The organism is Floridaenema flaviceps BLCC-F50, from assembly GCF_041929275.2.
GTDB classification, from domain to species: Bacteria; Cyanobacteriota; Cyanobacteriia; order Cyanobacteriales; family Aerosakkonemataceae; genus Floridanema; species Floridanema flaviceps.
Window position 1 is genome coordinate 1,611,245 of record NZ_JBHFNR020000001.1, and the last position, 227,574, is coordinate 1,838,818.

The window sequence follows — 227,574 nt, forward strand, 5'->3', positions numbered from 1 at the left end:
TGGTTGCGCTGGTGTGATGAGGAGGGAAATTGGTTACAAACAGAAGCGGAACGAGAACGACAAAAACGAATTCAATTAGCAGAAAAGTTAAAGTCGCTTTCTCCCGAACAATTATCAGCTTTAGGAATTAGTCTGGAGGATTTGGAATAGTAGAACTAAGTAGGTATGTATAAATAAAGTGACAACTAAGGCGGGCAGGATGCCCACCCCACAAGAAAGCTATAATTCTTGTGGGGTGGGCATCCTGCCCGCCCTATCCTTAGCGTAACGCACCCTTCAACTACTGAGCAATATTGAGTTAGGAACTACTTGCAACTGACCAATCTTCCTTGAATTGTGATTCAGGTAATTGAGTGTATTCAGAAACAATTTTTCGCAACTCTTCACCATCAATTGTTTCCTTGTCAATCAACAAATCGACTAAACGATCGATCAAAGTGCGATTTTCGCTAATAATGCCTTTCGCATCTTCATAGCATTTTGACACAATCAATCTTACCTGTTCATCGACATGAGCCGCGATCGCTTCCGAATATTCCGCACGATTGGCAAAATCACGACCTAAAAACACCTCATTACTCTGATTTTCCAAAGCTAATAGACCCAACTCAGACATTCCGAAACGAGTCACCATTTGCCTTGCTAAATTGCTCACTTGTTGCAAATCGCCACCTGCACCCGTCGTAATTTCCGCATCACCGAAAATCACCTCTTCCGCAGCGCGACCACCCAAAGCATCGCAAATCATCCCGATGATCTGCGACTTAGAAATTAAACCTCGTTCTTCATTAGGAGTAAACCAAGTTAAACCTAACGCTTGACCGCGAGGAATCAAAGTCACCTTTTCTACTGGGTCATGACCTTTCATTAAAGTTCCGACGATCGCATGACCGACTTCATGATAAGCAATCAATCGCTTCTTCTTGCTATCCACCAAAGGCGTACCTTCCATTCCCGCTACCACCCGATCGACAGCATCATTAACTTCCAGCATGGTAATTGCTTCTTTACGCCGTCTGGCGGTCAAAATTGCTGCTTCATTGAGCAAATTGGCTAAATCCGCGCCAGTAAAACCGGGGGTTCTGCGGGCGATCGCTTCCAGCGACACCTCATCCGACACCTTTTTATTCCTGGCATGGACTTTCAGGATTTCCAAACGTCCCTTCATATCTGGTGCATCTACGATCACTTGGCGATCGAAACGTCCCGGACGCAACAAAGCAGCATCGAGAACATCAGGACGGTTAGTAGCAGCAATAATAATAATTCCCGAATTACCTTCAAACCCATCCATTTCGGTGAGTAACTGGTTTAAAGTTTGCTCCCGTTCATCATTTCCGCCACCAATCCCAGTTCCCCGCATTCTACCGACAGCATCAATTTCATCGATAAATACTAAACAGGGAGCATTTTCCTTCGCTTTTTTGAACAAATCGCGGACGCGGGAAGCACCCACACCCACAAACATTTCCACAAATTCTGAACCAGAAATACTAAAGAAAGGAACTCCAGCTTCCCCAGCAATAGCTTTAGCTAACAAAGTTTTCCCAGTTCCCGGAGGGCCAATTAACAATACACCTTTAGGAATTTTCGCACCCACAGCCGTAAACCGTTCTGGCTGTTTTAAGAAAGTTACAACTTCTTGCAGTTCTTCTTTTGCTTCCTCAATACCTGCTACATCTTCAAACTTAATTCCGGTTTTCGCCTCCATTTGGAAACGGGCACGAGACTTACCAAAATTCATTGCTTGATTAGAAGCATTAGCCGATCGCCTTACAATCATCAACAACCCTGAAATTAACAGGATCACCAACAGTAAATTGATCACAAAGCCTAAAGCTGCACTATTATCGGTGGTTGGTTGGACAGCAAATTGGACACGCTTCGATCGCAACTTTTCAATTAACTCCCGATTATCCTCAAACAAATTCACCGTTGCTGGCGAATCCGTCTTATCCACTCCCTGAAATTCCACCTTAGCTATACGCTGCGTCGGATCGATATCAACCTTAGTAACTTTACCCGCATCTATTTTCTTCAGCAACTCATTGTAACTCATCGTTTCCTGCTGGTCAGAAGCTAGAACAGGGGGAACTCCTGGCAGAGCACTTTGTAATAATAACCAACTAGCTGTAATCGCCCCCGTCAAAAACACATTTTTTTTACGGTGCTGTCTGCTCGACTTTTTCATCCAGGAATTTTTCATAATGCGTTAGCCCTTTTGCTGCTGTGATTACCCAGATTACCCAAGGGTAATTTAAGAAAAGACACTCTTATTGATCCAGTGTAGCTAAAGAGGGGCAGGGCAGATGGGGAGGTGGGGGGATGGGGAGATGGGGAGATGGGGGGAAGTTAATTAACTCAAAACTTCTAACTCAAAACTTAAAACTTTCTACAATAGTGTGCGATCTTCTCTAGAATAGGTTTGCTATAAGTAACCGCTCTCACGAAGCTAGTTAGATTCAAAATTCAAGTAAGCCTAATGTATTTAGATACTCCTACTGCTCAACCCGTGCCTTTAATATTGGAAAGCTTACCCGTTCCAGCTAATTTTGACGATCGCGAGTTTCCCAAACGCTCTCGGCAGCAAATAGACTTGATTTTACTGGTAATTGAAGCCTTAGATATTGGTGGTTCGGAAGCGATCCTCAGTGCGGCTAGGGAACTAGAATTGGAAGGAATTATTAAAAATCGGGTAACATTGTGGCGATTGCGCTGTACTAACCCCATGAGGCGTTACAGTCAACGTCATTCTCTGAGTGTAGTCGAAGCCAAGGCATTGGTTTTGATCGCCTGCAATTTAGCAAGGCGGATGACAGTTCTGATTCGACAGTTGTTACTGGCATATCAACAATTGTCTGAAAAACAATTGTCAGTAGAACATCATTTTCGACTATCTTACTTTTTGGAGCGTTTCCGCAAACATTTTCGCAGCCGGATGAATCCCCGACGCTCTGGAGTGGTAGCTTATAATTCAGACGAAAAGTTGAATGAGTTAGCGATCGCCCTATTGGGACAGCTACTTTTTTGTACAGGTACTTCTGGAATGCAACGCTTTTGGACTAGTCTATTTGACGGGGAAATTTAATGTAAGATGATTAATCCTGGAGACAGAGACAAACCCCCGACTGGAGTGAATCTAAAATCTAAAATCTAAAATCTAAAATCCCATGACGACGATCCAACGACAGTACAGCTTGCCTAATTGCACCCTGATCCTAGAAGGGTTGAGTGAAACCACAGGCGGACTCATTCAAACAGAGATGCGCCCAGTCTTATCAATTTTAGTCAATGCCGAATGTCGTTTGGCAGGTTATACGGGGCCATCGTTAAGTGGCGGAAGAGACTTTTTTGAAAGTTTGGTGACAGCAGTTAGCAACTACGCCCAAGAAATTTTAAGTGGTGTCCCCCATCAACATTTGGAAAATGGTCATGTACCTTTGGTACAATTGCACCGCAGTGGGCAAAATTCACATCGGTTAATTGTGCAACCACACAATTTAAATACTTTCCTTAATGGTATAACTGCACCTCCAGCTTCTACAAATCCCATTGAAATTGATTTATCTACGGTGCAATTGTTTGATTTAGTGGAAGCTGTAGATCAGTTTTTTGCTGATAGCCAAACTTTGCCTAGTTTAGGGTTGAAGTTAGCGCCAGTGGAAAAACGCTTTGCTAAGTCGGATGAAGATTTGGTCAAACAAGCAGCACCAGCTGCTTTGGGTTTGTCTAGTTTAGCATTGGCTGCGATCGCACTCTTTTTCGCCCCCATTCCTGAAGTACAAAGACCTAGAGATCCTTTACCACAAAATAATTCTGGTGCTGTCTCCCCGAATTCTACTATTCCCGGACAACCTGCCACCAGCGATCCTCCCTTACCTTCCCCAACAACCACTCCTCAATCTAATTTAGGCGGAGAAACTACTACACCTCTAGCTTCCTCCACCACCGAAGTTCCTGCCAATTCTCCCGCAACACCAATAGCCGCACAAGTTCCACCCACTACCTCTAACTTCGGAGAACAAACGAACGCAGTCGCTACTCCCGCACCAGTCACCGCACCAACTACACCACCAACAGATTCTTCAGTTGCACTACAGCCAACTCCTGTACCGATGACTGCACCAACTGCACCACCAACAGATTCTTCAGTTGCACTACAGCCAACTCCCGCACCAGTCACCGCACCAACTGCACCACCAACAGATTCTTCAGTTGCACTACAGCCAACTCCCGCACCAGTCACCGCACCAACTGCACCACCAACAGATTCTTCAGTTGCACTACAGCCAACTCCCGCACCAGTTGCACCAACTACACCGCCAACTGCACCTAATTCCCTAGTGCAAACTCCTGTCGCTGTACCAACTATTCCACCACCAAATGAGTCAACTTTAGGCTGGCAAACTCCGGCAACTACTTTACCTCCGACTACTCCTTCTACTTTAGGGGAACAAACTCCAGCAACTACTTTACCTCAGACTACCGCTTCTACTTTAGGTGGGCAAATTCCTACAACTTCAGGAGCAACTTTAGGCAGAAATAATGAAATTGTTGATGCTGCTTCTCTAAGAGTTTTGAATCGTAATCTTTACACCCAAATTGAACAACGTAGGACAGAAATTATTAAGTTTCCTGAAGAATTAGTTTATCGGGTTGCTATGCGCCCAGATGGAACAGTGGTAAAGTATGAACCTCGTAACCAACCTGCACAAGAATATTTAAACCAAACTCCCCTTCCTAACTTGGGTGTTGCTAATCTTTCCACTGATTCTACTAGTGTAAATGAACAACCTGTTGCCTATTTTAAGGTTGTCTTTACTCCCAAAGGTGTTTTGCAAGTCAGTCCTTGGCGAGGTTATCAGTAAAGCTAGTAGAAAATACCGGATTGTCCCCTGACCATTAATGTATTTCATCAGTTAGGATAGAAATTATTTATGATTATTATTTCTATTGCAACTGATGAATATGAACTCCAATTCTCCCATTCCGGGGCATCAGAAAATAGCCCCTCATTCCCGGAAATTTTGGACTAATAAATTCAACTTGGGGAAAATTGCTGTCAGTCGCCTGAGCATTAGCACTAAAATTAGATGCGGCTATGCGCTGGCTTTGAGTATTGCGGTTTTAGGCACAATTGTAGGTATGGGGCTGGGTAATTATTATGAAGAAGCTTTTCGGAATGAAGCCCAAAAGTGGCATGAAACGGGCGTGCTGCTTAATGATTTACAAATAGCTGTTTTGCAAGCGCGATCGCATCAACAACAATTCGTCGCTTTACTGGAAAAACCACAAGATTTTCAAAATGAACATTCCGATTTTATTGAACATATTTTTAATGTTAAATCACTACTTCAAAAAGCTAAAAATTCTTTAAAAGCTCAAGAAATTTCGGGAGCTAAGGCTTTTTTTACAACTTATGAGCAAGCAGTGGAAGATTATTTGCTACAGACAGAAAGTGTAATTAAAGAAATCAAAAAATCCAGTTTAAATTCCCAAAAAATTACCAAATTACAGCAATTATTATTAAATTTAACTATCAGTGAAACAGCACTTAAATTTGATGATTATTCCACTAAATTAGCGGAGATTGCAAGTCAGGCTTTTCGGGAAGAAACCATAGCAGAAAATAATGTAGAACTAGGTGAAGAGTTACAAATGGGAACCACAATCTCTAGTATGTTGGTATCAGTCATACTAGCGATATTTTTAGCAATCTATACTAGTAGAGCGATCGCACGCCCTTTAAAAGCTACAACTAAAGTAGCACAAAAAGTTACTCAAGATGATAATTTCGACTTACAAGCACCTGTAACTACCAGCGACGAAGTAGGCGTTTTAACTGTAACTTTAAATCAATTGATTAGTCGGGTAAAACATTTATTAGAAGAACAAAAAGCCGCAGCTATTCGACAAGAAGAGTTACAAAAAGTGCAGTTACTTCAAAGTGAAAAAATGTCTAGTTTAGGGCGCATGGTTGCTGGAATAGCTCATGAAATTAATAATCCAGTAAACTTTATTTATGGCAACCTTGTCCATGCTAGCGAATATGTTACCGACCTTTTAGATATTTTAGCAACTTACGAACAAGAACTTACTCAACCATCTTTAGCTTTACAGGAAAAAGCTGAAGAAATCGATTTAGAATTCTTGCAGGAAGATTTACCAAAAACTTTGCAATCAATGACGGTGGGTGCAGAAAGAATTCGCCAAATTGTGCTGAGTTTAAAAGACTTTTCTCGCTTGGATGAAGCAGAAGCTCAATTAGTTGATTTACACGCTTGTATTAACAGCACTTTATTAATTTTACATAACCGCATTAAGAAGGGAATTAAAGTAGTGCTAAACTATGGCGACATTCCCAAAATTACTGGTTATACAGGTTTTCTTTATCAGGTGTTCATGAATTTGATTAGTAATGCGATCGATGCTTTAGAAGAAAGCAAAACTACAGAAACCTCTGAAGACAAAGCAGTTTTAATTACTACAGAACGCCTAGATAATAACTGGGTAATGGTGCGAATTGCTGACAACGGTTGCGGTGTTTGTCCTGAAAATATGGGCAAAATTTTTGATACCTTTTTTACCACAAAACCCAGAGGTATTGGTACAGGTTTAGGGTTAGCAATTACTCGGCAAATTGTAGAAGAAAAACATGGGGGTAAAATTACTTGTACTTCTGAAGTTGGTAAAGGTACAGAATTTGCGATCGCACTTCCGATCGTTCCTTCCCCAGAAAAAGCCTCAGTCGGTTCGTTGTAAGGACTTTAGTCCTTCTATGTAGGAATGAACGACTAAAGTCGTCACTAAGTAGGTGCAAATAAAGTGAAAATAGTTATCTATCAATGGGGCGGGCAAGATGCCCACCCCACAAGAAAGCTGAAAATCTTGTGGGGTGGGCATCTTGCCCACCCCACAAGAAAGCTGAAAATCTTGTGGGGTGGGCATCTTGCCCACCCCACAAGAAAGCTGAAAATCTTGTGGGGCGGGCATCTTGCCCGCCTTTGTTTTACTTTATTTAGATCTACCTACTTACAAACTAGTTCGTTGTCAGGACTTTAGTCCTTCTGAACGACTAAAGTCGTCACTACGAACTTACCGGATAACTTGGCGCATATAGTTTCCCCAAAGTAAAGCTGCTTGAGCACTACTTCCTCTAGTTGGTGAATTATCATCATTTCCCAACCAAACGCCAGTAACTAACTTCTGACTTGGAACATATCCCACAAACCACAAATCGCGGTTATCGCTATTAGTACCTGTTTTACCCGCTTCTTCGCCTAAACCTAAAGAGGCATTTCTTCCTGTACCAAATTGTACCACTCCCCGCAACAAATTATTCATTTGCTCGGCAACTTCTCGGCGTAAAGCTCTCTCTTGATTCGCGTTTTTATCAGGATCGAAAGAGTAGATTTCGGGACAAGTTTCCCAATTTTTGATATCACGACAAAAACTACTATCACGAATCCGAACAATAGCATGAGGACGATTCCATATACCATTATTGGCGATCGCACCAAAAGCACCAGTCATTTCTAAAGGATAAACTTCACTTTGTCCTAAAGCTAACCCCGGTACAGGATTAAGTTTAGATTCAATTCCCATTCTTTGTGCCATTTGCACAACATTATCTAAACCCACATCTTGCGCCACCCTCAAAGCAATCACATTTTCCGATTGCGCTATCCCATTGTACATATTGGAACTACCGCCTCCAGTACGTTCGCAACCTGGATAACGTTTTTGCCAAACTAAAGGAGCACAAGAATAAGATTTATTAGGCGAAATCCCTTTATCCAAAGCTGCTGCATAAGTGAATACTTTAAAAGTTGATGCTGCTTGTCGGTGTGCTTGAGTAACACGATTAAATTGACTTTGTTTGTAATCTAATCCCCCCACCATCGTTAAAATTGCCCCAGTATTAGAATCAAGAGTAACGATCGCACCTTGCGAAAACCGACTATTTGCACCAGCATTACTAATAGCATTCCGCAAAGCAGATTCCGCTTTTGCTTGCATTCCCAAATTAAAATCAGTTTCAATAATAAAATTCCCTTCTCTAGCTAGTTCTTCCCCCAACAAAAACTGCAATTCCTGGAACACATAACTATAGAAATAGGGAGAAATTGTACTAGCTTGTTCCTCACAAACTTTCGGGTTAACTTCTAGGGGCGATCGTCTTGCTTTAGCCGCCTCCTCCACAGTAATTTTACCTTGCTCCAACATCCGAGCAATCACCCCATTTCGCAAAGTAATTGCTCTTTCCCGCGCCTGACTATCGCCACAAGGATTGAAGTTATTTGGCGCAGGTAAATTACTCACCAAAGTCGCCGCTTCTGCTAAAGTTAAATCTCGCGCTGACTTACCAAAATAATACTCAGAAGCATCCTCAAACCCATAACTATCACCACCCAAAAATACCCGATTCAAGTAAGTTAATAAGATGTCATTTTTACTGTAAAAGTACTCTAATTTTAAAGCCACAATTGCTTCCCGCAACTTGCGCCCCAAAGAATCTGCTGAACCTACATAATCACGGAATAAACTCCGGGCTACTTGTTGAGTAACAGTACTTCCACCTTGGCGATCGCCACCTTTACTAATAATAAAACTGGCTCTGGCAATCCCGATCGGATCGACCCCCAAATGCCAGTAAAAACGTCTATCTTCCGAAGCAACTACCGCCTTCGGTAAATAGGGAGAAAAATCACTTAATCTCTTAAATTCCACATGAGCATTATTGCGCGGAGTTCGCAAAGGCGTTTCATCCCTGGCATAAACAATAACAGGCCCTTTGGTAGCATTTGGTAAAGGATGAACAGAAAATTTTTGCCACTCCAACAACACTGTAATTGCTAAAAGTGCCGTTAACCCAGTAATGCCATAAACGCCCCAACTTATTGCTTTTTCATACCAAGTTGGCGGATCGTAATATTGAATTCTCACCCCACCAGCTAATTCCCTTGGCCCTAAAGTTAAGATATCACCATGACGTAACTTTCTTGATGAAACCCTCTTTCGACCACGATAAATCCCATTAGTCGAGTTTTCATCTTTAATCAGAAAACTTTTCTGTCTGCGCCCGATGCGAGTCAAAGACAAATGAATTTGACTAACTACCGGGTTACGCACCACGATATCACAAGACTTAGAACTACGACCTAGTTTATAGCGATCGCCCAACAGCGGATAAACCTCAGCTTGATCTGCATCAGCATCCTGAACTCGCAATTCCGGTACTTTAGCATTCGGCTTCAATGCTAACTTAGAAAAATTTACCTTCGCTTGTACCGTCTGCACTGCTTGGGTGATAGCACCCATAATTGTCGGGCGAGGTTTTTGGGGATGGGGAGGAGTCATATCGTCTTCGGTTGGATACTCTTAACTAGAACTGACGCGGGAACCAGGGGACAAGGAGACACAGAGAAAATTTTTCCACACCAACAAAGGGTTTTGACTATATTGGGAGAATAAGTCAGCATTTCCCCTACTTTTTATAATGAACCAAAGTTGAGGCAGCAGGGGAGCATCGGGAAAATTTAAAATGACTCAGAGGTATTACTTTATTATTAAAAAAGCAGTGGCAATAATCGAATTTATCTATCTGTTTTCTATCTGCGTTCATCTCTGTTCATCTGTGGTTTAATTTCAGTTAAACTAATCAACAAAACCCAGCCAAATTAACAAACTATTCTCCTCTGCCCCTGGGCCCCTCTGCCCCTGGGCCCCTAGACCCATTATCAAAGTGAGACTTACGAAATATGGCAATAAATAGGCAAGCAATTCCCACATTAATACATACATCCGCCACATTAAAAACCGGGAAGCGAATTAATCTAAAATCGAAGAAATCCACCACATAACCGTAAATAAATCGATCGATTCCATTGCCAATAGCGCCCCCTAAAATAAAACCATAGCCCAATTGCTCCCACAAAGGTAAATGTGCCCCAAACCAAGCCATAGCCATCAAAGCTAAACTTACCAGCAAAGATAGCCAACGTAACCAGCTACCATCCTCGCTAAACAAGCTAAAAGCGGCACCAGTATTTCTCACATAAGTAAGATGAAAAACCCCTGACCACAAAGGCCAACTTTCATTCAAGCGAAAGTTTTGCAACACCCAATATTTAGTAATTTGGTCTATAACAATACAAATGAAAGCAACAATCCAAAAAAAACGATTTTTAATCATTGGTTAATAGTCATTGGTTAATAGTCATTGGTCGTTGGTCATTGGTCATTGGTCATTCGTTATTTGAGAGTAATTGAATCTTCAATAGCCTCATTTAAACTCGTCAATTTTACTTATTTACTAGCCAAAATACAAATGACAAATGACGAATAACCAATGACTAGTAAAACATAATACGTCTGAGGATGAAAGCTAACACTGTAGCTGCACAAACAAGAGCTAATTGTCCTGGGATGGGGTCTAAAGAGTACTTTTGAATATCTGGAACTATGGGAGAAATAGTATCTGTACTCGCCAAACTTATGTAATGACTACCAACTAAATAAGCGACACCTACTAAATGAATCACTAACAAACCACAAAGGCAGCTAAAGGCTAAAGATTCTAATTTCGGTGGTTGGCGAAATGCTAAATAGCCACATAACCAAGCACCAGGAATAAATCCTAACAGATATCCAAAACTAGGTAATTTGAGATAGGCAAAACCCCCGCCTTGGGAAAAGACAGGAAACCAAGTTAAACCCAGTGCTAAATAAGCAATTTGGGAAAGGGCTCCTGCATTTTTGCCACCAAGACAACCTACTAATAGTACTGCACCTATTTGATAAGTGACTCCTAAAGAGTGAATGGGAATTCCCGACTCACTCCAGTGCCAAGGTAAAGCAGTCACAGATGCTTGTAAAAAGGTGCCACCAATGGTAAGCAGTAAACCAATGAAGGCCCACAAAAATTCAGTGGCAGAAAACACAACTATTGGTAATAGGTAATGGGTAATAGGTAATTGGTAGTTGGTAATTGGTAGTTGAGTTAATTTGGAACTATGAGTTTTGGGGAATTGGTGCTTCACCGCCTTTGAGTCCCAGTTTTTCTAGCATGGCATGGTCTTGTTCTGGGGGTTGTCCGATTGTGGTTAAGTAATGTCCAATTAACATGGCGTTAATTCCTGCTTTTAATCCCATTGCTTGCAGTTCTCCCATAACAGCTTCTCTTCCCCCAGCGTAGCGGAGAATCTGTTCTGGTAGAATCATGCGAAAGATAGCGATCGCCTTCAAAGCTTCTATAGGATCTAGTTTAGTGCGATCGCCTAACGGTGTCCCTTCTCTCGGATTTAACAAATTAATTGGCACCGACTCCACCTGTAATTCCCGCAAAGCTAAAGCCAAATCGACCCTATCTTCCCAGCTTTCACCCATGCCAATAATTCCACCTGTGCAAGCTTGAATTCCCGCAGCTTTCAGGTTTTTTACCGTTTCCACTCTGTCTTGCCAAGTGTGGGTAGTGACAATTTGCGAATAAAAGTTTTCCGATGCTTCTAAATTATGATTGTAGCGAGTTACACCTGCGTCTTTCAGTGCTTGCGCTTGTTCTGCGGTCACTTCTCCCAAAGCACAGCAAGGCTTAATATTAGTTTCGGCAATAATTTGCCGCACCGTTTCTAAAATGTTTTCAAACTCTGTTGATTTTGGGCTGTTATATTTAATACCTCTGCCCTGACTAACTAAGCAAAATCTCTTAGCACCTGCGGCTTCGGCTGCTTTTGCTTGGGCTAGAATTTCTTCTTTTGACTTTAGACCATAAACAGGTGAATCATTACCTGGATGATGAACAGATTGAGAGCAAAAACCACAATTTTCCGAACAATTGCCCGATTTAATATTAACAATGCTGCATAAATCTACTGTATTACCACAGCAAGCTTGACGCACTTGATCGGCGGCAGCGCACAATAACAAAATGTTTTCTTCACCTTCAATTTGGGTGAGTGCGATCGCTTCTTCACGACTGAGCCTTTTCCCAGCTATAATTTCCTCTGTCAGCTTTTCTAACCATTCTTGCAAAGGTTGCGACCCATTCCCAGCATTCTCAGCCACAACAGAATTAGAAGTTAATAACGGCGTTTCTCTCACACTTAACCCTCTATTACTAAAAAGTCAGTTTATCCCATAAGTATCATCTCACAAATTAGTGCGTAGCAACCTGTTTTACTTTTTCCTCACCCAAACGGAGGAATCTTTCCTGTTAACCTTATCTTTACCATAAAGAGCTATGCTGCTAAGGGTTTTTAACAAAAAAAGCTGAAAATTTACTCGAATGATTTTACGTCTTACTCTCACCAATCCCAAAACTATAGCTGCTGCCCTTTCTGGGGTAGCCTTAACCATTGGTTTAGGTGCTTGTGGTCCCTCACAAACCACACCAACAGCTACCGATACTCCCGCTGCTCCTGGTGCTAGTCCAGCAGTCGCACCTGGAACACCCACTCCCGCAACTCCATCCAGACTCGACTTAGCGCAAAACGTACTACTTTCTGGAGCAGGCGCATCCTTCCCCGCACCCTTGTATCAACGTTGGTTTGCAGATTTCAATAAAATTAATCCCAAAGCTAGAATCAACTACCAGTCAGTTGGTAGCGGCGCAGGTGTCCAACAGTTTATTAACAAAACAGTAGATTTTGGTGCTAGCGATGTCGCCATGACTGACGAAGAACTAGCAAAAGTTCAAGGCGGCGCACTCATGCTACCAGTAACCGCAGGCGGCATCGTCTTAGCTTACAACGTACCCGGAGCAGAAGGCTTAAAACTATCCCGAAATCTTTTAGCAGATATCTTTTTGGGGAACATCAAGACTTGGAATGACCCCAAAATTGCCGAAGCTAACCCGGGTGTAAACTTACCTAACACACCCATCACAGTAGTTTATCGTGCGGATGGTAGCGGCACCACAGGCATATTCACCAAATATTTGAGCGCCATTAGTCCCAATTGGAAATCGAAAGTCGGTGACGGTAAAACTGTAGCATGGCCCACAGGTGTAGGTTCCAAAGGTAACGAAGGTGTGACTGCTCAAATAGCCCAGACAACAGGCTCTATTGGTTACATCGAATACGGTTACGCCAAACAAAATAACCTCAAATTCGCCTCTTTAGAAAATAAAGCAGGCAACTACGTTACTTACAACGAACAAACAGCTTCTAGCGCTTTAGACTCAGTACAATTACCAGAAAACTTGCGAGCCTTCATTGTTGACCCAGAAGGTACAGACTCTTACCCCATTATCAGCTATACCTGGTTGCTAGTCTATCCGAAATATCAAGATGCAGCCAAAGCCAAAACTATAGAAGCAGTAGTAGAATACGCCTTGACTGAAGGACAAAGAATTGCTCCTGAGTTAGGTTATATCGCTCTGCCACCGAAAGTTGCTTCTAAAGTAGCCACTGTTGCTCAGGCTATTAGCCCAGATTACAACATTGCAGTTGCTCCTCCAGCTGGAACTCCTGATACCACCGCTGCTAGTCCAGGTGCAACGACTCCCGGTGCGGCAACTCCAGGCGCAACAACTACTACTCCCGGTGCAACAACTCCAGGCGCAACAACTACTACTCCCGGTGCAACGACTCCAGATACTACCACCACTCCCGGTGCAACAACTCCTTCGCCCGCTACTACTCCTTAGTAACAAAAGTTACTAGCAATCAAATTTGCTAGTAAAATCGTTTTAAGGTGAAGGTAGTCAAATGGCAGTTAGCAGCATTACAAAAAAATGCTGAATCAAATTTAAGTTCGCTCTCTCATTTTTCAATTTTTTACAAATCTTTCGTCAGAGTAATCATGAGTAGCACAGGAGCAAAGGAAAATTACAGTGTTTTCCAACCACCTACAGCTTTGGATAAAAGGTTAGATATTGGATTTGTTTGGTTAACTCGTTTATTTGCTTTAGGAATTGCAGTTTTATTGCTATGGATAGCACTTCAAGTTGCTAAAGACGCTTTACCTGCAATTCAAGCTTTTGGATTGGGATTTATTTTTCAAAGTTCTTGGAACCCAGTCACAAATCAGTTTGGGGTATTACCTCAAATTTACGGAACTCTAGTTACTTCTTTCATTGCTTTGCTGATAGCGGTGCCAGTGGGAGTAGGTACAGCAGTAATTTTAAGTGAAACCTTTTTGCCAGCTAAAGTTCGCACAGTTTTAGTATTTTTGGTAGAACTACTAGCAGCAATTCCTAGCGTAGTTTATGGAATTTGGGGGATTTTTGTAGTAATTCCCTTGCTGCGAGAAACTCTAGGTACATGGTTAAATAGTTGGTTTGGTTGGTTTCCTTTGTTTAGCACTCCTTTAACAGGCCCAGGTATTTTACCTGCGTCTTTGGTGCTGTCAATTATGATTTTACCAATCATTACTGCTATCTCTCGTGATGCTTTAACTTCTTTACCTCCTGATTTGCGCCAAGCGTCTTTGGGCTTAGGTGCTACTAGATGGGAAACTATTCTCCAAGTGCTGATTCCCGCTGCAATTTCTGGTATTGTTGGGGGCGTGATGTTGGCGTTGGGTAGGGCTATGGGAGAAACAATGGCAATTACCATGTTGATTGGTAATGCTAATACGATTAATGTTTCTTTGTTAGCACCAGGAAATACTATTGCTTCTCTGTTGGCAAGTCAGTTTGCGGAAGCCAGCGGCTTGCAAGTTTCAGCTTTACTTTATGCAGCTTTAGTGCTGTTTATTTTGACTTTGATTGTCAATATTTTCGCTGATTTAATTGTACAAAGAGTGAAGCGAATTTAGTTTTGACGATCGCTAACTTAATGAGAAATTAAACTACTCAAGTCTACTGAAGGAATTGCCCCAAATTTAGAGATTGAAATTATGAGCCGGAGTTATTCAGAACAAAACTCTTCTTTTGATAGTAGTGGTTTATTACGTGCTAATTTTTCCCCCCGGACTTTGTTTAATAACATTATGACGGGTGTGGCATTTTTTCTGGCGGCTATGGCAGTTATACCTTTGTTTGCTGTACTTATCTATGTGACTTTCCAAGGTATAAGTAGTATTAGTCCTAGCGTATTTGTGGAATTGCCTCCGCCGCCAATGGTCGAAGGGGGAGGTTTCGGGAATGCGATTCTGGGCACAATTATTATGGTGGGAATTGGGGCACTAATTAGTGTCCCTTTTGGCGTAATGGCATCAATTTATTTGACGGAATTTAGTACAGGAAAAATTTCCCGTTGGGTGAGATTTGCTACTAATATTCTCAGCGGTGTGCCTTCGATTATTGCTGGGGTGTTTGCTTACGCTGCTGTGGTTTTGACTTTTACAAGATTCGGATGGGGTTCCTATTCTCCCATTGCAGGTGGTATTGCTTTAGCAGTGTTAATGTTGCCGATTATTGTGCGAACTACTGACGAGGCGTTACAGTTGGTGTCAAAAGATGTACGCCAAGCTGCTGTAGGTTTGGGTGCAACGAAATTTCAAACTGTTTGGGGTGTGGTGTTACCAGCAGCTGTTCCGGCGATTGTGACAGGAACTACATTAGCTGTGGCGCGTGCGGCGGGAGAAACTGCGCCTTTGCTGTTTACGGCTTTGTTTTCGCAATTTTGGCCCCAACTTTGGCCGCCAGACGCTTTCTTGCAACCAACTGCTTCTTTGGCGGTGTTAGTGTATAATTTCGCGATCGTACCTTTCAAAAATCAACAACAGTTGGCTTGGGCAGCTTCTTTAATTCTGGTGCTGTTGGTGTTAATTACTAGTATCATTACTCGCTACGTTACCAGTCGGAAAGCTTAAGACAAATATGTTTTTTAGGCTAGAAAATCAAAGCTAGGAGGAACCGAAGGAACAAAATAAATTTATCACCTATAACGCTAAGATTAAAAAGTAGGTGTCGGCAATCTGTATTAAGATATAGGTGAACAAACTCTGAGTTAAGTAAAGACAGGTAAAAATTAACCAAAAATACTCTGCGTTGTAGTTTTAGCTTCTTTGCTGACGAGTAGACAAGAGGCACAATAGTTGAAAAATAAATATTCATTGCTGGAAAAAGAAAAACGCAGAGTAAATTATTCCAGAAACAGAAAAAATAGTATTTTACGAATTTCCGAAACTCAACAGGTGTATATGCGTCCTAATCCAAAAACAAATCCCCGAACAGTTGAATCTACTGATAGTGTGTTTCAGGTGCGTAATGCCAATATTTATTATGGCAGTTTCTTAGCTGTGCGGGATGTCGTAATGGATATTCCGAGAAATCAAATTACGGCTTTTATTGGTCCTTCTGGTTGTGGTAAAAGTACTTTGCTGCGCTGCTTTAATCGACTGAATGATTTAATCGACAGCTTCCGATTGGAAGGTGCTATTACTTACAATGGTAGGAATCTTTACGATAGCAATATTGACCCTGTAGAAGTGCGTCGTCGGATTGGAATGGTGTTTCAAAAAGCTAATCCTTTCCCGAAATCAATTTATGACAATATTGCCTTTGGCCCGCGTTTAAACAAATATAAAGGTGATATGGATGAATTGGTAGAACGATCGCTCAGAGGTGCCGCTTTGTGGGATGAAGTGAAAGATAAACTGAGACAAAGTGGGTTATCTTTATCTGGTGGTCAACAACAACGCTTGTGTATTGCTCGTGCGATCGCAGTTCAACCAGAAGTTATTTTAATGGATGAACCTTGCTCGGCGCTAGACCCAATTTCTACCTTACGGGTGGAAGATTTGCTCCATGAATTGAAACAGCAATACACAATTATTATTGTTACACATAATATGCAGCAAGCATCACGGGTGAGCGATCGAACTGCGTTTTTCAATGTGCAACTTTCGGAAAAAGGTGGACGCACAGGTTATTTAGTTGAGTATGACAACACGGAAGCTATTTTCCAAAGTCCCCAAGAAGAATCTACTCGCGAGTATGTAAGTGGACGCTTCGGTTAATTTTTAGAAGGCTCCAAGGCAAAAATTGAGATTCTAGCAAGATCCCCGACTTCTCCAAGAAGTCGGGGATCTGTTTATTCCTGTTTACCGAAGTACTCATTTCAGGATAGGATGGGACATAGCTAATCAGATCTGAAAAAGGCTTATGAAGCGTTATTTGTCCCGTCTGTTCGCCCTACTTTTAGTTGTTACCATTGGTTTGGTAGGTTGTTCGACACCATCAGGTTTAACTGGTAAATATAGTCAAGATACCTTGGATGTAGTGGCTAGTTTGCGAAATGCGATCGAACTACCCAATGATGCACCAGAAAAAGCCGCAGCGCAAGTAGCTGCTAAGAAAAAAATCAATGATTTTGCTGCACTTTACTGGCGGGATAGCTCTTTAAAAAATTTGCGTTCTTTCACCACAATGCGAACTGCATTAAACGCTTTGGGTTCTCACTACGCATCATACCCGAATCGTCCGGTTCCTGAAAAGTTGAAAAACCGTTTACAAGTCGAGTTTAAACAAATCGAAACTGCTATCAATCAAGGAGCATAAAATCTCTTTTAAATGGTTTGTTGTAGCGACTTTAGTCGTACATGACTCCATTAAAGGACTAAAGTCCTCACAACGAACCAGATTTTCCTAAAAAAAAGAATTCTCGGAAGGACTAAAGTCCTCACAACGAACCAGATTTTCCTAAAAAAAAGAATTCTCGGAAGGACTAAAGTCCTCACAACGAACCAGATTTTACCAAAAAAAAGAATTCTAGAAACGAAGGCTAGGAAAATTTCCCTAACTGAGTTTCTGAATTCTGTTTTTGAGGTTAAATTTTCCTTAGCTTTAGTTTCTATTAACTAATTGCAATTCATTCAAATCGACATCTGCCAAATCTGAGGTTGCGGTTTGAAACAGTCCGTTTAATAATAGGGCTGGTGGCTGTTCGTAAGGCCAAGCAAAGGCATGACGAAAAGCAGCATCTTGACAAGCTTGCAATTCCTCAAAACCGATGATGTCGTAGGTTAGCAAGTTTTCATATTCAAAGGGTAAACGGACGTTATGTAACCCGGCGTTATCGGTACAAATGGCGATGTCTACACCTGCGGCGAAACAGCGATCGAAAACTACTTTGAGTTGACGAATATCTTCTAAGTTGCCAGTTTTTAAGTAAGTAGTGGGACAAACTTCCAAACAAGTACCCGCAGTTGCTAACTCACCGAGAAGTTCGGGATATTGTAAGGGAATTTGAATCCCATGTCCGATCCGCATTAAATAAGGTAAAAGTTCGGGATAACAACCTTCTTTTGTTTCGTAAAGGTGTCCAGTGGTCTTTAAACCGAGCGATCGCGCATAAGCGTATAATTCGATAAACTCGTCTAAGCGATCGGCATAATGAGCATCGCCACCTGCTAAGTCTACAGCACAAACATATTGCCGTTTTTGTGCTGCTAATTCTACGATCGCCTTATTCACCTCATAAGGAAGTCGCGAGTGCATACACAAAATTTGACTTGTAACGATCGGATATTCCTTCACCTGACTAGCAATACCCACAATATCGACAATTTCAGCCATTTGGTCAATTCTTTCCGTCTGACTTAGTTTGTCAGAAGTACGCAAAAAAGGAGTATAACGTAACTCTAAATAAGCCAAATTTTCAAAAATATAAGCACCACGAATCAGACGATAAATAAAGTAAGGCAAAGTTTCCTTAGTTTGTACGCTTTCCACAAGAGTATGCAGTTCCAAATACTCATCTAGCGTATTCCGAGGTTTAGTGTAAAACTCCTCAAACTCAGAATACTCAGGAAAACGAGTCGCCAAATCAGCATCGCTGCGTTGGAAATAGCGCCAGAGAACGCGGGGTACAACCGATCCGCCTAAATGACGGTGTAATTCTGCATACAGAGCCACAGTAACCTCTTTTTTTCGATATAGATGACATAGAAGCTAGTTATTATTCCAATTATTAACAAATATTTCGGTTTTTACCGGGCAATATCTAGTAATTTTGCGGTTGATTAGAAAATAGAGTAATAATACCTAGAAAATTTGACTCTATATGGACATTATCGACATTTTGCGCCAAGACTACCAAAAATTTCCCTTAGACCAGACTTACAGTATTTATGCGGAGGACGTTTACTTCCAAGATCCCATGAATCAGTTTCGGGGAATCAAGCGGTATCAGCAAATGATTGGCTTTATCCGCACTTGGTTTATTCAACCGCAACTGGATTTACATGAGATTAGTCGTAAGGGAGATGCGATCGAAACTCGTTGGACGTTAAGCTGGACTACTCCACTACCTTGGAAACCTCGGATTAGCATTTCTGGGTGGAGTGAATTAAAGCTGAATTCTGATGGTTTAATTGTTTCTCACATCGACTATTGGAACTGTTCGCGGTTGGATGTTCTCAAACAGCACCTATTTCCGCCAAATAATCGATAGAGTAAATAAATGTAAACAATTCTCAGGCAACAGAGGAAAATTATGCGTTTAATTCTCATGACTGGAAAGGGAGGCGTGGGAAAAACCTCCGTCGCCGCTGCTACTGGACTGCGTTGTGCTGAACTCGGCTATCGGACTTTGGTTTTAAGCACTGACCCCGCGCACTCCTTAGCAGATAGCTTTGATATGGAATTAGCACATGAACCTAAAGCAGTGCGTCCTAATTTGTGGGGTGCGGAACTGGATGCTTTAGTGGAATTGGAACAAAACTGGGGTGCGGTGAAGCGCTACATCACTCACGTTTTACAAGCGCGGGGTTTGGAGGGAGTGCAGGCGGAAGAATTGGCGATTTTACCGGGGATGGATGAAATTTTCGGCTTGGTGAGAATGAAACGCCACTACGATGAGGGAGAGTACGACGTTCTAATTATTGATTCTGCACCCACCGGAACAGCATTGCGTTTACTCAGTCTACCGGAAGTTAGCGGCTGGTATATGCGCCGTTTTTACAAACCTTTGCAGGGGATTTCAGTTGCACTCAGACCTTTGGTTGAGCCAATTTTTCGCCCGATCGCAGGTTTTTCTTTGCCTGATAAGGAAGTAATGGACGCGCCCTACGAATTTTATCAGCAAATCGAAGCACTAGAAAAAATCTTAGTTGATAATAACCAAACTTCTGTACGCTTAGTCACAAATCCCGAAAAAATGGTGATTAAGGAATCCCTACGCGCCCATGCTTACTTAAGTTTGTACAATGTTTCTACAGATTTAATAGTTGCTAATCGGATTCTTCCTGGTGAAATTCAAGATCCATTCTTCCAAAAGTGGAAGGAAAACCAGCAACAATATCGTCAAGAAATCCACGAAAATTTCCATCCTTTACCTGTGAAAGAAGTTCCGTTATTTTCGGAAGAAATGTGCGGTTTAGCGGCTTTGGAAAGATTGAAAGATACGTTGTATAAAGATGAAGACCCGACTCAGGTTTATTATCAGGAAACAACTGTCAAAGTTATTCAAGACCGCAATCAATATACTTTAGAATTGTATTTGCCTGGAATTGCCAAAGACCAAGTGCAATTAAGTAAAACTGGAGATGAGTTAAATATCCGCATTGGTAATCATCGTCGCAATTTGGTTTTACCTCAAGCTTTAGCAACTTTGCAACCTGCTGGGGCGAAAATGGAGGAGGATTATCTAAAAATTAAGTTTGCGGACGCAGCTTAGTTGCACATAGAAGTCCTATTTGATTAGCAAAATGGATTTTTTTTGAACCGCGTTCGCGTAGCGTGATAATAGTTATATGAGGATGGGGCGGGCAGGATGCCCACCCCACAAGAAAGCTATAACTTTTGTGGGGCGGGCAGGATGCCCACCCCACAAGAAAGCTATAACTTTTGTGGGGCGGGCAGGATGCCCACCCTACAAGAAAGCTATAACTTTTGTGGGGCGGGCAGGATGCCCGCCAAAACTTTATTTATATCTACCTACTTATTGCTGGATTGGTAAAAGTACTGTAACCTTTGTACCGATATCAACTTTACTTTCAATATAAATTTCTCCTTTATACAAATCAACGCAACGTTTAACGATCGCTAATCCCAATCCAGTTCCCTGAATTTTACCAACATTGCTACAACGGCTAAAGGTTTGAAATAATCGAGATTGTTCAGCTTCAGGAATGCCGATTCCGCGATCGCTAATACAAAATCTCACCATACCATTAAACTCACTCACTTCGACTTGAATTTCGCTGCCAGATGGAGAATATTTGAGTGCGTTAGAGATCAGATTTGTGAGAATATGCCTCAACAAGTTAATATCCATTTCCAGAGACTTTGAATCTAACCGATAACTGAAAACTATGGAATGTTCATTATTATCGCCCAATTGTAATGCGGTAATCAATTCATAACAAAATACTTCCAAATTTAAAGTTGTTAATTCAATTTTAAAATTGCTGGTTTCTACTTTTCCTAAGAGAATGACTTCATCTAAAAGCTGACACATTTGCTTAATAGTTGTCTTCAATTGTTGTGAATAAAGCTCTTTTTTCTGCGTTGTTAGGCTACCACCAAAATTAATGAATAACTCACATATACCTTGTAATACGCTCAAAGGATTGCGAAATTCATGGGAAACCATTGAAACAAAATAAGATTTAAGTTGATTTAATTCTCGTTCTTTATTCAGTGATTCTAGGGTGGCTCGTTCGCTATTTCTGAGTTTTTGGAGAATTTGCGATCGCTCCAAAGCATAGCGAATACTTCGTCTGAGAAGTTGCGTTGTTACCTGATCTTTCACCAGATAATCTTGCGAACCCTGTGCCATTGCTTGTAGGGCTAATTCCTCATCATCAAACACGGTCAGAATAATAATAGGAACATCAGGAATCGCTTGATTAAACTGAGATATCGTATCCAAACCTTCCGAATCAGGTAAGTGCAAATCTAGTAATGCTACATCAAATAATTGAGTTTGACAAGCGGCGATCGCTTCACTCAATCTCTCAACATGAACTAGTTGCCAATCCCCGGTTGCGGCTCGAAAAAATATATGCTGAAATAACTGGGCATCAGTTGGACTATCTTCTACCAGCAAGACATTAAGAGATGCTTCATTCATAAGAATTTACTAGTTCTCTTAGGATAAATTTACGGTGCATAGCGATCGACATTTTTGGCAAAAATTAAGACTAGAAATTGTGAGTTTTTTCGGCTTATTCACCTGGTAATTTCACAGCCGCCAACCAAAACTCATTAATCAATTGAACCAGATGAATAAATTGATGAATATCAATAGGCTTGGTCACATAACAATTAGCATTCAGATTATAGGAGCGTAACACATCCTCCTCATCGTTTGAAGTTGTTAAGATTACGATAGGAATTCTTTTTAAATCTTCATCTGCTTTAACTTCTGCTAACACTTCTCGTCCATCCATACCGGGTAAATTGAGATCCAGCAATATTAAATCGGGGCGTGGTACATCAGCAAATTCTCCCTGGCAACGGAGATATTCCATTGCGTCTTCCCCATTTTCTACCCAATGCAAATTATTGGCGATTTTGGCTTTGCTAAATTCTCGAATTGTCAAATTGGCATCGCTCGGAGAATCTTCTACAAGCAAGATTTCAATGGGACGATAACTCAGATTGCTAGTCATAATAATTGATTAGGAATGGTAAAAAAGAATGTAGTACCAAGGTTAGGCTTAGATTCTGCCCAAATTTGCCCACCATGCCGCAATACAATTTTTTTGCAGATAGCTAAACCGATGCCAGTACCGGGATACTCACGCCGCGTGTGCAGTCTTTTAAACACTTCAAAAATTCGCTCCAAGTACTGAGATTTGATACCGATTCCATTATCTTCTACCTGAAAAAGAAAGTCAGTTTCCCGTTGAGTTGCCCGAACTTGAATGTGGGGACGATCCTGTTGGCAAAACTTAATTGCATTGCCAATCAAGTTTTGAAATAGTTGTACCAATTGGCTTCGATCTGCGTTGAGTACAGGCAGCGGCTCAACTATAATTTCGGCTTGGCTTTGTGCGATCGCAATCTGTAAATTTCGCATCGCTTCTTTAATCACAGTATTGCAATCTGTGGGCGCAAACTCTTTGCCCCTTGTCCCGACTCGCGAGTATGCCAGCAAATCCTGTATTAGATGTTGCATTCGCTTTGCCCCATCAATGGTAAACTCCGCGTAGGAATGGGCAGTTTCATCAAAGCGATCGCCATACTCGCTCATCAACAGTTGAGTATAGCCCGTGACCGCCCGTAATGGTTCCTGCAAATCGTGGGAGGCAACATAAGCAAACTGTTCTAATTCCTGATTCGATCGCTTTAACTCCTGATTTAATAGTTGCAACTGCGCCGTTGCCTGAGTTAGTTCCGCAGTACGTTCTTCCACCCGCTGTTCGAGTTCTTCGTTGAGCCGCAAAATCGTCAACTCTGCCTGTCTGTGTTCCGTAATGTCTTCAATAGCAGCCAAAATACAGATCTTCTCTTCAAAATAGAAGAGTCCCGCAGAAATGCGGCAAAGAATAGCCTCCCCGTTATGTTTTTGTAAGTTTGCCTCATAGTTTCTCAGATTGCCTTGAGTCCACAATTGCTCAAGCATCTTTGGGTACTCTGCCACATCTTGCCAGATGTGCAATTCCAGCGTTGTTCGCCCGATCGCTTCTTCTCGATCATAGCCAAACAACCACTCAAACCCGTGATTCACATCTAAAATGATGCCTTCCCCCATCGTGATGATACTTTTAGCGATCGGGCTACTATAAAAGGCTTTGGAAAACTTATCTTCTGACAGTCGCAATGCTGCTTCCGCCTCCTGATGTTTTTGCTTTGCCCGTAATGCCACAATGCCAAAGCTCAGACTACTGGTTAATTCTGTCAACAACGCTAATTCTGGTGGATTAAACGCTTCTGCTTCCTCCGAGTAAATATTTAACGTACCAAAAACTTCTTCCCCATCAAGTAAAGGTAGTACCAGCGAAGATTGGTAGCCCCGTTGTTGTGCCGCTGCCCGCCAAGGCGCAAATTTAGGATCTTCAAGCATATTTTGGCAGGCTATGGGTTGACGCGATCGAATCGTTCTCCCTGTCGGGCCCTGTCCCCGTTCCGTATCTGCCCAGGTTACATTTATACTCTTCAAGTAGTCAGCTTCGTAGCCTGCCCAAGCGATCGGTTGAACTGACTTGGCTTCATCGTGACATACATATCCCACCCATGCCATCCTATACGCTGCTTCTTCTGTAATCAGTTGGCAAAGTCTTTGCAGCAGCGACACTTCATCAGTTGCTCGAATCACAGCCTGAGTACAGGCACTTAAAACGCGCAATGCTCGGTTAACTACCTGAAAATCCTGTTCCAGATTTTGACGCTGGTTTTGAGGTAACTTGTTTGGCAAACGATCCACAATTAGCAAATGCTGCAATAAAAGGCTTTCATTAAGAAGATTACGCCAGAAAATTCATTTCTATGTAATTTTAAAAGAAGGTTTAAGGAATGAGATTTGTTGTAGCTGGTGCAACCTGAAAACCTGCATTGACAAACTTTGGGAATTTTATCCCAGGTGAACTTCGGCTTAAACTGCTGTTAACGAAGCTCTGCTTTAATTAAATCGAGACCTTTGCCCAGTTCTCTTCCGAACGAGGGGGGACGAAAATTCACCCCCTTTTTAACCCTTCGATTAACGAAGTTTCTAAGACTTCGGTTAAGACAATGGCAGTTTTTTTGTCATTTTCTTGACGGTAATTTTGGCTATAAATCGGTGGGTTGATGTTAATGAATACATCGGCTAAGAAGTTAGCACTAGGTTGATATTTTAAGGTAATGGGAATAATGGGAATGGAGGCGGGTTGAGGTAACTTAGCTTCTGCTTGTAAGACTAATCTGGCTAATCCTGGTTTGAGCGATCGCAAAATTCGATCGCGCACAATCCCCCCTTCAGGAAATAACACCAATTTTTTCCCAGCTTGTAACAACTCAATTGCGTTACGCATACTCGATACGCTAGGATGATTTAAGTCAACTGGGAAAGCTCCCAATCTTTCAATCAACCAGCCTTGAATCCCGGAAAATTGATTAGCATTAGTCATGAAAAACAGAGGTTCTCTGCTAAGTAGACTAATTAATAACGGGTCCCAACGGCTATAATGTTTTGGTGCCATCACCACTGGGCCAACTTCTGGTAAATATTCCTCGCCTTCAATGATAATTTTGCCAAAGTACAAGCTGAGGAAAATTCGATGAATCGGGAAAAGCGACCAGTAAAGCCAAGGAGATACGTGAGGGGATAAGGCAATTTTGGAGTTCATTTTTAAATTAATTAATATAACAAATGTCGGGAAATTTTAACTTAAGCAATAACTTATGGTACAATTTATCAAAAGCTGGAGTTCAATCTACTTAGGGATGAAAAATTAAGGAAAATGAATAAGCGGTCATGGTTGGTATTTGTTATTGTTGCGATCGCAATACTCATTAGAGTGATTCCTCTTAGTTTAGCAAATCCTAAAGAAACAGCAACAACTGTGAAATCATCTCCTTTACCTTCACCTTCATTAGTAATTGCTGGCGGCAATCTCCGTTACGATAATGCCGAAGTTTTCCAGAAAATCATTGAATTAGCTGGAGGAAAAGGCGCTAAAATTGCCGTTTTACCAACAGCTAGCGGCAATCCAATTAAAAACGGTAACAATTCAGTAGAAGCATTAAAAAAATACGGGGCCCAACCAATTCTTGTCCCCGTCGCTATAGAAAACATAGATGTAGATTACCAAGAAGCGGTTAACGATTCTACCTTAATCAAAAAAGTAGAAACCTGTAAAGGAGTTTACTTTACAGGCGGTTCCCAAGAAAGAATCACTCAAGCGCTTTATACCAAAACCGGGGAAAAAACACCTTTATTAGATGCCATTTGGAAAGTCTATAAAAAAGGCGGTGTAATTGCTGGAACGAGTGCAGGTGCAGCAATTATGAGCGATACCATGTTTCGCGATGCAAGCAATGTATTAAGCGTCTTGAAATCAGGAGTAACAGAAGGTAAAGAAATAGATAAAGGACTAGGTTTTATCGGCAATGATATTTTCATCGATCAACATTTCTTTATTCGGGGAAGATTTGCCCGTTCCTTAGTAGTCATGAAAGAGAAAGGCTACAATTTAGGAATAGGTGTAGATGAAAATACTGCTTTAGTGGTGAAGAATAACATTGCTGAAGTCATTGGTTACAAAGGTGCTTTAGTAATGGACTTTTCAGCTGCTTATACTAATCCAAGTATAAAAGAGTTTAATATCAAAAATGCCAAATTAACCTACTTGGATCGGGGTGATAAATTTAATTTAAAAACTAAAGAAGTTATTGTCCATTCGCTAAAATTAGCCGGAACTAAAGTAGAACCGAACAATCCCAATTATCCGACTCATTTTAATCATCAGAAAGTATATCCTGATATTTTGGCAAATTCAGCTTTAGTGGATTTAATGTCTAACTTTGTTGATAACGAGCAAAAAGAAGTAATTGGGTTAGCATTTACCAATATTGTTGAAGATGAAAAACCCGAATTAGGTTTTGAGTTTAAGTTTAGAAAAGGAACGGATACCTTGGGATATTTCACCAGTGCTTTTGGCAGTGAAGATTACACAGTCATCAATATATATTTAGATGTCACACCGATTCGGATGACTGATAAATTGTATGAGTATATTTCAAGTTAAACACTAAAGTGTTTACAACGAACCGTTCGTTGTAAACACTTTAGTGTTACAGGTTCGTTGTAAACACTTTAGTGTTACAGGTTCGTTGTAAACACTTTAGTGTTACAGGTTCGTTGTAAACACTTTAGTGTTACAGGTTCGTTGTAAACACTTTAGTGTTACAGGTTCGTTGTAAACACTTTAGTGTTACAGGTTCGTTGTAAACACTTTAGTGTTACTTACTTATCCCAGTCAATTCCATAATCTCTGACTGGATATTCAACCCAAGCATCACGCAACCACTGTCTTCCGTATTCTTGGAAATACCAGTGAACGCTACTATGAACCCAATTGTAAGGAGAATTTACCCAATTATGTTTGACTGGGTTGTAATGAATATAATTAAGAGTTGTATAATAATGTCTTTCGGAACGGATAGCGCGATCGTGCCATTTACACCAGATTTTTCGCCCAGTTAAATTTTCTTCCAAATTCCATTTTCGCGATGTTGCACCATGAATTAGGCGAAATAATTCACTTAATACATCAAAATTTGTGAGATGCACTAAAAGATGATAGTGATTAGGTAAAATAACCCAAGCTAAAATCTCTATATCATTAGTGATAAACTTCTCAAATATTGTATCTAGTAGTTGTTGACGACGAGCTTCAGAATTTAAATGACACTTATGTTCATAACAAGCTGATGTTAATAAATAAAGCGATCGATTCCGCACTTGATGTGGTGGTGAGTGAGGTGGAAAACCGCGTTTTAAGCGTTGCTCAACTAATTCAGCTTTTTGTTCTGGAGTTAATTTACGATATTCATACATAATGTCACCCTGTTTTTCAGTTTGTTGTAAGCGCTTTAGCGCTAATTAAACACGCTCAGTGTTTACAACAAACGGTTTGTTGTAAGCGCTTTAGCGCTAATTAAACACGCTCAGTGTTTACAACAAACGGTTTGTTGTAAGCGCTTTAGCGCTAGTGAAACACGCTCAGTGTTTACAACGGACGGTTTCATTATTGTAAATTATTTTTTAGGGTGGAAGATTTTCCACCCTACTGAAATAATTAGTTATTTAAGGCACGTAAAAAGCGTTGCATACTGGCAAAAATTCCGGGTTTTTTCGGTTTTGGTGCATCACCGGAAGTGCCATTTGTTGGTTGAGTTGCTGTCATTAAAATTTGATCGATTTCCTCACCAACAGGTTTTTTCGGTAATTCCACTAACAATTGATATTCGCCGTTAGTTTCTAACCAAACTTGCCATAAACCTGGATAACAACGGAAAATTGCTGCGCCTTCTAATGGACGGACATAGTAACAGGAAAACAGGGTACTAAGTAAACGTTGACGTAGTTGACGGGCGCTATAACCAATTCCTATTGTACCAGCATCTTCTAAGTGAGGGTTGAGTAAAATTACAGGTCGATCGCCAACTGCATTACAAATTTTTTCCACTTCTCCCACTTCTACAGAACTAGGATCGACTAAGAGAAAAACATCATCTTCATCGGCGATTTTATCTTGAATTGGCAATCTACCGAAACCGATATCTTCTAATTTGTAGGGGATATCTTTTCCCCAGTCGCGTCGCGCCAACGCCGCTGCACCTGCATCCGGGAAAAACACTTTCACTTGCGGACGAGTTTTTGCTTCGGAATCTTCACTTTTTTGCAAAGTGGGGAGATTATCGAACACAGGGAGAAATTGTAGCGCGATCGACTGCGCTTGCAAGGCGATTTCGGGAAACACCATTTCGACTTGGATTCTACTTTGTCCATCGGCGATCGCCGCTAGGGTAGCTTGTTGAGCTTGGGCGATCGCTTCTTCTAACGTTTTGGGAAGTTCCACCATAGAGGTTTAGTAGTTGGGTGTCAGGTTATCTTATTATCATCAATAGTATTATTTAGAAACGCCACTCTCATCATCTAAAATTCATGAGCCGTAGATTAATTGCTTCTGTTTCGATCGCTTCTAAAATTTGTTGATTTTAACGACCTTTCATTTCTTGTCCCCGATTCGGAGCAACGATCGGCCAATTGGTTTTTAATCTAGTTTCGTCTTTATGTTGCACTGCGTAAATTAACTCCATCATTTGAGCAAATTTAAATCTAAATAACCTTGCCTCTGCTTGAAAATCAGCGATCGCTGCTTGATGCTGACCCGAAAAATAATAAGCGAATCCTCTATTTTCTCGGACTAAAGGCGTAGAACTGTTGAGTTTAATTGATTGGGTATAATCAGCAATAGCAGCCCGATAATTTCCCGATCGCGCAAATGCGCTTCCCCGATTAGCATAAACTAAATGAGCATTAGGAAAATCAGGTTTGAGGCGCAACAGAAAATTAAAATTAGCAAACGCATTCGGTAAATCTCCTAATAATACGTAGCTGTTACCTCGGTAGAGATAAATGTTTGCATAGTTAGGATTACGCCGCAACGCTTGATAGAAATTGGTCAAAGCACTGCCTAACTTATAATTAAAATAGTCCCGCTTACCTTGACAAAAATACTGCTCTACCGAAACATTAGGAGATTTAGCTAAGTTTGTCGGGGCGATCGCATTTTTCAGTAAACAATTTGAGGCGAAATAAGCTGAACAAATTGGCAACATGATTACCTATTTAATTGATATATACGGAAACGCTTACAGCAAGTGTAAAGCTAAATACTATACTTTAGATAAAGCTGGTTCTGGAGTCAACCTTTGTATAACTTGCTGCAAAACCATTGCCGTCCAATCTACATCTTCTTCTGTAGTATAGCGCCCCAAACTCAGACGAATTCCAGCTTTTGCCATTTGATTGCTATAGCCCATTGCCAATAGTATCTGACTAGGATTAAGTTTACCGCTGTTACAAGCCGCACCAGCACTAATCCCAATTCCAGCCAAATTTAATTGGCGAACGATCGTTTTCCCACTTAATTTTTTCCCATCAGCATTTAGCAAACAGAAACTTACATGATGGGGTAAACGCTGCCAACGATGACCAGTAGATTGCAGATTTGCCACATTAGATAATAAGTCAAAAAGACGATCGCGCAACCCGATTAACCTGGGCGTTTCTTGACTCATTTCTTGCGCCGCCAACTCCGCCGCCACACCAAAACCTGCAATTATTGGCACAGCTTGAGTTCCCGATCGCAATTTCATTTCTTGACCCCCACCACCCAACAAAGGCACCAACTCCACACCCGGACGCACATACAACGCACCCGCACCTGGAGGGCCATAAATTTTGTGACTAGAAAGGGAAAGTAAATCAACCCCTAATTTTTGCACATCGATCGGCAATCTTCCCGCAACTTGCACCGCATCAGTATGAAATAATGCCCCATGAGCTCTAGTAATTTCGCTCAATCTTTCAATTGATTGCAAAGTTCCCACTTCACTTTGACCATAAATAATTGAAACTAAAACTGTGTTCGATCGCAAAGCATTTTGTAAATCATCAGGATTCACCCAACCCCAATTATCCACAGGTAAACGAGTGATTTCCCAACCCGAATTTTCCAGTAACTTTGCAGGTTCGGAAATAGCTGAATGTTCCACACTAGAAATAATAATATGTTGTGGTTGAGAGTAACATCGCGCCACTCCCATAATTGCCAAATTATCCGCTTCCGTACCGCCAGAAGTAAAGATAATCCCATCCGCAGGCGCATTAATTAACCCTGCTACCTGCATTCTCGCTTGTTCTAAAATTGTTGCTGCCCTTTGACCCCACTCATGCAAACTGGAAGGATTTCCCCACTGTTGAGTGAGGATTTGTTGCATAAGTGCGATCGCCTCTGGACGGGGCGGAGTTGTAGCGCTGTAATCTAAGTAAATTTGCATATTTTTAACTCTAGCAGCTTTGAGAAAAACACATTATTTATCTTTTAGAATATAACGCTGATTCCAACTTAAGTTATTTAGTTATCAATTTGTACCCAAAGACACAGAATAAAGTTTTAAGTTTTGAATTTTGAGTTTTGAGTTATCATTTTGTGCCCTGTGCCCCTGGAATCCCTAACAACCGGGTTTCTTGACGTTATAATCCTCATGAGAGAGCACCTCTTGTGGGATTAACATTGTACCGCAGTCTCGACAAAGCATTCGGTAATTGCGGGTGATGGGAATACTGATGATAAAGCGATCGTAGCGCAGACGCTTTCCGCCAAACTCTCGATAATCCTTATTTTCTTGTAAAGCTGCAATCACTAAACGTGCCTTAATCACCACATGATGAGGCAAATCCCTTAAATTAATGGGGTCTTGAGTAAAAGTAGACTCCCAATCTTGTTTTTGCTGTCGTTTCTGTTCCAAAATGGCGAGTTGTTGGGCGCAAAGATGGCAAATTTGCCCATAACCTTTATGACCACAGGGAAACAGCTTCTTTCGTCTTGCCATAAAACAACGGTGTGCCTCCAATTTGGCACCCAAAAGGGTGCCCACCTAATTAAAGTTTTATTAATCCCAGTGAAAAAACAGCCTGATATAAAATTACCTTGGAAATTCGCTAAAAATCTGTAACTTAATTAATCTCCATTGATTTATCTGATATTATTCTGCTAAAAGGGTAGTAATTAAAATTACCCAAAATATCTTCTTCGATCAGCGATGTTGCATCTACCTACCTGCAATCTCCCAAAACTTTTTCCGGCAATTGTTCTGGCATTTTCTGTCTTAGCTTGCCAAAAAGCAGTTCCCCAAACTCAAAAACTTACCCCCTTACCCCAAGATCCCTTTGTTCAGGTATATTTCAATCACGCACAGTTATCAGAATATATAGAACCTTACCGTCAACAAGCAAGGTCAGGAGATGACCTAGAAAAAGTGATAGTTGATACTATTGCTACTGCCAAAACCACAGTAGATGTAGCAGTGCAAGAATTACGTTTACCCAAAATTGCTCAAGCTTTAGTTGAACGCCAAAAAGCCGGAGTGAAAGTTAGAGTAATTTTGGAAAATAACTACAGTCGTCCTTGGGGTAAGTTTACCACAGATGAAATAGCAAAACTGCCACCTAGAGAACAAGACCGCTATAAAGAATACCGCAAACTTGTAGACCAAAACGAAGATGAAAAATTAGATGTTGCGGAAATTAACCAAAAAGATGCTTTAGTAATCTTAGAAAATGCCAAAATGCCCCTAATTGATGACACTGCTGATGGTTCAGCTGGTAGCGGTTTAATGCACCACAAATTTGTAATTGTTGATAATCAGACATTAATTATTACTTCAGCTAATTTTACACTTTCCGATATTCACGGAGATTTGCAGAATCTTGACAGTTTAGGAAATGATAATAGTTTACTTAAAATCAATAGTCCTGAATTAGCAACGATTTTCACCGAAGAATTTAATTTAATGTGGGGAGACGGAGTAGGTGGAAAACCAGATAGTAAATTTGGGGTGAAAAAACCATTACGTCCTGTACAAACAGTAGATTTAGCAACAGTTAACATCTCAGTACAATTTTCACCCACATCTAGGAAAGTACCTTGGGAACAAAGCAGCAACGGGTTAATTGGTAAAACTTTAAGTGCTGCTACTGAATCGATCGATCTAGCCCTATTCGTCTTTTCCGAACAGCAAATAGCCAATATCTTAGAAACAGATCATCAACGAGGAGTAAAAATCAAAGCTTTAATTGAGCCGGATTTTGCCTATCGTTATTATAGTGAAGGTTTAGATATGATGGGAGTAGCTTTGGTCAATGATTGTAAATACGAAATCAATAATCAACCTTGGCAAAATCCAATTAACACTGTAGGAACACCTTTGCTTAGAAAAGGTGATTTATTACATCATAAATTTGCGGTTATAGATGGAAGAATTACGATCGCAGGTTCTCACAATTGGTCAGAAGCAGCAAATACCAATAACGACGAAACATTAGTAATAATTCAAAGTCCAAAAGTAGCCGCCCATTTTCAAAGAGAATTCGATCGACTTTATGCAGATGCTCAACTAGGTTTACCTGATAGAATCAAGCAAAAAATTAAAACTCAACAGCAACAATGTCCCACAATAGAAACAGCATCTAAACCAGTTCCCCCAAACTCAAATCCCCCCACATTTCCCGAAAATCAAAATATCGAAAAAGTTAATCTTAACACCGCAACTCAACAAGAATTAGAAGCGTTACCAGGCATCGGGCCCAAATTAGCTCAAGAAATTATTAAAGCCAGACAAAAGAAACCTTTTACTTCTTTAGAAGATCTCGATCGCATCCCCGGCATCGGCCCTAGATTATTAGAAAGATTGAAAGACCGAGTAACTTGGTAATAGGGGACAAGGGGACTCTTGGGACAAGGTGACAAGGTGATAACTCAAAACTTTCTCTTTAATTCAAAACTCAAAACTGAAAACTCAAAACTCAAAACTTCCCCCAGTCCCCAGTCCCTAGTCCCTAGTCCCTAATTCCCTGCCTTAAATTAGTGTAATAACTAGCAATTAAAGCAATCATGAACCACCAGAGAGTATTAACTTCTGGGCGATACAAAACAGTATCAAAAGCGCCATGAGCTAACATACCTAAAAGAGTAGCGATCGCAGCAATTAACCAAAAAGCTTGCTGACTACCCAACTCTCTTAAACGGCGCAACTGTTGCCAACCTTGGTTAAAAGTAACTAACAGCAACCACAGGAAACACATTAACCCAATAAACCCAGTTTCCACTAATACTTCTAGCACCACAGAATAAGCACTTAAAGCAGTGTAGCGAGGACGCATATAAAGCGGGTAAACTTTATTAAAAGCATTATTGCCAGGGCCAATACCTAAAATCGGACGATCGGCAATCATTTCCTTCACCGCCGCCCAAACATTGATTCGGAAATTATTACTACTATCTTCGCGCCCGACAAACATACTCAAAACGCGATCGCGCACAGGTTCCACAAACAGCACCGCCAACACCACAAAACCCGCCATACCTCCCAATAAAATAGGTAAAGACCAAGTGCGCCAAAAAGGTGGCAAATAAACACTAAACCAGTAAAACAGCAAAACTAAAAAGGTGAAAAACATCACCACCAAACCGATCCAACCCCCCCGGCTGAAAGTTAATATCAAACAAGTGGAATTAACCCCAAACATTACCACAGCCAAAGCCTTGCAAATCCAACCTCGCCAAGCGAATACAGCCGCCAAGGAAAGAGCGATCGCGGGTACTAAATAAGCTGCTAATAAATTGGGATTTCCCAGGTAACTATAAACTCGCGTAGTTTTGGCTAAAGAAGATTCTGCATCAACCCAAGTCGCCAGTTGTGCTGCGCCAAAAATCGATTGACGTAACCCGTAAACACTGACAAACAAAGCTACGTGCAAATAAATAGCAATTATCCCAGAACGGAGACGAGGCGATCGCAACACCCGTGCCATCAGCGCAAAAAACAGCAAATACAGCGTTAACTTGATTAAACCAACCAACGCCGCCGCTTTCACAGGAGACATCGCCGTTGCTACCACCGAAAGACCCCAATACAGCAACACCAGCAAATGAATCGGAGTAACACCAGCCCCCACCTCATCCGATAACGTCAGCAGCAGCCAGAAACCGCCACTAGCCAACAGTAGCACGCCCACCAGATCGTTAGACACAAACGGAGCCAGAGCAAACACCAGACTCACCAATAAAGCCCCCAGTGTTTCTCCCCACTGCATTAGCCAGCTACCCCTGCGCCAAGGGGTTAAACAACCAACTATTCGGTACAAATAGCTAGCACTCCGCCACTGATACAAAGGCAAATTAGACAAAGTGATTTGTTGCCAAGCAGAATTCATAAATTACCTGTCATCTGTCATTTGTCATTTGTCATTCGTCAATAGCTATTTCCTCAATCAATGACCAATAACCAATGACCAATGACCAGAGCAGTATAGCGGAAGTAGACCAACTGTTCAAAATCATTAAACAGCTGATTCTGCAAAAGTATTTTCCAGTTTGGATTTTGAATACTTAAATCGATCGACAAACAGCGGGAGTATGGAAGCCCCGTGCTTAAGTCGGGGGGTAAGCTTACTCATCCACAGCCATTACTTTAGGCAACATAATCACATAGCGATAGCCCGATTCCGGTGAACCCTGAATCGAGATATGACCACCCTGCATTTGTGCTAAGTGACAACTGAGTAACAAACCCAAATTTTCCCAAGAGTCACTATTTAAAGGATGAGTCGAAATTTTCACCTGTTCACCACTAGCTATTACCTGTTCATCAAAATCAGAAAAATCAGTTGATAGAGAAGATTCAATTTGTGGATGTTCTGCTTCAGACGGAATCACCAACGTTGACCATCCTTCCTCATCTTCAACTTCCGAAGGCAAACTTTCCGAAAGTACAGGAACCGCCTTCATCGATGATTGATACAAGAAAGATTCTACATGAGGCAGACTATCTCCCAACCAAGGATGAGAAACCCAAACCGCAATATTTAGCCCTTGAATTTTCCGAGACACATGAATCCGAACCACACAGCCAGTATCCGCCGTTTTCAGCAAACTAGACACCAGATGATAAAGCATCTGTTTCACTTTGTCCTTGTCTAGTTGCCAAATTCGATTTCCTGGTTCCACAGAAACCCGAATCTTTTGACCTCTGCGATTAGCCGCCTCCTCCAAAGAATTGCTAGCCTGTTGGCAGAGCATTTCAATATCCGTTGCCGAAAGATTCAGTTTTGGGTCATCAGTATTTAGTTCTCCCAAAGCCAAAATTTCGTTAACCAGAGACAGTAAATATTGACCACTGTTTTGGATAATGTCTAAATATTCCCGTTGTTTTTTCGTCAAAGGGCCATAAATTTCTCTACCCAAAACGCTAGCCATGCCCAAAATCGAAGTTAGGGGTGTCCTGAGTTCCTGGGTGATTTCTCCTAAGAGTTTGACTTGAATTTGATTAGCTGCTAAAGGTTCACCAGATTGAGCCGGGGAAAGGACTTGGGTGTTTAAATTCACCATTACTCCCGCAGGTTCAACACTAGATTGCCAGCGACTCCGCTCAAACTCACTCATAATCCAGCGAGCCATGAGTTCTAAAAACTCGATATCCTTACTGGAAAAATTATGTGCTACCTTATCCATTACCGCTAAAGTACCCAAGCAATGTCCACTGGCGGTTAATAGAGGTACTCCCAAATAAGCGCGGATACCGTAATGCTGAACCAATAAACTTTTAGCAAAATTTGGATCGGTGGTAGCGTCATTAATCGCCAAAACTCTTTGGCTCTCTACCACATAATTACAAAAAGATTCTGAGCGCGACAACTGACGAGATGCCGCCAGCTGATTCATTAAACCTAAGCGTGATAACCCAACAGCAGACTTAAAAACTTGCTTGTCTCTGTCCATGATGCCCAAAATGCAGATGGGCGCATCTAAGAAATGGGCTGCTGTCTGCGTCGCCTCATCAAAAATCGGAATGTTTTCTGCTTGCAGTAGTCCAGATTCTGCTAAAGCTGTGAGGCGTTGTTGCTCTCTTGCTTGAGGTGTTACCGCATTCAAACCAAAAAATAGATTGTTTTCAGGGCTTACCATGCTAACTGCTACCCGCATAGTTAAATTTAAGGTGAAATTTACTTAGCTGCTGCCTGACGGCTTATAGCTATTCTTAAAGTTCCCCAACTACAGCCCAGACAAACATCTTTTTCAAAAAAAATTAATATTTTTTGTAAAATTCTCTGGATACTTCTTGTGAAGGGGCAAAAATTAACAGGTTTTTTCCGGCTTTTTCGTCTATAAGGGCACAATTAGGTAAATCTTGGAGATTGGGGATGGGGAACTGGGGATGGGGAAAAACCTTAATGCTAAAAAATACGTAGATATTCCCAGTACCCAGTACCCAGTACCCAGTCCCTAGTCACGAATACTCTAGCGATCGCCTTAACTAGTCCAAGCTGGATGAGATAATAAGGAAGCCATGACGCGCACCCCTCGTAATTGGTTAGACAAAGGTAAGTGTCCTTTGGGCGCACTCTGAGTCCAAGTAAATTCGTTGGGGTATCTTGTCCAGTTATTCCCTGTCTTCCAACCTATTTTCGGCCATAATTTTTCCCAATTTTTTCCTAAAGAAAGCCAGATTTCCCTTTGCACAGAAAAGCCAAATTTACCTTCAGAGTAATTCCGCCACAGTCGATCGATCGTTTGTAAATCACTAACCGGAAAGTTTTCCACCTCAGTAAAATACAACCACCCTCTTTGTGTTGCTTCCACTCCCGCCAATTCACATAACTTTAAGAGAGTCATTTTATCGGCAGCTTGAAAGTCTTGTGCTTTCAACAGCGTTTCCAGGGGACTGTAGTCAATATTGCGTTCCGATTTTAATAGCACTATATCAGTATCATTCATGGTTCATTGATTTATGTTGGTGATTAGTAGATGAGATGGGGACTGGGGACTAGGGACTGGGGACTAGGGCGGGGTTAGGGGTTAGGGGTTAGGGGTTAGGGAAAAACTCCGAGAGCTCCCCTGCTCCCCTGCTCCCCTGCTCCCCTGCCCCCCTGCTCCCCTGCTCCCCTGCCCCCCTGCTCCCCTGCTCCCCTGCCTTCTGGCGTTTGTAAAATGCGATCGATTATTCCTGTGGTGGAAGTGGGAATTTCAATTTGAATTAATTCTACGCGCCCACCATAAGCTTGTACTACGGTTGCTTCTGGGAGAGTTTCTAGACTATAGTCGCCTCCTTTAACATAGATATCAGGTTTTAGGGCTGCTATGAGTTGAGTTGCTGTGGTTTGGGAAAAAATTACTACAGCATCTACAGGTTTTAAGGCGGTGAGTAGTTCGGCTCTTTGATTTTCTGGTATTATTGGTCGCTGTGGCATACCAGGGCGGTTTGGTTTAATGGTTTGCACGGATCGATCGCTGTTTAACCCAACAACTAACGATCGCCCCAAGGATTTGGCTACTTGTAAGTAACGAATGTGACCTACATGGAGTAAATCAAAACAACCATTGGTAAATACTAATGGTCGCCATTGATTTGGGCTGGAGGCGATCGCTTCCTGTAACTGGGCTAAATCGTAAACACCTAAAATCATTGTAAATATTTGCCCTTCACCAAGGACAGTGTACCTGACAATACCAAATGGTGCGATCGTCTAGGCTTTTCTAATATTGTGCTATTTCAGATGTACTTAGTGAATTATGTACGACAAAATTACACCCCCAACAACAGGTGAACGCATTACTTTCCAGAATGGTGAACCCCAAGTTCCCGATAACCCGATCGTTCCCTTCATTCGTGGCGATGGTACAGGCGTGGATATTTGGCCCGCAGCGCAAAAGGTTTTTGATGCAGCGGTAGAAGCTGCCTACGGTGGCAAACGCAAAATCAGCTGGTTTAAAGTTTATGCTGGTGACGAAGCTTGCGAACTCTACGGTACTTATCAGTATTTACCCCAAGACACTTTAACCGCAATTAAAGAATATGGTGTGGCTATCAAAGGCCCTTTGACAACACCGATCGGTGGTGGTATTCGTTCTCTCAATGTGGCATTGCGGCAAATTTTCGACCTTTACGCTTGTATTCGTCCCTGTCGCTACTACTCCGGTACGCCTTCGCCACACAAAACCCCCGAAAAGTTAGATGTGATTATCTATCGGGAAAATACCGAGGATATTTACTTAGGTATTGAGTGGCGAGAAGGTACGGAAATTGCTCAAAAGTTAATCCACATTTTAAATGATGATTTGATTCCCGCTACTCCCGAACATGGGAAAAAACAAATTCGTCTCGACTCCGGTATTGGCATTAAACCAATTAGTAAGACTGGTTCTCAACGCCTGGTTCGTCGCGCTATTAAGCAAGCTTTACTTTTGCCCAAAAATAAGCAGCAAGTAACTTTGGTGCATAAAGGCAATATTATGAAATACACTGAAGGCGCTTTCCGTGACTGGGGTTACGAGTTAGCAACTAGTGAGTTTCGCGCCGAATGTGTGACGGAACGGGAATCTTGGATTCTCAGCAATAAAGAAAGAAAACCCGACCTTTCTATTGAAGATAATGCCCGTCAAATCGATCCTGGTTATGATGCTTTAACTGAAGAAAAGAAAGCTCAAGTTTGCCAAGAAGTAGAAGAGGTTTTAAATTCAATTTGGGAAACTCATGGTAATGGAAAATGGAAAGATAAGATCATGGTGAACGATCGCATCGCTGATAGTATTTTCCAACAAATCCAAACTCGCCCCGATGAGTATTCCATTTTAGCTACCATGAACCTGAATGGAGATTATCTCTCGGATGCTGCTGCTGCGATCGTCGGTGGTTTAGGCATGGGTCCCGGTGCTAATATTGGCGATGAATGTGCGATCTTTGAAGCGACTCACGGTACTGCACCCAAACACGCAGGTTTAGACCGCATTAACCCAGGTTCAGTTATCCTTTCTGGGGTAATGATGTTTGAATTTATGGGTTGGCAAGAAGCTGCCGATCTAATTAAAAAAGGTATTGGTGGGGCAATTTCTAATCGTCAAGTTACTTACGACTTAGCACGGTTAATGGAACCACCTGTAGAACCACCTTTGAAGTGTTCGGAATTTGCTCAAGCGGTGATCGATCGCTTCTAATATCTCAGTTTATATGTTATGTAATAGAGACGTTGCACGCAACGTCTCTACAAGTTTTTGAGTTAGCGATCGCAAAACTTACGCACAGATGATCCCCCAACCCCCGAACCCAAGGGGGCTTGACAAATGTCCTAGATCGTATAGTGTAAAATATAAAAAAATGTAAGAACAGTACTAACTTACCAAAGTAAAAAATTATAAAAGTTTTTATCTTGATAAACGATAAAATAGTTAACTCAAATTATCAGTGAAGTAATTAGCCAAGTTAAATATATTTACCTACGAAGATACCTACTTAATTCCCACAAGACAATCTCAGCAAAATTGAAAAGAAATGCTGTAAATTACGGAACCTCACTAGTTAATCAACCAGTGGTTAGGTACTGATACGTAAATAAATACTTATTAACCTCTGTTGATTTCTGCCTTTACAAATTCTTTAATACCAAATCAATACTTTACTCTATGTAAATAAAATTACGAACTTTTACTTCATTAGGGGGTTTCACGGTGGATGTTTACAGAATGTCACACCACAATAGTATGTAGAAGAGCAAACCTCTCCTAAGAAACACTCAAAAATAAAGAGAAATTAAGAAAAAGCGCCAACTTTTTCACCGGACAGCCAATACTGCATAGCCTAACTTTTTCAGGTTAAACAAAATTGGTATGCCCAATTTCTCTTGTGAAAAATATTCTATTAGTTCAAGCGTAAATTATTTTTTTGCGATCGGCAATTTCTAAAAGGACGTACTTAAGACCATGACTGATATATTTAGTTCCAACAGCCAACAAAAATCTATTGTTTTTATTGATGCTGCTGTTGAAGACTACCAGAGTTTGATAGCCGGAGTAGACTCTACTTCTGAGATTATTGTCCTCGACCCGACCAAAGATGGTATCTACCAAATGACAGATGTTTTGGCGAGTCGCAGTGATATTTCCGCAGTGCATATTGTCTCGCACGGTAGCCCTGGTAGTTTGCAATTGGGCAATGGTTCGCTCAATTCGGGGAATATTGAAGATTATGCAGCGCAATTGTCGCAATGGCGCAATTCTTTAACTGATGATGCCGATATCTTAATTTATGGCTGTAATGTAGCGGGTGATCCCCCCCAACCCCCCCTTAATAAGGGGGGGCTATCCGAATCAGAACCCCCCCTTGTTAAAGGGCTATCCGAATCAGAACCCCCCCTTAATAAGGGGGGGCAGGGGGGGATCAACTTCCTGCAACGCTTTGCCGACTTAACAGGCGCAGACTTTGCCGCATCCGATGACCTCACCGGAAGCGCTGCAGCAGGCGGAGACTGGGATTTTGAAGTCAAACTGGGGAACATCGAAGCGCCCTTAGCCTTTCAGCTGGGAGTTTTAGAGGCATATAACCATGTTCTGAATAATATTGCTCTCACCATTAACCCCAGCGCTAACCCAACGGATGCCGTTAACGAACTCATCAACGCCATTAACACTGCCAACAGCACAGCAGGAGCAGACACAATTACCCTATTTGCAGGGGGTAACTATAACTTAACTGCGGTTGATAACTGGTGGTATGGCCCCAACGGTTTACCTGCCATTGCCAGCGATATTACCATCGACGGGCAAGGGGCAACGATTAAACGGGATGCTAGTTTAGCGCGTTTGCGCTTTTTTTATGTAGGTGCGGATGCCAGCAAAGCGGAAACCCTCAACTACAACACCCCTGGTGCGGGACAACTCACCCTGAAAAACCTCACCTTGGAAAATGGACTGGCACTGGGAGGCAGTAGCGCTATGGGTGGTGGTGGTGCCGGGATGGGTGGTGCCATCTTTAACCAAGGCAGTTTGACGGTGGAGGGTGTTACCTTTACGGGGAATACGGCTAAAGGTGGGAGCAATGGTGTTTCCGGTTTAGGTGTGGGCGGTGGTGGCATGGGGCAAGATGCTACTTCAGCCAACGGCGGTGGTTTTGGGGGGGCTGTGACTCCAGCAGGAAGTAGCGGTGGTACTTCTTCAAGTTTTGGTGGTGGTGGCGGCGGTGGCTTTCGCCCTATTGATAATGGTAGTAATGGGTCTAATTTCTTCGGTGCAGCGGGTGGTGGTATCAGCAATGGTATGGGTGGCAGTGGCGGTGACAGTGGCGGCGGCAGTGGCGGCGGCAGTGGCGGCAATGGCAGTGGCGGCGGCGGCTATGGCTTTGGCAACGGCGGCATTGGCGGCGGCGGCGGCGGCTTTGGCGGCGGCGGCTTTGGCGGCGGCGTTAGCAGCGGCGGAGTTAGCAGCGCCGGCGGCGGCGGCGGCATTGGCGGCGGCGGCGGCGGCAGCGGCAGCATGAACGGCGGCGGCAGCAACGGCGGCGGCGGCGGCGGCGGCTTTGGCGGCGGCGGCGGTAGCAGCAACGGCGGCAGTGGCAGTGACAGCAGAGGCGGCTTTGGCGGCGGTGGCGGCAACGGCGGCAACGGCGGCTTTGGCGGCGGCGATGGGGGCTTTGGCGGCGGCGGCAGCGGTGCAGGGATGGGCGGTGCTATCTTCAACCATAACGGTACTGTCACCCTCACGAACAGTACCCTCTCCGGCAATACAGCAGTAGGAGGAAATAGCACCTTTTTTAGTGATAGTGGTTCCGGTTTTGGTGCGGCGCTATTTAACCTCAACGGCAACGTTACCATCAACAACAGCACCCTTGCCTTTAACACCAATAAAGCAGGAACAGGCGGTTTTAGCGCACAAGCAGGCGGGGCAGTGTATAACCTCGCCTACGATAGCAGCACCGTAGTTAACGCTACTCTAACCCTGAACAACACCATTATCAGCAACACCACAGGCGGTAGCGATTTAATCAACAACAAACCTAGTACTGTTGCAGACGGTGCAACAAACAAAGGCATAGCCACAGTCAATGCCACTGCCCCAAATATCATCCTGACTAACTCCAACACAGGCGGCACCTTCAACGGTACACCCATCACCACCAACCCCAACTTAGGTGCTTTAGCTGCTAACGGCGGTTTCACCAAAACCCATGCCATCACCACAGGTTCTTCTGCCCTTGAAGCAGGCGATAATAGTAAAGTACCAGCAGGCGTTACCACCGACCAAAGAGGAACAGGTTTTGCGCGGATTTCCGGTACTGTTGATATTGGTGCCTTTGAATATCGACAGCTTCCCACTGTTAATTTCTCCCAAGCTACTTATCAAGTCAACGAAGATGGCACAGTAATCGGTGCTGCTGTCACCATTAACCGCACTGGCGACATCAGTAGTCTTGGCAGCGTACAAGTACAATTAAGCAATGGTACTGCTACAGGTGGAACAGATTTCAATAACACCACCCAAACGATTAACTTCCTTGCCAACGAAACCAGTAAAACCGTCACCATTCCCATCACCGACGATACTTTACTCGAAGGAAACGAAAATCTCTCCCTGACATTAGCTAATCCTACTGGCGGTTTCGTTCTGGGTACGCAGAAAACTTCTACTCTGACTATTGTCGATAACGATGCTTTAGTTCAATTTTCCCAAGCTACATATCAATTCAACGAAAATGGTACGGTAATCGGTGCCACTGTCACCATTAACCGCACTGGTAGTATCGCCAGTGCTGGTAGTGTACAAGTGCAGTTTGCCAATGGCACTGCTACAGGTGGCACTCAACCTTTTGCCACCGGAACAGATTTCGATAACACCACCCAAACGATTAACTTTGCCAGTGGCGAAACTAGTAAAACCGTCACCATTCCCATCAATGAAGATACTTTAGTTGAAGGAAATGAAAATCTCACCCTGACTTTAGTTAATCCTTCCACTAATTTCGTTCTGGGTACACAGAAAACTGCCACTGTCGATATTATCGATAATGATAGTGACGTGACTCTGGCGGTTTCACCCAGTTCAGTCGCAGAAGATGGCACAAATAATTTATCCTACACTTTCACCCGCACCGGAGTTACTTCTACCCCGTTAACTGTCAACTTCACTGTCGGTGGAAGTGCAACTTACAACACTGATTACACCGTTTCTGGTGCAAATACTTTTAATGGAAGTACTGGTACTGTCACCTTTGCCGCTAATTCTACCACTGCCACCATCACCATTGACCCGACTGCCGATGCCATTCTCGAACCCGATGAAACAGTTGAATTAACTTTAGCTGCTGGCAGCAATTACAATGTTGTCACCAATAGCACCTTCACCGGAACCATCACAAATGATGATACCGGAGTTGAGTTTTCCCAAGCTACATATCAAGTCAATGAAAACGGTACAGTAATCGGTGCAAATGTCACCATTAACCGCATTGGCGATATCACCAGTGCTGGTAGCGTTCAAGTACAATTAAGCAACGGCACTGCTACAGGTGGCATTCAACCTTTTACTCCCGGAACAGATTTCAATAACGCCATTCAAACAATTAACTTTGCTAGTGGCGAAACGAGTCACACCGTCACCATTCCCATCAATGACGATACTTTAGTTGAAGGAGATGAAAATCTCACCCTGACATTAGCTAATCCTTCGACTAATTTCGTTCTGGGTACACAGAAAACTGCAAACCTGACTATTGTCGATAACGATGCTTTAGTTCAATTTTCCCAAGCTACTTATCAAGTCAACGAAAATGGTACAGTAATCGGTGCTGCTCTCACCATTAATCGCACTGGTTTAGTCAACAGCGCTGGTAGCGTTGATGTACAATTAACCAACGGCACTGCTACAGGTGGAACCGATTTCAATAACACCACCCAAACGATTAACTTTGCCAGTGGCGAAACGAGTCACACCGTCACCATTCCCATCACCGACGATACTTTAGTTGAAGGAAACGAAAATCTCTCCCTGACTTTAGCTAATCCCACAGGAGATTTCGTTCTGGGTACGCAGAAAACTGCAAATCTGACTATTGTCGATAACGATGCTTTAGTTCAATTTTCCCAAGCTAACTATCAATTCAACGAAAATGGTACGGTAATCGGTGCCACTGTCGCAGTTAATCGCACTGGCGACATCACTAGTACTGGTAGCGTACAAGTGCAGTTTGCCAATGGCACTGCTACAGGTGGAACAGATTTCAATGACACCACTCAAACGATTAACTTTGCCAGTGGTGAAACCAGTCAAACAGTCATCATTCCCATCAATGAAGATACTTTAGTCGAAGGAGATGAAAATCTCACCTTAACTTTAGTTAATCCTTCCACTAATTTCTTTTTGGGTACACAGAAAACTGCCACTGTCGATATTGTCGATAATGATAGTGACGTGACTCTGGCGGTTTCAGCAAGTTCAGTTACAGAAGATGGCACAAATAATTTATCCTACACTTTCACCCGCACTGGTGTTACTAGCATTCCGCTAACTGTCAACTTCACTGTCGGTGGAAGTGCAACTTACAACACTGATTACACGGTTTCTGGTGCAAATACTTTCAATGGAAGTACTGGTACTCTAACTTTTGCCGCTAATTCTAACACTGCCACCGTCACCATTGACCCAACTGCTGATTCCACTCTGGAACTCGATGAAACAGTTCAATTAACTTTAGCTAATGGCAGCAATTACAATGTGGTGACTAACACCCCAGTCACCGGAACCATCACAAATGATGATACCGGAGTTGAGTTTTCCCAAGCTAGCTATCAAGTCAATGAAAACGGTACAGTAATCGGTGCAAATGTCACCATTAATCGCATTGGCGATATCACCAGTGCTGGTAGCGTTCAAGTACAATTAAGCAACGGCACTGCTACAGGTGGCATTCAACCTTTTACTCCCGGAACAGATTTCAATAACGCCATTCAAACAATTAACTTTGCTAGTGGCGAAACTAGTAAAACTGTTACCATTCCTATCAACGACGATACTTTAGTTGAAGCAGATGAAAATCTCTCCCTGACTTTAGTTAATCCTTCGACTAATTTCGTTCTGGGTACACAGAAAACTGCAAACCTGACTATTGTCGATAACGATGCTTTAGTTCAATTTTCCCAAGCTACTTATCAAGTCAACGAAAATGGTACAGTAATCGGTGCTGCTCTCACCATTAATCGCACTGGTTTAGTCAACAGCGCTGGTAGCGTCGATGTACAATTAACCAACGGCACTGCTACAGGTGGAACCGATTTCAATAACACCACCCAAACGATTAACTTTGCCAGTGGTGAAACGAGTCACACCGTCACCATTCCCATCACCGACGATACTTTAGTTGAAGGAAACGAAAATCTCTCCCTGACTTTAGCTAATCCTACTGGTAATTTCGTTCTGGGTACGCAGAAAACTGCCACTGTAGATATTGTCGATAACGATACTGATGTGACTCTGGCGGTTTCACCCAGTTCAGTCGCAGAAGATGGCACAAATAATTTATCCTACACTTTCACCCGCACCGGAATTACTTCTACCCCGCTAACTGTCAATTTCACTGTCGGTGGAACTGCAACTTACAACACTGATTACACGGTTTCTGGTGCAAATACTTTTAATGGAAGTACTGGTACTCTCACTTTTGCCGCTAATTCTACCACTGCCACCGTCACCATTGACCCAACTGCTGATTCCACCCTGGAACTCGATGAAACAGTTCAATTAACTTTAGCTAATGGCAGCAACTATAATGCTGTGACTAATACAGCAGTCACCGGAACCATTATAAATGATGATGCCGCAGTTGAGTTCTCCCAAGCTAACTATCAAATCAACGAAGATGGTACAGTAATTGGTGCTGCTGTTACGATCGATCGCACTGGTTTAGTCAACAGTGCTGGTAACGTACAAGTACAATTTACCAATGGCAGTGCCACAGGTGGAACAGATTTCAATCCCACTACCCAAACAATTAACTTCCTTGCCAACGAAACCAGTAAAACCGTCACCATTTCCATCAACGACGATAACTTAAGTGAAGGAATAGAAAACTTTACTGTCTCGTTAGCAAATCCCAGTTCCGGCATTTCAATTGGTACCCAAAACACTGCCACAGTGCAGATAATTGACAATGATGTTCCTCCAACTCTTGCTATTAGCGATATCGCTCAAGTAGAAGGAAATAACGGCACAACTAACTTAGTATTTACTGTTAGCTTAAACACCCCTAGCGCTCAAACTATCACTGTCAACTACGCTACCCAAAATGGCACTGCCACTACCGCCGACAACGACTACAACAGTGCTTCTAATACTCTTACTTTCAACCCCGGAGAAACCCAAAAAACTGTTTCTATCGTAGTTAATGGTGATACCAAATACGAAAGTGACGAAACTTTTGAGGTAAAACTCAGCAACCCAACTAACGCGACTATTGCTGATGATACTGGTGTAGGAACTATCAAAAATGATGACCAATTCCCGGCAATTTCGATTAGCAATGCTACTGCCCAAAATGAAGGAAATAGCGGCACTCTTACCCACAGTTTCAATGTTTCATTAACTAATGTCAGTTCACAAACTATCAGCGTTAACTTCAACACAGCTGATGGTACTGCTAGTGTTGCTGATGGCGATTATACCAGCACTTCTGGAAATCTGATTTTCAACCCAGGAGAAACTCAAAAAACTATTACCGTTAATTCTAATGGTGATACCAAATACGAAACCAACGAAACATTCAATCTAAATCTCTCGAATCCGATCAACGCCACTATCACCAACGCCGCTGCGGTAGGAACTATCAATAATGATGATTCTCTCCCGACAATTGCAATTAGTGATGTGACACAAAATGAAGGAAACAGTGGTACAACTAACTTCAATTTTGCGGTTACTTTATCTAACCCCAGTTATCAAACTGTTTCTGTAAACTACGCTACTGCTGATGGCATTTCCGTTGCTGGGAAAGATTACAATAGTGCGTCTGGTGTTCTGACTTTTAACCCAGGAGAAACAACTAAGAATATCACCGTTACTGTTAATGGTAATACCCTTGTTGAAACCAACAAAAACTTTTTCCTCAAGCTGAATAATGCCAGTAATGGTACGATCGCTAATAACCAAGCTGTTGGCACAATTCTTAATGATGACAATACACCAGTTGGCAACAGTATCAGCAAATCAGGTGACGAAGATACCACTATTAGTTTCACTGCTGTTGATTTTACTAGCAAATTTAGCAATGCTAACGGCGCTAGTCTGAGTAAGATTAAAGTTACAACTTTACCCACCAACGGTACATTGCAATTAGGTAGTAGCAATGTCACTGTTAATCAAGAGATTTCCCAAGAGCAATTAGCTAATCTCCGCTTTACTCCGGTTGCTAATTGGAATGGCAATACTAGCTTTAATTGGTTTGGTTTTGATGGGGCTAATTATGCTAATGCTGATGCTGCTGTTAACTTAACAATTAACCCAGTAAATGATGCACCTGTGGTTAATCTTCCGGTTAACAATCAAACTGCTACTGTTAACAGTTTGTTCAATTTTACTTTCGCTGCTGATAGTTTCAAAGATATTGATGTAGGCGACACTCTCACTTACTCGGCAAGTTTAACTACTGGTAATCCTTTACCAAGTTGGCTAACTTTTAACCCAAGTTCTCGCAATTTCATCGGGATTCCCACTGCTAATGATGCGGGAAGTATCAACATTTTCTTGAAAGCTACAGATTCGGCAAATTCGAGTGTTAATATCCCATTCAGTTTAACTGTTGGTGGTGGGGTAACATCTGTTGATGCAGATTGTTTCGCTTCTAAAATTGTCCGTCCTGATATTAACAACCTTCCCGGTGTATCGCTAGCGCTAAATTCAGTTGATAATTCTCAATTTGGTACTGATGGTCAGGATTTGTTGATAGGTAGCGATCTCAATGACGCGCTTTCCGGTAACAATGGCGATGACTTGTTGTTAGGAAGAACGGGTAACGATAACCTATTTGGTGGTAAAGGTAAAGATAGCTTATTTGGTGGTGAAGGACGCGATTGGATTGCTGGTAACGAAGGCGATGATTTCCTCAATGGTAATCTTGGTGATGATGTTGTTAATGGCAATCAAGGTAATGATATTGTCTATGGTGGTCAGGGTAACGATTTAGTGCGCGGTGGTCAAGATAATGACTTGCTATTTGGCGACAAGGGCGATGATACCTTGGGTGGCGATAACGGCAACGATACCATTTATGGCGGTGGTAGCAATTCTTCTTCTAGTAGCGACAAGGATTTAATCTTCGGTGGTAGCGGTGATGATTTGCTCTTTGGCAACACTGGCAATGACACTATCTTTGCTGAAGATGGTAACGATACCGTATACGCTGGTAAAGATGATGACATTGTTTGCGGTGATGCTGGAAACGATCTGATCTTTGGCGATGTAGGCAAGGATAGCCTGAGTGGTGGCGATCTCAATGATACGATCTATGGCGGTGATGATGACGATCGCATCTGCGGTGGTGCTGAAAATGATCTACTTTCTGGCAATCAAGGCGCTGATTGGATTACTGGCGAGTTAGGAAATGATACCCTTTATGGTGGTCAAGGAAATGATACTCTAATTGGTGGTGATGGTGATGATTTACTCAATGGTGACAAGGGTAATGACCTACTTACAGGTGGTAATGGCTCTGATAAATTTGTGTTAGCTTCTGGTCAAAGTAGTGATGTAATTACTGATTTTCAAGATGGGATAGATTCCTTTGCCTTGTCTGGTAATTTAACTTTCTCACAACTGAGCATTGTGCAAAGCGGAAATAACACTTTAATTAGTTTGGCTAGCAATAATCAATTGTTAGCGACTTTGAATGGTATTTCTGCTAATTTGATTACTGTACAAGATTTTGTTTCTGTTTAAGTTTGAATTAAATATCTAGAAAAACCCGGTTTCGCAGAAGAAACCGGGTTTTTGATTTCGCAAAAACCGAAAAGCAGAACCAAGAAAAAACACTACAAATTAAAGGAAAAAGCTTTATTTCTTTGCTCCCTACCCTTCGGGAAGGCTTCGCCTAGTGCGCTCTTTGCGGTTAAAAAAGACAACAAAAAAGGGAAAAAGCATAACTAAATTATCCCCTTTCCCTAACAAATTTTTTTCCTTTTTATTGCCTTTCTCCTGCCTTAGCTCACTGTTTTACAATAATTTGCCAACCAGTTTAAGGATTTGAGAAGGTATTAATTTGACCACCACCAATAGTCCTTCCCGGAGGAGTTCTAGGAATTGAAAATGGTGCTGGTGTATTTTGCACTTGATTCGGTGTTGTTTGAACAGCCGAATTGACAGAATTAAGATTGCTTACACCACTGGTACTAGGTAAAGTTTGTACGGTATTTGGTACTTGGGGTTGATTGAGGTAAGTATAGGAATTAACTGGATTATTTGTCAACCCCGGATTGTAGATGTTTGATGTTACACCAGTTGTCGGAATTGGTATTGTTTGAGTCGGGTTCCCAGAAACATTAGAATAAGGTGTCAGGGGAACGGTTCCTTGGACAGGAATTCCAGAGTTAGGAATAGTTGTAGTTACGCCTGTGTAATAGGGAACTGTGCCTAATAACGGAGTTAATTGATTGGGTTGTGCTATTAAATTATAGTTGGTTTGTGCTACGGGTTGGCGATCGAGTGCTGCTTGTAATGGATTAATTGCGTTACCATTAGCATCAACATTTGTCTGCCGACTATAACCATTAGCACGGTCTAATGCTGTTTGCAAAGCATTAGTATTATTATTTAAATTTGGAGTTGTGCTGTTGTTTGAGTTTAGCCCGTAAGAATTATTACCGGACAAGTTGCCAAGGAAGGGATTTGTCGAAGTTGCTGTATTATTTCTCCCTGCATTATTGCCAGAGGAAAACTTGATTGAAAAGGGATTTTCATCTATATTTGCTGCTACTGGTTGCTGATTTGCTTGTCCTGGGGATGAATCAGCAGCTTTATCTTTAGCCTGCCTTTGCTTCATATATTGTTCAAATAGATTTTCCCTTGGTTTTTCTGGTGCAGCATCCAAGGTTTCGGTGTTAGCAGCTAAATCATTTTCTAACAACGCAGATATGTCAATATCAGCTGCGATCGCTCTATCTTCTGGACTTATACTCGATTGGGGAGATCGATCGTTATCAGCGTCGTTGTTGTTATTGTTACTGACAGTAGGAGTATCTTGATTTTCCTCAGCAATAAATTCTTCTAAATTGGCAAAGTAATACCCGGCGAGAGTACTCACCACCAACAAGAATATAATTGTTCCCCAAACTTGAGGACGGAGTAAAGGGCGTAACCTTGCTTTCAGATAGCGGAGATGGGCGGGGGGTTGATGTGATGACATGGCTGGAAGTCCGAGTAAGCTAGCAGTGAGTGATTTCATGCCCAGTGGTACTTCGTTTACCTTAATACTTTTCCGCCAGACAGGATCTCACAAGGATATATATTCCCAAGATAACTTTTATTTACCAGTATTTTTTTGCTTTTTTTGTGAAGATCTTAATAAAGAATGCTTAAATTTTCCAGTAAAAAACATAACTAATTAACCATAGCAATTCCCTCCTCCACAGCTTCCCATCCCCAGTCACCTATCAACGAGCGAGTCGCCATAATAACCAACTACCCATAGTTATACCAAATATATTGGGCAACCAAGCGGCAATCTCAGGAGGAAGAATGCCACCTAAGCCAAAAACATCACCTAAAGTCATTAACAAGTAATAGGCAAAAATGATTAAAACGCTAATCCCAAAACCTGTGGCTTTGTTAGTGCGTTGCGGTCGAATTCCTAAAATTGAACCCACTAAACCAAATACTAAACAAGCAAAAGGTAAAGCGATTTTTTGGTGAATCCTTATTTCCAGTTTGCGAATTTTTTTATTGTCGTTACTTAAGCTAATTAACTTCAGTTGTTCTATAGCTTGGGCAATGTTCATTTCCGCATAGTCTCGCCCTTTTCTGGCAAAGTCTAAGGGGGCGCGAGGTAATTGCAATTGTTGATGTTCAAAGCGCATAATGTGCTGATATGAACCATCGGGGGCGACTAAATAAGTTGTGCCATTGTAAAAGTCCCAAGTATTTTGGGCTTGATTCCAAACTGCTGATTCTGATACAACTATGCCGTTAACGCCCGATCGCGACCGCTCCAAAACCGTTAACCCTCTCATTCTTTCCCCGTCAAATTCTTCGGCATAAAACAACCGAGTCATCACCTCTTTCCTTCTGCCATCTGGTTGAGTTACTTGATTATATTCAGGATAAATAATGTTACTTTCTTGGAAATCTTTTTGTTGTCTATTTAAGGCTATTTGTAAGGTTTGCGTCGCTTCATATTTAGCGGCTGGCACGACAAATTCATTCAACCAAAAACAAAATCCCGTTACTACTATGCCCAGACAAACTGCTGGCATTAACAGGCGATAAACATGAATTCCAAAACTGCGTAAAGCAATTAATTCACTATCACTACTCAGACGACTATAAGTAATTAAAGTAGCTAACAGCATTGATGCTGGTAAAGCAAAAGCAATAAAATAAGGTAATTGCAATAAAAAAATCTTCATTGCTATAGCAGGTGCTAATCCAGCATCGCTAATTTTCCGCATTAAATCAAATAATGTACCGATGGTTACTGCTACTGAGGAAAACAGTCCCACACCAAACAAGAAAGGCGGTAATAATTCGGCGATCAAATAACGATCCATCACCGAAATACCCCCGGAAAAATTGAAAAATGCAGACTTAAATTTGGGCATTAGACGGTTGGTAATTGGTAGTTGGTAATTGGTAGTTGGTAATTGGTAGTTGGGAATCGCAGTCCCTAGTCCCCTGGCATCAGGATTTTCCACCACAATTACGAGAAAGCGTTATTTTTGGAAATTTTCTCCTAAATAGTACTGCCTAACTAAGGGATTATTGTAAAGTTCATCGGCGCTGCCAGAAGCTAAAATTTGTCCATCGCGCATAATATAAGCTCGGTCTGTAATAGCTAAAGTTTCTCTGACGTTATGATCTGTAATTAAGATGCCAATTTGCCTTTCGCGCAACTTTTGCACAATCTCTTGAATTTCTGCCACAGCGATCGGATCGACACCCGCAAAAGGTTCATCCAAAAATAAGAAATTTGGCCCTTGTTTACCAGCAGCTAAGGCCCTAGCCAACTCCGTTCTGCGTCTTTCTCCCCCAGAAACTTGAATACCTTTAGTATAAGCAACTTTTTCTAAGCGGAATTCGCGCAACAAAGCTTCTAAACGCGCTTGTCGTTCCCAGCGGGGGACTTGTGTTTGTTGCAAAACTAAGAGAATATTATCTTGGACACTAAGATGGCGGAAAATGCTAGCTTCTTGAGCTAGATATCCAATGCCTAACTTTGCCCTTTGGTGCATGGGTAAATGGGTAACATCGCGATCGTCAAGCCAAACCGTGCCAGAATCGGGACGTTCCAAACCAGTAGCAATATAAAAAGTAGTAGTTTTACCAGCACCATTTGGCCCCAATAAACCCACAACTTCTCCCCGCCCAACGGAAAGATTTACCCGATTAACAATCTGCCGTTTGCCGTAAGACTTATGAATGTTCTGTAAAACAATTTTCACACCGCTTTCTCCGCCCAGTGGCAGCCATATCAAAAAATTGTGTTTGATTCTACCACTGGTTAGCGTCCTCTGGGAGGAGTATTAGGTTGAGGACGGGTAGTAGTTGTAGGAACCTTTGGTGGTGGTGTAGGTTGGGCGGTTAAATTGGGGTCAGAAACCAAGTAAATTGATTCTACCTGACGATTCGCTTGGGGTACAGCGATAAATCGTCCTTCATCAATTAGATAAACCACTTGTTCGCCGCGAATGGTATTACCATTTTGGAGTACGTAAACATTACCCGTGAGGATGATTCGCCGTTCCTTGCTAAAGTACTGGGCTTGGGCAGCTGTAGCTTGAATTTGGCGGGCTGGGTAAAATAACTGTACATTACCCCTAGCGGTAATCACTCCAGTTTTTTGGTCGGCTTCTTGAATATCAGAACGCACAGTCAAGGGGCGACTCTCAGCAGTCGGGGGAGATGTTTGCGCGATCGAGATTTTATTGTTGGTAGTAAGTGCGATCGCACCCATAAACACCGAGGGTAACAGCAAAGTTAACCCAAAACGACACAGATTATTAGGCAATTTAACAACAGGCATCATAATTCAAACAAGCTTAGGAACATTAAGCTGGATGCTGGATAATCATAGCATTTCCTTTTGCTATTACTCAGATAAGAACACTCTTGAGCGGAGCCTGGAGTTTCTCGTTGTTTCTCGTTTTCTCGTTCCCAGGTTCAACCAGGGAACGAGGTTAAAGGAGGTAGAACCTCCATTGCTGCAAGATCTGAGTATTACAGGCTTTCGCTCCAAAACCATCTACTTTCAAGCCAACATAAACATTAACCCCGCTCCCTTTTCCCCGACTTAATTACCCAGCCAAGAGTTCCCGAATTATTAGGAAACTGGGCAAATCCTCATTCAGCAGTAACTTTTTCGATCTGTGGCACCTGCAAAGTAGAATTATTTATTAAATAAGTACCCGTATTTTTAATACTTTGGGCGAACTCCCCCACATTTTCTGCCCCAGATACTTGCAAAGCTGTTAACAATTCCCTACTTTCAGCAATTAATTTTTCCACATTAATTTCAGCATAATCAGGCTGATAGTAACCCAATCTATTAGTGCCTTCGCCCAACAAAATTACCGCCCCACGCCAATTACGATTACTCAGGTGATAAAGACCAACCGCAATTTGTAAAATACCTTGATAAAAAGTTTTTTGTGGCTCTGTTGCATCCATCCACAGAGCCTCCAAAGTATCATGGCAGGTGTAGTAATCTCTCGAATTAAATTGAGCTACACCTTGCCAAAATTCGTCAGGAATGACTTGGGTCATGCCATGCTATCTCGCACCGATATGATTTCTTCTAAAGAAATCTCTTGTTGCTCTCCAGCAAAGTCATTATCTGGAGTTAAGAACAGCATACAATGACATTCTTTGCGTTCGCGCATGGGGACGCAAGGGCAGTTCCAGAAAGTAGCTTTAACTTCTGCTTCCTTATCTTCATAATGACGACAAGGACAAAGCGGCGAACCAAGTTCATCTTTGTGTTTGGCTAGTCCTTCGATGACAACAGCCGTAACAGAAGGGTCAACGCAGAAGAAAGTACCAGTGCGTTTGGCATATTGTTCGGAAAAATGCCGCATTGCTTCTAAGCTATCTTCACTGGATTTAGTTTGGGTTTCAGTTGTAGTGTTCATGCGATCGCAAAATTTACTTTTCAGTCATCAGGACTGTTTGATTTTATCGTAGGGCTTGCACCCAATGAAAATTAGTTACCCATCATCAAGAATTTCTATGGTAACGATTGAGGACTGGGGAGTAGGGACTGGGTACTGGGTACTGGGTACTGGGTACTGGGAAAGCAGGAGAGACTCTTGAGAACTCTTCTTTCCCCTTGTCCCCTTGTCCCCTTGTCCCCTTGTCCCCTTGTCCCCTTGTCCCCTTGTCCCCTTGTCCCCAGTACCCAGTCCCCAATTAATAATTCTTCATAGCCCGTTCCATCTCCCGCTTATCTTGGCGTTTCTTCAAATCTTCCCGCTTATCATGCAGTTTCTTACCTCTACCAAGACCCACAGTAAGTTTAACCAAACCCTTCTTCAGATACATCTTCAAAGGCACCAAAGTTAAACCCTTTTGTTCCACCTTACCAATTAACTTGCGAATCTCCTGCTTATGCAGCAACAGTTTGCGGGTGCGAAGTGGATCGTGGTTGAAATAGGCCCCACTTCCCTGATAAGGGGAAACATGAACATTCAACAGCCAAGCCTCACCATTGCGAATCAAGACATACCCATCTCGCAGGTTACATCTCCCATCGCGAATTGACTTAACCTCCGTTCCTTTTAGCTCAATTCCAGCCTCATAAGTCTCTAGAATCTCATAGAGAAACCGAGCTTGGCGATTATCGCTAACAACTTTTATATTTGCACTTTTCTCATTCATATTTGCCACTTTAGCGCGTCAACCGGACACTGTGGTACTTTCCCCAGCATGAAGTTTGTTTAAGAAAACAGAACCCGACTTGACACTTTCATAGAAAACCGTAACAATAGATACAGAAATAAATCGTTCATCTCTTTAAAGCCTCTGAGTCAATCAGTTCCCAGGGATAAAGAGACGGAAGTAGGGAGCAATCCCGAAGGAACGCGCCTCATTTTCATCACTGCAAAACTATTACTCTTTGAGGCGAAAACCATGAGAAATATCGATAACAACAACCAAAACAGCGATACCGTTGAAAGCAAAGCACGTTCCTTAATGATTAACAAGCAACGAGCCGCAAGAAACCGCCAACAAACGGTATTTAGTCGTTCTGCCGCAGAAATCGGTGTTAACGGCGAAATTTCTCAATAATTCACTATTCTATAGCAGGTAATTCCTGCTTACTGGCAATCTACTTAGTTAGATTGCCAAAGTTTTTCAGCCAGTCGCAGGCTAGTTAAATGATTAGTGCACCTCTGATTGTTAGGGGTGTATTTTTTAAGTTGCACCTGCACCTCAGAAACCCGGTTTCTTCAAGAAACCGGGTTTCTTTATACTGTATGTAAATTTAAAAAATTGCCACTCAGAGAGTTACAATGCGATACGATTTAATCCTACGCCAATGTCGTTTACTCAACAACGAAATCGTTGACATCGGAATTCACAACGGTTTAATTGTTGCCATTTCTCCAGAAATTCAGGAATTAGGACAGTTAGAATTAAACATTCACACTCAACTAGTCAGTCCTCCTTTTGTGGAATCACATATTCATTTAGATTCAGCATTAACAGCGGGTGAACCCAGGTGGAATCAAAGCGGTACTTTGTTTGAAGGAATCGAAATTTGGCGAGAACGGAAACAAAATCTTTCCTTAGAAGATGTGAAAAAAAGAGCGAAAGAAACCTTAAAATTGCAAGCATCTCAAGGAGTATTATTTGTTCGCACTCATGCTGATGTGAGTGAATCTACTTTAACAGCGCTGCAAGCACTTTTAGAAGTCAGAGAAGAAGTCAAAGATTGGATAACAGTGCAAGTAGTAGCATTTCCCCAAGATGGAATTTATGGTAGTCCGAAAAATGCCGAATTAATCGAAGAAGCATTAAAGTTAGGTGCTGATGTAGTTGGGGGAATTCCCCATTACGAATTAACTAGGGAAGATGGGGTTCGTTCAGTAGAGCGAATTTTTGAGTTGGCGCAGCAGTACGATCGCCTAATTGATATACACTGTGATGAAATAGATGACGAGCAATCAAGATTTTTAGAAGTAGTAGCTGCTGAAGCAATTCGTAGTGGTTTAGGTGCGAAAGTAACTGCCAGTCACACTACAGCTTTTGGTTCTTATAATAACGCTTATGCTAATAAGTTAATGGGATTTTTGCAACGGACAGAAATCAATTTTATTGCTAATCCTTTAATTAATATTACTTTGCAAGGTAGAACAGATACTTATCCCAAACGGCGGGGTGTAACGCGAGTCAAAGAATTATGGCAAGCGGGATTAAATGTTAGTTTGGGACATGATTGTGTGCAAGATCCTTGGTATAGTTTGGGAATGGGAAATATGCTAGATGTGGCACACATGGCGGTTCATGTTTGTCAGATGACGGGAATGGCAGAAATTGATGCTTGTTATGATATGGTGACTGTTAATGGAGCGAAAACTTTAAATTTAGCTGAGAATTATGGAATTGCGGTGGGAAAACCAGCTAATTTAATTGTATTAAATGCCGATAGTCGTTATGATGCAATTCGCCAAAGAGCAACTGTTAGTTATGTGATTTCTCAAGGTAAATTGTTGGCATACACAGAAGCACCGAAAACTGAATGGAAGAGAGTTTAATCTTGTCAGGAATTACACTCTTAGGACTTACGCAAACTCTCTATATGTAGGGTGCGTTAACGCCAGTGTAACGCACCATCCCACCATATTTAGAGCCACTGCGTAAGTCCTGACTCTATTGGTAGAGGGAATGGTGCGTTACGCGCTCGCTAACGCGCCCTACATCCTTAGACTCTATTGGTAGAGGGAATGGTGCGTTACGCTGCTCTAACGCACCCTACATCCTTAGACTCTATTGGTAGAGGGAATGGTGCGTTACGCTGCTCTAACGCACCCTACATCCTTAGACTCTATTGGTAGAGGGAATGGTGCGTTACTTACGCAAACTCTCTATATGTAGGGTGCGTTAACGCCAGTGTAACGCACCATCCCACTGCGTAAGTCCTGACTCTATTGGTAGAGGGAATGGTGCGTTACGCGCTCGCTAACGCACCCTACATCCTACATCCTCACGCCACGCTCCTGCCTAATTCTATTTACCGAACCAAAAACAGATATAAGGAATTTGGCAAACTTTCTTAGTAATTTGTTCTAAAGGTTCTTGAATCATTTGTTCCATTTGTCGCATCTGCGCTGGGTCAGGTTGACTAATATAATAAACTCCCGATACTATCAACAAAGAATTGATGCTGGTGCCGATGATGAATGCTATTATTAAAGGAGATATGCCAGGGAATTTGAAAAATCTACGTTGCTGAAGATTGATGGTATTAATAATTTGCTCAGTTGTCTGATTAAGAGAGTTTTTAATTTCTTGTAAGAAGTTTTCAGGAAGGTCTAGAACATTTTCTAAATCTTCTATGGGACAAGAGTAAAAAGTTAATTCTTGAGGAGTAATGGGTAAAGTTTCTGGGTTAACTAATTGATCAAGCGATCGCAAAACCTCAGTTGCACTTTGGTAGCGTTCTTGATAAGAATAGCAGACCATTTTATTTAAAATACTAGCCAGTTCATCGCTGACATAAGCAAACTCTTGCCAGTTAATTTCTTGAGTATTCGGGTCAATTTTTAATTGCGTAGGATGTATTCCTGTTAATGCTTGAATGGCAATCATTCCCAGTGCATAAATATCGCTATTCTGTTGGGGTTGATATGCAAGTTGTTCTGCGGGAATGTACCCTGCTGGTTGAATGTTAACGTTTATTTCTGTTTGATTTGTATTGCTTTTGGGTCGGTAAATTGGTTGAACTGCGCCAAAATCAAGTAAACATATTTTACCGTTGTCAGTACGTTTAATTAAGTTATTTGGCTTAATGTCACAATGAATGATACCTTGAGCATGAATGAAATCTAGGATATCCAAAACTTCTCTTAGTAAATGAATAACTTGGGTTTCTGTCCAATATTTGCTGCGATTTTGATTACTGGTTACTAAATTACTAAGTAGCTCTCCGGCAAAAAGTTCTTGCACTAAGTAAAATCCTTGGTCATCTTCAAAAAAAGCCAGGAGTTCGGGAATTCGATCGTGCTGTCCCAAAGTTTCTAAAGTCTTGGTTTCATACCGGAAAAGCTGGCGGATAAATACTAATAAATGAGGGTAATTTTCTGAGTGTTTTAAATGTCTAATAATTCTTTTTGGAGAACCTGGTAATATAGTATCTTCGGCAATATATGTTCTGCCAAAAGCTCCTGTACTAAGAATTTGAAGTACTTGATAGCGGCTGTCTAGCAAATCACCCAGCATTGGACGAACTGCTTTAATATCTAATAAGACTCTATTCATAGCTAATTAACTACAACTTGACGGTTAAAGGTTTTTAATCAAATTTGGCAAATCGAATAACTACTCTGGTGACAAAGCAAGTTTAATTGCTAATGATTTACTAGATGGCGGCTTCGAGAATAGGCTCCTCTATAATTGTTTTTCAGGATTTCATTGGTTGTTCAGGATGAAATGGGAAAATGTGATTAAGTGTTAACCAAAGAGTAACATAGTTACTGATGTTTAAGTTTACCTAAAAATACAAAACTTCTTAGTTAATGAAATTTTCGGGAAAATTTTTCGGGAAAACTGTTGTAAGTAATACCTCCGGCAGATGCTCAGATTTAAATTTTACTATAAATGTATTTTAAATTGGTGGTGAGTCGTCCTATGAAATTCCCATCATCGATCGTATTCGTTGCTGCATTGGTTCTGGTACTAAGTAGCACGATTATTAACATTCAACAGGGCGTTGCTACAGTACGGGAGAACAGGACTGTAACTGTTAGTAATGTAACTTTGAGTAGTACAAGTAAAGCTAACCCTCCGCCGCTGGGAGAACAGATTCAAAATCTCAACCCAATTGATACTGTTAATACAATTGAAAAGAGTTGGGAGAGTGACTATGAAACATATTTTAAGGCTGACCTTTCGCAATCTTCGCTCTTAGCGCCACAAATATCAGCTACTTTAGGGAGGTTGGCGAGCCAAACAACCAAAAGAACTGCTTTAATTTATGCTCTACCAACGCCAAAAAAACTGGAGTTAGTTTTAGTTTTGCCACAAAGAGCGCCGATTCGCAAGAGTGTACCAGCGGCGACTGAGGAAAATTTGGTTAATACAGCCAAAGAATTAGTGTTGGAAATTACTGATGTTACCAAAGTTGATAGTAGTAGTTATTTACCTGCGGCGAGAAGACTGTACCAGTGGATAATTACTCCTTTAGAAACGGAACTGAAAAATAACGGCATTGATGCGTTAATTTTTTGTATGGGGCCAACTTTACGCAGTCTGCCATTAGCAAGTTTACATGATGGGCAACAGTTTTTGGTTCAGAAGTATAGTATTGGGCTAATTCCGGCTTTTAATATGACTGATTCAAATTATCGCAGTCTGAAAAATTCGCCTGTTTTAGCAATGGGAGCATCACAGTTTAAAGAGTTACCTCCTTTAATAGCGGTTCCTGTAGAATTATCGACGATCGCACCGAATGCGTCTGGACAAGGTAAACATTTTTTAAATCAAGAGTTTACGATCGCCAATTTGCGATCGCAACGCGCCAGCCAACGTTTTGGTATCGTACACTTAGCTACCCACGCTCAATTCAACTCAGGCGCACCAGCCAATTCCTTCATTCAATTTTGGGACAACAGATTAACATTAGATAAAATGCGCCAACTACAGTGGAATAACCCACAAGTAGACTTATTAGTTTTAAGTGCTTGTCGCACCGCAATAGGTAACAAAGATGCAGAAATGGGATTTGCTGGACTAGCAATTCAAAGCGGAACTAAATCAGCATTAGCTAGTTTGTGGAATGTTAGCGACACGGGAACCTTAGCTTTAATGAGTGAATTTTACCGTTACTTGAGAAGCGCACCCACTAGAAGCGAAGCTTTGCGCCTAGCACAAACAGCAATGTTGCGGGGAGAAGTGCGATTAGAAAAAGGAAAATTAATCGGGCCAAATTTAGGCACTGGTGTAAATTTACCACCCTCATTAGTAGCTTTGGGAAATCGCAATTTCAAACATCCCTACTTTTGGTCAGGTTTTACCATGATTGGTAACAATTGGTAGCTCAAGAAAATAAAGGCAGAAAAAGCCCTATACGTGCCTGCTGTAAATTGCGTTACACACAATCATTAATTGTTTTTTGTAACAAAATTGTTAACCTGTGACAAAATTCCCTGCAACGGTTAGGATCTTTCAAGCAAGCTAAATGCCGCAACGCTGCCAAATCTCTTGCGGGGAGAAATTATGAGCAAATATCCGAACTTCTCTAGCCTTGGCTATGAAGTTGTCCAAGAACTAGGAATTAACCGGGAAGCAGGACGTATTACCTATTTGGCTAACGTCCTAAATTCAGAACAACAGGTAGTAATTAAAGAATTCCGGTTTGCCAATTCGGGTGGTGACTGGTCTGGCTTTAAAACTTACCAAAGAGAAATTGAAGTTTTACAACAGCTGCATCATCCCCGCATTCCGCGTTATTTGGACTCTTTTGAAACGCCATCGGGGTTTGGTTTAGTACAAGAGTATAAAAAAGCGCCATCTTTAGCGTCAAGATACAGTTTTAGTTTAGCAGAAATCCAGCAAATTGCGATTTCTGTCTTGGAAATTTTAGTTTATTTGCAACAGCGCACTCCAGCAGTTATCCACCGCGATATTAAACCAGAAAATATTTTGGTGGATGAACAATTAAATGCTTACTTGGTGGATTTTGGTTTAGCCAGAATTCGCGGCGGAGACTTAGCTTTAAGTAGTGTGGTTGGTGGAACGATCGGCTTTATGCCTCCTGAAGAACAGTTTGGTCGTTCTTTAACTACTGCTTCCGACCTTTATAGTTTAGGTGCAACTTTAATTTGTTTGGTTACAGGTACTCGTTCTGTAGAGGTTGGCAAATTAATTGATGACAATTATCGGTTTAATATTCAAAAATTAGTTCCCAAATTAGCACCTAATTTTAGACAATGGTTAATGACAATGGTGGAACCAAATGTGAAGTTTCGCTACTCTGATGCAATGGTGGCTTTAACAGCTTTACAAAAGATTATGCAGCCACCTAGTTATGTAATTCAATGGCGGAATTTACCTGGGAAAATTAAAAGCTCTTTCACCGCACCCGTGATGGGATTAGCTACTTTAGGAACTATCAGCTTTCTTTACGCTAGTTTAGGATATTTTCAACATGAAAGATCGCTGCAAATCGATAATCAGCAATCAATTTCTAGTAGCGAAAATGCGGTGCGGCGCTTGTTTTTTACCAAGAAATGTCCCAGGTGTGATTTGCGGGGGGCTGATTTACGGGGAGCAAATTTAGGCGGTGCAGATTTACGTGAAGCGCAGTTGGAAGGTGCTGATTTAGGTGGTGCTAATTTATGGGGGACGAATTTAGAAAGCGCCAGTATGGAAGGTACTAATTTGCTCGGTGCTAATTTGGGAGATGCTAATTTGGCGGGGGCTAATTTAGCGGGCGCAAATTTGGGAAATGCTAATTTGGAAGGCGCTACTTTAAGGGGTGTTAATTTGCGAAATGCTAAACTTTGGGAAGCTAAATTGTGGGAAGCTAAATTGTGGGATGCTAATTTGGAAAATGCGAATTTGTCAGGGGCTAATTTGCGGGATGCGAATTTAGAAAGTGCGAGTTTGGTGGGTGCGAATTTGCGAAATGCGAAGTTGCAGGATGCTAAACTTTGGGATGCTAATTTGGAAAGGGCGAATTTGGGTGATGCTGATTTGCAGGGTGCTAAGTTGGAAGGTGCTTATTTAAAAGGTGCTGATTTGACAGGTGCTTTTTTGCAAGATGCTAATCTTCGAGGTGCTGATTTGCAAGGTGCTGATTTACGAGGTGCTTATCTGCGAGGTGTGACTATGCCTGATGGTAATAAGCAAGAGTAATTTGGTAGTTGATAGTTGGTGATTGGGGAAAGGAAATGTTTGTGATATTAACGCAAGTTGCTAGTTATTAATTCTTTCGGAGTTCCCTCCGAGATGTTAATAGCTCTTCTTGGGCTGGTGCCCCCCTTACAAAGGGGGGCACAGGGGGGATCAAAAGGGGGGGTTAGTTCGGATCTAACGCTGTGATTACTAGGTTTAGATCCCCCCAACCCCCCTTACTAAGGGGGGCTAAGAAAGAGCCTGATTTGTAACTAGCAAGTTGAGTTATTAAAAGTCCGAATTACCATTTTTTGAGTTAATTAACCACCACCACAACCGCCACAACCACCGCCACAACCACCACCGCCTCCACCTCCATCGCCGCCACAACCGCTTCCATCGCCGCCACAACCGCCGCCATCGCTACTGGTACTGCTACTAGATACGGGAGTAAATACTTGTTTTAAGTCAGCAAACATTTCGTTTGGTAAAATTGTTGTTCCTAAAAGAGCAAATGCTAGGGGAAGTAGAGGATCTGTATGACTGAGGTTTGTTGAGTGGATACGGCTACGAATATCTTGTAAAATTCGATCGCCATACCGACTACGATGTATGGGAGTTACCCAAAATATTATCCCAATAATCGCGACAATAAAACACATTACAATCAAAAAACTAACAGGTTTTCCGCGAGAAATTCCGACAAAAATCTTGGCAATACCTAATCCTAATAGACAAGCGATTAAAATTGCTGGGTATTTTTGGGCTTTTAGGGATTGATTTTGACTCATTAAAAGACTAAGCTGACGTAAGCGATCGCCAATTTTTTCTATTACTATAGTACTGCTGACTAAACTCCGAAATCGAGCAATTTTTCCATCTAAGGCAATAGCTTTGGCAACTTCTTGTTCTACAGGATCGGAGAAGTTTTCTGGTGATTCCTTCAAAGTCAGGGTTCGTTTGTCTGATGTGGTGATATATTCTTTTTGGAATAGAGTTGCGATCGCAGTTCCCCAAATTCCCGATCGCTATCTTAACTTTTTTCAGCGACCTTTTTTTGTTGAATCGGGTAATAATAATCTTGGGTTAGGAGGTAATTTCCTAGTTATTTCTTGATACATTTCTGGTTTATTTCGCCGGATAGCAACTTCTCTAAAATAGTTAATACTCACACTAATAGTCATCCCCAGAATGGAAAATCCTACTAACCTTCCGACAGTACCTCCACCAAATTGAATTGCTATACTCAAAGGATCGAAAAACAAACCACCGATAATTCCACCGATCGCGCCACCAATCAAGCCAAATTTTAGATCCCCAAATGTGTTTTCTTTAATCCCGTAAGCAGTCCCTAGTAAAAGTCCCAAAATACACCAGCCAACTGTACGAGCAAACATGACAACTGTCAAGGAAGGATCGCTGGGAACTGTGAAAGCTGAAAGGATAAAATTGTAAATAATTTGGGCAAAAAAGCCGGAAATAATCCCACTAATTAAACCTAAAATTGCTCCGACTTTCAGACCATAATATAATCTGGTTTTATTTTTGCGGAAAAACCCTTCTGCGCCTCCCAAAACTGTGCCGAAACAGATTCCAAATGCTCCAATTGTTATTATGGTAGCAACCAGGGGATTTGTACTAGCTAAGGCTCGGTTAAAGTTGACAATTTCCACTAGGAAAAATCCGATTAAACTACCAACTAAACCAACTAGAAGCGGCTTTTTGTTATTGGATGAAAAGCCAAATAAATAACGTTTGTAGTTAAATTCATGTCTGCAAGTAGGACAGGTTACTCGGAGTTGTTTCTTCCGCTTGGGAATACGTAACTTTTGCGAGCAGTTTTCACACAAAATGATGGTTTTTACTTCGTTTTCCGCAGATAGGGGGTGATTCATTTTATTTTATATTGCCCTCGAATGCGTTGAGAAGATCTTCTGGCAAAGGAGCATCAAAATCATCTGGAACGGTAAATTCGCCTGCACACAAACCGAATGGTCGTAATTGTTTACTACTGCCAATAGGTCTAAGTTCGGCGATCGCTTTATCCGATTTAACAATCACAACAGTTTCACCAGCCTCTACTTGACTAATATATTTCAAAGGATCGCGTTGTATTTCATCAACAGTGACGTTTAACATAGAAGACTCCGATACTCGAAGGTGTCTATTTTAGCATTAGCGATCGTGCGCTCTCTGACCTATATTGAATCTGGTAGTTAAGCTGTTGCACTATTTTTAAACTTAATTTCTTTTTCCATTAATTCAAAAAATTGCGAAATCTGTTTAGTCGATCGCAGGTGATAAACACTTTTCTTACTTTGTGCTTGCTTAATATACTCACGATATATTGGGGTTAATTTCTGGTGACATAACCAAAGTACGCGGTAGCTAGTCAGCGAACTTCTCAATATTGGACTATTTTTAGGCCAACCTTCTGGCGGTTTAAAGTAACCTGTGATAAATCGTTTAGTTACCCACCAGAAATGCACATATAGCGGTAGATCGATATAAACTAGACTATCTGCTTCGTCCAGTCGTTGCCAGAGAGTTTCCATGCAACCAAATCCGTCAATAATCCAGCGATCGGCATCTAAAATTTGCTGATGGGCACGCTTAAACTCTTCCTGCGAAACCTTCGCGCCCCCTGATTGATATTGCATTTTGTCCAAGACGTGAAGTGGTAAACCAGTGATTTGGGATAATCTCTTGCTGAGAGTGGATTTACCGCCTCCAGTATTACCAAACACCGCTACTTTTTTCATTTGCCACTCTCCTTTTAGTGCTTTTCTGTCACTTCGTAAGGCAGATTTTGGGGAACGAAGCATTATTGTATTATACTTTGTAGCATAAAGTTGACTTGTGTAGCAATCAAACAACCTAAAATATTAACATTCACCCTGCCGAGGAGAGCGGTATACTGCTTGATGAAGCTGTCAAAAAACTATGATTAAATCGTTAATGGAATGCTCTGTTGAGTTAAAGGCAGAAACTCAAAGCCGAAAAGGATAATAAAAATGAAATCTATTAGATTAACTAATCACGCTCAAGAGCAAGCGATTGAAAGGGGTACAAATGAGGCTGAAATTATTGATACCATTATTACAGGTAATCGCCAAAATGCAAAAAATGGTAGATATAAATATCAAGCGACTTTTCAGTATAATAATGATTGGCAGGGTCAGTTCTACTCTCTCAAGAAGGTAGTACCGATTGTTGCTGAGACTGATACTGAGTTGGTTGTTATCACAGTTTATACTTTTTACTTTTGAGGGATTTATGAAAATTAGTTATGATTCTGAAATTGATGCTCTCTACATTAGACTTGTAGAAGGTAAGCATGAGTGCCGCACTTTACAGTTAACGGAAGAAATAGCTTTAAATATTGGTGAAAATGAGTTATTAGTAGGAATAGAAATTTTAGACGCTACAGAAGTTTTAGGTGCAGGAAATGTCCCTAATGTAGTGTTAAAAAATATATCTTTTACTGTAGCTTAAAGAGGGAATGAGAGCGATCTAATTTTAGCAGTCAAGAATTGGTGATAATGCTACGCATCGCTGACGCGATCGCACTAGATTTAAGTTCGATGTAGAGCGATCGCATTTCAATTGCACCCACAAATACCCACAGCACTAATGCAGGAACTAAAACAGAGGTATCAAATAAGACTTTCATAAAGCCTTATGATCCTGAATACGTTCTTCTCTTAACTCATTTATGAAAGAATTAAGATCGAAGCTTTCTGGTAATTCTGCATTTACTACTAAAATTCCTTCTTTTCGATAGATTTTAGTTTTGTTGGATTGATTTGTATTTGTTAATTCTGACTGTTCTTCTAACATTGCAGCTACTTCTTCATCTGTCGGTGCTGGCTGGTCTGTTTTTAACAAACCTCGCATTCTTTTAATCGCAGCTGAACGATCGGATTGAGAAATTGGTGTATCTTGCAAGGATTCAATAATTGCGGTTAGTAGTGCAAGGCGATCGATCGGCGATAGCTTGCAAATTTGCTCTTTCAATTCTTGTAGCAACATAGATGGCTCCGATACTTGAATTTGTTTAGTAATTATCAATTAAAACAAATTTTTATGGAATGAACAACCGACCAACTCCCATGTAGTTTTCAATATCCAATATAATTTCGATTAAACGATCGACACATTGTTCTCGGTAGCTAAATTCGTCAAGACGATCGAGATCTCCAATTGTTACTACAGGAAATGAATTTGCTGTATTCTCTTGGCGGATTACTTGTTCTAGCGAGTCCTTTCCTTTCATATTTCGATTAGCTGTGAGAATCATCATTTGGTTTGCTTGAGCATAATTCCAGACTACTCGATCGGTACTATCCATCGATAAACCAGCTTCTTTAAAAGTAACAAATTGAATAGGAATTAATTCCAGCCAACCAAGTTTTGCCAAAATTCCCAAAAAAACAACCGCATAACCATCAAGATTGTAATCAACTAAGAAAATCATGGTTGTTCTGAGGCACGTTTTACTTTTTGTTCCTCAAGTTTTGCCCACAAAGCCTCTTTACCAGGTTTACGTGGCATACTATAAATTTGAGTGAAATGTTCTCGATTACGATCTTCCCAATATTGGCGAATTTCTTCTCTATTTGCTAAAACTTCTTGATACTCTGCTTCTACTCGATCGTGATTGATTTTTAGGTAAGACAAAGCACTATTGATTTGCTCATTGGTCAGGTTGAACTTATCACGAATTAGTCTAGGTGGATAGTCAGCTTTTAACAAATCCATTACATCGTAAAGCGTGATTCGCGTACCTGCGATCGTCAATCCTCGCTCTGTCCGAATAATGCTTGAATTGTGATTAGGTGCGATCGTCATATCCATAGTTTACTAGTTTTCTTTTCTATCATACCAATTACATCAAAAAAGCTAAAATATGAACCAAAGCCAAGGAGATAGAAATGCAAGTTAAAGATATGACAGTTGAACAACTCACTGACTTGATTCGGCATATTGTCGAACAATGTCTGGATGAATATTTTGGAGATCCTGACAAGGGAAAGGAAATTAAAGAAGAAGTCAGGCAACAATTACTTGAGCAAATGAAGCGACAAGAAGCGGGAGAACGTGGAATTCCACTTGAGGAAGTTGTTAAACAATTAGGTTTAGATCGGTAATGACTAATCTGTTGAATTAAAGGAAGAAGCGCCAACTATTCTCTATCTTGTGTCCCTAGATTCTCACTAAAAAAACTTTTCTACTCGTCGTTCTTCTAATATTGTAGCTACTTCTTCATCCGTCGGTGCTGGCTGGTCTGTTTTTAACAAACCACGCATTCTTTTAATTGCAGCTGAACGATCGGATTGAGAAATTGATGTTTCTTGCAGGGACTCAATAATTGCGGTTAGTAGTGCAAGGCGATCGATCGGCGATCGCTTATAGATTTGCTCTTTCAATTCTTGTAGCAACATAGATGGCTCCTATAATCGAATGGGTCTATTTCAGATATTTATGGAGAGAGTGTTGTCTTGACAAATGCAGTAAACTATAATTTATCAATAAAAGGTAATTAAAGGGATTTACCGCATGGGTATTGAGGTGTTTTTCTCCTATTCCCATAGAGATGAAGCTTTAAGGGATGAGCTAGCTAAGCATCTCAGTATAATGAGGCGACAGGGAATTATCGATGCTTGGTACGACCGTGCAATTAGTGCAGGTAGTGAGTGGGCAGGCGAGATCGATGCTCACCTGAATTCTGCTCAGATTATTCTGTTGTTGATCAGTGCGGATTTTCTGGCTTCAGATTATTGCTATGACATTGAACTCAAGCGAGCAATGGAGCGTCATGAAGCTGGAGAAGCTTGCGTGATTCCTATTATACTAAAGCCTGTGGATTGGCACGGAGCCTCTTTTGGCAAACTCCAGGCACTTCCTAAGAATGCCCAACCGATTACTACTTGGTCTGATAGGGATGAAGCGTTTTTGAATGTAGCTCAAGGAATTCGTAAAGTAGTTGCTGCGATCGCTTCAGGAAACCCAACAGTTCAACCTGTTGCTCAGGATGCCGTTGCCTCGATTACCTCTAATGCTTTACCTGCAACTCCAAGTGTGGCGACTAATATTAGTAACATGACAGACCGACAACGCCGTCGATTAGAACAGGAGCGGGACGGATTGTTACAACAGTTCAAGTTGTTGGAGGAAAAGTTGAGCCAACTACGCGATGCAGTTGCGATTGAAACCGACGTTGCCCATCGCTTCAAACTGACAAAGCAGGTGGAACAAACTGAAGCTGAAATGGAGCAACTTGATCAGAAACTTGAAGCGTTAGAGAATAAACTTCAAGCATAATAACCTGTGTCAGTGGTACTCATTCTCAAGTTAAGGTAGAGCGAAATGTCATCAATTCAGAATCTACAAAATAAACTTCAAGCTTGCCAAGCACAATACGACCGCACACTTGAGAAGTTAAAAGCTCTACGGAACCAAATTGGTTTTGAATCGGATGTCAGCAATCGCTTCAAACTTCAACACGAAATTGAGCAAGTTGAAGCTGATCTAGATCAGTTAGATCGACAGGTTAAAAAGCTAGAGCAGAAAATTCAAGACATTACCTCTGGTGTTGCCTCGTTGAGTGATGTTCTAAAAGAGGAAGGATTAGAAGCTCCTGATCAGCCTAACCCTTGGACGCGGCGACGGGTCATCACCTTTGCTGGGTTAGGAGGAGTAGGTATTGCGGCTGTCACTGTCTATGGAGCTTTAAAGAATCAAGGGGGTTCATCTTCTGCTCCTCCAATTGATAATAAATCTCCTAATCAGGTAAACAACACATTAGACAGTCGCTTTAGTGGGAACTGGTCAACTGAAGGGGAGGTTACAGGCTCCCATAGTATGGATTTAGAAGGAATCACAGTAGAGAATGGGGAGTTAAACGGTACACTTAAATCTACTCAATTTAGTACGGATAGTAAGGGTAGAAAAGAAGCAGTTGTGGGTACATCTGGACTCCTGAGTGTAGTTGGTAGAGGACAAGGCGAGGCTGCCAAAGTTACACTTTACGACACTTACGGTCGGGCAATTGCTGAGGGTGAATTAAAACTTGAGAACGACAATTTAGTTTGGCGATTAATTAGAGGCAGCAATGACCTTCCGAATATTGCTTATCTCTCCAAAAAGTAGATCAGAAGAGCTATTGCTTCTCATTGGTTCTAATAATTAAAGATGGTTGACTTTCTCTAACGAAGTGTACAACATCTGAATAAGTATAAACATGACCGTTAATTAGATGCCATCTCCGAGTTCTGTATAGTTGATCGTAAAATCGCTGAATTTGCGATCGGATGAAGATGTGGATAAAGTTATTGAGTTCAGCGGGTTTAGATCGGTAATGGAATACTACAAATCCTGAGTTAAAATGAAATCTAGACTTATAGCAAAACAAATTTTCCTCTATGAACGCTTTGCCAGAAATTGAAGCAGCTATTAAACAACTTCCAGAAAATGATGTTCGCCAATTAGCTGGGTGGATTCAAAACTATTTAAATGAAAAGTGGGATAGACAAATGGAAGAGGATTTGGCAGCAGGTAAATTAGATGCTCTGATTGCGAAAGCAGAAGCAGATATAGCAGCAAATAACGTGAGGGATCTTGATGAAATCCTTGACAACTTCTGATTTTTGGAAAGCTTATGCAGCCTTATCTCCCGAAATGAAACAGCAAGCTCGAAAAGTCTATCAGCTTTGGAAACAGAACCAATTTTATCCATCTTTGCACTTCAAAAAGGTGGGCAAAAACTTATGGTCGGTTCGGATTACCGAAGACTACCGCGCATTGGCTTTAAAAAAAGGGGACGATTATTACTGGCTGTGGATTGGCTCTCACGATGAATATGATGCTTTTCTGAATTGATGCACTCCACCCAAAAATCCCGACAGCGTTAAAATCGTTAAGCAACATTACGCTCTGTCTCTCATGTCCCACGCTGCCAACACCAAAAACGGTCATCTTTCTACGGGAATAAATCTGAATAATCTGAGTTCGATTCGCATTCGGGGTGCGAGGCAGCACAATCTGAAAAATATCGATTTGGAGTTGCCGCGCGATCGCCTAATTGTCTTCACAGGTGTTTCCGGTTCCGGCAAATCTTCCCTGGCTTTTGATACGATTTTCGCGGAAGGGCAACGGCGTTATGTGGAATCTCTCAGTGCTTATGCGCGTCAATTTCTGGGACAATTAGATAAGCCGGATGTGGATGCGATCGAAGGTTTAAGTCCCGCAATCTCTATCGACCAAAAATCTACTTCGCACAACCCGCGTTCGACGGTGGGAACGGTGACGGAGATTTATGATTATCTGCGGTTGTTGTTTGGTCGGGCGGGTGAACCTCATTGTCCGATTTGCGATCGATCTATTTCTCCCCAGACGATCGACCAGATGTGCGATCGCATCCTCGACCTTCCCGATGGCACTCGTTTTCAAATACTCGCGCCTGTTGTGCGGGGAAAAAAGGGTACTCACCGCAAGCTATTTTCTAGTTTAATTTCCGAAGGATTTGCGCGAGTTCGGGTAAATAATGAGGTCAGACAGCTTGATGAAAATATCGAGTTAGACAAAAATTATACCCATACTATTGAAATTGTCGTTGACAGGTTAGTTAAAAAAGCTGGAATTCAAGAGCGTTTAACCGATTCTTTGGCGACTTGCTTGCGTCATTCCGGTGGAATTGCGGTTATTGAGATATTAAATGATACATCGGGCAGGGTATCCGCGTCGCGGGAAAACCTTATGTATACCCTAAATGATACCACAAACCCGGTCAATTCCTATCAGGAACAACCGCAAGAATTGGTATTTTCGGAAAACTTTGCTTGTCCCGAACATGGGGCGGTGATGGAAGAATTATCGCCAAGATTGTTTTCTTTTAATTCGCCTTATGGTGCTTGTCCTCATTGTCATGGTTTGGGGAGTTTGCGAACTTTTGCGCCCCAGTTGTTGATACCTGACCCGGAGGCGGATCTGATTTCGGCGATCGCACCTTGGGTGGATAAGGAAGATTCATATTACACAGTTTTATTGCAGAGTGTCGCCAAAGCGCATGGGTTTAAAATTTATACTCCTTGGAATCAGTTAACGCCGGAACAACAACAGATCGTTTTGTACGGTTCGGACAAGGCGATTTGGATGGAAAACCGCGATGATTTCCGCAGCTTTAAAGGGGTAATTCCGATTTTGCAAAGGCAGTACGATGAGACTGGTTCGGAATTGCAAAAGCAGAAGTTGGAACCTTATTTAATCGATCAACCTTGCGAAGTTTGTCAGGGGAAAAGGTTAAAGCCGGAAGCTTTGGCGGTGAGGTTAGGGCAATATCGAATTCTGGATTTAACGGGAGTGTCGATCGCCATCTGCAAAGAACGAATCAACAGTTTAAAGTTGAGCGAAAGACAAACTCAAATCGCGGACTTAGTTCTGAGAGAAATTCGCGCCCGTTTGCAATTTTTATTAGATGTCGGGTTGGATTATCTGACTTTAGATCGTCCGGCAATGACACTTTCGGGAGGAGAAGCACAACGGATTCGCCTAGCAACACAAATCGGTTCGGGATTAACCGGAGTTCTCTACGTTTTAGATGAACCAAGCATCGGTTTGCATCAAAGAGATAACAGCAGATTGTTGAAAACTCTCACCAAACTCCGGGATTTGGGAAACACTTTAATCGTTGTCGAACATGACGAAGAAACGATTCGGGAAGCAGATCATATTATAGATATCGGACCCGGTGCGGGAATTCATGGAGGGAGGATTGTTTCCCAAGGAAATTTGGAGACTTTGTTGGCAGCAGAAGAGTCTTTGACTGGCGCTTACTTGTCGGGAAAACGAGTAATTGAAACTCCCGCAACTCGCAGAGAAGGTAATGGGAAAAGTTTGATTCTGAAAAACTGCCATCGCAACAACCTTAAATATATAGATGTGGAAATTCCATTAGGAAAACTCGTCTGCGTGACGGGTGTTTCTGGTTCGGGAAAATCTACTTTAATCAATGAGTTGCTTTATCCAAGTTTGCAACATCATCTCACCAAAAAAGTGCCTTTGCCAAAAGAGATGGATGGAATTAAAGGGTTGAATGCGATCGATAAAGCAATTATCATCGACCAATCTCCGATCGGCAGAACTCCCCGTTCCAACCCCGCAACTTACACGGGAGTTTTCGATGCGATTCGAGAAATCTTTTCCCAAACAATTGAAGCCAAAGCCAGAGGTTATAAACCCGGACAATTTTCCTTCAATGTCAAAGGTGGCAGATGTGAAGCTTGCGGAGGTCAAGGGGTAAATGTAATTGAAATGAATTTTTTGCCCGATGTTTACGTGCAATGTGAGGTTTGCAAAGGCGATCGCTACAACCGAGAAACCTTGCAAGTTAAATATAAAGGTTATTCGATCGCAGACGTTCTGAATATGACGATCGAAGAAGCTTTAGAGGTATTTAAAAACATCCCCAAAGCGGTGACTCGGTTGCAAACTTTAGTCGATGTCGGTTTAGGTTACATCCGTTTAGGACAATCAGCCCCCACCCTTTCAGGAGGAGAAGCGCAAAGAGTCAAATTAGCTTCCGAACTTTCGCGCCGTGCGACGGGGAAAACTCTATATTTAATCGATGAACCTACTACTGGTTTATCGTTTTATGACGTTCACAAATTGTTGGATGTTTTGCAAAGATTGGTAGATAAAGGCAATTCAATTTTGGTAATTGAACATAATTTAGATGTAATTCGTTGCGCCGATTGGGTAATTGATTTAGGCCCGGAAGGTGGCGATAAAGGCGGGGAAATTATTGCAATGGGAACGCCGGAAGAGGTGGCATTGTGCGATCGGTCTTATACAGGGCAGTATTTGAAAGAGGTATTGTTGCAACATCCGCCGAAGGTCACTACTTAGCTGAATATATAATCAAAAAAATCAAATCAATTTTCTGCTAAACTATAAATTATGGCATTGGAAAAACAAAAGAATGCGACTATGTATGAATATGTTATCGCTCTCGTTGTTCCTGTTATACCCACAACTGTAGAACCAGGTAGTGAGGAATATCAAACTTGGGAAATTGCAAAATACAACTTTGCTCCTTGCCTACAAGTTGGTGATGAAGTTTTGATAAGTAATCTCAAGATAGGGAATCAGCAAGATGAACCTTTTAATTTTATGGTGGGAGTTATAAAACGCGAAAAAGAAATATTAGTTGCTAAAAAAACCAGAGGAATCTATTTTTAGAATATTAATTACAGTAGAAGTAAAACATAAAGACGAATTTCCAAGGTTTATTGAAATTATGAAAAGATATAATCCAGATGCTTTTAAAAACTAAGCAGGCATTCTGGGAATACAAACGATGTCACGCAATAATTTAGCACTGAGAATAGCCATTACAATATTAGCAGATTGTAATCAAAGGATGACATGGAAGGTAAAAGATTTATCCGCACCCTACGACTAAAAAACTTCCTATCCTACGGAAGTGACGGTGAAACAATTGAACTACAACCTCTAAATGTTTTGATCGGCCCCAACGCATCTGGTAAGTCGAATTTCATCGAAGCAATTGGGATTTTACAGGCAACATCCACAAACCTGCCTGCTCCAATTCGTCAAGGGGGAGGCATCAACAATTTCCTTTGGAAAGGGACAAAGGAGATTCCAACAGCGGAAATTGAAGCGACTATAGATTATCAGAAAGAAAGTATGCCTCTACGCTATAAAATTGCGCTCACCGCTGTTGAGCAAAGGTCGGAACTTGTGGATGAGGCTATAGAGGATGAAGAGAAAAAATATCAAAATGAAGAGGATGTCTATTTTTACTACCGATACCAGCGCGGTCGTCCAGTCTTAAACGTTAAAACTGTCAGTGAAGGAGAACCAAGCAAACGTTTGCTTCGCAGAGAAGATCTTTTGATAGATCAATCTGTTTTGTCTCAGAGAAAAGATCCAGATCTGTATCCAGAACTCTCATATTTGGGAGATCAATTTTCCAAGATAGGTTTATATCGGGGCTGGCAGATAGGTAGATATTCGCCGCCAAGAATGCCTCAGCAAACAGACTTACCCGAACATCCTCTACTAGAAGATGCGAGTAACCTCGGACTTGTTTTGAACAACTTACAATACCAACTAGGAAATAGACAAATTATCGAGAAGCTAAAAAAATTTTATGATGCAGCTGAAGAACTTAGCATCAAGTTTTCCGGTGGTACAGTTCAGATATTTATCCGTGAAACTGGACTAACTCAACCAATTCCTGCCACCCGTCTTTCAGATGGCACACTCCATTATTTATTCTTAATGGCTTTACTCCTAGACCCAACTCCACCCCCACTGATCTGTATTGATGAACCGGAAATAGGTTTACATCCAGATATTCTACCCACAATTGCTGAAATGTTAATCGAAGCATCTCAAAGAACACAACTAATTGTTACCACTCATTCTGATGCTTTGGTTTCTGCACTTTCCCCTGAGTCAGTAATGGTATGCGATCGCAACGATAAGGGAAGCCATTTGCGTCGTCTTGACCCCGAACGGCTGAAAAAATGGCTGGAAAAATATACTCTTGGAGATCTCTGGCGGATGGGTGAAATCGGAGGCAATCGATGGTAAAGGAAATCCGCATTTACATCGAAGGTGGTGGAGATTCAAAGAATACAAAAGCTTTACTTCGTCAAGGATTTAGCACTTTTTTGAACAAGCTAGTTCAGATTGCACGAAGTAAGCGAATTAAATGGCAAATTATTATGTGTGGTTCTCGTAATAGTGCTTTCAGCGACTTTCAAAATGCGTTGTCAGATCATCCAGACGCTTTTAATGTACTGCTGGTAGATGCGGAAGCGCCTGTCAAAAATAAAGAAAAGCCTTGGGAACATTTGAAGTTTAGAGATAATTGGGATTCACCAGGAGTGGATGATGATCATTGCTATTTAATGGTGCAAGCAATGGAAGCATGGTTTATTGCTGACATTGATACTCTAAAGAATTATTATGGTCAGGGGTTTAAAGAAAATAGCATTCCCAAAAATTCCAATGTGGAGAATATTGATAAAGATAGCTTGGAGCCAAGTTTGAAAGCAGCTACCCGTGATACATCTAAGGGTGAATACCAAAAAATCCAACACGCCTCCCAGCTTTTAGAGAGGTTGAATGCTGCTAAGATATGCAAGGCATCTCCTAATTGCGATCGCCTCTTTACAACCCTTGCTCTAATTATGGGGGAAACAATCTGAAAAGTTCAGATGTAAGATCGTAAAGATGAGCGATCGCACTTTGGCTATGTGCGATATTGGAAGTGCGATCGCAATTTAAACTAAACTATAGAACTGTTTCCCAAACATCTTTCTATTTATGCCCAACTTACTAGAAATTGAAGCAGCAATTAAACAGCTTCTAGAAAATGATGTTCGTCAATTGGCAACTTGGTTGCAAAACTATTTAAATGATTTGTGCGATCGCGTAGCGTGTGCGTTAGCACGTATTTACAAAACTCCGAGGTATTCTCAAAGATAAACATCCCGATCGCAAATTACTTGATGAGCTAATTCAAGAGCGTCGAGAGGAAGCAGCAAGTGAGTAAGTTTGTTAACGCTCAAGAAGTTTTAGAATTACTGGTTGAAGAGTATCAACAAGATGGTAAACCTTTACCTCAACCTAAACCTTTAGTTATTTCTCAAGTTGTTTAGGTGATTTCGCCAGTCAAGTTAAACTAAACTACAGAAGTATCTCCCAAGTATTTTGTATTTATGAGCAATATACTAGAAACAGTTTTACCGCCAGAAATTACTCCTTTGGTGTTGCAAATGTCTCCGGCGATCGAAATGACAGACGAACAATTTTTTAATTTCTGTCAGCAAAACCGAAACTATCAAATTGAACGCACCGCCAAAGGAGAAATTACTATCATGCCTCCTACAGGTTCCGAAACTGGTAATCGCAACTTTGATTTAATTGTACAGTTAGGAATTTGGATAAGGCAAAATGGAACCGGAATCGGTTTTGATTCTTCCGCTGGTTTCACTCTTCCCAATGGCGCGATCAAGTCTTCTGATGCAGCTTGGATAAAACTGGAAAAATGGCAAAGTCTCACCCCTGAACAACAGCAAAAGTTTGCCCCTGTTTGTCCAGATTTTATTGTTGAGTTACGTTCTCCTAGTGACAACTTACAAACTCTTAAAGATAAATTGCAAGAATATATAGATAATGGTATATCTCTCGGTTTATTAATCGATCGCAAAAACCGTCAAGTCTACATTTATCGTCCTAATTCCGAGATTGAATGTTTAGACAATCCTGCTACTATTAATTGTCAACCAGTTTTACCAGGATTCATTTTAGATTTATCAACTATATGGTAAACCTTTAGTTACTATTTCTCAAGTTGCTTAGGGTGGGAAAAGTGCGATCGCGCAGCGTCTGCGTTAGCAAGTATCGCCTAATCCAGCCTCTATGCACGAGAGCTAAGTGTATTTATCAAAAATCATAAGTTTTTACTCAGGGAACACTCAAAGGAAATACGGGAAAATTCTATGTTTTCTACGAGAAAATGCTTAGAGCAAATAAATATTACTGTATTATCCTTAAAATTAAATTTATACCTCAGTAAAAACTCTGTAATTTTTCTAGTTGAAATTGCAGAAATTGGTAGCCAAATCAGCCAATAAATTTCATTATTAATTTATAAAAAATACCCGCTTTCCTACTTTTATCTTCATGGCTGATTGATTACGTTATTAATAAGAGAGTTCCTCAGCAATCAGGAGAGAAGCAAATGAAATTTACAGGTACAAGAATTCGCACTTTATTAGGAGCCGCCGCTGCTAGTGTTTGTTTGATCTCTGCTACTAGTCAGCAAGCTACTGCCGGACAACTATATAATGGCTGGAACTATGGTATCGATGCTTTCAATGATGGTTCTGGTGGGTCAAGCTATGAAATTAAGGGCATGGCTGTTAAGGAAACGGCTGATAGCATTTTCGTTGCACTTACTGGTGGTATGCCTTTGACAGGAGTTGCACAGAGCGGTGCTGCTGACGGAAATATCGGTTGGGGAGACTTGTTCTTCAACTTTTCAGGACAAAATTTCCAAACTGCTAGCAATACAAACAGTTTGTTTGGCATTCGTTTTGCTGGTACTAATGATTCTAATGCTGCCACTACTGGAGTTTACAGTAATGTTAGTGCTATGAGCGTTACTGGAGTGAATCACGGCTACAGCAGCTTGAAGCAATATTATGATTATGGTTGGGGCAAAACCAATACTCAAGGTACAGACTTGCCAACAGCACAAGCTGCTTACAACTACTTCGGACAAACTACACCAATTCTGAATGTAATCGGTTCAGGTACAAAAGTGGGTGATATTACAATGCTCACTGCTTCTCAGCTGACTGCTGCGGGTCTTAACTTTGCTAACTTTAGTGCAGCTGGTACTGAAACAATCGGATTCCAGTTTAGCCGTTCTTTGTTGGGTAGCGGTAGCTATCTCGCCAATGTGTTTGTTGAGTGCGGTAATGATGGTGTGGCGCTGGCAGGCAACTTAGCACAAGTACCCGAACCATCTGGTATTGTTGGTTTAGCTTTGGTAGGTTTAACTGCTGCTGGTTCGATGCTACGTAAGCGCCGCTCGGTAAGTGTGAATATGAGCAAATAATATATTTTCTCTGTCGATGAATTCAGTTTTCAGATATAAGCGGAATAGAGAAATTGTGTTTCAATTCTCTAAAAAACGATCGATCAAACCAGCGGTAGATCAGAATCTTTTCTACCGCTTTTCAATAATCATAAATCTTCCCCCGATCGCTCAATCGTAAAGTAAAAAGTACTCCCTTCACCCAACACACTCTCTACCCAAATTTTCCCTTTGTGCTTTTGGACAATTGTTTTACAAATAGCTAAACCTAAACCTGTTCCACCTTTTTGACGAGAATCAGAAGCATCAACTTGTTGAAAACGTTCAAAAATACTTTCTAACTTGTCCGGTGGTATTCCTCTTCCTTCGTCTTTTACTGAGAAGCGGAGATAATCATCAGATTTTTCCTCGTGATTTACTAACTCTGCTCTTAGCCAAATAGTACTGCCTGGGGGAGAAAATTTGATTGCGTTACTGAGTAAATTAATGATTACTTGCACGATCGCACCAGGACTTGCCCATAATTTAACTAAAATTGGCGCAACTTTAATTGTAATCGATGCTTGATTGGCAAGAGTTTGCACTGACTCAACTGCCTGTTTCATCAACTCACTTGCTTCGCATTCTTCTATTAGTAGTTCAACAGAGCCTGATTCTAGACGTTCCAAATCTAAAATATCATTGACTAACTGCACCAAGCGAGTGCTATTATTCACTGCCATTTGTAAAAAATGCTGAAACTTCTCTGATTGATTGTCAAATCTTCCCGATTGAAGTAATCCTAAAGCGCCGCAAATGGAAGTCAATGGGGTGCGGAGTTCGTGACTAACTACGGAAATAAATTCATCTTTGACTCGTTCCGCTAATTGTCGATCGCTAATATCCTGAATTTGGGAAACACAATACAAGGGAATACCATTTTGATCTCGGATTGCAGATGTACTTTGAATTGTCCAAATCACCTTTCCTTGCTTATGAATGCAGCGTTTTTTCATTTGAAAAGAACGCTGTTCGCCTGATAGCAATTTTTGCACATTTTCCTCGATCGCGTTGATATCTTCCGGGTGAGTAATCGCCCAACAAGTTCTTTGCAATAATTCTGTTTCACTGTAACCGACAATCTCGCAAAGTGCCTGATTAACTTCCATAAATTGTCCATCCAGCGCCACTAATGCCATGCCAATTGCTGCATCATCAAATGCTAACCGGAATCTGGCTTCGCTTTCGCGCAAAGCTGCTTCGGCACGTTTGCGATCGCTAATATCCTGCACAATTCCATGCCCAACAATGTCGCCATTGTCTCGCTTTTCCAACACAGAACGTCTCACCAATAACCACTTCAATTTACCTGATGGCGTAATCACTCGCCATTCATAAGAGAACGGTTCTAAGGTAGTAAGATTTTGGCGAACAGCTGAATTATACGCTTCCACATCCTCTGGATGCCATAGATTAGCAATCACAGAAAAATCTGCCAAAGCTTGTTCAGGCTTAATTTCTAATATTTCTTCAACAGCTGCACTGATATATTCCAGCCGCGTAGATCCATCTGGGGAATGAACAATCGTGTAAATAATTCCGGGTACATTAGTAGCTAACTGCTGAATTCGAGCTTCACTTTCGCGCAGGGCTGCTTCGGTACTTTTGCGTTCGCGTAGCGCCGCTTGCTGTTCGCTAATATCTGTAATCAGTGCATAATACCCGTTAATAGTTTGATGTTCATCCACATCTGGAACTAAAACCGCAGAAACATCGCGAGTGTGATTACCTTGATAAGGAACCTCTGCTTCGTAGGTGACTGTTTCTCCCGCTAAAACTTGGGTGATGTATGGAAGTACTTTTTGATAAGCTTCTAAACCAATTACTTCCAAAATAGTTTTGCCTAAAATGTCTTCTTTGTGGCAATTAAACCAAGTTTCGTAGGTTTTATTCACAAAACGGTAACGTTGGGAAGCATCTATATATGAAATACAACCAAAAACCGAATCAGTAATTAATTGCAACTGAGCTTTGCTTTCTCTTAATGCCTTTGTTTGTTCCGCAACCTGTTGTTCTAATTCTCGCTCATAGTTGGCTCGTAGTTGTTCGCTTTGTCGTCGTTCGGTAATGTCTCGAAAAGCATTGATTGCATAGAGCACGTTACCATTTTTATCAAAAACCGGAATGGTGTTAACTTCGATCGGCACTCGTCGTCCGTTCACCGCAATTTCCATATCGTCAATATAAACCGATTCTCCTTGCAATCCTCGAATTGCCGGGAGTTTTTCGGTTGGGTAATACTCATTAGTACCTGCTAGATAAAGCTGATAAACTTCGGAAAGCTTTTGGGTGGTAGCTGATGTCACTCCCGGCGTTAAGATTTCTTTGCCTTTATTATTCACAAAAATCACTTGTCCAGAGGGAGCATGAACACTCACTCCAACTGGAACGCTATCCAAAAATGTTTCCAAGGTTTGCTGATTTTCTTGAAGTGCCTGAAAAGAAGCGTTAAGCTGAGTCATCATCTGGTTAAACCCAACTCTGAGGGCATCGACTTCCTCAATGCCAGTGGGAGAGAGTGGCGAAACGGGTTTTCCGGCAGAAAATGCTTGGGTACAAAGGTTGAGCTTCTGAATGGGTTGAGTAATTCTCCGCGCCGTCCACAACCCCAGTAAAATCGAACCCATCAGGGCTAAACCGCAAAGTAGTGCTGTGCGATGGGTATTTGCTTGAATTTCGGCAGTAAAATCAGATTCTGGGACTACAATTACGATTAACCAATCGAGTCCAAATCGATCGCGAAATGGTATAACTTGAACAAATTGTGTTGCATTGTTTTGTTCAATATCAAAATGTTCAGTATTATTAATTTGGCTTAAACTTCCGAAGCGTTTGATTAATTGTAGAGTTGTTTCTCGGATGATGGGATTTGTGCTTTCTATGGCTTTAGTGCGCTGCAATTTTCCGGCTTTGGAGGTGAATAAGGGGTAGTCGGTGGAACTAGCAATTAGTAATCCCGATCGCTCGATCATAAAAACTTGTCCTGATGGACTAATATTCAGAGTTGAGAGAAATTGATTAAAATGATCGAGTGTAATATCGGTTGCTAGCACTCCCTGAAATTTGCCGAAACTGTTATAAAAGGGTAATCCAGCCGAAATTCCTAATGTTTCTGTGCGGGTAATAAATTGATAGATCGGACTCCATGTTGCCTTGCCTGCTTGTTTAGGAGTTTGATACCAAGGTCTGCTTCTGGCATCATAATTCTGAGTCATTATTTGGGTGCGGATCTTGTTACCTTGGGCATCAGTATCAGAAATAGAATATGCGCCTTTGGTAAAGCGTCGAGTGCGATAAAGACTAATTGGTTTTTTTTGCCCAGAATCAATCATACCAAGTGAAGGGAAAGAGGTTCTTTGCGCCGAACCAATCATCCCTCCGCGTTCGTTGGCGATCGCTATGGTACTAACTGAAGGAAACCGCAAGATTTGTTTCCCAAAAAATTTTTCTAAAGTTTCTGTATCTTCTGTTTGGAAGTCGGGTATCATCCCTAAATTAATGGCATCGGCGTTAAGTTGGTTAACCAGATGGGGAACTTCCAGGGTTTTTTCTAAGTAAAGTGTGGTGCGATTTCCAACTTCTTTGCTCAACTGATGCGCTAGGTTTTCCACAACCCGCTGCCCGCTGCGAAAGGATAAATAACCCACTAAGCTTACTGCGCCTACGGTTTGCAACACAAAGGGAACCACTAACACCCATCGCAAGGGGAGGTTTAACTTTGGGTGAGAGAGGCGTTGCAGGGGAGCGATCGGCATAAAAGTTACATGAAGAAAGAGATATAATTAATAACTTTACTATTCCGATTATTCCCCACAATTTTCTTTAGTTCAAGTTTTATAGCTGAGTGCATTAGGTAAAAGGCAAGAAAAGAAATTGTTTTTCCAATTAAGAAAATTCAATATGTCTTGCGGTTGCTATACAATAAAATTTGCCTTTCTTTATTATATGTAAGAATTAGGCGCAAACTAGTCCAGCATTCCCAGTAACTATTATGACATCTACAGAGTCTCAAGTTTATCCGGTAATTTGGCAAAAAGACCATGTTTTGCTAATAGATCAAAATCGCTTGCCTGCTGAGTATACTTTAGTAGAAATTACTAACTCTGATGATATGGCATTAGCAATTAAAACGATGATTGTTAGGGGTGCACCTGCGATCGGAGTTGCTGCTGCTTATGGAATGTATTTAGGGGCAAGGGAAATTAAAACCGACAACCGGGAATTATTTTTAACCCAATTAGAAAAAGTTGCCGAAAAATTACGCGCCACTCGTCCAACAGCGGTAAATTTATTCTGGGCAATTCAAAGAATGATAAATACTGCCCGTCGCACTTTGGGATCGGTAGAATATCTGAAAGAGGTATTACTAGAAACGGCAAAAAGTATTAATTTAGAAGACTTACAAACTTGTCGATCTATAGGCGATTCTGGTTTAGAAGTTTTACCAAAAACCCCCGAAAAATTAACGATTTTAACTCATTGTAATGCTGGCGCTTTAGCTACTGCTGGTTATGGTACTGCTTTGGGTGTAGTGCGATCGGCTTGGCGAGAAGGACGTTTAGCCAGATTATTTGCTGACGAAACTCGTCCCCGTTTACAAGGTGCAAAATTAACCGCTTGGGAATGCGTACAAGATCAAATTCCCATTACTTTAATTACTGACAATATGGCAGCCCATTGTATGAAGCAAGGGTTAATTCATGCGGTGGTTGTTGGTGCCGATAGAATTGCTGCTAATGGGGATACTGCGAATAAGATTGGAACTTACAGTGTAGCGATTTGTGCCAAAGCTCATAACATTCCCTTCTTTGTCGCTGCGCCACTTTCCACAGTTGATTTTAACTTAGTTGATGGCAGTCAAATTCCCATTGAAGAACGCGATTCTTCAGAAGTTTACCAAATCGGAAAAACGGTAATTACTCCCGAAGGTGTAGATTTTTATAATCCCGCTTTTGATGTGACTCCAGCACATTTAATAACCGCAATTATTACCGAATTTGGTGCCGTTTCTCCGAGTGAATTGAAACAATTTGAGGAGAAGCAAGCAGTTTAAAATTAGGTGCGGTTTTTCTGATTTTTGCGATCGATCTTTACTGCCTTAGTAGTACACAGCATCATTCAATTCACTTACTAATTATGACCGAACAATTTTAGATTTTACATTTTGGATTAAAATGAAAATCTACAATCTAAAATCTAAAATCCAAAATCTAAAATCGGTTGATGCTGTGTTCCTACTCTTTTGGCAAAAATAACGCCACTAATTTTTAAGCTCATGAGCATAAATATACTCTGCTAATACTTGATTAATTAGTGCCTGATACCCCCGATACCCTGCCTTTGCTTCAAAGTATTCAACGATAAAAGCATCCAGCAAGAGATCGACACGCCGATGACTACGCTCAACAGGTTTTCCACCAATTCTTAGCACCGCCCGCTTCATCTGTTCTTCCGTAACTTCTGGAATATCTGAAAGATCGATCTCTTCATCTGACATTGCATTAAATATCTAGGTAACGAACATGAATCTTTAGGGAAAGAGCCTAGCAATTTGAACTTCAATTTCAGGAAAAGCTAATAGAAAAAGAGTCGCTTCTTCATTGAGAACAGTTTCTTCTTGATAGGTTTGATTCACAATTTCTCGAAACACTCGAACTTGGCGCTTGTTAACGTCGAGAATCCAATAATCAGCAATCCCAGCTTTAGCGTAAGCAGCTGCTTTTTGTTTGCGATCGAGTTCTAAAGTTGTATCAGAAATTTCTATTAACAAAAAAGTATCTGCTGGGGTGGGATGATTTTCTGCATAAAATCTAGGTTCAATTCTTACCACAGCGATATCTGGTTCAGGTTCTGAGTAAGGATTGAGGTTAATTGGATCTTGAATCCGAATTAAAGCAAGTCCTGCAAGTAAGCCTCTCAAATATTCAGCAGCGCAAAGGTTAGTAGCAGAATGGGGGGGATTTTTCGCAGCCATTGAGATAATTTGTCCTTCTAGCAGTTCTACTCGTTCCTCTGAATCGAGAATTCCTGCTGCAATCATGCGGTGGTATTCATCTTGGGAAAACAAGCGTAAACCTGTAGCAATCATAGCAGTATTTTACCTTAAAAAGGATAGAGAGTATTCCCACTAGCGGGGTCAAAAATAAACAGATGATTTAAATCAAATTGTACAGAAATGCGATCGCCCACTCTCCCCCGCCAATTACCAGAAGCCAACACATCCATTGGCAAATCTAACCCAACCAAACTAACACGAACTAAAGTCTCTCTTCCCAAAGGTTCAATAACTTTCACATCAACAAATAACTCTCCTCCTCCTATTTCCTCTCTGCGTTCTCTGCGCCTCTGCGGTTCAATTATTTCTATATATTCAGGACGAATACCCAAATCAAAACCTTGTCCTTCTCGTAAGTGTAATTTATCCCGGACAAATCCCGGACAAACTAAAACTTGTTCCCCAATTTTAAACTCATCACCCACATAAATTGCTGGTAAAATATTCATTGGTGGATTACCCAAAAAAGTCGCCACCATCCTATTAACAGGATAAGCATAAATTTCCTGCGGTTCCCCAATTTGTTGAATTTTTCCCCGATTTAAAACTATAATTTTATCAGCCAAAGTCATTGCTTCGACTTGATCGTGAGTCACATAAATAGTAGTAACTCCGACTCTTTGATGCAATTGCTTTAATTCTGCCCTGGTATCATCGCGCAATTGAGCATCTAAATTTGACAAAGGTTCATCTAACAAAAATACTTTTGGTTCTCGTGCGATCGCCCTTCCCAAAGCAACTCTTTGTTGCTGTCCTCCCGACAATTGTTTTGGTTGGCGATCTAAAAGATGGGAAATATCGAGCGATCGTGCTACCTTTTCCACTCTTTCTTTAATTATTCTAGCTTCAATCTTCCGCATTTGTAAACCAAAAGCCAAATTTTCCCTGACTGTTTTATGAGGATAAAGAGCATAATTTTGAAATACCATTGCCACATCTCGTTGACGTGCAGGGACATGATTTACTAAATCCTCGCCAATATAAACACCACCACTAGTAATAGATTCTAAACCTGCGATCGTCCTTAATATTGTAGACTTACCACAACCCGAAGGCCCTACTAACACCCAAAATTCACCATCAGGAACTTCAAAGGTAATATCCTCAATAGCAGTGACATTATTAAATTTGCGCGTAACTTCTGTTAGTTTTACTTTTGCCATAATCTTTATTGGTTATTTATTATAAATGCACTAACCATTCGCCAAATAATTTAATTCTGAGACAACTCGTTCCAATTCGTCAATCAACGGTGAAGAATAAACTTGGCGATAAGCTGCCACTAAACTTTTATAATACCAAATACTGCCTTCCTTCCCGCCTTTAAAACGTTCCCAAACAGATTCGCCTAATTCTCGGTAATCTTTTAAGATCGATCGCGAATTATGCAACTTATCCGCCGCCGAAACTAACAAAACTGATGGCGAAGCAGTAGCAAGACTATCAATAAAAACTTGCTTTCTTTCTCGCCAAGGTGGTTTAGGAATAATTTCCGAATCCGTACAACCATCAACAATAGCTGTTACATTATCACCAAAACGCCGCCGAATTTCTTCTCTAGTTTTAGCACCTCCTTGATCTTCGATCGCATCATGCAAAAGCGCCGCAATAGCTTCGTCTTCATTTGCGCCATAATCCAAAGCAATACTAGTAACACCAAGTAAATGTGTGACGTAGGGAACACCACTTCCCTTTCTGACTTGGGTAGCGTGTAATTCAGTAGCAAAAACCAGTGCTTCTGTAAAACGTTCTGTAAGAAACATTGATATTTTTAACTATATTTTAGTTAACACCAGTTTACTACAAAAATCTCGAAAGGTGCGTATAGCCTGCGGCATTTAAGAAAAGCTTGAGCGTAACGCACCATTTTGCTTCACCAATTGCGATACAGCTTCTCCGCATCAAACATAATTTCTTCGTTAGGAAGTCGAAGTTTTGGCTTTTCTCTGGGGTACAAATTTTCTACTGCTTTGCTATCCTGTTCTACAATCTTCGCCCCAGTTGCCAGCAAAGATTTGCCAAATATAAGCTTAACCAAAGGATTTTTCAGCTTGCCATAAAATAAGACAAAAGTTTTAGTTCGGTTTGTAGTTTCTGGATAAAGAATGTGAGTTTGGACAATATTTCCAACAGGCGCAGTGGCAAACAGCGCAGTTGTTGAAGGAAAAGTGTATTCCAGTGTATTGTTAAGAAGTTTCGGAATAATTAATAAAGCTGGATTTTGCATAATTTCGCGCCAACTATTATCTGCTCTTTTTATTTCTTGTTTGACTTTTGCATAATACCCATTTGTTTCATAACCTTTCACATCACAAGATGTAATTTGGAACATCTCTTTATGAGTACCATTTTGGTGATTGTAGTCGTAATTTACCATTAGGGTACTCAAAAAATCTGCTTGAATACTTTTTTCTCCACAAACACCGATTAACTCATATTCTTGCTCAATCCTCTGAATTAAATCGGGAATTGGTAATTTTGGCTCAAAACCACTATAAGTCCAGATGTAATCACCTTGAACAATTAAATCTAAGCTTTTTACTAGCGGGTGATTGTTTTGTTTTCCCTCTTTGTAAAGTCTACCTTTGCCATCAAATTCGATCGCATGAAACGGACAAACGATCGTATTTCTCTCTTGACAAACCCAACCATCTGATAAAGGTGCTTGTAAATGTGGGCAAATATTATCGATCGCAAAAACTTCGCCTCTTTCATTTTGCCAAATTACATAATCTTGCCCATTTAAAGTAATCTTCTTTGGTTGATTAATTCCCAGCATAGATTTATGGGCAATTAACCAAGGTGCGCCCGGTAAAATAGATGTCATTTTTTCCTCCTATGCACAAAGCTTTCTCAGAGGTAGTTTGATTTCTCTCATCCCTCTGAAGCAACTAACTAACTTTTTAGTTAGTATGACTCGTGAAAATAGATTTGTCAACTGCTGACCAAATTTTTAGTTAAGATAAGGTTCGTAAATGTTAAAGAGAACCGTGAGTCCAATTCAAGCAAAACGCAAAACTACCAAACCCCGCCAAGTGCGAGACGCAGAAGCAACCAAAGCGCAAATTCTCGATGCAGCGGAAGAAGAGTTCGCCAGACATGGTTTAAATGGGGCGCGAACCGAAGCGATCGCCGCCCGCAGTGGCGTTACCAAAGCGATGATTTACTATTATTTTGAGAGTAAAGAAAATTTATATCGAGAAGTTTTGCAACGCCCTGCAATAGAAATGCACCAAATGTTCGGTGAATTAAACTTAGATAAATTATCAGCAGAGGAAGCTTTAAAAAGTTTAATTAGTGCTGCTATTGATTACGAAGCTACCCATCCCCAAAGAGGAATGCTGTGGTTTCAAGAAGCAAATCAAAATGAAGGAAAGTATTTTAAACAGGGAAATTGGCAAGAAAATTTTGCTTATATTATTAAGGTATTAGAAAAAGGAATTGCTGAGGGTTGCTTCCGTAAACTTGATCCTTTTCTTACGAGTATTCAAATTGCCGCTGTTTGTACTTTATACTTTAATGCTCACAAAAATTTGCAACATCTAGCACCTGATTTGCAATTGCTGAGTGCTGAAATGATTGATAAGTATACTCAGGAAGCGATAAATTTTATCCTGGCAGGAGTCAAAAGTTAACCTAAATAAAAAAAAAGTAGATACATAAATATTTCAGCCCACTAGATTGGACTGAAATTATGAAATAGGATTTCACTACTAGTGAAGGAGGAAAAAATCTTTTTTCCTTTGTTTTTTGCCTGGTTTCAAATTATGATACTCAGGCGCTTAGGGAATGAGTTCTTTTCCTGCTTCTTTGGCTTGATTAGCGGTTTGTTTAGCGCCTTCTATGTAACCTGAACCAAATTCTTCAAAAGCTTTTGCTGATTCTTTGCCAATTCTTCCCAGTCTTTCCCCTGGAGAATTTTCGGTTTCGCGTCCTTCTTTTTCCCACTCTCTTGTGGTTTTTGGTCTTACAGAATCGCGATCGTGTGCTATTTCATTAATTTGCTGAGGTAAACCTTTGTTATTTCTCCCAGAATCAATGTTGGTTGTGAGAAGTAAAAAACCTACTAAAACAACAGCTAAAAACTGCTTAACTTGAAGTTTTTTCAGCAAAGAACTGACGTAAGTAGCGGTGTTAGCAATTAAATTGCTCATGCAAAACTCCTGAATTAACTTTTGTTACGGTTCACTCTATACAATTCATATTCCTTACTTCTGGGTGCGGCGTAATCTCCCGTAGGAAGTAAATCAAAATGAAGCTGGCAATTCCTTTGAAAATGCACACTTTACTTATTACTCACAATTTACACTTTTGGGTAAATTTGCGACTATTGATTGATGAAAATATCCAAAAATAGGCTAACCTTACTCAACATAATTTTATCATTTTCCCACCGTTGTACGCACACAGCATAATTTAGTAGTTGCGCTGTCTTCGCTAAAGCGCAACTACGTACCCATTAACCACCAAACCTAGCTAACAATTCCTCACGGGATAATTGCAGCGCCAATACCATAATTTCCTCTGGAGGTAATTCCAACAAAGGCTCAATAATTCCCGATAATTCCTCATCCAAATTACCAAATCGCACGCGCAACGCATTTTCTATCATAGTGCGCTTTCCCATCCTTACTCCTTGCTGAACTCCTTGCTGAATTCCTTCCTGAATTCCTTCCTGTAAAGCCTCATCTCGCCATTGCAAAAGTAATGGTGATAATTCCATAACTAACTCCCAATTTTCTCTTTGCTACGTAGTTACGCTTTAGCGCTAAAGCTTAACTACGTACCTATTAAATACCAAACCTAGCTAACAATTCTTCACGGGATAATTGCAGCAATAATACAGCAAATTCCTCTGGTGGTAACTCCAACAAAGGCTCAATAATTCCCGATAATTCCTCATCCAAATTACCAAATCTCACGCGCAACAAATTTTCTATGGTAGCTCGTCTTTCCCTCCTTACTCCTTCCTGTAAAGCTTCATCCCGCCATTGCAAAAGTAATGGTGATAATTCCATAACTAACTCCCGATCTTCTCGATCTATATTTTGATTCGCTTGGATAGTTGCTTGCAAATTAGACAATAACAAAAGAGCATTTGAACGTAATGGATGATTGGGTGGAAGTTTGCCTATTTCATTAATAGCTTGTTTTTGCACATTTCCTTTGCCCAACATTCTCAACCATAGAGTTTCAGGGGTGCGCGGTAACTGGTGAATTACCACAATTGCTGTTTTCAGAATTTCTCCGAGAAAATACACGCCTTGGGGCCAGTTATTTTCATCTTGTTTCGCATTACATCCATTTAAAATGTTTGCTGAAACAGTTGGAGAAAGAATCCACAACCAAGGTAAATCAGCTTCCTCAAGGCGGCTGTTTTCCCGCTGTCCCTGCCGCAGCAAATTGGCGTGGATATCATATAGTTTACCCATACAGCCGCGAATTTGGTTAGGGCTAACGGCATTGCGGAAAGGTTCAAAAATGGATGGGGTACTGGCAAGTTTTCCCAACAATCCTAACACTGTGGCATCGCCTCTTTGTTCGGATGGGTAAGGGGTAAACCATACATCGATTTCTCGTACTTCGCCGCTTACGTCTCGGCTAGTTTCTACTTCGCCAAGAGGGGTTAACAATTCTTTGAGATAGTCTTTGGCAAAGCGATCGTAAATTAGTCTCGTCATTTATAGTATAGTAATGTTATTCAGGATTGTTCAAAGTGCGATCGCCAACAAATTTAACTATTTAAATATTGATTCACATCTTGCAGAATTTGCCTACTTGGTGCATAATTTATGAGATTAATCGCTGTTTCGTAATTAGCCCAAGTATAGTTTTGAATTTCTTCAATTTGATGCACAACTGTTGCTGATTTCACCAATGCCAAAAAGTAAGTTACTGTTTTAGCAAAAGTTTCCCCTTTACGAGTAAAAGTGTAACTTTCTGAAAAGGAAACTTCCTCAAGCAAAGTGTAATCAGAAATTCCCGTTTCTTCCCGCAATTCCCGACAAGCAGTTTGCACAGGTGACTCGCCAGAATTAGCATGACCTTTAGGAAATCCCCAATGTCCTGCTTGATGTTGAATTAATAAAAATGAATAGCTATCTCCTTGGCGCAAAATTGGAATAATCCCGAAGGATTCGTCTTTGGTAATTTGTGGTTCATTCATTTGAGTGTAATTTAAACAAGCTGCATTCATCATTTTCATTGCTAAGGGATGATAACCATTGTGATTTAGCCAAGCTTGCGATCGTAAACCCACCCCAAACCCACCACCAAATCTCTGACACAAAAGGCTGCTCCGTAAGCTAGAATTATTAAGGATTCTTTACAGAAATGTGATTTAACAAACAATTCTGTTAGAGAACCGCAAAAACCCCTAATTAAACCTCACAAAAGTCCTGTACGCTCATCAATATGACTCTTCCCATTCGCAACGTAGCTATTATTGCCCACGTAGATCACGGCAAAACGACCCTAGTAGATGCTTTACTCAGACAATCCGGCATCTTCCGCGAAGGGGAAGAAGTACCTGACTGCGTGATGGACTCCAATGCCATTGAACGGGAACGCGGAATTACCATTCTCTCCAAAAATACCGCAGTTCATTTCAAAGACACTCTGGTTAACATCGTTGACACACCCGGACACGCTGACTTTGGTGGCGAAGTCGAACGGGTACTTGGCATGGTGGATGGTTGCCTTTTGATTGTCGATGCCAACGAAGGGCCGATGCCTCAAACCAGATTTGTGTTAAAAAAAGCTTTAGAAAAGGGATTGCGTCCCATTGTTATTGTAAACAAGATCGATCGCCCCCAAGCAGACCCTCACGGTGCAATTGATAAGGTATTAGACCTTTTCTTAGAATTAGGTGCAGACGACGATCAATGTGACTTTCCCTATCTATTTGCCTCCGGTTTATCCGGTTACGCCAAAGAACAACTAGAAGACGAAGGCGTAGATATGCAGCCTTTATTTGAGGCAATTTTGCGCCACGTACCACCACCAGTCGGCGACATCAACAAACCATTACAACTGCAAGTTACCACTTTAGATTATTCCGAATATTTAGGTCGGATTGTCATTGGTCGGATTCACAACGGCGTGATTAAAGCAGGTCAACAAGCAGCTTTGGTCAAAGAAAATGGCGAAATTGTGAAAGGCAAAATCACTAAATTACTAGGTTTTGAAGGCTTAAAACGCATCGAAATCGAAGAAGCTTCTGCGGGAAATATTGTCGCTGTCGCTGGTTTTGCTGATGCCAATATTGGGGAAACAATTACTATTCCTGATAATCCCCAAGCATTACCACTAATTAAAGTAGACGAACCTACTTTACAGATGACATTTTCCGTTAACGATTCACCTTTTGCTGGACAAGAAGGACAATTTGTAACTTCGCGGCAATTGCGCGATCGCTTAATGCGAGAATTAGAAACCAACGTCGCCTTGCGCGTCGAAGAAACCGACTCCCCCGACAAACTCTTAGTCTCTGGACGTGGTGAATTACACCTGGGTATCTTAATCGAAACCATGCGGCGTGAAGGTTACGAATTCCAAGTATCCCAACCCCAAGTTATTTATCGGGAAATTGGTGGACAACCCTGCGAACCTTTCGAGACATTAGTATTAGACGTTCCCGAAGAAAGCGTCGGTAGCTGCATCGAACGCTTAGGACAACGCAAAGGCGAAATGCAGGATATGCAAGTTGGCTCAAATGGACGCACCCAACTAGAATTTGTGATTCCCGCTCGTGGTTTAATTGGTTTCCGAGGTGAATTCATGCGCCTAACTCGCGGCGAAGGCATCATGAACCACAGTTTCTTTGAATACCGTAACCTCAGCGGAGATGTGGAACTGCGCCGCAACGGAGTCCTCATTGCCTTTGAAGAAGGTACCGCCACATTCTACGCCATGAAAAACGCCGAAGACCGAGGAGTTTTCTTTATCACTCCTGGTGTGAAAGTTTACAAAGGCATGATTGTGGGCGAACACAACCGACCCCAAGACTTAGAACTCAACATCTGCAAAACCAAGCAATTAACCAACCACCGCGCCGCCAGTGGTGACGAATTAGTTCAATTGCAAGCACCAGTAGACATGAGTTTAGAGCGTGCTTTGGAATACATCGGCCCCGATGAATTGGTAGAAGTGACACCGAAATCAATTCGCTTGCGGAAATTGAGTAAGAAATTGGTGAAACGCTAAATTTTAGGTGATTAGCTAACACTAATTGATTGAATCATTCATAAAGCCCGCTTATTGAAGCGGGCTTTTTTTGTATGAAGGAAGTGGAGAATATGGTTTATACCAAATCCGAGTTAGTTACCCCCTATATCTGATGGCGATTGAAATCGCGTCAACACAAAACAAAGTCCGCTTGACAAGGACTAAAGAATAAAGGGGGTATTTAACCCGGATTTGGTATTACAGTGAATTTCTAATTTTTCAAGTTCGCTCAAAATGCTATCTTTATCAGAACAAAACGGATGCAGCCAGATGACTAAATGCGTATATAATATGCTAAAAGTTAAAAACTACTAAACTAAAGTCTATGACTGTTTATCAGGATGTACTTAGTCAAGTTGAAAATCTCACAGCTGATGAACAATTGCAACTATTAGAAGATTTGGCGGCGCTGGTACGTCAAAGGGTTAGATCCGATCGGCAACAAGTGTCAGAATTAACTTCCGATCCCTTAGTCGGTTTGTTTGCTGGATCGATCGATTTAGGTACAAAGTCAGAAGATATTTTACAACAAGAAATTACTGAAAAATCTGGGTGGACATAGAAAGAAAACCACCTATAGTTGATCCGGGTTTTATCGCTTCTAAATTTATAACTGATCGGGAATAATTAAATCTATAATCTGATTTTTATTCTTACGATAAACTAGAAAATCGCTATCTAATGTTAATACACAACTTCCAGTAATTAACTCGCTCATTCTTACTAAACAAGCATCTGCCAAAGACATAGGTACATCCTGATATCTCTTCATTAAGTCTCGAATAGTTGCTATTTCATCGTCGAGACGAAGTGGTATTTTAATTACTCCAGCTTCCAACATTGACATCACTACATCTTGTCCGCCGTGAATTCGCTGCAATAAAAAACACGATTCAGAAATTACTGCTTCACAGGTTAATAAAGGTACTGCCAAATTTTTCCAAGTTTTTATCGCCCAATTATGAAAATTATCCCCTCGATCAATAAAAGCTACTAAGGGACTAGTATCTAAAATTACCTTTGCCTTCATTATTTACCAAAACCCTCTAGATAAGCTTTATTAGTAGAAAGATCGCCTAATCCACTATCAACACATCCCGCCCACTGTTGCGCTGCTTCGTAGGCAGAAATTGGTTGTTTATCTTCTACCTGCTGTTGCTCCTGCTTTTGTGCTTTATATCGCAAAAACTCAATAAATTCTAAAACTGCATCTTGCTGTTCTCCTGTTAAAGTTTCTAGTTTTTCTAAAATTATTTCTTTTCTATTGATGGCTAGAGTCATCGTTATCTTCTCCTAAATAGTTTAACCATTTTTTCTATGTAATTATTACTAATTTAATTGTACATTCTGGAGGAATAAAGTTAAAAGGGTTTAATCCTCTGATTTACCAGTCAAGTTGAGCATTTAAAAACCTGCGATCGCGCAGCGATGCGTAGCATTATCACCTAGAGGGAAAAGATGCGGATGTGCGATCGCATTTAAGAAAAGGTGGAGGTCTGCGATATGCCTACGGCAGGCTACGCCAACGCATAAAAGCAGAAAATTAGAGTGCGATCGCTTTCTGGGAAAGATGGAATTGTGCGATATGCAATATTGGCAAGCTACACCAACGCATAAAAGTAGAAAATTAGAGTGCGATCGCGCAGCAATGCGTAGCATTATCGTTTTTTTTGGAAAAGATGGGAGTGTGCGATCGCATTTTAGGGAAGATCGGAGTGTCCATTATTCCTTCTAACTCTTTCATCAAAAAGCCCTGATACTATCGACATCCCTATCGTGAAATATTGGAATCTGAATCCGAAAACTCTTATTACGGTTATTGCTTGGTGTCCAATAACTACTGCGAGAGCTAGAGGGTTGAGTACGAATGTTCATCACACATTCTTGGTTATTAAGGTGCGCCCAGATATGCCAAGTCATCTTTTCAACTCTTTCATCAAAAATTCCTTGCTCTCGAAGATCTCGAAAGTTATATTTACAGGTTGCATCTGCTTCCTGCTGAGACATATTTGCAAAATTACTTAAGCCGGATATAAAGACAAATTCATGTCGTTCGTAAGCAATTGCTTTTTGCTCAATTCCTTGTCCCAAGTTGATATTCAACGACATACAAAAGGTTGATAAAAATAGCAAAATTTCCATCGGTTTATTTTTCAAATAAGACTTTGACATTAACCCCCCTAAATTTCCTGGCGCTAATAAAATGGTTAATTGGGAACCTGATAGTAGTTGAACAATATTGAAATTTACAATATTTTCATTGAGCACCCAAATATTAATATAGCTAAAACCATAGTTTTTGTAATATTTAAAATGTCAGATAATGTCAGAGATTAGTAAATAATTTGAAATGTCAGATTATATCATTTATGTCATAAATTGGATATTACAACAACACTCTCGCCTCATAGCAATTTTAGGAATCAGTGGAATTGGCAAAACCACCCTTTCACTAAAACTAATAGAACAAATCCAACACAACTTTGAATACATCATTTATCGCAGTCTGCGCTTTTCCCCAACCCTAGAAACAACCCTCACCAACCTACTACAAATATTCGCGCCAGAAACACCCCAAAACATTGAAACCCAACTTTCCCAACTTCTCAACTACCTACGTCAGTATCGTTGTTTAATTATCCTTGATGATATACACACCCTTTTTAGCAGCAAACAACTTGCCGGACAATATCAAACTGGTTATGAAAATTATCACTTATTTTTTCAATTAATTACCCAAGTTAATCATCAAAGTTGTTTGATAGTAAATTCTTGGGAAAAACCTAGAGAAGTAGCGCAATTAAAAAAAGAAAATAATGCCATTCATTGCTTATTGTTAGAAGGTTTAGGAGAAGCAGCTAAAGAAATTCTCAGAGAACAAGACTTATTAGATGAAGACTGTTGGCAAACTTTGATTGAGCAGTATCAAGGTAATCCCCTTTGGTTAGAATTTACTGCTGACCTAATTAAAGAGTTATTTGCCGGAAAAGTCTCCGATTTTTTGCAATGTGATACACTGATTTTAAGCGAATCTTTACAAACACAATTAGACCAACAATTTCAGCGTCTAACACCATCAGAAATTGCCGTAATGATTCAGCTATCTAGCGAAGATGAACCTGTTACTTTAGCAGATCTAATCAAAAATATAAATTTACCGAATTCAGAATTATTAAATGCAATACAATCACTGGGAATGCGTTTGTTGTTAGATACGAAAGAACAGGATCGGACAAGGTTTTTTACTTTAAATCCGGTGTTGAAACAGTATGTTAAAAATCGTTATTCTCAGTTCAAAATCAGTTTAGGCACTGTTTAAATGAGATTTTACACCAGTCCCAAAGTCCACCCGGAAATTGATTTCCGGGCGGGCTAAAAGCGCAGGTGCAAGATCTCAGTTTAAAAAACCTTACTAAATTTACCAAATCGCTTCAAGATTTAAGACAAATCCCGGTAAAACATCTTCTCCTGACAAACTAACCGGAGAGTCTAAAACTTCAACTTCTCTACCTTGTCGGTAAATTTCTACTTTTCGGGAATCTCGCACAATCAACCATCCCAAACGAGTCCCATTTTCTAAATACTCGCGCATTTTTTCTTGAGTTGCAGTTAAACTATCACTAGGAGAAAGTAATTCAACTACAAAATCAGGACAAAGGGGTAGAAATCTTCTTTTTTGTTCAACAGTTAAAGCATCCCAACGTTCTAAAGGTATCCAAGCTACATCAGGAGAACGATCTGCACCATTTGGTAATTTAAACCCTGTGGAAGAATCGAAAACTACACCCAATTTAGTTTGTTCATTCCAAATCCAAACTTGTGCAGTTAATCCAGCATTGCGGTTTCCTGTTTCTCCTCCCGTCGGTGGCATAATAATTAATTCTCCGTTAGCATTGCGTTCAAATCTTAAATCGCGGTTATCTTGACAGAGTTGGAAAAATTGCTCGTCTGTCAGTTTAATTATGGAATTGAAGTTAACGGTGAGAGCAGTCATATTGAGATTTTATATGAGGGAATGGTTATATTTGTTATTTTATTTTGGTAATTGCTTACTTTGTGCGATCGCTCTCGCGATGCGTAGCATTATCGCAAATATCCACATACTAAATTCAGAAATAATCAGGACTTACGCAGTGATGCTAATGGTGGGATGGTGCGTTACACTGGCGTTAACGCACCCTACGGATAGAGGCTCAAACTTTTCCTAAATAGGACTATAACCACTATGTTGATCTTGGTACTCGCGAGAAGCGCGTGCTGGATCGACACCTTCATTACGGACTCGGCGGCGCAAGTCGCCCACATCGGGAGAAATCTTCAAAGCTTCATCACCGCTGATTTTACCCATTAGCAGCAAGTCACACAATGCTTGGTTGAGTACTTGCATACCTTCATCGATACCATTTTCTAGCAAGTGATAAGCTTCTTCCTCATTACCTTTGGCTAGGTAATCTTGCATAGCGGGGGTGTTAATCAAAATTTCGTGTGCTGCGGTGCGTCTACCATCTGTAGTTTGTAGCAAAGCTTGAGCAATTACAGCTACTAGGGAATCTGCCAATTGAATTCGTATTGGGCCTTGTTCATCTGGGTTGTAAATACCCAACAAACGGTTAATGGAATTTAACGCGCTACGAGTGTGGAGAGTTCCGAATACTAAGTGACCAGTTTGGGCTGCTTTAATGGCTGTATCTACAGTTAAGCGATCGCGCATTTCCCCAATTAATATCGCATCTGGGTCTTCCCGTAAAGCCGCCCTTAATGCGTGGTGGAACTCATAAGTATGTAATCCAACTTCCCTTTGACTGACTAAAGACTTGTTGGAAGTGTGAACGAATTCGATCGGATCTTCGATCGTGATAATATGCTTTTGCTGCGTCTCGTTCATGTAGCGAATCATCGCCGCCAAAGTCGTTGATTTCCCGGAACCTGTAGGCCCTGTCACCAGAATTAGACCTTGAGGACGTTTCACCAGAGTTTTCAGTACAGGCGGTAATCCCAAACTATCAAGAGAAGGTACTTCCAGAGGAATTAACCGCAACACCATCGCGCCGCCTAAGAGTGACTCAAAGCAATTCACCCGACAGCGTACCAAACCAGGATAATAGATCGCCGTATCTAATTCCTTCGACTCTTGGAATCTTTTCATCTGATCTGGCGCTAAGATTTCATTGAGGTACTGGCGAAACATTTCTGGGGTAATGCGATCGTGATTTCCCACAGGTACTATCTGTCCGCGAATGCGATATCTCGGAACTTCTCCCACCCGAATATGAATATCCGATGCTTGTTGAGTGTGGGCGTGTTTCACCATGCGTTCAATAGAAGGAAACACCGAAGCGTGGCGAGGTTTTGGTTCATGTTCCCCAGCTTTTTTTTCTCGCCGAGGCGGAACAGGCATTTCTTTTAAACCTGTTTTCAAGCTAGTTGCTTCTTCTATTTCCGCTTCCCCTTCATGTTCATGGAGTGGGAGTTCTGGGGAAATAGTTTCTTGTTGTAACCGAGTTGGTGAGTTGATCGCAGGTGTTTGATTTTCTGCTATTTCGGCGATAAATCCCCCGGCATTGTCCATTTGAGCCATTCCAGACCTGTTTGAACTGTTCATTTTATCTTCCTTTTGTGAATCAATTAACGAAAATGTAGCAGCTTGAATCAAGATAGAAGTATTATTAGCAATCTCGAAGACGATCGGGAAAAATAAGTGAAGTAGCTGCTACCAGGTGCAGCAAATAAACAAAAATTCTATTAATTGTAAGTCAATTTAAGAGAGGATGTTCGATCGCCATCATTGCTAACTCTACTAATCATTCCTTTGACTAAGTTTCCTTGATTAAACGGTAATCTATATGAGAATAGCGCATCGTCTTGCTGATTGGTTGGAGCGTCGTTGGGTTGTACCTGCGTACAGTGGTTGGGTTTTAGGGGGTTTTTCCCTGTGTTTTCTAGCCGCAGCTATTAATACTATGGCTGGATGGCTGTATGTAATTAGTGGGGTGAGTTTTGCTTTATTGGGAATAGCGGCGACTTTGCCTGTGCGATCGCTTCATCGCATTCATCTCCAACGACTCCCCATTCAACCCATTAGTGCTGGCGACGAACTGACTGTAGAAATAGAATTACACAATCACTCTTCTCAACCAAAAACTTTACTGCAAATTAAAGATTTAATTCCTTTTATTCTCGGTCAACCTGTCTCTGGTGTAATCGAAACAATTTTGCCGGGGCAAACTCATCGTTGGATTTATTACCAACCGACTCAAAAACGTGGAGTTTATCGCTGGCATACTATTCAATTACGCACTGCTACACCTTTAGGTTTATTTTGGTGTCGGCGAGAGCGTCAACTTCCGACAACTGCCATAGTTTATCCTACGGTTTTACCTTTAAGTACCTGCCCTTTGATAGATGAAATTGGGCAAGAAGATAGCCCGCAATATTTTAGTCGCGATCGCCGTTCTCAACTAGCAAATCAAGACTTAACGCGATCGCTTCGCCCCTACCGTTGGGGAGATCCTTTCCGCTTCGTTCACTGGCGCACTAGTGCCCGCTACGGCGAGTTGCGCGTCCGAGAATTAGAAGTATTTACAGGCGGTCAAGAAGTAGTTATTTGTTTAGATAGTGCAGCGTTGTGGGATGCCGACAACTTTGAACAAGCAGTAATTGCCGCTGCTTCCTTATATTTTTACGCCACCCGCACTCAACTAAGCGCTAAACTTTGGACAGCGAACACAGGTTTAGTCCAAGGTCATCGCGTAGTTTTAGAAGCACTAGCATCCGTTAACTTTAGCGAAACCCCAGGCAACACCCCCCCACCAGATCAACCAATTGTTTGGTTAACTCCCAATTCTGGAAGTCTTAACTCTCTTCCCTCTGGTAGCCGCTGGCTATTATGGCCTAATAACGCCAACCCACCAAAAATAATGGTAAGGGAACGCCCAGGCATCCTGATTCAACCAGAACAACAATTGCAAACTCAACTACAATCAGGGATCAGGGGGTAGGGGTTAGGGGTTGGGGAAGTTCTTAGTTTTTTTTAAGTTTTGAGTTGTCCCCTTGTCTCCTTGTCCCCTTATCCCCTTGTCCCCTTATCCCCTTGTCCCCTTGTCCCCTTGTCCCCTTGTCCCCTTGTCCCCTTCCCCAGTCCCCAATCCCCAACCCCCAGTCCCCAATCCCCTTGCTATCCTGAATCCCCAACGTGAAGGCTGGGAAAAGTGCGATCGCGCATTTTGGGACCCTTCGCTTAGACTAACTTTCCCTTAGCAGTGTCGGCTTGACTCGATCGCTAGGAATGGTTTTATCGTCAATATCAGATATTTCATCATCCGATCGATTAATGCGCCAAGTAATGTACCTGACTCCCGACCACCAACACAAATTGCAACCACTAAAGCAGGTACATTCCACCGCTACTGTTTCAAAGTCAAAAACCGATCCATCATCTGTCATAGTCATATTTGCAGCCGCCCGCTCAATAGTTAAATTAAGCCACAAATAGCTCGAAGATTTTTAAATCATAGATGCTCATTCGAGGGTAATATTGCGTCGTATCCATGATTCTATATCTGATTTTTGAATAAGAGACAGGCATAATAATATCGATATTTACAATTTTTCCACTAGCAGAAACCGGATCTTCGTTTGCCCAAATGGGAATAAAAGAATTACTCGCAGAATTAAAAACTGAAACCTCAGAATAACTCCTCATAGAGGCTGAATTAGCTATCAAAATTTTGGTTTTTATTTGGGTGAGCGCGGGCAACGTCACCGAAGGAATTACATCTACCCACCCTTCAGCCCAAGCTCCATCTGCCGTTTGAAATAAATTTGTTGAGGTTGATTCATCACCATCAGTAATAGCAGTAAGATTCGTAGGTGCTGATGCCCACACTCCCCCCGGTAGAAAAGAAGCGTTTAGCGTTAATTGTCTATATTGAATTGTGGCATTATTTTGTTTAATAGTACTTATTTGACTCAAAATATTATCAAGTTTTGTGTTTACTGTTGATAAATTAGTAGTGGGAATTTGACTGATTTTTGTTTCTAACACATTAAGTTGAGCAGCAATTGGAGTTAAGTCAACATCTGTTGAAGATGAATAAGGCATATTAGTTACTACTTACACATTCACAAACTGTACAATTTCCGGTTAAAGTTCCGCTACTAGGAGCAATCCATATTCCTGAAATTGACGTATCAGGAGGTGTTCCCGGTCCGGGGAATTCAAAAATGGTATAGGGTTTGATTTTGTCATCCCATCCACCACTTTCATTTTTAACCGTCCCACCATATTTAACTAGCAACGTTCCATTACTGTCGTTGTAGATAGTAAGTTTAGTTCTATTGGTTCTAGCATTAGCAATATTTTTGGCTGTAGTTACTGCTGTGGTAGTTGTTGCAGGAACGGGCGTGTTTTTAGGTAAAGTAACATTTCCAGAATTAGCGCCTACTGATGAAAAAGGTATATCAGGTTTACCTTTCCAGATTTTAATGTTTAAATTCGTCAGCCAGAAATTAGGGTCAATTCTTAGCTTGAAATTATTGGAATTGACGTAAACGTATTGATATTGTCCCAGCGTCAAAGTGTCTTTTTCGCCTACCACGTCGCCTATCGAGGAAGGAGACAGAACGGTAAAATCTCCAGCGCTGTATCCCTCGCTAGTGGAGCTAGCCAGAATTACGATGTCTTGAACCGTGAGGCCAGTAACTTCAAAAGATGCGATCGGACCGGGTGGAGTCGGTGCAACTTTTTGAATGTCATGTAGCAGTTCTTCGAGGATCACGGTGCGTACTCCCACAATTCAATAGTTGCAGTTCCGATCCAAATGTGAGCCACAAACTCAACTTGGAACGGAACCACATCAGCAAAGCGATAAAGTTTCTCTCCAATAAATAACTGCCTGATTTCGCCCGTTGCTTCCCCAGCCTGAGTAGAATGCTTGGTCTTGAGCCAACCACACCTAATCCATGTCCTCTTGTGAGTGCATTGAGCCTTAATCAAAAGTAAAGGCTGGGTAAATTGAAAACTTCCCAGCGCTGGGTTATCCTCATCATTACTCGCACCATTAGCGGTGATGGTTTCTCGCAAGATAAAACCAGCGCTAGAGATATCAAGCATTTTCTACTACAAGTACAGGAGCAGTTGCTACTGGAACATTGAGAGACAGTTCCACGTTTATCGAAATTAACTTAAGTTCCTTGTCTGTAAAAGACTGATATGCCCGACCGAGATAAAATTTGGCCTTCGATTTATCATCATAGACAGCAAGATCTTTTTGATCTGGGACAAAGGTTGCTCCACTGAAAAACTCAACCGCCTCACCTTTTTCGTTAACTGCAACAATTGCAAATTTTTCCATTTTCTTTTTTTCTCCTAATTAAATGGACTAATAAAAATTATCTATTAGTACTCGTATTTCACGCGGCGCACTGGTGTCGCCTTAACAATCTTTTTGCCAGCGTAAGTCTTTCCAATCAAAGAATCTAACGCGGTATCAGCTTTCTCTGGGGAACACAGTATAATCGTACGCTGTTTCTTTGTGGCATTGACGCGGTAGGTAAGAGCAATGGGAAAACAACCTCTCTCCATCGCTTCTGCTGCCCCTTCAGCCACGATTGCCTCAGAGATCTCTGCATCCGCTGCTACTTCCGTCCATCCGAGATCTGAGATGACGTTTTGGATGTTATCCTTTTGTCGGCGCAATAAAGCAACTTGGTCAGTTCCAACCTTGAGCTTATATAGTTCTTTCGGGTTTGGCATAACAAATTTTCAAAAATTCAACTCAAATCACCGTAGCATCTGCACCTTGACTACAAAGCTAGGAGGAAAACTATAGTTCTCCGTGCTTCGGAGATAGACTCAAAATAAATTCGAGATATCAATTGAATTACCTAACGAGCGGGTAGTCATTGATCCGACTAAATGGGTCATAAAGCAATAGGCCCTTGTCTACTCCATAGAGCGACATGGAGACCCAGCGGAACTTAACCGTCCCAGTCGGTCGCCACCGTCGCTTACGCCGCATCTCGCCATAAACTGTTTCAGTGCTCGGCACGTTGATAGAAGCTTTATGGGGGATATGTTCTTTAAAGTTTTCCTCATTGAAAGCGTGGTCGCGGATGCCAACGATCTTTTTACAGACATTGATAGCTTCTATTTCTGACTGAGCTAAGATCCGCAAGTCATACCCATTCTCATTATCCAAATAAGTGAATTTAGTCTTACCCTTATTCCACTTAAAAGGATTTTCTCGCGTCCCCATTGCTGCTTTGACATCTCTAGCCAATTTAGCAGCTTTTATTTCGGTCATTGTTTTATAAGTTTCATCCATTAACCGAAAAGATATTTCTGCTTCCATAGGTCGATAATCGTCAGGGGTAGCTGCTTTATCCTGAGAAAAAAATAAATGTACCTGTGGGTGATAAGTTACCTCATTTCTTTCCTGGAAAGTTTGGATTGGATACCCATAATAAGCGGGCTGCCATTTAGCCGCCGCTCCAATATTGATATCAAAAAGCCACATCCTCAGAAGAGCAATAATTGCAGAATCGCGACTACTAATAGTACAAGCAAGTTTTAAAGAAGCAGGTCCGGTGACGATTTCTGCTTCTTTGCCTTCCTCGGATTTAAACCATTTATTAACTCTGGCATTGTGCAATCTTTTTAATTGAGTTTGCAAATGTTGCCAATCATCAAAACCCTCTGGTAATGGCATATTTATTCATCCTGATTTTTTAGGTGTTCGGGTTCTATTAGCACGCCTACGCTATTAAGTGCAGCCAGAATTTCCGCGTCGCTAATTGGTTTATTGTTTTCGGTTAGTTTGGGCAGGTCTTCTTTGAGAGTTTTTTGGAATTTCTCGTTATTCTCTTTGATGTCTTCTATATTTTGTTGCACAGATAAAGCAGTAGAGGTTAGCTGTTCAAATACCTCTGCGGTATTCTGCACGCCTTCTAAGAAATTAGTCATGCGAATCCCCCAAGTGTTTCCTCTAGAATAGTTTTCAGGAAACCAAGGTCCACCATTAAAAATCACTCCGGCTTTTCTTAAACTGTTACCAATTTTCCCGGTATTTTCACAAGCTAAAGTAGCTAAAGAGCCAACATTATCACCAAGTTCTCGAACTGACCAAAGTAGGGTATTACCCGCCGATACGATTCTATTAGCTGCCGCCCAATCTGCTTTAATTTCAGTCCATAATTGCACGCCGAAAACAGTTTTCATTGTGTTATCAATAAATTCTTTTACACTTTTACTGGTGCTAATGTCTTCACCATCCACATCTTTAGCCCCAACTGCTTTAAGGACTAAATTCATGGAATTATCTACAACTGAGAACAAAGTAGTGCCAATGTCTCTACTAAGATTTAACGCATTATGAATAGTGACAATCAAAGTTAGAGCATTAAGTAATTGGCCTATATTTACGATTTTTCCTATCCTTTTCCTAGTTTCTTTAAATCCATCGTTTGTCGCTTTCCAAATTCCATAACCAATAGTGCCACCGCCGATAATTCCCCCAGCTACAACCGCGGCGTTATACTCTTCATCATTTCTTGATTCTGTTGGGTGCCCTTCTGTGGCTCTTTCTAGTTTGGCTTTAGTTTCGTTAACGGTTGTTTGAACAAAAGCTAATGGTCTGCCTGGTGCTTCAATGGCAGCAGCAGTCAGCGTAGCAGTTACCGCAGCGCGATTGTTTACCTGCCAAAACTCATTCAAATCCCACTTAGCTTTGGCATATTCATCCATTGTTGTTTGTTTGGTCTCAATGCTGTTAAGCTTTGTGGAAAATGTACTGTTTAAAGTGCCAATATCCCGCGATAACATACCGACACCATTGTTAAGTTCAATTTTGATATCTGAAGTGTCAGTTTTAACAGCATTTACGTTGTTAGCGACAGTATTAAGCTGTTGCATTGACTGAGCGTGATTGTTTTTTATTAAAGTTTCTAATCCCGCCACTTCTGCCTCCAAATTCTGTATTTTTGTTGCTTGTTGTTGAAGCTGTTGATTTGTGGTTCTTTCTAGCGTCGCCAGTCCAGTTTTTAACGCTCTGTTTTCCGCTTCAATTCGATTCATTTTGGCTTCAAACGAACCGACTTTTACTTCTAACTCTGCTTTGGCTTCATAAAGATGTGAAACGCTCTGCCCAATGGTGTCGAAAGTGTTCCAAATTTCCCAGGCAGTAAACGCCAGTGCCGCAATTACTGCTACTATCTGAGCAACTAAAGGCAGAAGCATTTTCCCGAAGCTTAAAATGCCTCGAATGCCACCTTGCAGTATTCCTGATGTTGCAGCTTGTCCAGCTTGGGCTGTACTAGATAAAGAACTCACCGCAGTTGACAACTGCTGCATTCTGGTAAAAGATACAATATTATTCGCAGCCCCAGCTACAGGAATTTTAATCGTCGTAAATGCTCCAGCTGAAACTGCTCCTAACACTGGAAGCAGAGAACCCATTAAATCGTTTAATGGATTGTTGATATCAGCCGATTCAAACTTTTTACCAACAAGTTCGTTATCAATTTTCTGACCAACTCCATCGACTTTCGTGATGATGGTATCGTACTCAAAACCTGGCATAACTAAATCCTTTGTAATTCTAAAAAATGGTTATTGCGGCAATTCATTTAATCGCTCTTCTATGCGATTAAAGCTATTAAGTAGTCCGTCATAATCTTGATAATCCATGCAAAAGTGATCGTCTCCTGTAGGGTTAAGTGCAGGATCTACCGTTATTTGAATGGGGCAAGGTCGGTTTAAAATGTCGATCGCATATTCCAAAAAATTAGAGTTGTAAGGGGAAACTCTCCATTTCTTAGCTTTGGTTTCAATATCAGAAACGGTAGGCGTAACAACAGTTCCTGGAAGGCCGGATTGATATAATCCATAATCAAGCCCCCATCCCCAAGAAACACGCTGTTCAGTGCAATAAACGCTAACATCTCGGATAGTTCCACCTACAAAACCTGTACTATAAGAGTAAGGACTTTGATCGGTTCCTATAATATATTTTGCATCGCGAAAAAAAACATCATAAGAAGAAACTTGATTAACCAAAACTTCTGCTCCCACATCTTCGGCTCTTAATTCTTTAAATCTAATATTTAAAGAGTCTTGTCTTACAGAGATATGATTAGGAATGTTATTTGTATTATCAAAAAAGCCATGAAATATATATGGTTCAAAAGCATCAATAAAAAGTTCTTTATAAGGGTAATAAACTCCAAATGATAAATGCGTAAGAAAATAAGCCCATCCGCTTAAGACGCTGTATCTTCCTGTCGATCCTGGTGGAAGAACGGGATTTTTAACAGTAAAACCAACAGTCATAGAATGGTAACGATTTCGAACGATTAAAATTAACCAAAGCCCATTACAATAAGCCCATCTTGCCCCTACTAATAAAGGATGTTGAATCACAAATTTTTGTCTCCCTCCAGCCCATCCTTCTATTTTCCCTGTAGCGTAGTTACTGTCATTACGCACGCCACCATAACCACTGGTTCTAATTTCTCGGTTTTGCATCTCTGAGGGCAGAGGAGCAGGTATTGAGGTAGATGTTCCGTTATCTGATATCCAAGTTTCAACTAACATGATTTATTGACAATTAAAGTTAATATTCTCAGTTTTGTATCTAGCATCGAAATTAATAAAACTAGAAAGGGCTCTTTATGATTTTTCCTCTATCATTCCCACTTTTATGCAGAAGTTCGATATGTTCTGTGTTTTCACTGATTGCTTCAAAGCCTGTCAGGATATACTATTTAATTAACTCTTCACAAGGAGAGTAACAAGGGATTTCCAACAATTAAGCGAAAGTCGATATTTTTGGGAATTTTTATTAAATAAAAGTGGGAAGGAATTATGAAAATTGACAGGCATGGTAAAGCAGAATTTTTATCCCCAGAATATTGCAAGTTAATTAGAGAGCATTTACCCACGCCACGAGATCGGCTAATTTTTGCGATCGCACTTTACACAGGTGAGCGCTGGGGAGCGATTATTCAACTTGATGTGAAATATGTTTACAAAGATGCCAAAAACTCTATACCGCAAGACGAAATAACTTTTACCGCCGCTACTCGTAAAGGCAAGCGCGATACTCGTCAAGTGTTTGTTCATCCAGCACTTAAGGAACTTTTGCTAGCTTATCAACCGCCGCTGCAAGGTTGGCTCTTTCCTTCCCCCCACAACCCAGAGCAACCGATTGACTTTTCAACAGCTGACAAAATGCTGCGTCAGGTCCTAGAACGTGCCGGACTGTCTGATAAAGGCATCTCGACACACTCAACTAGGTTGACATTCATCACCACATTGCACGAGCAGGGATACGACCTGCACACTATCCAGCAACTTACTGGGCATCGTAGTTTATCTACACTCGCTGGGTATATTAAGCCAAATGGCGATCGACTAAAAAAAGCGATCGCCTCACTCCCTTCCTTTAATACAAGTTTGGTAGCAGCATAATGGACTTAGCACAACGAATTATCAAGTACATGACCGATAAGGATTATCGAATTTCCACAGAACCCGGTCAGGTCAACATTGTTTACATTGAGGGCGTTAACCCCGACGGTACGATAAATGCCGATCGTTTGGATGAGTGGAATGATTTGAGAATTGTCATTACTTTTCAGTTTGGCAATCCGGTCATTGTAGGTAAGTACATCGCCACTACCGAGCCGGGACGGAAATACACCATGCAGCCAATGAATCGCAATGGAGCAGCGCGAATTCAGTTCGGACAGTACAAAGCTTGGCGCGTTGGAACTCATGGAGGTTCTCAGCCACACGAGGCACTCGTGCAAGTTACCCCGGTGTCGGTGTGTCGGGACTTAAATAAGGATGGGGTTAGGACTGGGGATAAAGTCCACACTGGTTTGTTTGGCATTAACCAACACTGGGGATATGACATGAAAAATGTCGGTGCTGCCAGCGCTGGTTGTTTAGTTGGTCAAAGCCGGGAAAGCCACAGACAATTTATGGGATGGGTGAAGGCCGATCCGCGCTACCGGACCGATCGCAATTACATCTTCCGCACCACCATTATTGCTGGCGACAAACTATGACTGTTTGGGTAATGGCGGTGTTACCGGGCCTGACATTTCCATCATTCTACGCAGTTGACAGATCTCTAACACTAGGGTTTGATTCTGGTCGCGTAGCACTTTGTTCTGTTCTCTGAGGTCTTTAATCATTTCTTGCAGCATCGCTCGATCTGCCTGGTCTTCGGCAATCTCAGCCATTTCTTCAGCTTTGGAAAGTTCTAACCTGTGCTGCCACCAGTCCGAAACGGACTTAACGATTTCTCTGACAATTAAGACTCCTAAGCCTAATCCGATGCTGCCACTAACTAAAATGTCACCCACCGGAGATGTAGTGCTGTCGGGTAACGGAATATCAATATCTGGCTGTTTGTTTGCTGTGGCGATTAATAAAGCTTTCATAATTAATGTGATAACTTGTAACGCTTTTGTTACTATCTTTCTTCATTGATTCCCACTTATCAATACAGAAGATAAAATCTTTTGAGAGTCTTTAAAAAAGGCAGTATATCTTACTATTTATCTGTACTGGTGCTATTTGAGGGGTCTAACCCTTCATCGGTAGTATATATGGCGTACTTGCTTAAGTTTATCCGTAGAGATTCTATAATCACCTGGGCTTTACTTTTCCCTTCAACTTTCATGGCAATTTGTATTAGCTGTGAGTCTAGTAAAGTGATTTTGGTGAACAGGGGAATGGTGCGGGGGCTGTCGTCAATTTCCCCAGTTCCCCTTTTAGATTCATGCCCTTTCCTTCCCAATTATTTATTACCACTAATTTTGGTGTGTTTTCTCCATGCTTTTATCATCGCTTCTATTTGTGATGGTTGAGCGCCACAACTAATGGCATTTTCGATCTCCCTCATTCTGTTTATCGCCAAAGGTGAGGCAGTATTACCACCGGGGATATGATGTTTAACTACGCGGTGAATCCTATCGCTTCTGTCGATGTAGCTGTAGCGGTAATAAAAATTTTCCTGCTTAACAGGATAAATTTCTACCCACTGGTAAGGTTGTTCGCACGTTGGTTGATTTGGTTCGCACGTTACTCCAACGTGCGAACGAGTTTCTTCAACGTGCGAACGAGTTTCTTCAACGTGCGAACGAGTTTCTTCAACGTGCGAACGGGGTAAAATTACTTCGTCTTCCCCCTGCATATCTTCCCAGTCTGGATGGTAAATAATGTCTTTTGAGTATGGCTTTAAATCGAATAATGTGGGATTGTCCATTGGTTAATTAATTGGGCTAAAGTGTAAAACATTGGATCGCTCAACAAAGCAACCTGTGCTAATAAAATGGGTTCCTATTACTAGGAACCCATTTCTTTTTTAAAATTCGTCAGCTTCCTCTATCGGATGAACGAGTAAGTAAGACATATTATTAAGTTTTGCAGCTACATATTGTGCTGTGGCGTGAATGTGTAGGTCACTTTGTACAGTTGCTTGCTCTTGGTCTGTGAGATAGCACTGTAATTCAGAAAGTTCTCGGAATATTTCTGATAGTTGTTGCCAACACGCTGCATAATCCCAAGAGGGATCTGATACTGTTCCTATTGTCATAGATTCAAATTCTTGATGTTTGGATTCGTCGTGAGCAAAATGTTCTCTGTTTTCTGGGTAAGGAATGCGACTTTTATCGCTCATGTCTCCAGAAACGATGAATTTATAGTTGAAATTTTCTTCTTCTAAACATCTGTCGCAAATTACTGCGAGTGCTCCTTCTGGCGGTAAATTACAAACTACACATCCCCAGCCGTTACCAGGTACTGGTTGTTTAAAGTCGAGGCAGATGAAGTTTCTGACTGGGCGTTCAGGTGATGAATCACAGCCACAGACACAGCAAGTACCAAAGTCCTCAAAGTCTTCTGCTGGGATTGGGACAAATTCTTTCAATACATCATCATCAAGTCGTTCGGACATGGTTAATAATCCTCCTCATAATATTCGTCGGTTTCATCAATAAATACTGGTGGTTCTTCTCCCCATTCGTTGAGCCAAAAATCTTCTTCTGCTAGGTGGGTATTGGCACAAAGTTCTACTGGTTGTCCTGGTTGCATAAACATGAATAAGCTGGGGGCGATGGCTTTACACGCTTCAAAAATTTTGCGATCGCACCCCTGCCAAATGTGGCAATGGTTAATGTAGTGAGTGCCCTTGTAGGTAAGTTCAATTTTGCAGTAGTGGTAATGCCAGCGGCTTTTATCTCCCCAATCTTGCGGTCGCGAGAAACTGAGTAGTTTTTGTTCGCACTCTTCCCCTTCTTCATCCAGTTCATAAAGCGTGTAGCAGTTATGCACTTCTACCACTGGTAATTGTTCAACGCCTGGTGTTGAAATTGCAGTTTCAGTCATTTTTTTACAGTCCCATTGATTTTAAGTAGCGCTCTAATTTGCCGGAAGCTGCGTCTTCTACTGTGGCAATGATGATGTCTGGCACTGGTTTCCCGTCTGGAGTTACTACCTGTAATTTGACTGGGATGTTTGGCGGTAGTGCTTGTTTTACTTCTGGTAGTTCCAGAGCCACGCTGTAGATTGCGTAATCTTCTCTTAGGCAGGGAATTACCATTGCTTCGTGGTGTGGTCTCAACAAAGGTAGGCAGGTGTTGAGGATGTGGTCTTTGGCTTGTTCTATTAGTGTTTTTGGCATCTTGATTCTGTTTAAAAGCGAAACATAGTTTAATTTCACGGAGTCAAACGCTTCCCAAATGGAGATTAATAAACTGCTCTATCTCGAACAAAGCTTTTTTGACTCTGGCGCGATCGGACCGATAGCGCTCGGCATCCGTGCAGGTTGCCCAGTGAGTCATCCCATCTGCATCAATGGGAGTAAATTTTCCGCTCTGTGTCTTTACCCAGCGAATTGGTTGTCCGCAGGTTTTGCAGTATTGTTCTTTGGCTTGAGTCATGGTCGTTGATGTTGGTAAGGTTTTTTAAAACTCGACAGTTTTCGGCACTTTGGGCCAACCCCCATTTGCTAATTTTGGTAGTAGTCCTCCCTGGTATTCCCTGGTAGCCACAGTCGCTTAAAGGTATTTGGATTGGGGCAGATTTTTGTAGAACCTGGTCATGGAGCTCCCGAACCAGTCCCAAAAAAATCAAAACCATCTCCTAATTTCAAAGGCGGGAATTTCCCGCCCTGCTGCACTGGTTTATTGGTTGTTGTCGTCAGTTCACCTCCTTATCCGTTGTTAGTCGGGGAGTGTCATCTGGTAAGTTGCTTACGTCTAGTCCCATAGATAAAGCGAGAACTTTTAACGACACGCCCAAGGTTTTAGCTAAAAGGATCGCTCTGTCGAATCTGGGAATAGATACCCCACGCTTCCAGTCCCCAATAATTCTTTGACCGACTCCCATTTGTCGGCTAAGTTCTGGCTCTGTTAGTTGAGAAGCTTCAATGAGGTTTTTCAAGGTTGGATGTTCTTGATCGTTTGATTCCATATTAGCAGTATTCTGCTAGCAGAATACTGCTTGACATTAAGAGTATGTGGCAGTATTCTGCTAGTTGGTAGACACAAAAATGGGCAGCTACCCCAAGACAACCAATCAGGGTGCGTCAAAGCATAACTGCCCATCCATATATTCCTGCCAATGGAAGTAATAGAAAATCCCCTGCAAATAAATTTTGTAACGGGAAAAACCTAACGCCCAAAACATTGGTTTGTTCAAACAACATGGACATCACCCAACAACTGTTAAACTCCCTCAATGAGTGGGATGAAAAAAAAGTCTCGCCTGATCAATTCTTCTCTCACGTAGAAGATTGGGTCATTGCCGATTTACTAGAGCAAGAAAATTTAGCTCTTTACACCGGAGCCAACGAAGTAAACGCCCTTTCCTGGTGTTCTAGGTATGCCAAATCTGGTCAGCTTGGCTATGTCGTCGCTGGCATTTGGTTGGATAGACTCCGCCAATGGAAACACCTCTGGCAACGTAAAGCCAGAACGTTTAACCACTTCTGCAAGAAATTAATCGGCATAGGTAGCTGGTACGCAAACCGCTTAATCAAAGCTGCCAAAGTCTGTATGGCACTAGTTCATCAAGGCTTCAAAACCTTACCAACCTGTGAAGCACAAGCCCGACCTCTCACCAAATACCTAACAGAGAATGACCCAGTTTTAGGGGATTATTGCTGCGATGAAATGTTTGATAAATGGCTGGAGGTTATTGATAGTGCGCCGCCAAAAAAAGGCATTACTGCTAATCATGTAGTAGCAATTATTGACGGTGAAGAAAACACCAAAAAGTCTATTCGGACAAATGCCAAAACTTACGGACGCTTAGAAAAGATGGCTCTTGATGCTGGGATGAGCAAAGAGGAATATCTTAACCACTTGTTAGATAAGGAATCAGGAATAGAACCAGAAGAGGAAGAAGAAGCCGAGCCGAAAACTGAGGAAGTGAAAGCTAAAAAAACACAAACTTGGTTAAAAGATATTGAGACTTTAGTTGATGAGTTTACAGCCCTGACTTTTGGCTTCCCACGTTCGACAAAGAATTCACACGCTGGTGTTGACGCAAAATCCGGGTGAACTTGAGGAGACAACCTGCCCATGAAACTAGCAGAACTACAACAGCTATCAACCAAGGAACTCAAGGAACTAGCAGCCAAAGAAGGAGTTACTCCCAGTGGCGATAAGCGATCGAGAATCACCTGGGCTAGTTGCCCTAGAGCAACACTTTGAGGCAAATCTACCCATCCTTGCTGAAACTGGCGACTACGAAATTACCTACGGCAAGAAAACCCGCTACAGGTTTCGCCGCAAAAACCCTCAAGGTGTTTGGGTAGAGAGCGATTCGCCACTACCCAAGCTGCTGTATCGCTTGAGCAGCTTTACACTATTCCACCGTCAACTTGACTGGCTAGAAGGTATCCGCGAATTCCGTGCTGCCTGTGTTCCCATCTCCCCATCTCCCCGTCCGCCATAACCAGGGAGGGCTGTTTGTTGAGGATGGGTGTTGAGTTGAGGTGCAATCTATGAGTAATTAAGCCGCGTCCAAGTTCTACTAACTGAAGAACACATGATCCTGTTATTGCGATCGGTCCGATTAGGTTAGATCGATCGCAATTTCTTCCCAAACAGTTCGCACGTTGGTAGTCATATCGATCTCCTACACCGTTAATTACTAACAAATGAATGAGCCAAAGATTCGACATCGAATGTAGCTGGAGAAACCTAATGATCGGGGTTTACTTCCAACCCGTCTATTTAGGCAGAGGAATAATCTTTTGGATTTATCCCTGCCCCTTTATCGCTATCAGAATAGATGCCAGATGGAACAAAAAATAAGGGTGCATTATGTTGACACATCACTTAATTAGTTTAATCAAGCGAGAACTCAATCAATCAGGCGAAAACTTTAAGTTTTCCCAAAAACCAGATTTGTTGATGGTAGAACACATCCAAACAAACAACCTTTATTTTGTAGCTTGGACACCCTATCGCGGTGGTTCATTCCAAGTAATGCCATGCCAGAATTCCGAGCTATATGATTTAGTTTCCCATCGCGTTCATAAAGCGGTACAACTTTACAACGATCAAGTAGCAGCCGCCGAACGCAGAAAAGTAACCGTCAAACAAACAATTTAACCCTACTAATTTGAGGAACCAAATATCATGGGCGTTCAAATAGATGTAATGGACGTAGGCAAGGTCAAAACGCAGTTGCAGGAATACCTACAAGTAATAGTCGATCAGGGTGGTAATGCTGTAGCTGAAATAGAATGCGATGAATTGCGAGACAGTTATATTGTCATGCTAGTACTGCGAGAAATGCACTTAGAACTACTTTCTAAGAAAATCACCCCTGTTGTCAAACTGCGTCAAAAAAGGGACACACAAGAGGCACTTGAAGCTGCAATGATCATGAAAGCTTTCGCCATCGCGACAGAAAAGTTGCAAAAATTTTCTCCTGAAACTGACTTGAAAACGCTCAGAGAGCAATTGGCTGAACAAGCAATAGATTCTTTTAAGGGGAAAACCATGTCAGCCGTAATTGATGAATTAGAAAAGGCTTTCCCGGAATTTAAAAGCTCAATAGAACGATAGTCATTAAAAAGCGATCGCACTACGAGTCCCAAGTGCGATCGCTTTTATGTACAAAAATACTTAACTAATAACAACAATCTTACCACAATTCGCATACGACATCAGTGAAAATAATTCTATGCACGGGAAAAGGAAAGCAGATTAAAGAAGTTGATATACCTTGCGCGTTACCTCCAGATATCATTACTTGGCAAGGCCAAATTTTTATGTATTTCTCAACAATAAATGACAAGCCTTGTTACTGGCAGGCAAAATATTACGCACTCAAAGATTAACAGTTCGGGTCTGTATTTTAAACTTTTATTTCACCTGTTTAAAATGCGATCTCTCAAAGCGTCAGCAAAAATCCCGCCTGATGATGGCTAGCCTGACTCCCTAGCCGAAACAGGGGAATCCCTCCCCTGTCGCGGATCGAGTCCAAATCATCCGCACGGTAACACAATTTGCAGCTTAGGGCTTTGATGTTGAAACAGGCTTTTGTGCCTTCACCTTTTCATAGGTTCGGCTGCAACTCGTTATCGTCCAAGAGTGCAATTAATCTCAGGTCTTGAGAGTGAAGTAGGCTTCTGGCCTTCGGGTGATTCGTAGACTCTGCACTATTGGGAATTTGGAAACCTCACCCTGGAGAAAACGGAATGATATCTATTGTTGGGCTTGACATCTGCAAGTCCTCTGTCGCTGCGTGCTTACTCACAGAGCGACCAGATGACCCACGCCAATATTATTACGATGCAGAGTTTTTAAAAATCTATGCCGATGCTTCTGGTATTAAACAACTACTAGACCTAAGACCCGACATCGCAGTGATGGAACCGACAGGCGTTAACTACGCTAAATTGTGGGGAACCCATCTCGCCCGTGCCGGAGTCAAAGTCTTGCTAGTCGGACACACCCAATTACGCTATTACCGAGAAAGTCACTTAGAACTACCCGATAAGGATGACGACGCTGATGCTTTGGCGCTTGCTTGTTACGCCTTTGACTATTTAGACAACCCAAGGCGGTTTCTGCAAGAACGCGACTACACGATTGTCAGAATCAGAGAACTGGTACTACGACTAGCGCACCTCAACCGAGTGCAGTCCCCCATTATCAATCGCTTGCGTCAAGATTTAGCGTGGCAGTTCCCGGAAGCTGCGTTAGTGCGATCGGTCCGTTGCAGCGACAATGTGCCGCTTCTGTGGGGGTGGCTTGCCGGGGAAAGGGAATCGAAAAAGTATGATAACCTTTATGCTCAGACGGTCGGATTAGGTCTAACGCCTACAGTTCACCATCACGCTTCTAGAATATGCGACCTGCAACGGGAAGAGATGAGCATCGAGGGAGAGCTTAAACAGCTGATAACCGATCCTAGATTCCTTCCTTACCGTAAAGTGTTTACCCGTTTCGGTTTTGGTCAACGAGTGGAAGCACTTATCCTCAGTCAGATTTACCCGTTTGAGAACTTCCTTAACCAAGATGGCAAACCCGACATCAAAATCCGCAAAGGGCGAAAGAGTGGTAAACCAACCAAGCGCCATCTCTCCCGCCGCCGATTTGAAAAAGCGCTTGGTGTTTCCCCAACTACGGAAGCATCCGGTGATAAATCTAAAAAGAAAATCGTTGGTGGTTCTGACTTGTGCCGGAAAGCTTTGTGGCAGTGGTTGTTTACCAGGATTGAGCCGGAAAAAGGCAGGTTAAAAAATGCGATCGGTAAATCTTTAGGTGCAGCGCTGGATGAGGAGAAGTCCGCAGGTAGACCCATAAAGTTAGTCAGGTCTAGGTGTTGCGCTAAAGCAGTTAGGCTGCTGTTTAAGGAATTAGTTGTAGAGTTCTCCTACTAAATGTCAAGTCACCTTGTTAAGGGGGACTTATTCTTTTACAAGTTGTTGCTAGAGTGAAAAGAGTCCCCTGCTAAGACTTCAACCATGAGCAAACAACCTGCCCGTATTTGTATATTAGGTGGAGGCTTTGGCGGTCTCTACACGGCTCTACGCTTAGATTCGCTACCTTGGGAAAGAGAGGAAAAACCGGAAATTGTGCTGGTCGATCAAAGCGATCGCTTCGTCTTCACTCCCCTCCTCTACGAACTTCTCACCGGAGAATTACAATCTTGGGAAATAGCACCAAACTTTAGTGAAATTCTTAGAAACACAAATATTCGTTTTTGTCAAGGAGTTGTTTCGGGAATTGATTTAGAACAGCAGCGAGTTCAATTGCAAGATAATTCCGAAATACCTTATGACAAGCTAGTTTTGGCATTGGGTGGCGATTCTCCTTTGGATATGGTACCGGGCGCTTCTGCTTATGCTTTTCCTTTCCGTACCCTAGCTGATGCTTATCGTTTAGAAGAAAGATTGCGACTTTTAGAAGCTTCGGACAAGGATAAAATTCGGGTGGCGATCGTTGGTGCAGGTTATTGTGGAGTTGAGTTAGCTTGCAAATTAGCCGATCGCTTGGGCAAAAGAGGGCGTTTTCGACTCATTGAACAAGGCAATCAAATTTTGCGTACATCCCCAGAATTTAACCGCGAAACTGCACTTAATGTATTAAATGCTAAGGATATTTGGATTGATTTAGAAACTACGGTTGATGCCATTGAACCTGATAGTATTTCCTTACTTTATAAAGGACAAATAGATACAATTCCCGCAGAATTAGTAATTTGGACAGCAGGAATGCGGGGGTCTAATCTAGTGAAAATTTTACCCTTGCAACAAAACCAACGCAGCCAATTAACTACTACATCAACTCTGCAAGCGATCGATCGTCCAGAAATCTTTGTTTTAGGAGATTTAGCAGATTGTCGCGATGCTGAGGGTCAACAAGTACCCGCTTCTGCTCAAGCAGCTTTTCAACAATCGGATTTTGTGGCTTGGAATATTTGGGCGGCTTTAAGCGATCGACCCTTACTATCTTTCCGTTATCAAAATACAGGCGAAATGCTAATTTTAGGAACCCAAGAAGCCTCACTCAGTAGTATGGGTTTGCAATTAAACGGTCAGTTAGCTTATACTTTACGCCGTCTAATTTATCTGTCCCGAATGCCTAATTTAAATCATCAATTGCGAGTCGGCGTGAATTGGATAGCCAACCCGATTTTGGAATTTTTGAACAACTAACGTTGCTGTATATCTTGACTAGTTGCACTATCTTTTGACTCGGTTTTGGTTTGAGGATTGCGACTACGAGAACCTATCAAATTAGATTTTTTCAGTTTCTTAACTCCACTAAGAACCACTAACGCCATCACTGTCGCAATCAAACTCATTTGCCATAAACCACAGCCTGCGGCTGCACCTAACCCAGCCGCTAGCCAAATTGTCGCCGCAGAAGTCAACCCTTTAATTTCTGCTTTTCCTGATTTTTCAGAAGATTGTTGCAAAATTATCCCTGCACCCAAAAATCCCACCCCTGAAGCTACACCTTGGATGGTTCGACTCAAAGCGTTAGAAGAGGCAAAAGTGCTATCGTTTTCTATCTGTAACGGAATCATCACAAACACCGCAGCACCTAAGCTGACAATCATAAATGTTCTCAACCCAGCAGGTCTACCAGGTTGGTCACGATTAAGACCAATTACACAGCCAATTAGCAAAGCCACTGTTAGTCTAAAAGCGACAACCTGCCAATTGTTAGCACTAAAAAACATCGAATTCATGACCACACCCCCCATTAGGACTTCTGTGCTGAGTAGAGATTCCCGGTTGATACTCAGCACTTTTGTGTGCAGATTCCAGCCAAAAGAGTTTTTCCGCTTTGCCTGCTAAACTAAATCTATCTCTGGTAAATCGAGCGATTTACCGATGTTTAAGATTAAGTATAGATTAAGATTAGGTTAATTTTGACAAAAATGCTAAGTTCTAAGAATTAGAGGCTGGGGAAAAAAGATGACAGATCCCAAAGAATTTCTTTACCCTAGAGGTCGTTATCACGGCAAATTCAAACCAGAGTACTTGGCGTTTGATGCGAATTTGCAAGAATTTGCTCAAAGAATAAGTTATATTTGCGCTCTGCAAACTAACGGTAAACTGTCTGCTGAGGAAGCTTACCAACAAATTAAGAGCCTTTGGAAACAGCTAAAAAGCTCAAAAAAACAATTAGGTATTGATGAGTCGGCAAAATCAGATGAGCAAGGTTAAAGAAAAGGGTTTTTGTTGGCATAGCCTTTAGAACAGAGGTTGTGTTTCCAACATTGCCTCTAAATTCAAAGCTGCTATATGCTGATAAGCTTGTTCGATGACTCGTTTACCCCGGAGAAAGCCTGTGTTAGCACCGGGACAAAGGTAGTTTAGCGTGTTTGGGGAAAAGCGATCGCGCAACCAAGCCACACTCCGCAGTTGTCGCCGCCAATGAAAAGTCTTAGAAGTTCGCAAAGGCACAGGCAAACCTTGCTGATTTGGTATCAGGTGACGACCAGAAAATAATACACCTCCTTGAGTGTTGGAATAAACACAGGAAGAACCCGGAGAATGTCCAGGTGTCCAAATAACTTGAGTTTGAGGAGTCAAGTTAAACTCTTGCTCAAAAGTCGTTACCTCTAAATCAGGCAAAAGATAAGCTTCCTGTTCTTGAATTAAAACTTGACAACCGAAAGCTGCTTGAATCTCCTTTACCTTACCAATACCGCCTCGGTGAGTGATGATTAACCAAGAGACACCGCCCTGATCTTGTAAAAATTGTTGATTTTCTTGATCCCAAGCGGGACAATCGATCAAAATGTGGGTTTGGTTTTCTACAATAAGGTAGGCTGTTGCTCCCAACGTATCACGATTGGGTGGAAAGGCAGAAATAGTGTCCAAGACAGCCCTTGCTAGTTTGGACATAACATGATTCTCATATTGCTCGTATTACTGGGAATAGCTACTTACTTTATCGTGAAGCGTAGCGTCGCTGGCATCACCACAACGCCTGTTTGGTTATTGTGGTTAGTGATGATGGCACCACCGTTCGTTTGGACTGGTTGGATTTTAGCTAATGGCAGAAATCGACCAATGCCAGGATTTTTGTTACTTGGTGTGTTCTTTGCTTCGTTAATTTTGTACACTTACCTGATTCAAAAGGGAAGAATACAACCGCAAGCAAAAGCAAATCAGACAACGAATAACTCCAAAACACCAGAAACAGCGAAGCCAGCTGATGCCGAAGCTGCAAAAGTACGCCCCATCAATAAAGAAGAGGAAGCACAACTGCGGGATTGTTTCCCTTGGTCAGTTTACTACCTGCAAGACTTAGAGTACCATCCCCAAGCGGTAATTTGTCGGGGACATTTGCGAACTAAATCCGAGGAAGCTTATCGGACGATTCGCGGTAATATTGAGGCTAGGTTTGGCGATCGCTTCCTAGTCGTCTTTCAAGATAGTTTTAGCGACCAACCCTTTTTTGCCCTAGTTCCCAACCCCCAAGCCCACCCCGAAGCTAAACGTCAAAATGCCAATTTCCATCGCCCCGGTTTAGCCTTAGCATTGTTGTTAATTACCCTCTTTACCACCACAGTAATTGGCACAGAAATTGCAGGCGTTACCGTCAAAGCTCTCCAATCCGACCCCAGTTTATTACTCAAAGGATTACCATACTCTTTAGCACTAATGACCATTTTGGGCGTTCACGAAATGGGTCATTACCTAATGGCTAGACGCTACAAAATTCGCACCACACTGCCTTATTTTATTCCCATCCCCTTTTTCCTGGGAACTTTTGGCGCATTTATTCAAATGCGAAGTCCCGTACCCAACCGCAAAGCCTTATTCGATGTGGGAATTGCAGGCCCATTAGCAGGTTTCATCGTTACATTACCCCTGCTAATTTGGGGATTGGCTAATTCTAGCGTTGTTCCCCTACCAACAAGGACAGGAATATTACAATTTGATGCCCTGATTCCCAATTTTTCGATTTTGCTAGCCACCTTAAGTAAACTAGCTCTCGGTAGCGAACTCACCGCTAAAACTGCAATTAATCTTCATCCAGTAGCCGTAGCTGGTTACATTGGTTTAATCGTCACAGCCTTAAACTTAATGCCAGTGGGACAACTCGACGGTGGTCACATTGTCCATGCCATGTTCGGACAAAGAAAAGCAGCTGCCATTGGTCAACTTGCTCGCTTGATCATGCTATTCGTCTCTTTAATGCCGATACTTTTCCAGGTGACTCTAATCCCTAGAGATTTTCTGTTATGGGCATTATTCCTGTTTTTGATGCCTGTGTACGATGAACCCGCGCTCAATGATGTGACAGAATTAGACAACCAGCGAGACTTGTTCGGTTTACTTTCCCTAGCACTACTGTTGTTAATCATTTTGCCTGCCCCTCAATTTTTAATGCGATTGTTGAATTGATAAGCCAGCAAAGTGCTATAATGAGTAATGTTGTGTGGGCACGTAGCTCAGTGGATAGAGCACCAGGTTCCGGTCCTGGGTGTCGGGGGTTCAAATCCCTCCGTGCTCGTTTGGTAGATTAGGAAATAATTTGTCTGTGTGGACAGATATTTGTCCGCGTTGACAGATTATTTGTTATTTAAGAAAGTCAATATCACTTTCAACATAGAATAACTTAAGCCAAGATCAAATTGATACCTTGGGTTTGAAACCCCAAATTTGGTAGTGTATGCTTTCCAAAGATGGCTATGACGAATGACTCTTTAGCATTATTCTAAATTCTATGCACTCAAAACACTGGTCAATCTTAAAACTTTCTGAAGCAGTTAAACGCGGATATTTTCGTACAGTCGATTTATTCGCTGGCTGTGGTGGTATGACTCTCGGATTTCACCGCGCAAAATATCGTTGCATTGCAGCTATTGAAATAGATGATAATGCTAGAAAATCACACGAGAAGAATTTCTCATGTTTCATGCCACTAGGGGGATACGCAGCTTATGGAGATATTACAAAAGTCGATCCATTCACTGCGGTGTCACACTTATGCCCTTTATTTCCTCATCCTGAAAGTGAAGTAGACATTATCATTGGTGGCCCGCCTTGCCAAGCTTTTTCTCGCCTTGGTCGTGCTGCCTTGTGGGATATAGCAGGCAAGAAGTATGCTCATGGCTTTGATGAAAGAGCTACAATGTACCACTATTTTCTCTCCTATGTGTCAGCTTTAAAACCCATTGCTTTTGTTATGGAGAATGTAAGAGAAATTGGCAAGTTTGTTGGAAGAAATGTAGCTGAAGAAATTGCCGTCACTGCTAATGAACTTGGCTATGAAACCCGATACACTCTCTTAAATGCAGTTTGGTATGGTGTTCCTCAATTAAGAGAAAGAATGTTTTTAGTAGGTATCCGCAAAGAATTAAATATAAAACCTTCATTCCCAGAAATTAAATATAAGTATGACATACCTGTTGGTTATTCAACATCACGAGCAGGTACAGGACATATTGAAGTTTTACCTCCATATATCCACTATGTTGATCATCATAAGTTTGCTTCCAAAGTCTTGCCAGCAGTAACGGCATCACAGGCATTTGCTGACCTGCCACCAATCTATCATCACCTGGATGGGAGATCTGGGAAAGGATTTCCGAGAAATGTAAACCTGAAAATGAGGTACCTACCTAAAAATAACAAATTTACAGAAACCATGAAAAAATGGCCTTATTTTCAAAATAATACGGATGAATTTACGGGACACATAATTCGTTATATGCCTCGTGATTATGAAATATTTCGTAGAATGTCAGAGGGTGATATGTATCCTGAAGCTCTTGAAATTGCCTTAGAAATATTTCAAGAAAAAATAGCACAGTTAGAGTTAGAAACAGGAAAAGAAATTAAGGAAGGAAGTGCCGAATGGAAGAGAATATATAAAGAAATTGTTCCACCTTATAAAGTTCATCGTTATCCAAACAAGTTTCGTAAGATGTGGTCTGACCAACCAGCAAGAACTGTTCCTGCCCATATTGGTAAAGACTCATATTCTCACATTCATTTTGATAGTAATCAGGCACGAGGAATATCGTTACGAGAGGCAGCTAGATTACAGTCATTTCCAGACGCATTTCAGTTTCATGGCAGTATGAACTCACAGTTAACACAGATTGGTAATGCTGTTCCGCCTCTCATGGCTTTTGCAGTAGCGAAATGTCTTCGAGCAGATTTAGTGTCAGCTTGGCAGAAAATTAATCAGTCAGTTTGTAACCTCCCAAATTATAAACTCTTAGCATGAGCAGATTTAGCTATGTTGTTAGAAGGCTGGTTGCCTCAAACCTTGGATGGTTTTTAGAGACAAGAAAAACTGTTGGCGAAGCAGGACGTGAACGAGCAGTTAACATAAATAAACCAATTTTCTATGACTGGTTTCCTCATGTTGTACCAACAGAAAACCGAGTGTATGTGAAGTGTCGGTATTTTGCGGCTGATGGGACACAACTTTCATCACATATCATAATTGAAGACTCACGACCAGTTGCTCTCCAAGGTAAAGGCAAAAACTGGCGGTTAGCCGGAGATGCTATACAAGGCTTGTTTTATGGCAGCATCCGAGAAGGTGACTTGATGATTATGGTCTTTGACAAGGCTACCATACCTTTCCCAACTCTCTCATGGATATGTATTCGGAGTCCAGAAGGTCAGCCCTATCGCGTGATTCCTATTACAGAGGAACAAGCTTACTACAATATCCTCGAACTGTTGGGACAAGATACTCGAAATATGTGGACTCCAACAGTTGACATAGCTTTGGTTGTAACCCAACAAATTAAACAACTTTATCCAGCAGCTGGAGAGTTACTGATGGAATTGGAAATGACAATAGATGGTTGTCGCCATGCCTCAGATGATATTCGGCAACTACTAATTGTACGTAACAATTCAAGTTACATCCTAGAAACTGATGAGGATGAGCAGGCTGAAACTGCTGATAATTCAACTATCCCAGATTATTCTCCAGTAGCAAGTGATCGCCGACAAGTGGCAATGCGTCAAATTAGAGTGCGTCGTGGACAATCTGCATTTCGTAAAGCACTGCGATCGCGCTACGGAGAACAATGTATGATTACTGGTTGCAATTTGATGGAAGTCGTTGATGCTGCCCATATATCTCCCTATCGTGGTGAAGAAGATAATCACCCTGACAACGGACTCCTTCTGCGTACAGACTTACACACTCTATTTGATCTTGACTTCCTTGGTATTCATCCAGAATCTTTGCGGATACAACTGCATCCAGCAGCCCTTGCTGCTGGTTATCACTTCCCGGAAAACCACACTCTTCTGTGTGCTAACGAGCGTCCAAGTCAGATAGCTCTTGAGTCTCGATGGACGCTCTTTCAAATGCGTCTTCAGGCTTAAGCGTAAAAATCTTTAGTGTCTCTTTCTGGTTGCAACGGGTTAACAATGATATCATCAGTATTAAAATATCCGCTTAAAATATCCTCAATAACTATCTGATCCGTAAGTCCCTCTGTAATTAATCCAAAACTAATCATAACTAAAAATTCTTAGGCAATCCCCCGATATAACCCCGCAAAAATGCTTCTGATAATCTTACAGGTTCTTGTCCTTCTAAAGGTTTTGGCGATAAAATTCTTCTGGCTTTAGTATGACCTAATTTATTGCGGTAAATCACAAAAAGTCTTTGTTCATCATCATCTAAATTTAATCCATCTAAAATTGCTGGGTTATGGGTTGTGAAGATGACTTGTCGATCGTACCTTTTAGCTAATTCTACTAATTCTTTAACCAATCTACGAGCTAATCTAGGGTTCAGCGAAACATCAATGTTATCTACAGCAAAGAACTTAGGTGTATCATCGCTGATAAAAAGACAGAAGTAAAACAGGAGAAAGAGAAAGCCTTCATTAGAACTATTCTGAGTAAAATAATCTAGTTCAGGTGCTAAATATTTATCTTTGATTTGAATTACTCTTTCACCTGGAAATAATTTATGGGTAATTGCCAAATCTTCAAACCAATCTATTAGCTGCATTTTTTCTTTTATTTCTTGCAGCTTATCTTTATTTTCTTCTAAACTCAAAACCGTTAATAGTTTGAATAATCCTTCTCCCTTGATACCTAAAGGTTGAATTTGACCTTCTTCGTTAAAAATGCGTAAGCTTGAGTTTTCGGGAGAAAAAATTAAAAATCTTTTTAGTAAGTTACTATATTCGTCGTTTTGTTCCAAGAAAGAGGTTTTAACATTTTTTTGTGGCAAAAATGTGGCTTTTACACCTTGATAAATTTCTTCTCTAGATTGATGGGAAAAATTTAGTGGATCTTTATAAATTAAATCAACTATTGCTTGAATTTTTCTCGATAAGTCATTGTCTAATTGGTCTGAATTAACTAAAACCCACTTAGAGTATGGTTTACCATCATGCTGTAAATTATAGGTAATGATTTTATCTGGGTGAAATAGCAAATTTATTTTAATTTCTTTGTTTAAATTATCGGTGTTAAAAGCCGATCGCATAAATTGCGAATCTGTAACTCTAATCCCCCTAGAAGCTAAAAACTCATTATCCAGCTTATCAGCTGCGGCGGCTGCACTTAAAGCTATAGCTTCTAAAATATTAGTTTTCCCACAGCCATTTTCACCTATTAAAACGGTGACTCTTCCCAATTCAAGTTTTAACTCTTGAATTGATTTGTAATTTTCTATCCCAATTTCTTTGATCATAATATTTATGGTGATAGAGAATGGAGATTGAGGATTGGGAATCAAAATATCAACTACAGTTGAGTTTTCCCAAATCCAGGGAAAACTCCTTCCCGACAGTGATATTATTCAGTTGTATCGGGTGTTTTCCCTTGTACTCCTTTGAGAATACGAGAAAGTTCGCTTTTTTCATCAACACTAATCCGAGAAGGTGAACCACTAATAATTCTTTCAAAGTTGCGGAAAGTATCTTTAATTTCAGGGCCTTTTTCACTAATTGTATATTCACGAATTCCTTTGTCATGCCAGGAACCGCGCATTTTAAAGACGTTGATCGCACGGGACATTTCGCCGCGAATTTCTACATATTGCAGCATTAAAATGGTGTCTGTAATGGTGGAAATATGGGAATCTGTAATGGAATGTGATCCCATAAATTGATCGGTGGTGTTGGTGAAAAAGCCTGTGATTTCTTCTTGTTTGGCAAATCCAGTTACACCAATTACGAATTGACGAAAGGCGTTGTTACTAACACCTCTGGCTAAAGCTGATAAGGAATCAATGGCAATTCTCGAAGGTTTAAATTGAGCTATTTCTAATTTGATAATTTGTAAATGGTCTTCTAATCCGGCTGATTCTGGGTAAGCACAAATGATTTTTAATAAACCTTTTTGTTCTAAGTCTTCAAAATCAATTCCCCAAGAATAGGCGTTGCGGGAAAGTTGGGCGCGAGATTCTTCATAAGCGAAAAGAATTGCTCTTTCGCCACGCATACAAGCGTCTTGTAAAAATTTACTAACTAGGAGGGTTTTACCTGTACCTGTGGCTCCTGTTGCTAGAATAATTGAATCTTTGAAGAAGCCTCCTCCACACATTTCGTCTAATGTTTTCACGCCGGAAGACACTCTGGCATTAGATGAACGTTGGGTAAGGCGCATTGCTCCTAATGGGAATATGTTAATTCCTTCTCCGGTAATTGTGAAGGGATATTCGCCTTTCATGTGAGTGGTACCGCGCAATTTTAGGATTTCAATTGTGCGGCGACGGCGTTCTCCTTCTAGGACGTTGCGAACAATTACTACGTTATCGGAAACGAATTCTTCTACTCCAAAACGCGCTACAGGGCCATATTCTTGTTCGCGTTCTGTGGTCATAATTGTAGTAACACCAACTTGTTTTAATCTGGCGACTAGGCGAAAGATTTCTCGGCGCACTACTGAGGCGGCATCATATTGTTGAAATACGGCGGTTACGGAATCAATAGAAACTCTTCTGGCTTTATATTTACGAATGGCATATTGTAGTCTTTCAATTAAGGCGGAAAGGTCAAAACTACCGACTACATCTTGCCCTTCTGGATCGGGAGAAGCATCTAAAATAAATAATTTTCCTTCGTCGATCAAGTGTTGTAAATCCCAACCAAAACTGGAGGCGTTTTTAATAATATCTGTTGGGGATTCTTCAAAGGTGACAAATACGCCAGCTTCATCGAAATTAATGATGCCATGATAGAGAAATTGTATAGCGAGTAAGGTTTTCCCAGTTCCAGATGTACCGCTGACTAAAGTAGTTCTACCGACTGGTAAACCTCCATGACTGATGTCATCAAATCCCTCGATGAGGGTACGAATTTTTTCGACTCCTATTTTCACTCGATTCGGTTGTTTATTTTGACTACTTTTACTCATTGTTTGGCTCGTAAGAGATAAAATTTATTTACTATAAACCAAGGGCGGGATTATAGCTTACCATAAAACGGTCTATGGAGTTGCTATAGACATGAAAGAATATACTCTATAGTTCTAATTGTTCTTCTTCTCGCAGTTCTTCGTAAAGCAAGTCTAAGCCTATTAATACTTTTTCTCGATCGGAAAGGTCGCCAATAATTTTCCGTACTGGTGGAGGCAGGATTTTAGCAAGGGTAGGAGTAGCTAAAATTTTATCTTCTTCTGCTAATTGAGGATTTTTTAAGACATCAATAACTTTCAGGGCGTAGACACCTTGGAATTCTTCTTCAAGAATGTTCTTTAGTGTTTTTAAAGCCCTGACAGAGTTAGGGGTATTTCCGGCAACATAAAGTTTGAGAACGTAGGTTTTTTTGAGCGGATTCATAAATCAAGTTTTGTTTAAAATGATACGAGGTATAGACTAAACTTAAACAACTTTGTTTTCAAGAGTCTTTTGGTAACGAGCGTCGATACATTTCACAAAGATGAGCGATGACATCAATTAAGGTGAGGCGGTAATCTAAGAGAATCTCATCGCCGCGCCCTTCCAGTTTTAGTTGTTTAGAAATTTCATCCATTAACTCCATGTGAATCTCTACGATATAAGTAACTGAAATATCTGCAAAGAAAGCTACATTTACGAATTCATCAATTTTTTGATTGAGATTGCTATTGCCGACAAAGTATTCTAAAACGATTTGCCGATATGCAGCTTTCAGGTTTTCGATGAACTCTTGTCTTTCTGCTGAAGGAAGGTTGCGGAAAAAGTTTTGGGGGTTTCGCTTGTAATACACACCTAAGTATCCTAGTCGTTCCTTCAGTTTCTCAGCTAGTCGGCGCTGCTGCTGAAGCAGAACGTTTTCTTCCTCTGGAATGGTATCAGTGTCGGAGTTGGTGTTACACCAGGGGGCTACTGAGGAGAGCTTGAGGAAGTTGGCGATCGCCTCGTCAATATAATGGTTTATATGGCTAATTTGGTTATGGTAGACATATATAGCAGCAGCGTAATAAAATAAGCTCCCTTCTCCTGATGTTAGCTCTTTGGCTGGGCTTTTTGGTGCGTCGGCTATTGCAGTTTCTCGGTTTTCATCGCTTCTCTGATTATCGGGTAATTCTGGTGCTGGCTGGGCAAGCGAATTAATCTCTATGGCTAGGGAATCTGGCTTTAAGATGACTAATGGGAGCAGTGTTCCTTGTGTGTATAGCTGATTAACCAATGAGATTAAATCGGGGCTATCCTCTAGAATCAGGCAGTCTAAGATTTGCTTTTCCTGTTCAACAAATTGTAAAAACTCCTCTAACGATCGATATTGTGTCAGCACGTAACGTTCGTCGCTTAAATAATGCTGAAGCGATCGGGCTAGAGTCTCAGAATCGAGTAATGTACAGATAGTAAGTGACAATCGCACTCTTGTTTTGCGCTATAAAGGTGGAATTGTTGTATAATGCCGACCTGGTTTCAGGTTGGCACTTGTGTGAATAATTCAACACAATCTTTAACAATAAGCTAACATTTGTTGAATTGTCATTAATTGTAATTGCCCAGACATAAGTAATTTTAACGCTGGGGTCATAATTGATATAGGCTCGATTAAAACGTGCTTAACTATACGGATTCACTTTAACCCTGCTACAGTTTTGCTTCCACTCTAAACTAGAGGCACCGCCTACCCTCACTGTAGCCATAAGAGAGAAACTAACCACAGAAATTGAGTGAGGGAGGCAATTCCAGCTGTTTTACCCGGTCAGCGAGAAAGCTTACGCTATGCCAAGCCCAGATGTCAAAGAATTTATCGCGTTTGTTCCCACTTGCACCCAGAGGACTGCTTTGGGAAAGATACTGGATATTTTCCAGCAGAACAAGTGCGATCGCATTGTGGTAGTAACTGAACAAGATACTCCTTTAGGAGTATTGCATTTGTATAGTTTACTGCCTTATCTGCGCGAAAAAAAGGGAAAAAAATCCTCACCTAGTTCCTCAACAACTACTGAAAAACTGGAAAATCAGGAAAAAGCTGTTTCCACTCGTTCTCAGGGGGCAGGAAGTAAATCAAGTTTACTCCAGCCATTATCACAATTGGATTCAACTGTCATCACCCCATTGGCTACTTTACCTGCTGAATTTAGTTTGCGGGAATTTTGGCCCTATCTCCGAAATGAAATTCCCCGGTTAGGCAAAACTCAAGATTTGGGTTTAGTTAATTTGGCTGGTAAATTTTTGGGAATGCTGGATATTCAACGTTTGTTAGAATATATGGCTACTGATTCATCAGGGCTGCAATTAAATGAGGAATCACTTAATTTAACTAGAGTAGCATTAACAAATCAGAAAAATTTACCTGATGAAGAAGCAACGCTGAATTCTCTAATTCAACTTTTAGAAAGGCTACCTTTGCCTTTGATGTTGCAAACTGGTAATGGTCAATCAGTGAAACAAAATTTTGCTTGGCGACAATATTTTGATTGCCTACAAGATGCTGATTGGCTGCGAAAAGAAATTGCCGAATTATTAGAGTTTCTCCCATCAGAAGAACAGGGTAAATTTCAACACGCAGTTCATTATTACACTGAGAAACCCAGTAATTGTAAAGAGAATGAAGAAGAAAGATTTGCCACACCTGTTTCTTTACCTAAGTTGTGTCAGTTAGGGAATAATCCTGATAGCTGTACTTGTGTTTGTCCGATGCAAAATGGGACAGAAAGAGTTTGGCAGTTTGTGAAAATACCTTTAGGAAATGTTTTATATAATTCCGATTTGTCGGTGAAAGAAACAAATTTATCAATGGATTTTTCCCAAGCCAATGAGTTTCGGTTAGCTAATTTAATTTCGCGAAATATCTTGGAGGAAATTGGAGATAATACAGCCTCAGCATCATCGAAGAATTTATCAGGAGATGATTTATGGTTGGTGTTGGCGCAGGATGTTACTGAGTCGCACCAAGTAGCTAAGGAGTTGGCGGCTAAAAATGCGGATTTAATGCAATTAAACCGTTTGAAAGATGAGTTTTTAGCTTGTATTAGTCATGAACTAAAAACACCGTTGACGGCAATTTTAGGTTTATCGAGTTTGTTGAAGGATCAAGTGTTAGGAGAATTGAACGATCGCCAAGCCCGTTATACCAGATTAATTCATCAAAGCGGTCGTCATTTAATGATTATAGTTAATGATATTTTAGACTTAACGCGGATGGAAACGGGACAGCTAGAGTTAATGTTAGCACCAGTGGATATTCATGCGGTTTGCGATCGGGCTTATCAGCAATCTCGCCAAATTCATTTAAGCAGAAAAAGTGCCGATCCCGATGATATAAATTCTACCGAACCAGAAACCAGGTTTATATTAACAATTGAATCGAAATTAGATAGCTTGGTTGCAGATGAAATGCGTCTGCGACAAATGCTAGTTCACTTGTTATCTAACGCCTTAAAGTTTACCGAAGTTACAGGGGAAATTGGCTTAAGAGTAAGTTACTGGGAAGGTTGGATTGCTTTTACGGTTTGGGATACAGGTATTGGCATTCCTGAAGATAAACAACACTTAATTTTTCAGAAATTTCAACAATTAGAAAATCCCTTAACTCGCCAGTTTGAAGGAACAGGATTAGGATTAGTTTTAACCCAACGTTTAGCGCGGTTACATGGTGGAGATGTTAGCTTTACTTCTAAACCAGGAAGCGGTAGTGAATTTACTTTACTTTTACCTCCTAGTCCTCCCAATAGTCAATGGGAAGTAGAACCGGAAGGAAAAGGCGAAAAGTTCTCTTTTAATGCAACTGGTATTAATACTACAACTAATTTAGCAGTTACGAATATTTCATCTCGCTTAGTTTTAGTTGTCGAATCAATTCCGAGATTAATTGAAGATTTAAGCAAACAACTTTCTAGTTTAGGGTATCGGGTGGTAATTGCGCGATCGGGAACTGAAGCTTTAGAAAAAGCCCGTAGACTACAACCTTATGCTATTTTCTTAAATCCCTTGTTACCTTTGCTTTCTGGTTGGGATGTTTTAACTTTATTAAAAGCATCTCCCCAAACGCAACATATCCCCGTAGTTGTGACTGCTAGCAGAGGCGAAAAAGACTATGCTTATGGCAAACGTGCAGATGGCTTTTTGTCTTTACCAATCCAACAAGATAGCCTAAAACAAAGTTTAGAAAAAATCATTCACCCAGCCAAAATTTCCCAGCAACAGTCAACAAATACTAGTTTGACTATTCTGCGCTTAAATGCGGGTGAGAAAAATTTGGATTCACGAATTCGCAGTCCTAATTCTGCACCAAACTCCGATCCTGATTTGAGTAACTTGTTACATCAACATAATTATCGAGTGTTAGAAGCTGATGATTTAGTGCAAGCAGAGTTGTTAGCGAGAATTTGGCAACCTCATGTAGTTTTATTAGAAGGTAAAATTGTCGAACCGCAAAGTTATTTGGAACAATTAATTGAATACCAAGCTTTAGCTAGTCTACCTTTAATAACTATGGATGAAACGACTACTCAAGCAGCTTTACAAGTAAGTCATAAGCAGGAAAATACGAGTTTACAAGTATATCCTTGTTTGGGCGTTAATGGTGCGTTGCCAGAAGCGAATATTTTGCTACAAGCAATTCAAGTTGCTGCGGGTATTGGCTGCAAATTAACCATTTTGGTGGTTGATATTTCTACGATGCCAGATTTAGGTAGAAGTTTTACAAATGAATCGCCAGAGGTAAATTGTAAAAAACGGACAGAATGGTTACAAGCTTTAATTCAATATTTACAAACGGCTGGTTTGAGAGTTGTTACTGGTCAATCTTGGGCAGAAGTTTTACAACAGGCGCAACATTGTAGCGTTGATTTACTATTAATTGATTTGGGTAAAAGTACACCAAATTCAGCTTTGGTAAAAGCCCTTTCTGATTTACGCCAAGTAGCCCAAAGACCACCAACATTAGTGTTAGTTAGACAAGGTGGAAAATCTACGAATGAGAAGATAGATAATAACCATAATTTAACTATTTCGTCTGGGGAAACAGCAACTTACCAGTTAGATTTTTGGGCTTCTACTTTGGGTGATGTGGCAACTAGTATTTTGCCTAGTTCAATTTCAATGGAGGATTTGTTGAATCAAATTAGGCGTGCATTATTGCAAGCGAATTCTTCTGGTTCTAATCCTCAACTATGTGTCAATAAATTAGTAAAAAGTTATCAGCAAACGCGATCGATCGATTTCTCATAAACTCGCCCTAGCGGTTAAAACCGCGCCTATACAAACAAAACCTGCCTCCGCAGGTTTCAAAATTCGTTATTTCTAAATAGTCCGCGTAGGTGGACTAAGTTTTGTGTAGTTGCGGTTTTAACCGTGAAAACAGGGGCGGGCAGGATGCCCACCCCACAAGAAAGCTGTAACTCTTGTGGGGTGGGCATCCTGCCCGCCCCATCCTCATCTAACTATTATCACTTTATTTATTTAGACCTACTTATTTTCAAACTTAATTCTTCTTTAAATTTTGGGCGAAATTGTTTCAGTTCATCACAAACTCCCCCAAATTTTAGAATTCAATGGCACTATCTAACACAGAGGAAGTTTCTCAAGCTTCCGAGTATAAGGAGCAGCAGTGATGAAGGAACAAAAAGCTAACCGATACATGGAACTTCTGGAAATTCCCCCAGGATATGTAAATATTATGGGCTATGTGGATGAATCAGAAGTTAATGGCCCTGGCTGTCGTGCGGTAATTTGGGTACAGGGATGTTTGCGAGAATGTCCGGGTTGTTTTAATCCGGCTTCTTGGTCTTTTGAAATTAATGATTTAGTTTCTATTGATAGTTTAGTTCACCGAATTTTGAGTAATCCCAAAAATACTGGCGTAACTTTTTCTGGTGGGGAACCTTTTTGGCAAGCTTCGGCTTTAGCAAGTGTAGCGCAAAAGGTACGGGCGGAAGGGTTAAATGTAATGTCGTTTACTGGTTTTACTTTAGAACAATTGCGATCGGAATATGCCCCCGCTGGTGCTCATGAATTGCTGGAACAATTAGATATACTAATTGATGGCCCTTATATGCAACATTTGGCTGTGCATTCTCCTGATTGTCCGGTAGCTTCTAGTAATCAAAGAGTTCACGTTTTTAATCCAGCTTTAAAAGACAAAATTTCTTGGGCGAGTGACCAAATTGAAATTCACATTTTGAAAGATGGAAGTCGAATTGTAACTGGTTATTATGGTCAGTTGCAGTTGGATGAAGCGTGAAAGGTGGGTTGAGTCTTAAGTCTTGTGCGCTAGGAGTTTTGCTGATGCCTTCTCCATTTCCCGGTATGAATCCTTATTTGGAACATCCTTCCCTCTGGGCAGGAATTCATCATCGGTTAATTACAGCGATCGCCAATGACCTCGCCCCCAAGCTTCGCCCAAAGTACATTGTAGCGATCGAGGAGCGGGTATACGAAGTGAGTGGAGATATGGCTCTGCTGGTGGGTGTACCCGATGTCTCCGTACAAAGTTCGCTGTCTTTAACACAATCAACTGAATCCAATCTCGCTGTTGCCTCCACAACAGAGTCAGTCGAGGTTTTGCTACCTTTACCAGAGATTGTGACAGAAGCATACTTAGAAATTCGGGCTGTGGAAACCGAGGAAGTTGTTACCATCATTGAGGTGCTTTCCCCAAAAAATAAACACATAGAAATCGGGCGGTTGCAATACGAAACAAAGCGGTTAAAGATTTTGGGTAGCGCAACTAATTTCGTGGAAATCGATTTATTGCGTCAGGGAAATTCGATGCCAATGGTCGGAAATTTTGGGCAAAGTCACTATCGAATTGTGGTCAGTTCTGGAGAAATCCGTCCGAAAGCTCAACTTTATGGGTTTAATTTGCCAGCTAAAATTCCTGAATTTACAGTGCCATTAAGGGCTGGTGAACCGGAACCAGCGATCGCTTTAAAATCATTGCTAGATGAGATTTACGATCAGGGGAGCTATGACTTAAGAATTGATTACAGCCGCCCCCCAATTCCCGCTTTGTCGGAACCGGATATGGCTTGGGTGAATGAGACATTACAGCAGCAAAGATTAAGATAGTTCGCCATAACAAAAAGCGTTACAAAAAGGAAGTAAAGCAACTTTTAATACACATCTAAACTCAAACTAAATCCCGGTAATACATCTTCTCCTAACAATTCAGTTGGTAAATTTCGCAATTCTACCGCTTGTCCTAAACGATAAATTTCCACTTGTTGCTGTTGGGGATTAATCAACCAACCCAATCTTACTCCTGCATCCAAATATTCTCGCATTTTCTCTTGCAACATTGACAAATCATCTGTTTCTGACCTTAATTCAATTACAAAATCTGGTGCAATGGGGGGAAACTTCCGCCTTTGTTCTGGTGTCAAAGCTTCCCAACGTTCGCGCCTAATCCAAGCAGCATCAGGAGATCGATCGCTACCATTTGGTAACTTAAAAACAGTAGAAGAACTGAAAGTGTAACCGAGTCGAGTTTGCCGATTCCAATTTCCTAAATCAATAATTAAATCAGCTTCTCGATTACCACTTTCTCCGCCAACGGGAGGCATAATAATTAATTCTCCTTTTGCATTACGTTCAAAATTCAACTCGCGGTTATTTTGGCAAAGTTGATAGAATTGTTCATCTGTTAAATCAACTGTATTTAGGTTTAATTTTAGGCGGGTGAGTATCATATTGCCTCGAATACATCACTAAATTTCATAGCTTGCAACACTCGTTGATATGGTAAAGTTACCATATTAGACAATTAGTTGTGATGTAGCGCAAAGGAAAATGGCTAATAAAGTTTAACAATTCAATTATGGCAAAGTTACCTAGAGAAACAACGGAAACAGTATTAAACCTGAAACGACAATTAATAGATATTCTTGATGAAGCTACAGCAACAGAGTTTGTTATCTTTGAAAGTTTTGGAGAGACAGATGAAACTCTCCCATTCTTAGATGAGATGAAAAGTGTAGCAGAACAAGCAACATCCCGGTTTTCTCAACTCTCGGCGCTACAACTTCGGATTGGAGAAGCTCAACCCAATGCCTCTGCTGATATATTAGAGTTACTAGCGCAGGGAATTGCCCAAACCCAACAGAGGATTCCTGCTTGGGAGCGTAGTATCCAAGAGGTGAAACTTGAATGGAACCTGCCATGACTAATCAACCGCGAATTCCCGATCCAGAAACACGGGCACGTCTCCTTAGTTCTTTGCGCCAAACTCGCTTGGAATTGGAAGAGTTTGGTTTACAACTAGAGGAAGTTATTGCGGGATTAGAAAAACAGATTCGTGAGCAAAAGTTACAGCGGATAGAGAAAGCAAAGCAAAAACTGAAGTAAGTCAATTGAAATTACAAGATTTGACTTTTCTCTTAAATAATTTTTCCTTTGCTAATTGTAGAACTGCGATCCTCAGATCTTGCACCTGTCGCTTGAGCTATTAGCCTGCGAATCAATTCGCAGGCTAATAGCTCAAGTCCACTAAAGTGGACTGAAAGCTTTTAATTTCAAATATTGTAGTCCTCTTCAGAGGAGTTTCGCTATTAGCCCGGGACTTGAGTCCCAGGCGGATTTTGGCAGTGGTGCAAGATTTGACGATCGCTCTTTTCCCTCATTATTTAAGCAGTAGTTTGAGTTAACAGTGCTGCAATTTCTTTTTGCACTTGCTCAAGTTCTTGGCGTTTTTGGGCGATGAAAGCTTTTTCAACTTCGCGTTGTTCTACAGTTTCTTTGTGGGCTTTTTCTTGCTGTTCTAGAAGATTTTCGTAAGACGATATGAGATGTTTAATAGCGGTATCAGCAAATTGCATTTCGCTACTAAACGCAGACAAGATAACTTTCTCTAGCTGTTCAGTAATTTCAGTCTGTGAGTCTTTAAATTTCTGTAATCCTATCTCACAAACTTTTTGTTTAATTTGGTTGTGAATACCGTCTACATCCAAAAGTCCGAAACCAAAAGCACCGATTAATCCTGCTCCAACTCCTACTAAGATTGCGGGAATAATAGTCAATGGGCTTAGAAACATTAACCCCATAGTGCCTAAACTGCCCAAACCAAAACCACCTAGAAAACCACCAGCTCCAGAAAAATTGCCATCTATTCCTTTAATCTTTATCATGCCTACATTCAGGCTCAATTCATCATTCATTTGAGTGGTTAGTAATTTTAAATTATCTTGAAGTGACTCTAGTTCGTTGATAATTGTTCTCCTAAGTTTTGATAGTATAGGTCTGAGGATAGAATCTTGCAGTTCATTATTACCCCATTCATTGATTCCTTTTTGTATTTCTCGAATGAACTGATCGACGTAATTTTGAATTAGTTTGTCCTGGCTCCAGATATGACTATGCCCACCATCATTCCATTTTTTACTTTTTTCTGCCATCCGTTCAGGTAAGCTTTTCATCCAGGTATCCCAAGAAGCAGTAGCTTTTTCAAGTGCTTCTTTCTTCAGCTTGGTTGCTAAATTCTGAATTTTCACATCTCGTCCACTGGCTTCGCCAATCTGTTCCCAAACTTTCTGCTTTTCTACTTCAGAAAGATTGATACTACCATTGATAATTTGTTCAGCCTGGTGTAATCCATTTAAACTTGATTCAATCAATTCGGAGGCTTTTTTAATAGCCTGACTAATCTCTATCCAGCCTCGCTCAGTTGTAAGAAATGTTTCAACAGACTGTGTAAAATTTTGGAATGTTTCTAAATATTCATTGTTTGTTTGGTACAAAATCGCCTTCAGAGCAGCCTTAGCAGAAATGTAGTGAATTCTATTTTCATCCGAGGTTAGCAAATTCTTCTGTTTAACGAAACTTTTCAACTTTTGAATTACATCTTGCCGATCTTGTTCCTCATCTAGTAAATCCATGAAATTCACAATAATAAAAAGATTTTCAGCAGGTTCATTTTCCTTACCGCCATTCAATTGAGTTTTGACATCTTGAATTAATTCTTGTTCCTTTTGTGGAAGCAGGTGCATAGCACTTGTGAGGAAAATAGCGGCATCTGTATCTTTAAGAAGTTGTTGAGTAATAGCAGTGCGGTAAGGATGTTCATTTAATCCGGGGGAGTCGAGAATTTCTACCCCATTTCTACATAATTCTAAATCTGGATGTTCAAAAATTATCTCTGCAATATCACTTTGTCCTAACTGTTCACTACGATGATCTCTTGCTTCTTCTTTAGGAATAGATGCTTTAGCTTTGTATTCTTCCAACGCAATCTCTTCTTCTCGTCCATCTTTATAACGACAAACAACGCGCTTTTGCGTTCCATATTTTAAAACAGTAATTGTACCGCTACAAGGAATTGCTCTGACAGGTTGAATTTCTTCTTGCAATAAAGCATTTAATAAGGTTGACTTACCTTGGCTAAATTCTCCGACAACTGCTAATCGAAAACGTTGAGCTTGAAGTTTTTTAGAGATTTTTACTATTTCTGTGGTTAGAGTTGGGGGTAATAGATTGCGATCGCAACAATCCCGAATTACATTGTATAATTGAGCGCAAAGATTATCTAATTGCCGCTTATACTGATTAAACTCTGCTAATTTATGAGAATAATTAGCTCGATTTTGTTGAGTTTCTGGAGTTTGAGATGGCTCAGAAACAGCCGCTTGTTCATTAGTATTAGTTTCAAAAAAAACTTGCTGCTGTTGAGGCTTTTGATTTTCAGATCCGGGAGATAGCGATTCTAGAATATCATTAGCAGCGTTAACAAAAATAGTGTCTAACTCATGAAACTGAGCCGGATCAAGTAAAGATTTAACTTCTGACAACGTTGCTGCATTCACATTTTCTTGACGACTAAAACCAGCTTCTAATACTGCCAAATGAGCAGTTTTAACGCCTAACCAATCAGCAATTACTTCTAAATAACGCTTTTCTCGCGCATCAATTGCCCCATCTGCGGCTGACATTTCATAGCCAAAACTGAGTAACAAAAGCTTTTGGGATTTAGAAAAAGAATTTGTTAACTTTAATAAGTGAGTAGACTTAGTATAATCTAAATTTTCCTTCACTCCCTTAACCATCAATTTGGTTAGTTCACGCACGCCACCTTGAGCAGGAATAAATTTATTGAGAGTTTTTTGTAACCTTTGCTTTTCCTCTTCTGTCACCTGGCTATCAGCATATATTACACCTAGCAGTAATGTTACTAAAGCAGCGAGAAAAATTACGGAAGGAGTCACATCTTCTTGACAGAGCTTCTGTCCAGTAATGTTAGATAACAAGTCAACAGCCTGAGAATCAACCAGTTTAGTATCCATAAACTTTACAATCAAATAGATTTCCCGTAACTATTATTCCCAGTCTCAGCCGAAAATAAACATAGGGTAAATACGGTTATTTTTCTTGACAATGTGAGTTACCCTCAAAATCAGGGGAATAATTAAGGCAGGTGAAAGATGAACACCCGTAAGCTGATATTGGAAATATCGGAATCGCTTTATGAACAGTTGGAGCGTGTCGCAGAGATGAGCGAAGAGTCTAAGGAAACGATCGCCATTAGAATCATCGCTGGGCGGCTACCTTCTGTCGCTAGACAAGCTCAAGAACTTAAAGAAATGCTTGACTCGATAACTCCCGATCAACTGCATGGTGAAATAGGTCTTGAAGAGGCAGTCGATCGTGAATTCATCTAATAGCTCTGATTCCTATATTCCCCAAAAGGGAGACATTGTTTGGATAGATTTTGACCCTCAATCTGGGCGCGAACAAGCGGGTCGCCGTCCAGCTATCGTCATCTCATCAAACATATACAATCGTAAGGTTAGATTGGCTTTATTCTGTCCGATTACTACCAAAGTCAAAGGATATAGGTATGAAGTGGCAATTCCAGAAGGATTGGCTGTTTCAGGAGTAATATTAGCGGATCAAGTTAAGTCTTTTGATTGGCAAACTCGCAGGGCTGAATTTATTTGCAAAACACCCGACGATTTGGTAATACAAGTAATTTCTGCACTGGAAAGACTACTTCAAGAGTTTTAAGTTAATCAACTAATTCTCAATAGTTTTATTTTGTAAAATCCGAATGAGGTAATATGCTACAGTTTGTTTTTACTCCTGAGATTCAAGCTCTGATAGACGCTGGTGTTTATGAGGTTGTACGTAATAATGCTACAGGTCAATTAATTGGTACAGTCAGAGATAAATTAACAGGTAGGTTTGCAGGTAATGCAATTCAGGCTATTGTAATTGATGACCGTTCTCCATTTATTAATATCATTAACGGAGCGGGTAAAGATATTATTGGTAATGTTATAAATGGCAATCCTGTGTCACCCTTATTAAGTGGATTGCAAATGTTTCAAGTTCATAGGGGATTTCAAAAGACTTATGCAGAAATTGATATTGTGAAAGCTGGTATACAATCTCTTCAAGCTAGTGTAGGAGTTTTACAAGCAACTACAGCTGTGATCGGTGTTGGTGTAGCGGCTGGAGTTGTATTATCAGCAGTAAATTTGTGGCAAACAATGAAGCTGAGAGAAGATGTAAAACAGTTAAGGCTTGAAGTCAAAGACGGCTTCATCGACTTGAAAAAAGCATTGAAAGACCAAGGTAACGAAATAATCCAAAGAATTGACGAAGTTGCTGAAAATATCATATTTCAACAACGCCGCCTAGAATTTATTAAAGCTTATGGGCGATTTTTAGCAGCAACTAAGCTAATGACAGATGCTATGTCAATGCAAAACTTAAGTAGTAGAAATAATGACATAGCCAATGCAAGGCTGATGTTAACTGAAGCATTATCAATTTACGACAATCAGCAATTAATATCAGAAACTTGTGCGGCTGGGCAATTGCGTAGATATGAATGTGCTTGGGCGATCGATCAAACCATAGTCTTATCTTACCAATTACAAAATGAACCAGCAGCAGTTAGCGATCGCCTTTCCCAACTCCAAACTAAAATCCGTCAAGATACCCGAAAAGTTATTGATAGCTGCGAAACCGAAGAAGAATTAGATTTTCTCTTTCCAGAAATCACCCGCATTCACGATCACGACTTAGCGGTATTAGAATCTTGGCAAAATCATATTGATTGGCTACGCACCTTACCAGAATCAGAACTAAAACTGCTGGAAAGTGCCGAATTTAACCCTTCAGAAATCGCCCAAATTTCCGCCACCAACTCAACCACAACCGCTTTAGAAATTCCACCAGAAATCCAACTCTATGAAAGCCTAAAACAAAAATCTCATCCTGAATCATTATTAGACCAAATGAGATTGATGATGCAGCCAGAATTACGGGGACAATATGAATTATATGTGAGTGAGCAAAGTGCGATCGCGCAACACAAAACCCTCACCCAACCCAACTTACAACAAGCCTCAAATTTAGCGATCGCAAACCTCTATTGGTACTTCAAACACAGAGAACAAACACCAGCACAAATATAGGCATAACCAACCACTAATCCAATAGATTCTCCAGGGTGCTTTGCCAACACCCCTGACTCGTTCGATCGATCGGGTTCAGTTTAGATTCTTTCATCTTTTTATGCTTATATTTGCATAAAGTAACAAAACATACAGTTTTGTAACAAATTTAATGAGTTAATAACTGTAGACCATCTTTTCCCCTGACCCAGAACTCACTTATGTTTGACTTAACTGCTGCCGACTACTCCCTCTTATCCTGGATTCAACAGTCTGGAGTAGCTGCTCACTCGCTCTCCATCGGCTTTCATCCGGGATGTTTAATGGTGCAGTGTCAAACTCTTGAAGATGCAACTAAGTTGTGGGAACTGCGCTCCATCCTCCAACTTTCTGACATTGAATTGTGCTTTCGAGTCAATGGCGTTTTCTACATGGCTACAGCCATTAGATAATTGCAGAATTAATCAAAACTAAACCTGAATGAGCTTTTGGCTTTGTCCATTCCTCTTCATTGGCGTGAATAGTCAAAAAAGCGATCGCGTAGTGTGCAATTAAGCGCATCGCTAATAGACAAAGCCTAAATTCAGGAAATGTCACTATTGTGGGTTTTCTACTTGAGTTTTAATCGTTTGCCAAACAGATAACACTCCATCAATCCATCCTTGTGCAAAGGTAATCCGGCAAGGGGGATCTACTTCTAGTAAGTAAGCAAAATCCGCATCCAAATGGCGTGCTTGTTCGGGACAGTCTTTCAAATCCAGGTAAGAAAATAGATAGTCGAGCACATCTTCATCGAGGGCAGTCGCGAGAGACTGAACTCGTTCAAAATGGCGGAAATCTTTGTAGGACAACTTAGCACTGGAACGAATCCCTAATTCAAATCCTTCTTGACGAACTTTGTTGAGGAGAACTTTCTTTTCTGTTTGAAGGCGTTGGACTAAATTTTCGTCTTCGGCGGCTTGGACTTTCAGTTCTTCGATTGTAATAGCCATCTCTAATGCCTCCTGGCATACAGCGGAAATATTGAAGCGTTGCTTAACGGGTTGAAGTCGGGTAAACAGTGACTCTGGAACTGCTATGGTGACTCTTTGACTCACAACTCCCTCCCGCGTTTCTGTGTACTCTTATACAGTAGCAAGATTAATTGCATAATTGCTGCTAATTAAATAATTTGTTACATAACATACAGAATGACCTGGGAAAGTATGCAACAGGGGGACACGAGCATAAGGCAGTGGCGCTCTCATACTCTGGCTTCAAGTGATTTGGGATTACGATTAGACATCTCCAAAAAACCTTGTAGAGACGTTATATATAACGTCTCTACAAGGTTTTCAGGTAATGCACCTTTAATTGCTATCAAAAAAAAATGGGGACACTTCTGCCCCCCCAAAACCTGTAACTAGTTCTACATCTTACCGATTAGCAGTCGCAGCAATTTTTGCTTCTTGAGCAGTTAACCGTTCGTAAGTAGCACGCATCTTCAAACCTGTCAAGACTTGGAACAAACCAGTTCCATTATTAGAACCAGGATATTCCTTGTGTTGTAACAACAGGTGGGTTAACTCACCGTGATACTTGGCGGAAGTCTTACTCAAATGGTTTTCGATATAGATTACCTGTTCCAAATTCTCGAATTGTCCATCAACTTCCAGAATTTCTGCCTCATGACCATAATAAGCATCAGGCCCATAGTGCATTTTAATTCCAGGATAGGAACAAGTCAGCTTATTGCCACAGGGAATCCAATCAATAGTCGAACCTTCATCAAATAGGTAAGCAGGCTCAAAACCTTCTACACCAACTTTCTGAATCAGACGCACCCGCAGGATTTTACCTTCCTTGTCGTCCTTAATCAATGTGGTGGGTAATACCTGAATCACAACATCAGCGAACTCTCTTTGAGGTTCGATGTAAGCGCTAAAATCAGGGCGACGAGAATTGATTGCAGCTAGTACATCCTCATAAGTGTGACCCCGTTCCGACATATCGCGCTGAATCTTCCAAGCAATCTTGACTTCTTCGCTAATGTCGAGGTATACACTGAAGTCGATGAGCGATCGCACCCGTTCATCATACAAAGGATGCAGCCCCTCAATCACCACAACATGATTTGGCTCAACTAACTCAGGCGGATCAATCATGCCGGTTTCGTGATTGTAAATCGGCTTATTGATTGTTTCGCCATTCTTGAGCGCCTTGATCTGCTCATACATCAGATCGAAATTATTGGCTCTCGGATCGAGTGCAGTAATCCCCGTTTCCTTGCGCTGCTTTCTATCCAGACAATGATAATCATCCAGACAGATTACCGTGACAAACTCTGTGCCAAACAAATCAGTGATACGGCGCAAAAATGTAGACTTTCCACACCCGGAGTCCCCGGCGACACCAATTAGCACCACGCGATCCGGCTTTTTGGTCATAGCTTCCCTCTTTCGATTAAGATTCTTTACTAACTGGGTCAAAACTTCGAGCTAAAATGACAGCCTATGAGTCATCCCGGTTGACTGGAAGCGCTACCTAAAAAAAAAGCAGCTATTACCAATCCAACAGAAGCAGTCTGGCATCTGCCCCCAAGGGAAGACTCAAGCCTTCAAGTAAGTATTTAATACTACTATTACTGGAATATCTTACCAGAGTGGGATTACCTCTACAAGGCATAAACAAAGTGGAATCATCTAGCTCAGTATTTATGCTAAGGGTTGTTGTGCATTTTTTCTAAAAAAATTGTGAAACTGCTTCGCTAGTAACATTCTTTAACAAACTTACCTTGTAGGGTGAAGGAGAATCTGGAGCCGGATTTTTCCATGCCTTTGGTTTTAGAACTGTGGTCATAGCCTTAAACTATAAATTACTGCAATTTCTCAGATCTAGTTCAACAACGAAAAAATGGGGGGCTAGAACTGTCATGTGGTGCGAAGGGGCACATTGCAGCAGCAGCAAATTTATTTTCAGTTCGGAGAGATCGAAGCAATGTACAATCCAAGCGCAGCTGGTGGTGCTGCCAACACACAATCTGGTAACCGCGTCTTTGTTTACGAAGTGGTAGGTTTACGGCAGAACGAAACAACTGACCAAAACAACTACCCGATTCGTCGCAGTGGCAGCGTGTTTATCACTGTGCCCTATAACCGCATGAATGAAGAAATGCGGCGGATCACACGCCTGGGGGGTCAAATTGTTAGCATCCGACCTTTAAGCGCTCTTGACCAAGGGAATGGAACTTCCGCGCCGGAGACAACCAATGGACTCCAGCAAGAGAAGAAAGAAACCAAGCCAATGACTCAAGCGAAGGAAAAAGAGAAAAAGGACATTCCGGTTAATATTTACCGTCCCAATGCTCCTTTTATGGGCAAATGTCTGTCCAATGAAGAGTTAGTCCGTGAGGGTGGAGAAGGAACAGTCCGTCACCTGAAGTTCGACCTCTCAGGAGGCGATTTGCGCTATCTCGAAGGCCAAAGTATCGGTATTATCCCAGCGGGAACTGATAAAGACGGCAAACCTCACAAACTTAGACTATATTCGATCGCATCTACTCGTCACGGCGATGACTTAGATGATAAGACTGTCTCCCTCTGCGTGCGCCAACTAGTTTACAAGCACCCAGAAACCGGAGAACAAGTTTTCGGTGTTTGCTCTACCTACCTCACTCAACTAAATGTGGGTGATGAGGTGAAAATTACAGGGCCAGTAGGTAAAGAAATGCTCTTACCTGAAGACCCAAAAGCCAATGTAATCATGATGGCTACTGGTACAGGTATTGCTCCTTTCCGTGCTTTCCTGTGGCGGATGTTTAAGGAACAGCACGAAGATTACAAATTCGAGGGTCTAGCTTGGCTGTTCTTTGGTTGTGCTTATACTCCCAACATCCTGTACAAGGAAGAGTTGGAAAAATTACAACAGGAGTTCCCAGATAACTTCCGTCTCACCTACGCCATCAGCCGCGAACAAAAGAACGCCAAAGGTGGCAAAATGTACATCCAAGACCGGATTGCGGAAAACGCTGATGAACTTTGGAATTTGGTGCAAAAACCCAACACCCATACCTACATTTGTGGATTGAAAGGTATGGAAGGCGGTATCGACGAAGGTATGTCTGGTGCAGCTGGTAAGTTCGATGTAAATTGGACCGATTACCAGAAGCAATTGAAGAAAGAACACCGCTGGCACGTAGAAACCTACTAATTTTTAGTTTTTTACTCTCAGCATTTTTTGGGGTGGGCGTTGCCTACCCTATTTTTTTAGCTACAGGACTTTGTAGGGTGCGTGGCTAGGCTACAATCCCGATTCTCCCAGTCATACCAAATCCGGGTTAGTTACCCCCGTTATTTTTGAGGGGAAGGGGGAAGGGGGAAAGGGGAAGGGGAAGAAGGGGAAGCAGGATATTGGCTTTAAAGGTAATACCACATCCGGAGCAAAAACCCTTGCCCCTGCCCCCTTCCCCCTTCCCCAGAAAAAGGGGTTTTTCACCCGGATTTAGTATCAAATCTACGATCTGACGCACCCTACAACTCTCTTTTTTTGGGGAATTTTGTGAATTTTTGTTGCTAAATACGTACTTAATTTTTCTGCTAGGGAACTGATATAGAAATGCAACTCTTCTGTATATGCCAGTCAAAATTATTCGGGCGGCGTTTCGGGAAATTCAAAAACTCTCATCTGAGGATTTCCGAAAAGTCTGTAAAATCATTAGCCGCTTCCATCCAAAAAAAGACAACTACGAAAATACTATCAGCTTGCAGGGATTTTCCCATTGGCGGCGAACTCGTTTGGGAGATGTGCGCGTTATCTGGGAACGAGTCGATGCAGATAATATTTTAGTGATTAAGGCGGGGTTGCGGAAAGATATTTATGATAATTTATTTGACAATCCCAATTGCGACGATGCTTTAACAGTTGAACAACTTCTGAATCCTGATGGAACTCCCCTAAAAAATAATCCTACTTATCAAGTTCCACTAACCAATATTTCTGATTCTGATTGGAAACAAGAAGCCGAAGATACTTGGTACAAATTTGTCTATGGCGGCGGCTATCGCTACTCGCCTTTACTAACACCTCACCAGCAAGAAGTACTCTCTGGATTAACGCCTCATTCGACAAATAATAAAGCATGGATTGTTCAAAGTGCGCCGGGAACAGGTAAAACAGTTTGCGCTGCTTTAAAAGCTTGTGAAATGCACAATGAATATGGATGGAACACCATGTTAATTGTGCCAGAAGCTCTGCGTCAAGATATAGCAGAATTCTCAGAAGTTAAGCATACATTAGAGCTAAATCCAGAAGGTTTTTGGCTGGGAACTTTTCGCGATTTTTTGGCAAAGGTAGATCCTGAACTCTATTCTCGTCTCGCTACACCAGAGCAAGAATTGGAGGTTTTATGGAGATTAGACAAGCCTCATATTTCCAATTCAAAGCCTATTAGTCCCGAAGAAATCAGAGCGTATTCAGATGATGTTTTATTGTATCAAGCTTTCATTTTAAATCAGGAAAATATACAGAAAAATCGCAGTCCAATCTATAAAGCCAACCAAGAACGTATTAAAGAGCTTGAGCAGAGGATAAAACCAAACAAGTGGAAAGAAAAATTAGGTAATAGCCTTTGTCGCTTGGATGCTGCTAGTCAGCTTAAACAACAACCACCTTTAGCACCTTTTACTGATAAAGCGACAATTTTGATTGTAGATGAAGCGCAAGATTTTCTGTTAACTGAATTGCAAGCTTTAATAGCTGTACGGGAAGCTTGGGAAAAACAGGGATATCCGACTTATCTCTGGTTTTTGGGAGATTTAAATCAAAAGATTAAACCGACAGATTTATATATTTGGGGTCATTTAAAACTGGGTGAGTCGGTTAAACTTTTGTACAACTACCGAAATTCTCGACCCATTTTAGAGTTTGCTAATCAATTTTTGAAGTTTGCCGAGCCATTTCGCAATCGACATCAAGAAATTCCCGAAACTTCCGATCCTAAGAATGCTTTTGAGGTGGGGGAATCAGTTAGTTTAGTGAGCTTTCCTTCCCAAGAACAAGCTTTAGAGTTTTTACATTTATTGAATTCTTCGGCGCAAGAGGAGGGGAGAGAAAGGTATTTTTTGCGGTTGTCAGCTAATCGGGTGAAGGTGCTTTGTTGCGATCGCATTTTTCCCAAGTTTAATAACCTGGAAATTTTCCCCGCTGCACAAGCAAAAGGGCGAGAATTTGAAGCTTGTGTAGCTTTTGGGATCTTCGCTGGTACTGGTAAACCTTCATTGCAAGAAAGTTTACAATGGTACACCCTACTTACTCGCCCTCGATCGCGTTTATTAATAGTTGCAACTAGCCAAGAATTAGAACGAATTGGTAATCAATATTTTGAATGTTGCCGAATGATTGATGCTCAATCTGCTGCTACTTGGATAGCCGAAATCGCCAGTGATATTGATATTAATGAAATTCGCAATAATGCGGAAAATAAAAAACAGGAATTACTGGCAATCTGTGCAAAAGGCAAGCCTTTTTTTGACACTTACTTAGTTCTAAACTTAGCTGGAGTTGCGGGTGAAGAACTTTCCCGATGGGAACAAGAAGCTATTGCTGAATTGAGCAATCATTCGGCTAATTTGCCCAGGGAATTAGAGCAAATTCCCAGTAATAATATTTCGCTGCGTTGTTTGTTGCTAAGAGCGATGCACCGTTCTTGGGAAGCGGTTGATTTGGCGTTTAAATTACAAGAAAATAACCCGGAAGAATATCAACGTTTACTTACTAGTATTGCTCAAGATTTAGAAAATAAAAATCTGCCTTATGAAGCAGCAAGAGTGCGGATAAAATTAGGGAAATCTTGGCCTAATGATTATCCTTTTCCCGAAATAGCAGAAAAGTCAGGCTCTTTGTTATCTCTATTGTGTCAGGCTTTTATCGATCGACCTTTTCCCAACCTTTAGTTAAATAAATACAGAGGTGCTATTGTGGCTGAAACTGATTTGGATACTATTAATAACTTGGAAAAACTCTGGCAAAAAATCACTGAGGGAATCACTAAAGCTAGTGAAGGTGTGACTAAAGCTGATGAAATTCTCAACCAAGTTAGAGAAGTACAAGGGGAAATTTCTAGTGCTTTAGATAATAAGTTAGAAGTAGAACAGTTGCTTCGGGATGCTCAGAAGCAGGTAAGGCGAATTCAGAAATTAGGTGCTAATTTAGAAATCAGAATCAAAGATTTAGAGCGGATGGAAAAGGAAGTTAAGTCTGCGGTAGATGAAGTAGGCGATCCTGAAATATTGGCAACTTTAAATCAAGATATTCAAAATGCTCGTAGGGATTTAGTTGAATCTAAAACTCAGCTGCAAGAAATTAGGCGGGAAGTGGAAGCCGCTAGGGAAAATGTCTCTGGAATAAGTACGAAAAATGAAGCTATATTGCAAGAAGTTAGGCAGGTTAAATTAGAAATAGGAGAATTGCGGGAAGATGTGGTTTCTGTGATTAAAGAAGTAGGCGGAAGGGAGGGTTTAGAAAGGTTGCGGCAAGATTATTATAATGTTAGCGATCGCTTACGTCAAATCACCGATCGTTTTAATCAGGATGCTCAAGAAAAGTGCCAAATTTTGCAAAATGAAGCATCCCGCATTGAAGAAACACAGAAAATCACCAAACAGCAACTTGCAGAATCTCAGGAATTAATCGCTAAAATACAATCAAAATTAGTTGAACAGGCAATGTCGGAAGTAGAAACAGTCCTCCAGAGAGTGCAAGTTCAAGAAGCGCAAGTTTTAGAGCAATTAGCCTCTCTGGGAGAGACTATTCGCCAACAAGAACTCCTAAAGTTAAAGTTAGAAAATATGGAAAAAGAGCAACAACGCCAAAGTAAGTTGCTCAAGCGCGGAATCTGGGGAATTTTGGTAGTATTAGGGATGATTGCTATTTTGATTGGCGTAGTTGTTGGCAAGCTAATTGTATTGCTAGAATGAGGAAATTCAATTGGTAAATTATCTCTAGTTAAAAGGAGTTGGAAAAATGGGAGAAAAGCGAGTTTCTGATTTGACGATCGAGGAATTTAAAGCTTTAATGACTGAGATAATTGATGAGAGACTACGGCAGTGGAGACAACCGCAAACAGTTGTAGATAAAGAAGCTTTGAAGAAGACTTTTGAATCGATCGATCGGCATCGTTGGACACCACCACCAGGAGCTAAATCGACTTTGGAAATGATCCGTGAAGATAGAGACAGCTAATGGCAATTTATGTGGTTGACACTAGTCTACTGTTTCAGTTTTTTATTACCGAGCTTTACACAGCTTGATAGGTGAAAAATATTTTTTTGAACCACGAAGACACGAAGGACACAAAGGGGAGAAACAGACAGAAGCTACTTGATGATTGATTGAGAATTGCTATAGACAATTTTTTCTCTAAGTGTCTCGGTTAACACGACAAATGTCACAATAGTTTTGGAAAGGTTTAGTCAGAACAGGTTAGAAAGCGTGAGTTTTAAAATTGGTTTACTGGGACTAGGTACGGTGGGAACGGGAACGGCAGAAATTTTGCTCTCTCCAGAAGGTCGTCACCCGTTGGTGCAAGAATTGGAAATCTATCGGGTGGGAGTGCGCGATATCTCTAAACCCCGCGATGTGCAAATATCTAAGGAGATTCTGACTACTGATTTGGAAGCGATCGCAAAAGACCCAGAAGTTGATATTGTGGTAGAACTGTTGGGTGGGCTGGAACCTGCGCGATCGCTAATCCTCAAAGCTATTGCTCACGGGAAGCACGTCGTTACCGCTAACAAAGCTGTAATTTCCCGTTTTGCTGAAGAAATCTACGATGCTGCTAACGAAAAAGGCGTTTATGTCATGTTAGAAGCAGCAGTCGGCGGCGGTATCCCCATCATTCAACCTTTAAAACAAACTTTAGGCGTTAACCGCATTCAAGCAATTACAGGCATTGTCAATGGTACGACTAACTACATCCTCACCCGGATGCAAAATGAAGGTGCTGATTTTGCTGATGTTTTAGCCGATGCTCAAAAGTTAGGTTATGCTGAAGCCGATCCGACAGCAGATGTGGAAGGATTTGATGCCGCTGATAAGATTGCTATTCTCGCTTCATTAGCTTTTGGCGGACGGATCAAGTTAGAAGAAGTTTATCACGAGGGAATTTCTAAAGTCGGTGCGGCAGATATTGCTTACGCCGAAAAGTTGGGTTTTGTGATCAAGTTACTCGCTGTTGCTAAACAAATGACTGTTGCACCCAATCAACCAGAACAGCTACAAGTGAGAGTTCATCCGACTTTAGTCCCGAAACAGCATCCTTTAGCCAGTGTCAGCGGCGTTTACAATGCTATTTTTGTGGAAGGCGATCCGATCGGTCAAGTCATGTTCTACGGCAGAGGTGCGGGTGCAGGCCCAACCGCCAGCGCCGTAGTTTCCGATATTCTAAACATAGCTTCTATTCTCAAAACAGTTTCCCAACCCCCAACCCCCATCCTCCATCCTCTGTTAGCTTGCACCCATCAGCATTATTGCCAAATCGCGCCAATGGATGAGTTAGTGACTCGGTTTTACGCTCGTTTCTTGACAAATGACTCTCCTGGTGTTATAGGGCATCTGGGAACTGCTTTCGGAAATCAGGGTGTTAGCTTGGAATCGGTTGTGCAAACAGGTTTTCAAGGAGATTTGGCGGAAATTGTGGTAGTAACTCACGATGTCCGAGAAGGTAATTTCCGTCAGGCTTTGGCAGAAATTCGCTCTCTTGAGGCTGTAGATAGTATTGCCAGCTTGCTCCGAGTTTTATAAAGGCTGTGTGAAGGTTCCCCAGTCCCCAACCTCTCCATCGTCCCCAGTCCCTCCTTCCCATTCCTTAAAGATTATTTGAAAACTTCTGTCAATTAGGTGACAAAAATGCCGAAACAGGATATAAGTAGAATCAGGTTTAAATATTGAGAATTAATTTCATTTAGGTTGGAAGCTCGGATGGAGCAATCGAGTATAAATCCCACAGATTCACAGGTAGTGGCGGTGTGCCGTTGCGATCGATGGCAAGTGTACCGCCGACTACAAAGTTTAGAGATTCCCTGCTGTTGTAAAGGCAATGGCAGCTTAGAAGTCGAAATAAATAGCCCCTTAGCGGCGATTCAATTGTGGTGCGTGATTAAGCAATTGACAGCACCTCGCAGCGAGTTAGTAGCTCAGTTGAACCGTTGCTGGCAGCTAAAATAATAATCAAGAACTGATATTTTTTTGCAATTGTGTTGTAGTTGACATTAGAGGTTAAGCGAAAAAATGGGTAAGAAAAATTGTCAAGTAACTCAGTTTTGCCTCCAAGGACGGTTTGTAGGCTTTGTGCTGGAGGATGATTACAAGATTAAGTTGTTGCGACTGGAAACAGCAGAGGGGGAATCTTGGATTAAACTTTCTAAAGAGGCAAGGGCTGGGTTAGGGCAAGTTTTACTACCCGGAAATTGGATTGAAGTCTGTGGAGAACGGAAACAGGATAAAGAGACGGGCGCAGTGAAGCTGAAAGCTGATAAAATTAGGCTGAAGGCGGAGGTAGAAACGCAAATAGTGCCGTTAGAGGCAAAAGCTTCGCAGCCAAAGAAAAAGCCAGCTTGTATTTTAGTTTGTCAGAAGTCTGATTGCTGCAAGCGGGGGGCGATGGAAGTTACTCAGGCGTTGGCAGAGGGGTTGCGCGATCGCAATTTGGAACAAGAAGTGATTGTGAAAGGCACAGGCTGTATGAAACATTGTAAAGCTGGGCCAAATATTGTCATGCCAGATAAAACGGCTTATCGTCGAATTGATGCCAGTGACGTGCCGGAAATTTTAGATCAACATTTTGCTACCGAAAATCAATCTAAAGATGCGGTTCCAGTTTTAGCAAGTGTGGTTTAATCTAAATCAAAGTTGCCGTTTAGAGGGTAATCAAGATGACAGAATCACGCCGCCCAGAACCTCAACCATCGAAAAGAGAGCCGTTAGGGTTTGATGAATTTGTTGCAGTCTTGGTTGCCTTGTTATCGATCGGCAGTATTTTCTTTTGGAGTATAAGTAGAAAGCCAATTAATTGGAGTTTAACAAGTACAACGCCTGCTCAAGTTTCTCCTAGTCCAAGAAGTTCTTTGTTGACACCAAGATTAATTTTACCTTGGTTGGCGAATCGTGCAGTCGATCGCGAAAGGAGAGCGGTGAGAGAAGGCGCTAATGCGACAACTGAAAACAGAGTTGTACCCGTCGATCCAAGAAGAAATGGAACTCGGTTAGGTGTAGTTCCTGAAGCTCAACCTGATGTTCCTGGGGGAGTTGCGATCGTGCCTGTACCTGCACCTCAAGCAGTGGAAACACCAGCTGCACCAAGAACTCCAGTTATTCCACTGCAACCAAAAGCTGTACCTGTAGTTCCCGTACCAGCAAAACCAATAGCGAAAGCACCACAACCGATTAAATTTGTAGATATTCCCGGTAACTATTGGGCGGCTCCTTATATTTTAGGGTTACAAAGACAAGGAGTAATTAGTGGTTTTCCTGCTGGATATTTTCGCCCCGATCAACCAGTGACTCGTGCAGAGTTCGCCGCAATTTTAGAGAAAGGTTTGGGGACGAAAATTACTCAGGAAACTGTAGTATTTAAAGATGTGACTAATAGTTTCTGGGCGGCTCCAGCGATTAAAAAAGCAACAGGAAGCGAGTTTATCGCAGGTTATCCAGACAAAACTTTCCGTCCAAAAGTACAAATTCCGAGAGTGCAAGCGATCGTTGCTTTAGCTAGCGGTTTAAATTTACCAGAACCCGCCAATGCCGATCAAATTTTAAAACAAAAATATAAAGATGCAGCCCAAATTCCGAACTATGCCAGGAGAAAAGTTGCAGCAGCTACCCAAGCCGGAATTGTGGTAAATCATCCCAATACAAATGTATTAAATCCAAATCGAAATGCCACTCGTGCAGAAATAGCAGCTTTGGTTTATCAAGCAAGAGTGAAGCAAGGTAAAGCGCAGAATGTTAATGGTAAGTATGTGGTGAAACCTTAGTTCACTTAAAATGTAATCAGCAGCATTTAGCAATAGTAAATCTGAATCAAGCAAAATTATATTGTAAATTAGGCGATCGCACTCTAGCTCTTGAGTATTGCGATCGCGCTTTATCGATCGCCACAAAATTAGGCATAGCACTAGCAAAAGAATGTCAAGAGTTGAAAGAAAAATTACTAAGTCAGGAGCCACTGTAATTTTGTAGTGCGATCGCCCAATCGAGAATAAAACCATGAAACCAGAATATGAGGTTATTTCTTTCTAATTTGCTCAATCTTTTCGCTAATAACTTGCCCAATTTCTTCGGTAGACATATCGGCTGGATAACGTTGGCGATCGGGATTACGACTCAAAAGTTCTCCCAAAGCTGCACTAAACATTTCATCATCATTTCTATGGGCTGAAAGAAATTCTTTTAATTGAACAGCAGTCATCTCTTGAAAATTAGACATCATAGAAACTCCCATTCCCCATTAGCATAAATTACAATTGCGATCTCTTCTGATGTGCCAGCTTGAAGATAGATTGTTTTATATTTATTATCGTATCGAAATACATTTATTGGTTGAAATCCGTTGGAAAGCCATTGACATAAAATTACAGCTTTTAATGATTGAGCTTCTGTTGGCAATTTTCACTCCTTCTTTCACCATAGTTGGTAATGATTTTCCCTTGTTCATCCTTACCAATAATATACTCTGTTTTCGGTTCAACAACTTGAAAAGTACCACACAATTCCCAAGTCCGAGTTTTGGTAATATTAAAAGTAGTATCCTCAGACTCAACGTAACGTTCTAGAGCCTTAAGAACAATATCTTGCAATGGGTATCCTGTACCCTCTAACTGAGACATTAACTGCTCAGGAATTTCAATAGTAACTTTGGTCATTGCGAGACTAAATGGTTATTTACACAATTTTAAAATAGCATATATGATCTGATTAAGTGACCAAAGCCAAGATCAGATAATTATGAGCGTCATCATTTCAGATGAAATTTTACAAGCAACTCAGATGTCCGAATCCGAGTTTAAGCAAGAAATAGCCATAATACTTTTTCAAACAGGAAAACTCACTCTTGGACACGCCAGCAATTTAGCAGGAATGGATAAAACGCTATTCCTGCAGTTACTAAAAGAGCGCCAAATTCCCCTCTATTATTATGATGTTGAAGATTACGAACAAGACCTCAAAAACTTAAGAGAACTGGGGGATTTGTGATTGTAGTCAGTAATACTTCACCAATTACAAACTTAGCGGCTGTGAATCAGCTAAACTTGCTTCAACAACTCTATAACAACATTATTATTCCTGAAGCTGTAAACTTTGAATTGACGGGAATCAGTGTTCCTGTACCTGGTACAGTTGAAGTGCAAACATTGGATTGGATAGAAACAAGACAAGTAGCAGACCGCAATTTAGTGACACAACTTCAGCAAGAATTAGATGAGGGTGAAGCTGAAGCAATAGCTTTAGCTATTGAATTGAATGCAAATAGGTTGCTGATAGATGAACGACGAGGAAGAGCAGTAGCATCTCGTTTAGGAGTTAAATTTACTGGTGTTTTGGGAATTCTAATTATAGCCAAACGCCAAGGATTGATTTCAGCAGTTAAACCTGTACTTGATGATTTAATTATCACCGCAGAATTTAGAGTTGCCGATCAACTTTATTTTCGGATTTTACAAGATGTGGGCGAGTAACTGAACAGGAAAGAAAACTGCAAGAACTTCTTCAAAGCGATCGCTGATTTTGTAGTGCGATCGCCCGATCGAGCATAAAACCATGAAACCAGAACATTGCTTTTACCTCAACAATTCATCTATGGCAACGCTAAATCCTAACAGGACAATTTGAGTACTAACTAAATCACCAGATTTAAAAGCTAATGTCTGATTTTGAGTAATAATTAAAACCCGAATACTTTCAGGAAATAGTAACCAAACTTCTTGACAACCTGACTCTAAATACTCGTTAGCTTTGGCAAATAAATCTTCAGCTGAATCTGTAGGAGAGGCAATTTCAGCTATTAGCGGCGGACTTTGGGGCAAGGCGGAAACTTCGCCAAATTGTTCTAGTAATTCCGGTGTAAGATAGGAAACATCGGGACGACGACCTTGCCTGACAGTTCGACAAGGAACTTCGACGAGAGTTTCTCCTCCTTGTCCTGATTCGATCGCATAATTTCCCCAGTAACGACCTAATCTACATTGAATCCGACTATGTTTGACTGTCATTCCGGTTGTCTCCACAAGTTTTCCGTTTACCCATTCTTGATGATCGGGCGGATTAGCGAGAAAATCTTCTAGAGTGAAAGTTTCTGTTACAGTAGCGATCGACATATCTATATTTTTGCCTTTAACTTACTGATTGATTTTATTATGGAAAACATTCTTTTAAAGAGAATTACACTAGATGCAAATATCTGTCACGGCAAACCCTGTATTCGAGGACTTCGCTACCCGGTAGAATTTATTTTGGAACTACTAAGTTCTGGAATGAGCATTGAAGAAATTTTAGACGATTATGATGATTTAGAACGAGATGATGTTCTCGCTGCTTTACTATTTGCCACTCGGCTAACCCAGGTAAAAAGCATTTATAAAGTAGTGTAATGAAATTTTTAGTAGATGCACAATTACCAGTACGTTTAGCTCGTGTTTTGCAATCAATGGGCTATGATACAATTCATACTAAAGATTTGCCTCTGCAAAACGCTACTAAAGATACAGAAATTAATACTCTTTCTGTCCAAGAAAGTCGCATTGTTATCACTAAAGACAGAGACTTTTTTGATTCGTTTATAATTCAGCAAGAACCTTATAAGTTATTGCTAGTTACTACAGGTAACATCACCAACAATGAACTTGTAGAATTATTTGTCAAAAATTTACCACAGTTAGCCCAATTATTTCAGCAACACTCATTAATAGAAATAAATCGAAATGCGATCGCAGTTCATCAGTAGTTAAAGTATAAATTAAACCCCAAGTAGTCTGAGAAAAATTTACCAACCACAGATAAACTTTGTCGGTGTAGGCTAGTGTTTAGAAGCAAATACCCGTTTCTGTCATGCCACTGCCTAAACTTCTCGCTTTAGTAGCTGCCCTCACTGTAGTCTTGGGGCTGATGATTTGGTTAGTTAACTCAATTTATCAGCTTTATATTAATATCGCTTGGTCTGCGCCGCCTTTGTTGGCTAATGTGGTGGTGTTGCTGCTGATATTGCTGCTGGCGTTGCTGATTACGGTTTTTATTTATTATGGGGTGATGTTTTGGCGATCGCAAAATCAGCCAAAGCGCCGCAAACCACAAATAAAAATTCCCGAAGCAAAGACAGAAGCAGCAGCAGAAAATCTCCGCGCCGTCAAAAAACAAGTCAAACAAATTCAAGACGAAGTTTCCCGACAAGCTTTACTATCTCGTTCGCGTGAAATTGAAACTAATTTATCCAGAGGGAATCTACAAGTTGTTATTTTTGGTACAGGTTCATCGGGCAAAACTTCCTTAATAAATGCCTTAATGGGCAGAATGGTAGGTAAAGTTAGTGCGCCAATGGGAACTACAGAAGTTGGCGAAACTTACGAATTAAAATTAAAAGGTTTAGAACGAGAAATTTTAATTACTGATACCCCTGGAATTTTAGAAGCGGGAGTTGCAGGAACAGAACGAGAACAGTTAGCACGTCAATTAGCAACCGAGGCAGATTTACTATTATTTGTAGTCGATAACGATCTGCTGCAATCAGAATTTGTACCCTTAAAAGCCTTGGCAGAAATTGGTAAACGCAATATTTTAGTCTTGAACAAAATCGACCTTTACACCGACGAAGATAAAGAAAAGATTTTGGCGCGACTCCGGGAAAGAGTCAGAACTTTTATTTCTACTTCTGATGTGATTACTGTGTCAGCAAATCCCCGCACAGTCAAGTTAGAAACTGGGGAAATTATGCAACCTGAACCTGATGTTATGCCATTAATTCGCCGTTTAGCAAACATTTTGCGGGCAGAAGGCGATGATTTAATGGCAGATAATATTTTATTACAATCCCAACGTTTAGGAGAAGAAGCCAGAAAAATAATTGATGCTCAACGTCACCGTCAAGCGGATAAAGTTGTAGAACGTTTTCAATGGATAGGTGCGGGAGTAGTTGCGGTAACACCTTTGCCAGTGGTAGATTTGTTAGCTGCTGCGGCAGTAAATGCCCAAATGGTAGTAGAAATTGGCAAGATTTATGGCTGTGATTTGAATATGGAACGGGGGAGAGAGTTGGCGCTTTCTTTAGGCAAAACTCTCGCCAGTTTGGGAATAGTTAAAGGTGCAATTGAACTGGTTTCTAGAGCATTACAATTAAATATTGCTACTTATTTAGTTGGTAAGGCAATTCAAGGGGTAAGTGCTGCTTATTTAACTCGCATTGCCGGAAAGAGTTTTATTGAGTATTTTCGTCAGAATCAAGATTGGGGCGATGGGGGAATCTCGGAAGTTGTGCAACGGCAATTTGAGTTGAATAAAAAAGATGAATTTGTGAAAGCTTTTGTGCAAGACGCTATTGCCAAAGTTGTCCAACCATTAACACAAAATCCCCCACCAGAAACGGAAATAGAATATCAAGAAGCAGCAGCGGAAGAGGAAGAAGTAGAAGAAACCAAAATCCCACCTTACGAATATGTAGATGATTGGACTAACTCATCTCAAAAACGAGAAGATTGGTAATTAAGGCAAGTTGCTAATCACTTAAAAATGGGTATGTTGTTGCGCTTAAGCGCTCTTATCCCAGTGGTAATAAAAGCGCTTAAGCGCAACAACGTACATAATCTGAATTGTCAATTATCATATCTCTATATGTCTGAAACTAGTAGTAACTTAAACATTCAAAAACTCACAGCTTTTGATATTAAGCTGATAGCCTTTGCCCTAATGATTATCGATCATGTGGGTAGATTGTTTTTCCCGCAAATGCCTATTTTTGTCATTATAGGAAGGCTGAGTTTTCCCTTATTTGCCTGGTTAGCAGCACAAGGAGAGAAATATACATCTGATATTAAAAAATATATTTTTAGATTATTAGTATGGGGCGCTATTGCTCAACCTATTTATGCGAAATTCTACTATTTAGTTTTTTCGGTTTCCAGCGATCTCAATATATTATTTACCCTGGCTTTGGGAGTTATAACTATTCGCTGCACGAAATTAGTTGAATCAAAGCTTTTCAAGTTTTTAATTGTTCTTGCTTTTATGATAGTTGCAGAATTGTTGCAGGTTGAGGGGAGGATTTCGGGATTAATTATAATTTATTTGATGTCAATTATTGACTTACAAAGTGCCAAATGGTGGTTCTTTTTTATCGGTTATCGGTTATTGTTTATCTATCTTAATCAATGGAGTTATGTCGAATTGTTTGGCATAGCTTCTGTAGGAATAATAGCTTTATACAACGGTGAAAAAGGGGGAGGTAATAAACCGTTTTATAAATGGTTTTATCCTTTATATCCTCTACATTTAGCAGTCTTACTTTTAATTAAATTTTGGTTAGATTCCAAGTTGAGTTTACCGTGAAAAGCCATTTTGTCAGTTTAAGCAAAGATTCTGGCTACGGAACAAGTAAAACCTGGTAAAAGTGGGGAATTCAATTCATCATTAACAAACAAAGTTGCAACTAATTCTAATGTAGTTTGTTCCCGGCGATAAATTTGGATTTCTTGCTTTTGCCAATCAGCAATCCAATATTCTTGAACTCCTCTAATTGAATAAAGTTTTAATTTTAATTCTTTATCGCGTCGTTTGTTTTCTGTGCCTGGGGAAAGTACTTCTATGATTAATTCTGGCGCATCGGTTAAATGTCCGGCTTCATCTAATAAAGCAGCTAATCTTTCGTTACTAGCCCAAACTACGTCGGGGATGACATTATCAGCATCGGAAAATATTATACCGGGTGCGATCGCCACTCGCCCCAAACCAGTCTCAAGTATCCAATTTCTTAACTCAGAATAGAAGTTTCCGCAAACTTCTTGATGTTTCCAATTTGGTGCTCTTGTCACAAACAACTCCCCATCAATTATTTCATAGCGATTGCCGTTATCTGGAAATAGTTCTAAGTCAGCGGTAGTCCAGCGTACTCGCTTGTCTGTAATTTGGCTCATAACCAAAGCTCGTAAAAAAGTGATGTATCTATCTTAAATGCTAATTACAATTTCGGCTATCTAAAAACTTTAATTGTTGGTAAAGCATGGTAATTTTTGGTAAATTTGCGCCTTTTTTTTGGGCGAAACGTAAGGGATTACCAAACATTGTTTCTACTTCTAAAGGGCGTTTTTCATCGTAGTCAATTTTCATGCTGGTACGGTAAGGTTTCATTTTGTCGGTGTAGTGTAGCATGGTTTCTACGAATGTTTTGGGAATTGTGCGATCGCAACTTTTCGCCCCAGCAACAACTTCCCACATTAATTCTTCAACTAATTTGCGAGTATGAGGATTACTCATTAATTCATCAGTTCTTGCATCCAGAACTACAGACAGTCCATTATAAGGAATATTCCAAACTAATTTTTGCCAACGTGCTAATAGCAAATCTTCTGCTAATTCCATCTTAATTCCTGCACGTTCAAAATCAGCAGCGATTTGCTGCATTCTATTAGTAATTCCAGCAGCTTGATAATTAGCCGTATATTCTCCGATTTTAATTTGACCGTAATCTAAGTGGCGAATATGTCCAGGTGCTACTTTATTAGAACAGAGAAAACACAACCCACCCATTACCCTTTCTGCACCGACAATTTTAGCAACTTCATCTTCTACACCGAGTCCGTTTTGTAACACTAAAACCACACCATTATCTTTCACTACATGGGGTAACATTTGCGGTACCAAATGATTTTGGGTAGTTTTTAATGCCACAATTACTACATCGCAAGCAGGCATTTTGCTGGCTTCTTGGTAAGCTTGAACTTGGGGTAAAGTGAAATCACCATATTTTGATTCAACTACTAAACCATGCTTACTGACATATTCGTAATCGCTGTGTAGCAAAAAGTGAACGTCTAAACCAGCTTTTTGCAAACAAGCACCGTAATATCCACCAAGGGCACCTGTTCCCAAGATGGCATAACTAAGTTGAAAAGAATTGTAAATAAATTGATTAGCCATTGCTTCCCTCTCGATTACCTCTTAAAATTAAACTCATTCAGAAGTGTTAATATATCAAAAACTATGAGCAATCGTCCGATTATCCTTGGCATTGTTGGTGATAGCGCAGCGGGAAAAACAACATTAACTAGAGGAATTGCCCAAGTTTTGGGAGAGGAAAATGTTACAGTTATCTGTACTGATGATTATCACCGCTACGATCGCACCCAACGCGCAGAATTAGGCATTACCGCCCTACATCCAGATTGCAATTACCTAGATATTATGCAGCAGCATTTATCGCTGTTGCGAACAGGTCAACCAATCCTCAAACCAGTTTACAGCCACAAAACAGGAACTTTTGAACCACCACAATATATTAAACCAAATAAATTTGTGATTGTGGAAGGATTGCTAGGTTATTCTACTCGTGGTTGTCGAGATTCTTTTGATGTGAAAGTTTACCTAGCACCACCAGAATCTTTGCGTGCTAAGTGGAAGATTAAGCGGGATACAATGAAGCGGGGTTACTCGCCAGAACAAGTTTTAGCAGAATTGGAAAAACGCGAACCTGACTCGGAAAATTTTATCCGTCCTCAACGCAAATGGGCAGATTTAGTGGTAACTTTTTACCCGCCAAATGAGGAAATTGAAGAGGATAATTCCCATTTGAATGTGCGTTTAGTACTAAGACCGACAATTCCTCATCCAGATTTTACTAGAATTATTCAACAGAGTGATGGTGACACAGAACCAGCTGTGCGTTTAGAGTTAGATCGAGATATGGGTAAACCAGTTGATGTGCTGGAAATTGATAGTCATGCAACTGCGGAACAAGTGAGTAAATTAGAAAAGGTTTTGTGTCAGGAAATGCCTGATTTATTCCCACATTGTAGTTTGGGGGGAAATTTAGAATTGGGCAAAATTACGGGAACAACTGATGAAATTTTGCAAAGTTATCCCCTGGCTTTGACGCAGTTATTAATTTCTTTTCATGTCCTCAAAGCTACTCATGTGCATCATTTTTAAAATGGGAAAAGTTTTGGGTAATGAATCGATCGCATAAATCATCAACCATCCATTACCCATAATTTACTACCAAATTCCCAAATTGAACATTGACACGGGTGCAGGTATCATTTCGCCACGAAAATCTAGCAGTTGTACTAAGATTAAATAGCCGATCGCTAGAATTAGAGAAATTACCCCGGTAATAATTGCCACAATTTTGCCTCGCTCCATGAGTTTCCCTGCTGCTAATTGATGTTATTTATTTAATATAGGTAATAATTAGTCTTAGTTGTCGTCCATAACTCAACTAATATGAATTCTGCTACAGATTCTCTAGAAGGAGCAATTACAATTGCTCGTCAGCCAGTTGTGCAAACCTACGAATTAGGAAAAGTTTACCGCACAGGCTTTTGGCTGAATCAGAAAATCGAATCCTTGAAAAATTGTACTCTGACGGTTTATGAAGGGGAAACTTTTGGTTTATTAGGGCAGAATGGGGCGGGAAAAACTACACTGTTAAAAACTTTACTTGGCATTGCCCGTCCTACTTCTGGCAGGGGGTTAATATTAGGAAAACCTTTGGGCGATCGCTCTGTCAAGCAACGCATTGGTTATCTGCCCGAAAATGCTTATTATTACGACTTTTTAACAGGTTGGGAATTTTTACAAATGATTGCGGGACTTTTCCAAATTCCCAAAGAAATTCAGCGAGTACGCATTCCCCAACTTTTAGAAATGGTAGGACTTGCCCAGTCAGCAGCGAAAAAAAAGCAACTGCGACAATATTCTAAAGGAATGTTGCAACGAATTGGCATGGCGCAAGCTTTAATTAATGACCCGGAATTGGTATTTTTAGATGAACCGATGTCGGGTTTAGATCCGATGGGACGCTACCAAATTCGAGAGATTATTTTATCTTTAAAACAGGCAGGAAAAACCATATTTTTTAATAGTCATGTCTTGTCGGATGTGGAGAAAATTTGCGATCGCATCGCCATACTAGCGCAAGGTGAAATGATTTGCATCGGCTCTTTGGATGAACTTTTGGGAACCGCCGACACCTACTACATTAAAGGCAAAGGCGGCAAGCAAGAAATCTTAAAAAAATGGATACCAGATTTAGAATTTGTATCGGAAGGAATAGGTAGCACAGATGAAGCTTGGCAAGGTCATCTAAAAGGCGATTTAAATGATTTTCTCTCTAGTTTGCGTCTCATGCAAGCTCAAATTATCAGCTTAAACTTAGCCCGTCCTACTTTAGAAGAGTTTTTTATGGAACAATTGCAAACAAGAGGTATAACTGCCAGCAGTTAAATAGTTACATCAAGTACGTTGTTGCGCTTTAGCGCTACATTTTAGCGCTAAAGCGCAACAACGTACCTGATTCTTGAATATCTGCTACTCTTGAAAGATGCAGTTTAGCTTGTCAGTTTGTATTAATTGAAACAGGAAAAGTTGACAATTAAGGAAAAATTATGGCTGATCTTGTAGAAACCGCTACTCAAGCTGAATCTTTCAAAACTTTACTAACTTTAGTCGAAGCAGCAGGATTAGTAGATGTACTCAAAAATCCTGAAATCAAGACAGTTTTTGCCCCCACTGATGAGGCATTTGCTAAAATTCCCGCTACTACTGTAACCTCTTTGACGGAGAACACTGAGAAACTGAAGCGAATTCTCTTGTATCACGTTGTTGCTGGAGATGTTAGATCTGATGATCTCATCCAAATAAATGAAGCGCCTACTTTTGAAGGGTCAGTATTAGCTATTGATTCTTCCGATGGCGTAAAAGTGAATGATGCCAAGGTTTTACAACAAGATATTCTGGCAGACAATGGCGTTATTCACGTAATTGATACAGTATTGATCCCAGGATTAGTAGCTGTTGAATAAGCTGCATTATCAAATCAAAAAAAGGTAAAACAAATGGCAAACATTTTAGACACAGCTGCTAAATCTGGCTCTTTCAATACTTTAATAGAAGCTGTGAAAGTAACTGGTTTAACTGATACTTTGCAAGGTGATGGCCCATTTACTATTTTTGCACCAACTGATGAAGCTTTTGAAAAATTGCCAACAGGAACGATCGATAAATTGTTGAGCGATATTCCGCAGTTAACGAAGATTCTCACATATCATATAGTCGCAGGCAAAGTGATGTCAGAAGATGTGGTAAAACTAGATAAAACTACCACATTTGAAGGTTCAGATTTGAAAATTCATAGCAATGGTAGTTTGATGGTGGGTGATGCTGCGATCGTTCAGTCGGATGTGGAAGCTGATAACGGTGTCATTCATGTAATTGATACCGTTTTAATCCCGCAATATTAACGGTACGTTGTTGCGCTGTCTTCGCTCTTATCCCAGTTCTATTTGTAGGGTGCGTTAGTCCTAACGTAACGCACCATTCCATTATTCGTAGGGTGCGTTAGTCCTAACGTAACGCACCATTCCACTATTCGTAGGGTGCGTTAGTCCTAACGTAACGCACCATTCCACTATTCGTAGTTAGTCCTAACGTAACGCACCATTCCACTATTCGTAGTTAGTCCTAACGTAACGCACCATTCCACTAAGTAGGTAGATATAAATAAAGTGAAAACTGGGGCGGGCTCTCCTGCCCACCCCACAAGAGTTCCAGCTTTCTTGTGGGGTGGGCAGGAGAGCCCGCCCCATCCTTAAATAACTATTATCACTTTATTTATTTACACCTACTTATTCGTAGGGTGCGTTAGTCCTGCTTAATTAAGTTTGTTGTGAGGTAAAAAAATACCGGAGATGGTGCGTTACGGTCGCGCCTAACGCACCCTACGATTAATTTACGGTTAGTCAATTGCGCCTAAAATAGAAGCCGATCGCGCAGGTAAATTCAAGCTTAATTGCTTAGATTTCCCTGTTTCTTCATTCCAAGAAAATTCGGCATCACCATATAATAATTGACTCGGTTGAGATTGCAAAGCTGTTACTTCAAAGCTGATATTTGCGTCAGAAGTACCTACATTTACGGCAACAATTAATTCCTCATTTCCCAAAATTCTTGCAAATACGTAAACCGTTCCTTCGGCATACAAAATGTGATATGAACCTGTGCGAAGGGCAGGGTATTTATTCCGTAAAGCAATGAGTTTTTGGTGATATTTGAGAACGTAAACGTCCCAGTGAGCTTCCATTGGAAAACCGCGCCGTGAGTCGGGGTCTAATTTTCCAGGTAAGCCAACTTCATCGCCGTAATAAATGCTGGGAGCACCGGGAAATGTTAATAGTAAAACGGTGGCTAGTTCTACGCTGGCTTTGTCACCTTGGGCAATGGAAATTAATCTGGCTGTGTCGTGACTGGCTAATAAATTAAGTTGGGTTAGTTGAATTTCCCAAGGATAAAGTTGCAGCAAATATTCAATTTTTTCGCCGTATTCTTTGGCGAATAAAGGTGGGTAAGGATCGTAAGAACGGTCTTGTACTTGAGAAATGTCTACACGATCGCCAGCCGCAAAAGCAATAGTTGGCGCAGCAAATAAGTAATTCATTACTCCGTCAAATTGAGTACCATCTAACCATTCGCGGGAGTCTCTCCAAACTTCGCCAACAATGTAAGCTTCGGGGTTAATGGCTTTAACGCGATCGCGGAATTCTTGCCAAAAACCCGGAGTTTTTATTTCAAAAGGAACATCCAATCGCCAGCCATCAATGCCAAATTTAATCCAATATTCGGCAATTTCCATGATGTATTCCCGCACTTCTGGATTGTCATGATTAAACACTGGTAAAGCGCGATTTCCTGCCCAACCAACATAATTTGCCGGATATTCTCCATTGTAAGGAGAAACAGGCCAACGTTCAATTTTAAACCAGTCAACCCAAGGCGAATAAGGGCCATTTTCTAACACATCATGAAAGAAGAAAAAGCCCCGACTAGAGTGATTAAATACCCCATCCAAAACAACTTTAATATCCCGTTTGTGGGCGGCATCTAGTAATTCTTGAAAAGCCGGATTTCCCCCCAACATTGGATCTACTTGGTAGTAATCATGAGTATGGTATCGGTGATTACTGGCAGATTGAAAAATGGGGGTAAAATATACAGCATTAAAGCCCAAATCCTGCAAGTAATCCAACTGTTCGATTACACCCCACAAATCACCGCCTTTGTATCCTTGGAGTGTTGGCATATCGTCCCATGCTTCCCAAGAGGCGTTTTTTAACAGGCGCTTGCGAGCTTGTTTGCTACGAGCGAACCGATCCGGAAAAATTTGATAAAAAACTGCGTGTTTGACCCAATCTGGAGTGTTAATCAGCATAATTAATCTGCTAGTTCTCTATCTTAAGTTACAGCTATTTGCTGTTGTCTGATTCCTACTTTTGATAGAAAACTTTTATAATTCATCGATGTCCAAGTGATTGACTGGGTTTTTCGCTAGTGGTTCAATAAGAGTAAGTGTAGAATAATACAATCAATGGTTAACGTTTTAAATCAGGGTGACGATGAGTTAGTGCCGCTAGATTATAGCGATTTATTACAAAAAATTTCTCAAGTATTAGGAAGTCAAAATATATTTAGATTGTCGGAAAATGGCGATCGCCTACTGCTCGACATTGACCAAGTAGCGAGTCAAGTCGCAACTCTGCAAGTCGCCAATCCCCTAGCATCTCCTAACGGAGTTCGTTCTGCAACGATTAATTTTACTCCGGGATTTCAAGGAATTTTTCCGCAAAAGATTGGCGAAATCAGAGATATTGTCCAACAGAAATTAACATCTAATTTAGGACAAAATCAATCTATTGAAGAGTTTGTTAACAGTTTGGTAACACCTTTGCAATCTTTCCAGGGAAATGCAAATCAGTTAGGTTTCAACTATACTTTTAACCAACCTTCTCCTAACTTACAAAAGCAAAAACTTTGTCTTTCTAGCAACCGTCCGGGTAGCGCTTCCCTGCTAAAATTTCACAAACTGACGATTAAGGTAAGGGAGATCGATCGCTTTGCCGAATATTTGCAAGACGGATTGGCAAATCACATTGACGATCTAGTTACTTTTGAGAGCGAAACTGATAGAGAAGAACTGCAAGATACTATTCAAGATCAGATCGAAGAACCATCTTCTGACTTTAACCGTTTGCAGCGAGTTGTCGATACAGAAACTCTGGGAAAACTGAAAAAAGAAGCGAAAATTAGGTATTTAGAATATCTTCGCGATCGCATCGATAATCAAGACCACCTGGGGTTTATTTATCTGAGAGATTTGATTCGTCGTCTCCGACTAATTGAAGATTTTATTAACCAAGAAAGACCTGATGATTATTATGAGGTAAACTATGGAGGAGCGGCGATTAATTATAAAGATTTGTTTTCGCGATCGGAAGTATTAGACTCCCTTCCCATCATTCCCATCATCACAGGAAACTTGGGAGAAAGTACAAACACAAACGCCGGAGAACGCCAATTTATTTTCGGTTTCAAAATGAAGTTTGGCAATCCAGTTCAAGCGATCGACGGTAAAGAAGTGTTTGACTACAATCTTAACCTTATTAATCCTGAAAGTGAGCAACATAAACAGGAACTTGAAGAGAATCCCAACTTCGGAGTAAAAGTATTAAAACTAGCACTTCTGTACTTTTTTATATTTGCTTCCCGCAGCAATCCCGAAGCACCAGATTACAACCCTAATTCTGAGTTAGAGTACGATCCTATCAGTAACTTTGATACCAAAGTTCTGTCTGTATTGCGCGGTTCCGACGAGTCAGCAAAAAGGGATATTTTGCAACGTATCATCAAAGGATTTAACCAATTCAATGCCAAATTAAAAATCAATGTTCTAAAGGATTTTCTGAAAACCTTTATTAAGCATCAAACAATTTTGCCAACGCGAACTTATCCGATACAAATTAGTGTGAGAAGAGGTATCCTAGAAACCGACGAAAACCAAATTTTCAACGGCATTTTCTTTAAAGAAGTTGTGAGAAGAAATCCCAAAGAATGTTTGAGATACATTTCCATTGGCGAAGCGCAGGTTGGGGAAAATGCCGTCTGTCAGCTACCTGCAAGTATTACTATTGAAGATATCCGCTATTTTTCCACAGAAGAACGCCAACAATTTCAAATGGAATATGACATTACAGGTGTGAATACTTTGCCTGTGATGTGGGTTCCTGAAAGTTGCATGAATGCTTATCAAAACTATTTCATGCGAGATAAAAAGTTGTTATTATTTCGCTACAACAACCGACGGTTAGATCCGAAAAATTTTGATTCAAATCAAGGTTTTATTTATCGGTTTACCATCTCTTTGTTAGCGTATATTGTCCTGAAAATATTGCTAGATGCTGCCAAGAAAAGATTGTTTATTCCGATGGTAAGATTGCACGAAGGCGATCACAATAATCCCGCACCTTCGGAAAAGTTTATGGCGCATCTTTCTAAAGCATTGTGTCACTTATTAAACGAGACACATCGCTGTAGTTCTCAAGGTTTCCGGGTGCGAGATGCCAGAGCTTTTAAAGTAAAAAACGGACTTAGTTCTTTATATTCGGTATTACCAAGAAAGTTTCGTTTCACCGATATTTCAGATACTCCAACCCTGGATAAACTCGTGATTATTGTTGTTTCCAGTTGGGAAAGTGACGCGAGGACAGGGAACAGAAACCGCCAAAATAGAATATCTAATTTGGTAGGAGAAGCGATCGCCATCACCCACCAAAAAAATGATAACTCTATTCGCTTGCATATTATCAAAACTTTTTCTGATAACTATAGGAATCAGCGTTTGTATGAAGATCCGCCGATTCTTATAGACACAGTAAACAACCTTTATCAGCAGGGATTCCGAGACTTTTTGTATGTGGCGCAAACACCTTTTACCAGTAATTTGAATATAACTCAAACTGAAGATGACGATCGCCTATATTTCATGTCACCCAAACTAATAAATAATTTGAAAGGGAACCGCGACGACATCAAAATTTATCCGGTATTTTTCGATAAATACTATGTTCGCAAAGCGAAAGACTTGAAAGCAACATCTTTATATATTCAAGATACAAATCAACTGTTGAATGTTGCACAAGATTCAGCGCAGCAAGCGATCGTTTTTTTCAATTTGTTTAATGGGATTAGTGTCGGAACTGGGGACGATCGCTTTTACAACGGCGTGATTTCTTACTCTACCTTATTAAACATTTATCCCGGAATTTTAGATGACAAATACATCCGACAAGGTTTAATTGACGATGATAGCACCCGGAAAAATGACTTACTGCAATATCTGACACTATTTCACTTTTCCCGATTCGAGAAAACTAGTGATATTAGTTTAAAACTCGATCCTTATGAAAACATCATGGGGGAAGAATCATTTAATAAATTGTCTGTGTTTAATCATATTAGAGGAGAAGTTGATTTTAATTCATTGGCATTTTTGACCGAAGTCAGGAGAGTTTTAAACGTATAATCCTAAAGTAGGGTGCGTTAGTGCTAACGTAACGCACCGTTCCTCTATATATGGTGTCAGTGCGTAAGTCCTAATCTAGTTCAAAAAAAATCTTTTTTACAAATCATTTAGACTGGTTAAAACAGGAGTAAAAAATGATTGCCGAAAATTTGGGTCGATTATTTGAAGTTGGATTTAATATTGGGATTCTTGCTTATATCGAACAGCACCAACTTAAACATAATTTTGGCGACTTGTATCATCGGGATTTGCAGCATCTTAAATTTCCTAAAATGCTGAAACGAATAGTCAGTGAAGACAGCACAATCAGTGAAAAAGATATCCAAAGAATTGAAAAATGGTGTTTATATTTATTGCAGAAGGGTTTTCTGTCTGGATTGAATTTTTTTGGGGAATACATTAAATCTACTGGATGGAATGATAGTAAGCGATCGCCAATTGAAATTTTGTACTATCAGTGCAGTTTTGGCGATGCTAATAGCATCAAAACATATCCCAAAAGTGAGGAACAAGAACATCTAGATTTATTATCACAGTTTCAAAAACCCGAACTTTTGGAAAAACCGGGTTTCTTACGTCGATACAAACAAAAAGGTGAGTTTTTAAAAGCAGATACCTTGATGTTGTTGCGGCAACGCCAAAAGTTGAGAATTCTTTCCGTAGACTTATCCATATTTTCCGTTAAATCAGCAAAAGACCTCTTAGATTTTGAAGATAAAGATATGCAGAATCAGCGGCGTTTATTGCGGCGCGAAATTGCTTATTTACGCTCAAAAAGTGTTTTTGCTAAACTGCGGATAGATACAGGAAGTAACAATGATTTAGGTTTGAATTTTTCCCAGAATTTAACCAGATATTTTACTGCTTTTAAGCGCCAAGATAAAGAAAGTGCTAAGTTAATTCAAGCAGCTTCTTATGCTGGTAGCTTTTATCGATTTCTCCGGGAACTAGAGATTCTCAATGATGAAACATCAGTAGTGTTTAATGTGGTGGGATATAGCGATCGCGGCATCAGCACCATGTCTCTGAATCCCGAAAATTTAGAAGTATTAAATACCTGTTCCCAGATTTACCAAAATGAACCAAAAGAACAGGAAATTGCGCGATCGCGAAAAGAAATTTTAAATCTGATTCAACTCAATGCGAGTCGAAGTTTCGACAACGGCAAAAAGTTTATCAAGCAAATACTAGAAATACCCAGCGATACGACAACTACTATATCTCATACCGAAACAATTAATAACTTTAGTTCCACATTAGAATTAAGAGACGAACACGCCAAATTAATTAAAAATTCCCTAGACTCGGACAAAACCTACCTATTTTTAACTGGTAATCCCGGCATTGGCAAAACTACAGCAATTGTAGAATTTCTCAAAGATCATGTCAACGAAGGTTTTCTCTTCTTTTACGTTAGTCCCCGCAAACAAGTCAATTTAGATATTATCGAAAAATTCAAAGACTCAGCAACAGGCGAGTTAGATGACGATATATTTTGCATCAACACTAACTCCCAACTTATTGAGGATAACTCACGGCGTTGTGTCGTAAATTATTATTCCCCAAAACGCCAAGGTGATTTTAGGGAAAATGGCGTTGATTTTTTCGACTCTAGTTCAGAAATTGAACGTAAAACCTCACCCCAGAAAGCACTTAAGAGAAGAACTGAAGACGAAATTGTAGCAACAAATCGCCGCAGCAAAGGAGTTTTATCCTGTCTTTGCGAAGCAATACATACCACAATTAAAGGCGAAATATCTAAGAATATTGTTGCTACAGCTTGTATTCAATCTTTAAGGATAACAGAAAACGGTAAAAACACCTTAGAACATTTTGAAAACATCTTCAAAAGCGCTTACAACAAGCGAGAAAACAAAGTTATTCCTGATGAAATGAGAAGAATATCGACGCGGATAAAGCATTTATTCATTATGATAGATGAAATCACCGGAGATGATAGCGGCGTTGAATTTTTAAATGGAATCAGCAAGATTTTGAAACGTTATAAATTGACTGATTCCCAACATGGATTTAACACTAAAGTGATTGTAGCAGATGCTTCAATTGTTGAGCAAAATGTGATTAAACAACATTTATCCGAAACCTCACCGGAACCAGATAAAATATTCTTTAGGCGTGCATCTTCCCAAGCTATTAAACCACTTTCATTTCAGGAATTTGAATTTTTCAGATCGCCAGCAGTCGCCATCAACGCTAACTCCTATCCCGCCAGCAGTTTAACCATTACTTATAAACTATTCGTCGAATCACTTCCCTTTAACGAAGACACTTTTGCAGCAACAAGAGATAACCTAAAAAAAAGAGTACAAAATCAAATTGTTCAAGATATTAACACGCTCTGGGAACATCCCGATGCTGGACAAATTATAGTATACATTCAAGATAAGCGAAAATTACAAGAATTAATCGAAACAATTAAACAACACCGGGGAGAGTTTGTTAAAAATCAGGATTATTTAGAGATCCACGCTAACCTTTCTGATAATGATAAAACAGCAATTCACGAACACAAAAATCAAGTCAAAATCATTTTTATGACTTCCTCCGCCAGTCGCGGTTTATCCTTTCCCAAAGCGAAGCATATTTTAGTGGAAATTCCCCATTTCCGAGTTGAAAGTAACCTGATGGAAATCATCCAAGTTATTTACAGAGGACGGGGTGATTATTACGAAGAGGGAAAGAAGAAAACCTTGGACGATCGCGAAAAAGAACTGGTATTTTATTTGAGCGATCGCGCCATTTACTACACCGACGACAAACAACTTTCCCTGCAAGAAAGTACCATCAACTTATTAAATATCTTGCTAATTATCAAAACTTGTGTATTAACTAGAATTCAAGGTTACGGACAAATAGGTAGAGAAAAATTCCTGATGATTCCCATAGGTGGAAAGTCTGTATCTAGCGCAGGACAAACATTTAGCGGACAACTGGCGAACCTAATCAAAGATTTAAAAAATGAACATCGTCGGCATCCCAGTCACAAACTCTTACAAGAAGTTTATACAAGTTTAGAACAACTGCTAAGTCGTGCTGAGTTTATCTTAAGTTCAAAAAACCCTCCCACTCCCAGAAACCCGGTTTCTTCGAGAAACCGGGTTTCTAGAGTTGCTGATAGTTATTCCTATTTAGAATTAAGAGAATTTTTCAACAGCAAATTCTTAGATTTAATTAGCAATGGATTTGATAATTTACTCAAATTTGGCAACATCCAACCCGGACTAATTAATGGTAGCTTATTAGTCGTTCCTATTGCCGAACAAAGATTAGACGAAACTTACGAAATACGACTAATGGAAATAGCAACCCACGCCACAGAAGAACTAGTAAATAAAATGTTAGCAATTCATCATAGTTCAGATTATCCGATCAGACTGCGATCGGCAATCAAAAACGCCATAGAATTAGTAGATAAAGTGCGCGACTCCAGCGACAGAACCCAGTTTTTCCAGCAAAATAGTCAACGCCTCGATCGATACTATGCCTTACCATTATTTAGCTTTATTAGCGCCGAAGCAATGAGCGAATATTTTGCCGAAGAACCTGAAGAAGCAGAAGACGAAAGATTTCGGGAGATTTTAGCAACCTACATTCATCATCTTTACCCAACCGATAAAACTTTACCAATTGGTTACAAATACAAAGAGTTTCCTTTTGTAGTTTTTAGCAGTTACAGTTTAGAAGAAATGAGAGAAAAGATTTTTACCGATAAATATTTGTTAACTTCCAATGAATTAAATGTGTTGAATTTGATTTTGTCGAAAACAGAATAAAAAATTATTGGCTCTGGGAATTGCCTAAAATGAAATTAACAATCCGAACCAGCGGACTTTTTGGATGTTTCTGAATATATCCGATCGCTCTGGCTGCGATCGCAACTCCCACTACACCAGCGCCTAAGCTGAATAAAACAGAAAGTGTGAAATTATGTGGCGGATTTATACCGAAAGATGGTTGGAAGTGAACCGGAATTATGGTTAATTTTTCGTTTGGTTTGGCTTCAATCAGATAAGGTAATGCAGTAGCAGCAATTCCGGCAAAACCTATTCCTACACCGACAACGGCTAACACAATTTGCAGGTTGCGATCGCTTTTTACCTGTTCAATCTCTACCAAACCCCGTAATGTATTAATAAATTCGCCAATTAAATCTTTACCTGGTTGGATATAACTGAGGTAGGTTTCTATCTGATTGAGGTAGCGTTTACAGGTAGTTTCGCCAAACTCTTGCCAAGTGGAAATATCCCCCGGTTGCCAGAATTTTTGTAAATAATTTTGATAGTTAATTTGATTTACTTTGATTGTGGTACAATGTGCTTGCAGATTTCTTAGTTGCCGTTGATACTGCATCGATAGTTCTGGCATTGATTCCAGCAGTTTTTGCAGTTCTTCTAATGGTTTATCTTGCTTAAATTCCTTAATCTTCGCTTCTAATTCGCTATAAACTTTTCTGGCTTCACGATAACTATCTCGTGCTTGTTCGTAGACATATTCAATTTTGTGGCGAGTCCAGAGAGACAGCATTAAATCGTCATAAAATCGCTCAATTTCTTTTGGATTGATGGCTTTATTGTCAATCCAAAATAAAATTTTATAGCGTTTATTCGGCTGATTTTGGTTGCTTATTTCATATTCCAATAAGGGAACTTTGAGTAATTTTCCCTCAGCGACTAATCTACCTGTAAATTTAGTATCTTTCAGAAACTCTTTCACAAATTCATCAGCTAAGTCTTTACATCCTTTATCAACTATTTCTGTTTCTCCAATCAGCCAGATAGTTTCACCGAGAGTGTTTTCCGAACAGTCTAAGAATAAGCTACTGGGTTGAAATAGATGCAGTTCTTCGGCTGTGATATTATATTGCTTATTTTCAGGATATAAGCTTAAATCGAAAGCGTAGGTATCGTGTAATAGAAATGCTTGTAGATTCCCGCTAATTGTTAAGCCATTTTGGTTAATAGCAATTAGTTTTATCGAGTCTTTATCTTTAATTAGCGAGAAATTAATTGAATTTAAGTCTTTTTTATGTTTGAAAACATTTGATTCTTTATCTAACTCATAACACAGTAATTGCGATTTCAAATTTGTTAGTTCAGGGAAAGGTAGTTTTTCGCTTAGTTTAATCAAATTTTCCCAAATTAAATCGGCTTGGGGTGAAACTCGATCGAGAGATTCAGCGATCGTCTGATTTAGATGGAAAAAATAAACACTGATACTAAACTTTTTCATGGGGAGGATTTACCCTCTTTTTCGGGAGTTTTTTCGGCAGCGACAGTCAAATTTTCTATGGTTTCTATTAAGCTTTTACTTTTTTCTCCCGGCTTAGTAGGCGATACTCCATCTCTGCCTAATTTATCTCCCGATTTCATCAACTTAGCATTGTATTTTCGCTTGATTTCTGGTTTTTCTTTTAGCCAGTTCTCAATTATTTGGATGTTCTCTTCATCATTTTCTGTCAACTTAGCTTTGAGAGAAACTAGGTCATCTCTTAGATTAGCAAATAAATCTGTCTCTTGAATTAATTGCTGGAAAATTTCTAGTTTAGTGATGCTATTACTCATATTTTGTTCTCCTTTTGTTCTCCTTTGCCAGCTGCACAGAAGCCAGCCCAATAATAGGGATTTTGATATATCTTAGCATTAGCTCCTTGGGTTGCTTTGTCCTCTTCCAAGCAGTCTTGTAAGGTTTCTCGCCATGTTTGGTCTAGGAGTTGACATTTTTTTGTCCAGTCGATGAAGCCTTGGATGTCGGTGTCTCGTACCCAGATTTGTGCTTGGTTTAATGCCAAGGCGAGTTTACCCGGTTGCTGGGAGAGGTTTTCGTAGGTTTTAATCAGTAAAATCGCTGTGGAAAAGGCATTTACTGACCATAAAGTGACGTATAAACTGGGAGTACCAGCTAACAGGAAACCGCTGGTGAGGCTAATATATTCGTCGGTGTCGTCGAGTCGAACTTGTCCCGTTTCGCAGGCGGAAAGAGTGACTAGGCTGCATTCACTGAGGTTGAAATAGCGGATTATTTCTTCTAGGGTGAGAGTGCCATCGGCTAGTTTTAAGCCAGATTTTAGGGGTTCGTTGGGATTGAAGGAACCATGACAGGAAAAGAACAAATGATGGCTGTCGGCGACTTGTTCGGCTATTTCTAATTTCTCTTCTAATTGTTTGCCTTTTTTGGCATTTTGTTTAGCTAAAATTTCTGATTTTGGGAAGATATTTTTAACGCTTTCTACTTCCATGTCGGCAGCCATCAAGTCATTTGTGGGGTTTTGAATGGCGAAAAATTTAGCGAATTTACCCCGTTGATATTTTTGGACTTGATGGAGAATTTGGCAACTGGGGGTGTAGGAAACTCCCTTATCGAAGCAGTCAATCAGATAGGGATTTGGGGGACAATTTGGGTTATTGGAGTGAAAGCGTTGCCAATTTTCCCTGCTGACAGGTAAGGCGTGGAGAGGGAAAAGGTGCAGGTAGCGGTGGGGAATCAGGATTAGTTGATCGCAGGTTTCGGGGATGGATTTGAGTATTTGATCAATGTGGAGAATTTTCGCTAAAATGCGTAAACCTTGAGCTAACTGTTCGCGCCATTTGTTGCTGTCTTCGTAATATTTGGTTAAATAGGCATTAGTCCATTTGATCAGTCTTTGTAAATCTTGTGGTGATGATTGCCAAAGTGCGATCCCCCCTGCCCCCCTTAAGAAGGGGGGTTCTGAGGTTTGCTGTTCTTCATTGAGAGATGACTGTGCAAGTTCTAATTCATTATCTCCCATTTTTAAGAGTAATTCTGAGTCCTCTTGCTCCCCCCTTATTAAGGGGGGTTGGGGGGGATCTTTCGTGATGATAAAAACACAAAACCTATCGCCCAAAATGTACCATTCGACAATTGCTGTTTTTTCATCGGTTAACTGCTTAATTTCACCAAAATTTAGGGGTGTATAGGGATATTTGGCGGCTAAATCTTGGCGTAGTTGGTTGATGAAGTCGTAATTTTTTTCTTCAGCTTGTTTTAACCGTTGATTTTCTTGGGCAATTCTCAGTCTTAACTGTTGCAACTCTTGCCGCACTTGCGGGGGGATTTCTCCTTTAGGATACAAATCTTTCACCGATAACAACTCGATTAAGTTTTGCGCTTTGGAACGTTCGGCATATTCCACCGCTTCCGTGTAGCGTTGCAGTTGGATGCAAACTTCTACCATACCCAGATAGAGTTTATTCCATTCTTCGGCTAACTTCTGTTTAGTTTCATCCCCAGATTGAATTTCACCCCGTAAAAATTCCACTGTCTCAATCGCTGGGGAAAATGTTTTATAAGCAAGTTCCCATTCCTTCTTGTTTCGGTAAAGATTACCTAAATTAAATAAAGTTTCTGTATAATCTTGCGGGAAAGCCTCACGAGTTCTGATAGTTAAAGCATTTTCATAAAATTCGATCGCTTGTTCGATATTGTCTGCCCTCTCTCCCCTGATTCTGTCAGAGTAGGCAGTTGCCAGATTATTTTGCGTCATTGCCCAATCTTGGGGAAAAGCATCGCGGGTGTAAACGGTGAGGACTTCCGTGTAAAATTCGATCGCCTTGTCGATATTGTCTGCCCTCTCTCCCCTGATTCTGTCAGAGTAGGCATTTGCCAGATTATGTTGCGTCATTGCCCAATCTTGGGGAAAAGCTTCGCGGGTGCGAACGGTGAGGGCGGCGGTGCAAAATTCGATCGCCCTCTCGATATTCTCTGCCCTCTCTCCCCTGATTCTGTTACGGTAGGGTTTCTCCCAGATTATGTTGCGTTTGTGCCCAATATTCGGGAAAAGCTTCGCGGGTGTAAACGGTGAGGGCTAGGTTGTAAAATTCGATCGCCCTCTCGATATTCTCTGCCCTCTCTCCCCTGATTCTCTTAGAGTAGGCAGCTGCCAGATTATTTTGCGTCCTTGCCCAATCTTCGGGAAAAGCATCGCAGGTGCGAACGGTGAGGGCTTGGGTGTAATATGCGATCGCACGTTCGATAAAAAGCAGCGTCATTCTGTTTTCCTTCCTCTGCCAACCCTGCCGCTTTTGCCTCGCAAACTTGCACAAACCCCAAATCCAGCAATTCCGAGTTATCATCTAAAATCTGCGGTCTCTCACCGTTAGGACAACTCAGCAGTTGTTGAATCAGATTCCCGTAAGCTTGAATACGTTCCTCATTCATAAGATGATGCCTGTAGCCAATAGGACAAAAATACATTTGGGTGTGGTCATCAGTAGTTGGTGGAGACTGACGCGGCGACGCAGGGAGTAGGGGTACGCAGACGCGGATAAATTTTTGATATCACCAACGGCTTTTGACCATACGTAATACGTTTTACACTGAATCACAAACTGGAACAGGATGAAACTGAAGCAGAACAGAAGATATGTTGGAGAAATATAATTTCAGCAATGCCAAACCTGGTAGACATCGGGGATTTAAGGGATCTTTGATTCGCGTTTTGGAAGACGGAACAGAACAAGCGATCGAATTGAAACCAAAAAGCGATAATGCTACGCATCGCTACGCGATCGCACCTAATTTTTGGTAGGTTTTAAGTTGTACGATCCGCCCCTAATTCGTAGTATTTTAAACTCTATGTCACAATTGAGGAAACAACAATTAACCCAACTAACGAACAAGCTCAAACCTGTCTGCGAGTCTGTCAGATGTTATCCAACTACTACCGGAATATAGAACTATTCCGTTTTAACGAAGAACAGGGATATGTCTACATTTTGACATCGGACAATCTAGAAATTATGGTATATCGTGACGGAAATTGGGAGTTTATCAATGAAACCAAACTTTGAAAAAATGTCCAGACAAGAATTGAGAGATTATGTGCGGACACATCGAGATGATTTAGAAGCTTTGGATGCTTTAGTTAATCGCCGGAATCCCGACTCACAAAGAATTATATTCCAACCACCAAAAACTAAAGAAGAAGAACAAGAACAGTTTGAATTATTCAAGCGGATAGTTGACGAAAAGACAAGGAAAAAAGAGGCGGAAAGTTGAGGATTTAGGGAGTGCGATAATGCTACGCATCGCTACGCGATCGCACCAATAATCCCATACTTTTACTCATTGTGCGATCGCCATCTCCACAACTACCTCTTTACAACGTATTCGGATCGATTCCCCTCTCCTCTAACTTAGCTAAAAGATCTTGAAGTTGTTGTTGACTTTGCTCTAATTGTTGTTGACTTTCTTTCGCTATTTCTTCCGGCGTTTTATATCTATTTCCATTCTCGTCATACCAATACAACCACTCCCTCGTAAAAGCTTGATAAGTTCCCCTTTCCCTACCAATTCCCAAACCAATTTCCGGCATCCAAATTATATCGCCAGACTGTAAAACATATTCACCATTAACTAAGCGGTGAACTTCTAAACGTTGTCGGCGGCGACGTTGGCGAGTTGGCGCATAAACAATGTAATACAAAACACCCATTTGGGCATAATCAAATTTTTTCTGTTCGTATTCAGCATTGTAAGTTTTAGAAACAATTTCCAATACCAAAGAAGGAACTACACCATCTTCATCCCAAAGCACATAACACAACCTTCCCTGTTCCCCAACAAAACGTTCTACCCCCAAACTTAAAAAACCATCAGGGACGATCGCAGGTTTAGCCAAATCATAGTAAATTCCCATATTAATCCCAAAAAACCAATCCTCCCGGTCTTGCCAAATCAAAGCCAAAACCGCAGACAACAAACTGGGAATTAAAACTTGTAACTCATTATCCACAGGAGTATCATCCGAACTGGGTAACTCTTCCGAAGATGGCAAACAACCTAACGGATTGTAATTCAACATAACTACCTCAAATTAATATTTCGCAAAAAAGCGATAAATAACGCAAGTTGCTAGTTATTAATTTTTTCTTGTTCCCCCCTTCTGCAAGGGGGGCTAGGGGGGATCTAACGCTGTGTTTCCAAGTTTAGATCCCCCCAACCCCCCTTGATAAGGGGGGCTAAGAAAAATCTACAGTTATAACTAGCAACTTGCGTTAAATACTGCGATCGACATATCAATCACTAAAATAAAACATATTTCTGCCCCTGGAGCCCCTGGAGCCCCTGGAGCCCCTGGAGCCCCCTTTCCACCTGTGGGTAGAACCAAAAAATCCACACTTCCTCCTTTTCCCTCTTGCCAACTGTTCCCCACAGTCCGACACTGGACTTGGGAACGTTCGGCAGTGAGAGGTTTTTTTGTGAAAAAAGTTCTATCTATCATTCTTGGCGGTGGCGCAGGGACTCGCCTTTACCCCTTAACCAAACTACGCGCCAAGCCAGCAGTACCTTTAGCCGGGAAATATCGTCTGATTGATATCCCCGTGAGTAACTGCATCAACTCAGAAATTTACAAAATCTACGTCCTGACTCAATTTAACTCTGCCTCACTCAACCGTCATATTGCCCGCGCATACAACTTTGCTGGCTTCACTGATGGGTTTGTAGAAGTACTAGCTGCCCAGCAAACACCCGAAAACCCCAACTGGTTTCAAGGTACCGCTGACGCAGTTCGTCAATATATGTGGCTATTTGAAGAGTGGGACGTTGATGAATTTCTAATACTTTCGGGAGATCACCTCTACCGAATGGACTATCGTTTATTCGTGCAACGTCACCGAGAAACCAACGCCGATATCACCATCTCCGTTGTCCCAATGGACGAGAAACGCGCCTCGGACTTCGGGTTAATGAAAATTAACGATGACGGTAGGGTAATTGACTTTAGCGAAAAACCCAAAGGTGAAGCCCTCAAACAAATGCAGGTTGACACCACCATTTTGGGACTCACAGGAGAAGAAGCCCAGAAAATGCCTTACATTGCTTCTATGGGCATTTATGTCTTCAAAAAAGATGTCCTGTTGGATCTGCTCAACTCATACCCGGATAGTACAGACTTCGGTAAAGAAATCATCCCCGCATCGTCGAAAAACCACAACATTCAAGCCTACCTATTTGACGGTTATTGGGAAGATATTGGAACAATTGAAGCCTTCTACGATGCTAATTTAGCTTTGACAAGGCAACCCCGTCCGCCATTTAGCTTCTACGATGAAACCGCCCCCATTTACACTCGTGCCCGTTACTTGCCACCAACAAAATTATTAGATTGCCAAGTGACAGAATCAATGATTGGAGAAGGGTGCATTATTAAAAATTGCCGCATCAATCATTCAGTATTGGGAGTGCGAAGCCGTGTAGAAGCAGGTTGTTTAGTGGAAGACTCCCTACTGATGGGCGCAGACTTCTATCAACCCTTTAGCGAACGGGCAACTAGTTGCGATCACCGTGAAGTCCCGTTAGGCATTGGTGCAAATACCACGATTCGTCGTGCCATCATTGACAAAAATGCCCGTATCGGTTGTGATGTTCAAATTATTAACAAAGACAATGTACAAGAAGCCGAACGCGAAAACCTGGGATTCTATATTCGTAGCGGCATCGTCGTTGTCTTGAAAAATGCCGTTATTCCCGATGGCACAATCATCTAGTCTTTCTCTAGATCCCCGACTTCTTCAAGAAGTCGGGGATCTGGGCATTCTAGATCCCCGACTTCTTCAAGAAGTCGGGGATCTGGGCATTCTAGATCCCCGACTTCTTCAAGAAGTCGGGGATCTGGACATGACAAAACTAATTCTTTCGATCGGGCTTCCTGGTAGCGGTAAATCTACCCTAGCCGAAAAGCTAATCGCAGAAACTCCCGGAAGTTTGTTAATTTCAACAGACAGAATTCGGGGTCAACTGTTTGGAGATGAAGCTATCCAGGGCCCTTGGTTTCTCGTTTGGCGAGAGTTAGAACGACAGCTGCAACAAGCTGCCCTAGCAATTGCCCAAGGACAAGCCACCCTTGCCATTTACGATGCTACCAATGCCGCCCGTCGCCAACGCAAAGATGCGATCGCCCTTTGCCGCGAAACAGGCTTCACCCACATCACCGGACTATGGTTTGATACCCCCATTTGGCTTTGCCTTTCCCGTAACCGTCGTCGCCAGCGTCGAGTCCCCGAAGAAGTCATTTTCCGAATGTCTCGTCAACTACGCGATGCGCCCCCAGCTTTGGTCGATGGATTCGATCGCCTAATTCGCTACCATCTCGACCAGTTCATAATTGTGGAATAACCGTACCAAACCGAACTTGCAGTCATAATCTATTTAAATGCACAATGAAAATGAGTCGATGTATACACCTATTCCTGACCATTTTTTATTATCACTGAATGCTCGAACAATACCTAACCGGAAAGTCTAAAATAAAAAAACTCTCCCGCAAAAAATCATCTTCAGCACATAATAAATCAAGACAAAATTACCACTAATATTTACTTTATAGGAGACAAACTAAATGGCTACCACTGACTTTAAAGACTATTATGCCGTCCTGGGAGTGACTAAAACCGCTAGCGCCGACGAAATCAAAAAAGTTTACCGTCGCCTAGCACGTAAGTATCACCCAGACATGAATCCTAACGACAAACAAGCCGAAGCCCGTTTTAAAGAAGTTACGGAAACCTACGAAGTACTTTCCGACCCCGATAAACGCAAAAAATACGACCAATTCGGTCAATACTGGAAACAAGCTGACCAAGCATGGTCTGGTGCTGGTGGCGCAGGCGCACCAGGAGTCGATTTTAACGGCTTTGACTTTAGTCAGTACGGTAGTTTTGACGAATTCATCAACGAATTATTAGGTCGCTACAGCACAGGAACTCCTGGAACTGGTGCTGCTGGCAGACGTTCCACTAACCGCAGTTACAGCTATCGTACCAGCCCTGGTGGACAAACTGGCTTTGGTGGTGGTGGTTTTAGCGGCTTTGATGGCTTTGATAATCAAACATCATCAAATGTTAGCAGTGCTGACAGAGAAGCTAACCTCAGTCTCACTTTTTCCGAAGCATTTCACGGCGTACAAAAGCGTTTAGATTTAGGCACAGAAGTAGTAGATGCGAAAATTCCCGCAGGTGCTAAAAAAGGCACTCGAATTCGCCTGAAAGGTAAAGGTTCTTTCAATTCTTTAAATCAACAACGTGGTGATTTGTACCTCAATGTAGAATTGCAACCGCACAATTTCTTTCAATTTGATGGCGATAATTTAGTTTGTGAAGTGCCAATTACTCCCGATGAAGCTGTTTTAGGAGCCCAAATAGAAGTTCCGACTCCAGATGGTTCGGTTACTGTTAATGTTCCCGCTGGTGTGCGTTCCGGTCAATCTCTGCGACTGAAGGGAAAAGGTTGGCCTAATCCTAAAGGTGGACGCAGCGATTTAATGGTGAAAATTTCTATTGTTCCCCCCAAAGAACTTAGCCAAACTGAACGGGAATTGTATGAGAAGATTCGGACCGATCGCACTTTCAATCCCCGCAGTAACTTAAAGCAAATCAAATTATAATTAAGTCAAGTTCGTAGTAGCGACTTCAGTCGTCTACTCCTCACCTAGCAGGACTGAAGTCCTTACAACGAACTTGGATTAAGTTTTAATGATTAAAAATACTCCAACAGCAATCATGACACAGCCAGCAATAATGTTTAATACTTTGGTTATTTTGGAACTAATCAGCAATCTAGCTTTATTTGCCATGAACGCATAGCTAAGTTTTACACCGCCTACGGCTAGAGTGGCGATCGCAATAATCACACCAGTATCAAACCAAGAAACCTTAGAAAGATCGACAAAAGCCGGAAAAAAACCTAAATAAAATAACGTCGCCTTTTGATCGCCCAATGTAATAAAAAGACCAGTCAAAAAACTCGACAGCAAAGAGGATTTTACCACCTTCTCTGTCTTCATATTCTTTGCTTTTGACTTAAATAGCGCGATTCCCAATAATATCAGATACAAGCCACCCAGGTATTTTATGAGTACAAAGAAGCTACCCATCGTTTCCGCAAGAAACGACAAACCCAAAATAGCTATGATTATGAAAATTATGTCACCCAGTACTATTCCCAGAGTGGTGAAAACACCATGAATCAACCCAGATGTAGCCGATCTTGTCGAGACAGCCAGAACACTCACACTGGGAATAGCAGCCAGAACAACCATCCCACCGAATAGTGCCACAATGCTGCTCAAAGTCATACTGGTTTGCATGATCGTACCAATTGTTTAAATCGCTGCCAACAACTGCTCAACTGAAGCATTAGGCGATAAAAAAGAAAACAAATGCTTGTAAACCAATCTACCTTCTTTTTCTAACACAAATTGTGCTGGCAAAGGCGCACCCAACGCTTGACCAACCTGATATTCTCGAAACACCCAACAGCTAGGATCGCTCAACAACGGCATTTTTAAACCCAAATCCCTAACAACTTTTTCACTTTGTTGTTTGTCTGTACTGGTAATCATTAAAACTTCTACCCCTTTGCTAGAAAACAGTTCGTAGTTTTCATTCATCGCTAAAATATGGGGATAGCACAGCGGACAGTATTGTTTTTCGGTAAAAATTCGGGTGAAATCTAAAATAACAGGCTGTTTACCTCTAAAATTTGATAACTTGACTGGCTGACTATTGGTAATATCTAGCAGTTCAAAATCTTTAGTAACCGCCCCTAATCGTAGTTCATTATGTGCCGGAATTGGCAAAAAGTTACGGAAGAAACGCTCATTTATTAAACCGCTAAAATCAGTGGAAGTCAGCATAATTAAATCGTAAACTCAATAATTTCTAGATCCCCGACTTCTTCTGAGAAGTCGGGGATCTGGGTCTCTAGATCCCCGACTTCTTCAAGAAGTCGGGGATCTGGGTCTCTAGATCCCCGACTTCTTCTGAGAAGTCGGGGATCTGGGTCTCTAGATCCCCGACTTCTTCTGAGAAGTCGGGGATCTGGGTCATTTAACTATTTGCCCAAAATTAAACAGCGGAAAAGTAAACTTTGGACTTGACAGGATCGGGAGTCATGGTTTTTTCACCAGGTTGCCAACCAGCGGGACAAACTTCATCTGGGTGAGTTTGGACGTATTGAATGGCTTTGAGAGTCCGCAATGTTTCGTCAACGCTGCGACCAAAAGACAGGTTGTTGATGGTGGCGTGTTGAATTACACCGTCTTTGTCGATGATGAACAGACCGCGCAAAGCTACGCCTGCTTCTGGATCGAGGACGTTGTAAGCGGCGCTGATGTCTTTTTTGATGTCGGAAACTAAAGGATAAGCTAGATCGCCTAAACCACCAGATTTGCGATCGGTCTGAATCCAAGCTAAGTGGGAGAATTCGCTGTCTACTGAAACGCCCAGAACTTCTGTGTTGATGGATTTGAATTCTTCGTAGCGATCGCTAAATGCTGTAATCTCAGTTGGGCAAACAAAGGTAAAGTCCAACGGATAGAAGAACAACACTACATACTTACCACGATAGTCTGACAGCTTGATGCTCTTGAATTCTTGATCTACTACAGCTGTCGCAGAAAAGTCAGGAGCAGATTGACCAACGCGCAAACATCCTTCTGATGCGTAACTTAGGGGCATGAACTTTTTCTCCTTAAAAATTATGCTTCGACTTGTGCTCTTCTTGTAGGTAATGTAGTAAAGACGGGGTTTACCTTAAGTTTTTTGGGCTAACGAACAATCCTCGTTAAACCTGCCTCGTCTTGCCCACAGGGGACAACTACTGTTTATTTACGAACTGTAACAACTATATCATACTCATAACGATTTTGAGTAAACAATGGAAAGTCTAGATCGGCGAGAATGGTTATTGACCAATGGGCTAGGTAGCTTTGCTTGTGGTACCGTGTGTGATGCCCGCACCCGCACCTATCACGGTTGGTTAATTGCCGCATTAAACCCCCCTAGCGAACGCACGTTGTTGCTATCTCACTTAGAAGCAACCTTGGAAATTCGGGGGAAAACTTGGGAATTAAGCACAAATTTCTGGTCAGATAGTAAAGTTGCCCCTTTGGGTTATCGACTGTTGCGATCGTTCTCAATTGAACCGATTCCCACTTGGGTTTGGCGAGAAGAAAATTGGCAACTAACTCGACAAATAGTAATGCCTAATGGGTTTCCCAAAGTAGAAGAGGAATTATTACCCAATCAATTTGAGCAAAGAACTTTGATTGAATATGTTTATCAAGGGAAAGAAACAGCAACTTTGCGGTTAAAACCGTTAATTGCCGATCGCAACTTTCACCATCAACAAACAGCAACAGCAGAATTAAAATTCTCGCAAAAACTTAACGGAAACCGTGTGCTTTTCCAAGCAATTAATCAAGATTGGCAAGGCACACCTTGGCAATTAACTTGGAGTAAGGGAGATTATCAAATAGCTGGTTATTGGTATTGGAATTATTACTATCCCGAAGAGAAATTGCGCGGATTAGGCGATCGCGAAGACCTCTGGAGTCCTGGTGAATTAACTGTTACCTTGCAACCAGGCGATCGTATTACCCTAGAAGCTAAACTAGGCTGGAAACAGGATATGGGGAGATGGGGAGATGGGGAGATGGGGGGAAATTATCCAACTACCTCTTCTACTCCCCCCACCCCCCTACCTCCCCACCCCCCCACCTCTTCTTCCGGGTCCCCAATCCCCAACCAACTTCTTCGCGCCGCCGATCAATTTATTGTTTATCGCCATTCAATTTCTGGGCCAACTGTAATTGCTGGTTATCCTTGGTTTAATGATTGGGGTCGAGACACATTAATTGCTTTACCCGGTTTAGCACTTACAACAGGTAGATTTGAAATCGCAAAAGGCTTATTAAAAACATTCGGTTCTTATTGTAAATATGGTTTAATTCCTAACACATTTCCTGACCAAGGAAACGAACCATTTTATAACAGCATAGATGCTTCTTTGTGGTGGATTGAAACATTAGGGCTTTACTTAGAAGCTACTGAAGATTGGGATTTTTTAGTCACCCAATATCCGGTTTTTCGCCAGATTTATAAAGCTTTTTATGCTGGGACTTTGTTCAATATTCATATTGATGCCACAGATGGTTTACTAACTTGGGATGCACCTAATGTAGCTATTACTTGGATGGACGTAGTAATTAGTGGAAAACCGATTACTCCTCGTTATGGTAAACCAGTAGAAATTAATGCTTTGTGGTACTCAGCTTTATGTTGGGCAATCAAATGGGCGGAAAAACTGGCAACTATTCAACCTGATAATGTTGAAAAATTGCACAGTCGGCGCGATCGCTATTTCCAACAAGCAGAACAAGTCAAAGAATCCCTGCAAAAATACTGGAACCCTCATCAACAATACTTCTATGATACAATTTCCCCAGATGACCAACCCGACCCCAAAATTCGCCCCAATGCAGTCTTAGCTTTATCTTTACATCATTGCGGATTTCCCCCTGAACAAGCCCGTCAGGTATTACAAATAGCCAAAGATAAACTCTTAACACCCTACGGTTTACGCAGTCTCGCACCAGACGATCCAGATTACATTGGTTCCTATACTGGAGATTCAATTCACCGAGATAGTGCCTATCATCAAGGTACTGTTTGGAGTTGGTTAATTGGCTGTTTTATTAATGCTTGGCAACGCTTTTATGATACTGAACCATTACCTTTTGACTGGCAACCAATGTTAGAACATTTCCAAAATCAAGCCTGTATATGCTCAATTTCAGAAATATTTGATGGCGACCCCCCGCACACACCCCAAGGTGCATTTGCTCAAGCTTGGTCAGTAGCAGAAATTCTCCGTTATTTTCCCAAGCGATCGGGGATTGGGGACTAGGGACTAAGAAAGTTTTGAGTTGTAGGGGCGGGTGAGAGCAGATAAGTCTGTAGTCACAGCAGAAGAGTTAACAACTTTCACCCGCCTTGGAGAGAGTTTTGAGTTAGGGAGAAAGTTTTAAGTTTTGAATTTTTCTCCCCTGTGCCCCTGTGCCCCTGTGCCCCTCTACTCAAGAGCCCCTCTGCTCAAGAGCTCCGAGATTTCTCCCATTGTTAAAACTTGACAATACTGATTGCATTTTTTCCTTTCCCTCTATATGATAGAGTCTTGTGTTAAATAAATACACTATTCCGAGCGACTAACCGTATTTTTTGAAAGAGGGAGAGAGAATGGGTCAGTGGCATAGCACCACAAAACAAGGGCAATTCTTAAATAGAGTAATTGCTCGTGCAACTTCTATGGTAGGACAGTGGTGCCAAAAGCAGCTGAACTTCAAGAGTAAGCGAAGCGGATTCAAGAGTTTTGTCAGCTTATTTTTAGTAGGGATAAGTTTAAGTGTGGCGATCGCCTCCTGTGGTGGAGGTTCCAACGCGCCGAGTGGTTCTACTCCGGGCGCAAATTCGGGAACTCAAGGCGACGTTAAAGTAACATTAGTTTCCTACGCAGTTACCCGTGCTGCTTATGAAAAAATTATCCCTCAGTTCACTGCCAAATGGAAACAAGAACATAATCAAAACGTAACTTTCACCCAAAGTTATGGCGGTTCTGGTTCGCAAAGCCGTGCAGTAATTGATGGTTTGGAAGCCGATATTGTGGCATTAGCCTTAGAATTGGATATCCAAAAGATTGAGCAAGCCGGACTAATTCAACCAGGTTGGCAAAGCGAAGCCCCTAACAATTCTATTGTTACTAGATCTGTAGCAGCTTTAGTTACTCGTGAAGGAAATCCTCAAGGAATTAAAGGTTGGGAAGAACTGGCAAAACCAGGCGTACAAGTAATCACCGCTAACCCGAAAACTTCAGGTGGCGCTAGGTGGAATTTCTTAGGTTTGTGGGGATCGGTAACGCAAACAGGAGGCGATCAAGCCAAAGCTTTGGATTACACCACCAAGGTATTTAAAAATGTTCCCGTATTACCTAGAGATGCTAGAGAAGCTAGCGATGTCTTTTTCAAACAAGGTCAAGGAAATGTATTGATCAACTATGAAAATGAAGTAATTTTGGCAGCATTAAATGGTCAAAAACTTCCTTATGTTATACCACAAGTGAACATCTCTATTGATGCTCCTGTAACGGTGGTAGATAAAAACGTTGACAAACATGGAACCAGAGAAGTTTCCGAAGCTTTTGTTAAATTCTTGTTCACGCCTGAAGCACAACGAGAATTTGCTAAAGTCGGTTTTCGATCGGTCGATCCAACTGTAGAGAAAGAATTTGCTAAGGAATACGTTCCGATTAAAAAACTGTTTACTGCCAAAGATTTTGGTGGGTGGAGTGATATTCAGAAAAACTTCTTTGCTGATGGCGCTATTTTCGACCAAATTCTGGCTAAAAGCGGCAAATAATGAATGAATAAGCTAAAACACAGGTTCTCTGAATTAGATAGTGTAACTAAGGTGAGGATTAAAATTAAAATCCCTCAAACCTACCAAAAAGAACCTGTGCTTTCTCGTTTAACTGCGGACTATGGCTTAACTTTCAACATTACTAAAGCGATTTTAGGAGGAAAACATCAAGAAGGTTGGTTTGACTTAGAACTACTAGGAACACCTGAACAACTTCAAAATGCACTCGATTACTTACTGAAACTCCAAATAAAGATTTGGGGTAAACCTAACCCCGACGGCGATGCTTGGTAACTTAATTTAAAGGAGGAAAAAATGGCAACTCCACATCAAATTGAACCTAGATTTGAACCAATTCATCCCACATTAGAAAATTCTAATAATGTCTCAGACGATCGACCAACCCAAACCAGGATTCGCATTAAAATTCCCCAAAAATATCATCAAGAACCAGTAATTTCTCGGTTGATTTCCGACCATAAACTAACAGTAAATTTAAATCAAGCTTTACTAGGGGCAAATGCTAGCAATGATGGTTGGTTTGATTTAGATTTACAAGGTTCAACTCGTCAGATTCAAAGTGCTTTGATTTACTTAGCAGAAATGGATATCGAAATCTGGAGTAAATCCACCGATCCCGAAGAAGAAATTTGGTGATAAAAATAGCAAAATTCCCAGTCAAAAATGGGATAATTTGCTTAGAAAATTGCTAAGAAAGCAACCAAGACAAACTCGCAGGAAAATCTCATTCTATGGCTGTATCTTCTACTCCTGAGCAGCTGAATCGTGGGGCAAAAAAACCCCTGATTCAGCGATTTAATTTCTCTTGGCCTTGGTCAATTATGTTTGGGTATCTTACCCTAATGTTATTCTTACCAATGGCAGCTTTATTTTTAAAAGCAAGTACAGTAGGCCCTGCTGAATTCTGGAAAATTGCCACTAGTCCAGTTGCCCTTTCTGCTTATGATGTTACCTTCACCACAGCATTAATTGCATCAGCAATTAACGGCATATTTGGGGTATTAATTGCCTGGGTTTTAGTGAGGTACGACTTTCCTTTGAAGCGTCTTGTAGATGCAGTAATTGACCTACCTTTTGCCTTACCTACCTCAGTGGCAGGTTTAACATTAGCCACAGTTTATAGTGATAATGGTTGGATTGGTTCTTTACTCGCACCTTTGGGAATAAAAGTAGCATTTACTCGCCTTGGTGTGGGAGTAGCAATGTTATTTATTTCCCTACCTTTTGTGGTGCGAACATTGCAACCTGTTTTACAAGAAATGGAAAAAGAAGTAGAAGAAGCTGCTTGGAGTTTAGGCGCTTCTCATGCTCAGACATTTTGGAAAGTTATTTTACCGCCTTTAATTCCCGCAATTTTAACTGGAGTTGCCTTGGGTTTTTCCCGTGCAGTTGGAGAATATGGTTCAATTGTAATTATTTCTTCGAGTATTCCGTTTAAAGATTTAATTGCTGCTGTGCTAGTTTTCCAAAGATTGGAACAGTTTGATTATGCAGGTGCAACTGTGATTGGCACAGTTTTGTTGCTCATTTCTTTGATTATGTTGTTAGCAATTAACATTTTACAAGCATGGGGACGGCGTTATGAATAAAAGAGAAGCTAAATGGGTGAAACCAGTTTTAATTGCGATCGCCCTTGGTTACTTAGGCTTACTAATATTAATTCCCGCAGCTAATGTCTTTTACCAAGCTTTTAAAGATGGCGTAGGCCCATTTTTTAACAACCTCACCCAACACGACTTTTTAAATGCAGTTTGGATGACACTGATTATTGCTGCAATTGTAGTACCAGTGAATGCAATTTTTGGATTGTGTACTGCTTGGGCGATCGCCCGCAATAAAAACTTCCCTGGTCGTACCCTACTATTAAGTATCATCGACCTACCTTTTGCCATCTCACCAGTAGTAGCTGGTTTAATGATTGTCTTACTTTATGGTCGCAATGGTTGGTTTGGCCCTTGGTTAGAATCTGCTGATATTAAAATCATTTTCGCCCTTCCCGGAATGATCCTTGCCACAGCTTTTGTTACCCTACCATTTGTCGCCAGAGAAGTAATTCCCGTCCTCGAAGAAGTAGGTTTAGACCAAGAAGAAGCCGCCAGAACACTAGGCGCAAAAGACTGGCAAATCTTTTGGCGCGTTACCTTACCTAGTATTCGTTGGGGTTTACTATATGGCTTGATTTTAACTAATGCCAGAGCTATGGGAGAATTTGGTGCAGTTTCAGTTGTTTCCGGTAATATTGTCGGCAAAACTCAAACATTACCCTTATTTGTCGAAGAAGCCTATAAACAATACCAGACACAAGCCGCTTTTTCCGCAGCCGTGTTACTAGCATTTTTAGCAGTAGTGACCCTACTACTAAAAGAAATCCTAGAGCGCAAAACTCGGATTAAAGAAATTGATGAATAATACAGAAAGGATTATTCAGGAACTTAGGAACATAAAGTCCAGGCTTTACTCCAATCTAAATTAAGGGTCACTCACACCTACAAAATAAGACCTGAGATATTTGTCTATGGTTTTATAAACTATTTGCTCAAGCCATATTGTTTTCAATTGACCAACGTGCCAGTTCTGTGCGATTATGCAGTCCAGTTTTGCCCAGCATATTCGACACATGACTTTCTACTGTACGTTGACTGACATTTAGTTCCTCTGCTATTTCTCGATTAGCTAAACCTCGCGCTACGTGCTGTACTACCTTCAGTTCCGTAGGAGTTAACTGCACATCAAAGGGAACAGTAATTCTTTGATTGCTATCTCCATTAACTGCGCGGTTGCGTAACCGTTCGGTATGCTTCAGCGAAGACTCCACCTGAGCCACTAGTTCTTCTGGCTCAAATGGTTTTACCATATATACATCTGCTCCGGTATTTAAGCCTTTGACCTTATCTTGGCTTTGACCTTTAGCAGAAAGGAACAACACCGGAATCCAATTGGTTAGAGGATCTTCCCTAACGTGCTTGACGAAGGTATATCCATCCATTTCCGGCATCATCACATCACAGATAATTAAATCTGCACTGTCATTTTGCAGTACTTCCAACGCTTCACGACCGTTTTCTGCCGTGATTACTTCATAGCCCCTAAATTCTAAGTAATCTTTGACTAGTAAGATTAGGTTAGGGTCATCATCAATTAGCAGTAGTTTTTTTGTATCTCTCACACGAGTTTCCTTAACCATGCTTTACCACTTGCCTATACTGGCGGCAATTACGTTTGCAATTGGTTTCCCCAGTATTATCTACATTGTACTGAACAAGCTGTTGAGTAAGACTTGTTAACTAATTAACAATCAGTATACGTTACCGGAAATCAGTGGTTTGTAGAAAACCAAGAAAAACCTAGTAGTAATACTGAGTCATCCTGTTTAATTGCAATGATAATATCTGTGCTCGGCAAAAGCATCCCCTTGCCTACCAAATACGATCGCGGTATAATTTCCAGGTTTTAAAGTTTAATTGTCAATGGCAGTTACAGCCAAAGTAGCATCCGGTAGGGGATGAGTTACAAAAGCGTACTCCTGCACAACTTGATTGCCAATTAGATGTTCCTGAATAATTCTTTCAATCACTTCCGGGGTAGCACTGTGGTACCAAACCCCATCAGGGTAAACTACTAGGATCGGTCCTGAACAGCAAACTCTTAAGCAATTTGCCTTAGTCCGAAAAATGCAATTAGGTTGATTAATGGCTGGTTTATCTAATTGTAATTCTTTTAAACGCTTTTTTAAGTAATTCCACGCTTGTAAACCTACTTCTTTAGAACAACACTCCGGTACTGTTTGGTCGGCACAGATAAAAATATGTCGCTGAATTTGGTTGATGCCTAACTTTTGCACGCAAACAGTCAAAGCATCACTTTCTGAAGAAGCACAAACATTACAAGTTTCATCATCTGGCTTAATTGCTGAGTTTTCCATATTTGTTATTTGTTGGCTTTAACTTATTGGCACTAATAAATCATGCCTCACCAGACTGAGTTCGGGAACCCGTACACAAAAATTTATTGTCATTGGGGCTCACCTCGTTTTAAATTAGCACTCAGGAGGTGAGAGTGCTAAGAGCGATCGCGAAGGTAATGACTGATAAAGAAGTTATACCTAATCGAGACGCACTTGCCAACTCATCTCTGCTGTAAGAAAACAGAAAAGCTCTGGAGATTGGAATTAACTATGGCTGCTGTATCATTGAGCGTTTCCACCGTTAAACCCTTGGGTGAACGAGTATTTGTCAAAGTAAGTGCTGCTGAAGAAAAGACAGCTGGTGGTATCCTACTTCCCGACAACGCCAAAGAAAAACCCCAAGTTGGAGAAGTTGTACAAGTAGGCCCCGGCAAGCGCAATGAAGACGGTACTCGCCAAGAATTAGAAGTTAAAGTTGGCGACAAAGTTCTCTATTCCAAGTATGCTGGCACCGACATCAAACTCGGTACCGATGAGTACGTTCTACTCTCTGAAAAAGACATTCTGGCGATCGTTAGCTAATAACGTCATTAGTCATTAGTCATTAGTTTATTAGCAAAAAGAACAATGACAAATGACAAAAATCCCAAATCTAAATTACACAATCACTGAAATCACTGAAACAGAAAAATTATGGCTAAGCGCATCATCTACAACGAAAACGCTCGTCGTGCCTTAGAAAAAGGAATTGACATTCTAGCAGAAGCAGTTGCGGTAACATTAGGCCCCAAAGGTCGCAACGTAGTGTTAGAAAAGAAATTCGGCGCACCTCAAATCGTTAACGACGGTGTGACCATTGCTAAAGAAATTGAATTGGAAGATCATATTGAAAACACTGGCGTTGCATTGATTCGTCAAGCAGCTTCCAAGACTAACGATGCTGCTGGCGACGGCACCACCACTGCTACAGTTTTAGCTCATGCAATGGTAAAAGAAGGGCTGCGTAACGTTGCTGCTGGTGCAAATGCGATCGCCCTAAAACGCGGTATCGACAAAGCCACCAACTTCTTAGTTGATCAAATTAAAGCACACGCTCGTCAAGTAGAAGAAACCAAAGCCATTGCTCAAGTTGGTACCATCTCTGCTGGTAACGATGAAGAAGTCGGCAACATGATCGCCGAAGCAATGGATAAAGTTGGTAAAGAAGGCGTGATTTCCCTAGAAGAAGGTAAGTCCATGACTACCGAGTTGGAAATCACCGAAGGGATGCGTTTTGATAAAGGTTACATCTCTCCTTACTTTGTAACTGATGCAGAACGGATGGAAGCGGTTTTAGATGAGCCTTTCATCCTGTTAACTGACAAGAAGATTGCTTTGGTACAAGACTTAGTACCTGTACTCGAACAAGTTGCACGTTCTGGCAAGCCATTAGTTATTATCGCTGAAGATATTGAAAAAGAAGCTTTGGCGACCTTGGTAGTTAACCGCCTGCGTGGTGTATTGAACGTAGCTGCTGTGAAGGCTCCTGGATTTGGCGATCGCCGCAAAGCTATGCTGGAAGATATCGCAGTCTTAACTGGTGGTCAAGTAATCACCGAAGATGCAGGTCTGAAGCTGGAAAGCACCAAGATAGATATGCTGGGTAGAGCGCGTCGCATGACTATTACTAAAGATAATAGTACGATCGTCGCTGAAGGTAACGAAAAAGCAGTTAAAACTCGCTGCGATCAAATCCGTCGTCAAATGGAAGAAACTGAATCTTCTTATGACAAGGAAAAACTGCAAGAACGTTTGGCTAAACTAGCTGGTGGCGTTGCAGTTGTCAAAGTCGGTGCAGCTACCGAAACTGAAATGAAGGATCGCAAGCTGCGCTTAGAAGATGCGATTAACGCAACTAAAGCTGCTGTAGAAGAAGGTATCGTTCCCGGTGGTGGTACAACTTTAGCTCACTTAGCTCCTCAAGTTGATTCTTGGGCTAACAGCAACCTGACGGGTGAAGAGTTGACTGGCGCTTTAATTGTAGCTCGTGCTTTGACCGCTCCTCTGAAGAGAATCGCTGAAAATGCTGGTCAAAACGGCGCAGTAATCGCTGAAAGAGTGAAGGAAAAAGACTTCAACGTAGGTTTCGATGCCGCTAAGAACGATTTCGTTGATATGTTTGAAGCTGGTATCGTTGACCCCGCTAAAGTAACTCGTTCTGCTCTGCAAAACGCTGCTTCTATTGCCGGAATGGTGTTAACCACCGAATGTATCGTGGTTGACAAACCAGAACCCAAGGATAATGCTCCTGCTGGTGCTGGCGCTGGCATGGGTGGCGACTTCGATTACTAATCATATCTTGTGGGGTGGGCATCTTGCCCGCCCTTTGGTAAAAACAGCTGCTTCCTTTGGGGAGGTGGCTGTTTTTTTATTTGAACCACGAAGACACGGTGTCATAACTTTAAAATTTTTAGTGTTTTTCGTCTAAATTTATCCTATTTGACGCACCCTACAAACTACCAAAAATCATAATCTTCCTCTTTCTTCGTTTCCTTCGTGTCTTCGTGGTTCAAAAAATTTTTTTAACTATTAAAAAGACTAATCTTTTCTGATGGTCAGTGGTGTTTTAATGATGAAGAAGCCTGATTTTAATAATATGACTCGTCAAGAATTGAGAGCTTATATTTTAAGTCATCGAGAAGATGATGATGCGATCGCAGCCCTAATTAACCGCAGAAATCCCAATAGTCCAAAATATCCCTTTCCCCAAACTGATGAAGATTTCCGAGAAATGGAACAGATACTTAAGAGAAAATTGGGAAACACTGGAGAAGCAATCTGAGAATTAAATGCGATCGCTATGATTAAAATTAAGGCTAATTGTACTCTGCCAAGAAATTGCGATCGCATTTTTTAACGAGAGCGATCGAGAAATTCGGGTAATCTATGTTGGTAAAAAAGCCATTATTTGTTCTGGAGTTAAAGGATTTAAGCCTGTGATTCCCTGAAAATCGCTGACATTGTAAGTAGCAAAATAGTCAATATTTACATCTAAAATCAAAGCAGCTAACCGAATATCAAAAATTCTAGCTGAAACAAAATTTCCCTTAACTGCTAGTTGCAATGCTCTGTCTAGAGTAGAACGGATTGGATAGATAACCTCAAACGTACCTCCTAAGTAAGTTCCATTGATTAAATCTCTCGCTTGGGATGCGATTAAAGCATTACCTTTCATCGCTGTAGGATTGGTGAGAATCCTGTACAATTCAATCATGTTTTGTTCCGCAATTACACCTTGAATTTTACTTTCAACAGCCATTTTAAGCAGTTCTGCCGAGTTAGTGTGATAGCTGGCAAATTTATCGTGAGCATACACCAATACATTTGTATCGAAGAATATCTTAATCTGACTCATACATTTTTTCTCTGTCAAGATATTCATCTTTGATTTCTAGGTCAAAGGTAGGAAAAGGATATTTTTTTTGAGGAACGACAGAAAGAGATACTTCTACCTCATCTCCATCTTGGATATTTTCTGGTAAGGGTTGTGTCAGAATAATACTTTGCCCTTTGATGTAACCTTTCATAATTTTTAAGTCTCCTGTTTTAATAGATCTTAGTTTAGCTTCTGTAGCTAATCTACCCATAATCTGACTACCCACTAAGGGATAATCAAATTCATCAGCTACAGGTTGCAAAAAATTGCAACCGAAATGCCTGATTTTTGATGGTATGCTATATTCAAAAATATCATGTTTCAATAAATGTCTATTCCACCAGAAATCAGAGATATAATTGACCGAGTAACCCTAGAACTAAATGAAGCAGAGCAAGAAGCAACTGAGGGAATAAACCTTGTTCGACCTATATTGTCACAGTTTCCCGAAAATATCGCCATAAGCCAATTTTTTGCTTATTTCAGTAGTATTCTATTTTTTGTGGAGATGTGTAGAACAAGAAGGTTGCCAACGATTGTTGAGAAAATTTCAAATTCAGATGTAACTGATTTGGAAATACAGGAAGTAGGCGAAGAGTTGGGAACTCTACTGGGACAGGTAGTAGAAGCTAAAATAGGAATCAGAAGAATTGTGGAGCGTTTACAAAATTGATTATGAAAGGATTACCAGACGATCGCAAAATGGATGAATTGCTTGCACTTGCTAAAGATGCTTACGAGAAAGCAAAAGTTATGTATGAAACGGCAACGGAAATAGCCGAAAAATGGGAAAATCAATATCAAGAGAAACAAGCCTCAAAAGAGCAAACTGGTGTGAATGGTGGAAATTAAAAGATATTGAACTCCTACTTCGAGTCGATCGGTAATTGGTAATTTACACCTAATTTCAGAAATATTGAAGAGCAGTGCTAAAGTGAATATCAGGAGGTAAGTTAAATGTTTGCTACTATCGACGCTTTTATTGCCTATTTTAGTAACTCCAAGCGTCTGATTAATGCAATTTTGGGTAAAGTTGAGCAGGAAGATTTTGCTTATCAAAAAGCATTATCTGAAGCTATCGAAGAGGGTTTTAGCAATTCAGAAAATAGAAAATCTATGACTGCGGAGGAAGCTTGTGAACGAATCAGAGGAATTTCAGATCGAGTTATCAGAGAACTTTGAAAAATCCTATCAAAACTTGATTCGCGATCGCTATCGAAAAAATCGCACCGCCGCCGCAGAATTCAGTAAACTCGAGAAGATGATGATGCGATCGAAGGTTGAATTTCAGCAATTTACTTACTTCAATTTTTGCTTTGCTTTCTCTATTCGCCGTAACTTTTGCTCACGAATATGTTTTTCTAATCCTGCAATAACTTCCTCTAGTTGTAAACCAAACTCTTCCAATTCCAAGCGAGTTTGACGCAAAGAATTAAGGAGACGTGCGCGTGTTTCTGGATCTGGAATTCGCGGTTGATTAGTCATGGCAGGTTCCATTATGTTGCTCTCTTGCCTCTAATAACTTTTGAGCTACATCACGCGCAATTTCTAATGTTTCAGCAATTGTTTTTCCTTGTGCTACTAACCCTGGAAGATCTTCGGATGTTGCTAAATAAACTCCTTCTGGTAGTTTCTCTATATGCAGATTAAGCAGTGTTTCCACTTTTAGCAATCCTTTGTTTAGTTTGACTAATTGCTTAATAAGGTAACTTTAGCATTAACCTCGATCGTTGTTAAAGCCAGTGTTTAGGGTAGGCTCTACGAGCAACTAAGTTATGGAAAATGACTGTACACAAAACCATTACGATCGACCCTAGCAGAATCGGAGTCCAGACAAAATCCCAGTCAGCATTGCTCATTACCCCCAATAGGGCGATCGCACCTGCTGGCGGATGAAGCGTTCTAGTTAACTGCATCAGCTTAATTGCTGTCGCCACTGCTAACGCCATTACCCAAGGTTCGGAGCCAAAAAACTGTACCAGTGTAACGCAGACGATCGCAGCAATAAAGTTTCCCCCAATCACATTCCTGGGTTGAGCTAGAGGGCTATCGGGGACAGCAAATACTCCGATGACGATCGACTCTGGGATACCATCTAAGAGAGCACCAAAAGCGATCGCTAACCCGCTACCCTCATCCTCTTCCTCTGAAGGTTGGTGTTTTCCCGATCGTTTGCGGTGTTTGGCTCCCTGACGACAAACATCAAACTTTGGAAGTAGTTTTAGTCAACTTTATGGTACTCACTCCCCTAAAATTAAACCTCAATTCAGTTGATTTAACTGATGAACAATTCTATCAACTTTGCCAAGATAACCGCGAGTTGAACTTTGAACGTAATGCAAAAGGAGAACTAATTATTATGCCTCCAGTTGGCGGAGAAAGTGGTAATCGTGAATCAGAATTAAATGCTGATTTGGCAATCTGGAATCGGCAAACTCGACTCGGTTACACTTTCAGTTCTTCTACTATTTTTAAGTTACCAAATGGAGGCGATCGATCTCCTGATGCGGCTTGGATTAGTCGCGAACGTTGGTCAGCTTTAACACCAGAACAAAGGCGTAAGTTTCCCCCTATTGCACCAGATTTTGTAATTGAATTAAGGTCAGAAACAGATAATTTGTCAATTTTACAAGAGAAGATGCGGGAATATTTGGATGCAGGTGTGAGATTAGGTTGGTTGATTAATCCCCAACAGCAACAGGTGGAAATCTATCGTTTAGGAAAAGAGGTAGAAGTGCGAAATTTGCCAACTGAATTATTAGGCGAAGATGTATTACCGGGATTTAGTTTGAGGTTAGATGTTTATTGAAAGAAACCGGACGATTGAAATACGTGCTACGCACACGCTACGCGAACGCGGCTACACACACAAAGTCCGCTTGACAAGGACTAAATTACTTCACTTTTAAATTTAAATCAGTTGTCTCTAATATTTTGGCTAATTCTTGCAAAAGAGTCTCCTGTTCTTGTTTGATTTCATTCAGTCTGTGTAAAATTGTATTGAACCTTTCTTTGGGATCTTCGCTGTCTGGTTTTGGTAATGAAAGTTTATTGTTTATAGTGTTTGCTGTTGATTGATAAGCTTTGGGTAGAAGCGAGCGCAATAACAATACCGGAGATCCCAAAACCGACATCCAGCCTTTGACAATTAAACCACCTAAAGCTTGAAATAATCCCCAAATTAACACAATAGATATGAGAAAAATGGCGATCGCAAACAGCGGATGAGTGAAAAACCAACCTAAAATTACATGGTGATTCATCCAATCAGTAACATAACTATTTATCCCTTTTTCTATACCTTCAGTTAAGGTATGACTTAAACCTTCAGTTTTTTGGATTGTTTCTTCTAAAGATGCTTTTGCTTGTGCTGTTACTTGCTGAATACTATCAACTGCTTGCACGGAAGATTGGGAAATTGTTTCTTTGGCTTTTTGGGCGGTTTGGGCGATCGATCCCACAGCACTTTTACTAGTTTCATTTATGCTAGTAACCGCGTGACTTGTAGCTTGAGTTAATGAATTTTTGGCTTTTTCCGTTGCTTGTGTGACTGTACTAACAGCTTGACTCGTCTCTTGACTGAAATTATTTAAAAGTTTGCTTGTTCCTTGGATAAAAAGTTCTTTCGTTTGCTCAGTAGTTTGGGAAAGAGAATCTTTGGTTTGGTTAGTAACTGCTGTTACGGTATCAATTGTATTTCCCATTTTTTGAGCGAAATAATCTTTGCTATTTTGCAAGTCTTGAGAAAATCTTTCCAGAAGTGCTATTTTCATATTTCATACCCTGCTATTTCTCTACAAAAATTGCTCTGCTAAACCTGCCTTAAATCTTGGGTAACTTCTACAGTAATTTTTTCTCCACCCATTAAGGATGCTACTTCTTGTAAAAGCTCATTCTGTTCTTTTTGAATTTCTTCTAATCTAGTCGAAATTTCCGTCAATCTTTGCTGTTTATCTATTTGCACCAGTTGAGAACTTGCTGGAGGTAAAGCCGGAAGTTCCGTATTTTTTTTGCCAGTCAATTGTTTAATGGCTAAATTGCCAACTTGCTGTATAGATTTAGTACTGACTCTCCAAGAAAATCTCAACAATTTCATTGGTGCTTGCACTAATTCTCTAGCAAGTATTGCCACCAGATAACTAAAAGCTTTGAATAGATTCCAGAGTAACGCTAATATAATCAATATTATAATTAATCCCCAAATTGGATGATTAGTTCCCCATAAAAGCAAATCGAGTAGGCGAAGAACTTTGGGGTTAGTATTCAACCAGTCAATTACATCATTAGAAGCGATCGCTAATGGCAAAGAGTTAAACATGGCAGCACTTAATTACGTTCCCTTACCCATTAAAAACTGAAATGTGCCAACATTTATACCGGATATTGAGGAAAGTTAGCAAAATACGGATCAAAAACTCCTTCCAGTGTATCCTCTAAAAAAGGTAATTCACCAAACTTGGAGCTAACTTGAACATGAAACTCAAAACCCTGGCTATCATTACTCTTGCTACTCCTCTCTGGTTGTTAATCCCTTTGCGGGCGGAAAGTGTAGTCCAATTCCAACAACCAATTCTACTAACACAACAAGCATCTTGGAATGAGTTTTCTTCTGAGAAAGGGAGATTCGCTGTTTCCATGCCAGGAACTCCTAAAGAAGAAACGGAAACTAATCAAGATGGTTCCACAGAACACTCTTTCTCCCTAATTTCTGATGACTCTGCTTTTCTAATTCACTATTCTGATATTCCTGATATTGAAAACTTGAGTAAGGAAGAAATTACTACATTATTAGACAAGGCACCGAATGATTTTGCTAAAGATGCTAAGGCTAAGTTAATCAACGCACAAACTGTCTCTTTAGATGGACATCCTGGTAAAGAATTTGAGCTTAAATTGAAGGAAGGTATTAATGGTAAAGGTCGAGTTTATTTAGTCAATCAACGGCTTTATATAGTTTTAGCTATGGCAGCTAAACCTGAGAATCAACAAATATTTCTCGATTCTTTCCGACTAATTTAAAAATTCACATAAAGTTAGAAAATTCAGGCTTTTAACAATAAAATTTTCTTTGTTAGGTAAGCCTTTGTAGCTTTCATTAAACTGATTTTTTAGGAAAAGTGAAGGAGTTGAGAGTTACCAAATAACTAGTTTACTCTCAACTCCTAATTTACTAAGAAGCTGTATTTATTGCTTCGTTCGATGCTTGTTTTTCTTCTTGCTCTTGTCGCAATAATCCGATTAAATGAATGATTGCGAGAACGATCGCACCCATTGACAAAACATAACTGTGCAAAGTGTAAAGACGCATCACTGTCATGGTGTTAACTGCGCCTCCGCCTGTGAGAAATTCGCGCAACAGAGAACCAATTACCGGAATTGCTTCTATTGTTCCTAACTCAATGTTAAACCGCCAATATCCTAACTGTGTCCAGTCCAGTAACATGGCACTCCAACTGAGCGCGATCGCAGTTAAAGTTAATAAAATCCCACTAATCCAAGCAGTTAACCAACTAGGGCGAAATTTCTCACCCAAAAACATCACCACAATTTGAATCAAAGACACACCAATTAATCCATTACCTGCAATTTCATGAAGGCGCTGAATTAACCAACCATTGGGAATTTCTGATTTGATACTTTGCAATGAATTATACGCCCCACCCGCAGTAGGTTCGTAATAAAAAGACAGCAAAATTCCCGTAATCCCTGCTATTAAACTCAGTGAAATAATTGCCACAGACAAAATCGTAGCCAATCGCCGCAGTATAAAAGAGTACGAAATGTTTCTCATGGCGAATCTTAGCCTCGATGAGTTGTATATGTATTTTCATCTATTATATTAAGTTTTTTGAAGATATTCCAACGTAACAGGGGGTAAATACCCGTAAAAATACAGCCAAAGCTCCCGGATGCCAGCTACCTCAACTGGTAATACTTACATAGTCCATAAATAAAGGAATTACCAATGGCAAAAGATTACCTCTTGTTTATTCATGGCGTAAACACTCGTGACAAGCGTTACGCTGATAAACTTTTCCAGTTAATTCAGGAAAGTGCAGGTTCATCCCAGAAACTAGAAAAAATATCTCTTTATTGGGGTGATATTGGCGACGCTGAACAAGAAAGACTTCGCACAAGTTTTAAAGAATCAGAAGCTTGGAACAAAGTTTGGTTTAAAGACTTTCGCTCTAAACAATTATTGCAATTTGCAGGTGACGCAGCACTTTATCTTAGCCGTACTATTGGTTCAAAAGTTGTACAAAGGATTAAAGAGATAGAACAGGTATTAGAAAGTTGCAATGCTCAACAAGACCGTCTGCACCTAATTACTCATAGTTGGGGAACAGTAATTTTGTTTGATATCTTGTTTGCTAAACGTTGGACTTATGAAGATTCTCCAGCGCATAAAGATGTCATGGAGATTCGGGAAAAATTATTTGGTTTACCGCCATATCCCAATACAGGTGTTAAACTTTCTAGCATTCACACAATGGGTTCACCGATCGCACTTTTTACCTTACTTCATGTTGATGGTAGTACCCATGATTTCCAAGATTTGTTTGAAAAATTCCTGCAAAATTTGCACGATGCCCGCCAAAGAAAATTACCTTGGTTGAATTTTATCCACCCAGGAGATCCTGTAGCTTGGCCTTTAAAAAAATTGCTCGAAACAAAACATCTCTATTTGGAAGATATAATTATTAGAAAAGAAGACTTTTCTGATTTCTTCTTCCAAATGGTAAGTCAGGAAATTTTAGCTTTAGTACATGGCGGCGATGCTCACGGTAGTTATTGGCAAAGTAAACAAGTAGCTGACAGAATTGCTCAGACAATTAAAAGGGAAGCCTTGAGCGCTAGAAGTCAAGTTACAAATTGTGAGGTAATTTCTCCTTGACTATAACGGCTGATTTTTGCTATTGCGATCGCACTTTCTCATGATTGACTTGATGACTGAGATGTGCGATCGCGTAGCGTACCGTAGGTATATCGCGTAGCGTACCGTAGGTATATCCTTCTCCCTGTTTCGACAAATACTAAAAATTAATTATACCAGTTGACATCATTTTAAAACTGAATTTTTCTACTTTTCTTACTTATGAGCAAGAACAACAGACTTTTTAAGTAATGCCAAAAATAATTAAAGAGCAACTATTAGTATAAAATACTTAAGTACTTGAAAAAAATCAAAATCTATGAGCAAATCCAGCATCATTCTACCCAGTGGCGAATTAACCGTTGAAGCAAAGGAAGAAAATAACCTACCCAGTTTGACTAACACTTCAGATAAAAGGCTAACCTTGAAAATTCAAGCCGAGGGAATGTGGTCTTATGGCGGAGAAGAAGCATTTGCTAACCAAGTAGATGGCAATGGTAACGTGGCGCAAACGGGACGACATCCATATATGCGTTTTCCAGATATTACACCAGCGGCATTGGTAGCGGTAAAAAACGACAAAGCTGTGGCGAGTGGGAAAGATCAGATGATTTCACTTGACCCAGGGGAAAGCGTATTTTTTATTAGCAACGATCAACCCGGTGTCTATGGTGATAATAGTGGCAGTTTGACAATTAAGTGGTCAATTTCGGCGATTAATCCCAGCACTTGTCATACTTCAAGTCAACAAGGTGGAGAGATCAATAGTGATATTGAATTACCTAGCGGCGAACTGACAGTGGAAGCAACTGAGGAACAAGACTTGCCCACATTGATGAACGAATCGGACAAAACTATCACATTGAAAATTGAAGCCGAAGGAAAGTGGAACTATGGCAATTCATGGATATTTGCTAAAGAAGTAGATGCTAATGGGAATGCGGAAACTAGTGGACAAGAAGCAAAAATGCGCTTTTCCAAGATTAAACCTGCGGCATTAGTTACAGTAAAATATGACCAAGCTATAGGTAGTGGGAAAGAGCAAACTATTCAAATGAAACCCGGTGAAGTTGTCTCATTTATCAACAATGACGAAACAGGTTATTACTTTGATAATTCGGGGACTCAAACCGTTAAGTGGTCAATTGTGAGCGCTTATTAATGTTTTGATATTAAGTGCGATCGTCAATTCCTTTGTTTGGCGATCCCACCTTTTTTTCCCTAGCTCAATTATTTAGATAGGGCTTGCTGAAGAAAGGAAGAAAGTAAGATAGGTAAGGGTGAAAGCGCCTTTTTTGCTCAAAACGAGTCTTTGCGATCGCATCTTTTGGCGAATTCCCCAAGCCTTTTTCAGGGAAATTGTAGGGACACGGCATTCAGGAGATAACGCAGGAGTTGCAAATGTTTTTGATGCCGTGTCTCTACCCTCACCAACAGACTTATTCAGCAAGCCCTAGATAGAGAAATATAATAAAATAGAATTTACGATGCCTTTACCCAACTGTTTGCTGACCTTGTACTTGGGCTGTAAAACCTTGGTTTGGGCGACTGGGAGACGAGCGATTCAGGACTTGCCCCTACGACAGGGGGCTGGGATTCCTGATCAAGTACGCATCTTACGAATTAATTAGAATTACTTATCACCATAAGTACGAGAGAACCCATAAAATTAGGCGAGATCACTTTGTTAGCGATGAAAAATTGCTACAGCGGCTAGATTACGTCATGCAAAGAAGAGTATTTCCCCAAATCCAAAAAGCATTTCAGTTTGAACAAAAATGTTGAGCGCAGTCCCTACCTATAACGAAGTTTAGGTAGGGTTAGCGAAACCAACATAAAAATGCGTAGCAACGTTTATTCTGGTTTCTCTTGGTTTTGCACATATTCTATAAGTTTATTCAGTGGTGCTTGTGCGCCAACACTAATTAACGCATAAGAACCAGACCAAAACTGAGGCTTTTCTGCCCAGTAAAACTTTTTTAGATGTTGAGAAAATTCAGACCGTAATTTCCTAGAAGTTACGGTCTTTATATTATTTACTAATTTAGATAAGTCAACACTAGGATGAGCCTCAATCAACAGATGCACATGATCTGATTCTCCACCAAACTCAATTAATTCACATTCCCATTTAAACAATAATTCGTTGATGATTGATTTCATTCTAGTAAGGATTTCTCCTGTTAGGGATTGGCGACGGAATTTAGTTACTAGAACTAAATGATAGATGAGTCTAAAAGCGCTGTTAGAACGGGTTTTTAACCTGATGCCACTTTCCATAGCTAATTAAGCAACCGTATTGACAACTAAAACAGTAACTTGGTATTATATCCCTGTCAAGGTCGAGGACACGCTATGAGTAAAGCGAGAACTAAAAGAAAACCCACGCAAGAAGTTAGAACAGACATTTGGGAGTTGTCGGCAAGCAAAGAGCAAAAACACCAAATGGTTTTAACGGTAGAGGCATATCGTAAATTCTTAATTCCTTTAGTTATTGTTGTTAATGCTCAATGGTGTGTTCTTGGTGAATTGACATCAAAAGAGAGGGTCAACGCGGTTGAGAAGATGATTCATCAAACCGCAGATAACCCCAGTCCAAAACATAAATACTTTCAAAAAGTAATTGATAAATACCCGTTTTTCAGAAAGTTCCCTAGCTACTTAAGACGTGCAGCAATAGCCGATGCCATTGGCATAGTTTCAAGTTTTCATAGTCGATATTATGAATGGCAATCAGGCATAAGAAAGCACAAAACAGCTAAACCCCCAAGGTTAACTGTTTTGTGTAAAACCTATCCTGCCTTATATAAAGGTCAGCAGGTAAGGTATGGATTAAATTACCAAACTGTAGATATTAAAATATGGAGTGGGACTGATTGGGTATGGCTTGAGAATATTAAAATCAAGAGGCATGGTTTATCTCGTCACCTAATCGATGGGAACGAGATACAATCACCTGCTTTAGTTGTTAATAAAAATAAGTGTCAGCTTTCTATGCCTATTCAAATTAAGAAAGTTGACAGAGAGGATTCAGGATTTGTGTGCAGCGTTGACATGGGCATTAATAATGCTGCCACAGTATCAATCGTTGGCAAAAACGGTACTGTAAAAGCAAGGAAATTTATTAACCCTACTAGAGACATAGACCGAAGAAACCAACGAAGGATGATGATTAAAAAGAAATCATCACAAACGGCTAATTTAACCAAGCAAAAACTTCCTGCTAGTTTTTGTAAAGGACTTTACCGCATCTCTGTTGAAGACCCAGAGGCCGGATTCTCCCCAGTCGTTTGGGTCGGTTTCTGTATGCCCTACAGTACCGTTGAGATATTCTCCCAAATATTTCAACCCTTTTTTAAGAATATTAATTGCGGCGTTTAAATCACGATCCAAAACTGTTTTACAGTGGGGGCATTGGTGAGTTCTAGTACTTAAAGTCTTATAGACTTTAGCCCCACAAACCGAACAATCAATAGTCGTGAATTGCGGTGGTACAGCGATACAAGTTACCTTGTGGATCTTGGCGAAATAATTCACCCAATGGGTGAATTGATACCAAGAAGCATCACTAATACTTTTCGCTAACTTGTGATTCTTCACCAAATTCGATACCTTTAAAGCCTCATAGACTACCAAATCATTAGATTGGATTAACGCCAGAGCATCTTTTATGCTTCTGTCTTTACGTTGTCGAGAAACTTTTAAGTGTAACTTGGCTACTTTTCGCCGTTGTTTATGATAGTTATTTGATTGTTTTTGACCTTTTTTATGGCGCTTGGATAGCCGACGTTGGGCTTTTCTTAAGCGCTTTTCTGTTTGACGGAGGAAGCGAGGATTTTCTATGGTATTTCCGTTGGAATCGGTGTAGAATTCTTTCAATCCTAAATCGATTCCCACAACAGAACCAGTGAATTCGTGCTTCTCTTCTCGTTCATGGTCAATCACAAACTGACAATAATAGCCATCAGCACGCCTTACTACTCTCAACCGCTTAATTTGCTGTTCTGAGTAATAGACAATAGTCCTTTGAGAACACCACAAATCAAATGTTCCTGCTTTAAATCCATCAGTGAAAGTGATTTGTTTTCTATTATCAGAAAGCTTGTAGCCACTAGCTTTATATTCCACTGACCTACTGTGCTTTTTGAATTTTGGGAAACCTTTCTTTTTAATTGATGAATCCCGGCAGTTAGCATAAAACCGAGCGATGGAATTCCATGCTCGGTCTGCACTTGATTGTCGTGCTTGTGAATTAAGTTTGTTTACCCAAGGTGTCGTAGAATCTTTAGCTAAAATGGCACAAAGTTTCTGCAAGTCATTGCGTGTAGTTCCTTTGTTATCTATCCAATATCTGACGCATTTGTTTCTCACAAACTGCGCTGTTTTAATGGCTTCTTCTAGTCTTTGGTATTGTTCTGGAGTGCCGCCCTTTAGCTTGGCTTCTACAACTAGCATTTGTTTATCCTCGACCTTGGATTAGCCTTAGTTTAACAGGCTTTACCCATGAATGGTAGAATTAAATCGTTGCTACGCTTCTCTCGTTAGTTGGTCGGATTTCATCCCCCGTTAAGCTGCGCTCTCCACGGGGGCATTCATCCGACATTTTAGGTAAAAAATAATTATGAAACAGCAATTAGATTTAGTTAGCAACTGACGCATTGATAGAATATACCAATCTCAGGCAACTGATAAATTATGAAGGCGGATTGCTGATGCGATCGCACTTTTTGCTCGATGAGTGGAAGAAAGCGATCGCTCCGTGTCGTTGCCAACTTGAAGCATCAAACTTCCCACAATATAGCTAACCTACTGTTCCTGTTGAGCCAACCATACCTCTAAATCAGACAGATTAGAGAAATCCAGCAACGCTTCCCCCAGCAATTCTAGTTGGGTGATAGATAAGGTATTAATTTGTAATATGACTGACTCAGGGAGTTGTCCCACTCTTCGAGTTAGTTGGCGTAGGATGAGCGATTTCGCTTCTTCTTCTCGTCCCTCCTCCTTTGCCTCCTGGTACACCCGTGTTTGCCCAAGCGTGATTCCCAACATTGCCTCAACCTCTTGCCGACTTAAATTTGTGAACTTATACACCATAATTGTTGCTAGCATTTCCATGATGGCACGACTCGTTTGTGGGGGTAATTCCTGTCGTGAACGGAAGAGCAAATTTCGCGCTTCTATCGCAGCTTGATTTTCCTGAAGCGTTGTTAATACCATTAACGCAACGCCCAAGGGTAATTGAGCCATTTCGCCCAATTCATTGAGATATACTCGATGAACGCGATCGCCATTCAATAAATCTTGATATGGAAGGGTTTGACTTTGCTCGATCGTTCGGGATGGATAAATCACTACAGCTTGCCAATCACTAAAGCGAGAACGATTGCGATAAAAATAAAGAAACGATTCCCCAAACAATCGTTCATAAAGTAGTTCATCCTTTTGGAACTGTACCTCACAAAAATAAACAACTCCAGGTGTTTCCGATTCTGGTGGGAGAAATACCCCGTCGATTTCAAACTTGGGTTCTTTAACAGCAACCGAATCAAACCGATAGCTTCCAGCATTGGCAGGAGGATGATCCAGTAGCTCAAACAACAGTTCTGGCGATTGTTGGAATAATTGGTAAAAGATGGAATCTCGCCGCATAGTTAGAAGAGTTGCGAATGCTTAATATATGCAAGAATCCCCGTCGATTTATCGCCGGGGATTATCAAACAAAAAAGTTTTTTAGCTAACTAACAGTAGCCGAGACTTGCTGACTGAAAAAAGCCAAACGCACTCTTTCGGCAATTTGGGGTGGAGTTAAACCCAAATCAGCCATTGATTGTTCTGGTGTAGCATGATCTACCAAAATATCAGGCACGCCAACCCGAATTATCGGCACCAAAACGTTATGATCTAGCATTGCTTCTGCTACAGCTGAACCAAAACCGCCCATGATGCAACCTTCTTCCAAAGTCACCACTCGACCAATTTGTTTAGCCAAGGGCAAAATTAATTCTGTATCCAAAGGTTTGACAAAGCGGGCATTCACCACAGTTGCTTCAATGCCATGTTCGCTGAGGATTTCGGCTGCTTGCATTGCTGGGTAAACCATTGAACCGTAGCCTAAGAGCAATACATCATCGCCTTGGCGCAACACTTCACCTTTACCAATGGGCAGAGGTTCCCAACCTTCTTCCATCAAAGGTACGCCGTAGCCGTTACCACGAGGATAACGCATGGCGATCGGACCATCAGTATAATCAATTCCCGTCACGATCATCTGCTGTAATTCTGCCTCATCTTTGGGAGCCATCAGCACCATATTCGGCAAACAACGCAGATAAGCGATATCATACATCCCTTGGTGAGTCGGGCCATCTGCACCCACAATTCCCGCCCTATCCATACAGAAGAACACGGGTAATTTTTGAATGCAAACATCATGAACTACTTGATCGTAGCCCCGTTGCAAGAAAGTAGAATAAATCGCCGCTACTGGGCGCATTCCCTCACAAGCTAAACCAGCTGCCATAGTAACAGCGTGTTGTTCCGCAATACCCACATCAATATATTGATTGGGCAATTTAGCTTGCAATTTATCTAACCCAGTTCCCGTAGCCATTGCTGCCGTAATCCCCACAATTTTCGGGTTATTTTCGGCTAATTTGACTAAAGTGTGGGCAAAAACTTTCGAGTAAGCAGGCGGTTTGGGTTTGCTGGAAGGAATAGGTTTGCCAGTCGCCAAGTTAAAGGGATTTTGAGCATGATAGCCAACTTGGTCTTTTTCAGCCATCTCGTAACCCTTACCTTTCACAGTTGCCACATGAACCAGCACAGGCCCAGTATGTTTGTGTGCTTGCTTAAATGTGGAAATCAACTCTTCCAGGTCGTGACCATCCACAGGCCCCATGTAGGTTAAGCCCAATTCTTCGCAAACTGCACCGACTTTGGGTACAGCTAAACGTTTCATCCCTTCTTTGATTCTGTCAATCTCTGGAGAGAGAGATTCACCCACAAAAGGCAAATGCTTAAATTGTTCTTCTAAGTTATCTGTGAAAAACTGTACCGGGTCGCTGAGGCGCATTTTGTTCAAATAACGAGAAATTGCCCCCACGTTGGGAGAAATCGACATCTCGTTATCATTGAGTACGATTAACAGATTGGTTTTTGGCAAATGTCCAGCATGGTTAATTGCTTCTAATGCCATGCCTCCTGTTAAGGAACCATCACCAATGATTGCTACCACTTTAAAGTTGTCACCTTTCATATCTCGCGCCAAGGCCATTCCCAAGGCAGCTGAAATACTAGTGGAAGCGTGACCTGCGCCAAAATGGTCGAACTTACTTTCGCAGCGTTTCAGGTATCCAGCAACACCGTCTTTTTGCCGCAAGGTGTGGAAGTTGTTATATCTTCCGGTAATCATCTTGTGCGGGTAAGCTTGGTGTCCCACATCCCAAATGACTTTATCTCGATCTAAGTCTAGGGTTTGATAAAGTCCCAGAGTCAGTTCTACTACACCCAAACCTGGCCCCAAGTGTCCTCCGCTGGTTGCCACAGTTTGCAGATGCTTTTCCCGAATTTGTCGGGCAATTTGCTTCAGCTGGTGTATTGACAGACCGTGCAACTGATTTGGATGAGTGATTTCACTCAAGTGCATACTGGCCTACTCTCTCGACTATTAGATTTTATTTACATTCTTCACTTTAGAGGATTTGGGGACTGGGTAGTGGGTAGTTGGTAGTTGGTGATGGCAATCCGATTACCCACTACCTAATACCCACTACCCACTACCCACTACCGTTATACTAATTGTTAAGTTTCTTTATCTTTATTACATGAGTGCTCAAATTCCGACTATCCAGTTTTTTGAAGGTATTTCTGAAGAGTTGGCTGATGTGAGTTTACGCCGCAATCGTTCTACAGGTACTAAATCTGTGCTGATGGTTTTTAAGCAGTTGAAGGCTGTGGAAAATTTTAATAGTTTTAAAAGCAGGTTTTCTAATGCGCTGCGGTTGACCGATTCGGAAGGGGAAATTACGGTTGAACCAAGCGGGGTAAAGTTTATTTTTGGTGGGCCGGAAGGTGATGATTTAGCAAGGGTAGAATGTAGGTTTGAGATCGATCGCGAAGACCATTGGGAAAGATTTATGCGGTTTATGAATCGCTACGCTGAGGCTAATGGTATGGCTTACGGCGAAAATAAATAGACTTATTGCCAAAGCCAAAATCTTGGTTTTTTTTACCACAGATGTACACAGATGCACACAGATAAACACAGATGTACGCTTAGTTTTAAGGCTGGATACACAGATGATTGGATAGTTAAAGATGGGAGGTGAGAATGAAAGTTGTAATTACTGGTGCTACAGGATTTGTGGGAAGTTATTTGGTTAAAAGGTTGCTTGAGTCGGGCGATCGCATTGTCATCCTCACTCGCAATGCCGATCGTGCTAGTCGAGTTTTTCCCAAATCTGCTTTCCCAAATCTGGAAATTGTTAATTACAATCCTCTACAATCTGGAGATTGGCAAAAGGTAATTTCTGGTTGCGATGGTGTGGTAAATTTGGCTGGTGCTGCGATCGGTGAAGGTCGTTGGACAGCAGAACGAAAACAGGAAATTATTGATAGCCGCAAAATTGGTACGCAAAAGTTAGTTGAGGCTATTGCGAAAGCCGAACAAAAACCTTCAGTTTTAGTTAATGCTTCGGCAGTTGGTTATTATGGCACTAGCGAAACTGCTACTTTTGCAGAAAATAGTCCTCCGGGTAATGATTTCCTTTCCGAAGTTTGTATTGCTTGGGAAGCAGAAGCGCAGAAGGTGAAAGATTTGGGGGTGAGATTGGCGATTTTGCGCTTGGGGGTAGTTTTGGGTATGGGTGGTGCGATCGCGAAAATGCTGCCTATATTTAAATTATTCGCCGGGGGTACAATTGGCACTGGGAAACAGTGGTTTTCTTGGATAGAAGTTGATGATTTAGTTAGCTTAATTGTCGCTACTTTAAAACAACCAGAAATGGAAGGAGTTTATAATGCTACTGCTCCTAATCCTGTCAGAATGGCTGACTTTTGTCACGCTTTAGGAGATGTATTGCATCGACCTTCTTGGTTGCCTGTCCCCGCTTTTGCTTTAGAATTGCTCTTGGGTGATGCGGCAATGGTAGTTTTGGAAGGTCAAAAAGTTTTACCAAACCGCACTTTAGAGTCGGGTTTTGCTTATAAATACCCCGATTTAAAGCCAGCTTTGAAATCTTTTTTGAGTTAAGGGAACGGGGACTTGGTACTGGGGACTCTTGGGACTCTTGGGACTCTTGGGACTCTTGGGACTCTTGGGAATTTTTATCTTCTGCCTTGGAGCCTTCTGCCTTTAACTAGCTTTGGAGTCTAATTTTTTGGAGATCCAGCTAGTAATGCCGCTAATCATTGCTCCAGCCATTAAAATACCAATGGCTGGGGTAAAGACGGGTTCCCAGAGTTTTTGCCAGAGATTCCAACCTAGATTAACGCCTGTTGTTTCGCCGATAACTGCGATCGCTAACCAGAAAAAACTAATCAAAACTAGGAAGAAATCGCACATCAAAGCCAAATTCAGCCAATTTAGAAATTTCTCTTTCATGACTACTCAAATTAATTACCCAACAACCATTTTTGAATCCGAATTAAACTTTGCCAATCTGGTTTTCTAGTTAAACCATCTTGGATGTTATCTATAATTTCTTGGCGAATTTCTGCATCTAATGCCATTATTTGTTGCACAATTTCGATATGTTGACGGACTCCAGTTTGCCCAGATTCTAACATTGCTGAGGCTAAATTTACTCTGGCTTGGGGGTCTTGGGGATTTAATTTTACTGCGGTTTTAGCAGCTTTTAAAGCGTTGTTTGGTTGATTTTCCAGTAAGTATAACCAAGCTAAACAAGTCCAAGAAGCGCTACTTTTGGGAGTGCGATCGCAAATATCCTTAAACACTGGAATTAACGCTTTTGCTTCTTCTCCAGCTTTGTAACGTTCTATAGCCGATTCAAACAGAGAGTCAACAGATTGAGTCATTCGATTTTAGATTTTAGATTTTAGATTTTAGATTGACCTAGAGAATAAATCTGAGGTCTGAGGGAGAATTTTAGATTATAGACCAAAATAGAGAGCTAAAATCTAAAATGCTCCGTTGCTTATTATTAAACAGCAAAAGATTTTCCACAACCACAGGTTTGACTGGCATTGGGGTTAGTAAATTGGAAACCGCCGCCGATCATAGAATCACTAAAGTCAAGCATCAGACCGTAGATGTAAAGTAAACTTTTGCGATCGCAGACTAACTGGAAGCCGTCATAATCAAAAACATCATCCTCTTCCCGAATAGTGCTAGGCTCAATAAAGTCCATTGTGTAGGACATTCCCGAACAACCGCCTTGGCGCACGCCTACCCGTAGACAGAGGTCTTTACCTTGTTTGTCCCTTAGAAGTTTTAGTTGCGCGAGGGCAGCATCGGTTACTTGCAGACCTTTTTGTTGAGACTGAGTTGCTGTAGACATGGGTTTGTGCTACTCCTTAAAAATGCCAGATCGCATCGACTATATTTGCCTATCATTACATTTTATCCGGCTTGTAATAATCGGTGAGTGAATCTTAAGTTTTAGGATAAATTTTATAAACATCACAGCCTTAATTTACACATGGACTGCACTTAAAATATTAAGTGCTTGGGTAAAGTCCAAACACAATCAGGGGTTTTGGGTGTAGTGTGTAGAGAAAGGGAGTCTTTCTCTGTAACTTGAGCAGCTAGATTCATCTAAAACCTTAACTGCTCCTCACTTTAAGTCCCTGAGCATAAATTCTCAGACAATTATAGTTTCTTCTTTTGCCTTGTTCTATGACAACTCTTAATCGCTCTACCTATCGTCGGTTAAATAATTTAAATCAAATTCCCAGCGTTTGGGAGGGCGATCGCCGACATTTATCTGCTAATGTTGAGCCTGACTACGATGGACAAAAGGAATGTATTGTCTGGGTCGATGGTAGCCAAGGAGTTGTCCGGGCGATGGATGTGGTAGGCTCGGAGGTAGGCCCGGAAGCAATTGTGCGGACTTTGTTACGGGCGATGGAGTATCCCCAAGGGCCTGTAAAACCCGGTAAACCACAAAAAATTGTGGTGCGCGATCGAGAAATTCAATTTTACTTAAGAGGTATATTGCAAGATTTAGGTATTGCTATTGAATATGTGCCTAATCTACCGCTAATTGATGAACTATTTCGGGAATTTGAAGAAGATCAAAACTCTCAACCACCAAATTTGCCTCCCCAATATGCGGGACACTTGATGATAGTAGCGGAGGAAATTTGGCAGAGTGCGCCTTGGGAAGTTTTAGAGGAACATGAGATAATTGCGATCGAGATTAATAAATGGGACATTCAAACTTTATATGTCTCGATTTTAGGAATGTTAGGCAAAGAATACGGCATTCTGTTATACCGTTCTTTGGATTCTTTGAAACAATTTCGCGCTTCGGTGTTACAACAGCAAGAAAGTTCGATCGAACAACTAGAAGAATCTTTCCTCAAACAAGATTGTCTATTTATCACCTTTGAAAGAACAGAAGATTTGTTTGAAGACTACGACGAGGAAGATCTCGATCTAGCAGATTTATCATTGTCGGAAGTCGAACCCAATTTTGGTAATATTCATCCTCTAGAAGGTTTAAGAGCTTCTTTATTTGAAGAAGAAGCCTTAACAGTTTTTGTCGCCCTCACAGCTTTAAATCGGTTTTTGCGTCAGCATCGTCGCCGACTCTCCATTGATGACATTCCCAAAATTAATAGTAACTACCGCATTACTCTGCCCCAAGAATCTGAAACTAATCATCTAGTATCTGTGAAAGTGGCAACTTTGCCAGAAGTAACAGAAGAACTATGGGAAATGGCTAGTTCGCAAAGTTTAGACGATCTCGAAGATGAAGATGAAGATGAAGATGAAGATGAAGATGAAGATGAACTCTCGCCTGCATTGCGCGATGATTTAATTCCACCAGATTCTTTCGTCAGTATTGGGATGATTCCTTGGGAAATGATGGATTATTTGCGTTCTCACTTAGATAGTATTCAATTAGCAGAAAATGTCCTCAAAACCGGGGATGGTTTCCCAGTAATTTTAATCCAAAGTTCTCGCCCGAAAGCAATAACATTGATTGAACAAATAGAAGCAGCAGGCGGTTTAGAGACTATATTCTTTAATCCTGGTGAAGATCCCTTGGAAAACGATGTTTATGATTTAGGCATTTTGCAAACAAAAAATGGGGAAATGTACCTGTTTGGCGAGTTTAGCCAAGATGATCCTACACATAAAGAAGCGCGGAAAAAGTGGGATTCTCGCGTCAAGAAAACTAAAGGTAATTGTGGTTTGTTAGTTGCTAGAGGCTTAAAGGGTGCTTCTAAAGGCAATCCAAAATTACCAGATATGATGGCTTTGTTTTCCGCTAAATTTATATCCCACCAAGAAGCAGGTTTAGGAACTCTGCAACGAATAATTCAATTAGATTGGGAATGATTCTCCCAGAAAGGTACAAAGATCCCCGACTTCTTGAAGAAGTCGGGGATCTTTGCATCAGATCCCCGACTTCTTCAAGAAGTCGGGGATCTGATGCAACTAACTAATCTTATTGAAATCTTTAAATATTGTGCAAATAGTCTCATGTTAATGTTCCAGTATTCGTTTTGTGCGATCGCCTAAACAAATGTATTTTAGGCTACTAAAACCTGTTTGTCCCAATCGATCAATTTAATGTTAATATTTATTAAGTAGATAACTAATGTTAAATTTACCTTGTAAAAGTAAAATAGTCAAGGTTTAGTTAACTCTTTAGTTCTCCAAGTTAAAGACCAGAAGAAGTTTTAAAGATATGATGCCACAACTAGAACATCAGGATGCCAATATACCCAATGGTAGACAAATCCAATCTCTAGCTAAACAATGGGCTAAAAAGTACGTGCAGAACTTGGAAGAGCATACAGATAGGCTAGATGAAGAAAAAGAATTATCTGCTCAGAATAAGCGGATATTAATAGCAGAGAAACTACGCTACGCCCTGCGGAATACTAGCTTACAAGCGTGGCATAAAACGGAATATTTGATTGGGCAAGAAATTCAAAGACATCGGATAAACCCTAATTTAATAGACCCTTGGCAAATTTCCGAAGATGTTTTTACAGTTTATGAAAAAACTTTAGAAATATATGCTCAAATGCTGTCACCGCAGCATTTATCGCGAATTATCAGTTCATATTTGGGAGGAATTCGGAAGAAATATACTGCTACCGATCCCAGAGTAATAGGTTTTGTAAGTATGCAGTTTCATTATACGGGGATAATGCTTATAGAAGAGCTTTCATTGCGAAATAAAAATGAATTATTAAATTATTTAAAAGTGATTGACGATCATTTGTATATGCCGTTACAACGAGCTTATGATGCGGCAGCTAATCAAGATTACAACTCACAAACTCTGAGAGTTGTTCAACAACTGTTACCAGCAAGTACAGAAATTGCTAGAAATATTTGCGATCGAGTTATTGAGTTATACCCAAACTACTCAACCTATTCAGGTAGTCTGAAAAATCCTGTGGTAAAAACTGCTAGCATCCGCGATATAGAGATGTTTCAAGTATACTTGTGGGTATGCGTTCTCGAAAATAGTATTGCCGCAATTCAGCAAGAGTTGTTTCCTTTATGTGTAATGATTTATCCCACATTAAAAGTTCGTTGGGAGTTAGTCAGACAAATGATTAATTTGTTAGGTAAGGAGATAGGTAATCGTTTAGGGAGAAAAGAACAGCAGTTATTTGTACCTTATTTTCAAGCTTTGCGAGAGATGTTTTCGCCGGAAGTATTCCCGGAAAGCTTCACAGATGAATTAAAGAATCAGAGAAAATTAGGTAATGGGTTAGTGATTTAAGCCTTTATCTCATCTTGCCTGCCAGTATAGGAAAAAGAACAGTCTAATATTAAAATATGTGAAGAAACTGAGCAGGGAAGAGTGAATGCGAGTTGCAATTGTTGGTGCAGGATTAGCGGGAATGGCGACAGCGATCGATCTAGTCGATGCTGGATGCGAAGTAGAAATATTTGAATCTCGTCCCTTTGTGGGGGGTAAGGTTGGTAACTGGGTAGACGCAGAAGGCAACCATATTGAGATGGGTTTGCACGTCTTCTTCGGTTGCTACTATAATTTATTCGAGTTAATGCGGAAAGTGGGAGCAGGGGAAAACTTACTGCTGAAGGAACACACGCATACTTTTATTAATCGTGGTGGCGTGACAGGTGCGTTAGATTTCCGGTTTATTACTGGTGCGCCTTTTAATGGGTTGAAGGCATTTTTTACGACTTCGCAACTTTCGGTAAAGGACAAAGTACAAAATGCGATCGCGCTAGGCACAAGTCCTCTAGTTCGTGGTTTAATCGACTTCGAGGGAGCGATGAAAACGATCCGCGACCTTGATAGAATTAGCTTTGCAGATTGGTTTCGGAGTCACGGGGGATCGGAAGGTTCTTTAAAAAGAATGTGGAATCCGATCGCTTATGCGTTAGGATTCATTGACACCGAAAATATTTCCGCCCGTTGTATGCTGACAATTTTCCAGTTTTTCGCCGCCAAAACGGAAGCTTCCGTATTAAGAATGTTGTCAGGTTCACCTAATGAATACCTACACAAACCAATTGTTAACTATATAGAAGAACGAGGCGGAAAAATTTATACTCGTCGTCGCACTAGAGAAATTTTGTTTGCCCAAGAAGCGGGAAAAACCAAAGTTACAGGGTTAGTAGTTGCGAACGGAGAAACGGAAGAAACTATTACCGCTGATGCTTATGTTTGTGCTTGCGACGTTCCCGGAATTCAAAGACTTTTACCGCAAGAGTGGCGCAAATGGCAAGAGTTCGACAATATTTATAAGTTAGAAGCTGTACCTGTAGCGACAGTGCAAATGCGCTTTGATGGGTGGGTGACAGAATTACAGGATAACCCAGCGAGTAAAAAGTTCGATCGCGTAGCGTTGCGTCAGCAGTATCGCGCTTCTGGGATTGATAATTTACTTTATACCGCAGATGCAGATTTTTCCTGTTTTGCTGATTTAGCATTAACTAGTCCAGAGGATTATTATCGAGAAGGACAAGGTTCTTTAATGCAGTTAGTGTTGACTCCGGGCGATCCTTTTATTAAAGAGAGTAATGAAGCGATCGCAAATCACGTCCTCAAACAAGTACATGACCTTTTCCCCTCTTCCCGCAAATTGAACATGACCTGGTATAGTGTAGTCAAACTCGCTCAATCTCTCTATCGAGAAGCACCAGGAATGGATCTCTATCGTCCAAATCAAAAAACCCCGATTCCTAACTTTTTCTTGGCAGGTAGTTACACCCAACAAGATTACATTGATAGTATGGAAGGTGCAACGATTTCGGGAAGACAAGCGGCAAAAGTAATTTTAGACCAGAAAAAATAGATAATAATGCAAGTTGCTAGTTATGAGTTTAAGGGTTTTTGATCCCCCCTAACCCCCCTTAATAAGGGGGGAATTTGAATTCCGTTCTCCCCTTAACAAAAGGGACTTTGAATTCGGTTCCCCCCTTACCAAAGAGGACTTTGAATTCGGTTCCCCCCTTACCAAAGGGGACTTTGAATCCGGTTCCCCCCTTGGTAAGGGGGGTTAGGGGGGATCAAACCGATAATATTTGTAACCAGCAACTTGCGTTAATAGATGATGGTAATTTTAATTGTCAGTGAGAATTGGCAATTAAAATTACCAACTACCAACTACCAACTACCAACTACCAATTATTAAAATGACAGACTGGTTAGAACATAGTGTACAAGTAGAAGTAGCAGTTCCGATCGAATTCGCCTGGAATTTGTGGTCAGATTTGGAACAAATGCCTCGCTGGATGAAATGGATTGAATCGGTTCATGTTTTAGAAGAAAATCCAGACTTATCTCGGTGGAAACTGGCAACAGGGAACATAAATTTTACTTGGTTATCACGGATTTTAAAAATAGTCCCTAATCAAATTATTCAATGGGAATCTGTTGATGGTTTACCGAATAGAGGTGCGGTGAGATTTTACGATCGACACGGTAGCAGCATAGTTAAATTAACAGTAGCTTACGGCATTCCTGGGTGGTTAGGTAAATTAATGGATAATTTGTTTTTAGGTAGAGTTGTCGAGTCAACAATTCAAGCCGATATGGAAAGATTTAAGGAATATGCACTAGCAGCTTATGGGAAATCTTAAGTGAGGGATGGGATGGGAGGAGTTTGGTTGTTTTGAGCAATCAGACTTACTTATTTCCTTAAGTACGGTAGCGGAAGAGCCGTTAAGTATTGTAAAAACATCCCTAAAGAGGCTGAAATTACCAATAAGATGAGTGGGTAAAACTCTACATTCTGACCATTCTTGCGTGTAAACACAATACCAGGAAATTTTTGTTTTAGCCATTGAGATGGTGGATTTGTTAAAGCAAATATGATTCTAGCTATTTTATTTCTTTCACTAATTTCACTAATTTCTGGAGAACGAAGTATAACATTAATTAAGCAAATCAAAGAATATGAAGTTATGCTCAGGTTTATGATAAATGCTAATATCATATAAATTCCATAAAATTGGGTTGCACCCATTTGATATAACATAAGAAAAAGAGAGCTTATTCAAAGTTTTTCTATAGGCTAACAGCATCATTATATTATTTGAATGCGGTTTAAGCAACCATCTTTAGCGGCTTTGTCGTTTGTTAGATAATTAATCTTGAATATCCGCAAGTTATCGCACAACATCAACTTGAATATCTTAAGAGAGAGAAAATCTATCAGTCAGATAAAGATAATTAAGCTAGAATATCGGCAACCTTCAATTCATTACCCAAAATGGCTAAAAGTCTTGATGTTACTGGACTTACTTCTCAACAAATCGAGCAGATTCACGCAATGATAGAGACATTTAGAGCTATCAATAAGCATCAAAATTCATTAACAAAAGAAGAACTAACAAAAATCGATCTAACTCCGTTGTTTTTTGAAAGCGAAATCCTACAACCTTTTAATCGTAGTATGCTTTAACAATTGCAGGAACATTTAAGTACTTTTTTTCGCGATGAGTGAGGCGATCGCACTCACCAAAACTTCAGGTTCAACGGGTTTAGCAATATGCTGTTGAAATCCTGCGCTTTTAGCTTGTTGCTGGTCAATTTCTCTGGCATAAGCAGTCAGAGCAATTGCTGAAATTTGTCCCCCTCGCTCTGGTGGCAATTGTCTGATCTGGCGCATTAGCATATAACCATCTATGTCTGGCATCCCAATATCGCAGACTAAAACATCTGGTAATGATTGCTCGATTTGCTGGAGTGCTTGAGCGGCAGAAACGGCAGTTCTCACTGTTGCTCCTGCTTGCTCTAGGATAAACGATACGATGTCTTGGATATCCGGCTCATCATCCACAACCAGAATTTGTATTTCTGAGAGACTAGCAACTTGAGTATTTTGTGGATTTTCCTGCAACCTGGGAGCGGAAATGGGCATTAATGGTAGCTTAACAGTAAAAGTAGCTCCTAGCCCTTGACCGGGGCTTTCGGCTTGAACGGTTCCCCCATGTAATTCAACTAAATGACGCACGATCGCCAACCCCAATCCTAAACCACCAAATCTGCGAGTCGTTGTGCCATCTTCTTGCCGGAAATACTCAAATACATAAGGTAAAAAGTCGGGATCGATGCCTTTCCCTGTATCTTTAACTTGAATTTGAGCATAAATATCGATTTTTTCTAACTTAATCTCTACCTTTCCGCCAGAAGCTGTAAATTTTACGGCATTGGAGAGCAAGTTCCAAACCACTTGTTGCAGACGGGCAGAGTCACCCATCACTTGTCCGACATTAGGAGCAAAATTTGTGTGAATCTGAATACCTTTTGCTTGTGCAGCAAGTCTAACGGTTTCGATCGCAGCTTCAATAGTGTTAACCAGGTTGACTGGATTGGGGTGCAACACCAATTTACCTTGCAAGATGCGCGAAACATCGAGCAAATCATCAATTAGTTGCGTTTGCAACCTGGCATTACGTTCAATGGTTGCTAAAGCTTCTTTGGTCTTTTGTTCATCGAAGTGGCGAGTTTGCAGCAGCTTTGCCCAACCGAGAATTGGGTTGAGAGGCGATCGCAATTCATGAGATAGTACTGCGAGAAACTCATCTTTGATGCGGTTTGCTGCTTCTGCTTGTTCCCTGGCTGCTTGTTCCCTTGCCAGCAGTTGTTCCCGTTCGGTTTCGGCGTGTTTGCGATCGGTAATGTCAATGAAACTTCCTACCGCCCCCACAATTTGCCCATCTTTAAGCAAAGGTGCAGCGCTCACCAAAATATCATAGTAGCTGCCATCGTTTCTGACCATGCGTGATTCGATCGCATAACTAACTTCTCCCCGCAGAGCCTTGGAAACGGCATAATTTTCTAAAGGAATCAGGTTGCCATCTGCATCTTTTGCAGTTCCCCAGTTAAACAGATCGAAGTCAAGATTTGTGCCATTTGGATCTTGCTGTGCCAGTCGTCTTGCTTGTGGATTGGCAAAAGTTAATTTTCCTTTTGCGTCGCACACAATAATGGCATCAGCCGTATACTTCAGAATCGTTTCCAACAAAAACCCTTGTTCGCGCAAGGCTGCTTCTGCACACTGACGTTCCTCAATCTCCTGTTGTAGTTGCCCATTGACTTGTACCAGTTCAACTGTTCGTGACTGGACTCTTGCTTCCAGTTCATTTTGAAAGTGCCTTAATTGAGCTTCTACTCGCAGACGTTCCTCTATTTGCGCTTTTAATGCCTGATTTGCTTGCTCTAGTTGAGCAGGGCTGGGCAATGCTAGAGCTTTTGGAACCAGGGGAACAAGCTCTAAAGCTGTATACATTGAGACTACGGCAGTTACAGCTTTAATCCCCCCGGATAACCAGTAAGTAGGATACCAAAGCGTCCAAATTGAGGCAAAGTGGGTTGTACCGCAGGAAATAATAAAAGCTGCAAATAACAAAAATATCCAGTGGAAAGGTAGGTCTTTTCGCTTGCGAACGAAGTGAAACAAGGTCAGGGGAATGGAATAATAAGCAAGCCCAATCAAGGCATCAGAACTTAAATGCAACCAAACTAAACTCGGTTTCCAAAGATAACAGTGACCATGAGGAATGAATGAGCCAGAGCCAAATATATTGATTATCAAGTCGTGCATAACATAAAACAGCAGTTTTAGAGTCAAAAAATTTTTGAGAACAGGACAAAGTTGGTCAGCTATATGAGCATATTTAAATTAGACAGAGGTAGTCCCTATATATATATGCAAAGTTTCTTACATTCAATCTTACTTTTTCTTTAATAATAATCTCTCTTAAGGTAGATGAGTTTTTGATATTAACTCAAGTTGCTTGTAAGTTATTTAAAAAGGGTATGTTGTTTCGCTGTCTTGGTTATTATTGAGAGATTAAAATTAATGTAGAGACTTTATATATGTAGAGATGTTATATATAACGTCTCTACATATATAAAGTCTCTACTACTACTCTACAGCAAGGTTTTAGTTTAAGGATAGTATGTCTGATTAACTGGATATAAATTGATTTTACCAAGCGGGATCGACAAATAAGTTAATTGTCAATTCTGCTTTTCCTGGGGGAACTGCGGTGATGCAAGCACGGATGCAATTACCATCTTCTAATTCGACTTCGCAAGCGTGACAGGAACCCATTAAACAACCTGTGGGAATGGTTACTCCGGCGCGTTCTGCTACTTTTAATAGTGGTTCTCCTACTTGAGCTTCGACGGTGATATTATCGGGGAGAAAATGAATTTTGGTCATTTGTCATTGGTAATTAAGTGGGTAAAATAGGTTTTAAATCGAGATTAGCTTCGACTATATCTGCGATCGCATCTAGTACAGCTTCCCTTTGTTCTCGGTAATTAGAAATTCCGGTTGGTAAGGAATGCAAACCCCGTTGTTGGCGCAATAAATTTAACCAAGCGCGTCGCCAAGGGCCATTATCAAAAATCCCATGTAAGTAAGTTCCCAAAACCGATTCTGTAGAATCAACCATCCCTAAATAAGGGTCATCAAATAAAGCTTTTGTACCTTCAGTTTCTAGTTGACGAGAGCGACCTTGATGAATTTCGTAACCAGAAATAGGTAAACCGACTTGAGGATAATTAGAGGTTACTTGACGCTGACGGACTACTTTTTGGGGTGTAATTAATGTGCTTAAAGGTAATAATCCCAAAGCTTCACAACGTTGGGAATCGTTACCTTCAATTCCTTCGGGGTCGGCAATAATTTTACCTAACATTTGATAACCACCGCAGATTCCCAACACCATACCACCGGAGGCGACATATTCTTTAATGGCTTCTGCCATCCCTGTTTGTTGCAGAATGGTATAGTCTGCAATTGTGGCTTTTGTGCCGGGAATAATTACAGCATCAGGATGACCTAAATCTTGTTTGGGGCCAACATATTTAAGATTAACTGAAGGTTCTGCATCTAAGGGATCGAAATCAGTAAAGTTAGAAATTCTGGGGAGACGAATTACGGCAATTGTAATATCGCCTTTAGTTTTTTTGGTAGGACGTTCAAATAAATCTAAGGAATCTTCTGCGGGAAAATCGTGTTCAATCCAAGGTATTACGCCAATAACGGGAATACCCGTATATTTTTCCACCCATTCCACACCAGGTTGTAACAAGCTGCGTTGTCCGCGAAACTTGTTGATAACTATGCCTTTAATTAAAGCTCGTTCTTCTGGGTCTAATAATTGCAATGTACCAACAATATGGGCGAAGGCTCCACCGCGATCGATATCCACGACCAAAATTGTATTAGCATTCAAGTGACGAGCTACCCGCATATTAGTTAAATCGCGGTGTTTCAAGTTAATTTCCGCCGGACTTCCCGCACCTTCACAAATTACCAAATCGTACTCTGCACTTAAAGCTTGTAAGGAGTCGGTAATTGCTTGCCAACCTGGTTGAAAATATTGTTCATAATATTCTAAAGCTGTGGCTCTACCTACAGCCCTGCCTTTAATAATTACCTGAGAGGTCATATCCCCTTGAGGCTTGAGTAAAATGGGATTCATTTCCACAGCGGGAGTAATGCCAGCTGCCCAAGCTTGGACTGCTTGTGCGTGCCCGATTTCTCCACCATTAGCGGTAACGTAGGCGTTGAGAGCCATATTTTGACCTTTGAAGGGTGCTAAACGCCAACCTCGTCTAGAGAGGATGCGACAGAGTGCTGCTGTTAAGAGTGATTTTCCTGCGTGGGAGGTAGTGCCCACAACCATAATTGCTTTCATAATGTTAGTTATGTAAGGAGTTAAAGACTATTTTAGTTGCCGATTTTAGATGGTTGAATTTGGAATCAACCAGCGAAGAAAAGAGAAAGTTTAAAGAGGCAATTTCAGCCATCTAGTGAAAAAGTTATAGATGCGATCGCGCCAAGAAGCTGGAGGTATTTCGTCACCTTGAGTAGATAATTTGGCAATGATTTCATGTCCCATTGGTGTGAGACGAAAGCTATTAGTAATGCCTTGTCCATCTACTTCGCGGCGCAAAACTCCGACTTGAATCAGCCAAAGTAAAGAGTTATCTGCGATCAGTTCTGAGAGTTGGCGTTTGGTGAATTGGTTTTTGTTGCCATTAACGCCAACAATTTCTTGAAAGTCTACACTTCGCGATCGCATGGTGGTGAATAATAGCAATCGGAAGGGGGATACACGCAGCGATCGCTCTGCACGTTCGATGGTTTTTTGGGAATAGGAAAGAGAATTAGCTGCCTTTTGTTTTACCGAATTCATTGATAAGAAAGGTTTTGGGGATCGAACACTCAACGTTTATTTATTATCATAAGTCTTTTTGGTCTGGAGCAGTGACCGGGATTACAAAACTTCCTGTTTATGATAAATGTAAAATATTGTAAAATCCAGATTGAGAATCAATTGATTTCTAACGAGGAAGCTTAGATCATGGCTTTAGCAGTCGGTACGGATGCACCCGCATTTACAGTCAAAGACACCAATGGTAATACTGTTTCGCTATCTGACTTTGTAGGTAAAACAGTGGTGTTATATTTTTATCCCAAAGACGACACTCCTGGCTGTACCAAACAAGCTTGTAGTTTTCGTGATGCTCAATCAGATTACCAAAACAAAGATTTGGTGGTATTAGGAGTCAGCGCAGATGATGAAGCTTCGCACCAAGCATTTACAGCGAAATACAATCTCAATTTTCCCCTTTTAGCTGACTCTAATAAAGAGCTAATTAAAGCTTATGATGTTGATGGTGGTGGTTATGCCAAGCGAGTTAGTTATGTAATTAGTCCCGATGGCAAGATCGTTCATGTTGATGCTTCAGTGAATACGGCCACTCATGCTCAAGATATTTTAGCAGCACTAGGTTTGTAATTTTTTAAAGCGTGAGATCCCCGACTTCTTCTGTGAAGTCGGGGATCTGTGTACATCATTGTGTAGTAGTGTTTTCAGTGGGAGTGTTGGGGTTTAGGCGATCGATCAAGCGATCGGGAAGTTGCAGCCGTTGGCGTTGTATAGCGCGGAACTGAGTAGCAGCTTCATCTAAATTTTGCTTTTGTTCCTGATTAAATTCTTCGAGCGATTGACTGGGACGCAAATTAGAGTTATGGATTAAATTAAGAGGGTCAAAAGTTTGACCTGTTCCACCGTTAATTGCATCCCCTTGTTTTTGATAGTCTTGACTAGGATCGGTTGTCAAATTTTGAGCCAAAGTTGTTTCTGGCGATAGCAAAATTGAGAAAGTTGTTCCTGCTAATAAGCCTAAAGCTATTTTGGTGAGAAACTTAAATTGCATTTTAATTTTCCTCCTCACTATTTAATACAGATTAAGCAAATCTCCGGCGTAATAAAGGCTGAATGCTTAAAAATGCAACTACATCAAGCACTAAAAGTACTAGGAGTGTTCCGCCTAATGATACATTACCCCAAGGAGCTTGCATCACTACACTAGCAAGACTCCAATCGCTGTGCAAATAAAGGTAACGAATGGGTTCAATAGCAAAACTCAGGGGATTGAGAGAGGAAATAAACTGCAACCATTTTGGCATAAAAGAAAGGGGAGCCAAAGCGGTACTGGCAAACAACAAAGGCAAGTTAGTAACAAAAATCACTGCAAGTAATTCGATATGTCCAGGTAAAGCAAAAGCCAAACCCAAACTTAAAGCAGTGACACCCAATACTAACAAAAGAATGATGACAGCAATCACACTTAAACCCAAGATATCAGGTAAACCTGCACCTAAAAAAGCGCTAGTAGCGACGATCGCGATCGTCTGAACAGCACTAAGAGTAATGATAAAGATTGCGGAAGCAAAGACGATCGAATACCGACTAGCCAAAGGCGCAACTAACAAACGGTTCAAAAAGCCAAATTCGCGATCGAACATCACAGGCAACCCTGCATTTAGCGCCCCACTAAACGCAGTAAAAACAATCACACCTGCTGCCAAAAACTGACCGTAATTAGTATCATTACCAAACAAACCCTTGGGTGCATTTTGAAACAAAGCCCCAAACAAAATCAACCAAATCAGAGGTTGAATCACTCCAGCAATCAAAGTAGAAGGGCGACGTTGCAGCTGAATAAACAACCGACGAGTCAAAGCCAAAGTTTCCTGAACAAACTCTCCCACAAACCCAGAAGAACTTGCTTCAGAAACCTTCTCTGATTCAAAATTAACAGACTTTGGACTTAAAGTACTACTCATTTTCTTCTCTTTCCTTCGCGTTCTTTGCGTCCTTTGCGGTTCAAAAAAATCTTATTTCATACTTTGCTTTTTCTCAGCCTTCAAATCTCGACTACTAACAGCCGCCAACTCAGCATCCATCAAAGTTTTACCAGTAGCCGCCAGATAAACATCATCCAAACTAGGGCGAGATTGAGCAATTCCAAAAGTAGGCAAACCAGCCGCTTGTAAAGCTTGTTGAATCACAATTAAAGCATCATTTTGCGGAGTTACCACCAAATTCAAGGAATTACCCTGAGCGTTATTAATAATCACCTCTTGCACAAACGGCAAAGATTTCAACATATCTTTAGCTTTCTCGGCTTCTTCCATTGGGGAAAACTCGCGGATGCGGAGAGTAACGCGATCGCCACCCACGCGATCCTTCAACTGGGAAGGAGTACCGGAAGCAATTACCACACCTTTATCGATGATAGCGACGCGATCGGCTAAAGCATCAACCTCTTCCAAATAGTGGCTTGTGAGTAAAACCGTAGTTCCCGCATCGCGCAACTGACGCAGAATATCCCACATTACCACTCGACTTTCGATATCTAATCCTACCGTTGGTTCGTCCAAAACCAAAAGATCTGGTTTGTGCAATAACCCTGCTGCCAAGTCTAACCGCTTGCGGATACCACCGGAATAAGTTCCAGATTTTTTATCTGCGTATTCCTGCAAACCCAAAGTATCGATCATTGCGTCGATCCGTTCTTTGGCAAACTTACCCGGTAAATGGTAGAGTGCAGCTTGCAGTTGCAGCAGTTCTCTTCCCGTGAGAATTTTGTCGGGGGCGACTTCTTGGGCGACGTAACCGATACGTTGACGCACCTGCTTGGGGTTGTTAATTACCGAAATGCCGGAAACCTCGATTTTGCCTGCATCTGGCATCGTCAAGGTACAGAGACATCTAATTGTAGTAGTTTTGCCTGCACCGTTTGGCCCCAAAAGACCAAAGATTTCTCCCGGTTCTACTTGAAAGGATACATCCTTCACGGCTTTGGTGTTGCCGTAGCTTTTTTGGAGATTTTGGATAATCACTGCGGGAGCCATAGTTGTCCCAATTTAATAATTCGCAACAATCTTTAATTTTATTGTAGCGGGGTCGGGAAATCAGTCGGTGGTGTCGAGATGGGTACGTTGTTGCGCTTGGGCGCTAAAAACTAGCGCCCAAGCGCAACAACGTACCTAAGTCAAATTTTCAGGAGTTTCTGGGAAAAATAAGTTTAGGCGTACTCAGCTAATTCTTAAATATGCTTTACTGTTCTAATCCCAGTTGCTCGAATCCATTCAATCCTGATAGTAATAAATTTTGCCAAAGTTGCGGTTCTCAATCTCTCAATTCTTTATTTAAAAATCGCTTTCGGGTGTTGCAACTTTTGGGCGAAGGAGGATTTGGTAGGACTTATCAGGCTATAGACACTCATAAAATGAATGATGCTTGTGTAATCAAGCAATTTGTACCTCAAGTTGAAGGAACAGCAGCACTAGAAAAAGCAACAGAACTGTTTAAACAAGAAGCAAAACGATTATTTGATTTAGGCGAACATCCCCAAATTCCCAGATTGATTGCTTATTTTGAAGATAATAAACGTTTGTATTTAGTACAAGAGTTTATTCAAGGGCAAAATTTACTACAGGAATTGCATCAACAAGGAGCTTTTAGCGAGAAAAAGATTACACAATTATTGCATGAATTGTTACCTGTTTTGCAGTTTGTTCATGAACGAGGCGTAATTCACCGAGATATTAAACCAGAAAATATTATGCGTCGTCAAGACGGCAAATTAATGTTAATTGATTTTGGGGTTTCTAAACAGGTGACGGGAACAGTTTTAAGTAAACTTGGGACGATGGTTGGTACTTCTGGATATGCGCCAATGGAACAAATGCGGGGTCAAGTTTTTCCGGCTAGTGATTTATATAGTTTGGGTGTAACTTGTATTAGGTTGTTAACTAATTGTTTGCCGAAAGAAGATGGAAGCGATGATATTTACGATGGGTTGAATGGGTGTTGGAAGTGGCGCGATCGCATACCATTTAATCAAACGCTCAATGTTGAATTAGGGGAAGTTTTAGATAAGTTAACTCAAGATTTTGTGAAAGATAGATATCAATCTGCTGAGGAAGTTTTGCAAGAACTGAATCCGCCTGTTAATTCTCCTTCTTCTACAATTATTAATTTTACCCAAACGGGGATAAATTACGCTAATCTGAGGAACTTTTTAGCTGATGGAAAATGGCGAGAAGCTGATGAAGAAACCGCCAACCTTTTTCTCCTAGTGTCACAGCGAGAAACAGAGGGTTTGCTAACTGTAGAAAACATTCAACAATTGCCTTGTGAATTCCTTTGTAATGTCGATCGACTTTGGAAGAACTATAGTAACGGACGCTTTGGTTTTAGTACTCAAAAACGAATTTGGCAAGATGTGCAAAAAAATACTGAAAGTTTTGGCGTAGCAGTGGGATGGTGCAGTCGGGTAAGTAATTGGGGTGGTTATAAATATGTTTGTAAATCTTACTATGGTTTGAGTTTTAATCTTAATGCTCCTGTAGGACATTTGCCAGCAAAAAGCGTAATTATTGGGAGGCGATGGGGTGAAAATGGGGATTTTTGGGTGTTTCGTTATTTATTTGCTCATGTTGAAAGTTGTGGGCTTTAAAGGTTAATCTTGGAGAAGAGAGCGATTACGCATTAAGGAAGTAAACTAATGAAATGGCGCGTCATCATTGAACCAGATCTAGAAACAGGAGATTATGCGGTTTGGTGTCCAGAATTACCTGGTTGCACTTCCGCAGGAGAAAGTCAACAAGAAGCTTTAGAAAATATTCGTGAGGCTATTGAACTGTATTTACAACCTGATGCGATCGACTTACCAGCAGCGGCGATAATTGCAGAGGTTAATGCCATTTTCCGTTATTATTAAATTGCGATCGATCGAATAATCCCACCATGACTGAAATTGTATTTTTAGTAGAAGACGATCCAGAGGTTGGGTACAATGCTCAAGCTTTAGGCGAATCAATTTTCACTCAAGCTGATAATTTAGAAACTTTGCGGGAAATGGTTCGTGATGCTGTTCGCTGTCATTTTCCTGATGAAAAAAACCGTCCGAAAATCATTCGTTTACATATAGTCCGTGATGAGGTATTTGCTTCGTGAAACTTCCGCGAGACTTGTCTGGTGAAGAGTTAGTTAAACTTCTTGCTCATTTAGGTTATGAAGTTAGCCATCAACTAAAAGCTACCAATTATCTTAAGGAACCAAACTAATGAAATGGTGCGTTACGTTGTCACTAACGCACCCTACGAATAGTTTAAAAGCTTTCAGTTTCTAGCCGCCAAAAGCATCTTTGATGCCTTCAACTGTGCGCTCAAAAGCGTTGGTTGATTTGTCGATCGCTTTTTCAGTTTTAGCTGCGTGATCGTCGGCTGTTCTTTCGATCCGATCGCGATCTCTCTTTGCTTTCCGCTCTATGAAATTACCGCCGTCTGTTGATTCATCAACTTTTCTAGCATTTTCGTTTGCGGTTTTCTTAACTTTGTCAGCTGCATCTCTGACAAAATCCTTATGTGCTTCAGCAAATTCACTGGGATTATCTGCTACTGCAAACAAGTTTGTCGCAGGTGCGGCTATAGCGGCGCTGTTCGAGAGGAATGCACCTTGCCAAGTGAAGGCGATCGCACACACACAAAACAGAACTGTAGCGATTCTCCGTGCTACTTTTGTAAAATAATTCAGTTTCATAGAATACATCTCCGTGAGTTTTAATATCTTACTTGTACTTGATTTGACTCATGGGTAAACCGCTCTTTAGATGGAGATTCTTTTGTCG

235 protein-coding genes, 1 tRNA gene, 5 pseudogenes and 1 riboswitch (1 of these 242 running past the window's edge) are annotated in these 227,574 nt (G+C 40.9%); of the genes and pseudogenes, 119 read left to right on the plus strand and 122 right to left on the minus strand.

Features of this window, described 5'->3' with window-relative positions:
* On the plus strand, positions 1–150 hold the 3' end of the coding sequence (locus ACE1CI_RS07640) for a Uma2 family endonuclease (protein WP_413263810.1). Its footprint begins 684 nt before the window's first position; 150 of the gene's 834 nt are visible here — the last part of the coding sequence; its start codon lies off the left edge, out of view; the stop codon is at positions 148–150.
* Between the two features lie 148 nt (positions 151–298).
* On the opposite strand, the gene ftsH is transcribed toward ACE1CI_RS07640, so the two are convergent.
* The gene (ftsH, locus tag ACE1CI_RS07645; RefSeq protein WP_413267111.1) at positions 299–2,206 is read right to left on the minus strand and encodes an ATP-dependent zinc metalloprotease FtsH; all 1,908 of its coding nucleotides are present in this window, start codon (positions 2,204–2,206) and stop codon (positions 299–301) included.
* Between the two features lie 276 nt (positions 2,207–2,482).
* Between ftsH and ACE1CI_RS07650 the strand changes: the two genes are divergently transcribed.
* The 3 genes from ACE1CI_RS07650 (at position 2,483) to ACE1CI_RS07660 (ending at position 6,762) form a co-directional block, all read left to right on the plus strand.
* Positions 2,483–3,088, plus strand: a complete 606-nt coding sequence (locus tag ACE1CI_RS07650; protein ID WP_413267110.1) for a DUF3038 domain-containing protein — start codon at positions 2,483–2,485, stop codon at positions 3,086–3,088.
* A gap of 82 nt (positions 3,089–3,170) precedes the next feature.
* Positions 3,171–4,868, plus strand: a complete 1,698-nt coding sequence (locus ACE1CI_RS07655; protein ID WP_496615314.1) for a DUF4335 domain-containing protein — start codon at positions 3,171–3,173, stop codon at positions 4,866–4,868.
* A gap of 94 nt (positions 4,869–4,962) precedes the next feature.
* Entirely contained in the window at positions 4,963–6,762 is a 1,800-nt protein-coding gene (locus ACE1CI_RS07660) for an ATP-binding protein (protein WP_496615315.1), read from the plus strand.
* A 333-nt stretch (positions 6,763–7,095) separates the two neighbouring features.
* Here the strand turns inward: ACE1CI_RS07660 and ACE1CI_RS07665 are convergent, their stop codons facing one another.
* The 4 genes from ACE1CI_RS07665 to bioB all read right to left on the minus strand — a co-directional run bounded on the left by ACE1CI_RS07665 (position 7,096) and on the right by bioB (position 12,033).
* Entirely contained in the window at positions 7,096–9,360 is a 2,265-nt protein-coding gene (locus ACE1CI_RS07665; RefSeq protein ID WP_413265628.1) for a transglycosylase domain-containing protein, read from the minus strand.
* 328 nt (positions 9,361–9,688) lie between these two features.
* Positions 9,689–10,195, minus strand: a complete 507-nt coding sequence (lspA, locus tag ACE1CI_RS07670; protein ID WP_413265629.1) for a signal peptidase II — start codon at positions 10,193–10,195, stop codon at positions 9,689–9,691.
* Between the two features lie 160 nt (positions 10,196–10,355).
* Complete coding sequence (locus ACE1CI_RS07675) at positions 10,356–10,943, minus strand: biotin transporter BioY (protein ID WP_413265641.1); 588 nt, start codon at positions 10,941–10,943, stop codon at positions 10,356–10,358.
* A 70-nt stretch (positions 10,944–11,013) separates the two neighbouring features.
* On the minus strand, positions 11,014–12,033 hold the full coding sequence (gene bioB / locus ACE1CI_RS07680) for a biotin synthase BioB (protein ID WP_459564093.1): 1,020 nt from the start codon (positions 12,031–12,033) through the stop codon (positions 11,014–11,016).
* Positions 12,034–12,286: 253 nt separating this feature from the next.
* Here bioB and pstS point away from each other — a divergent pair, with 253 nt between their 5' ends.
* From pstS to psb27, 5 genes are all read left to right on the plus strand, one after another.
* Positions 12,287–13,648, plus strand: coding sequence for a phosphate ABC transporter substrate-binding protein PstS (gene pstS, locus ACE1CI_RS07685; RefSeq protein WP_413265630.1), 1,362 nt, complete (start codon positions 12,287–12,289; stop codon positions 13,646–13,648).
* Between the two features lie 155 nt (positions 13,649–13,803).
* Entirely contained in the window at positions 13,804–14,760 is a 957-nt protein-coding gene (gene pstC / locus ACE1CI_RS07690) for a phosphate ABC transporter permease subunit PstC (protein ID WP_413265643.1), read from the plus strand.
* Between the two features lie 81 nt (positions 14,761–14,841).
* The gene (gene pstA, locus ACE1CI_RS07695) at positions 14,842–15,759 is read left to right on the plus strand and encodes a phosphate ABC transporter permease PstA (protein WP_413265631.1); all 918 of its coding nucleotides are present in this window, start codon (positions 14,842–14,844) and stop codon (positions 15,757–15,759) included.
* Between the two features lie 330 nt (positions 15,760–16,089).
* On the plus strand, positions 16,090–16,908 hold the full coding sequence (gene pstB / locus ACE1CI_RS07700; RefSeq protein WP_413265644.1) for a phosphate ABC transporter ATP-binding protein PstB: 819 nt from the start codon (positions 16,090–16,092) through the stop codon (positions 16,906–16,908).
* Positions 16,909–17,053: 145 nt separating this feature from the next.
* A complete protein-coding gene (gene psb27, locus ACE1CI_RS07705) occupies positions 17,054–17,449 on the plus strand; it encodes a photosystem II protein Psb27 (RefSeq protein WP_413265632.1) in 396 nt (131 codons plus the stop codon).
* 285 nt (positions 17,450–17,734) lie between these two features.
* On the opposite strand, the gene ACE1CI_RS07710 is transcribed toward psb27, so the two are convergent.
* A complete protein-coding gene (locus ACE1CI_RS07710) occupies positions 17,735–18,805 on the minus strand; it encodes an adenosine deaminase (protein ID WP_413265633.1) in 1,071 nt (356 codons plus the stop codon).
* A gap of 148 nt (positions 18,806–18,953) precedes the next feature.
* On the opposite strand from ACE1CI_RS07710, the gene ACE1CI_RS07715 reads away from it, so the two are divergent.
* On the plus strand, positions 18,954–19,343 hold the full coding sequence (locus ACE1CI_RS07715; RefSeq protein ID WP_413265634.1) for a C6orf136 family protein: 390 nt from the start codon (positions 18,954–18,956) through the stop codon (positions 19,341–19,343).
* Positions 19,344–19,385: 42 nt separating this feature from the next.
* Entirely contained in the window at positions 19,386–20,567 is a 1,182-nt protein-coding gene (locus ACE1CI_RS07720; protein WP_413265635.1) for a TRC40/GET3/ArsA family transport-energizing ATPase, read from the plus strand.
* Between the two features lie 264 nt (positions 20,568–20,831).
* Here ACE1CI_RS07720 and ACE1CI_RS07725 read toward each other — a convergent pair whose 3' ends face one another.
* The 4 genes from ACE1CI_RS07725 to ACE1CI_RS07740 all read right to left on the minus strand — a co-directional run bounded on the left by ACE1CI_RS07725 (position 20,832) and on the right by ACE1CI_RS07740 (position 25,164).
* Positions 20,832–21,965, minus strand: coding sequence for a hybrid sensor histidine kinase/response regulator (locus tag ACE1CI_RS07725; RefSeq protein WP_413265636.1), 1,134 nt, complete (start codon positions 21,963–21,965; stop codon positions 20,832–20,834).
* 94 nt (positions 21,966–22,059) lie between these two features.
* On the minus strand, positions 22,060–22,506 hold the full coding sequence (locus ACE1CI_RS07730) for a response regulator (protein ID WP_413265637.1): 447 nt from the start codon (positions 22,504–22,506) through the stop codon (positions 22,060–22,062).
* Positions 22,503–24,263, minus strand: a complete 1,761-nt coding sequence (locus ACE1CI_RS07735) for an ATP-binding protein (RefSeq protein WP_413265638.1) — start codon at positions 24,261–24,263, stop codon at positions 22,503–22,505. Before ACE1CI_RS07735 ends, ACE1CI_RS07730 begins: the two co-directional genes overlap by 4 nt.
* 250 nt (positions 24,264–24,513) lie before the next feature.
* On the minus strand, positions 24,514–25,164 hold the full coding sequence (locus ACE1CI_RS07740; protein WP_413265639.1) for a lysophospholipid acyltransferase family protein: 651 nt from the start codon (positions 25,162–25,164) through the stop codon (positions 24,514–24,516).
* Between the two features lie 114 nt (positions 25,165–25,278).
* Between ACE1CI_RS07740 and ACE1CI_RS07745 the strand changes: the two genes are divergently transcribed.
* A complete protein-coding gene (locus tag ACE1CI_RS07745; RefSeq protein WP_413265640.1) occupies positions 25,279–26,565 on the plus strand; it encodes a cyanophycinase in 1,287 nt (428 codons plus the stop codon).
* Positions 26,566–26,783: 218 nt separating this feature from the next.
* Here ACE1CI_RS07745 and ACE1CI_RS07750 read toward each other — a convergent pair whose 3' ends face one another.
* The 5 genes from ACE1CI_RS07750 to ACE1CI_RS07770 all read right to left on the minus strand — a co-directional run bounded on the left by ACE1CI_RS07750 (position 26,784) and on the right by ACE1CI_RS07770 (position 30,943).
* Positions 26,784–27,377, minus strand: a complete 594-nt coding sequence (locus tag ACE1CI_RS07750) for an REP-associated tyrosine transposase (protein ID WP_413264597.1) — start codon at positions 27,375–27,377, stop codon at positions 26,784–26,786.
* Between the two features lie 241 nt (positions 27,378–27,618).
* The gene (locus ACE1CI_RS07755) at positions 27,619–28,404 is read right to left on the minus strand and encodes a DUF1995 family protein (protein WP_413264596.1); all 786 of its coding nucleotides are present in this window, start codon (positions 28,402–28,404) and stop codon (positions 27,619–27,621) included.
* Positions 28,405–28,540: 136 nt separating this feature from the next.
* Positions 28,541–29,164 (minus strand): tetratricopeptide repeat protein, encoded by a 624-nt coding sequence (locus ACE1CI_RS07760; protein WP_496615316.1) that lies wholly within the window; start codon positions 29,162–29,164, stop codon positions 28,541–28,543.
* 57 nt (positions 29,165–29,221) lie between these two features.
* Positions 29,222–30,388, minus strand: a complete 1,167-nt coding sequence (locus ACE1CI_RS07765) for a cysteine desulfurase family protein (protein WP_413264594.1) — start codon at positions 30,386–30,388, stop codon at positions 29,222–29,224.
* A 174-nt stretch (positions 30,389–30,562) separates the two neighbouring features.
* Positions 30,563–30,943 (minus strand): DUF7682 family zinc-binding protein, encoded by a 381-nt coding sequence (locus ACE1CI_RS07770; protein ID WP_413264593.1) that lies wholly within the window; start codon positions 30,941–30,943, stop codon positions 30,563–30,565.
* A 210-nt stretch (positions 30,944–31,153) separates the two neighbouring features.
* Between ACE1CI_RS07770 and ACE1CI_RS07775 the strand changes: the two genes are divergently transcribed.
* A complete protein-coding gene (locus ACE1CI_RS07775; RefSeq protein WP_413264592.1) occupies positions 31,154–32,824 on the plus strand; it encodes a DUF655 domain-containing protein in 1,671 nt (556 codons plus the stop codon).
* Between the two features lie 124 nt (positions 32,825–32,948).
* Here the strand turns inward: ACE1CI_RS07775 and ACE1CI_RS07780 are convergent, their stop codons facing one another.
* The 4 genes and pseudogenes from ACE1CI_RS07780 to rfaE2 form a co-directional block, all read right to left on the minus strand.
* On the minus strand, positions 32,949–34,325 hold the full coding sequence (locus ACE1CI_RS07780) for an IctB family putative bicarbonate transporter (RefSeq protein WP_413264591.1): 1,377 nt from the start codon (positions 34,323–34,325) through the stop codon (positions 32,949–32,951).
* A gap of 235 nt (positions 34,326–34,560) precedes the next feature.
* On the minus strand, positions 34,561–36,075 hold the full coding sequence (locus tag ACE1CI_RS07785) for a GAF domain-containing sensor histidine kinase (protein ID WP_413264590.1): 1,515 nt from the start codon (positions 36,073–36,075) through the stop codon (positions 34,561–34,563).
* Between the two features lie 345 nt (positions 36,076–36,420).
* A pseudogene (locus ACE1CI_RS07790) lies at positions 36,421–36,870 on the minus strand (GUN4 domain-containing protein); the annotation flags it as partial.
* Between the two features lie 221 nt (positions 36,871–37,091).
* Positions 37,092–37,574: pseudogene (gene rfaE2, locus ACE1CI_RS07795) on the minus strand (D-glycero-beta-D-manno-heptose 1-phosphate adenylyltransferase); the annotation flags it as partial.
* Positions 37,575–37,680: 106 nt separating this feature from the next.
* On the opposite strand from rfaE2, the gene ACE1CI_RS07800 reads away from it, so the two are divergent.
* Positions 37,681–39,102, plus strand: coding sequence for an NADP-dependent isocitrate dehydrogenase (locus ACE1CI_RS07800; protein WP_413264589.1), 1,422 nt, complete (start codon positions 37,681–37,683; stop codon positions 39,100–39,102).
* A gap of 762 nt (positions 39,103–39,864) precedes the next feature.
* A complete protein-coding gene (locus ACE1CI_RS07805) occupies positions 39,865–48,858 on the plus strand; it encodes a Calx-beta domain-containing protein (protein ID WP_496615317.1) in 8,994 nt (2,997 codons plus the stop codon).
* A 295-nt stretch (positions 48,859–49,153) separates the two neighbouring features.
* Here ACE1CI_RS07805 and ACE1CI_RS07810 read toward each other — a convergent pair whose 3' ends face one another.
* The 7 genes from ACE1CI_RS07810 to smpB all read right to left on the minus strand — a co-directional run bounded on the left by ACE1CI_RS07810 (position 49,154) and on the right by smpB (position 55,002).
* Positions 49,154–50,359: a hypothetical protein gene (locus ACE1CI_RS07810; RefSeq protein WP_413267498.1), complete on the minus strand. Its 1,206-nt coding sequence runs from the start codon at positions 50,357–50,359 to the stop codon at positions 49,154–49,156.
* 208 nt (positions 50,360–50,567) lie between these two features.
* Positions 50,568–51,827, minus strand: coding sequence for an LptF/LptG family permease (locus ACE1CI_RS07815; RefSeq protein WP_459564148.1), 1,260 nt, complete (start codon positions 51,825–51,827; stop codon positions 50,568–50,570).
* A gap of 15 nt (positions 51,828–51,842) precedes the next feature.
* On the minus strand, positions 51,843–52,571 hold the full coding sequence (gene lptB / locus ACE1CI_RS07820) for an LPS export ABC transporter ATP-binding protein (RefSeq protein ID WP_413267497.1): 729 nt from the start codon (positions 52,569–52,571) through the stop codon (positions 51,843–51,845).
* A gap of 59 nt (positions 52,572–52,630) precedes the next feature.
* Positions 52,631–53,155 carry an LptA/OstA family protein gene (locus ACE1CI_RS07825; protein WP_413267496.1) on the minus strand — a complete coding sequence of 175 codons (525 nt, stop codon included), beginning with the start codon at positions 53,153–53,155 and terminating at the stop codon, positions 52,631–52,633.
* A gap of 314 nt (positions 53,156–53,469) precedes the next feature.
* Entirely contained in the window at positions 53,470–53,892 is a 423-nt protein-coding gene (locus ACE1CI_RS07830; protein ID WP_413267495.1) for a DUF309 domain-containing protein, read from the minus strand.
* Positions 53,889–54,257, minus strand: coding sequence for a ferredoxin thioredoxin reductase catalytic beta subunit (locus ACE1CI_RS07835; RefSeq protein ID WP_413267494.1), 369 nt, complete (start codon positions 54,255–54,257; stop codon positions 53,889–53,891). The genes ACE1CI_RS07830 and ACE1CI_RS07835 overlap by 4 nt, the downstream gene beginning before the upstream one ends.
* A 277-nt stretch (positions 54,258–54,534) precedes the next feature.
* Positions 54,535–55,002 carry an SsrA-binding protein SmpB gene (gene smpB, locus ACE1CI_RS07840; RefSeq protein ID WP_413267493.1) on the minus strand — a complete coding sequence of 156 codons (468 nt, stop codon included), beginning with the start codon at positions 55,000–55,002 and terminating at the stop codon, positions 54,535–54,537.
* Positions 55,003–55,124: 122 nt separating this feature from the next.
* Positions 55,125–55,210, plus strand: a riboswitch (Glutamine riboswitch).
* Positions 55,211–55,254: 44 nt separating this feature from the next.
* Between smpB and ACE1CI_RS07845 the strand changes: the two genes are divergently transcribed.
* Positions 55,255–55,413 carry a hypothetical protein gene (locus ACE1CI_RS07845; protein ID WP_413267492.1) on the plus strand — a complete coding sequence of 53 codons (159 nt, stop codon included), beginning with the start codon at positions 55,255–55,257 and terminating at the stop codon, positions 55,411–55,413.
* Positions 55,414–55,637: 224 nt separating this feature from the next.
* Entirely contained in the window at positions 55,638–56,882 is a 1,245-nt protein-coding gene (codA, locus tag ACE1CI_RS07850) for a cytosine deaminase (protein WP_413267491.1), read from the plus strand.
* A gap of 472 nt (positions 56,883–57,354) precedes the next feature.
* Here the strand turns inward: codA and ACE1CI_RS07855 are convergent, their stop codons facing one another.
* The gene (locus ACE1CI_RS07855) at positions 57,355–58,605 is read right to left on the minus strand and encodes a protein kinase domain-containing protein (protein WP_413267490.1); all 1,251 of its coding nucleotides are present in this window, start codon (positions 58,603–58,605) and stop codon (positions 57,355–57,357) included.
* A 369-nt stretch (positions 58,606–58,974) separates the two neighbouring features.
* Between ACE1CI_RS07855 and ACE1CI_RS07860 the strand changes: the two genes are divergently transcribed.
* Both ACE1CI_RS07860 and ACE1CI_RS07865 read left to right on the plus strand, forming a co-directional pair.
* Positions 58,975–60,381 carry a CHAT domain-containing protein gene (locus ACE1CI_RS07860; protein WP_413267489.1) on the plus strand — a complete coding sequence of 469 codons (1,407 nt, stop codon included), beginning with the start codon at positions 58,975–58,977 and terminating at the stop codon, positions 60,379–60,381.
* A gap of 180 nt (positions 60,382–60,561) precedes the next feature.
* Positions 60,562–62,202, plus strand: coding sequence for a pentapeptide repeat-containing protein (locus ACE1CI_RS07865; RefSeq protein WP_413267488.1), 1,641 nt, complete (start codon positions 60,562–60,564; stop codon positions 62,200–62,202).
* 299 nt (positions 62,203–62,501) lie between these two features.
* Here ACE1CI_RS07865 and ACE1CI_RS07870 read toward each other — a convergent pair whose 3' ends face one another.
* The 4 genes from ACE1CI_RS07870 to ACE1CI_RS07885 all read right to left on the minus strand — a co-directional run bounded on the left by ACE1CI_RS07870 (position 62,502) and on the right by ACE1CI_RS07885 (position 64,943).
* Positions 62,502–63,200: a TIGR04222 domain-containing membrane protein gene (locus ACE1CI_RS07870; protein ID WP_496615602.1), complete on the minus strand. Its 699-nt coding sequence runs from the start codon at positions 63,198–63,200 to the stop codon at positions 62,502–62,504.
* Between the two features lie 24 nt (positions 63,201–63,224).
* A complete protein-coding gene (locus ACE1CI_RS07875; protein ID WP_413267487.1) occupies positions 63,225–64,076 on the minus strand; it encodes a zinc ribbon domain-containing protein in 852 nt (283 codons plus the stop codon).
* Position 64,077: 1 nt separating this feature from the next.
* The gene (locus ACE1CI_RS07880) at positions 64,078–64,320 is read right to left on the minus strand and encodes a type II toxin-antitoxin system Phd/YefM family antitoxin (protein ID WP_413267486.1); all 243 of its coding nucleotides are present in this window, start codon (positions 64,318–64,320) and stop codon (positions 64,078–64,080) included.
* A gap of 77 nt (positions 64,321–64,397) precedes the next feature.
* Positions 64,398–64,943, minus strand: a complete 546-nt coding sequence (locus ACE1CI_RS07885; RefSeq protein WP_413267485.1) for an isopentenyl transferase family protein — start codon at positions 64,941–64,943, stop codon at positions 64,398–64,400.
* 252 nt (positions 64,944–65,195) lie between these two features.
* Here ACE1CI_RS07885 and ACE1CI_RS07890 point away from each other — a divergent pair, with 252 nt between their 5' ends.
* Both ACE1CI_RS07890 and ACE1CI_RS07895 read left to right on the plus strand, forming a co-directional pair.
* On the plus strand, positions 65,196–65,450 hold the full coding sequence (locus tag ACE1CI_RS07890; protein WP_073596871.1) for a DUF4258 domain-containing protein: 255 nt from the start codon (positions 65,196–65,198) through the stop codon (positions 65,448–65,450).
* A 7-nt stretch (positions 65,451–65,457) separates the two neighbouring features.
* Positions 65,458–65,676, plus strand: a complete 219-nt coding sequence (locus tag ACE1CI_RS07895; protein WP_413267484.1) for a DUF2283 domain-containing protein — start codon at positions 65,458–65,460, stop codon at positions 65,674–65,676.
* A gap of 31 nt (positions 65,677–65,707) precedes the next feature.
* Here the strand turns inward: ACE1CI_RS07895 and ACE1CI_RS07900 are convergent, their stop codons facing one another.
* From ACE1CI_RS07900 to ACE1CI_RS07915, 4 genes and pseudogenes are all read right to left on the minus strand, one after another.
* Positions 65,708–65,854, minus strand: a complete 147-nt coding sequence (locus ACE1CI_RS07900) for a hypothetical protein (protein WP_413267483.1) — start codon at positions 65,852–65,854, stop codon at positions 65,708–65,710.
* 152 nt (positions 65,855–66,006) lie between these two features.
* Positions 66,007–66,213: pseudogene (locus ACE1CI_RS07905) on the minus strand (hypothetical protein); the annotation flags it as partial.
* Positions 66,214–66,265: 52 nt separating this feature from the next.
* Complete coding sequence (locus tag ACE1CI_RS07910) at positions 66,266–66,658, minus strand: DUF5615 family PIN-like protein (RefSeq protein WP_413267482.1); 393 nt, start codon at positions 66,656–66,658, stop codon at positions 66,266–66,268.
* On the minus strand, positions 66,655–67,032 hold the full coding sequence (locus tag ACE1CI_RS07915; protein ID WP_413267481.1) for a DUF433 domain-containing protein: 378 nt from the start codon (positions 67,030–67,032) through the stop codon (positions 66,655–66,657). Before ACE1CI_RS07915 ends, ACE1CI_RS07910 begins: the two co-directional genes overlap by 4 nt.
* Before the next feature lie 83 nt (positions 67,033–67,115).
* On the opposite strand from ACE1CI_RS07915, the gene ACE1CI_RS07920 reads away from it, so the two are divergent.
* A complete protein-coding gene (locus ACE1CI_RS07920; protein ID WP_413267480.1) occupies positions 67,116–67,331 on the plus strand; it encodes a hypothetical protein in 216 nt (71 codons plus the stop codon).
* Positions 67,332–67,397: 66 nt separating this feature from the next.
* On the opposite strand, the gene ACE1CI_RS07925 is transcribed toward ACE1CI_RS07920, so the two are convergent.
* Entirely contained in the window at positions 67,398–67,625 is a 228-nt protein-coding gene (locus ACE1CI_RS07925) for a hypothetical protein (protein ID WP_413267479.1), read from the minus strand.
* 115 nt (positions 67,626–67,740) lie between these two features.
* Between ACE1CI_RS07925 and ACE1CI_RS07930 the strand changes: the two genes are divergently transcribed.
* The 13 genes from ACE1CI_RS07930 (at position 67,741) to ACE1CI_RS07990 (ending at position 77,839) form a co-directional block, all read left to right on the plus strand.
* Positions 67,741–68,505 (plus strand): toll/interleukin-1 receptor domain-containing protein, encoded by a 765-nt coding sequence (locus ACE1CI_RS07930; RefSeq protein WP_413267478.1) that lies wholly within the window; start codon positions 67,741–67,743, stop codon positions 68,503–68,505.
* 45 nt (positions 68,506–68,550) lie between these two features.
* Entirely contained in the window at positions 68,551–69,333 is a 783-nt protein-coding gene (locus ACE1CI_RS07935; protein ID WP_413267477.1) for a hypothetical protein, read from the plus strand.
* Between the two features lie 272 nt (positions 69,334–69,605).
* Positions 69,606–69,827, plus strand: coding sequence for a hypothetical protein (locus ACE1CI_RS07940; protein ID WP_413267476.1), 222 nt, complete (start codon positions 69,606–69,608; stop codon positions 69,825–69,827).
* On the plus strand, positions 69,805–70,062 hold the full coding sequence (locus ACE1CI_RS07945; RefSeq protein WP_413259033.1) for a ParE family toxin-like protein: 258 nt from the start codon (positions 69,805–69,807) through the stop codon (positions 70,060–70,062). Before ACE1CI_RS07940 ends, ACE1CI_RS07945 begins: the two co-directional genes overlap by 23 nt.
* A 63-nt stretch (positions 70,063–70,125) precedes the next feature.
* Complete coding sequence (gene uvrA / locus ACE1CI_RS07950) at positions 70,126–73,086, plus strand: excinuclease ABC subunit UvrA (protein WP_413267475.1); 2,961 nt, start codon at positions 70,126–70,128, stop codon at positions 73,084–73,086.
* A gap of 51 nt (positions 73,087–73,137) precedes the next feature.
* Positions 73,138–73,419 carry a hypothetical protein gene (locus tag ACE1CI_RS07955; protein WP_413267474.1) on the plus strand — a complete coding sequence of 94 codons (282 nt, stop codon included), beginning with the start codon at positions 73,138–73,140 and terminating at the stop codon, positions 73,417–73,419.
* 186 nt (positions 73,420–73,605) lie between these two features.
* On the plus strand, positions 73,606–74,799 hold the full coding sequence (locus ACE1CI_RS07960; RefSeq protein WP_413267473.1) for an AAA family ATPase: 1,194 nt from the start codon (positions 73,606–73,608) through the stop codon (positions 74,797–74,799).
* Positions 74,793–75,419, plus strand: a complete 627-nt coding sequence (locus ACE1CI_RS07965) for a DUF4276 family protein (RefSeq protein WP_413267472.1) — start codon at positions 74,793–74,795, stop codon at positions 75,417–75,419. Before ACE1CI_RS07960 ends, ACE1CI_RS07965 begins: the two co-directional genes overlap by 7 nt.
* A gap of 118 nt (positions 75,420–75,537) precedes the next feature.
* Positions 75,538–75,699, plus strand: coding sequence for a hypothetical protein (locus ACE1CI_RS07970; protein ID WP_413267471.1), 162 nt, complete (start codon positions 75,538–75,540; stop codon positions 75,697–75,699).
* 59 nt (positions 75,700–75,758) lie between these two features.
* A complete protein-coding gene (locus ACE1CI_RS07975) occupies positions 75,759–75,872 on the plus strand; it encodes a type II toxin-antitoxin system HicB family antitoxin (protein WP_413267470.1) in 114 nt (37 codons plus the stop codon).
* Between the two features lie 60 nt (positions 75,873–75,932).
* Positions 75,933–76,544 carry a Uma2 family endonuclease gene (locus ACE1CI_RS07980; protein WP_413267469.1) on the plus strand — a complete coding sequence of 204 codons (612 nt, stop codon included), beginning with the start codon at positions 75,933–75,935 and terminating at the stop codon, positions 76,542–76,544.
* 171 nt (positions 76,545–76,715) lie between these two features.
* Positions 76,716–76,850 carry a hypothetical protein gene (locus tag ACE1CI_RS07985; RefSeq protein WP_496615318.1) on the plus strand — a complete coding sequence of 45 codons (135 nt, stop codon included), beginning with the start codon at positions 76,716–76,718 and terminating at the stop codon, positions 76,848–76,850.
* Between the two features lie 107 nt (positions 76,851–76,957).
* Entirely contained in the window at positions 76,958–77,839 is an 882-nt protein-coding gene (locus ACE1CI_RS07990) for an XDD3 family exosortase-dependent surface protein (RefSeq protein ID WP_413267468.1), read from the plus strand.
* 128 nt (positions 77,840–77,967) lie between these two features.
* Here ACE1CI_RS07990 and ACE1CI_RS07995 read toward each other — a convergent pair whose 3' ends face one another.
* Entirely contained in the window at positions 77,968–81,612 is a 3,645-nt protein-coding gene (locus ACE1CI_RS07995; RefSeq protein ID WP_413267467.1) for a PAS domain S-box protein, read from the minus strand.
* 236 nt (positions 81,613–81,848) lie between these two features.
* On the opposite strand from ACE1CI_RS07995, the gene mtnA reads away from it, so the two are divergent.
* Positions 81,849–82,910: an S-methyl-5-thioribose-1-phosphate isomerase gene (mtnA, locus tag ACE1CI_RS08000; RefSeq protein ID WP_413267466.1), complete on the plus strand. Its 1,062-nt coding sequence runs from the start codon at positions 81,849–81,851 to the stop codon at positions 82,908–82,910.
* Positions 82,911–83,117: 207 nt separating this feature from the next.
* Here mtnA and ACE1CI_RS08005 read toward each other — a convergent pair whose 3' ends face one another.
* From ACE1CI_RS08005 to ACE1CI_RS08025, 5 genes are all read right to left on the minus strand, one after another.
* On the minus strand, positions 83,118–83,354 hold the full coding sequence (locus ACE1CI_RS08005) for a BrnA antitoxin family protein (protein WP_413267465.1): 237 nt from the start codon (positions 83,352–83,354) through the stop codon (positions 83,118–83,120).
* A gap of 33 nt (positions 83,355–83,387) precedes the next feature.
* Positions 83,388–83,945 (minus strand): Uma2 family endonuclease, encoded by a 558-nt coding sequence (locus ACE1CI_RS08010; RefSeq protein WP_413267464.1) that lies wholly within the window; start codon positions 83,943–83,945, stop codon positions 83,388–83,390.
* Positions 83,946–83,959: 14 nt separating this feature from the next.
* Positions 83,960–85,075 (minus strand): ABC transporter ATP-binding protein, encoded by a 1,116-nt coding sequence (locus ACE1CI_RS08015; RefSeq protein ID WP_413267463.1) that lies wholly within the window; start codon positions 85,073–85,075, stop codon positions 83,960–83,962.
* A gap of 30 nt (positions 85,076–85,105) precedes the next feature.
* Positions 85,106–85,675 (minus strand): HD domain-containing protein, encoded by a 570-nt coding sequence (locus ACE1CI_RS08020; protein WP_413267462.1) that lies wholly within the window; start codon positions 85,673–85,675, stop codon positions 85,106–85,108.
* 110 nt (positions 85,676–85,785) lie between these two features.
* The gene (locus tag ACE1CI_RS08025; RefSeq protein WP_413267461.1) at positions 85,786–86,739 is read right to left on the minus strand and encodes a Rieske 2Fe-2S domain-containing protein; all 954 of its coding nucleotides are present in this window, start codon (positions 86,737–86,739) and stop codon (positions 85,786–85,788) included.
* Positions 86,740–86,887: 148 nt separating this feature from the next.
* Between ACE1CI_RS08025 and ACE1CI_RS08030 the strand changes: the two genes are divergently transcribed.
* A complete protein-coding gene (locus ACE1CI_RS08030) occupies positions 86,888–87,547 on the plus strand; it encodes a TetR/AcrR family transcriptional regulator (protein WP_413267460.1) in 660 nt (219 codons plus the stop codon).
* A gap of 147 nt (positions 87,548–87,694) precedes the next feature.
* Here ACE1CI_RS08030 and ACE1CI_RS08035 read toward each other — a convergent pair whose 3' ends face one another.
* The 4 genes from ACE1CI_RS08035 to ACE1CI_RS08050 form a co-directional block, all read right to left on the minus strand.
* A complete protein-coding gene (locus ACE1CI_RS08035) occupies positions 87,695–88,066 on the minus strand; it encodes a hypothetical protein (RefSeq protein ID WP_413267459.1) in 372 nt (123 codons plus the stop codon).
* Between the two features lie 305 nt (positions 88,067–88,371).
* Positions 88,372–88,635 (minus strand): hypothetical protein, encoded by a 264-nt coding sequence (locus tag ACE1CI_RS08040; RefSeq protein ID WP_413267458.1) that lies wholly within the window; start codon positions 88,633–88,635, stop codon positions 88,372–88,374.
* Positions 88,636–88,702: 67 nt separating this feature from the next.
* On the minus strand, positions 88,703–89,593 hold the full coding sequence (locus tag ACE1CI_RS08045; protein WP_413267457.1) for a hypothetical protein: 891 nt from the start codon (positions 89,591–89,593) through the stop codon (positions 88,703–88,705).
* A gap of 53 nt (positions 89,594–89,646) precedes the next feature.
* Positions 89,647–90,201 (minus strand): bis(5'-nucleosyl)-tetraphosphatase, encoded by a 555-nt coding sequence (locus ACE1CI_RS08050; RefSeq protein WP_413267456.1) that lies wholly within the window; start codon positions 90,199–90,201, stop codon positions 89,647–89,649.
* A gap of 125 nt (positions 90,202–90,326) precedes the next feature.
* On the opposite strand from ACE1CI_RS08050, the gene typA reads away from it, so the two are divergent.
* A complete protein-coding gene (gene typA, locus ACE1CI_RS08055; protein ID WP_413267455.1) occupies positions 90,327–92,117 on the plus strand; it encodes a translational GTPase TypA in 1,791 nt (596 codons plus the stop codon).
* Between the two features lie 346 nt (positions 92,118–92,463).
* The gene (locus tag ACE1CI_RS08060) at positions 92,464–92,700 is read left to right on the plus strand and encodes a hypothetical protein (protein WP_413267454.1); all 237 of its coding nucleotides are present in this window, start codon (positions 92,464–92,466) and stop codon (positions 92,698–92,700) included.
* A gap of 45 nt (positions 92,701–92,745) precedes the next feature.
* On the opposite strand, the gene ACE1CI_RS08065 is transcribed toward ACE1CI_RS08060, so the two are convergent.
* The 4 genes from ACE1CI_RS08065 to ACE1CI_RS08080 all read right to left on the minus strand — a co-directional run bounded on the left by ACE1CI_RS08065 (position 92,746) and on the right by ACE1CI_RS08080 (position 94,310).
* Positions 92,746–93,168, minus strand: a complete 423-nt coding sequence (locus tag ACE1CI_RS08065) for a type II toxin-antitoxin system VapC family toxin (protein WP_413267453.1) — start codon at positions 93,166–93,168, stop codon at positions 92,746–92,748.
* Positions 93,168–93,419, minus strand: a complete 252-nt coding sequence (locus ACE1CI_RS08070; protein WP_413267452.1) for a hypothetical protein — start codon at positions 93,417–93,419, stop codon at positions 93,168–93,170. The genes ACE1CI_RS08065 and ACE1CI_RS08070 overlap by 1 nt, the downstream gene beginning before the upstream one ends.
* A gap of 123 nt (positions 93,420–93,542) precedes the next feature.
* Positions 93,543–93,797, minus strand: a complete 255-nt coding sequence (locus ACE1CI_RS08075) for a hypothetical protein (RefSeq protein WP_413267451.1) — start codon at positions 93,795–93,797, stop codon at positions 93,543–93,545.
* A gap of 84 nt (positions 93,798–93,881) precedes the next feature.
* Positions 93,882–94,310 carry a hypothetical protein gene (locus tag ACE1CI_RS08080; RefSeq protein ID WP_496615319.1) on the minus strand — a complete coding sequence of 143 codons (429 nt, stop codon included), beginning with the start codon at positions 94,308–94,310 and terminating at the stop codon, positions 93,882–93,884.
* Positions 94,311–94,488: 178 nt separating this feature from the next.
* Here ACE1CI_RS08080 and ACE1CI_RS08085 point away from each other — a divergent pair, with 178 nt between their 5' ends.
* Complete coding sequence (locus ACE1CI_RS08085) at positions 94,489–95,457, plus strand: ATP-binding protein (RefSeq protein WP_413267449.1); 969 nt, start codon at positions 94,489–94,491, stop codon at positions 95,455–95,457.
* Between the two features lie 99 nt (positions 95,458–95,556).
* On the opposite strand, the gene ACE1CI_RS08090 is transcribed toward ACE1CI_RS08085, so the two are convergent.
* Positions 95,557–96,132: a Uma2 family endonuclease gene (locus ACE1CI_RS08090; RefSeq protein ID WP_413267448.1), complete on the minus strand. Its 576-nt coding sequence runs from the start codon at positions 96,130–96,132 to the stop codon at positions 95,557–95,559.
* Positions 96,133–96,342: 210 nt separating this feature from the next.
* Positions 96,343–97,536, minus strand: coding sequence for a type IV pilus twitching motility protein PilT (locus ACE1CI_RS08095; RefSeq protein ID WP_413267500.1), 1,194 nt, complete (start codon positions 97,534–97,536; stop codon positions 96,343–96,345).
* A 445-nt stretch (positions 97,537–97,981) separates the two neighbouring features.
* On the opposite strand from ACE1CI_RS08095, the gene ACE1CI_RS08100 reads away from it, so the two are divergent.
* On the plus strand, positions 97,982–99,136 hold the full coding sequence (locus ACE1CI_RS08100; RefSeq protein ID WP_413267447.1) for a DUF58 domain-containing protein: 1,155 nt from the start codon (positions 97,982–97,984) through the stop codon (positions 99,134–99,136).
* A gap of 244 nt (positions 99,137–99,380) precedes the next feature.
* Here the strand turns inward: ACE1CI_RS08100 and ACE1CI_RS08105 are convergent, their stop codons facing one another.
* The 9 genes from ACE1CI_RS08105 to ACE1CI_RS08145 all read right to left on the minus strand — a co-directional run bounded on the left by ACE1CI_RS08105 (position 99,381) and on the right by ACE1CI_RS08145 (position 105,729).
* Positions 99,381–99,587, minus strand: a complete 207-nt coding sequence (locus ACE1CI_RS08105; protein ID WP_413263973.1) for a hypothetical protein — start codon at positions 99,585–99,587, stop codon at positions 99,381–99,383.
* Between the two features lie 28 nt (positions 99,588–99,615).
* The gene (locus tag ACE1CI_RS08110; protein WP_413263974.1) at positions 99,616–100,239 is read right to left on the minus strand and encodes a hypothetical protein; all 624 of its coding nucleotides are present in this window, start codon (positions 100,237–100,239) and stop codon (positions 99,616–99,618) included.
* Between the two features lies 1 nt (position 100,240).
* Entirely contained in the window at positions 100,241–100,915 is a 675-nt protein-coding gene (locus ACE1CI_RS08115; protein WP_496615320.1) for a hypothetical protein, read from the minus strand.
* On the minus strand, positions 100,912–101,250 hold the full coding sequence (locus ACE1CI_RS08120) for a hypothetical protein (protein ID WP_496615321.1): 339 nt from the start codon (positions 101,248–101,250) through the stop codon (positions 100,912–100,914). Before ACE1CI_RS08120 ends, ACE1CI_RS08115 begins: the two co-directional genes overlap by 4 nt.
* Positions 101,243–101,491 carry a hypothetical protein gene (locus ACE1CI_RS08125; protein WP_496615322.1) on the minus strand — a complete coding sequence of 83 codons (249 nt, stop codon included), beginning with the start codon at positions 101,489–101,491 and terminating at the stop codon, positions 101,243–101,245. The genes ACE1CI_RS08120 and ACE1CI_RS08125 overlap by 8 nt, the downstream gene beginning before the upstream one ends.
* A gap of 44 nt (positions 101,492–101,535) precedes the next feature.
* On the minus strand, positions 101,536–101,892 hold the full coding sequence (locus ACE1CI_RS08130) for a hypothetical protein (RefSeq protein ID WP_496615323.1): 357 nt from the start codon (positions 101,890–101,892) through the stop codon (positions 101,536–101,538).
* A 127-nt stretch (positions 101,893–102,019) separates the two neighbouring features.
* Positions 102,020–102,847, minus strand: a complete 828-nt coding sequence (locus ACE1CI_RS08135; RefSeq protein ID WP_496615324.1) for a hypothetical protein — start codon at positions 102,845–102,847, stop codon at positions 102,020–102,022.
* Positions 102,848–102,849: 2 nt separating this feature from the next.
* Positions 102,850–104,715, minus strand: coding sequence for a hypothetical protein (locus ACE1CI_RS08140; protein WP_496615325.1), 1,866 nt, complete (start codon positions 104,713–104,715; stop codon positions 102,850–102,852).
* A gap of 30 nt (positions 104,716–104,745) precedes the next feature.
* Positions 104,746–105,729 carry a hypothetical protein gene (locus tag ACE1CI_RS08145; protein ID WP_413266875.1) on the minus strand — a complete coding sequence of 328 codons (984 nt, stop codon included), beginning with the start codon at positions 105,727–105,729 and terminating at the stop codon, positions 104,746–104,748.
* 270 nt (positions 105,730–105,999) lie between these two features.
* On the opposite strand from ACE1CI_RS08145, the gene ACE1CI_RS08150 reads away from it, so the two are divergent.
* Together ACE1CI_RS08150 and ACE1CI_RS08155 are read left to right on the plus strand one after the other, a co-directional pair.
* Positions 106,000–106,605 (plus strand): tyrosine-type recombinase/integrase, encoded by a 606-nt coding sequence (locus ACE1CI_RS08150; RefSeq protein WP_496615326.1) that lies wholly within the window; start codon positions 106,000–106,002, stop codon positions 106,603–106,605.
* Positions 106,605–107,207 (plus strand): hypothetical protein, encoded by a 603-nt coding sequence (locus tag ACE1CI_RS08155; RefSeq protein ID WP_413264859.1) that lies wholly within the window; start codon positions 106,605–106,607, stop codon positions 107,205–107,207. Before ACE1CI_RS08150 ends, ACE1CI_RS08155 begins: the two co-directional genes overlap by 1 nt.
* On the opposite strand, the gene ACE1CI_RS08160 is transcribed toward ACE1CI_RS08155, so the two are convergent.
* From ACE1CI_RS08160 to ACE1CI_RS08190, 7 genes are all read right to left on the minus strand, one after another.
* A complete protein-coding gene (locus tag ACE1CI_RS08160) occupies positions 107,202–107,585 on the minus strand; it encodes a hypothetical protein (protein ID WP_413264858.1) in 384 nt (127 codons plus the stop codon). The genes ACE1CI_RS08155 and ACE1CI_RS08160 overlap by 6 nt on opposite strands.
* 359 nt (positions 107,586–107,944) lie before the next feature.
* Positions 107,945–108,412, minus strand: a complete 468-nt coding sequence (locus ACE1CI_RS08165; RefSeq protein WP_496615327.1) for a hypothetical protein — start codon at positions 108,410–108,412, stop codon at positions 107,945–107,947.
* 99 nt (positions 108,413–108,511) lie between these two features.
* A complete protein-coding gene (locus ACE1CI_RS08170; protein ID WP_496615328.1) occupies positions 108,512–109,102 on the minus strand; it encodes a hypothetical protein in 591 nt (196 codons plus the stop codon).
* A 2-nt stretch (positions 109,103–109,104) separates the two neighbouring features.
* A complete protein-coding gene (locus ACE1CI_RS08175) occupies positions 109,105–109,533 on the minus strand; it encodes a hypothetical protein (RefSeq protein ID WP_496615329.1) in 429 nt (142 codons plus the stop codon).
* A 4-nt stretch (positions 109,534–109,537) separates the two neighbouring features.
* Complete coding sequence (locus tag ACE1CI_RS08180; RefSeq protein ID WP_496615330.1) at positions 109,538–109,828, minus strand: hypothetical protein; 291 nt, start codon at positions 109,826–109,828, stop codon at positions 109,538–109,540.
* 43 nt (positions 109,829–109,871) lie between these two features.
* A complete protein-coding gene (locus ACE1CI_RS08185) occupies positions 109,872–110,087 on the minus strand; it encodes a hypothetical protein (RefSeq protein ID WP_496615331.1) in 216 nt (71 codons plus the stop codon).
* Positions 110,088–110,346: 259 nt separating this feature from the next.
* Positions 110,347–110,619 carry a helix-turn-helix domain-containing protein gene (locus ACE1CI_RS08190; protein ID WP_496615332.1) on the minus strand — a complete coding sequence of 91 codons (273 nt, stop codon included), beginning with the start codon at positions 110,617–110,619 and terminating at the stop codon, positions 110,347–110,349.
* A gap of 233 nt (positions 110,620–110,852) precedes the next feature.
* Here ACE1CI_RS08190 and ACE1CI_RS08195 point away from each other — a divergent pair, with 233 nt between their 5' ends.
* The 7 genes from ACE1CI_RS08195 to ACE1CI_RS08225 all read left to right on the plus strand — a co-directional run bounded on the left by ACE1CI_RS08195 (position 110,853) and on the right by ACE1CI_RS08225 (position 116,329).
* Positions 110,853–111,710 (plus strand): hypothetical protein, encoded by an 858-nt coding sequence (locus ACE1CI_RS08195; protein WP_496615333.1) that lies wholly within the window; start codon positions 110,853–110,855, stop codon positions 111,708–111,710.
* A 21-nt stretch (positions 111,711–111,731) separates the two neighbouring features.
* Entirely contained in the window at positions 111,732–111,863 is a 132-nt protein-coding gene (locus ACE1CI_RS08200; RefSeq protein WP_496615334.1) for a hypothetical protein, read from the plus strand.
* Positions 111,808–112,107 carry a hypothetical protein gene (locus ACE1CI_RS08205; RefSeq protein ID WP_496615335.1) on the plus strand — a complete coding sequence of 100 codons (300 nt, stop codon included), beginning with the start codon at positions 111,808–111,810 and terminating at the stop codon, positions 112,105–112,107. The genes ACE1CI_RS08200 and ACE1CI_RS08205 overlap by 56 nt, the downstream gene beginning before the upstream one ends.
* Before the next feature lie 371 nt (positions 112,108–112,478).
* Complete coding sequence (locus ACE1CI_RS08210) at positions 112,479–112,769, plus strand: hypothetical protein (RefSeq protein WP_413263699.1); 291 nt, start codon at positions 112,479–112,481, stop codon at positions 112,767–112,769.
* 27 nt (positions 112,770–112,796) lie between these two features.
* Positions 112,797–113,228, plus strand: a complete 432-nt coding sequence (locus ACE1CI_RS08215; protein WP_496615336.1) for a hypothetical protein — start codon at positions 112,797–112,799, stop codon at positions 113,226–113,228.
* Positions 113,229–113,863: 635 nt separating this feature from the next.
* Entirely contained in the window at positions 113,864–115,051 is a 1,188-nt protein-coding gene (locus tag ACE1CI_RS08220; RefSeq protein WP_496615337.1) for an IS110 family transposase, read from the plus strand.
* 84 nt (positions 115,052–115,135) lie between these two features.
* Positions 115,136–116,329, plus strand: a complete 1,194-nt coding sequence (locus ACE1CI_RS08225; protein WP_413261140.1) for an NAD(P)/FAD-dependent oxidoreductase — start codon at positions 115,136–115,138, stop codon at positions 116,327–116,329.
* Here ACE1CI_RS08225 and ACE1CI_RS08230 read toward each other — a convergent pair.
* Positions 116,326–116,859, minus strand: coding sequence for an MgtC/SapB family protein (locus ACE1CI_RS08230; RefSeq protein WP_459563974.1), 534 nt, complete (start codon positions 116,857–116,859; stop codon positions 116,326–116,328). The genes ACE1CI_RS08225 and ACE1CI_RS08230 overlap by 4 nt on opposite strands.
* Positions 116,860–117,097: 238 nt before the next feature.
* Here ACE1CI_RS08230 and ACE1CI_RS08235 point away from each other — a divergent pair, with 238 nt between their 5' ends.
* Positions 117,098–117,349 carry a DUF7219 family protein gene (locus ACE1CI_RS08235; RefSeq protein ID WP_413261142.1) on the plus strand — a complete coding sequence of 84 codons (252 nt, stop codon included), beginning with the start codon at positions 117,098–117,100 and terminating at the stop codon, positions 117,347–117,349.
* Positions 117,350–117,376: 27 nt separating this feature from the next.
* Here ACE1CI_RS08235 and ACE1CI_RS08240 read toward each other — a convergent pair whose 3' ends face one another.
* On the minus strand, positions 117,377–118,033 hold the full coding sequence (locus ACE1CI_RS08240; protein WP_413261143.1) for an MBL fold metallo-hydrolase: 657 nt from the start codon (positions 118,031–118,033) through the stop codon (positions 117,377–117,379).
* A 3-nt stretch (positions 118,034–118,036) separates the two neighbouring features.
* Here ACE1CI_RS08240 and ACE1CI_RS08245 point away from each other — a divergent pair, with 3 nt between their 5' ends.
* The 4 genes from ACE1CI_RS08245 (at position 118,037) to ACE1CI_RS08260 (ending at position 122,497) form a co-directional block, all read left to right on the plus strand.
* On the plus strand, positions 118,037–119,542 hold the full coding sequence (locus ACE1CI_RS08245) for a site-2 protease family protein (RefSeq protein WP_413261144.1): 1,506 nt from the start codon (positions 118,037–118,039) through the stop codon (positions 119,540–119,542).
* 36 nt (positions 119,543–119,578) lie between these two features.
* Positions 119,579–119,651, plus strand: a tRNA-Arg gene (locus ACE1CI_RS08250).
* Between the two features lie 213 nt (positions 119,652–119,864).
* Positions 119,865–121,373, plus strand: a complete 1,509-nt coding sequence (locus ACE1CI_RS08255) for a DNA cytosine methyltransferase (RefSeq protein ID WP_413261145.1) — start codon at positions 119,865–119,867, stop codon at positions 121,371–121,373.
* Positions 121,370–122,497, plus strand: a complete 1,128-nt coding sequence (locus ACE1CI_RS08260; RefSeq protein WP_413261146.1) for an HNH endonuclease — start codon at positions 121,370–121,372, stop codon at positions 122,495–122,497. The genes ACE1CI_RS08255 and ACE1CI_RS08260 overlap by 4 nt, the downstream gene beginning before the upstream one ends.
* Here the strand turns inward: ACE1CI_RS08260 and ACE1CI_RS08265 are convergent.
* From ACE1CI_RS08265 to ACE1CI_RS08285, 5 genes are all read right to left on the minus strand, one after another.
* Positions 122,494–122,634: a hypothetical protein gene (locus tag ACE1CI_RS08265; protein ID WP_413261147.1), complete on the minus strand. Its 141-nt coding sequence runs from the start codon at positions 122,632–122,634 to the stop codon at positions 122,494–122,496. The genes ACE1CI_RS08260 and ACE1CI_RS08265 overlap by 4 nt on opposite strands.
* 2 nt (positions 122,635–122,636) lie before the next feature.
* Positions 122,637–123,824: an AAA family ATPase gene (locus ACE1CI_RS08270; RefSeq protein WP_413261148.1), complete on the minus strand. Its 1,188-nt coding sequence runs from the start codon at positions 123,822–123,824 to the stop codon at positions 122,637–122,639.
* Between the two features lie 104 nt (positions 123,825–123,928).
* Positions 123,929–125,491, minus strand: coding sequence for a circadian clock protein KaiC (gene kaiC / locus ACE1CI_RS08275; protein WP_413261149.1), 1,563 nt, complete (start codon positions 125,489–125,491; stop codon positions 123,929–123,931).
* Positions 125,492–125,597: 106 nt separating this feature from the next.
* Positions 125,598–125,915 carry a circadian clock protein KaiB gene (gene kaiB / locus ACE1CI_RS08280; protein ID WP_073594531.1) on the minus strand — a complete coding sequence of 106 codons (318 nt, stop codon included), beginning with the start codon at positions 125,913–125,915 and terminating at the stop codon, positions 125,598–125,600.
* A gap of 58 nt (positions 125,916–125,973) precedes the next feature.
* Complete coding sequence (locus ACE1CI_RS08285; protein WP_413261150.1) at positions 125,974–126,939, minus strand: circadian clock protein KaiA; 966 nt, start codon at positions 126,937–126,939, stop codon at positions 125,974–125,976.
* Positions 126,940–127,295: 356 nt separating this feature from the next.
* Between ACE1CI_RS08285 and ACE1CI_RS08290 the strand changes: the two genes are divergently transcribed.
* From ACE1CI_RS08290 to ACE1CI_RS08300, 3 genes are all read left to right on the plus strand, one after another.
* Positions 127,296–130,748 carry an ATP-binding protein gene (locus tag ACE1CI_RS08290; protein ID WP_413261151.1) on the plus strand — a complete coding sequence of 1,151 codons (3,453 nt, stop codon included), beginning with the start codon at positions 127,296–127,298 and terminating at the stop codon, positions 130,746–130,748.
* A 382-nt stretch (positions 130,749–131,130) separates the two neighbouring features.
* Entirely contained in the window at positions 131,131–131,760 is a 630-nt protein-coding gene (locus ACE1CI_RS08295) for a 4Fe-4S single cluster domain-containing protein (RefSeq protein WP_413266653.1), read from the plus strand.
* A 44-nt stretch (positions 131,761–131,804) separates the two neighbouring features.
* Positions 131,805–132,587 (plus strand): DUF4058 family protein, encoded by a 783-nt coding sequence (locus ACE1CI_RS08300; RefSeq protein ID WP_413266652.1) that lies wholly within the window; start codon positions 131,805–131,807, stop codon positions 132,585–132,587.
* A 44-nt stretch (positions 132,588–132,631) separates the two neighbouring features.
* Here the strand turns inward: ACE1CI_RS08300 and ACE1CI_RS08305 are convergent, their stop codons facing one another.
* The gene (locus ACE1CI_RS08305) at positions 132,632–133,207 is read right to left on the minus strand and encodes a Uma2 family endonuclease (protein ID WP_413266651.1); all 576 of its coding nucleotides are present in this window, start codon (positions 133,205–133,207) and stop codon (positions 132,632–132,634) included.
* A 128-nt stretch (positions 133,208–133,335) separates the two neighbouring features.
* Here ACE1CI_RS08305 and ACE1CI_RS08310 point away from each other — a divergent pair, with 128 nt between their 5' ends.
* A complete protein-coding gene (locus ACE1CI_RS08310; protein ID WP_413266650.1) occupies positions 133,336–133,680 on the plus strand; it encodes a hypothetical protein in 345 nt (114 codons plus the stop codon).
* Positions 133,677–133,862, plus strand: a complete 186-nt coding sequence (locus tag ACE1CI_RS08315; RefSeq protein ID WP_413266649.1) for a hypothetical protein — start codon at positions 133,677–133,679, stop codon at positions 133,860–133,862. The genes ACE1CI_RS08310 and ACE1CI_RS08315 overlap by 4 nt, the downstream gene beginning before the upstream one ends.
* Before the next feature lie 278 nt (positions 133,863–134,140).
* Here ACE1CI_RS08315 and ACE1CI_RS08320 read toward each other — a convergent pair whose 3' ends face one another.
* Positions 134,141–136,789 (minus strand): dynamin family protein, encoded by a 2,649-nt coding sequence (locus ACE1CI_RS08320; protein WP_413266648.1) that lies wholly within the window; start codon positions 136,787–136,789, stop codon positions 134,141–134,143.
* A 138-nt stretch (positions 136,790–136,927) separates the two neighbouring features.
* Between ACE1CI_RS08320 and ACE1CI_RS08325 the strand changes: the two genes are divergently transcribed.
* The 4 genes from ACE1CI_RS08325 (at position 136,928) to ACE1CI_RS08340 (ending at position 139,359) form a co-directional block, all read left to right on the plus strand.
* Complete coding sequence (locus ACE1CI_RS08325) at positions 136,928–137,164, plus strand: hypothetical protein (protein ID WP_413266647.1); 237 nt, start codon at positions 136,928–136,930, stop codon at positions 137,162–137,164.
* Positions 137,151–137,510 (plus strand): type II toxin-antitoxin system PemK/MazF family toxin, encoded by a 360-nt coding sequence (locus ACE1CI_RS08330; RefSeq protein ID WP_413266646.1) that lies wholly within the window; start codon positions 137,151–137,153, stop codon positions 137,508–137,510. The genes ACE1CI_RS08325 and ACE1CI_RS08330 overlap by 14 nt, the downstream gene beginning before the upstream one ends.
* A gap of 53 nt (positions 137,511–137,563) precedes the next feature.
* On the plus strand, positions 137,564–138,928 hold the full coding sequence (locus ACE1CI_RS08335; protein WP_413266645.1) for a hypothetical protein: 1,365 nt from the start codon (positions 137,564–137,566) through the stop codon (positions 138,926–138,928).
* Positions 138,929–139,128: 200 nt separating this feature from the next.
* Positions 139,129–139,359, plus strand: a complete 231-nt coding sequence (locus ACE1CI_RS08340; protein ID WP_413266644.1) for a hypothetical protein — start codon at positions 139,129–139,131, stop codon at positions 139,357–139,359.
* Here the strand turns inward: ACE1CI_RS08340 and ACE1CI_RS08345 are convergent.
* The 3 genes from ACE1CI_RS08345 to ACE1CI_RS08355 form a co-directional block, all read right to left on the minus strand.
* Positions 139,352–139,504 carry a hypothetical protein gene (locus tag ACE1CI_RS08345; RefSeq protein WP_413266643.1) on the minus strand — a complete coding sequence of 51 codons (153 nt, stop codon included), beginning with the start codon at positions 139,502–139,504 and terminating at the stop codon, positions 139,352–139,354. The two genes, ACE1CI_RS08340 and ACE1CI_RS08345, sit on opposite strands and share 8 nt — an antisense overlap.
* Entirely contained in the window at positions 139,504–139,899 is a 396-nt protein-coding gene (locus ACE1CI_RS08350) for a hypothetical protein (protein ID WP_496615338.1), read from the minus strand. The genes ACE1CI_RS08345 and ACE1CI_RS08350 overlap by 1 nt, the downstream gene beginning before the upstream one ends.
* 423 nt (positions 139,900–140,322) lie before the next feature.
* Complete coding sequence (locus tag ACE1CI_RS08355; RefSeq protein WP_413266641.1) at positions 140,323–141,333, minus strand: phosphoribulokinase; 1,011 nt, start codon at positions 141,331–141,333, stop codon at positions 140,323–140,325.
* Between the two features lie 550 nt (positions 141,334–141,883).
* Between ACE1CI_RS08355 and cpcD/petH the strand changes: the two genes are divergently transcribed.
* The 8 genes from cpcD/petH (at position 141,884) to ACE1CI_RS08395 (ending at position 150,915) form a co-directional block, all read left to right on the plus strand.
* Positions 141,884–143,095, plus strand: coding sequence for a bifunctional rod-capping linker CpcD/ferredoxin--NADP reductase PetH (gene cpcD/petH / locus ACE1CI_RS08360; protein WP_413266640.1), 1,212 nt, complete (start codon positions 141,884–141,886; stop codon positions 143,093–143,095).
* 422 nt (positions 143,096–143,517) lie between these two features.
* Complete coding sequence (locus ACE1CI_RS08365) at positions 143,518–145,836, plus strand: hypothetical protein (RefSeq protein ID WP_413262999.1); 2,319 nt, start codon at positions 143,518–143,520, stop codon at positions 145,834–145,836.
* Between the two features lie 24 nt (positions 145,837–145,860).
* The gene (locus ACE1CI_RS08370) at positions 145,861–146,859 is read left to right on the plus strand and encodes a coiled-coil domain-containing protein (protein ID WP_413262998.1); all 999 of its coding nucleotides are present in this window, start codon (positions 145,861–145,863) and stop codon (positions 146,857–146,859) included.
* Positions 146,860–146,905: 46 nt separating this feature from the next.
* Positions 146,906–147,124: a hypothetical protein gene (locus ACE1CI_RS08375; RefSeq protein WP_413262997.1), complete on the plus strand. Its 219-nt coding sequence runs from the start codon at positions 146,906–146,908 to the stop codon at positions 147,122–147,124.
* A gap of 249 nt (positions 147,125–147,373) precedes the next feature.
* Positions 147,374–148,684: a homoserine dehydrogenase gene (locus tag ACE1CI_RS08380; RefSeq protein ID WP_413262996.1), complete on the plus strand. Its 1,311-nt coding sequence runs from the start codon at positions 147,374–147,376 to the stop codon at positions 148,682–148,684.
* 177 nt (positions 148,685–148,861) lie between these two features.
* Complete coding sequence (locus ACE1CI_RS08385) at positions 148,862–149,107, plus strand: Asr1405/Asl0597 family protein (protein ID WP_413262995.1); 246 nt, start codon at positions 148,862–148,864, stop codon at positions 149,105–149,107.
* Between the two features lie 63 nt (positions 149,108–149,170).
* Positions 149,171–149,779, plus strand: a complete 609-nt coding sequence (locus tag ACE1CI_RS08390) for a (2Fe-2S) ferredoxin domain-containing protein (RefSeq protein WP_413262994.1) — start codon at positions 149,171–149,173, stop codon at positions 149,777–149,779.
* A 35-nt stretch (positions 149,780–149,814) separates the two neighbouring features.
* Positions 149,815–150,915 carry an S-layer homology domain-containing protein gene (locus ACE1CI_RS08395; protein ID WP_413262993.1) on the plus strand — a complete coding sequence of 367 codons (1,101 nt, stop codon included), beginning with the start codon at positions 149,815–149,817 and terminating at the stop codon, positions 150,913–150,915.
* A 251-nt stretch (positions 150,916–151,166) separates the two neighbouring features.
* On the opposite strand, the gene ACE1CI_RS08400 is transcribed toward ACE1CI_RS08395, so the two are convergent.
* Genes ACE1CI_RS08400 through ACE1CI_RS08410 form a run of 3 tightly spaced genes read right to left on the minus strand, consistent with a single transcriptional unit; the run spans position 151,167 to position 151,803 of the window.
* Positions 151,167–151,370 (minus strand): DUF6887 family protein, encoded by a 204-nt coding sequence (locus tag ACE1CI_RS08400; protein WP_413262992.1) that lies wholly within the window; start codon positions 151,368–151,370, stop codon positions 151,167–151,169.
* Complete coding sequence (locus ACE1CI_RS08405; RefSeq protein ID WP_413262991.1) at positions 151,367–151,546, minus strand: DUF6888 family protein; 180 nt, start codon at positions 151,544–151,546, stop codon at positions 151,367–151,369. The genes ACE1CI_RS08400 and ACE1CI_RS08405 overlap by 4 nt, the downstream gene beginning before the upstream one ends.
* Complete coding sequence (locus ACE1CI_RS08410; RefSeq protein WP_413262990.1) at positions 151,522–151,803, minus strand: hypothetical protein; 282 nt, start codon at positions 151,801–151,803, stop codon at positions 151,522–151,524. The genes ACE1CI_RS08405 and ACE1CI_RS08410 overlap by 25 nt, the downstream gene beginning before the upstream one ends.
* 82 nt (positions 151,804–151,885) lie before the next feature.
* On the opposite strand from ACE1CI_RS08410, the gene ACE1CI_RS08415 reads away from it, so the two are divergent.
* Together ACE1CI_RS08415 and ACE1CI_RS08420 are read left to right on the plus strand one after the other, a co-directional pair.
* The gene (locus ACE1CI_RS08415; RefSeq protein WP_413262989.1) at positions 151,886–152,134 is read left to right on the plus strand and encodes a UPF0175 family protein; all 249 of its coding nucleotides are present in this window, start codon (positions 151,886–151,888) and stop codon (positions 152,132–152,134) included.
* Entirely contained in the window at positions 152,131–152,616 is a 486-nt protein-coding gene (locus tag ACE1CI_RS08420) for a PIN domain-containing protein (protein WP_413262988.1), read from the plus strand. Before ACE1CI_RS08415 ends, ACE1CI_RS08420 begins: the two co-directional genes overlap by 4 nt.
* 102 nt (positions 152,617–152,718) lie before the next feature.
* Here ACE1CI_RS08420 and ACE1CI_RS08425 read toward each other — a convergent pair whose 3' ends face one another.
* Complete coding sequence (locus ACE1CI_RS08425; RefSeq protein ID WP_413262987.1) at positions 152,719–153,255, minus strand: Uma2 family endonuclease; 537 nt, start codon at positions 153,253–153,255, stop codon at positions 152,719–152,721.
* 39 nt (positions 153,256–153,294) lie between these two features.
* Between ACE1CI_RS08425 and ACE1CI_RS08430 the strand changes: the two genes are divergently transcribed.
* The 4 genes from ACE1CI_RS08430 to ACE1CI_RS08445 all read left to right on the plus strand — a co-directional run bounded on the left by ACE1CI_RS08430 (position 153,295) and on the right by ACE1CI_RS08445 (position 156,472).
* The gene (locus ACE1CI_RS08430) at positions 153,295–153,528 is read left to right on the plus strand and encodes a DUF433 domain-containing protein (protein ID WP_413262986.1); all 234 of its coding nucleotides are present in this window, start codon (positions 153,295–153,297) and stop codon (positions 153,526–153,528) included.
* Complete coding sequence (locus tag ACE1CI_RS08435) at positions 153,528–153,881, plus strand: DUF5615 family PIN-like protein (RefSeq protein WP_413262985.1); 354 nt, start codon at positions 153,528–153,530, stop codon at positions 153,879–153,881. The genes ACE1CI_RS08430 and ACE1CI_RS08435 overlap by 1 nt, the downstream gene beginning before the upstream one ends.
* A 104-nt stretch (positions 153,882–153,985) precedes the next feature.
* Positions 153,986–155,629: a YcjF family protein gene (locus ACE1CI_RS08440; RefSeq protein WP_413262984.1), complete on the plus strand. Its 1,644-nt coding sequence runs from the start codon at positions 153,986–153,988 to the stop codon at positions 155,627–155,629.
* Positions 155,630–155,758: 129 nt separating this feature from the next.
* Entirely contained in the window at positions 155,759–156,472 is a 714-nt protein-coding gene (locus ACE1CI_RS08445) for a TraX family protein (protein WP_413262983.1), read from the plus strand.
* 17 nt (positions 156,473–156,489) lie between these two features.
* Here ACE1CI_RS08445 and ACE1CI_RS08450 read toward each other — a convergent pair whose 3' ends face one another.
* Together ACE1CI_RS08450 and ACE1CI_RS08455 are read right to left on the minus strand one after the other, a co-directional pair.
* Positions 156,490–157,056 (minus strand): Uma2 family endonuclease, encoded by a 567-nt coding sequence (locus ACE1CI_RS08450; protein WP_413262982.1) that lies wholly within the window; start codon positions 157,054–157,056, stop codon positions 156,490–156,492.
* A gap of 40 nt (positions 157,057–157,096) precedes the next feature.
* The gene (locus ACE1CI_RS08455; RefSeq protein WP_413262981.1) at positions 157,097–158,059 is read right to left on the minus strand and encodes a putative 2-dehydropantoate 2-reductase; all 963 of its coding nucleotides are present in this window, start codon (positions 158,057–158,059) and stop codon (positions 157,097–157,099) included.
* A 63-nt stretch (positions 158,060–158,122) separates the two neighbouring features.
* Here ACE1CI_RS08455 and ACE1CI_RS08460 point away from each other — a divergent pair, with 63 nt between their 5' ends.
* Complete coding sequence (locus tag ACE1CI_RS08460) at positions 158,123–159,067, plus strand: phosphoribulokinase (protein ID WP_413262980.1); 945 nt, start codon at positions 158,123–158,125, stop codon at positions 159,065–159,067.
* A gap of 66 nt (positions 159,068–159,133) precedes the next feature.
* Here the strand turns inward: ACE1CI_RS08460 and ACE1CI_RS08465 are convergent, their stop codons facing one another.
* The gene (locus ACE1CI_RS08465) at positions 159,134–159,280 is read right to left on the minus strand and encodes a hypothetical protein (RefSeq protein ID WP_413262979.1); all 147 of its coding nucleotides are present in this window, start codon (positions 159,278–159,280) and stop codon (positions 159,134–159,136) included.
* Positions 159,281–159,361: 81 nt separating this feature from the next.
* Here ACE1CI_RS08465 and ACE1CI_RS08470 point away from each other — a divergent pair, with 81 nt between their 5' ends.
* The 3 genes from ACE1CI_RS08470 (at position 159,362) to ACE1CI_RS08480 (ending at position 161,379) form a co-directional block, all read left to right on the plus strand.
* Entirely contained in the window at positions 159,362–160,363 is a 1,002-nt protein-coding gene (locus tag ACE1CI_RS08470; protein ID WP_413262978.1) for an ABC transporter ATP-binding protein, read from the plus strand.
* A 161-nt stretch (positions 160,364–160,524) separates the two neighbouring features.
* Entirely contained in the window at positions 160,525–160,941 is a 417-nt protein-coding gene (locus ACE1CI_RS08475; RefSeq protein WP_413262161.1) for a fasciclin domain-containing protein, read from the plus strand.
* Between the two features lie 33 nt (positions 160,942–160,974).
* On the plus strand, positions 160,975–161,379 hold the full coding sequence (locus ACE1CI_RS08480; protein ID WP_413262160.1) for a fasciclin domain-containing protein: 405 nt from the start codon (positions 160,975–160,977) through the stop codon (positions 161,377–161,379).
* A gap of 494 nt (positions 161,380–161,873) precedes the next feature.
* Here the strand turns inward: ACE1CI_RS08480 and ACE1CI_RS08485 are convergent, their stop codons facing one another.
* Positions 161,874–163,343, minus strand: a complete 1,470-nt coding sequence (locus tag ACE1CI_RS08485; RefSeq protein WP_413262159.1) for a glycoside hydrolase family 13 protein — start codon at positions 163,341–163,343, stop codon at positions 161,874–161,876.
* Positions 163,344–163,499: 156 nt separating this feature from the next.
* Between ACE1CI_RS08485 and ACE1CI_RS08490 the strand changes: the two genes are divergently transcribed.
* Together ACE1CI_RS08490 and ACE1CI_RS08495 are read left to right on the plus strand one after the other, a co-directional pair.
* Entirely contained in the window at positions 163,500–166,490 is a 2,991-nt protein-coding gene (locus ACE1CI_RS08490; RefSeq protein WP_413262158.1) for a hypothetical protein, read from the plus strand.
* Between the two features lie 134 nt (positions 166,491–166,624).
* Entirely contained in the window at positions 166,625–170,284 is a 3,660-nt protein-coding gene (locus ACE1CI_RS08495; RefSeq protein WP_413262157.1) for a helicase-related protein, read from the plus strand.
* 4 nt (positions 170,285–170,288) lie between these two features.
* Here the strand turns inward: ACE1CI_RS08495 and ACE1CI_RS08500 are convergent, their stop codons facing one another.
* From ACE1CI_RS08500 to ACE1CI_RS08515, 4 genes and pseudogenes are all read right to left on the minus strand, one after another.
* On the minus strand, positions 170,289–171,740 hold the full coding sequence (locus tag ACE1CI_RS08500) for a hypothetical protein (protein WP_496615339.1): 1,452 nt from the start codon (positions 171,738–171,740) through the stop codon (positions 170,289–170,291).
* Positions 171,737–172,072, minus strand: coding sequence for a hypothetical protein (locus ACE1CI_RS08505; RefSeq protein ID WP_413262155.1), 336 nt, complete (start codon positions 172,070–172,072; stop codon positions 171,737–171,739). The genes ACE1CI_RS08500 and ACE1CI_RS08505 overlap by 4 nt, the downstream gene beginning before the upstream one ends.
* A complete protein-coding gene (locus ACE1CI_RS08510) occupies positions 172,069–173,703 on the minus strand; it encodes a CHAT domain-containing protein (protein WP_496615603.1) in 1,635 nt (544 codons plus the stop codon). Before ACE1CI_RS08510 ends, ACE1CI_RS08505 begins: the two co-directional genes overlap by 4 nt.
* A gap of 153 nt (positions 173,704–173,856) precedes the next feature.
* Positions 173,857–174,502, minus strand: a pseudogene (locus ACE1CI_RS08515) (tetratricopeptide repeat protein); the annotation flags it as partial.
* Between the two features lie 389 nt (positions 174,503–174,891).
* On the opposite strand from ACE1CI_RS08515, the gene ACE1CI_RS08520 reads away from it, so the two are divergent.
* The 3 genes from ACE1CI_RS08520 to ACE1CI_RS08530 all read left to right on the plus strand — a co-directional run bounded on the left by ACE1CI_RS08520 (position 174,892) and on the right by ACE1CI_RS08530 (position 175,526).
* Positions 174,892–175,056, plus strand: a complete 165-nt coding sequence (locus tag ACE1CI_RS08520) for a hypothetical protein (RefSeq protein WP_413262152.1) — start codon at positions 174,892–174,894, stop codon at positions 175,054–175,056.
* A gap of 118 nt (positions 175,057–175,174) precedes the next feature.
* Entirely contained in the window at positions 175,175–175,318 is a 144-nt protein-coding gene (locus tag ACE1CI_RS08525; RefSeq protein WP_459563996.1) for a DUF6888 family protein, read from the plus strand.
* A complete protein-coding gene (locus ACE1CI_RS08530; RefSeq protein ID WP_413262151.1) occupies positions 175,302–175,526 on the plus strand; it encodes a DUF6887 family protein in 225 nt (74 codons plus the stop codon). Before ACE1CI_RS08525 ends, ACE1CI_RS08530 begins: the two co-directional genes overlap by 17 nt.
* Before the next feature lie 100 nt (positions 175,527–175,626).
* Here the strand turns inward: ACE1CI_RS08530 and ACE1CI_RS08535 are convergent, their stop codons facing one another.
* Complete coding sequence (locus ACE1CI_RS08535) at positions 175,627–176,331, minus strand: Uma2 family endonuclease (protein ID WP_413262150.1); 705 nt, start codon at positions 176,329–176,331, stop codon at positions 175,627–175,629.
* 397 nt (positions 176,332–176,728) lie between these two features.
* Here ACE1CI_RS08535 and ACE1CI_RS08540 point away from each other — a divergent pair, with 397 nt between their 5' ends.
* The 3 genes from ACE1CI_RS08540 to ACE1CI_RS08550 all read left to right on the plus strand — a co-directional run bounded on the left by ACE1CI_RS08540 (position 176,729) and on the right by ACE1CI_RS08550 (position 179,913).
* Entirely contained in the window at positions 176,729–178,018 is a 1,290-nt protein-coding gene (locus tag ACE1CI_RS08540; RefSeq protein WP_413265510.1) for a glucose-1-phosphate adenylyltransferase, read from the plus strand.
* Positions 178,019–178,148: 130 nt separating this feature from the next.
* Positions 178,149–178,646, plus strand: a complete 498-nt coding sequence (locus ACE1CI_RS08545; RefSeq protein ID WP_413265511.1) for an AAA family ATPase — start codon at positions 178,149–178,151, stop codon at positions 178,644–178,646.
* Positions 178,647–178,869: 223 nt separating this feature from the next.
* A complete protein-coding gene (locus ACE1CI_RS08550) occupies positions 178,870–179,913 on the plus strand; it encodes a DnaJ C-terminal domain-containing protein (protein WP_496615340.1) in 1,044 nt (347 codons plus the stop codon).
* Positions 179,914–179,991: 78 nt separating this feature from the next.
* Here ACE1CI_RS08550 and ACE1CI_RS08555 read toward each other — a convergent pair whose 3' ends face one another.
* The 3 genes from ACE1CI_RS08555 to ACE1CI_RS08565 all read right to left on the minus strand — a co-directional run bounded on the left by ACE1CI_RS08555 (position 179,992) and on the right by ACE1CI_RS08565 (position 181,987).
* Positions 179,992–180,615 carry a LysE family translocator gene (locus tag ACE1CI_RS08555; protein ID WP_413265513.1) on the minus strand — a complete coding sequence of 208 codons (624 nt, stop codon included), beginning with the start codon at positions 180,613–180,615 and terminating at the stop codon, positions 179,992–179,994.
* Between the two features lie 15 nt (positions 180,616–180,630).
* Positions 180,631–181,164 (minus strand): peroxiredoxin family protein, encoded by a 534-nt coding sequence (locus ACE1CI_RS08560; protein WP_413265514.1) that lies wholly within the window; start codon positions 181,162–181,164, stop codon positions 180,631–180,633.
* Positions 181,165–181,375: 211 nt separating this feature from the next.
* Positions 181,376–181,987, minus strand: a complete 612-nt coding sequence (locus ACE1CI_RS08565; RefSeq protein WP_413265515.1) for a peroxiredoxin — start codon at positions 181,985–181,987, stop codon at positions 181,376–181,378.
* Between the two features lie 199 nt (positions 181,988–182,186).
* On the opposite strand from ACE1CI_RS08565, the gene ACE1CI_RS08570 reads away from it, so the two are divergent.
* The 6 genes from ACE1CI_RS08570 to cysW all read left to right on the plus strand — a co-directional run bounded on the left by ACE1CI_RS08570 (position 182,187) and on the right by cysW (position 188,152).
* On the plus strand, positions 182,187–184,217 hold the full coding sequence (locus tag ACE1CI_RS08570) for an amylo-alpha-1,6-glucosidase (protein ID WP_413265516.1): 2,031 nt from the start codon (positions 182,187–182,189) through the stop codon (positions 184,215–184,217).
* Positions 184,218–184,546: 329 nt separating this feature from the next.
* Positions 184,547–185,722 (plus strand): sulfate ABC transporter substrate-binding protein, encoded by a 1,176-nt coding sequence (locus tag ACE1CI_RS08575; protein ID WP_413265517.1) that lies wholly within the window; start codon positions 184,547–184,549, stop codon positions 185,720–185,722.
* 3 nt (positions 185,723–185,725) lie between these two features.
* Entirely contained in the window at positions 185,726–186,016 is a 291-nt protein-coding gene (locus tag ACE1CI_RS08580; protein WP_413265518.1) for an NIL domain-containing protein, read from the plus strand.
* Positions 186,017–186,037: 21 nt separating this feature from the next.
* Positions 186,038–186,379 (plus strand): NIL domain-containing protein, encoded by a 342-nt coding sequence (locus ACE1CI_RS08585; RefSeq protein WP_413265519.1) that lies wholly within the window; start codon positions 186,038–186,040, stop codon positions 186,377–186,379.
* 95 nt (positions 186,380–186,474) lie between these two features.
* On the plus strand, positions 186,475–187,332 hold the full coding sequence (cysT, locus tag ACE1CI_RS08590) for a sulfate ABC transporter permease subunit CysT (protein WP_459564086.1): 858 nt from the start codon (positions 186,475–186,477) through the stop codon (positions 187,330–187,332).
* Positions 187,325–188,152: a sulfate ABC transporter permease subunit CysW gene (gene cysW / locus ACE1CI_RS08595; RefSeq protein WP_413265520.1), complete on the plus strand. Its 828-nt coding sequence runs from the start codon at positions 187,325–187,327 to the stop codon at positions 188,150–188,152. Before cysT ends, cysW begins: the two co-directional genes overlap by 8 nt.
* 127 nt (positions 188,153–188,279) lie before the next feature.
* Here cysW and ACE1CI_RS08600 read toward each other — a convergent pair whose 3' ends face one another.
* Together ACE1CI_RS08600 and ACE1CI_RS08605 are read right to left on the minus strand one after the other, a co-directional pair.
* The gene (locus ACE1CI_RS08600) at positions 188,280–188,927 is read right to left on the minus strand and encodes a response regulator transcription factor (RefSeq protein WP_413265521.1); all 648 of its coding nucleotides are present in this window, start codon (positions 188,925–188,927) and stop codon (positions 188,280–188,282) included.
* A 273-nt stretch (positions 188,928–189,200) separates the two neighbouring features.
* Positions 189,201–189,665 (minus strand): (2Fe-2S) ferredoxin domain-containing protein, encoded by a 465-nt coding sequence (locus tag ACE1CI_RS08605; protein ID WP_413265522.1) that lies wholly within the window; start codon positions 189,663–189,665, stop codon positions 189,201–189,203.
* A 252-nt stretch (positions 189,666–189,917) separates the two neighbouring features.
* On the opposite strand from ACE1CI_RS08605, the gene groES reads away from it, so the two are divergent.
* The 3 genes from groES to ACE1CI_RS08620 all read left to right on the plus strand — a co-directional run bounded on the left by groES (position 189,918) and on the right by ACE1CI_RS08620 (position 192,468).
* On the plus strand, positions 189,918–190,229 hold the full coding sequence (groES, locus tag ACE1CI_RS08610; RefSeq protein WP_413265523.1) for a co-chaperone GroES: 312 nt from the start codon (positions 189,918–189,920) through the stop codon (positions 190,227–190,229).
* A 111-nt stretch (positions 190,230–190,340) separates the two neighbouring features.
* Positions 190,341–191,978: a chaperonin GroEL gene (gene groL, locus ACE1CI_RS08615; protein WP_413265524.1), complete on the plus strand. Its 1,638-nt coding sequence runs from the start codon at positions 190,341–190,343 to the stop codon at positions 191,976–191,978.
* Between the two features lie 277 nt (positions 191,979–192,255).
* Positions 192,256–192,468 (plus strand): DUF6887 family protein, encoded by a 213-nt coding sequence (locus ACE1CI_RS08620; RefSeq protein WP_413265525.1) that lies wholly within the window; start codon positions 192,256–192,258, stop codon positions 192,466–192,468.
* A gap of 102 nt (positions 192,469–192,570) precedes the next feature.
* Here the strand turns inward: ACE1CI_RS08620 and ACE1CI_RS08625 are convergent, their stop codons facing one another.
* The gene (locus tag ACE1CI_RS08625) at positions 192,571–193,041 is read right to left on the minus strand and encodes a type II toxin-antitoxin system VapC family toxin (RefSeq protein WP_413265526.1); all 471 of its coding nucleotides are present in this window, start codon (positions 193,039–193,041) and stop codon (positions 192,571–192,573) included.
* The gene (locus ACE1CI_RS08630; RefSeq protein ID WP_496615341.1) at positions 193,028–193,387 is read right to left on the minus strand and encodes a hypothetical protein; all 360 of its coding nucleotides are present in this window, start codon (positions 193,385–193,387) and stop codon (positions 193,028–193,030) included. The genes ACE1CI_RS08625 and ACE1CI_RS08630 overlap by 14 nt, the downstream gene beginning before the upstream one ends.
* 3 nt (positions 193,388–193,390) lie before the next feature.
* Here ACE1CI_RS08630 and ACE1CI_RS08635 point away from each other — a divergent pair, with 3 nt between their 5' ends.
* The 3 genes from ACE1CI_RS08635 to ACE1CI_RS08645 all read left to right on the plus strand — a co-directional run bounded on the left by ACE1CI_RS08635 (position 193,391) and on the right by ACE1CI_RS08645 (position 194,244).
* Entirely contained in the window at positions 193,391–193,735 is a 345-nt protein-coding gene (locus ACE1CI_RS08635) for a hypothetical protein (RefSeq protein ID WP_413265528.1), read from the plus strand.
* Positions 193,736–193,737: 2 nt separating this feature from the next.
* Complete coding sequence (locus ACE1CI_RS08640) at positions 193,738–193,914, plus strand: hypothetical protein (RefSeq protein ID WP_413265529.1); 177 nt, start codon at positions 193,738–193,740, stop codon at positions 193,912–193,914.
* Positions 193,915–194,019: 105 nt separating this feature from the next.
* Positions 194,020–194,244 (plus strand): hypothetical protein, encoded by a 225-nt coding sequence (locus tag ACE1CI_RS08645; protein WP_413265530.1) that lies wholly within the window; start codon positions 194,020–194,022, stop codon positions 194,242–194,244.
* Between the two features lie 117 nt (positions 194,245–194,361).
* Here ACE1CI_RS08645 and ACE1CI_RS08650 read toward each other — a convergent pair whose 3' ends face one another.
* The 3 genes from ACE1CI_RS08650 to ACE1CI_RS08660 all read right to left on the minus strand — a co-directional run bounded on the left by ACE1CI_RS08650 (position 194,362) and on the right by ACE1CI_RS08660 (position 195,179).
* Positions 194,362–194,547 carry a hypothetical protein gene (locus ACE1CI_RS08650; RefSeq protein ID WP_496615342.1) on the minus strand — a complete coding sequence of 62 codons (186 nt, stop codon included), beginning with the start codon at positions 194,545–194,547 and terminating at the stop codon, positions 194,362–194,364.
* Positions 194,540–194,725, minus strand: a complete 186-nt coding sequence (locus ACE1CI_RS08655; protein WP_413265532.1) for a type II toxin-antitoxin system HicB family antitoxin — start codon at positions 194,723–194,725, stop codon at positions 194,540–194,542. The genes ACE1CI_RS08650 and ACE1CI_RS08655 overlap by 8 nt, the downstream gene beginning before the upstream one ends.
* Before the next feature lie 70 nt (positions 194,726–194,795).
* Positions 194,796–195,179, minus strand: a complete 384-nt coding sequence (locus tag ACE1CI_RS08660) for an HPP family protein (RefSeq protein WP_413265541.1) — start codon at positions 195,177–195,179, stop codon at positions 194,796–194,798.
* On the opposite strand from ACE1CI_RS08660, the gene ACE1CI_RS08665 reads away from it, so the two are divergent.
* Together ACE1CI_RS08665 and ACE1CI_RS08670 are read left to right on the plus strand one after the other, a co-directional pair.
* Positions 195,133–195,255 carry a hypothetical protein gene (locus ACE1CI_RS08665; protein WP_413265533.1) on the plus strand — a complete coding sequence of 41 codons (123 nt, stop codon included), beginning with the start codon at positions 195,133–195,135 and terminating at the stop codon, positions 195,253–195,255. The two genes, ACE1CI_RS08660 and ACE1CI_RS08665, sit on opposite strands and share 47 nt — an antisense overlap.
* Before the next feature lie 40 nt (positions 195,256–195,295).
* Positions 195,296–195,871, plus strand: a complete 576-nt coding sequence (locus ACE1CI_RS08670; protein WP_413265542.1) for a Uma2 family endonuclease — start codon at positions 195,296–195,298, stop codon at positions 195,869–195,871.
* Positions 195,872–195,956: 85 nt separating this feature from the next.
* Here ACE1CI_RS08670 and ACE1CI_RS08675 read toward each other — a convergent pair whose 3' ends face one another.
* Positions 195,957–196,835: a hypothetical protein gene (locus ACE1CI_RS08675; RefSeq protein WP_413265534.1), complete on the minus strand. Its 879-nt coding sequence runs from the start codon at positions 196,833–196,835 to the stop codon at positions 195,957–195,959.
* Positions 196,836–196,873: 38 nt separating this feature from the next.
* A complete protein-coding gene (locus ACE1CI_RS08680; protein ID WP_413265535.1) occupies positions 196,874–197,380 on the minus strand; it encodes a hypothetical protein in 507 nt (168 codons plus the stop codon).
* A 155-nt stretch (positions 197,381–197,535) separates the two neighbouring features.
* On the opposite strand from ACE1CI_RS08680, the gene ACE1CI_RS08685 reads away from it, so the two are divergent.
* Positions 197,536–198,081 (plus strand): hypothetical protein, encoded by a 546-nt coding sequence (locus ACE1CI_RS08685; protein WP_413265536.1) that lies wholly within the window; start codon positions 197,536–197,538, stop codon positions 198,079–198,081.
* Positions 198,082–198,232: 151 nt separating this feature from the next.
* Here ACE1CI_RS08685 and ACE1CI_RS08690 read toward each other — a convergent pair whose 3' ends face one another.
* Positions 198,233–198,853 (minus strand): cytochrome b N-terminal domain-containing protein, encoded by a 621-nt coding sequence (locus ACE1CI_RS08690; RefSeq protein WP_413265537.1) that lies wholly within the window; start codon positions 198,851–198,853, stop codon positions 198,233–198,235.
* 174 nt (positions 198,854–199,027) lie between these two features.
* Between ACE1CI_RS08690 and ACE1CI_RS08695 the strand changes: the two genes are divergently transcribed.
* Together ACE1CI_RS08695 and ACE1CI_RS08700 are read left to right on the plus strand one after the other, a co-directional pair.
* The gene (locus ACE1CI_RS08695; RefSeq protein WP_413265538.1) at positions 199,028–199,957 is read left to right on the plus strand and encodes a hypothetical protein; all 930 of its coding nucleotides are present in this window, start codon (positions 199,028–199,030) and stop codon (positions 199,955–199,957) included.
* Positions 199,958–200,255: 298 nt separating this feature from the next.
* A complete protein-coding gene (locus tag ACE1CI_RS08700) occupies positions 200,256–201,098 on the plus strand; it encodes a hypothetical protein (protein ID WP_413265539.1) in 843 nt (280 codons plus the stop codon).
* A 692-nt stretch (positions 201,099–201,790) separates the two neighbouring features.
* Here the strand turns inward: ACE1CI_RS08700 and tnpA are convergent.
* A complete protein-coding gene (tnpA, locus tag ACE1CI_RS08705; protein WP_413265622.1) occupies positions 201,791–202,216 on the minus strand; it encodes an IS200/IS605 family transposase in 426 nt (141 codons plus the stop codon).
* A gap of 75 nt (positions 202,217–202,291) precedes the next feature.
* Here tnpA and ACE1CI_RS08710 point away from each other — a divergent pair.
* Positions 202,292–202,789 (plus strand): annotated as a pseudogene (locus ACE1CI_RS08710) (IS200/IS605 family accessory protein TnpB-related protein); the annotation flags it as partial.
* Positions 202,790–203,137: 348 nt separating this feature from the next.
* On the opposite strand, the gene ACE1CI_RS08715 reads toward ACE1CI_RS08710, so the two are convergent.
* The 3 genes from ACE1CI_RS08715 to dxs form a co-directional block, all read right to left on the minus strand.
* The gene (locus tag ACE1CI_RS08715; protein WP_413264534.1) at positions 203,138–204,391 is read right to left on the minus strand and encodes an RNA-guided endonuclease InsQ/TnpB family protein; all 1,254 of its coding nucleotides are present in this window, start codon (positions 204,389–204,391) and stop codon (positions 203,138–203,140) included.
* 351 nt (positions 204,392–204,742) lie between these two features.
* Complete coding sequence (locus ACE1CI_RS08720) at positions 204,743–205,585, minus strand: Rpn family recombination-promoting nuclease/putative transposase (RefSeq protein ID WP_413264535.1); 843 nt, start codon at positions 205,583–205,585, stop codon at positions 204,743–204,745.
* An 85-nt stretch (positions 205,586–205,670) separates the two neighbouring features.
* Positions 205,671–207,581, minus strand: a complete 1,911-nt coding sequence (gene dxs / locus ACE1CI_RS08725; RefSeq protein WP_413264536.1) for a 1-deoxy-D-xylulose-5-phosphate synthase — start codon at positions 207,579–207,581, stop codon at positions 205,671–205,673.
* A 178-nt stretch (positions 207,582–207,759) separates the two neighbouring features.
* Between dxs and psb28 the strand changes: the two genes are divergently transcribed.
* The gene (gene psb28, locus ACE1CI_RS08730; protein ID WP_413264537.1) at positions 207,760–208,131 is read left to right on the plus strand and encodes a photosystem II reaction center protein Psb28; all 372 of its coding nucleotides are present in this window, start codon (positions 207,760–207,762) and stop codon (positions 208,129–208,131) included.
* 134 nt (positions 208,132–208,265) lie between these two features.
* Positions 208,266–209,186, plus strand: coding sequence for a thylakoid membrane protein ThyD (thyD, locus tag ACE1CI_RS08735; protein WP_413264538.1), 921 nt, complete (start codon positions 208,266–208,268; stop codon positions 209,184–209,186).
* Between the two features lie 102 nt (positions 209,187–209,288).
* Here thyD and ACE1CI_RS08740 read toward each other — a convergent pair whose 3' ends face one another.
* The 3 genes from ACE1CI_RS08740 to ACE1CI_RS08750 form a co-directional block, all read right to left on the minus strand.
* Entirely contained in the window at positions 209,289–209,537 is a 249-nt protein-coding gene (locus ACE1CI_RS08740; protein ID WP_413264539.1) for a DUF8620 family protein, read from the minus strand.
* A gap of 11 nt (positions 209,538–209,548) precedes the next feature.
* Positions 209,549–209,971: a tetratricopeptide repeat protein gene (locus ACE1CI_RS08745; RefSeq protein WP_413264540.1), complete on the minus strand. Its 423-nt coding sequence runs from the start codon at positions 209,969–209,971 to the stop codon at positions 209,549–209,551.
* A 125-nt stretch (positions 209,972–210,096) separates the two neighbouring features.
* Positions 210,097–210,453 (minus strand): HesB/IscA family protein, encoded by a 357-nt coding sequence (locus ACE1CI_RS08750; RefSeq protein WP_413264541.1) that lies wholly within the window; start codon positions 210,451–210,453, stop codon positions 210,097–210,099.
* 338 nt (positions 210,454–210,791) lie between these two features.
* On the opposite strand from ACE1CI_RS08750, the gene ACE1CI_RS08755 reads away from it, so the two are divergent.
* From ACE1CI_RS08755 to ACE1CI_RS08770, 4 genes are all read left to right on the plus strand, one after another.
* Positions 210,792–212,462, plus strand: a complete 1,671-nt coding sequence (locus tag ACE1CI_RS08755; RefSeq protein ID WP_496615344.1) for a DUF6930 domain-containing protein — start codon at positions 210,792–210,794, stop codon at positions 212,460–212,462.
* Positions 212,463–212,814: 352 nt separating this feature from the next.
* Complete coding sequence (locus ACE1CI_RS08760; RefSeq protein ID WP_413264543.1) at positions 212,815–213,867, plus strand: bilin-binding protein; 1,053 nt, start codon at positions 212,815–212,817, stop codon at positions 213,865–213,867.
* Positions 213,868–213,952: 85 nt separating this feature from the next.
* Positions 213,953–215,413, plus strand: a complete 1,461-nt coding sequence (gene zds, locus ACE1CI_RS08765; RefSeq protein ID WP_496615345.1) for a 9,9'-di-cis-zeta-carotene desaturase — start codon at positions 213,953–213,955, stop codon at positions 215,411–215,413.
* 340 nt (positions 215,414–215,753) lie between these two features.
* A complete protein-coding gene (locus tag ACE1CI_RS08770) occupies positions 215,754–216,200 on the plus strand; it encodes an SRPBCC family protein (protein WP_413264545.1) in 447 nt (148 codons plus the stop codon).
* A gap of 50 nt (positions 216,201–216,250) precedes the next feature.
* On the opposite strand, the gene ACE1CI_RS08775 is transcribed toward ACE1CI_RS08770, so the two are convergent.
* Complete coding sequence (locus ACE1CI_RS08775; RefSeq protein WP_496615346.1) at positions 216,251–216,598, minus strand: YggT family protein; 348 nt, start codon at positions 216,596–216,598, stop codon at positions 216,251–216,253.
* A 234-nt stretch (positions 216,599–216,832) separates the two neighbouring features.
* Here ACE1CI_RS08775 and ACE1CI_RS08780 point away from each other — a divergent pair, with 234 nt between their 5' ends.
* A complete protein-coding gene (locus tag ACE1CI_RS08780; protein WP_413264546.1) occupies positions 216,833–217,024 on the plus strand; it encodes a hypothetical protein in 192 nt (63 codons plus the stop codon).
* Between the two features lie 15 nt (positions 217,025–217,039).
* On the opposite strand, the gene ACE1CI_RS08785 is transcribed toward ACE1CI_RS08780, so the two are convergent.
* The 4 genes from ACE1CI_RS08785 to ACE1CI_RS08800 all read right to left on the minus strand — a co-directional run bounded on the left by ACE1CI_RS08785 (position 217,040) and on the right by ACE1CI_RS08800 (position 221,780).
* Positions 217,040–219,169: a hybrid sensor histidine kinase/response regulator gene (locus tag ACE1CI_RS08785; protein ID WP_413264547.1), complete on the minus strand. Its 2,130-nt coding sequence runs from the start codon at positions 219,167–219,169 to the stop codon at positions 217,040–217,042.
* Between the two features lie 387 nt (positions 219,170–219,556).
* A complete protein-coding gene (locus ACE1CI_RS08790) occupies positions 219,557–219,793 on the minus strand; it encodes a 2Fe-2S iron-sulfur cluster-binding protein (RefSeq protein WP_413264548.1) in 237 nt (78 codons plus the stop codon).
* A gap of 13 nt (positions 219,794–219,806) precedes the next feature.
* On the minus strand, positions 219,807–221,279 hold the full coding sequence (gene cobQ, locus ACE1CI_RS08795) for a cobyric acid synthase CobQ (RefSeq protein ID WP_413264549.1): 1,473 nt from the start codon (positions 221,277–221,279) through the stop codon (positions 219,807–219,809).
* Positions 221,280–221,369: 90 nt separating this feature from the next.
* Positions 221,370–221,780 (minus strand): Npun_F0494 family protein, encoded by a 411-nt coding sequence (locus ACE1CI_RS08800; protein WP_413264550.1) that lies wholly within the window; start codon positions 221,778–221,780, stop codon positions 221,370–221,372.
* A 168-nt stretch (positions 221,781–221,948) separates the two neighbouring features.
* On the opposite strand from ACE1CI_RS08800, the gene ACE1CI_RS08805 reads away from it, so the two are divergent.
* Positions 221,949–222,386 carry a peroxiredoxin gene (locus ACE1CI_RS08805; protein WP_413264551.1) on the plus strand — a complete coding sequence of 146 codons (438 nt, stop codon included), beginning with the start codon at positions 221,949–221,951 and terminating at the stop codon, positions 222,384–222,386.
* A gap of 55 nt (positions 222,387–222,441) precedes the next feature.
* Here ACE1CI_RS08805 and ACE1CI_RS08810 read toward each other — a convergent pair whose 3' ends face one another.
* The 3 genes from ACE1CI_RS08810 to ACE1CI_RS08820 are packed head-to-tail and all read right to left on the minus strand — an operon-like array spanning position 222,442 to position 224,791.
* Positions 222,442–222,807 carry a hypothetical protein gene (locus tag ACE1CI_RS08810; protein WP_413264552.1) on the minus strand — a complete coding sequence of 122 codons (366 nt, stop codon included), beginning with the start codon at positions 222,805–222,807 and terminating at the stop codon, positions 222,442–222,444.
* 31 nt (positions 222,808–222,838) lie between these two features.
* Positions 222,839–223,720: an ABC transporter permease gene (locus ACE1CI_RS08815; RefSeq protein WP_413264553.1), complete on the minus strand. Its 882-nt coding sequence runs from the start codon at positions 223,718–223,720 to the stop codon at positions 222,839–222,841.
* Between the two features lie 51 nt (positions 223,721–223,771).
* Entirely contained in the window at positions 223,772–224,791 is a 1,020-nt protein-coding gene (locus ACE1CI_RS08820) for an ABC transporter ATP-binding protein (protein WP_413264554.1), read from the minus strand.
* Positions 224,792–224,991: 200 nt separating this feature from the next.
* Here ACE1CI_RS08820 and ACE1CI_RS08825 point away from each other — a divergent pair, with 200 nt between their 5' ends.
* Genes ACE1CI_RS08825 through ACE1CI_RS08835 form a run of 3 tightly spaced genes read left to right on the plus strand, consistent with a single transcriptional unit; the run spans position 224,992 to position 226,901 of the window.
* Positions 224,992–226,401: a protein kinase domain-containing protein gene (locus tag ACE1CI_RS08825; protein ID WP_413264421.1), complete on the plus strand. Its 1,410-nt coding sequence runs from the start codon at positions 224,992–224,994 to the stop codon at positions 226,399–226,401.
* Positions 226,402–226,449: 48 nt separating this feature from the next.
* Positions 226,450–226,665, plus strand: a complete 216-nt coding sequence (locus tag ACE1CI_RS08830) for a type II toxin-antitoxin system HicB family antitoxin (RefSeq protein ID WP_413264420.1) — start codon at positions 226,450–226,452, stop codon at positions 226,663–226,665.
* A gap of 26 nt (positions 226,666–226,691) precedes the next feature.
* Positions 226,692–226,901: a 2-oxoisovalerate dehydrogenase gene (locus tag ACE1CI_RS08835; RefSeq protein WP_413264419.1), complete on the plus strand. Its 210-nt coding sequence runs from the start codon at positions 226,692–226,694 to the stop codon at positions 226,899–226,901.
* Between the two features lie 171 nt (positions 226,902–227,072).
* On the opposite strand, the gene ACE1CI_RS08840 is transcribed toward ACE1CI_RS08835, so the two are convergent.
* Complete coding sequence (locus ACE1CI_RS08840; protein ID WP_413264418.1) at positions 227,073–227,486, minus strand: hypothetical protein; 414 nt, start codon at positions 227,484–227,486, stop codon at positions 227,073–227,075.
* Positions 227,487–227,574: the final 88 nt, after the last annotated feature.

Excerpts from the sequence above, each read along its gene's own strand:
- ACE1CI_RS08060 (WP_413267454.1), top strand. The coding sequence starts at position 92,464 with ATGACTGTTTATCAGGATGTACTTAGTCAAGTTGAAAATCTCACAGCT.
- ACE1CI_RS08450 (WP_413262982.1), bottom strand. The coding sequence starts at position 157,056 with ATGAGCCAAATTACAGACAAGCGAGTACGCTGGACTACCGCTGACTTA.
- ACE1CI_RS07825 (WP_413267496.1), bottom strand. The coding sequence starts at position 53,155 with ATGATGCCTGTTGTTAAATTGCCTAATAATCTGTGTCGTTTTGGGTTA.
- ACE1CI_RS08100 (WP_413267447.1), top strand. The coding sequence starts at position 97,982 with ATGAGAATAGCGCATCGTCTTGCTGATTGGTTGGAGCGTCGTTGGGTT.
- cobQ (WP_413264549.1), bottom strand. The coding sequence starts at position 221,279 with ATGAAAGCAATTATGGTTGTGGGCACTACCTCCCACGCAGGAAAATCA.
- ACE1CI_RS08510 (WP_496615603.1), bottom strand. The coding sequence starts at position 173,703 with ATGGTAGAAGTTTGCATCCAACTGCAACGCTACACGGAAGCGGTGGAA.
- typA (WP_413267455.1), top strand. The coding sequence starts at position 90,327 with ATGACTCTTCCCATTCGCAACGTAGCTATTATTGCCCACGTAGATCAC.
- ACE1CI_RS08715 (WP_413264534.1), bottom strand. The coding sequence starts at position 204,391 with ATGCTAGTTGTAGAAGCCAAGCTAAAGGGCGGCACTCCAGAACAATAC.
- ACE1CI_RS08040 (WP_413267458.1), bottom strand. The coding sequence starts at position 88,635 with ATGGAATTATCACCATTACTTTTGCAATGGCGAGATGAGGCTTTACAG.
- ACE1CI_RS08840 (WP_413264418.1), bottom strand. The coding sequence starts at position 227,486 with ATGAAACTGAATTATTTTACAAAAGTAGCACGGAGAATCGCTACAGTT.
- ACE1CI_RS07890 (WP_073596871.1), top strand. The coding sequence starts at position 65,196 with ATGAAATCTATTAGATTAACTAATCACGCTCAAGAGCAAGCGATTGAA.
- ACE1CI_RS07880 (WP_413267486.1), bottom strand. The coding sequence starts at position 64,320 with ATGTTAAACGTCACTGTTGATGAAATACAACGCGATCCTTTGAAATAT.
- ACE1CI_RS07855 (WP_413267490.1), bottom strand. The coding sequence starts at position 58,605 with ATGAATAGAGTCTTATTAGATATTAAAGCAGTTCGTCCAATGCTGGGT.
- ACE1CI_RS08600 (WP_413265521.1), bottom strand. The coding sequence starts at position 188,927 with ATGGTTAAGGAAACTCGTGTGAGAGATACAAAAAAACTACTGCTAATT.
- ACE1CI_RS08120 (WP_496615321.1), bottom strand. The coding sequence starts at position 101,250 with ATGCTTGATATCTCTAGCGCTGGTTTTATCTTGCGAGAAACCATCACC.
- ACE1CI_RS08415 (WP_413262989.1), top strand. The coding sequence starts at position 151,886 with ATGAGCGTCATCATTTCAGATGAAATTTTACAAGCAACTCAGATGTCC.
- ACE1CI_RS08740 (WP_413264539.1), bottom strand. The coding sequence starts at position 209,537 with ATGAAAGAGAAATTTCTAAATTGGCTGAATTTGGCTTTGATGTGCGAT.
- ACE1CI_RS08565 (WP_413265515.1), bottom strand. The coding sequence starts at position 181,987 with ATGCCCCTAAGTTACGCATCAGAAGGATGTTTGCGCGTTGGTCAATCT.
- ACE1CI_RS08340 (WP_413266644.1), top strand. The coding sequence starts at position 139,129 with ATGTTTGACTTAACTGCTGCCGACTACTCCCTCTTATCCTGGATTCAA.
- ACE1CI_RS08775 (WP_496615346.1), bottom strand. The coding sequence starts at position 216,598 with ATGTTATATCAAATGGGTGCAACCCAATTTTATGGAATTTATATGATA.
- ACE1CI_RS08475 (WP_413262161.1), top strand. The coding sequence starts at position 160,525 with ATGGCTGATCTTGTAGAAACCGCTACTCAAGCTGAATCTTTCAAAACT.
- ACE1CI_RS08185 (WP_496615331.1), bottom strand. The coding sequence starts at position 110,087 with ATGACTCAAGCCAAAGAACAATACTGCAAAACCTGCGGACAACCAATT.
- groES (WP_413265523.1), top strand. The coding sequence starts at position 189,918 with ATGGCTGCTGTATCATTGAGCGTTTCCACCGTTAAACCCTTGGGTGAA.
- ACE1CI_RS08815 (WP_413264553.1), bottom strand. The coding sequence starts at position 223,720 with ATGAGTAGTACTTTAAGTCCAAAGTCTGTTAATTTTGAATCAGAGAAG.
- ACE1CI_RS08155 (WP_413264859.1), top strand. The coding sequence starts at position 106,605 with ATGGACTTAGCACAACGAATTATCAAGTACATGACCGATAAGGATTAT.
- ACE1CI_RS08095 (WP_413267500.1), bottom strand. The coding sequence starts at position 97,536 with ATGCCTGTTCCGCCTCGGCGAGAAAAAAAAGCTGGGGAACATGAACCA.
- ACE1CI_RS08535 (WP_413262150.1), bottom strand. The coding sequence starts at position 176,331 with ATGTTGAATTACAATCCGTTAGGTTGTTTGCCATCTTCGGAAGAGTTA.
- ACE1CI_RS08570 (WP_413265516.1), top strand. The coding sequence starts at position 182,187 with ATGGAAAGTCTAGATCGGCGAGAATGGTTATTGACCAATGGGCTAGGT.
- ACE1CI_RS08560 (WP_413265514.1), bottom strand. The coding sequence starts at position 181,164 with ATGCTGACTTCCACTGATTTTAGCGGTTTAATAAATGAGCGTTTCTTC.
- ACE1CI_RS08010 (WP_413267464.1), bottom strand. The coding sequence starts at position 83,945 with ATGATTGCTACAGGTTTACGCTTGTTTTCCCAAGATGAATACCACCGC.
- ACE1CI_RS08425 (WP_413262987.1), bottom strand. The coding sequence starts at position 153,255 with ATGTCGATCGCTACTGTAACAGAAACTTTCACTCTAGAAGATTTTCTC.
- ACE1CI_RS08135 (WP_496615324.1), bottom strand. The coding sequence starts at position 102,847 with ATGCCATTACCAGAGGGTTTTGATGATTGGCAACATTTGCAAACTCAA.
- ACE1CI_RS08585 (WP_413265519.1), top strand. The coding sequence starts at position 186,038 with ATGGCAACTCCACATCAAATTGAACCTAGATTTGAACCAATTCATCCC.
- ACE1CI_RS07985 (WP_496615318.1), top strand. The coding sequence starts at position 76,716 with ATGTTTTCTACGAGAAAATGCTTAGAGCAAATAAATATTACTGTATTA.
- lspA (WP_413265629.1), bottom strand. The coding sequence starts at position 10,195 with ATGATTAAAAATCGTTTTTTTTGGATTGTTGCTTTCATTTGTATTGTT.
- ACE1CI_RS08165 (WP_496615327.1), bottom strand. The coding sequence starts at position 108,412 with ATGGACAATCCCACATTATTCGATTTAAAGCCATACTCAAAAGACATT.
- ACE1CI_RS08170 (WP_496615328.1), bottom strand. The coding sequence starts at position 109,102 with ATGTCCGAACGACTTGATGATGATGTATTGAAAGAATTTGTCCCAATC.
- ACE1CI_RS07725 (WP_413265636.1), bottom strand. The coding sequence starts at position 21,965 with ATGAATGAAGCATCTCTTAATGTCTTGCTGGTAGAAGATAGTCCAACT.
- ACE1CI_RS08520 (WP_413262152.1), top strand. The coding sequence starts at position 174,892 with ATGTTGGAGAAATATAATTTCAGCAATGCCAAACCTGGTAGACATCGG.
- ACE1CI_RS07750 (WP_413264597.1), bottom strand. The coding sequence starts at position 27,377 with ATGTATGAATATCGTAAATTAACTCCAGAACAAAAAGCTGAATTAGTT.
- ACE1CI_RS07835 (WP_413267494.1), bottom strand. The coding sequence starts at position 54,257 with ATGAACACTACAACTGAAACCCAAACTAAATCCAGTGAAGATAGCTTA.
- ACE1CI_RS08260 (WP_413261146.1), top strand. The coding sequence starts at position 121,370 with ATGAGCAGATTTAGCTATGTTGTTAGAAGGCTGGTTGCCTCAAACCTT.
- ACE1CI_RS08350 (WP_496615338.1), bottom strand. The coding sequence starts at position 139,899 with ATGGCTATTACAATCGAAGAACTGAAAGTCCAAGCCGCCGAAGACGAA.
- ACE1CI_RS08305 (WP_413266651.1), bottom strand. The coding sequence starts at position 133,207 with ATGATACTCACCCGCCTAAAATTAAACCTAAATACAGTTGATTTAACA.
- ACE1CI_RS08335 (WP_413266645.1), top strand. The coding sequence starts at position 137,564 with ATGCTACAGTTTGTTTTTACTCCTGAGATTCAAGCTCTGATAGACGCT.
- ACE1CI_RS07805 (WP_496615317.1), top strand. The coding sequence starts at position 39,865 with ATGACTGATATATTTAGTTCCAACAGCCAACAAAAATCTATTGTTTTT.
- cpcD/petH (WP_413266640.1), top strand. The coding sequence starts at position 141,884 with ATGTACAATCCAAGCGCAGCTGGTGGTGCTGCCAACACACAATCTGGT.
- ACE1CI_RS08680 (WP_413265535.1), bottom strand. The coding sequence starts at position 197,380 with ATGTTTAACTCTTTGCCATTAGCGATCGCTTCTAATGATGTAATTGAC.
- ACE1CI_RS08430 (WP_413262986.1), top strand. The coding sequence starts at position 153,295 with ATGGAAAACATTCTTTTAAAGAGAATTACACTAGATGCAAATATCTGT.
- smpB (WP_413267493.1), bottom strand. The coding sequence starts at position 55,002 with ATGAATGAGAAAAGTGCAAATATAAAAGTTGTTAGCGATAATCGCCAA.
- ACE1CI_RS08495 (WP_413262157.1), top strand. The coding sequence starts at position 166,625 with ATGATTGCCGAAAATTTGGGTCGATTATTTGAAGTTGGATTTAATATT.
- ACE1CI_RS08675 (WP_413265534.1), bottom strand. The coding sequence starts at position 196,835 with ATGAAAATAGCACTTCTGGAAAGATTTTCTCAAGACTTGCAAAATAGC.
- ACE1CI_RS08175 (WP_496615329.1), bottom strand. The coding sequence starts at position 109,533 with ATGACTGAAACTGCAATTTCAACACCAGGCGTTGAACAATTACCAGTG.
- ACE1CI_RS08440 (WP_413262984.1), top strand. The coding sequence starts at position 153,986 with ATGCCACTGCCTAAACTTCTCGCTTTAGTAGCTGCCCTCACTGTAGTC.
- ACE1CI_RS08180 (WP_496615330.1), bottom strand. The coding sequence starts at position 109,828 with ATGCCAAAAACACTAATAGAACAAGCCAAAGACCACATCCTCAACACC.
- ACE1CI_RS08200 (WP_496615334.1), top strand. The coding sequence starts at position 111,732 with ATGAAACTAGCAGAACTACAACAGCTATCAACCAAGGAACTCAAGGAA.
- ACE1CI_RS07995 (WP_413267467.1), bottom strand. The coding sequence starts at position 81,612 with ATGCCGATCGCTCCCCTGCAACGCCTCTCTCACCCAAAGTTAAACCTC.
- ACE1CI_RS07930 (WP_413267478.1), top strand. The coding sequence starts at position 67,741 with ATGGGTATTGAGGTGTTTTTCTCCTATTCCCATAGAGATGAAGCTTTA.
- ACE1CI_RS07715 (WP_413265634.1), top strand. The coding sequence starts at position 18,954 with ATGGACATTATCGACATTTTGCGCCAAGACTACCAAAAATTTCCCTTA.
- ACE1CI_RS08445 (WP_413262983.1), top strand. The coding sequence starts at position 155,759 with ATGTCTGAAACTAGTAGTAACTTAAACATTCAAAAACTCACAGCTTTT.
- ACE1CI_RS07770 (WP_413264593.1), bottom strand. The coding sequence starts at position 30,943 with ATGGCAAGACGAAAGAAGCTGTTTCCCTGTGGTCATAAAGGTTATGGG.
- ACE1CI_RS08230 (WP_459563974.1), bottom strand. The coding sequence starts at position 116,859 with ATGTTTTTTAGTGCTAACAATTGGCAGGTTGTCGCTTTTAGACTAACA.
- ACE1CI_RS07665 (WP_413265628.1), bottom strand. The coding sequence starts at position 9,360 with ATGACTCCTCCCCATCCCCAAAAACCTCGCCCGACAATTATGGGTGCT.
- ACE1CI_RS08105 (WP_413263973.1), bottom strand. The coding sequence starts at position 99,587 with ATGACTATGACAGATGATGGATCGGTTTTTGACTTTGAAACAGTAGCG.
- ACE1CI_RS07785 (WP_413264590.1), bottom strand. The coding sequence starts at position 36,075 with ATGGTAAGCCCTGAAAACAATCTATTTTTTGGTTTGAATGCGGTAACA.
- pstS (WP_413265630.1), top strand. The coding sequence starts at position 12,287 with ATGATTTTACGTCTTACTCTCACCAATCCCAAAACTATAGCTGCTGCC.
- ACE1CI_RS08045 (WP_413267457.1), bottom strand. The coding sequence starts at position 89,593 with ATGACGAGACTAATTTACGATCGCTTTGCCAAAGACTATCTCAAAGAA.
- ACE1CI_RS08500 (WP_496615339.1), bottom strand. The coding sequence starts at position 171,740 with ATGAAAAAGTTTAGTATCAGTGTTTATTTTTTCCATCTAAATCAGACG.
- ACE1CI_RS08355 (WP_413266641.1), bottom strand. The coding sequence starts at position 141,333 with ATGACCAAAAAGCCGGATCGCGTGGTGCTAATTGGTGTCGCCGGGGAC.
- ACE1CI_RS08435 (WP_413262985.1), top strand. The coding sequence starts at position 153,528 with ATGAAATTTTTAGTAGATGCACAATTACCAGTACGTTTAGCTCGTGTT.
- ACE1CI_RS07860 (WP_413267489.1), top strand. The coding sequence starts at position 58,975 with ATGAAATTCCCATCATCGATCGTATTCGTTGCTGCATTGGTTCTGGTA.
- ACE1CI_RS08140 (WP_496615325.1), bottom strand. The coding sequence starts at position 104,715 with ATGCCAGGTTTTGAGTACGATACCATCATCACGAAAGTCGATGGAGTT.
- ACE1CI_RS08395 (WP_413262993.1), top strand. The coding sequence starts at position 149,815 with ATGACAGAATCACGCCGCCCAGAACCTCAACCATCGAAAAGAGAGCCG.
- ACE1CI_RS08270 (WP_413261148.1), bottom strand. The coding sequence starts at position 123,824 with ATGATCAAAGAAATTGGGATAGAAAATTACAAATCAATTCAAGAGTTA.
- ACE1CI_RS08255 (WP_413261145.1), top strand. The coding sequence starts at position 119,865 with ATGCACTCAAAACACTGGTCAATCTTAAAACTTTCTGAAGCAGTTAAA.
- ACE1CI_RS08400 (WP_413262992.1), bottom strand. The coding sequence starts at position 151,370 with ATGATGTCTAATTTTCAAGAGATGACTGCTGTTCAATTAAAAGAATTT.
- ACE1CI_RS08785 (WP_413264547.1), bottom strand. The coding sequence starts at position 219,169 with ATGCACGACTTGATAATCAATATATTTGGCTCTGGCTCATTCATTCCT.
- ACE1CI_RS08650 (WP_496615342.1), bottom strand. The coding sequence starts at position 194,547 with ATGACTAATCAACCGCGAATTCCAGATCCAGAAACACGCGCACGTCTC.
- pstB (WP_413265644.1), top strand. The coding sequence starts at position 16,090 with ATGCGTCCTAATCCAAAAACAAATCCCCGAACAGTTGAATCTACTGAT.
- ACE1CI_RS08505 (WP_413262155.1), bottom strand. The coding sequence starts at position 172,072 with ATGAGTAATAGCATCACTAAACTAGAAATTTTCCAGCAATTAATTCAA.
- ACE1CI_RS07760 (WP_496615316.1), bottom strand. The coding sequence starts at position 29,164 with ATGTTGCCAATTTGTTCAGCTTATTTCGCCTCAAATTGTTTACTGAAA.
- ACE1CI_RS08190 (WP_496615332.1), bottom strand. The coding sequence starts at position 110,619 with ATGGAATCAAACGATCAAGAACATCCAACCTTGAAAAACCTCATTGAA.
- ACE1CI_RS08465 (WP_413262979.1), bottom strand. The coding sequence starts at position 159,280 with ATGGAGCGAGGCAAAATTGTGGCAATTATTACCGGGGTAATTTCTCTA.
- ACE1CI_RS07780 (WP_413264591.1), bottom strand. The coding sequence starts at position 34,325 with ATGAATTCTGCTTGGCAACAAATCACTTTGTCTAATTTGCCTTTGTAT.
- ACE1CI_RS08480 (WP_413262160.1), top strand. The coding sequence starts at position 160,975 with ATGGCAAACATTTTAGACACAGCTGCTAAATCTGGCTCTTTCAATACT.
- ACE1CI_RS08240 (WP_413261143.1), bottom strand. The coding sequence starts at position 118,033 with ATGTCCAAACTAGCAAGGGCTGTCTTGGACACTATTTCTGCCTTTCCA.
- ACE1CI_RS07660 (WP_496615315.1), top strand. The coding sequence starts at position 4,963 with ATGAATATGAACTCCAATTCTCCCATTCCGGGGCATCAGAAAATAGCC.
- ACE1CI_RS08580 (WP_413265518.1), top strand. The coding sequence starts at position 185,726 with ATGAATAAGCTAAAACACAGGTTCTCTGAATTAGATAGTGTAACTAAG.
- ACE1CI_RS08215 (WP_496615336.1), top strand. The coding sequence starts at position 112,797 with ATGGGCGTTCAAATAGATGTAATGGACGTAGGCAAGGTCAAAACGCAG.
- ACE1CI_RS08220 (WP_496615337.1), top strand. The coding sequence starts at position 113,864 with ATGATATCTATTGTTGGGCTTGACATCTGCAAGTCCTCTGTCGCTGCG.
- ACE1CI_RS08745 (WP_413264540.1), bottom strand. The coding sequence starts at position 209,971 with ATGACTCAATCTGTTGACTCTCTGTTTGAATCGGCTATAGAACGTTAC.
- ACE1CI_RS08295 (WP_413266653.1), top strand. The coding sequence starts at position 131,131 with ATGAAGGAACAAAAAGCTAACCGATACATGGAACTTCTGGAAATTCCC.
- ACE1CI_RS08145 (WP_413266875.1), bottom strand. The coding sequence starts at position 105,729 with ATGTTAGTTGAAACTTGGATATCAGATAACGGAACATCTACCTCAATA.
- ACE1CI_RS08750 (WP_413264541.1), bottom strand. The coding sequence starts at position 210,453 with ATGTCTACAGCAACTCAGTCTCAACAAAAAGGTCTGCAAGTAACCGAT.
- ACE1CI_RS07830 (WP_413267495.1), bottom strand. The coding sequence starts at position 53,892 with ATGACCCAAGTCATTCCTGACGAATTTTGGCAAGGTGTAGCTCAATTT.
- ACE1CI_RS08825 (WP_413264421.1), top strand. The coding sequence starts at position 224,992 with ATGCTTTACTGTTCTAATCCCAGTTGCTCGAATCCATTCAATCCTGAT.
- ACE1CI_RS08015 (WP_413267463.1), bottom strand. The coding sequence starts at position 85,075 with ATGGCAAAAGTAAAACTAACAGAAGTTACGCGCAAATTTAATAATGTC.
- ACE1CI_RS07650 (WP_413267110.1), top strand. The coding sequence starts at position 2,483 with ATGTATTTAGATACTCCTACTGCTCAACCCGTGCCTTTAATATTGGAA.
- ACE1CI_RS08375 (WP_413262997.1), top strand. The coding sequence starts at position 146,906 with ATGGGAGAAAAGCGAGTTTCTGATTTGACGATCGAGGAATTTAAAGCT.
- cysT (WP_459564086.1), top strand. The coding sequence starts at position 186,475 with ATGGCTGTATCTTCTACTCCTGAGCAGCTGAATCGTGGGGCAAAAAAA.
- ACE1CI_RS08160 (WP_413264858.1), bottom strand. The coding sequence starts at position 107,585 with ATGAAAGCTTTATTAATCGCCACAGCAAACAAACAGCCAGATATTGAT.
- ACE1CI_RS08525 (WP_459563996.1), top strand. The coding sequence starts at position 175,175 with ATGTTATCCAACTACTACCGGAATATAGAACTATTCCGTTTTAACGAA.
- ACE1CI_RS08245 (WP_413261144.1), top strand. The coding sequence starts at position 118,037 with ATGATTCTCATATTGCTCGTATTACTGGGAATAGCTACTTACTTTATC.
- ftsH (WP_413267111.1), bottom strand. The coding sequence starts at position 2,206 with ATGAAAAATTCCTGGATGAAAAAGTCGAGCAGACAGCACCGTAAAAAA.
- ACE1CI_RS07955 (WP_413267474.1), top strand. The coding sequence starts at position 73,138 with ATGGCATTGGAAAAACAAAAGAATGCGACTATGTATGAATATGTTATC.
- ACE1CI_RS08300 (WP_413266652.1), top strand. The coding sequence starts at position 131,805 with ATGCCTTCTCCATTTCCCGGTATGAATCCTTATTTGGAACATCCTTCC.
- ACE1CI_RS08635 (WP_413265528.1), top strand. The coding sequence starts at position 193,391 with ATGTCTATTCCACCAGAAATCAGAGATATAATTGACCGAGTAACCCTA.
- ACE1CI_RS08820 (WP_413264554.1), bottom strand. The coding sequence starts at position 224,791 with ATGGCTCCCGCAGTGATTATCCAAAATCTCCAAAAAAGCTACGGCAAC.
- thyD (WP_413264538.1), top strand. The coding sequence starts at position 208,266 with ATGAAAGTTGTAATTACTGGTGCTACAGGATTTGTGGGAAGTTATTTG.
- kaiB (WP_073594531.1), bottom strand. The coding sequence starts at position 125,915 with ATGAATCCGCTCAAAAAAACCTACGTTCTCAAACTTTATGTTGCCGGA.
- ACE1CI_RS08460 (WP_413262980.1), top strand. The coding sequence starts at position 158,123 with ATGAGCAATCGTCCGATTATCCTTGGCATTGTTGGTGATAGCGCAGCG.
- ACE1CI_RS08320 (WP_413266648.1), bottom strand. The coding sequence starts at position 136,789 with ATGGATACTAAACTGGTTGATTCTCAGGCTGTTGACTTGTTATCTAAC.
- ACE1CI_RS08385 (WP_413262995.1), top strand. The coding sequence starts at position 148,862 with ATGGAGCAATCGAGTATAAATCCCACAGATTCACAGGTAGTGGCGGTG.
- ACE1CI_RS08070 (WP_413267452.1), bottom strand. The coding sequence starts at position 93,419 with ATGACTCTAGCCATCAATAGAAAAGAAATAATTTTAGAAAAACTAGAA.
- ACE1CI_RS08035 (WP_413267459.1), bottom strand. The coding sequence starts at position 88,066 with ATGAGCAATTTAATTGCTAACACCGCTACTTACGTCAGTTCTTTGCTG.
- ACE1CI_RS08545 (WP_413265511.1), top strand. The coding sequence starts at position 178,149 with ATGACAAAACTAATTCTTTCGATCGGGCTTCCTGGTAGCGGTAAATCT.
- ACE1CI_RS07965 (WP_413267472.1), top strand. The coding sequence starts at position 74,793 with ATGGTAAAGGAAATCCGCATTTACATCGAAGGTGGTGGAGATTCAAAG.
- ACE1CI_RS07865 (WP_413267488.1), top strand. The coding sequence starts at position 60,562 with ATGAGCAAATATCCGAACTTCTCTAGCCTTGGCTATGAAGTTGTCCAA.
- ACE1CI_RS07755 (WP_413264596.1), bottom strand. The coding sequence starts at position 28,404 with ATGGTGGAACTTCCCAAAACGTTAGAAGAAGCGATCGCCCAAGCTCAA.
- ACE1CI_RS08770 (WP_413264545.1), top strand. The coding sequence starts at position 215,754 with ATGACAGACTGGTTAGAACATAGTGTACAAGTAGAAGTAGCAGTTCCG.
- ACE1CI_RS07885 (WP_413267485.1), bottom strand. The coding sequence starts at position 64,943 with ATGAAAAAAGTAGCGGTGTTTGGTAATACTGGAGGCGGTAAATCCACT.
- ACE1CI_RS08210 (WP_413263699.1), top strand. The coding sequence starts at position 112,479 with ATGTTGACACATCACTTAATTAGTTTAATCAAGCGAGAACTCAATCAA.
- groL (WP_413265524.1), top strand. The coding sequence starts at position 190,341 with ATGGCTAAGCGCATCATCTACAACGAAAACGCTCGTCGTGCCTTAGAA.
- ACE1CI_RS08290 (WP_413261151.1), top strand. The coding sequence starts at position 127,296 with ATGCCAAGCCCAGATGTCAAAGAATTTATCGCGTTTGTTCCCACTTGC.
- cysW (WP_413265520.1), top strand. The coding sequence starts at position 187,325 with ATGAATAAAAGAGAAGCTAAATGGGTGAAACCAGTTTTAATTGCGATC.
- ACE1CI_RS08805 (WP_413264551.1), top strand. The coding sequence starts at position 221,949 with ATGGCTTTAGCAGTCGGTACGGATGCACCCGCATTTACAGTCAAAGAC.
- ACE1CI_RS08365 (WP_413262999.1), top strand. The coding sequence starts at position 143,518 with ATGCCAGTCAAAATTATTCGGGCGGCGTTTCGGGAAATTCAAAAACTC.
- ACE1CI_RS07910 (WP_413267482.1), bottom strand. The coding sequence starts at position 66,658 with ATGATTTTCTTAGTTGATTACAATCTTGATGGTTATGCGGTTGTTTTT.
- ACE1CI_RS07745 (WP_413265640.1), top strand. The coding sequence starts at position 25,279 with ATGAATAAGCGGTCATGGTTGGTATTTGTTATTGTTGCGATCGCAATA.
- uvrA (WP_413267475.1), top strand. The coding sequence starts at position 70,126 with ATGTCCCACGCTGCCAACACCAAAAACGGTCATCTTTCTACGGGAATA.
- ACE1CI_RS08110 (WP_413263974.1), bottom strand. The coding sequence starts at position 100,239 with ATGCCTTATTCATCTTCAACAGATGTTGACTTAACTCCAATTGCTGCT.
- ACE1CI_RS07960 (WP_413267473.1), top strand. The coding sequence starts at position 73,606 with ATGGAAGGTAAAAGATTTATCCGCACCCTACGACTAAAAAACTTCCTA.
- ACE1CI_RS08390 (WP_413262994.1), top strand. The coding sequence starts at position 149,171 with ATGGGTAAGAAAAATTGTCAAGTAACTCAGTTTTGCCTCCAAGGACGG.
- ACE1CI_RS08530 (WP_413262151.1), top strand. The coding sequence starts at position 175,302 with ATGAAACCAAACTTTGAAAAAATGTCCAGACAAGAATTGAGAGATTAT.
- ACE1CI_RS08620 (WP_413265525.1), top strand. The coding sequence starts at position 192,256 with ATGATGAAGAAGCCTGATTTTAATAATATGACTCGTCAAGAATTGAGA.
- dxs (WP_413264536.1), bottom strand. The coding sequence starts at position 207,581 with ATGCACTTGAGTGAAATCACTCATCCAAATCAGTTGCACGGTCTGTCA.
- ACE1CI_RS08315 (WP_413266649.1), top strand. The coding sequence starts at position 133,677 with ATGACTAATCAACCGCGAATTCCCGATCCAGAAACACGGGCACGTCTC.
- ACE1CI_RS08810 (WP_413264552.1), bottom strand. The coding sequence starts at position 222,807 with ATGCAATTTAAGTTTCTCACCAAAATAGCTTTAGGCTTATTAGCAGGA.
- ACE1CI_RS08760 (WP_413264543.1), top strand. The coding sequence starts at position 212,815 with ATGATGCCACAACTAGAACATCAGGATGCCAATATACCCAATGGTAGA.
- ACE1CI_RS07990 (WP_413267468.1), top strand. The coding sequence starts at position 76,958 with ATGAAATTTACAGGTACAAGAATTCGCACTTTATTAGGAGCCGCCGCT.
- ACE1CI_RS08780 (WP_413264546.1), top strand. The coding sequence starts at position 216,833 with ATGGCTAAAAGTCTTGATGTTACTGGACTTACTTCTCAACAAATCGAG.
- ACE1CI_RS08670 (WP_413265542.1), top strand. The coding sequence starts at position 195,296 with ATGGTACTCACTCCCCTAAAATTAAACCTCAATTCAGTTGATTTAACT.
- zds (WP_496615345.1), top strand. The coding sequence starts at position 213,953 with ATGCGAGTTGCAATTGTTGGTGCAGGATTAGCGGGAATGGCGACAGCG.
- ACE1CI_RS08830 (WP_413264420.1), top strand. The coding sequence starts at position 226,450 with ATGAAATGGCGCGTCATCATTGAACCAGATCTAGAAACAGGAGATTAT.
- ACE1CI_RS07935 (WP_413267477.1), top strand. The coding sequence starts at position 68,551 with ATGTCATCAATTCAGAATCTACAAAATAAACTTCAAGCTTGCCAAGCA.
- ACE1CI_RS08075 (WP_413267451.1), bottom strand. The coding sequence starts at position 93,797 with ATGCTACGCATTGCTGCGCGATCGCACTCTAATTTTCTACTTTTATGC.
- ACE1CI_RS08625 (WP_413265526.1), bottom strand. The coding sequence starts at position 193,041 with ATGAGTCAGATTAAGATATTCTTCGATACAAATGTATTGGTGTATGCT.
- tnpA (WP_413265622.1), bottom strand. The coding sequence starts at position 202,216 with ATGGAAAGTGGCATCAGGTTAAAAACCCGTTCTAACAGCGCTTTTAGA.
- ACE1CI_RS08485 (WP_413262159.1), bottom strand. The coding sequence starts at position 163,343 with ATGCTGATTAACACTCCAGATTGGGTCAAACACGCAGTTTTTTATCAA.
- ACE1CI_RS08690 (WP_413265537.1), bottom strand. The coding sequence starts at position 198,853 with ATGAGAAACATTTCGTACTCTTTTATACTGCGGCGATTGGCTACGATT.
- ACE1CI_RS08455 (WP_413262981.1), bottom strand. The coding sequence starts at position 158,059 with ATGGCTAATCAATTTATTTACAATTCTTTTCAACTTAGTTATGCCATC.
- ACE1CI_RS08150 (WP_496615326.1), top strand. The coding sequence starts at position 106,000 with ATGAAAATTGACAGGCATGGTAAAGCAGAATTTTTATCCCCAGAATAT.
- ACE1CI_RS07945 (WP_413259033.1), top strand. The coding sequence starts at position 69,805 with ATGAAATCCTTGACAACTTCTGATTTTTGGAAAGCTTATGCAGCCTTA.
- ACE1CI_RS07845 (WP_413267492.1), top strand. The coding sequence starts at position 55,255 with ATGAGAAATATCGATAACAACAACCAAAACAGCGATACCGTTGAAAGC.
- ACE1CI_RS08020 (WP_413267462.1), bottom strand. The coding sequence starts at position 85,675 with ATGTTTCTTACAGAACGTTTTACAGAAGCACTGGTTTTTGCTACTGAA.
- mtnA (WP_413267466.1), top strand. The coding sequence starts at position 81,849 with ATGACATCTACAGAGTCTCAAGTTTATCCGGTAATTTGGCAAAAAGAC.
- ACE1CI_RS08640 (WP_413265529.1), top strand. The coding sequence starts at position 193,738 with ATGAAAGGATTACCAGACGATCGCAAAATGGATGAATTGCTTGCACTT.
- ACE1CI_RS07655 (WP_496615314.1), top strand. The coding sequence starts at position 3,171 with ATGACGACGATCCAACGACAGTACAGCTTGCCTAATTGCACCCTGATC.
- ACE1CI_RS08685 (WP_413265536.1), top strand. The coding sequence starts at position 197,536 with ATGAAACTCAAAACCCTGGCTATCATTACTCTTGCTACTCCTCTCTGG.
- ACE1CI_RS07940 (WP_413267476.1), top strand. The coding sequence starts at position 69,606 with ATGAACGCTTTGCCAGAAATTGAAGCAGCTATTAAACAACTTCCAGAA.
- ACE1CI_RS08700 (WP_413265539.1), top strand. The coding sequence starts at position 200,256 with ATGAGCAAATCCAGCATCATTCTACCCAGTGGCGAATTAACCGTTGAA.
- ACE1CI_RS08470 (WP_413262978.1), top strand. The coding sequence starts at position 159,362 with ATGAATTCTGCTACAGATTCTCTAGAAGGAGCAATTACAATTGCTCGT.
- ACE1CI_RS07970 (WP_413267471.1), top strand. The coding sequence starts at position 75,538 with ATGCCCAACTTACTAGAAATTGAAGCAGCAATTAAACAGCTTCTAGAA.
- ACE1CI_RS08265 (WP_413261147.1), bottom strand. The coding sequence starts at position 122,634 with ATGATTAGTTTTGGATTAATTACAGAGGGACTTACGGATCAGATAGTT.
- pstC (WP_413265643.1), top strand. The coding sequence starts at position 13,804 with ATGAGTAGCACAGGAGCAAAGGAAAATTACAGTGTTTTCCAACCACCT.
- ACE1CI_RS08575 (WP_413265517.1), top strand. The coding sequence starts at position 184,547 with ATGGGTCAGTGGCATAGCACCACAAAACAAGGGCAATTCTTAAATAGA.
- ACE1CI_RS08555 (WP_413265513.1), bottom strand. The coding sequence starts at position 180,615 with ATGCAAACCAGTATGACTTTGAGCAGCATTGTGGCACTATTCGGTGGG.
- psb28 (WP_413264537.1), top strand. The coding sequence starts at position 207,760 with ATGAGTGCTCAAATTCCGACTATCCAGTTTTTTGAAGGTATTTCTGAA.
- ACE1CI_RS08835 (WP_413264419.1), top strand. The coding sequence starts at position 226,692 with ATGACTGAAATTGTATTTTTAGTAGAAGACGATCCAGAGGTTGGGTAC.
- ACE1CI_RS08065 (WP_413267453.1), bottom strand. The coding sequence starts at position 93,168 with ATGAAGGCAAAGGTAATTTTAGATACTAGTCCCTTAGTAGCTTTTATT.
- ACE1CI_RS07920 (WP_413267480.1), top strand. The coding sequence starts at position 67,116 with ATGCAAGTTAAAGATATGACAGTTGAACAACTCACTGACTTGATTCGG.
- ACE1CI_RS08195 (WP_496615333.1), top strand. The coding sequence starts at position 110,853 with ATGGACATCACCCAACAACTGTTAAACTCCCTCAATGAGTGGGATGAA.
- ACE1CI_RS07800 (WP_413264589.1), top strand. The coding sequence starts at position 37,681 with ATGTACGACAAAATTACACCCCCAACAACAGGTGAACGCATTACTTTC.
- ACE1CI_RS08130 (WP_496615323.1), bottom strand. The coding sequence starts at position 101,892 with ATGCCAAACCCGAAAGAACTATATAAGCTCAAGGTTGGAACTGACCAA.
- ACE1CI_RS07775 (WP_413264592.1), top strand. The coding sequence starts at position 31,154 with ATGTTGCATCTACCTACCTGCAATCTCCCAAAACTTTTTCCGGCAATT.
- psb27 (WP_413265632.1), top strand. The coding sequence starts at position 17,054 with ATGAAGCGTTATTTGTCCCGTCTGTTCGCCCTACTTTTAGTTGTTACC.
- ACE1CI_RS08755 (WP_496615344.1), top strand. The coding sequence starts at position 210,792 with ATGACAACTCTTAATCGCTCTACCTATCGTCGGTTAAATAATTTAAAT.
- ACE1CI_RS08085 (WP_413267449.1), top strand. The coding sequence starts at position 94,489 with ATGTCAGATTATATCATTTATGTCATAAATTGGATATTACAACAACAC.
- ACE1CI_RS07740 (WP_413265639.1), bottom strand. The coding sequence starts at position 25,164 with ATGAACTCCAAAATTGCCTTATCCCCTCACGTATCTCCTTGGCTTTAC.
- ACE1CI_RS08550 (WP_496615340.1), top strand. The coding sequence starts at position 178,870 with ATGGCTACCACTGACTTTAAAGACTATTATGCCGTCCTGGGAGTGACT.
- ACE1CI_RS08490 (WP_413262158.1), top strand. The coding sequence starts at position 163,500 with ATGGTTAACGTTTTAAATCAGGGTGACGATGAGTTAGTGCCGCTAGAT.
- ACE1CI_RS07915 (WP_413267481.1), bottom strand. The coding sequence starts at position 67,032 with ATGACGATCGCACCTAATCACAATTCAAGCATTATTCGGACAGAGCGA.
- ACE1CI_RS08030 (WP_413267460.1), top strand. The coding sequence starts at position 86,888 with ATGTTAAAGAGAACCGTGAGTCCAATTCAAGCAAAACGCAAAACTACC.
- ACE1CI_RS08695 (WP_413265538.1), top strand. The coding sequence starts at position 199,028 with ATGGCAAAAGATTACCTCTTGTTTATTCATGGCGTAAACACTCGTGAC.
- ACE1CI_RS07980 (WP_413267469.1), top strand. The coding sequence starts at position 75,933 with ATGAGCAATATACTAGAAACAGTTTTACCGCCAGAAATTACTCCTTTG.
- ACE1CI_RS08235 (WP_413261142.1), top strand. The coding sequence starts at position 117,098 with ATGACAGATCCCAAAGAATTTCTTTACCCTAGAGGTCGTTATCACGGC.
- ACE1CI_RS08665 (WP_413265533.1), top strand. The coding sequence starts at position 195,133 with ATGACGATCGACTCTGGGATACCATCTAAGAGAGCACCAAAAGCGATC.
- ACE1CI_RS08800 (WP_413264550.1), bottom strand. The coding sequence starts at position 221,780 with ATGAATTCGGTAAAACAAAAGGCAGCTAATTCTCTTTCCTATTCCCAA.
- ACE1CI_RS08645 (WP_413265530.1), top strand. The coding sequence starts at position 194,020 with ATGTTTGCTACTATCGACGCTTTTATTGCCTATTTTAGTAACTCCAAG.
- ACE1CI_RS07925 (WP_413267479.1), bottom strand. The coding sequence starts at position 67,625 with ATGTTGCTACAAGAATTGAAAGAGCAAATCTATAAGCGATCGCCGATC.
- ACE1CI_RS08790 (WP_413264548.1), bottom strand. The coding sequence starts at position 219,793 with ATGACCAAAATTCATTTTCTCCCCGATAATATCACCGTCGAAGCTCAA.
- codA (WP_413267491.1), top strand. The coding sequence starts at position 55,638 with ATGCGATACGATTTAATCCTACGCCAATGTCGTTTACTCAACAACGAA.
- ACE1CI_RS08410 (WP_413262990.1), bottom strand. The coding sequence starts at position 151,803 with ATGACCAAAGTTACTATTGAAATTCCTGAGCAGTTAATGTCTCAGTTA.
- ACE1CI_RS08090 (WP_413267448.1), bottom strand. The coding sequence starts at position 96,132 with ATGACTGCTCTCACCGTTAACTTCAATTCCATAATTAAACTGACAGAC.
- ACE1CI_RS07720 (WP_413265635.1), top strand. The coding sequence starts at position 19,386 with ATGCGTTTAATTCTCATGACTGGAAAGGGAGGCGTGGGAAAAACCTCC.
- ACE1CI_RS08125 (WP_496615322.1), bottom strand. The coding sequence starts at position 101,491 with ATGGAAAAATTTGCAATTGTTGCAGTTAACGAAAAAGGTGAGGCGGTT.
- ACE1CI_RS07875 (WP_413267487.1), bottom strand. The coding sequence starts at position 64,076 with ATGAATCACCCCCTATCTGCGGAAAACGAAGTAAAAACCATCATTTTG.
- ACE1CI_RS08310 (WP_413266650.1), top strand. The coding sequence starts at position 133,336 with ATGGCAAAGTTACCTAGAGAAACAACGGAAACAGTATTAAACCTGAAA.
- ACE1CI_RS07765 (WP_413264594.1), bottom strand. The coding sequence starts at position 30,388 with ATGCAAATTTACTTAGATTACAGCGCTACAACTCCGCCCCGTCCAGAG.
- ACE1CI_RS07810 (WP_413267498.1), bottom strand. The coding sequence starts at position 50,359 with ATGAAATCACTCACTGCTAGCTTACTCGGACTTCCAGCCATGTCATCA.
- ACE1CI_RS08005 (WP_413267465.1), bottom strand. The coding sequence starts at position 83,354 with ATGTCAGATGAAGAGATCGATCTTTCAGATATTCCAGAAGTTACGGAA.
- ACE1CI_RS08025 (WP_413267461.1), bottom strand. The coding sequence starts at position 86,739 with ATGACATCTATTTTACCGGGCGCACCTTGGTTAATTGCCCATAAATCT.
- ACE1CI_RS07730 (WP_413265637.1), bottom strand. The coding sequence starts at position 22,506 with ATGACTAGCAATCTGAGTTATCGTCCCATTGAAATCTTGCTTGTAGAA.
- ACE1CI_RS08605 (WP_413265522.1), bottom strand. The coding sequence starts at position 189,665 with ATGGAAAACTCAGCAATTAAGCCAGATGATGAAACTTGTAATGTTTGT.
- ACE1CI_RS07895 (WP_413267484.1), top strand. The coding sequence starts at position 65,458 with ATGAAAATTAGTTATGATTCTGAAATTGATGCTCTCTACATTAGACTT.
- pstA (WP_413265631.1), top strand. The coding sequence starts at position 14,842 with ATGAGCCGGAGTTATTCAGAACAAAACTCTTCTTTTGATAGTAGTGGT.
- ACE1CI_RS08080 (WP_496615319.1), bottom strand. The coding sequence starts at position 94,310 with ATGTCAAAGTCTTATTTGAAAAATAAACCGATGGAAATTTTGCTATTT.
- ACE1CI_RS07900 (WP_413267483.1), bottom strand. The coding sequence starts at position 65,854 with ATGAAAGTCTTATTTGATACCTCTGTTTTAGTTCCTGCATTAGTGCTG.
- kaiC (WP_413261149.1), bottom strand. The coding sequence starts at position 125,491 with ATGAGTAAAAGTAGTCAAAATAAACAACCGAATCGAGTGAAAATAGGA.
- ACE1CI_RS08225 (WP_413261140.1), top strand. The coding sequence starts at position 115,136 with ATGAGCAAACAACCTGCCCGTATTTGTATATTAGGTGGAGGCTTTGGC.
- ACE1CI_RS08720 (WP_413264535.1), bottom strand. The coding sequence starts at position 205,585 with ATGCGGCGAGATTCCATCTTTTACCAATTATTCCAACAATCGCCAGAA.
- ACE1CI_RS08325 (WP_413266647.1), top strand. The coding sequence starts at position 136,928 with ATGAACACCCGTAAGCTGATATTGGAAATATCGGAATCGCTTTATGAA.